Raw genomic sequence first — 230,686 nt, 5'->3', positions numbered from 1 at the left:
TGATGGATCAGATTTATGACGACATCGGAGGCGCATGGCCCAAGGACACCATTGAGGCACTGGTTGAGCAGTTCCCCGATGGCCAGATCTGTATCGAGGACAACGGCCAGCTGGTAGCGGTGGCCCTGACTGTATGCGTTAAGTACGAGCGTTTCAGCAACCCGCACACCTACGATGACCTGATCCTCCGGAACGAGAAAATCTGGCACAACGCCGACGGCGACTCGCTCTACGGCCTTGATGTGTTTATTCACCCGGAATACCGCGGTTACAGGCTTGGCCGCCGTCTTTATGAGGCGCGGAAGGAACTTTGCCGTTCCATGAACCTGAGAGCGATTCTCGCCGGGGGCAGAATTCCAGGCTATTACAAGTATTCTGATCAATACTCGCCCGCCGAGTACATTGAACGAGTGGACCGCAAGGAGATCTACGATCCGATCCTGACTTTCCAGCTGTCCAATGATTTTCAAGTGACACGCCTGATGCACAAATACCTGCCAGAGGATGAAAAGTCCCTCGGGTATGCAACTCTCCTGGAGTGGCGAAATATTCTGTATACCCCGCCGTCCTCGGTGCTCAACGTCAAGAAGACGCAAGTACGCCTTGGCGCTGTTCAGTGGCAGATGCGTGAATTCACTTCTGTGGATGAAGTGCTAAAGCAAGTGGAGTACTTTGTTGACGCGCTTTCGGACTACAAGAGTGACTTCGCCCTGTTTCCGGAATTCTTCAACGCGCCTCTCATGGGCCTGACTGACCAGATGGACCAGACCCGGGCAATCCGCTTCCTGGCCGGGTTTACCGAGCAATTTCGGGACGAGATGTCCGAGATGGCTGTGAGTTACAACATCAACATCATTACCGGATCCATGCCTCTGCTCGAAAATGACCGGGTGTATAACGTTTCCTACCTGTGCCATCGCGACGGCCGGGTGGACGAGCAACGCAAGATTCACATTACGCCCCACGAACGCCGCGACTGGGTGATTGAAGGCGGCACCGATTTCGAGGTGTTCGATACCGATGCCGGCCGGGTGGCGATCATGATCTGCTACGACATCGAGTTTCCGGAGCTCGGCAGGATTGCAGCTAGCCAGGAGGTAGACATTATCCTGGTTCCGTTCTGGACAGACACGAAGAACGGTTATCTCCGGGTGCGTCATTGTGCCCAGGCCAGAGCCATTGAAAACGAATGCTATGTGGTCATTACCGGCAGTGTCGGAAACCTTCCGAAAGTTGAAAATCTGGACGTCCAGTACGCCCAGTCTTCCGTATTTTCACCGTCGGACTTTGCGTTCCCTCACGATGCGGTGATGGCGGAAACAACACCGAACACGGAAATGATCATGTTCTCCGACATGGATCTTGAGAAACTCAAGCTGGTTCGCAACGAAGGGTCTGTTACCAATCTGAAAGATCGCCGTGTTGATATGTACGAACTGAGAAAAAAGTGAAACAGCTCTTTTTTTGAGTAGTAAAAGTGTTGAAAAACTGCCTGAGGGCATGAGCGTAGGATACTGAAGACGTTGTCAAACTATGAATCAGTGTCTATTGTTTAAACAATATCCAGTCCGCCTTGGGTCAGGTGGGTTGAAGTGGATACGGAAATCACCAGAGATATAATGTCAATGAATGAAGAACTGCCGGATTTAGTTGCACGTTTCCGCGTGAAAAAAGGCCTTTTCCGAAAAGAGTTGGTGGAAGCGACTCTATTTGAGCTGGACACTTTTGGCTGTGTAATGAAAACAGATAAGGTTTTTGAACCCGGCGATTCCGTTGTGCTGGAATTGGTGATGGATATGCCGTTCGACGAAATCCGGGCCGAAGGTGTTTCCGGCCTCGTGACCGAACGAAGAAAACATTGCAGCAACTTCTTCTACTCCATTGATTTTGTTGCATTAAGCTCTGATGAGAGCTCGCCGCTCTCTGAAAAATTGCGCCGAATACGCGAAGTGCTTACCAAGAAACAATCGTTGAAATCAAGGCGTTCCCCCGGGGCCGCAGCCGGCTTCCGGCAGTTGGCCTGATCGTTCGTTGTCGTTACCACCCCCGCATCAAGGAGATATTCTATGGCTAAGAAAGCCAAGCAAAATGTTGATAAGGTCGTCAAAAAGGTGAACAAAGAATTCGAAAAGACTTCCACCCAGATCGAGAGCCTTATCAGCGACGCACTCAAACAGTTCGACAGCCTGCAGCACCAGATTCAGGATCCGGTGCGTAAGCTGCTCAAAGAAGTGGATGAGCTCCGTGACCGTGAAATGAAACGTTTCAACGAAGAGTTCGAGCGCCGCATGAACGAATTCCACGAGCTTCAGAGCAGTATCCTGGAACGCTTGGGGATGGCATCCAAGGAAGCTGGTAAGGAAGTGAAAAAGCTGACAGACGAAGTCAGTAAAGAAGCAACCACCGCTGCCAAGAAAGCCGCGCCCAAAACAACTGCGAAAAAGACTTCGGCCAAGAAAGCACCTGCCAAGAAGACAGCTGCCAAGAAGTCCACACCCAAGGTGGCAAAGCCGGTGGACAAGAGCAATCTGACTCTGGTTAAGGGTATCGGCCCTGCAACCGCCAAGAAGATGAAAGATGCCGGCATTACGTCCATCGACCAGATTGCCAATCCGTCCGAGGCCGATCAGGAAAAACTGAAGGCATTTTCCGGTGTAAAGGGATTTGACCAGTTCAGCGCTGAAGCCAAGAAAATCAACTGATGCGAACGCCCGACCAGCCTGTTTTACGGGACATAGTCCTGATTGGCGGTGGGCACAGCCACGTTGGGGTACTCAAGCGGTTCGCCATGAACCCGGTCCCCGGCGTGCGCCTGACCCTGATCTGCCGTGATACCCACACACCCTACTCCGGAATGCTGCCTGGCTATGTCGCGGGCCATTACAGCTACGACGACGTCCACATCGATTTGAGTAAGCTCGCAGAATATGCCGGTGCGCGCTTTTATCGGGACGAAGCCGTTGGTATTGACCGGGACCGGAAGCGGGTCCTGTGTCGAAACCGGCCTGACGTTCCCTACGACATTCTGTCGGTCAACATCGGGTCGTCACCTCGCGTGAAAGATGTTGAGGGTGCTTCCGAGTATGCCGTTCCAGTAAAGCCTATAACCGGCTTCAACAATCGTTGGCTCACCCTGCTTTCGCGTATCGAAAATCACGATGGGCCGCTCACTATCGCCATTGTAGGGGCCGGTGCTGGCGGGGTTGAGTTGACGCTGGCAATGCAATTCCGCCTGCAAAACGAACTGAAACAGCGCGGTAAAGATCCTGATCAATTGCACTTTCACCTTTTTGACGCGGCGGATGAGATTCTTCCTACTCACAACGCCAAGGTTCGCGAGGTTTTCCGTAAAGCGCTTTCAGACCGTGGCGTAAAAATTCATCTGGGCGCCCCCGTCAAAAAGGTTGAGCAAGGTCTCTTGATGACCGATTCCGGAGAAAGCCTTCAGGCGGACGAAGTGTTATGGGTGACCAGAGCCGGCGGGCCGCCATGGCTTGCAGATACTGGCCTCGCACTTGATGACGGCCTGTTCATTCGTGTCCGGGATACTCTGCAGACCGAGAATGACGACAGTATTTTTGCGGCGGGTGATATTGCGAATGTGATTAACCACCCCCGGGAAAAGGCCGGTGTTTTTGCCGTTCGTCAGGGGCGCCCTCTCGCGGATAACCTCAGGCGTGTGGCACTCGGAAAACCAGCAAAAGATTTCCACCCCCAAAAGAAATGGCTGGCACTGATCAGCACCGGCAACAAGTTTGCGGTTGCTTCCCGAGGCGAGATGCAGTTCGCCGGTGCGCTGGTATGGCGCTGGAAAGACTGGATCGATCGACGATTCATGAGAAAGTTTACGGACCTTCCGGCCATGGAAGACGACGCCAAGCTGCCTGATACCGGCGCCGCCCAAAACCCGGAAGAAGCCTCTCAGGCCATCTCAGCCGTTGCCATGCGTTGCGGAGGCTGTGGCGCAAAAGTGGGAAGCACAGTGCTATCCCGCGCCTTGGGTGAACTGAAGCCCATCGAACGAGACGACATTATCATCGGTTTACACGCGCCGGATGACGCAGCTGTCCTTCGGGTTCCGCCCGGCAAGGCCGTTGTTCACACGGTGGACTTCTTCCGCGCCTTCATCGACGACCCCTACGTATTTGGTCAGGTGGCAGCGAATCACAGCCTCGGGGACGTGTTTGCCATGGGCGCGGAAGCCCAGAGTGCGACCGCAGTCGCGACCGTGCCGTACGGAATTGAATCAAAAGTGGAGGATGTTGTCTTCCAGATGATGTCCGGTGCAGTAGACGTGCTCAATGAGGCCGGCTGCGCACTGGTTGGGGGTCACACGGGAGAAGGCAAGGAGCTTGCACTGGGTTTTGCCGTGAACGGACTGATTGATCCTGAAGAAGTGATGAGCAAGGGTGGTCTTCGTGCCGGTGATGTCCTGATCCTGACCAAGCCGATAGGCACCGGGACTCTGTTTGCCGCGCACGCACGCCTCGCTGCGCGGGGCCGCTGGATTGATACTGCCCTCGCCTCAATGATCCAGTCCAACAAACTGGGCGCAGAATGCCTTCGCAGGTATGGTTCCAGGGCCTGCACGGATGTCACCGGTTTTGGACTGCTGGGACATCTTGTCGAAATGACCCGGCCCTCCGGTGTCGATGCCGAACTGGACCTCTCTGCAATCCCTGTCTTGCCAGGTGCCGAAGAAACATCCGCAGCGGGTATTCTGAGTTCATTGCAGCCTGCTAACATCCGGCTGCGGCGCGGTATCCGCGACCAGGAAAACTGGGTTAACCACCCAAGGTATCCCCTGATTTTTGACCCCCAGACGGCCGGCGGGCTTCTGGCCAGTGTTTCCGCTGACCAGGCAGAGGCCTGTGTCCGGGAGTTAAGGGCGTTGGGCTATCCTCACACGGCCGTTATTGGCAGGGTAATGGCCCAGGATATGGAAGGCGCAATCGAGCCCGTCTCTCTAAAAGACTAACCTCTCAATTCCCCAAATGACCCTGCCTCTGGCGCGGGCAGCGCTGTATAGCCAACGCCAGTGCCCGCTCCAGGGCATGGCGTTCGTTCTCGGGCGTAAACTTCGGAGCAAGTTCATCCACCTGGTGCGCCAGTTTTTTGAGAAAAGACGGATCGCTCTCCGCTCTGCGGAGTAAGGCCGCCAGTGTGTGCTCGTCGCCCACCGGATAGTAGCCTTCGTAGTCATCGCCAAGAAGCCCCTGGTTGCCGGGAATATCCGAGGCAATAACGGGCAAACCAGCGCGGCAGGCTTCGGACACCACATTGGCCCCGCCTTCCATGATGGAGCTGATCACCATCAGCCGGCTGTCCACCATCAATTTTTTCAGTTCGGGCTTCTCCAACTCCCCAAGCCATTGAAACCTTGAATTCTCGCGCATCTCCTTTTCGGCTGCATTCTGCCATTGGCTGTTGTGGGGTTTTCCGACGCAGATGACCTGTATCCGGGAAACCAAGGGCAGCAACCTTGCCGCCAACGCCGCCCGGAGAGAATCTTTCTCATCCCGAAGGTGCCCTATCACACAAATCCGGAATGGTGCTCCATCCTCGGCCTCAATCGGCTCTCGAAGGCCGACATCGGCGGACTGAAAAACAGTCACAAGCTTGCTGGAATATTGCAGGGGGATGTCCTGGACCACCAGATCGTGTAAACCAATCAGCACATCTGCGGCGTCCATGGCGGCAAGGGTTTCTCGCGGGTATTTCTTCTGGTGATAATAGATGTCGGTGCCCGTCAGTGCCACAACAAGGGGAGTCGATGGCCAACAGCGGCGGAAGGATTGAATCGCCCCATGGCTGCGCCACGCGTGAAGTGCCACGAATGCGTCACAGGGCTCTCCGTGGTACTCGGTCATCACACTTACCCGATGCCCTTCGCCTTCGAGCAACCATTTCCAGCGCTCTGCCGTGGCACGATTCCCCGCTTTGGAGCCGGGAGCCGCCGGTGTAATGATTATAATTTCCATGAATCCCTCAAAACGCCGGGTGGTGTGCATTTAACGCGGAGGCTGAGCCAAATATACACGCAAATCGTATAGCTGTTCAGAGTTAGAGTGAATCAAGGTATCCTTTGTCGGCAAGGATCCCAACACATGCGCTCCACCATTCAAATAACCTCCCAAATGCAAGGAAATCAAATGACTCTGAAGCTTATACGGAACATGATGCTTTCCAGTCTTTTCCTGGTTGCAGCTACCTCCGCAGCGGCGGAAACCTTCGTTTTCACGGCCATTCCGGACGAAGATGAAACCAAACTGGTTGAACGCTTTAAAGGCGTAGCGGACTACCTGTCTGAACAGCTTGATGTGGACGTTCGCTATATCCCGGTGAAATCTTATGCGGCAGCCGTATCGGCATTCCGCAACAACCAGGTTCAGCTGGCATGGTTTGGCGGTCTTTCCGGCGTGCAGGCCCGTCGACTGGTCCCTGGTTCTGAGGCCATTGCTCAAGGCGTCGAAGACGAAGCCTTCCAGACCTACTTTATTGCCAATAGCAGCACCGGGATCGAACCGGCCGCCGACTTTTCGGAGTTGGAAGATGTGCTCAAAGGCAAAACCTTTACTTTTGGGTCCAAAGGTTCAACCTCAGGTCGGCTGATGCCGGAATTCTACGTTCGGGAAACCTTTGGTGAGCAGCCGGATGATTTCTTCTCTCGCGTGGGCTTCAGTGGCAACCACACCCGTACCTTGCGCCTGGTTGAAGCAGGCACATACGAGGTTGGTGCTCTGAATTTTCAGGTATGGCAGAAAGAACTTGAGGCCGGCAACATAGATACCTCCGCCGTGCAGGTCATTTGGGAAACACCGGCCTATCCCGATTATCAGTGGACAATCCGTGGCGACGTAAATGAGCGCTTCGGAGAAGGCTTCAAGGATCGTGTCAAGCAAGCTCTGCTGAGTCTGGACGATAACGCCCTGCTTGAGAGCTTCCCACGCTCAGGATTTATCCCTGTAACCAACGACGCCTACGAGCCTATTCGGAAGACCGCGCAAGAGATTGGAATCCTCGATTAATGTCCGCTTTCGATCTCTCTGGTCTTACTGCGTCTTACGGAGGAGAGCGGGTCATCGGCCCGCTCTCTCTTTCCGTCAAACAGGGAGAACATATTGCGCTGGTGGGTAAAAGCGGCGCTGGCAAGTCGACCCTGGTGCGGCTCATCCATGAACGGGTAAACCGGGATTCGTCTCTTGTTCCCCAGGAACTGGGGCTGGTAAACGCGCTGCCGGTTTTTCACAACGTTTTTATGGGGCAACTGGACCGGCATTCTGTCTGGTACAACACCTGGACACTGATTCGGCCTTTTATGTCGGACAAGGAGAAGGTCAGGGAGTTATTGCAGGATCTGGGAATGTCCGAAAAACTCTGGATTCCGACACTGTCCCTTTCAGGCGGTCAACGGCAGCGAGTTGCGATCGCGCGGGCATTGTTCCGCAATGCCAGCCTCCTGCTTGCCGACGAGCCTGTCTCCGCCCTGGACGGCCCCATGGCGCACCTTGTCATGAAGCGTCTTTCCGACGGGTTTAACACCAGTGTCATTGCGCTTCATGACGTTGATCTGGCGTTATCTTACTGCAACCGTATAGTGGGTCTTGAGGACGGTCAGATAGCTCTGGACGATACCAGCGACCGTCTGACCGCGACTGACATCATGTCTCTCTACTAGGCAAACGGCTGATTCATGTTTTCTTCTCCCACGGTCAGAACCAGCCTGATTTTCCTTGCCATTGCGGTGGTGGGGCTCTTTTTTGCGGACATGTCCATCACCGCCTCCAATCCTTGGCGTGATCTCGGCAACTTCTTTCTGGGCGTGGTAACGCCGGACTTTTTCAGTTCCGAAGGTCTGATGACCGCCCTGCTCCGCACCGTTGCATTTGCATTCGTGGGTGTGGCGCTGGGGAGCGCCTCCGGGTTTCTGTTGTCACTGGTTTACCGTTTTCTGCCAGTGCGGCTTTTTTGTGCCTTTATCCGCGCCATTCATGAGCTCTTCTGGGCACTCATCTTTCTTCAGTTCTTCGGCTTTCACCCGCTGACTGGGGTATTGGCCATTGCTATTCCGTACGCAGGCATTTTCGCCAAAGTGTATTCCGAGATTCTGGACGAGACCGATCCTCAACCAGGCCGCTTGCTGCCACCAGGCTCAGGTCTAATTTCGGCGTTTCTGTACACGCGAATTCCGGATTGCTGGGTACAGTTAAGGACTTACACCGCCTACCGGCTTGAGTGCGGCTTGCGCTCCAGCGCCATCCTTGGCTTCGTTGGTCTGCCAACACTGGGTTTCTATCTTGAGGCATCTTTCTCACAGGGGAACTACTCGGATGCCGGCGCCATGCTCATCCTCTTCTATGTACTGATCGCAACCATTCCTTTGTGGGTCAAACCCAAGCTCCTGCCGGTTTATGTGCTCGGTGCGCCGTTTTTCCTGGGAGATGGGCTGCCCATTGTCTGGGGTAACGTCGCTCGCTTTTTTACTCAGGACATCGTACCCAGTCCGATTCGCAACGGGGAGGGTGTCTCAGGGCTTTTACCCTGGTTCAATGATCTGATGGTCAATGAAGCACTACCTGGCATCTGGAATACCGTGGTCCTTACCCAGATTGCGCTGGTGGCGACGGGGATCATTACCCTTCTGGCATTTCCGCTGATTTCCAATCATTTTGGCGGCCCTGTCAGACGGACGTCCGGGCATGTGCTGCTGGTCATCGCCCGCTCCACACCAGAATACATTCTTGCCTATATCCTGTTGCAGCTTTGGGGGCCCTCGATGTTGCCCGCCGTGGTTGCACTTGCGCTGCATAATGGCGGAATAATCGGGCACCTCATCGGCCGCCAGACCAACTCGATCCACCTGCGGCCCGATGCACCAATAGGCTTTAATCGGTACTCCTGGGAACTGGTACCCAGAGTGTACCGCTCATTCCTGGCCTTCCTGTTTTACCGGTGGGAAATTATCATGCGGGAAACAGCGATTCTCGGGATTCTGGGCATTTACACCCTGGGTTTCTACGTCGACAGCGCCATTCAGAACATTCGGTTTGACCGCGCCATGATGCTGATTCTTATCACCGCTCTGCTCAACATTGGCATTGATGCACTGGGGCGTTACATTCGCCGCAGGCTCGCCCTTCAGACCATGCCAACCTGCTAACGCTGCATGAGCTGACTACTGCCAACGGATTTATTTGACAGCGGGAGACGACGCACTTTCCAGAGCCCAGTCAGTGCCCAGAGCGACCGATTCCGCCTGATCTGGCTGATCCGCCGGCGCACCCTCAATCACGGGTTTGGAAAAGCCACCTTCTTCCGTGTTTTCCATGGATTCAACATCCACTGAACGGACCGTATAGGTCGTACCGCCGGAAACCACCCTGGCCCGATGGGTCAGGCCGAATACGAATCGGCAATAATCCAGCTTGAGCTGAGTCAGATCCTGTTCTGCTTTGCGAATCTTGCGCAACAACACTTTCTGAACACTGTCTCCGTAATCCATCGAGTCTTCCCTGGAGTTGCCCGTAGGTTTCAAAGAGTTTACACAATACTGGCCCGTTGTCAGCTCCGGACGGCATCGGTTTTGAGGCTGTTCACAAGCTCTGTGCCTGGAACACGAGGTTTACCGGCACACCCTCAATCGGTGTTTGCCCTTGCTGCAAATCAATACGCCAGATCATATCGGAACCGGTACTACAAATTGGCGCTGTGAAGCGGGCGGTAAATACCCGGCCAGTCTCGCGAGCCAGCGGCACCGGGTACTCTCCCATATACATAGACTCTCCACGCAATACCGCAAGAAGGCGCTCCGGGGCACCCGTCGCAGTGATGGTAAGCCGGTATTCAATGCCCTGCCCGCTGTCGCCCAGCACCGTAAGTTCAGCCCGCCATTGATCCGGACCTATTGTCCACTCACAGGGACCCGCCAGCAGATTGCAGTCTCTTTTCTCAGGCTGTTCCGCGCCATTTTCGATCGTGCTCAGCAAGCGCGGCCCAAAAACTGAAAGCGAAAGCAACCCAAGGATCAATCCTACAACCAGAAATGGACGTAACATACCGTACCTCAAACATGCCAAAGCGGCATTATGGGGATAATCCGCACTCAGGCAAAGCTTTCTAAACCGGCGCCAGTCATGAGAAAATACCGCGCCTCCGTATTTGACCCATTTAAAGACAGGACACGCCCGTGCAGCCGGATATTTCCGTAAAGCACCTCAGCAAGGTTTATGGCGACGGTTTCCAGGCCCTCAAAGACATCAACCTGGAAATTACCCGAGGTGAAATCTTTGCTCTCCTTGGCCCCAATGGTGCCGGTAAGACCACGTTGATCAGTATCATCTGCGGTCTTGTAAATCTCTCCAGTGGTGACGTAAAAGCCGCTGGATACGATATTGTGAAGGATTACCGCAAGGCCCGCGAGTCCATCGGTCTTGTGCCTCAGGAACTGAATACCGATTCCTTCGAGACAGTCTGGGATGCGGTTTCTTTTAGCCGGGGACTTTTCGGCAAGCCCCCCAAACCCAGTCATATCGAAAAAATTCTGAGGGACCTCTCCCTTTGGGACAAACGAGATAAGCGCATTATGTCGCTTTCCGGAGGTATGAAGCGCAGGGTGATGATCGCCAAGGCCTTATCCCATGAACCCCAGATTCTGTTCCTCGACGAACCGACCGCAGGTGTTGATGTCGAGCTTCGCCGCGACATGTGGGAAATGGTGCGTAAACTGAGAGAAAACGGCGTCACCATTATTCTCACGACCCACTACATCGAAGAAGCCGAGGAGATGGCGGATCGTATCGGGGTGATCCGTCAGGGCGAAATCATCCTGGTGGAAGACAAGACCCAGTTGATGAGCAAGCTCGGAAAAAAAGAGCTTCGGCTTCACCTTCAGAGCCGGCTTGAGCAGCTCCCCGGCGAACTGACCCTCGAGCCCATTGAGTTGTCTGAAGACGGCTACGAGCTGATTTACACCTTTGACTCCCAGCAGGAGCAGGCCGGAGTGGCCCGATTGCTCCGCACCCTGGGTGATCTTGGCATTGACTACCGCGACCTGCAGACTCGCGAAAGCTCCCTGGAAGAGATTTTTGTCGGCCTGGTGCACGAACAAGCCCGCTGACTTTTTGGAGAAAGGCATGAACCTTTACGGCGTCCGCGCAATCTACAAGTTTGAAATGGCCCGCATGAAACGCACGGTGATGCAGAGTGTGTTGTCACCGGTGATTTCCACATGTCTGTACTTCGTGGTGTTTGGCTCGGCGATTGGCTCCCGCATGGGTGACATCGACAATATCAGCTATGGAGCCTACATAATTCCCGGGCTGGTGATGCTCTCGTTGCTCATGCAAAGCATTTCCAACGCGTCCTTCGGGATCTACATGCCGAAGTTCTCGGGCACCATCTACGAAGTGCTTTCGGCACCGGTCTCATACGTTGAAGTGGTTCTGGGCTATGTGGGCGCGGCGGCAACCAAGTCGGTGATTCTTGGCCTCATCATCCTGGCAACCGCCAGTCTGTTCGTGGATTACAGTGTGCTCCACCCTTTCTGGATGGTCTCCTTCCTGGTGCTCACTTCCATCACCTTCAGTCTCTTTGGCTTCATTATCGGAATCTGGGCGGATGGCTTCGAAAAGCTGCAGATAGTGCCCATGATGATTGTCACGCCACTGGTGTTCCTGGGAGGTACCTTTTACTCCATCGATATGCTGCCCGAGATCTGGCAGACCATCAGCCTGTTCAATCCCGTTGTTTACCTGATCAGTGGTTTTCGGTGGGCGTTTTACGGCGTTTCGGACGTGCACATTGCAATCAGTGTCGGCATGACTCTCGTGTTTCTGACTGCGTGTATGCTGGCAATATGGTGGATCTTTAAAACCGGCTACCGGCTACGTTCATGAACGGGTTCCGCCGGGCTCTGCGGCTCACCACGCTGCTTCTCTCAGCAGCTCTGGCTTCGGCCTGTTCCGCGGATTCCGTCGTTCCCCAGCCCAGGCTGCCGACCACCACGGCTTGTTTTGTGACGAATCAAAAAACAATCCCCGTGACCCTCGAGATCGCCCGGGAATTCGAGCAGCGCCAGAAAGGCTTGATGGGTCGAACCGTCATGCCACCAGAGGCTGGTATGCTGTTTGTATACCAGCGGCCGCAAAGCGCAAATCACGGGTTCTGGATGTACAACACCCTGATCCCCCTGGATATCGGATATGTGGCTGAAAACGGTGTCATAGGAAGCATCCGGAAGATGGCGCCTTGCACATCGTCGAGGGGCAGCAACTGCCCAACCTACCCGGCAGGCGTGGAGTTCACCTTCGCCGTCGAGATGAACGACGGGTTCTTTGCAGAGAACGGCATAACCGTGGGCAATCGGCTACTCCTGGGCGAATCGAACTGCGCGGCAGACTGATCAGCTGTCTTTCCATTCCGGCTTGCGCTTGTCCAGAAACGCACAGATACCTTCCTGGGCATCATTTGCCTGCATGTTGTCTGCCATCACCTTCGAGGTTAACTCGTAGGCATCCGCCAACGGCATTTCCAATTGACGGTAAAACGCCTCCTTGCCGATTTTGAGGGTATGACCCGATTTGTCCGCAACAGTGCGCGCCATGCCGTAGACCGTTTCGTCCAGCACCTGTTCATCCACTGCCCGGTTCACCAAACCTATTTCCGCGGCCCGTGCGGCGCTGATCATCTCACCAGTCAGCAACATCTCCATCGCATGTTTGCGGGATACATTGCGAGACAGAGCCACCATCGGCGTTGAGCAGAATAGCCCGATATTTACGCCCGGCGTGGCAAACCGTGCGGTATCCGCAGCAATGGCCAGATCGCAACTTGCCACCAACTGACACCCGGCCGCCGTGGCCACGCCCGCAACCCGGGCGATGACCGGCTTGGGCAGGTTAACAATCTGCTGCATGACCTTGCTGCACTGGTTAAACAGCGCAAGCTGGAATTCATGACTAGCAAACTGCTCACGGACTTCCCTCAGATCGTGGCCGGCACAGAACACACGCCCAGCGGATGCCAGAACAACCACCCGTGTTTCAGCCTCGTCGGCGACCAGGGACAGTTCTTCGGAGAGCGCCTCCAGCATGGCCATTGAGAGACTGTTCCGGCGTTCGGGTTGATTCAGAGTGAGAGTCGTAACCCCGTTTTCTGAGTACTTTCTGACCAGTGGTTCGCCTGTCGTCGTCATAACGGCTCCCTTCTTCCGCCGAGATTGTGTTGTACTGATTCGTCATTTCAGTATTAACCAGGGCTGTGGGCATGTCGAAGCGACTTTTGTAGGATGCTCAGAGATTTGACTGCAAGGTTGTGATCATTCACAAAGGAACGTCGGTATAAACTCTAGCCAGACGCGTAACCGGGAAAAGACATCGATGTCCAGATCCAAACAACTACGTCGCGAACTCGAAAAGCACATGGCCGAGGCCGACTCCTACGAGCATTGGTACGCCGCTGCCGAGAAGCTCGACGAGCTGGACGGGAACCTCTCCTGGCGTGAAGAAGACGGTAGCGACCTGTTGCATGAAACTCTCATTCGCGAGCACATGGATGCCATGCGAAAGTGTCGGAAACAGGGGGATTCCCGGGGTCTGATACGGGTTTTGCAGGAGAGCCTGTACCGGCATCTTGGCGAGCTCGCCAATCCGGATCTGTACGTTGTTGCCTGGACTGGCACCAAGTACCTCGTGAGTGAATTTCTGGATGAAGTGGAACATTCCATGAACTTCATCTGCGATCACGACATGCCTGGCGTCACAGCGGAACAGAAACTGCACCTGTTCAGGGATGCGGAGCGGGTTTACGGGCAACCGGCGCTCATGCTCAGTGGTGGCGCCGCTTTCGGCATCTATCACATCGGCGTGACCCGCGCGCTCTGGCAGCAGCGCCTGCTACCCGATGTGATCGCCGGGTCCAGTATGGGGGCGATTGTGGCGGGCGCCATCTGCACCCGCAACGAGGCCGATCTCGAGCGGTTTTTCAATGAACCCGGTGAAATTCAGCGGGACGCATTCTTTTGGCTGGAACCGGCGAGAATCTGGCGCAAGCGCCACGCCATGGACCAGACCAAGCTTCTTGAGCATATTCGCGCCAACATCGGGAGCATGAGTTTCCGAGAGGCTGAGGAGATCAGTGGCCGAACCCTCAACATCTCAGTCTCACCCACACGAACTCTTCAGAAGCCACGCCTGCTGACCGCCCTGAGTTCCCCGGAAGTGCTGGTAGACTCGGCAATTCTTGCTTCCTGTGCCGTACCCGGTGTTTACCCTCCGGTGACCCTTCAGGCCAGGTTTTCCGAGAAGGGAAAAAACGACGCCAAACCCTATATGCCATCAGAACGCTGGATCGACGGAAGCGTACACGGCGATCTGCCACTGATGCGGATGGCGAGGCTGCACAACGTGAACCGCACGATTGTCAGCCAGGCAAATCCTCACGTGGTCCCATTCATCAGTCATCATCACCAGCGTGGCCCCGGGATAACGGCAAAAAAGGCGGTGACCTCACTTATGCACGCACAGCTGGCGACCGCCCTGCAGCTTACCCGAAGTGCCTCTTTATCCGTCGTCCGGCCACTGCTGGAACAGGCTTACGCCATGACAACCCAGACCTATCTTGGCGATATCAACATCCATTTTCCGTTCCGCCCGTTGCTGTATCCTAAACTGCTGGCCAACCCAAGCCGGGAAGACCTGGACATGTTCATCCGTATCGGAGAACAGGCCACCTGGCCTCGGCTTCCCATGATCCGCGACCAGACCCGAATCAGCCGAACGTTTTCCAACTGCATTACCCGGCTCAAACACGCATGCCAGGGACACCGGGCCGGAACGGAGTAACCTCTTGCAAAAAACCCGTATCAAGGGGCTGACCATTGCTGCGCTGGGCGTCCTGTTTATTACGCCGGACGCCCTGCTGGTGAAAATCACCTCCGTGAAACCGGAAGTCTTCCTGTTTTGGCGGGGAGTGCTGCTTGCCATCAGCTTCTACGCTATCAGTTGGCTACGCTATCGAACGGGCCTGGCACAGGAAATACGGCATTGTGGCTGGAAAGGACTGTTTTGTGCCGGAGCGTTCGCCGTGAGCACTCTGGGATTTGTGATGGGCATGAAAAATACCGCCGCCGGCAACGTGCTCGTGATTCTAAACACAGCGCCCGTCATCGCGGCCCTGATTGCCTGGCTGATCTGGAAGGAAACCCTGCCTCTGAGAACCTGGGTAATTATCGTGGTATGCGTGACCGGCGCTACCATCATGGCCATTGGAGAATGGGGCCGTGGTGACCCTTTCGGCCTGGTAATGGCAGCCGTTGCAGCCATCGCCCTGGCCTCAAACCTCAACGTCGCCCGATCAAAGCCGGGGGCGGATATGAGTGTCATGCTCATGTTCGGCGCCCTGGCCCTGGCCGGCGTCGCAGCCCTTGCCGGAGGCGCCCAGATTCCCGACGCCCGAGACAGCTTTTTCATTGCCCTGCTCTGCCTCGTTTTCCTGCCCGTGGCCTGCATCCTCATCCAGATAGGCCCCCGCTACATTCCAGCCGCCGAAGTCAGCCTGATGCTGCTGCTGGAAACCGTGGTGGGATCCTTCCTGGTCTGGCTCTTCCTGAACGAAGTCCCGCCGGCACTCAGCCTTATTGGCGGAGTCATTGTGTTCTCGGCATTGGCCAGCCATGGCTGGATTGAGGTTCGGAGATATCGTTTGTCAGTGAGGAAGCTGGGCTAATGGTGCTCCGGGCCGGAATCGAACCGGCACGACCGTGAGGTCGAGAGATTTTAAGTCTCTTGTGTCTACCAATTTCACCACCGGAGCATCGGAGGGAGGTTTGGACGGGCAGAATTGTATAAGGGCACGTCCAGTAACGCAATTCTGATTCTTTTTCCCGCCTGGAGTCAGGTTCCTGCCGGCTTTACAGCCCTGCCCTTATAGATGTAACCGGCGATTTTGGGCGCTTTCGGGATGTACAGGTTTTCCAGCTCAGTAATCTCGAATCCCGCATGTCTAATCAGGTCCGCGATATGGCGGTTCAGGTGGCAACCGCCGGCCAGCTTTTTCCAGCCAGGGGTTATCCGATGCTGCCACTTCTGTGTGCCGTTGTCTGGCGATTCGCCGTGCTCCAGGAACAAAAGCTCGCCGCCCGGTTTGAGTACGCGCTTCATTTGCTCAAGGGCAGTGTGCCAGTCCGGAATGGTGCACAGAGTAAAGGTCAGCAATACGGTGTCCACGCTTTCATTGTCCAGCGGTATTTTTTCACCCGGCAAATCCAGCCATTCGACCCGGACCGGTGACCGGGAGAGGTTTGGCAGTGCCTTCCGGCGCATGCCATCCGAAGGCTCCAGGCCGTACACCATGTCGACTTTGTCTGAATCGTAGAACTCCAGGTTAATTGCCGAGCCCATGCCCACCTCAAGGACGGTGCCCCGGGCGTGTGGGACCACCTGGCTTCGGAGCTTCATAACCTGGCCCATAGAGCATGCGCGATCTATGATGTGAGGGAGTATTCTGTCTTCGTAAAAGCTCATCGTCATTACCATAATTGTTTTAAATCAAGGGTGCGACAATCTGCCCTATCGGATTCGCCCATGTTTTAAGTAGCATGGCAACCATCTGCCGGTAATAACAACATACAAGATGAGCCTAGGCAGCGGCCGAACGGGAACCTTGTCCCGTTTATTGTGATGTGTGGTTTACCGGAGGGTTCCCATGGAACTAGATCCTCTCATCTTATCGCGAATCCAGTTCGCGTTCGTGGTGTCATTTCACGCCATTTTCCCGGTATTTACTATCGGTCTTGCTTCCTATATTGCTGTGCTCGAAGGGCTCGCCTTCAAAACCGAGAACCCGGCGTGGATCAAGCTTTCCGCGTTCTGGACGAAAGTGTTTGCGGTGGTCTTCGGCATGGGCGTAGTGTCCGGCATTGTCATGTCGTTTCAGTTTGGCACCAACTGGAGCAACTTTGCCCAGGCAACGGCAAACTACCTGGGGCCCATTCTGAGTTATGAGGTGGTCACGGCCTTCTTCCTGGAAGCCGCATTCCTCGGGGTACTGCTGTTCGGGCGGGACAAGGTGCCGGCGGGCCTGCACCTGTTCGCAGCGATCATGGTGGCAACGGGTACCTTCATTTCCTCTTTCTGGATTCTCTCGGCCAACAGCTGGATGCAAACTCCGGCTGGATTTGAACTGCGTGAAGGCGTGTTCCATGTCACTTCCTGGAGCGAGGCCATCTTCAACCCGTCCTTCCCGTACCGTTTCCTGCATATGGCACTGGCTTCCTTCCTCACTGGCGGCTTCGTGGTCGCAGGTGTCAGTGCCTGGTATCTGTTGCTTGGACGGGAAGTGGAAGCCAACCGCAAGGCCCTTTCCATGTGTCTGTGGTTACTGCTTTTTATTGCACCGGCGCAGCTGGTCGTGGGGGATTTTCACGGCCTGAACACGCTGGAACACCAGCCCACCAAAGTGGCTGCGATGGAAGGCAACTGGGAAACGTCGCGCAATGTGCCGCTCCTGCTGTTTGCGATTCCGGATCAGGAAAACCAGCGAAATCTATACGAGATCGGCATTCCCAGCCTGGCCAGCATGATTCTGACCCACGAGTGGGACGGCGAAGTGCCGGGCCTGAAGGACGTGCCGGTTGAAGAGCAGCCCCCGGTGGCCATTGTGTTCTGGTCATTCCGGGTGATGGTGGCGCTGGGCATGCTGATGATTGCGTTTGCCGTTGCAGGCCTGTTCCTGCGGGCGGGTGGTCGTTTCGCACGAAATACCTGGTTCCTCCAGGGCCTGCGGTTCATGAGTATTGCCCCGTTCTTTGCCGTGCTCAGTGGCTGGTTCGTGACGGAGGTTGGCCGCGCACCTTGGTTGGTCTACGGCATCATGAGCCAGGCGGAGTCGGTCACACCCTCCCTGACAGGGGGTATGGCGCTGTTTACGCTTATCGGCTACATCGTGGTCTACGCCATGGTGTTCTCTGCCGGCGTGTACTACCTCATGCGGGTGCTGTACGTCGGGCTGGAAGATCGGCATGACGAAGAAGACCACGAAGCGGAACGCCCGGCACGGCCGCTCTCTGCGGCTCACGTGCCATTCGAATACGGCGAAGAAAAGCGCAGCACTCCGGCCAACCAGGGAGGTCACTGATTATGGAACTGTTCGATCTGCCACTGATCTGGGCATTTATTATCGGCTTCGGCATCATCATGTATGTGCTGATGGATGGGTTTGACCTGGGCGTCGGCATCCTGTTTCCGTTTGCGCCCAACGAAGAAGCCCGGGACACCATGATGAATTCCGTGGCCCCCGTATGGGACGGCAACGAAACCTGGCTGGTCCTGGGGGGCGCTGGACTTCTGGCTGCCTTCCCGATGGTCTACACCATCTTCCTGCCGGCGTTGTACATTGGCGTCTTCCTGCTATTGGCTGGCCTGATTTTCCGGGGTGTGGCGTTTGAGTTCCGGTTCAAGGCGCGGACCTCCCGGTATCTCTGGAACTGGGCCTTTGCCGGTGGCTCTACCGTGGCATCTTTTGCCCAGGGTGCGGTGGTTGGCACCTATATCCAGGGCTTTGAGACCGCCAATGGGGTGTATGTGGGCGGCGCGCTGGACTGGCTGACACCGTTTACCGTGCTGACGGGCCTGGGCATGCTTGCGGGCTATGCCCTGCTCGGGTCCACCTGGTTGATCATGAAAACCGAAGGCAGGCTTCAGGCGTGGGCTTACAAAATCACTCTGCCACTTCTGGCGGCCGTGATCATTGTGTTCGGGATCATCAGCGTGTGGACGCCGTTTGTGGATGATCTGGTGCGGGAGCGCTGGTTCTCCAACCTGAGCGTGATCTGGATCCTGCCCGTGCTTACTTTGCTGTGTGCTTTCCAGATTTACCGTTCCGTGCGCGACCGGTATGAAGGTATGCCGTTTGTAGCCACCATGGGTCTGTTCATCACCACCTATCTGGGACTGGTGGTGAGCCGCTGGCCGTATGTGGTGCCACCGGACTACACCCTGTGGGAAGCGGCTTCAGCGTATGAGTCGCAACTCTTCCTGTTGCTGGGCCTGCTGTTCGTGATCCCCATCGTGCTGGTCTATACCGCCTGGACCTACTGGGTGTTCCGTGGCAAGGTTCGCGCCGGTGAGGGTTACCATTAAGTGCCGGAACCAGAGGCGGAACGGCCAAGGGAGGGCGCGGAGGGGCTATCACCGCTCCCCTCCCAACGCCAGATTAAAGACTGGCTGAGGGAACTCGCCAAGGGTAGCCGGCGGTGGGTTCGGGGAACGGTCCTGGCTGGTCTCGTCGCCGGCCTGGCGACAATTCTCCAGATGTTTTTTCTGGCCCGTATTATCCATCAGGGCGTGATAGAAAACAGTCCGGTCAGCAGTCTCTCCGCCCTTTTTACTGGCCTTCTGTTAGCCATGGTTATCCGGGCAGTCGCTCAGGGTGTTCAGGCGCGTTTCGCTGCCCGATGCAGTGAGCAGGTCCGGCGTGATGCCCGACGTCAGATCAACCGTCACTGGCAACAGACCGGTCCGGTTGCCATCGGCCATGCCTCAGCGGGTGAGCTCGCCCGGGAATGGATTGATCACGTGGAGGCGCTCCATGGCTACTTTGCCCGTTTCCTTCCCCAGATGACGCTCTCCCTGATTGTGCCGGCAACTATCCTCGCTCTGGTTTTCTACCTGGACTGGCTCGCCGGTATTTTCCTGCTGCTTTCCGCACCTCTGATCCCCATTTTCATGGCGCTGGTCGGAATGGGCGCGGAAAAACTGAACCAACAGCATTTCGAGACCATCAGTCGGCTGTCGGGACAGTTTCTGGACAAGGTTCGCGGGCTTACCACACTCCAGCTTTTTGGCCAGACAGACGGCGCTACCGAGCTCATAAGAAAACGATCGGATCGCTATCGAGATGTCGTGATGAAGACGCTCAGAATCGCCTTTCTGTCTTCGGCTGTACTGGAATTTTTCGCGTCTGTCGCGATTGCCGTTATTGCTATCTACATCGGTTTCGGCTTACTGGGCTCTATCACCTATGGCCCCGCCGAAGAACTTACTCTGTTTTCCGGTTTGTTAATCCTGCTCCTGGCTCCGGAATTTTTTCAGCCGCTCCGCACACTCTCCCAGCACTACCATGACCGGGCGGCAGCGCTAGGCGCCAGCTCCGAAATCCTGTCCAGGCTGGCGGGAACGGAGGCACACGAAGAGCCACGCGGAGCAAAGTCTTCAGGCTTCTCTGAAGCGAACGGCGAGGAGATTCGCCTGGAAGACGTTTGCCTTGCCTACCGGCAAGGTCAGGCTATTTTCCACCACCTCAACCTGGCAATACGCCGGGGTGACTGTGTTGCGCTCACCGGGCCTTCAGGAGGGGGAAAGTCTTCTCTACTCCATCTGCTGGCCGGTTTCATGCAACCGGATTCCGGCTCTATCGGCGTCCTCGGTCAGGCTCCGGGCAATTTCAGCTTTGGTTGGCTGGGGCAAAAAGGATTTCTGGTGGATGGCACCTGGGCCGACAACCTCCGGTTGACGACACCGGAAGCATCTGACGTTGCCATTGAGACGGCCCTGAGTAACGTAGGGCTTGGGCCACTGATGGCAAGCCGTGAACGCGGAATTTACAGTAAAGTCTCGGAGGACGGTCGGGGGCTTTCCGGCGGCCAGGCACGGCGTCTGAGCCTGGCGAGAATCTTTGTTGCCGACTACGACCTTATTCTGCTTGATGAACCCACCGCAGGACTCGACGCGGACAGCGAGGCCTATGTGCTGGCAGGTTTGCGTAAGCTTGCCCAAGCCGGTAAAACGCTCATCTTCTCCACCCATCACCAGGCCCTTCTGACCCTCGCAAACCGAATATTGCTGGTCTCCGGCCGGGAGGTTCGCGATGCATGAGCTGATCCCATGGCTCCGGTTGATTTTCCAGCGCCCCGGCCGTCTTGCAGTGGGCGGCCTGCTGATTTTTCTTACGCTGCTGTCCGGGATCGGGCTGTTGGCGCTGTCCGGCTGGTTTATTACGGAAACAGCGCTGGTCGGTCTAGCACTGGCCGCAGGGATTCAGGCAGGTATCAATCTTTACGTGCCTGGTGGTGGTATCCGGTTTTTCGCGGTTTCCCGAACAGTCGCACGGTATGTTGAGAGGGTCTATAACCACGACACCGTATTGCGCCTGCTGACGGATATACGCGTGGATCTGTTCCGCAAACTAGCCGCATCAAGCCGCGCGAACCGAGTCGGTCTGACGGGCGCTCAGTGGCTGTCCAGGCTGACCAGTGATGTCGATGCGCTCGATACACTCTACCTGAGATTGATCGCGCCCGTTGCTCTGGCGGCACTGGTAACAGCTCTCATGGTGATTTTTGCAGGCGTTTTGTTCGATGGCACAACCGCACTTGGCCTGAGCGCGGTTCTTGGCGCTGCGTTGCTGGTGGCAACACTGGGCGCATACCTGTGCACCCGCCACGTTGCCCATCGACAAAGCGACAGGCAAGAACAGCTGCGAATGGCAGTAGTCGAGCACCTGGAAGGCTTTGCCGAACTCACCGCCGCAGGCCGGACCGGCAAACACGCTGCCTGGCTGATGCGTCAGGCACATCAGTTCACCTCTGAGCAGGCAAAAGCCGATGGTCGGATCGGCTGGAATCTGGCAGCAGCGCACTTATTCATCAATCTTGCCGCTGTGTTTGCCCTCTGGGTCGGCTTTTCCCTTTTCCAGGCAGGACTGATCGCCGGCCCGGTTCTGGTGCTTGTGCCCATAGCACTTCTTGGACTGGCGGAAATCTACGGCATGCTCCCGGATGCCTTTGGCAAACTCGGTGCTACCCAGGCGTCCGCGACTCGCCTTAACCGTGACAGCCAGGCTGAGAACCTGACGGCCAGTAAGCCAACAGAAACGGAGTTACCCCCGGACTTATCGCTGCTGGCGCAAGACCTCGCTGTAAAACACGAAGGCCAGGCTCCTCTTTTTACTCGCTTTGATCTGAGTGTAAAAAAAGGTGAGCGAGTTGGGATTATCGGTCATTCCGGCAGCGGCAAATCATCCCTGGCCGAAACCTTTGCAGGTCTTATCACGCCCTTCAGGGGCACAGTTGCCGCCGAAGCAGTCGGCTACCTCACACAGGACACCGTTCTTTTTGAAGACACTCTCCGGGCCAATCTGCTGCTGGGCAGCCCCGAGGCCAGTGATACCGAGCTTTGGCGTATGCTTGAATTGGTAGGAATGGCAGAGCGTTTTGTCGAAGAACCGGACCAGCTTGATACCTGGCTGGGCAGTGCCGGCAGCCGCCTGTCAGGCGGTGAGGCTCGCAGGATTGCCCTGGCAAGAGTGTTGCTGGCCCCGGTTCCGCTGGTAATTCTCGACGAGCCATTTACCGGTGTCGACGCAGAAACCCGCGCCTCAATCTGCCGGAGACTGACCCCCTGGCTGGAAGGTAAGACCGTGATCAGCCTTGCTCACGGGCCGGATGCCCTTCCGGACACCGACCGCGTAATTCATCTTTCGACATAAGGCCCCGTATAACTTACCGGGTCTCAAGTACGTCGAACGTCAAACCGGCTTTGCCGGTAAGCCTTTCCATCAGCTTGCCATCAAGCAGGGACGAGGGTGTCCAGAAGCCACCGGCCTTGTCGGCCGGTACGTCGAAGGCCAGGCACATGCCGGCCTCACCGAGCATTTTACCGGTGGAACCATAGCCCGGGTCCCGATCGCCTGTCACCTTGGTGATGATTGTTTTGCCATCCACTGTATGGCCAACAAATCGCAAATCGTAGAAGCCCGCTTTCTGGGCTTCGGGACTCGGCCCCTCACCCGGCTGTGGTACAAACTTTTCCACCAGCCATCGAGTAGGCTTGATGGCAGACGCCGTGAAAAATGCGCCCAGAGCCCCGATAATACCGTAGGCTGCCAGTCGTCCTTTCACACCCCGGCCAGTCATCATTGCCTCATCGTAGGTGAACTCCTTGCCATAACGGGTGTTTTGCAGGGCATTTGAACGGTGCACTATCCGGGTGTTAATTGCCCCCATCACAAATGGCGCCAGCCAGACACCAAACGTCTTGTCATACTCCGCCCCTTTCAGGCTCGGCTGGCGGGTTTCGGACCGGTGATCAGGGGGGCAAATGGAGAACGGATTAGCGAGTTCCTTGCGCAATTCGGGATCTGCAGCCGCTTCCTTGGCAATGTTCATCATTGAGGCGACAGTGCCACCGGAGAACTCACCCTTCGCAACCTTGACCCGCATGCGAACGTCCTGGCACGGCGCGCCAAAGAGCTCTTCCGATTTATTCTGCAGGAACCATACGCCCATGTCCGAGGGAATAGAGTCAAATCCACAGCAATGCACGATTCTGGCCCCGGATGCCTTCGCTTCGTCCTCGTAACGGTCCACCATTTTGCGGATCCACTGAACCTCGCCGGTCAGGTCACAGTAGTCCGTACCGGCCCGGACACAAGCCTGTACGAGAGGCTCACCATACAGCGCGTAAGGACCTACGGTGGAAATGATGACGCGGGTCTGGCCGCACATGGACTGGAGACTGCTCTCATCTCCGGCGTCGGCAAGTATCGCCGCCAGCTCCGCTGCCTCCTTGCCCAATTCGCATTTGAGGGTGTTGAGTTTTGCTTCTGACCGGCCGGCAATGGCCCAGTTAACAGATTTACCCACTCCATAGGTGTCGAGCAAATAACGCGTGAGTATCTGCCCTACAAAGCTGGTGGCACCGAACACGACCAGATCGTAGGGTGTTTCTGCTGAATTTGTCATTGCTCATCCTTCCTGTTTTATCAAATGTATAGACTTTTCAGGCGGCGCTTGGCACACGAGCGCCCATCAGGCGCATGAATATGGCAACTCCAAGACCCCAGAAGCCATTCAGAATCAGACCACCCACCCAGGTCTGCGCCGAAACATCCAGGCCCTTCAATGGGAAGACTACCAGCATCGCGACAGCTGTCGGGCCAATCGCACCTATCAGTACGTGGCCCAGCCAAAAACCCACGCCAGCCATCCGCCCCAGGATCAGCCAGAGCACGATACCCCACAGCCCCCCAAAGAAGGCCAGTGAGATAACCGAAGGCACCCCGAACGGCGGAACCGGAGTCAGGTTGAAAGGTGCAACCGGAACCATGCCGCCCAGATAAAACAGCATGAAAAGACCCTGATGAAAAATGAGGGTTGCCAGAAAACCGGCAATCAATGCTTTCGCATAAACCATGATTCGTTCCTTTTGGGGTAAGGGGCGTACCTTAAGCCCTTGATTCTCCGTAGTAGTCGATCATACTGCAAACAACCTTACCAGTATTGAGTGTTCGTTCTGTTTTCCCGGACGCACTACCATCAACGTCGTTCTGGCCAATCGTTTGTCATCACTCCTGAGGCAAACTGCCGGGGGTCAATTGGATAATCCCGTGGAGGTTTGGTTTGATCACATTCCTGACAACACTCAGCCTGACTCTTGCCTTGTTCAGCTTGTTTCTGTGCTGGCAGGTGCTGGAGCAGCGCAAACTTGTTAAACAGATGATGGAGAGTGACGATATAACAGACTCTGAGCAAGACCCCGAACTGGTTATTACGCTGCGGGTTCTGGATCCGATTGCAGTCGCCAAGCGAGAATCCCGCTCCGCGCGCGTGTTGGCAGACAAGCTGCCGGTAATGGTCCGAAAAATGGTGTACCAGGAAGTGATGAAAGAGCTCGAAGGGGAGCTCGCGGAGCGGGAAATTGACGTGGAAATGCACATTGAGTACCGATAGGAGAATGCCAACGTGATCACGCCAGCCATTTCGTTAGCCTCACTGATCATCGCTGCCGGGGCACTGTCCTTCACTTATTGGCAGCTTCTGATTTGCCGTCGGCAGACCAGGATCCTCAACTCGCACAGGATTGCTGCCACCAGCGCTGTCCAGAAAAGTCGAATGGATCTGCTTGAGGTCAGAAATCGGGCCCGCCTTCTTGAAGACACGGTATCTTCCGGTGCCAGCGCTGTTGAAAAACTGCACAGGTCTATTTCCAACACCACATTCGTTCTGATCGACTTGTTCTCCCGGGATGAAGCCTTCCAGCAAAACGCGCGGAACGCACAGAAAACCCACGACCAGACCAGTCAGCAGATATATCGGGCAGTAAGAACCACCAACAAGGCCCTTCACATTCTCGCGGATACACTCATTATCAGCAAAGCAGAAAAAAAGATTGTTTCTCGCAAGACCGTTAGCAAAAAGGCTCCCCGTGAGCGTTAATGTTGATCGCCATGCAGTAACCCGGTGAGCTCGAGGTCACCGGAGGGTGTTTGCCGAAAAGCAACACCATGTTGGCGGGATACCAAAGTAAGCCTCTCGGCGAGCCAGGAAATCTCCTTCTGGTCAGCCCGGTGAACTTGAAACCGTCGTATCCGCATAGCCGGCATTGTCAGGTTCAATAGTGCTCCCGAAGTACGGTCCAGTGTAATCAGGTAAAGAAGTGACAAGTCCGGGTGAAAGGATTCGTAACCGCCTATTCCCTCGTAGTCATTGATGAGGTCCCCACAACCGTAAAGTATAAGCCTGTCATTCCATACTTCAGCGCCCCGTGGGTGATGGGAAGAATGGCCATGAACAAGATCTACTCCGGCTTGATCAACAAGTTGACGGGCAAAGGCCTGCTGCTCCGGGCTGATATCATAGCCCCAGTTGTCACCCCAGTGCACGGATACCACTCGTATGTCACCCGGCTGGCTCACGCCGTCAAACAAAGCGCCGATACGCCGCAGGCTATGTTGCGTCAGGTCCGGCAGGAGAAACACCCCACCCCGCTCCGGGCCTGCGGACCATGAATTGGGTATACCACTGGATTGCAGTCCGCACGACACAATGACCATGCGCCCGCCCCCCGGTAGCGCGAGCGTAGCCGGTGCCGTGGCCTCCTGTTCATCAAGACCCGCCCCCGGCGTCCGGATGCCAAGGTTACGAAGAACCGCAAGCGTCTCGTAAAGCCCTTCATGGCTCCAGTCGAGCACATGGTTATTGGCCAGTGCGCAGACATCAAGCTTCGCTGCAGCCAGACAATCGGCATTGGCAGGGTTCATACGATAGTGAATACCCTTTCCCGGCCAGGGTGAATTACAGGTGGTAATACTGGTCTCAAGGTTTGCGATGCGGACCTCCGGCCCGAAACGATTCAGTTCAGCAAGGGCACTGCCCCAGATGTAGTCCGCTGAAACGGGCAGATGGATCGGACCATTGCGCCGCTCAGCCAGGCGCACGTAGTCGCGCGCATCGGTGACCCAGGATTCGAAGAGCTCTGGAGAACCGGGGGATGCCTGAATCTGATCGATTCCACGCCCCGTCATCACGTCTCCACAAACAAACACTTTAAGTGGTGGCCTATCCATAGCCGGTGCCCTCACATTGATACGGTTGTTGACAGGCGTCAAATTTACACGATACCACTGACTATAAAATAACCAATAATATGACCTGATTGGAGGAACCAGTCATGTTGGATGTGAACCCAAGTACTGTCTGCAGACTTATCCAGCTCGCAAGGGAATTTCACGCTCAGGAGCAGGTCGTCATTCCGACAAGCTCCGACGATGCCAGTGAAGACTGGCATCTCCAGATGCTGGCAGCCCATGCCGGTGACTCCACCCTCGCCGAATTCCGCGCCGTGGTAGACGATCTGGAGCCCGACCAGCAGCAACAAATGGTGGGGTTACTGTGGCTTGGGCGTGGCGATTACACTCTGGATGAATGGAAAATCACCCTATCGCACGCGGGAGACGCCTGGAACGAGACGACAGCGGACTATCTGATTGCGCACCCCCTGCTGCCTACCTACCTCGAAGAAGGTTTGATGCTGCACGGATACAGTTGTAACGAGTAAAAGGAAAAGCGGGGTAAGGCTCACTGTCAGCCTTTTACAACCCCTAGTGGTCGCAGGCGTGCTACCCGGCGTGCAAGCCGGGCGCATTCGGTGGCCTTTGCCACTTCGTCGACGTCCTTATAAGCGTCTGGCGCCTCCTCGGCAACCCCACGCATGCTAGGGCTTCGGACATGAATGCCATGCCCCCGCAAATCATCAACCACTTTGCGCCCTTGCCACAACCGCCTGGCTTGTCGCCTGCTCATCGCCCGCCCTGAACCGTGACACGCGGAGCCAAGGGACTTGCTCTCATTCTCTGCCAGGCCCGCCAATACATAGGATGCTGTGCCCATGGAGCCGCCTATCAGCACCGGTTGCCCGCTTTCGCGGAATGCTGGGGGCAAATCGCTGTGTCCCGGGCCGAATGCACGCGTTGCCCCTTTTCGATGCACCAGGAGCCGCGTTTCTTTTCCATTGATTAGGTGGGTTTCTTCCTTGCATGTGTTATGCGAGACATCATAAAGCAGTGGTAGCTTGGCCCCAGGCATGATTTCAGAGAAAGTCTGACGGGCGAGATGAGAAATGATCTCTCTATTTGCGAAAGCGCAATTGGTTGCGGCACGCATGGCTCCAAGGTAAAGCTGACCCACCGTGGATGTCGCAGGTGCGCAGGCCAGTTCCCGGTCCGCCAGGGGAATGCCGGAATTCTTGGCAGCCTTGGCCATCTCAATCAGAAATTCGGTGCCGATTTGGTGCCCCAGGCCCCGTGAACCACAGTGAATGCTGACGACAACTTCGCCGGTTCTCAGTCCAAAGCTGGCGGCGATTTCACGATCCATCACCGCTTCCACATACTGGACTTCAAGGTAGTGGTTGCCGGAACCAAGCGTACCCATCTCATCGCACTGGCGGCGCCGCGCTTGTCGGGATACATTCTCTGGCCTCGCCCCTGCCATGCGACCATTCTCTTCGATGCGCTCCAGGTCTTCAGGCCTTCCCCAGCCCTGCTCCACAGACCAGCGCGCACCACCTCGCAGCATTTCACTCATGCGCAGGTCGTTCAAATGAATCTGGCCACAACTCCCCACCCCGGCCGGGATGGTGTTGAACAGCGCGTCCATCAGCTCCGGCAATACAGGGCGGACATCATTGAGAGCCAGTCCCGTTCGCAATAAACGAACGCCACAGGAGATATCAAAACCTACGCCACCGGCGGAAACGACTCCGCCCTCTTCAGGGTCGAAGGCAGCGACACCGCCTATGGGAAATCCATAACCCCAGTGTGCGTCTGGCATGGCATAACTGGCGCCAACGATACCGGGCAATGTAGCGACGTTTCTTACCTGCTCGAGAACCTTATTATCCATGGTTTCGATCAACCGTCGGGAAGCATACAAAATACCGGGAACCCTCATACTTCCCTGCTTGGGAAGCTCCCATTCATAATCGCCACGCTGCAGAAGCTTTGACATATCCATATCCGCCTCCTGGCATTTCTGCCATTCGTACACATCAGACATCAACTACACATTGAGCCACCCAACGACCATTGTTGAAGCCGACATGGAGTTCGGTGGCCGTTGCTCCCTTAACTTCCACAGCGGGCTGATGACGCTCGATATCAACCGGCTCCCCGTAAGCTGTAGCCGTTAGGTGACTACCCTGGATTGAGACTTCGTAGTGGTGAAAGAGCAGCTTGCGGACAGCCATCTCGTAGACAATCGCGTTCAAGAATCGAACCAATAGCAATTCGGGGTCTTCGTCGGCGGTTTCGACTGGCACGGAAACGAGAGGGCGAACCAGATCAGGCTCTGTCACCAGTGCCGTAAGAGCGACGCCCGCCTCAGCGAAAGCGCCAGCAAGGGTATCTGAAATGCCACGGACACCCGCATCTGCCTGGTGATGAAAGTGCTCCCAACTCATCCAGAAAAGACCTCTCGGCAAACACAAGATACTCTTTAACAGTAAAGCCTTTATTCGCGGCAAGTGCAGCCTGATCGATCAAAAAAACCAAGGTTTTGATTATGCCTTTTCATAACGCCGGAGCAAAACGTCAACCGAAACCGTGAGAGATTGGAGTCCTTCGGCTCTCGCTCGGCCCTCGGCGCTGGCGCGATAAAGGTGCGGCGTCATTGCCAGTAAATCTGCCACCTGTTCCTTCTCATGCAGTACCAGGTCGTACTGCACTCGTTCAGAGCCGAGATAATGGAAGCCTCCCGGCGCGGGTTGCTCTTGCTCTTTTTGCGCTTTGAGTTCTGCATAAACGACTTCGCGCAACTCCCGAAGATGCCCAGGGCCTGCATCGACCTGGACAATCTGGCCTCCGGGTTTCAGAACCCGTGCAAATTCACCGTAAACCGGAAAGCCAAAGAGACAGAGAACTCGGTCAAGAGTCTCCGGAAGCACTGGCAGATTTGCATTACTTCCAACCACCCACCTCGAACCGCCATTCTGCTTTGCAGCAGCCAACACCGCCCACTTGGAAATATCGACGCCAAGTAACGCCAGCTCCTGACTCGTTTGCACAGCGCTCGCCAAAAACCGCAAGTAATATCCGTCCCCGCAGCCAGCATCGAGGACATTGACTGTGCCTTTGTCAGGCAAGTCGCTAAGTACCGCCTGATTAACCGCTTCTGCAATGGGTTGATAGAACCCCTGGTTAAGAAATCTCTGGCGCGCCGCCACCATCTGTTTGTTATCACCCGGATCTTTTGAGCGTTTATTCTGCACCGGTAACAGGTGAACATAACCCTGCCGTGCAACATCGAAGCTGTGTCCGGCGTCACAACACCAGCTTTTGCCGATGGCCTGCAAACGGCCGCCATCCAGGGGGCAAGCCAGTGCATCAAAAGGAAGGATGGTCATGAAAGCGTTTTCCGAACGTCTGGTGGAAGTTGGGGTAGGTGTGATTTTATCGCCGGGCAACAAAAAAGGCACCCGAAGGTGCCTTTTTAAGAGCCAGCATGAAAGTTACAGAACTTTCTTGAGCTCTTCTTCGAGCTGCGGAATCGCTTCGAACAGGTCCGCTACCAGGCCGTAGTCGGCAACCTGGAAGATCGGCGCTTCTTCGTCCTTGTTGATCGCAACGATCACCTTGGAGTCGGACATACCAGCCAAGTGCTGGATAGCACCGGAAATACCGACAGCAACGTACAGTTGCGGAGCAACGATCTTACCGGTCTGGCCAACCTGCATGTCGTTCGGCACGAAACCAGCATCGACAGCGGCCCGGGATGCGCCAACTGCAGCACCCAGCAAGTCAGCAACCTGCTCCAGCATCTTGAAGTTGTCGCCGTTCTGCATGCCACGGCCACCGGAGATAACGACACCGGCGCTAGCCAGGTCCGGGCGATCAGACTCAGCCACTTCCTCACTGACGAAGGACGACAAGCCAGCGTCCTTGACCACATCCAACTGCTCAACAGAGGCTGAACCGCCTTCACCGGCAACCGGATCGAAACCTGTCGGCCGAACGGTGATGACCTTGATGCTATCGCCAGCCTTCACGGTTGCGATCGCGTTACCCGCATAAATCGGACGAACGAAGGTGTCTTCGGACTCGACGCGGATGATGTCTGAGACCTGAGCAACGTCCAGCAGCGCAGCAACGCGCGGCATAAAGTCTTTGCCCGTGGTACCGGCGGCGGCCAGAATATGGCTGTAACCCTTACCCACTTCAGCCACCAGCTCACCCAGGTTCTCGCCCAGGAAGTGGCCGTACGCGGCGTTATCGGCAACCAGTACCTTGTTTACGCCTTCGGCCTTGGCAGCTGCTTCGGCGACCGCACCGCAGTTCTCACCGGCAACCAATACGTCGATGTCACCGCCGATGGCTTTAGCCGCCGCTACAACATTCAGGGTCGCCTGTTTCAGGCTGCTGTTGTCATGTTCAGCAATTACAAGGATGCTCATTTAGATCACCTTCGCTTCGTTCTTCAGTTTATCGACCAACTCAGCAACATCAGCCACTTTGACACCTGCCTGACGGGAAGCCGGAGCTTCGACCTTCAGAGTGGACAGGCGCGGAGCAACGTCGACACCCAGATCAGCCGGGCTCACAGACTCAAGCGGCTTCTTCTTGGCCTTCATGATGTTCGGCAGAGAAGCGTAGCGAGGCTCGTTCAGGCGCAGATCGGTCGTCACCACGGCTGGGAGGTTCAGGGCAACGGTCATCAGACCGCCGTCTACCTCACGGGTCACGTTCACCTTGTCGCCTTCAACAACCACTTCCGATGCGAAAGTGCCCTGCCCCATGCCGGTCAGCGCGGCCAGCATCTGGCCAGTCTGGTTGTTGTCGGAATCGATGGACTGCTTGCCGAGAATAACCAGTTTCGGCTCTTCCTTCTCGACAACAGACTTCAGCAGCTTGGCCGCTTCGAGAGACTGAACCTCTTCGTCTGTTTCCACGTGAATGCCACGGTCCGCACCCAGGGCCAGTGCAGTACGAATCTGCTCCTGACAGGCTTTCGGACCGATGGAAACCACCACGATTTCACTGGCAACACCCTTCTCTTTCAGGCGAACCGCTTCTTCAACCGCGATTTCGCAGAACGGGTTCATTGCCATCTTGACGTTGGCGAGATCAACACCGGTGTTGTCCGGCTTGACGCGCACCTTTACGTTGTAGTCGATTACTCGTTTTACAGCGACCAGAACCTTCATAGATTCCTCGTTCTTCTACGATGGGTTTATGACTTGCAGTCCTCACGCGAAGCCTGCTGAAATTCAGTGCGCACTAATGATGGAGGCAACGGTCAGCAGAATCAATAGCCTCAAATGAAGCGTCAGGACTAATGTTTCAGCCAATTTCCCGGTATTGACTGGGAATGGCAGTGAGACGATACTAAAAAACGACTCAAAACACACGATGTTTTGGTCTACGCGTACAATGCCAAAGCTCGGACCGAATTTCAAACAAACGTTTGTTTGATTCTTTAAATACGCTATCCTTTCGACTGGATTAACAGGGGAATTCAGCTTTTGACAGTCGTCTATAGGCATTTTTACCGGTATGATGACGCCCCTGAATCCGCCTGCGGGCACACAATATCCATTAAAGAAGTTTGAGGAGACCAACGTGGAACGCGAATCGATGGAATTTGATGTTCTGATCGTCGGCGGCGGCCCTGCGGGCCTGTCGGCAGCTTGTCGTGTCATGCAGTTGGCACAGGAAGCTGGCGAGGAACTGACCGTATGCGTGGTAGAAAAAGGTTCTGAAATCGGCGCGCACATCCTCGCCGGTACGGTATTCGAGCCTACTGCCCTCAACGAACTCTTCCCGAACTGGAAAGAGAAAGGTGCCCCGCTCAATACGCCCGTCACCCGCGATGACATTTTCCTGCTGAAAAACCAGGAAAAGGCGACAAAGATCCCCAATGGTTTTGTGCCGAAAAACATGCATAACCATGGCAACTACATCATCAGCCTGGGCAACCTCTGCCGCTGGCTCGCTGAGCAGGCCGAGCAACTGGGCGTTGAAGTCTATCCCGGCTTTGCGGCCGCCGAGACCATTGTTGAAGACGGCCAGGTTAAAGGCATCATTACCGGTGACATGGGCGTTGCCCGTGACGGTTCCGAGAAAGACGGCTACATGCCGGGCATGGAGCTGCGCGCCAAGTACACCCTGTTTACCGAAGGCTGCCGGGGCCATCTTGGCAAGCGCCTGATCAACGACTTCAAACTGGACGAAGGCAAGGACCCCCAGCACTACGGTATCGGCATCAAAGAGCTGTGGGACATTGACCCGTCCAAACATGAACCGGGCCTGGTTGTACATACCACGGGCTGGCCGCTTAGCGAAAGCGGATCTACCGGTGGTTCCTTTCTTTACCACCTGGAAAACGGACAGGTTTATGTTGGCCTGATTACCGACCTGTCCTACAGCAATCCGCACCTCAGTCCGTTTGAAGAGTTCCAGCGTCTGAAACTTCATCCCGAAGTCAGCAAGTACCTGGATGGCGGCAAGCGTGTTTCCTATGGTGCCCGCGCCATCGCCAAGGGCGGTTACAATGCCCTGCCGAAGATGAGCTTCCCCGGTGGCCTCCTGCTTGGCTGTGATGCAGGCACTCTGAACAGCTCCAAGATCAAGGGTTCCCACACCGCCATGAAGTCCGGTCTGCTGGGTGCGGAAGCGGTATTCGAGGCACTGAAGGAAGGCAAGTCCGGTGAGGAGATCACCAGCTTCCAGAAGCGTTTCGAAGAAAGCTGGCTGTACAAGGAGCTCTATGCTGAGCGCAACTTCGGCCCGGCCATGCACAAATTCGGCAACGTTGTCGGCGGCGCAATTGCCTTCTTCGAGCAGAATATCTTGCGTGGCAGCCTGCCGATTACGTTCCGCGACACCACCCCGGACTATGCCACCCTGAAACCGGCATCCGAGTGCAAGAAGGTCAGCTATCCGAAACCCGATAACAAACTGACTTTTGACCGGTTGTCTTCAGTGTTTATTTCGAACACGAACCACGAGGAAGATCAGCCGGTTCACCTGAAGCTGACCGATCCGGACATTCCGTTGCAGGAAAACCTGCCGAAATACGACGAGCCAGCGCAACGCTACTGCCCGGCCGGCGTGTACGAAGTGGTTGAGAAAGACGACGGCAGCGGCAAGAGCTTCCAGATCAACGCCCAGAACTGTGTTCACTGCAAGACCTGTGATATCAAGGACCCTGCCCAGAACATTAACTGGGTGACTCCGGAAGGCGGCGGCGGCCCCAACTACCCGAACATGTAAGTTTCGATTCAGGTAAAAAAAACGGCTCCCGCGGGAGCCGTTTTTTCGTGGCGCTTCAGAAAAGCTTAGTGAGCGTGACCGTGCTCTTGCTCTTCGTCAGTCGCCTCACGAGCCTCTACCACTTCAACGTCGAAGTGCAGAGTCTCGCCTGCCAGCGGATGGTTGGCATCGATGGTTACGGTCTCGTCGCCAACTTCCACGACGCGGACAACTTGGGGGCCGCCCGGAGTCTGCGCCTGGAACTGCATGCCCGGCTCGATGGTGTCGACACCTTCAAAAGCGGAGCGCGGAACAGGCTGAACCAGCTCTTCGTTGACTTCGCCGTAGCCTTCAGCAGGCTCTACAGAGACCTTGACCTGGTCGCCAGGGTTCTTTTCGTTCAGTGCACTTTCAAGTCCACCGATAATGTTCTGCGCACCTTCCACGTAGGACAGAGGCTCTCGACCTTCTACACGGGAGGAATCAAGCTCTTCTCCCTGGTCGTTGGTGAGCGTGTAGTGGATGGTGACAACACGAGGTTGGGCCATGTGATCTCCTTGCGTGTCGCAATGACTGTTTAATTGAATTAAGGCAATCGAAAGTGATCATGAACAGCCAGACTGCACAGAGGGACTTACGACCACCGGGCCTCGTTAGAGAGCCAGGCTCGTAACAAGCACGAAAACACAGTTTAACAAGTGACATAGTGCGTTTTCTACCATCATTTTTGGGGGCGCCTACCCGCTTTTCAACCGCTTCACCCGATTTTGTAGAAATTTCCGCGACTGAAGACACCAAATATCTTCTGTCCGTTCACTTCCTGCTCAGTTGCGTGTGCTGCCAGATCGTAATACGCCGCGGTAACAAGCCGCGCCTCAACACCATTTCTTACGTGAACCACCGGGCGAGGCTCTTCCGAACCGGGATACGTACCCACGTCCAGCGGATGCTCTTCGCCGACCTCAAGGACTTCACCGACGTTAGTTGTCAGCCTGACAACCTGATCCGCGCCCTCACCCTCCACAGTCAGAGTGTGTGCAAGCAGAGGCGTGTCTTCCACCTGAATCCGCCATTTTTCAACCGGAGAAACGAGGTAATATTCGCCATCCTCTTCGCGCCGGAGAATGGTCGAAAACAGCCGGACAATGGCTTCTCGTGCAAGAGGCGCGCCTTTGTGTATCCACCGGCCATCTCGTGTAATGCGCAGGTCCATGTCGCCGGATAGATCCGGGTGCCAATTATCCACTGGCGGCAATCCAGGTTTATTCGCAATTTGCTCTACGCGTTTCGCAAGGCTTTCGGGATTCTGACCCATAAGGTGGCTCCGTAAACAGACGATTACAACCCGAGCATCCACTCAGCCCGCAACGGCCTTTCCCATAATGCTTTGAGTGTTGTGGGGCCATCCATTCCCGGCATCATGACATCCAAGAGAGCAGATCGGGGCCGAAAGCTTAGGCTTCCTGAAAAGCTTCCTCATCTGAGGCACTGCTCCTGATAGTAAAACCGCCAACGCGTTCTAAAGCCAATTTCGCGACGGCTGTGATGTCCGCTTCGTCCTCTACATGTAAAATACGTTGTAGTTTTTTCATGTTCAGTGCCTTGAATGCTCCGACCAGCCGAGCGTCGACCCGATAGCCACTGCGGGTGAACAGCAAGCCAAGCACCTCGGCAACGTCTGGCTCGTCTTCTACAACGAGGATACACGGACCATTCAACCGCTCTGCAGCCTGAGGCATGACATCTGGATCGCATTGACTGGTGTCGATCAGAGGTAATTCAAACCAGAAGGTCGCACCGCCTCCCTCCACGGAATTAAAATCAACTCGCCCGCCCATTTTCTCCACCAGCTCACGGGTAATCGCCAGCCCCAGACCAGTCCCCCCTTTTTGACGCGTATCCGATGAATCCGCTTGGGAGAATTTCTCAAAAATATGAGACCTGAAAATTCGATGGGGAATCGACTGCCATCCTTGCGCTGTCCTTCGAGCTCCCGGCTACTGCCAATGATGCGCGCCACCCCGGTGCCCTGGTAATCACGCAAGTATCGGTCATGAGCCTCCTGCTGTGGACCGGACATGAGAATACTGGTGTTGCGGCCCAATAGCCCATTGGGTTCATAACCAAACATTTGTGTTGCCGCAGGGTTGGATGATTGCATAGTGCCATTTGCATCGATAGTGATGATGCAGTCCACCATATTGTCGAGAACAGCCTGGGTGTGCTTTGCCTGCTCCACCAACGCCGTTTCGGCTCGTTTACGCTTGGTAATGTCGACGCCAACCGTGACGATAAACTCGACTTCGCCTTGAGAGTCGGGCATGACCGCATTCGACCACTCATAAAGGCGGCGTGTGCCATCGCGCATCAACCAATGGTTCTCAGAACGGGGGACAAAGCTTCCCACTGTCAGGTTGTCGAACACTTTCTCAACGCGCCCACGCTCTTCCGGAGGCACCAGATATTCCCAGATCGGTTTGCCCTCGATGTCTTCTGCTCTGAAGCCCGTTGCGAGTTCTGCAGCATGATTGAAACGAACAATGTTCCCCTTTCGATCGATGACAGCCATAATCGCGCCGGCCGCACTGAACAAAGCCGCATTGAAATCGCGCAATTCTCGAACGCGCCCGGCGAGCAGCGAGGACCATCTCTCGCAAGCTATTGCCAAGGCCGTCATATTCTGCAATCGGTCTGTCAGGGATTTGCGGCTGGATACCCCGAGCAATTTCGCTACTCAGATCCTGGCTAATGCGTTCCAGTTTACTGAGTGGTTCGGTCAGCCGCTGGCTCAGAAATCGGGCAGTCAGAATACCGAAGGCCAGCAGACCTGCCAGGAACGCAAACATCCGCAGGCCGCGTTGTTCCAACTGCAGTCGCTGACTGTAGCTCTCAACAATCACGGGCACAGCGCCCGCAATCAGAATCGAAGTTAAAAGCACATGAAACAAAAGGCTGGGAAGCCCCGCTTTCCCGACTGATCGTTGTTGATCGCCACGCCAATACAGTTGAGCCGCGAGAATGGCCAGGCCTGCCAATAAAGCATTGAACAGGCCGTTCAGCGGCTGCTTCAGGGCGATCAAGAGCGTAGCCTCCCACCCCATGCCAATAAAGCCTCGATAACACACGAGCACCAGTGGAATACCCAGCCCAAGCCAAAAGACCAGATCGGCGAGCACCAGATTGCGCAGCCCCCGTTGATAGAGAAGACCTACTGCCAGAGCCTCGAGAGTGAACGCCATTAAGGCATAGGGGTGTCCCCATAAGGCCAGCGTATAAAGCCCCCGGTAAAAGCCACTAACACCGCGGGGAGTGTTCCCAGGAACCTTACCGCTACCATCACCATGATGGAGCCGAAAATAAAGCCCACACCAAAGAACAAAGGCAGAGTCAGATAATTGCCACACAGAGCTAGCAAGGCCAATGTCAGGGTAGCAAGGGCTTTGCGCCCTAGAGGCCTGCTAGCCTTACCTGTTCCATTCATTTAACGCTCTCCGATGGCACCAAGCCGTTGAGCAGCCCGTCAAACGTCCGGGGCGCCCCGGCAGAAAAACGAATATGTGGTTGTTCCATCATAAGGGGATTATCTGGAATTGGTGGCCTTTGCATCACCGTTTCTCTGGTTCAGCAAACTTCTCTTTAATCGCGATAATGTTAGGCAACTCTCGTAAAAAGACATCTACCAAAGCCGGATCAAAGTGTTTTCCGCTATTCTCTTTTATCAACGCCACTGCGGCCTCAACCGTCCATGCGCTTTTATAAGGCCTTTCAGAAGTCAGTGCATCGAACACATCCGCTAATGCCGCAATGCGTCCTGCCTGAGGAATGGACTCACCAGCAAGGCCATGGGGGTAGCCACTGCCATCCCATTTTTCATGGTGGGTCAGAGCAATGTCCCGCGCCATGCGGAGTAGATCACTGTCGTCGCCTTCAAGCAGTTTGGCCCCGATTTCCGAGTGAGTCTTCATGACTTCCCATTCGCGGGGTTCAAACCGGCCAGGCTTGAGCAGTACGGCGTCGGGGATCCCGATCTTGCCAATATCGTGCATAGGACTGGCATTGAGCATCAAATCACAGTCAGCTTCGCTCCAACCCACCTCTCTGGCCAACAAGGTGCAGATATGGCTCATGCGCAGAATGTGACAACCCGTTTCTTCATCACGATATTCTGCCGCCTTCCCTAAACGTTGAACCACCTGAAGTCGGGTATGGTGTAATTCTCCGGTGCGTTCGCGCACCATCTGTTCGAGCACATCTTTTTGGTTATACAACACTCTGTGGGCAAGTTGGGCATCGAGCAGGTTTCGCACTCGCATCAACAACTCATTGCGATCAAAAGGCTTGCTGACGAAGTCTCGCGCACCGGAGTCGAGAGCGCGCAACAGATACTCCTTGGTGCGTTGGGCAGTCAGAATCAAGATTGGAGGTAATAACGGGTCCCGCAGCCTGTTAAGTTGATCAATGACCTCATAGCCATCCAGGTGCGGCATATTGATGTCCAGCAGAATCAAATCCGGCCGGTTCTCGTGGTAGGCGGTGACGACCTCCCGCGGATCCTGAATCAAAATCAGGTTTTCGTATCCCTGGCCACCTAACATGCGATCCAGAAGCTTCAGATTGGCTGCTTCATCATCGACGATAAGAATGCACGCGCGCTTGGGTTGTTTATCATTCATGTGGTGCCCTTTGTTGACTCCAGCAATGGATTGATCTTATCGAGAAACTGCCTGATATTGAGGGGTTTTGTCAGATAATCGGTAAAGCCCGCGGCCTTGCCACGCCCCACATCGCGCGGCATCGCGTTAGCGGTAATGGCAACAATCGGGGTGGCCTGAAGGTTCTCATTAGCCTTGAGTGCCTCCAACACCTGATATCCATCCATGCCCGGAAGATTGATATCCAGTAGAATCAGGTCCGGTTTCCGTGTTTGCGCCAGTTCCAATCCAAGCGCCCCGGTATGGGCTGTCAGCAAACGCAGGTGAGGAACCCGCGCTAGTATCTGACTTACCAGTTTCAGGTTGGCTGGATTATCCTCCACGTAAAGAATCGTCCGCGTCTGTTGCTCGCCGGCATTGGTGTTCCATGCCTCGAGTCCCATTGAATCGATGACACCCTCGGCAGTACTGTCAGTGTCCCTCTCTAATGGCAGATCAAGCCAGAAAGTACTGCCAACCCCTATTTCACTATTGACGGCAACAGAGCCACCCATCATTTCCATAATACGCTGGGTAATGGTCAAGCCGATGCCGGTGCCCTCAACCTCACTGGTTTCGGCTCCAAGCCGATTAAAGGGCTGAAACAACTCCTCCAACCTCGGTTCGGGAATTCCCGGGCCGGTGTCGATAACTCGAAGGTGCAAGCGGTTATCTCCTTCCGAGACAGTCTCCACAGAGACCCGCCCATTTTCCTTGTTATATTTGATGGCATTGCTGAGCAGATTAAGCAGGACTTGCTTAAGGCGAGTGCGATCAGCACGTACGGTGAACGAACGAACACCTTCGCTATCAATTTCGATGTGTCGCTTTTTCGACAATGACGCGACGAGAGACAGACATTCCTCGATGACCGAAACCAGCTCGACGGGTTCCAGGGACAGGTCGATGTTACCGGATTCGATCTTCGCCAAATCGAGCACTTCATTGATCAAGGTGAGCAAATGTTCGCCCGCTTTCAGGATTTCCTTGACGCTATCTTGATGCTCCTCCGGCAAGTCACCGTCGTACTCCATCAACTGCCCAAAACCCAGGATGGCGTTCATGGGAGTGCGCAATTCATGACTCATACTAGAGAGAAAGTCCGACTTGGCCCGGTTCGCCCTGTCTGCTTCCTCGCGCGCTGCAATCAACTCGGATTGGGAGCGTTTGCGGTCCGTAATGTCCCGCATCAAGCCAACAAAGTAACGCGATTGACCCACGAAAATTTCACTGACCGCGACTTCCATGGGAAACTCACTTCCATCATACCGTTGGCCGCTAACCTCAACCTGGCGATTCAGAATTTTCGCCTCTGCTGAATTGAGATAATGCTGTATGTATGAGTCTTGCTCAGACCGCATAGGCTCAGGCATCAAGAGGGAGACGCTCTTACCTTTCAAATCCTGCTGGGAGTAACCAAAAATTCGAGAGACAGCCGGGCTTGCCAATTGAATACTGCCCTCGGTGTCTATAACAAGAACCCCATCGACAACGGAGTCGACCACATGCTTGAACAATTCAAGCGTCTGTTCAGAAGCCTTGCGGTCATCAATGTCACTGTGGATACCAATCAACCGGATCGGTTCGCCTCTGTCGTCCCTCTCGACCACCGTGCCTCTGCATAGCACCCATTTGTACTGGCCATTTTTGCAGCGTAATCGAAGCTCAACACTGTACTGATCAGCCCGGCCCGCCATATAATCATGAAGATGTTGTTGAACGGTGCCCAGGTCGTCCGGATGCACCTCCCCTATCCAGGTATCGATGGTTGGTTCAAGATCACCATACTCAAAACCCAGCATCGGCTCGTAGTTGCCCGAAAGCGCCATCTCACCGCTCAGCACATTCCAGTCCCAGACACCATCGCCGGCACCCTCTACAGCAAACGCAAAGCGCTGCTCCGTCTCACGCAATCGATTCTCAGCTACAATACGCTCAGTGATGTCCTGTACGGTGCCAGCCAGCCGAATCAGTTTTCCCTCGTCGTCGACTTCTGCCCGCGCCAGTTCATGCACATGTCGGATGTCGCCATCAGGGCGGACAATCCGGTGAATCAAGTCGTGACGGCCGGTCGTTTGGGACAATCTTTCGCTTTCACGAACCCGGGAGCGGTCCTCTGGGTGAACTGCGTCATGGAAAGCTTCAACATTGGGCTCGATTTCACCAGGCTCGTATCCAAAGATGCGGTAAATTTCATCAGACCAGGTTAAGTGGCCAGACTCGATCTCAGCGCTCCAGTTTCCCAATGAGGCAAGAGATTGAGCCTCTTCCAAGGCTTTCTGCCGGCGAGAGAGTTCTAATTCAGCATGTTTTCGGTCACTGATGTCCTGAACAACCCCCAGCATGCTCAACGCCTTTCCCTCAGAATCACGTACTACCGCTCCACGCTCTGCCAACCAGCAGATCGTCCCGTCAGGCCAGACCACCCGGTGCTCGATATGGTAAGGAACGTCGCTGTTTATGCAAGCATTCACGGCATCTGTCACGGCTTGACGATCATCCGGATGAATCGCGGCCAGAAAGTTGTCATACGAGGTTTCCAGATCGCCCTCCGGGTATCCGAACAGTGGCGCAATGCGCTCCGTCCAGAACAACTCGCCTGTCACAATGTTCCATTCCCACGTGCCGATATTGGCAAACATCTGCCCGCGACGAAGTCGCTCCTTCGAGGTCTGCGCGTTATTATTACTCTTGGCGCGCTCCAGTGCGCTGCCAATAAAACCCGCCAGCAGGCTGAATAAGCCCGTCGCTGTTTTGTTCCAGTCGCGAGCGGAGCCAACCTGATCAAACCCCAGGAAACCCAGTGGCCGATATCCTCCCCGCCTGATAGGAAAGCCACACAGTGCCCGAATGTTCAGGGACTCAAACATTTTCCTCTCCACTGCCGCCTCCGGGGGCAGCGCAGCCATGTCGTTGACAAGTACGGGGTGTTCTTCCAATACCTGCTCCCACCACCAGGGGGCGAACGTTCGTGGGAGGTTCTGCAACTCCTCTTTCTGAGCGGATATACCAGGAGCACACCATTCGTGGCTGTTACTCATGCTCTGTCCGTCATCCGAGAGCAAGAACAAATAGGCGTGATCCGCGCCCAAATGTTTGCCTGCCTGTCCGAGCACCCTTTCAATGACGTCATCCAGGTTATCGGAATCCGCAGACAACAGGTTGTCCGCTGCATTTCCTATAACCTCCCTCGCAGCATTTTCCTGACGCTGAGCTGCCTCTCTGACTTTGACCTCCGTGATATCGGTACGGATCGAAACGTATTGATAGGGCCTACCAGAACTATCGAGGAAAGGCGTAATGGTTGTGGACACCCAGTACAGTGAGCCATCTTTGCGTCGGTTACAGACCTCGCCCTGCCACACATCACCCTGGACTATAGTTCGCCAGATATCGCGATAAAATGTCGGTGGATGCTCGCCGGATTTGACAATGCGATGATTCTGTCCAAGCAATTCATCCCGACTGTAACCGCTGACTTGGCAGAAACGATCGTTAACCTCGATGATGTCGCCTTTGGTGTTAGTAACGCTCACTAAAGCATGGTAATCCAACGTCAGATGTTCACGTTCGCGTTCGTAGAGAGTCGTACGCAGGCGGCTCTGGATTTCTGTATTCTGACGCGCCCTTCGCGCCCGCGCCGTTACTGAAGAGACCAAATATTCCGGTCGTACGGGTTTAACAAGGAAGTCATCTCCGCCGAGATTGAGCGCCCGCAACTGCTCCTCCATGTCGGTTTCAGCAGAAAGAAACAATATCGGTAGGCTTAGGTGATCCTCTTGCTCACGCACAACAGCGGCTAATTCTGGCCCGCTGACATCGGGCATATAAACGTCAAGGACCAGTACATCAGGATTGAAGGTGCTCAGAACATCCAGGGTGTCACGGGGGTTAGATAAAGCGTGTACAATCATGCCAGCACCGCGGAGAACAGATGCTCCTGCCTCGAGCAACAATGGATCATCATCTACCAGCAAAATCCTGTAAGGGTCTGGCGGCATTCGGCCGGTTAAACTGTCAAGTAAGTCAATGAGTGCAGGCGCGGCGATCGGTTTAAGCAAATAACGGCTCGCGCCCGCGCGAAAAGCAGCGAGCCGAGCATCTAGGTCATCTCGCACCGAGACGAACACGACCGGCGGAAAGCATTCCAGTTCTGTCTTCAACTCCTCCAAAAGTGTGACGCCGGCGCTATCACCTTCTGGAAAAATCATGTCCAAAATTACAGCGTCAGGCAGTGCTTTTTGAGTGCAGGCAGCTCGGAAACCGTTCAGGGAGTTAAACAGTTTCACCTGGTAGCCTTGGTCACTTAGAGTCCGGGAAAGATGTTCAGCCTGTTCGACATCATCCTCAACAAGATACACCAGCGGCGCCCCATGAGCGCGCAGTCTGGACGTCGGTGGCAAAAGATTGACAGCTTCACTATTAAGCCCACTGCGCACCAGTTGTTCGATACGCACCAACCCAGCCCCGATAGCCTGCCAGGCCTCTTTCTCTGGTGGAGCCGCCGTCTCAATGATGGCCTTGAGTTTGTTATCCACCTCCCGAGCAGCGATCGAGAGTGACTGCAGCCCGAAAGTCCCAGCGCTGCCGGTTAAGCTGTGTAAATGGCGATGAAGCGCCTCCGCCTTTGCAGGTTGCCAATCAGTTAATTCAACCGCCGAGTACTCTGAACATAATTCCGTAGCACGAGCAGGAAGAGAAAAAACAAATCGACGTTGGAGGTCTTGGAGTTCCGAGCCGAGAGAGGACAATGACTGTTTTCCTTTTATTTCTTTGCCTGAGGACATTATTAGAAATGTACATAAGTCATACAGACAAGTAAATTACTTAAAAATCGACCATCCCGACGTTAAATTCTTGAAAAACATGAAACTTTGAGCGGGCGATCGCAGCCCTTGATCAAAACGGCAGAAAAAAACAACCCATGCTTGTGAATTAACTGGTTACCAACCGAAATGTTCCCGTCAGTAATGGCGCAAATATTCTTTCAACAACATTCCCCAAAAGACAGATCACTCACATTAACGATGAATTCATCGATATCAGGGCGTACTGCAGATTTCGGAATTCTGGCCATAACCATGAACACGGGGTCAAGTGAACGGAAGATGCTCTTTCCCAAAGTAAAGCAAATAATCGCAATTCGGTTAGCATTCTGGAGGAAGCGGTTTTAATTTGAGAGGCCTGTCGGGGTAAGTTCATATACCCTGTTCGTCAAAGAAGTGTTCTGCTGGAACCGAAGATCAGGGCAAAAACTGGGCTTTCAAGTCCGCGCAACCAGGGCCAACCACCGGCATGTCGAGCAGAACAGCCTGAGATGTCATAAAGGGAATGCCCCGCCGGTGTCCGTCAACCAGTAAAGTCGCAAGGCTGCCAACGAATGGCATGTGCGAGATCAGCATGAGTGGAGATGCGTCGGTTTCCAGAAGGGCGTCAAGGCACTGCCCCGGGTCATCATCCGGGGTAATGAACGACTTTTCTTCCACGGGGCAATTCAGGATTTCCGCGACGATGGCAGCGGTCTGCCGAGCCCTTGTATAGGGGCTACTCCATATTATTTTGGGCCGCCAGGGAGACTCAGCAATCTGGACCGCCGCTTCCGCAACGTGTTGTCTGCCGGATTCCGTCAGTTCCCGCTCCTGATCAACCGTATGCCAGCCCGCTTCACCATGACGCATAATCAGCAATTGCACAGACAAACCTCCACACGGGTGCCCTACTGGCTGATGGTACGCGGAAGAATAAATTCAACATCCGAATTCTGCACAGCCATCATCAGGCTGTTAATAACCGCACTGATTGAGGCTGTGCCGTACAAGATCTCGTAAAGGCCCCGAACCAGCGGCATGTATATACCGATGTCCGAGGACTTTTCCTGCACCAGCTTCAGCGTGTAAATGCCCTCAGCGACCTGCCCTAATTCTGCAACGGCGTCGTCCAGCTTTTTACCCTTGCCAACCGCGTAACCGACCCGGTAGTTCCGGCTCTTGGAGGATGTGCAGGTCACGATAAGATCGCCCACGCCCGCGAGCCCCATGAATGTCATCGGATTAGCTCCAAGGCTGACCGCAAAGCGACTCATCTCTGCGAGCCCCCGGGTAATAAGCATGGCCTTGGCGTTTTCGCCCATATCCAGCGCTGTCGCCAGGCCAGCTACTATGGCGTAGATGTTTTTCAGTGCGCCAGCGAGTTCAACGCCGTAAATATCGACGTTGGCATAAACACGAAAATATTCACACCCGAGCAGGTCCTGAACAGTGCGCCGCACATCCGGATCCTTCGCGGCAATGACGGTCGCTGTCAGATCCCGGTTGGCAATCTCTGCAGCCAGGTTCGGGCCACTCAGGACACCGATCCGACAGCGGGGCACCTCCTCCTGGAGCACCTCACTCATGAGCTTGAAACCCTGCGCCTCAATGCCTTTGGTCAGACTGACAATAATCTGGCCATCCCGGAACTGGTCGCTGTTTTCACGTATGACGGATCGAAAAGCTTTGCTGGGAATGGCAACGAATACTACGTCTGCCTTACCCACGGCATCGGAGAGGCTGGTCGTCGGCCGGATATCTCCCGTGAGCTGAATGCCAGGCATATATCGGCTGTTGATGCCTGTACTTGCTATTTCCTGCACCTGGGCTTCGTCGCGCATCCAGAAGTGAACACGATGTCCGTTTTCGCCCAGCACTTTGGTCATCGCGGTCCCGAAGCTGCCGCCCCCCAAGACCGCAACGTCGTGTCCTGGCCCCGGGGACCCGTTACCGTTAGGCTCGTTCTGTTCAGGCATAGTTCATCCATTGTGTTGTCTAATCAGGTGGTAACCCGGATTTACAGCGGTCGCAGAGGCGTCAAACCGCTTAGCCGGGCTCCTCACATTCCAGAGCGCGCACCAGATTCTTGAACTCATCCCTGTTTCGCTTGTTCAGGCCCATCAGCACCTTGTGTGCATCCAGAACCTTGTCCCGGACCTGCTGTTCGCTGGCTTTGAGTACAGGAATCTCTTCAAGCTCTTCAATGCGGGAAGCAGGTTCGCGGACAATGATAAAGATCTTGTCGAACCCCATGGACGTGATAATGCGGGTGATATCCGGGTTAGTGGAGATCAGAGTAGGCAGGAAATGACTTTGCTTCTGGGCCGCCATGGCAATTTTCGCCAACAAGCCAAGTGTGGTGCTATCGATAATCTCGGTTTCCGTGAGATCGATTACCACTGTTTTGAACTCAGGATCCTGGGTGATCGACTCAACCAGATTGTCCAGCGTCGAACACAGGTTCAGCCGGATTTCCCCGATAAACTTCAGAACGTATATGCCCTGTTTTTCAGCTTGCAGGATCTTGTAACCAGCCATGTTCCACACTGCCACTATTTCGACGACGTGTTGTCTGTACCGTTTATGGTATCAGTAACCGACACGATAGCGATATCGTCCGGTAATTCGGTGATCTCGTCGAGATCCAGTGCCTCGCTCAAAGATTCGATAGTGTGACGACCTCCCGATACGAGTTCAAGTAGTGTCTGTTCCTTTTCATCGAGACTTTTTGCCTTGATAACCTCAAGAATCCCGTCCGAAAACAGGATCAGGTGGAAGGGCTTGTCCAGAGGCACCTGATAGACCTCCCATTCTGGCGCCTCAAACAACCCTACCGGCAACCCGCTGCCCTCCAGAAAGGCAGTCTTCCCCCCCTCAAAAGACAGGATAGGCATCGGGAAATGAGCGCCTACTGAATAGCGTAATGTACGTTCACTCATGGAAATGATGCCAACAAACACGGTCACATGTTTGCCGAGGCCTGTGTCGAGTAGTTCGGAGTTGATTCGCTCAAGAACCCGTTCGGGATAAAGAATGTCATCGCTCGACTGCCTGCGCAGGTTGCGCTGCAGCCTGTTGGTCAAGTTTTTCAGCAAGACCGTCACGAAGGCGGAGCTGGCCCCGTGCCCGGATACATCCGCTATGTAAACCAACACTTTGTCTTCGGAAATCCGGAAATAGTCCAGGAAATCGCCGCTCAAGTAGAGTGAAGGTTTGATCAGATGGTCTATCTGGAGGCCAGACATATCCTGCTCCCGGTCCGGGAGCATTCGTAACTGAACCTTGCGCCCTGCGCGCTGATCCGCCCTGAGCTCGGCAATACCGGCGCGCAGATCACGGTTGGCTTCTTCCAGCTCATGCCGGTAGAGCTGATTGAGACGATTTACCCTGACCCGGTCGAAAAGTTTCTCGATAATGTCATCAAGTGCGCCTCTATCCTCGTTGCAAGGCTTGAGGACGAAATCTGCGGCCCCGGCACGAAGTGCGTGGACAACATCCTGGCTGGACTCGCTGCATGAGCATGCGACGATAGGAGTGAAGGTTTCTGCCTCTTCCAGCCTTGCGGAAAGATCCGCGATTGCTTCCGGCGACAAGTCTGCAAAGATGACATCCGGGATGTTATCGTCAAACAGCGCCTTTGCTGACGAAAGGTCTGAATGGCCTATGACATAAAAGCCGCGGGCCTCCAGATACCGGGACAGATTCTCCCGAGCCTTTTTATCAGCATCAATAATCAATATGCGCTCAGTGCGCGAAGTCATGGCTGCTGCCCTAAACTACCAGCGATAAACGAAAAATCCGCGTTAATAAGGCTATTCTGGCATGACCCTGTGATATAACAAGGCCAGTTTAAGGAAATTGGGAGATTCATTGCGATGAGACGTGCCGTAAATGATTTACTCGGTGCTTATGACAAGCTGATTATGGACCCGGTTCACGGTGGGATTCCGCTATATCGGCACGAGATCGAGGTCATTGATCATCCATTGTTCCAGCGCCTTCGCAATATTTGCCAAAACGACATACTGAGCCTGGTATTCCCCGGCGCAACTCACTCGCGCTTTCTTCACAGCATCGGCGTTATGCATGTGGGCACCCGCATGTTTCGCTCAATGATTGATGCCTATCTGCGGGAACGGCAGCTCAGCGAACAGACCGACCTCAGCCTTAGCCAGTTGGACGCCATTGATTACCTCGCGAAAACTATTCGCCTTGGGTGCCTGTTGCATGACAGCGGACATTCGAGCTTTTCACATCAATTCACGCAGGCCCGGCGCATTCGTGAACTTATGTCCCGGCCCGACCGCTTCCGGGATCTCTGGTTAGGCGTCGATTACTCGACTTATCATGCCGGAGTTCCTGAAGAACTGGAGCATGAACACTACTCGGTCAGGGTCGCTCATGATGTGCTTGCAGCTATTGACCTGGAAGCTGCCGGGCTGTTTGCCCAGGATGTCATCGGCATCATGGAGACAACCGAGGTGCATCCCAGTGAAACTTTTCGCAAGCATGCGCGAACCTTCTGGGGGTTTATCGCCGGGGAAGACGCCGAGGCCGGCTCACTGATCAGTGACGACATTCCGCGCCTGGTTATGGATCTGCTCTCCTCCATCGTTTCCGGAGAGATAGACGCGGATCGGGCCGACTACATGCTCCGCGACGGCTTCCACTCGTCCGTGACCATCGGTGGTTTCAATCTCGATCACCTGCTCAGCAATCTTCGGTTTGGCTGGGACGTTTCAGAGCCCTGGCTTGGTCTGGCAATTACCCAGAAAGGGCTTGGCGCCCTGGAGGACTTTGTTTACAGCCGGCACCAGATGTACCGAAAAGTCTATGCCCACAAAACCGCCTTGGGGTTCGACTGGCTGCTCCGGGAAGCCATTAATGAAGTACTGGAAGATCCGGAGAGCTTTGAGTGGGTGGATACCTGCCTGAACGATATGAGGTTCTTCGCCGAACTTACCGACAATTTTTTCTGGGAAGCTTTTCGCAAGGTCGCCCGCAGGGACCCGGGAAGCTTCTCCTTCTGTATTGTGAACCGGGTCAAACTGAACCACCTCGATACCCGTGAAGACCTGTCTCAAAAAGGTATAGCCCGACACAGCGCGTGGCTTGCCCAGGAACTCGGGCTCGACCCGGCCCACGTAGTGACTTGCTCCATGAGAGCCCGATTTTCAAACATTCAGGATAATTTCAATGGAATCAAAGTACTGACCCGCGATCCCATCGACCGATCAAGATCGCTCAAAAAAATCACGGATGTCAGCGCCTTTTTCAGCAAGTTCAGTGACGGCACAATCACCCATTTTTACACTCGCCCCGATGTTACCAGGCAAGCCACTGAAGGGCTGTCGGAATAGCCTCAGCCCTAGGGCATCATGGCCCGGACAAGACTACTGGCGCTGTTGAAAGCACCCTCAACCCGCCCTCCGCTAAGCCAGTCTCCGGCAATACCAATACCTTCTTGCGAAAACCAGAGGTGCCCGGGCTGATGCCCGCCTTCTGAGCGAGCGTAAAGCCAGCGATGGGTAACCACGTTGTCCGGCTGGCCGTCAAACCCCGTTACTTCCCCGAAGGCGCCAATCAACTCAGCTGCAACCTGGTCAGCGGGTGTTTCAACGTGTTCTTCGCTCCACTCCGGACTGGCATGCAGCACCCACCATTGCCCCGAATCGTCCCGACCGGGCTTACTCGTATTGTTGGCCACCCAAAAAAGCACCGGGTGCTCTACTCTCATGCCCTCATGACGGGACCACGGTGCCTGTTCAAAATGAGCGGCAACTGCCCAGCAAGGCAGAAGGTGCTGAATCGGTTCGTCGAGATGAGTTGCCAGACCTTCAAGACCACTCCCCTTGAGGAGGTCCCTCGCCTGTGCCGGCGGTGCGGTGATGATGACGTGCTCGAAATCCCCGAGCGGCTTCCCGCCTTCATCGGTGACAATCCAGCCCGTATCTTTCCGGGCAAGCTTTCCCACCCTCGTGTTCGCAACGACGTTTACATGGCCGGAAAGAGCCCGGGAAATTGCCGTCATCCTGGGAGTTCCAACATACCTCGGTTCTTCCGGAAAGCGACTCCATTCTTCCCCGGCGTTACGAAACCCGAAGCGCCCATGCCAGACCTCGAAGGTCTCTTTACCGGCGTATTGACGGAGAAAAGGTATAAAGTCCGGATTTCGCGCGGTGAAGTACTGGGCACCGATGTCTGCCGAGCCCTCACCGACCCGTTTTGAAGCCAGCCTGCCCCCGGGCCCCCGACTTTTTTCAAACACGGTGACATCGTAGCCATGCGCTTGCAGGATAATCGCAGCGGTCAGTCCGGACAGCCCTGAACCAACAATGGCAACGCGGCGTATGTGTGGTACCTGAGACGTTTCATTAAACATGGCTAATGGTGCATCCAAATTCAGTAGTTAGATCGTAGAACCCTGCAGGTGTTTTGTCTGGCCAAACCGGTTGACGACGCTGTTCAGGTTCACTTTCAGAAAGAAGGGCAACAAGGGTATGACCCGAGTGCAAAACTGGCTTACAAACATTCAGAGATGGTTCGATTCTGCGGCGGGTTCGGATCACCTGGACACCAGCTCACGTTCCTTTAACTTCATTCGCGTGATTCCTTTCATAGCGCTCCATCTCGCTTGCCTTCTTGCCTTCTACACCGGCGTCAGTGTATTCGCCGCGGTGTTCGCACTGGCTTTCTTCCTGATCAGGATGTTCGCAATTACCGGCTTTTACCACCGCTACTTTGCACACAAGACATTCAAGACGAGCCGCTCGGCACAGTTCGTATTTGCTGTTCTGGGAGCCAGTGCAGCGCAAAGAGGGCCACTTTGGTGGGCTGCGCACCATCGCCATCACCACCAACACTCGGATAAAGAACAGGACCTTCACTCGCCCCATCAGGGCGGGTTCTGGTGGTCGCACATGGGATGGTTTACCTGTGATGCCGGTTTTGCCATGGATGAACGCAGGGTCAGGGACTGGATAAAGTTCCCTGAGCTCCGCTTTATCAATCGGTTTGACGCCATTGTACCGGCGGTGGCCGCCGTTGCGATTTTCGGGCTGGGTGAAGCACTGGCTGCATGGGCTCCGGGACTCGGCACAAACGGCCTCCAAATGCTGGTGTGGGGTTTCTTCATCTCGACCGTGGCGCTGTTTCATGCCACCGTCTCGATCAATTCCCTCTCCCATGTCTGGGGCAAACGCCGTTTTGAAACCCCAGACGATAGCCGGAACAACTTCTGGCTGGCGCTGCTCACGCTGGGCGAGGGGTGGCACAACAACCATCACCGGTGGCCACAATCGGTTCGACAAGGATTTCGCTGGTACGAAATCGACGTTACCTGGTACATGCTCTGGATACTCTCGCGGCTCGGGATTATCTGGGAGCTGAACCCGATTCCAAAGCACATTCAGGAAGAAACCCGCCAACTGGACAAGATGGGGAGGACACGTTCATGACTATCGCCTCAGTAATTGAAGTCGGATCCCGTAACTCCGCCGTTCCGGCAACACTCGATCACTTCCGGACGCTCTTCAACGAGCTGGACAAGGGAAACCTGAAAAAGCTGGCTCAGGTCTACAGCGAAGATATCTGTTTCCAGGATCCCCTGGGGGCGGTTCAAGGGCTCGACAACCTGACCCGTTATTTTGCCGGAGCCTATGCCAATGTGATCGAGTGTCGGTTCGACTTTGGCGATGCGGTGGTGAACGGTCCTTTTGCCGCCATCCCCTGGGTGATGCATCTCAAGCACAAACGGATCAACAAGGGTCAGGCAATAAAGGTCGACGGGATAAGCCACCTGCAAGTCAGGGACGGCATGGTGTGTTATCACCGCGACTACTTTGATGCCGGCCAGCTCCTTTATGAAAATCTGCCAATGGTTGGCCGTGTTATTCGCTGGATAAAGGGCCACGCAGGATGAGCATCCGTCTTCAAAACACCTCCAACATCTGGATAACCGGTGCCAGTTCCGGGATTGGTGAAGCGCTCACTGAAGCGTTGGCGCGCGGCGGGCACCGATTAATTATAACGGGGCGCCGAGAGCAACCCCTTGAACAGCTTCGGTCCCTTGCACCGGAACGCATCCTCCCGGCACCAGGTGACACCACCAGCAAGGCGGACCTCTCGGACATTGCGAGCATACTTGAGGACCAGGGCGACCTGCATATGGCGGTCCTCAATGCAGGAACCTGTGAATATCTGGACATTACCCATTACAACAGCGACGTCATTGAGAAGAACATCCACACCAATGTGATTGGCACTGCGCGGTGCGTGGATATAGCCTTGCCGGCACTCAGGCGAACCCGGGCCAAAGGCCACCCCGCGACATTGGTCATTGTCAGCTCCTCTGCCTGGTGGTTTCCGTTTGGTCGGGCCGAGGGCTACGGTGCTTCGAAGGCTGCCCTGACCTATTTTGCACATTCGCTGCGAGCCGATTTGGCCGCAGAGGGCATTGATGTGGTTGTTGTCTCCCCCGGTTTTGTAAAGACACCTCTGACAGACCGGAACGATTTCCCGATGCCTTTCCTGGTAGAAGCAGACGATGCGGCAGAGCGCATTGTGAGTGGACTGGCCAAAGGCCACAACGAGATAGCCTTCCCCAAGCGATTTACGTGGATGTTGCGCATCCTTGGCGCACTGCCCAGGCCGGTCATTGACCGGATGGCAGCCAGCATGTCCCGCAAGAGTAAAAACTAACAGGATGATAGTGAATGAGTAACAAGCGTCAGCGTGTTGCGGTGATCGGGGCGGGTGTTTCCGGCCTGACAACCGCGTGGGTTCTGGCTGAAAGGCACGACGTACAATTGTTTGAGGCGGGCGACTACGCTGGCGGACATACGAATACCGAGCAGGTGAAAGCGGGTGGCCGGTCCTGGCCTGTAAATACTGGCTTCATCGTTTTCAACGACTGGACCTACCCTAACTTCATCCGCTTGATGGATCGACTGGGCGTGCCGTCCGAGGTCAGCGACATGAGCTTCAGCGTGGACTGCAGCTCGACTGGGCTTCAGTACAACGGGACAAATCTGAATACGCTTTTTGCTCAGCGGAAAAACCTGCTGAACTTGCCCTTCCTGAAAATGGTCACGGAAATCCTGCGATTCAACAAAGAAACCCGTGCGGACCTTGAATCAGGTGCCATCGACGATAACGAAACCCTCGGCGAATACCTGAACCGCAAGGGTTACTCCCGTTATTTTCGGAACTTCTACATTGTGCCTATGGGGGCTGCCATATGGTCAGCGCCTGAAATCGTTCTGGAACAATTCCCTATCCGGTTCTTCCTGCAGTTTTTCAATAATCACGGCATGTTGTCGGTAGATGATCGTCCGACCTGGCGTGTAATTTCCGGCGGATCAGCTCAATACGTCCAAAAAATGATGGAGCGGCTCGGTGACAGGACTCACCTCAATAGCCCGGTAGAGAGCGTGCGGCGGCATAGTGAAGGAGTAACGGTCAGAGTCAATGGTCAAGACCAGCAGTTCGACCAGGTCGTGCTCGCGTGCCACAGCGACCAGGCGCTGGCTATGCTTGCTGACCCTACGGATCAGGAACGTGATGTCCTCGGCGCCATCGGTTACCAGCAGAATGATGTGGTTCTGCATACGGACAGCAGCGTTCTTCCGGATAACCGGAGAGCCTGGGCCGCATGGAATTACTACATTCCGAAGCACAGTACCGAACCCGTTTCTGTCACCTATAACATGAACATTCTGCAGAACTTTGGCGACGCACCTGAGACCTTCTGTGTCACGCTGAACCGTAGCCACGATATAGCTCCGGACAAGGTTATCAAGCAGTTCAGTTACGCCCACCCGGTGTTTACGCTGGAGGCCGTTGCGGCCCAGCGACGATACAGTGACATTGGTAATCGCAACCGCACCCATTACTGCGGCGCCTACTGGTTCAATGGTTTCCATGAAGACGGTGTTTGCAGCGCGTTAAGAGTCATCCAAGACTTCGGGATGGAGCTATAACCATGAACAGCCAATGGCTGGAGGGCTCCGTCCGCCATCGCCGCAAATACCCTGTTCAGCATGAGTTCGAGTACCGCACGGGTATGCTCGCTCTCGATGTTGACGAGTGGGCCAGGGTCACCGAGATCAGCCCCCTTTTCTCGCTCGAACGGTTCAACTGGCTCTCCTTGCGGCGCAAGGACTATTTTCGGCCGGAAGCGGGTGAACTGGCTTCAACACTTCGCGATTACGTGGCCGAGGCCACCGGGTGGCGTCCAGACGGAGTCATACAACTGGTGACTCACCCGCGATATTTTGGCTACGTTTTTAATCCTGTCAGTTTTTACTTCTGCTACAACGTCGGCGACATCCCTGAAGAGGGTGATGTTCCAAGAGTCATCGTTGCACAGATCACCAATACACCCTGGCACGAACGACATGTGTACTGCCTCGAAACGACTGCTGCCGAGGCCAATGATTCCGGATGGCACAGCGAACGGTTCGAGTTCAGCAAACGGTTTCACGTCTCTCCGTTCAACGGGATGGAGCAGCATTATCAGTGGACCTTCAGCTTCCGTGGCGACGAGATGAGAATCCACATGAACGTGCTGGAAGAAGGCAAAAAGCATTTTGATGCCACGTTGGTAGTCCATCGCATCCCTCTCACTCGTAAAGAAGTACATAAGAGTCTGCGAAAGTTTCCCCTGGAAGCAATCAAGGTGTCTGCCGGAATCTACTGGCATGCCCTGAAACTGAAGCTGAAGGGTGCTCCCTTTTACACGCACCCGGATAAACTGCCAGCAGACGACCCGGCTTTCCGGCGGGGTTCGGATGATTCGGGCCGGGATATCTCCGGGGCAGAAAACGTTAACACGAAACGTGGAAGGGTAAGTTCATGGAGAACCTGAATACTTCGGTCCAAACCGCTGACCGACAGTCCGGCACCCAATCGGCATTTAGCCGTGTCGCGAGAAACCTGGTGGCCCAGCAACTTGGCCGGCTCAGGGACGGTGTTTTGACAGTTCGTGAATCGGGCTTTGATGATCTTGTGTTCGGGGATGGGGATTTGAGTAATCCGCCGGCCGAACTGGTAATTCACGATCACAGTACCTGGCGCGATCTGTTGACCGGGGGCAGTGTTGGTGCCGCTGAAGCCTACGTGGCCGGGGACTGGTCTACACCGGACCTTGTTGCACTGCTTCGGTTCTTCACTCGCAATGTCGACCGCATGAACGCGTTTGAGGATCGGTTCAGCTGGGTCACGAAACCTGCGCTGAAAGGATTGCATTGGCTCAACCGGAACACCAAAGAAGGCTCCCGCAAAAATATCAGCGCCCATTATGATCTTGGCAACGATCTGTTCGAGCTTTTTCTCGATCCGACGATGATGTACTCCTCTGCCATCTACCCTCGGGAGGATGCGACGCTGAGTGAGGCGGCTGTCCACAAACTGGATACCATTTGTCGCAAACTGGACCTTCAACCCGGCGACCGGGTAATAGAAATCGGGACCGGCTGGGGCGGCTTTGCCATCCATGCGGCTAAACATTACAACTGCCACGTAACCACCACCACGATTTCAAAAGAACAGCTGGACCTCGCAAAGGCCAGGGTCTGCCAGGAAGGCCTCGAAGACAGGATTACCCTGTTATTTGATGACTACCGAGACCTGGAGGGCCAGTTTGACAAATTGGTGTCGATCGAAATGATCGAAGCAGTCGGCCCGCAGTTTCTGGACAGCTATCTCAGCCAGATCAACGCGTTGTTGAAGCCAGACGGACTGGCACTGATTCAGGCTATCAACATGCCCGAGCAACGCTACGACCGCGCTTTAAAAAATGTCGACTTCATTCAGCGGTTCATTTTTCCCGGCAGCTTTATCCCGTCGTTCGGTGCCATCCTCGAATCCGTTCGTACCCAGAGTAATCTGGTGCTTACCCACGCTGAAGACATTGGTTTCCACTACGCCCGCACGCTTCATGACTGGTGTGAACGTTTTACAGAGCAGTCCAAAAAACTTAATTCTCTTGGCTACGACCAATCATTCCGCAGACTCTGGCATTTCTATTTTGCCTACTGTGAGGCAGGTTTCTCTGAGCGGGCAATTGGGGTATCCCAGATTATGCTGGCGAAGCCGGGTAACAAGCGCGATAACCTGTTAAGTTTATGATCACTTCAGAAACTGCCCGCAACATTCTGAATTTTATTGCTTTTCAGATTGGCTGGCTGACGTGCATTGTATACCCCGGGCTGCCATCGGCCGGTCTGGTAGCCCTTTTGCTGGTTTTGCATTTCGTTCTGGTCAGCCAGAACAGGATGAGTGAACTGCAATTCATCGGACTCGGTACCGTGATCGGCGCTGCACTGGATTTGTTGTGGTTCCGAACGGGTATTCTGGACGACGGAAGCGGAGAGGTTTTCCTGACCCCGCCCTGGCTGGTCGCCGTCTGGGCGATATTTCTGACCACCCTGAGCCATTCCCTGAACTGGATCAGCCGGAAACGATGGCTGCCTTTCGTTTTAGCGCCCGTTGCCGGCCCATTCACCTACTGGTCCGCGAGCCAGCTTGGTGCGGTCAGCCTGCCTCAGCTCGTTCCATCTTTGCTGGCACTGGCCATCGGCTGGTTCGTTGTATTCCCCCTGTTGCTTTATCTTCGTAAATCTCTATACCCGGAGCTTGCATAGTGAACATCGTGTCCGGGATTTCCGTGGCGTTGCTCACCTTTGTTGCGGCTCCGGCGCTTGCCGCCACACTGAATTTCAGCGGAACAGCCAAAACGCCCGACGGAAAAATCCTTTATCAGGAAATACACAGCGCCGAAGGTGCATGCATCGATGGTCTGTTCCAGCCGAAATCGGATCAAATCCACTATCGCAGGCCCGAAACGGGCGAGGTATTTGCCAGCAAAGCACTGGAGTATCAGGGCTCGGTCCTCAGACCCGTCGTTGATTTTCGCCAGCCGGACTTCAGCGAATCCCTGAACATTAGGTATCCCGATCCAGGCTTGCTGGTAATAGACTGGCAAATGCCTCAGGGCGAAACCCGGACGTTTGATGTCCCCTACTCCAGTGACGTTGTTGTCGATGCCGGCTTCGACAACCTGGTTCGCAGGCACTGGAATGAACTCGTTAATGGCCAGACGACAGAGTTCCGTTTTCTCGGGCCGACCCGTGGCGAACATTACCCTTTTGTTCTTGAACCGACGGAGAACGCCGATATCCGTGCGGATTACGTGTTCCAGATCCGGCCTACCGGGATGGTTCTGAGATTTCTCGTCGACCCTATCATTCTGGGTTACAACAGTAGCGGCGCACTCACAGACTATCTGGGCCTGACCAACATCCGAGAAAGCGCTGACAGCAATTACACGGCCCATATCAGGTATTCCGTCGATACCTGGCCAGAATGTGAACTGACTCCCTCAAACTGACTCCCAAAGCCAGGCGGCGCCCCTGGCTCTGTGTGTTAAACTCCCCGACGGATCCAACGCCGGAGAATCAGCAGTCATGATGTTCGTGTCTTTCAACGTCAACAGTATTCGTACCCGTTTGCATCAACTCGAAGCCGTTATTAAAAACCTGAACCCGGACTTCATCGGTCTTCAGGAGACCAAGGTCAGGGACGAGGAGTTTCCGGTGGAAGCCATTCGGGAACTCGGCTACCACGTCCACTTCCATGGCCAGAAGACTCACTACGGTGTTGCACTGCTATCACGAAAAGAGCCGGACAACGTAATCAAGGGTTACCCCTGGGACGGCGAAGACTCACAGCGACGTCTGATCACCGGCCATTTCACCGTTAACGGCGAAAAGCTTGCAGTGGTCAACGGGTATTTCCCCCAAGGCGAGAGCCGCGATCACCCGGTCAAGTTTCCGGCCAAGGAAAGGTTTTACGCAGACCTCATGAAGTATCTGGATGAGCTGCAAAAGGACGGAGGCCACGTTGTAGTGATGGGTGACATGAACATCTCCCCGACCGACAAGGACATCGGTATTGGCGCCGACAATGCCAAGCGCTGGTTAAGAACCGGAAAATGCAGCTTTCTGCCTGAAGAGCGTGAGTGGCTCAGCCAGGTTGAACAACGCGGCTTCACCGACGTTTTCCGTCACCTTCACCCGGAAGAGACGGACACCTTCAGCTGGTTTGATTACCGAAGCAAGGGATTTGAGCGCGACCCGAGACGAGGCCTTCGGATAGACCTGATCATGGCCAGCGATAACCTCCTGCCAAAGGCAAAAGAAGCTGGTGTTTCCTACGATATCCGCGCCATGGACCGGCCCTCAGACCACTGCCCGGTCTGGGCGAGCTTCGAAATTTAGGACTTGGCCGGGCGCGACATGACAAAAATCAAAACCCGCGACCGCATCCTCAACACCAGTCTGATGCTATTTAACAGCGTTGGGGAGCCTAATGTCACCACGCTGCTGATCTCGGACGAACTGGATATCAGCCCTGGTAACCTCTACTACCACTTCAAGAGCAAAGGGGATATTGTCGAGGAGCTGTTCGAACGGTTTGAGGAAGAAATGCTGGACCTGCTGACTGTGCCGGAGGATGCGGAAATCAGCCTCGATCAGAAAGGTTTTTTCCTTCACATGCTGTTTGAGAGCGTTTCCCGATACCGTTTTATTTATCAGGATCTAGTCAACGTGCTCTCTCGCTATAATCAGTTGCAAACACGTTTTCGGCGCATTCTCAAAAAGAAAACCACCGCTTTCCGGACCATTTGCGAGAGTTTCCGCCGCCAGGGCATGATGGAAATCGAACCGGAACAACTTCAGTCCCTTTGTGAGCAATTGACGCTAACCGCCTGTTACTGGAGTAGTTTTGATACCCTTTCCCATTTGCACGACCGAGAATCGGTTGATCCCGGAAAGGGTGTCTATCAGATGATGCACCTCGTTATCCCCTTTCTGGGAATAGAAGAGCAAGAAGAGGCAAAACTGATGAGCCGGGATTACCTGTAGAGGCTTACTATTCCTCTTCGTCGCGGCGGGATTGCCCTTGCAGACGCACCAGTTCACTTTCGAGGGCCTCTATCCGTCTTTCCAGAGCTTCAATTTCCTCGCGACGATGGATACCGAGGCGCCTCAGTGCACCGGATACCCGCTCATCAAACAGATGTTCCAGCTTGTCCCAGGTACCGGTTGCCCGTTCGCGCACACCACCCACGCGGTCCTCGACAGATTTGATCTGTTTTTCAACCACACCGCGAGTTTTATTTTCAAGTTGCTCGCCCTCCTGGACCAGGCGATCAAAGAACCGACCGGTGTCTTCTTCTGCTTTGGTGTATGCCCCAAGGCCGGCAAGCCAGATCTGGCGTGCAGAACCCTTGATTTTTGCCGCCAGTTGCGGATCGCTTTCCGGCTTCTTGTCGTTTTCGTCTGACATGTAACAACCTCGGGGACAGGAAGGACTATTGCTGTGATAGTCCAGTATATTACAGTGTGCGGAGGATTTCAGTCAGGCTGAAAACCGCATCAGGAAAGGTCGCAGTATAAACACGCATCCGATATGAAAAAATGTTTTCAAACGAAACTGGTTCTCGCTTGAAGTGTTCAAAATATAGTCAATACTTCCCTATACCGGTGTCCCTGCTGACGCCGGTTGTCTGGAAGTCTTTCATGGATACTACTCGCACGCCTCTGCCCGGCACACTTTGCCGGGCTTTTTTTGTTATTATTGCCCTCAATTATATCCTTATTCCAAAATTGACATACAAACATCATGGAGACACTGAATGATCGACATTGCCTGGAGTAACTTTACTCCCTGGTCTGCTCTGGTGGGCGGTATTCTGATTGGGCTTGCCGCCGCCAGTTTTTTGCTTCTGAACGGCCGCGTTGCTGGCATCAGCGGTATACTTGGCGCCTTACTGGTGCCAGCCCGTGGCGATATTGCTTGGCGGGTCGCCTTTTTGATTGGCCTGATAGGTGCACCGATCGCCTGGCTCCTCGCCGCGGAAATGCCACCTATTGAAATCAATGCCAACTACCCGACGTTGATTATTGCCGGCCTGCTTGTAGGGGTAGGCACCCGTTATGGCTCGGGCTGCACCAGTGGGCACGGCGTGTGCGGCCTTTCTCGGCTTTCCCTGCGATCTCTTGCTGCAACACTCAGCTTTATGGTCGCGGGATTCGTCACTGTCTTTGTTATCCGCCACCTGCTGGGAGCGTGATGCCATGAAATACTCTTTAGCATCCTTCATCTCTGGCTTGATCTTTGGTCTCGGGCTTATTGTTTCCGGCATGTCCAACCCCGAAAAGGTACTTGGTTTTCTTGACCTTGCAGGACTCTGGGACCCTTCCCTGGCGTTCGTCATGGGAGGCGCCATTCTCGTGGGCCTCGGAGCCTTCGCCGTTGCCCGCAGACGGACACTGTCGTTTCTTGGCTTCAACATGAAGGTGCCCGGTCACACCCACATTGATAAGCGCCTGGTCATCGGCGGCCTCACCTTTGGCGTTGGCTGGGGCATCGCCGGATTCTGCCCTGGGCCAGCATTAGTCGCACTTGGCGCGGGGGAAACCAAAGCTATGGTTTTCGTCGCAGCCATGGTGGCAGGCATGCTCATTTTCGAAGTGCTAGAGCGCAGGTCCGCAAAGGCCTGATCGATTCTGGCAAGTTATTTCCCCGCCGGTCTGACACGCAGCAGGAGCTGTGCGATCATGCCGGCAGTTCTATTACCCGCTGCGGAGGCAATTCCAATGGATATCAGAACAATCGATGACACAATTTCGGTAGCACCACAGATCTCTGTCGAAGACGTTGCCGAGGCAGCCCGGCTCGGCTTTAAAACGCTGGTTGCCAACCGCCCTGACCAGGAAGAATATGGCCAACCGGCCATGGCAGATATCGAGGCAGCAGCCCGAGAGAACGGGCTTGACTGGGTTTACATGCCGGTAGAGTCCGGCAACATCACGGATCAGGACGTCGAACATTTCGCACCGATGATCCGTGACGCGGAAAAACCCGTACTTGCCTTCTGTCGGTCTGGCACCCGCTGCACGGTGCTCTGGGCACTAAGCGCCGCACGCTCCATGCCGGCCCGGGAGATTATTGACAAAGCGCGCAACGCCGGTTACGACATCAGCGGGCTCGCGCCCCGGTTAGCCCAACAGTCGCAAGACAAGGACTGATCACAACCAAGAAGATCAACGAGCAGGATTCACCGAATGCAGTACAAAGGTTCAGAGAACTTCAGCCATAATCAGGCCGACCGGCTTGGTGTTTTGGTAACCAATCTCGGCACTCCCGATGCACCCACAACGTCCGCACTCCGGCGGTACCTGGCTGAATTTCTCTCGGACCCCCGTGTCGTAGAGCTACCCCGCCCCCTATGGTGGTTGATTCTCCACGGCATCATTTTACGCATCCGGCCAAAGCGCAGCGCTAAAGCCTATTCGAGCGTCTGGCAGGCGGAGGGCTCGCCGCTGCTGATCCACACGGCAAAGCAGGCTGAAGGCATTCGCGAAGCGCTTAAGAAGAAGTATGGTCCCAACGTAGTCGTTGGTTTTGCGATGCGTTACGGCAACCCATCCATCGCCAAAGTCCTGGACGAGATGCAGCATCAAGGGGTGCGAAAGCTTCTGGTGCTCCCGCTCTACCCCCAGTATTCCGCATCCACATCAGCCTCGACCTTTGATGCGGTCGCAAAGGACTTCAGCAAGCGACGCTGGCTGCCAGATTTCCGCTTTGTATCCCATTATCCTGACTTTCCTCCGTACATAGAGGCAATGGCCAGGCATATTGAGGCGCATTGGGCGAATCACGGGCGCAATGAAAAACTTATTCTGTCTTACCATGGTGTGCCCCTGAAGTACTTGATGAAAGGGGACCCCTACCATTGCGAATGCCACAAGACCTCTCGTCTTCTCGCTGAGCGGCTCGGTCTCGGAAAAGAAGACTACCTCACGACATTCCAGTCAAGATTTGGAAAAGAGGAGTGGTTAAAACCTTATACGGACGAGACTCTCAAGTCCCTGCCTGGCAAAGGCGTAAAATCGGTAGATGCGTTTTGCCCCGGTTTTTCATCGGATTGTCTTGAGACCATTGAGGAGATAAACGAGGAAAACCGCGAGTACTTCATGGAGTCAGGCGGACAGGCGTTCAGTTATATTCCGGCGCTTAACGCTACACCCGGACATATCGATGCTCTGGTAAAGCTCATCGAAGAAAACCTTCAAGGGTGGCAGGTGCCAAAAAATGAGCCCGAGGAACTTGCTGATCGCCTAAAGCGGGCAGATGAGCGAAAAGAAGCCACCTATCCCGGCCGTGATATCTAGACGGTAGCCATCGAAAACCGCTTGCAGTCACAAGCCTGAGCTAACCATCACTGTCAGCTCAGGCTTTACTGCCTTCCACTGGACCTGAAAGATCCGGGACTGACTGGCAAAGCGTGCAATCTTCTGTATTTACTGCAGCGCCTCCTGCTTCTGCATAACGGATCCTGTGATTTGCCCGTCCCCGATTGCTAGACACCGAGTATTTTCGATTCTCGCGCACGGCGCTCTGTTCATCTGTTTCTTTAACCAATTTACGGTCAGACATAGAGACCTCCCTCATGTATCACAGACATTATGGGGGCGGCATAACCACAAACCAAATAGGCAATAACACTGGGTGAGTGTAAACATCCCTGTTTTAGTTGCACATCCGATTTTAGCCCTTCCCTTCACAGAGCGCTGCCGCACCAACAAACGCCAGTTAATGAAATTAAATTCAGATCTCGTTATGTGAGGTCTATTTTGCGAAGAGCTGCCGCGTTCCGGTGCCCGCGTTTCAGCTTGTAACCAGACCGGTTAAATCTTATGTTGAAAATTGGAATGCACGGGGCCGCAGAATCTGCCCGATGAGAACTGCCCTGCTTAACAGTTCCGCGCACTTGGTGCGCTTCATTGTAGGCTTAGTTCTGAGTTAACCAGCAAGGAGAAGCTAATATGTCGATAACGTCAGAAACTCAATTACCCAACGACGTATCATCCTGGCTCGATCCAACATTGGACTCTGTACGTGGGACGGAAACGCCCAAGGATCCGAACAAAGGCTACATCGCCCTGCTTGGCTGGAGCTTAAATGCGGTCAAGGCCGCGCAGAAGTTCGACCGTCGCTATATTGTGGTCGCTCCCGATTGGGCTGCGGATTTCTGCACCGCAAACAAGATACCTTTCATTCCATGGGATTTTACCCGCCTGAATGACCGGTCCATGGAGATTGCAGAAAGGCTAAAAGCGGAAGGCGTTGATGTAGCGCTACCTCTCTTCGAGGAAACCGTCGAGTGGTCAGGGGCGATCAACTCAGTCCTGTTTAACGAACCTCATATGTACGGCCAGTCTATTTTGTTTCGTGACAAAGCCCTGATGAAGCGCCGCGCACAACTTGGCGGTATTCGCGTCGGGATCTTCGAGGAGGCGTATGAAAAAGACGACATTGTCCGCTTCATGAGGCGCGTCAATCAGACACTCTTGCACCTTGAGGGTGACCCTGACGACCCGATTCACGTCAAGGCCTTCGACAAAGCCGGTTGTCTCGGCCATCGAATGATTCGCAAGATAGAAGACATTGACGCCATTCCGCCGGAAGAGTATCCCCTGTTGATGGAGAGTCACCTGAGTGGCTGGGAGTTTGCTGTCGAGGCCTGGATCCACGACGGGAAAATCAAGTTCCTTAATATTTCCGAATACGTCACGCTGGGCTACTCGGTATTCGTCCCCGCTACCAATGAGCTCGAGAGCTGGCGCAACGCGATCACCAAGCAGATCGAACTGTTGATCAAAACCTTCGACATCAAATTCGGGTTTATCCATCCCGAGTACTTCGTTACGGCTGACGGCGAAATGTATTTTGGGGAAGTTGCATATCGTCCGCCTGGGTTCAAGGCTTTTGAACTTATTGAGAGAGCTTATGGATTTAGTGCGTACCAGGCTTCTATGTTGGTGTTTGATCCTAAAACCACCAAAGAGGAGGTAGATAGCTTCTTCCCCCGCGAGGTGGTTGACGCGAAGGGCTACGCAGGGTGCTTCGGCGTATATCCAAGACGTCGTGTAATCAGCAGGCTGGAAATGCCCAAGGAAACGGTTGAACACCCCTACTTCGAGTCTCACGAATTGATCGCGCCTAAAGAAGAGATAGTTCCTGAACGGTTAGCCTATGGCACTCATTGGGGCCTGATCTTCTTCTTCGGTGACGACCCCATCAAGATGCGGGACCTCCTGAAAGCCCAGGAAGATCTGGACTTCTACGTTTAGAGGCGCTGTTCAGTGCGTCTGGTTCTTTAGCGCGGCGATAGAGCTGGCATGGAACGCCGCTGCATCGGACGCGGCCGCGCAACCGGGGTCGTCTGCCAGGACATTGAATGTATTCACCGGTTTTCCCGCCAGCGCCTCGCTGACAGCGTAGGCGCTGTCAGCCAAAGCCTTGGCGCTGTAGCCGCCTTCCAGCATCAGTACCAGGCGCCCCTCACAAAGTTCGTCGGCCAGGTTGCTCATGCGCTGGGTGACGGCGGCATACCCGGTTTCATTCATGTTGCAAACCATGTCGAGGTAATGGCAATCGAAACCAGTGGATACCAGCAGAATATCGGGCCGGAATGCACATGCTGCCGGCCTCACCACCTGTTCGAACACCTTCAGTAGCGCGGCGTTGCCAAAACCCATGGGCAGTGGGACGTTGAGATGGTAACCAAGGCCCGGTCCAGCTCCGGTTTCATCCAACAGGCCGCTGCCCGGGTAGAACGGTGCCGCGCAGTGGCTATCGACCACCAGCACGCCAGGATCGTCATAGAAAATGGCCTGGGTGCCGTTGCCGTGATGCATGTCCAGGTCCCAGATCATGACTCGTTCATAGCCGAGGGCTTTGCGAGCATGCGCCGCTGCGACCGCCAGGTTGTTATAAAGGCAAAAGCCACGGGCACGATCTGCGGGAGCGTGGTGCCCGGGCGGACGCACAATACAGAACGCTCGCTCGGCTTCACCGGCGGCGATTGCTTCGATCGCGCTGATTCCGGAGCCGGCCGCCAGGCGGGCCGCTATCACGCTTCCCGGTGATACTGCGGTCGTGTCTTGAGACAGCCAACCGGATTGACCATCCAGCGACTCAATATGGGCCACATAGGCTGCATCATGTGCCCGTTCGAGCTGAGCGGTGCCGGCTGGGGCCGGCAGCATCCAGCGCACGCCCTCGATGGGCTCGAGCAGCAGCCGATCAACGATCGCTGTCAGGCGCTCCGGACGTTCGGGGTGGCTATAGGTGTCCAGATTTGCATTGGGATACTGCAGCTTAATCATCGCCTTGACAGCGTCAGTCCATTCGGGACGCTCAGGATCCCAGCCGTGTGGATTGTGACCGAGCATACGGAAGTCGTAATAGATCAATACGGTCGCTGGCATAGCTGTCATCCGAGACAATATGTTTCAGCCTGCTAATCTCGACAGCGTGGATTATGCCGAAATGGGCACATACCAACACAGAGCCGAAATTGCGAGCGCAGGACATCACAGAGTCTAGTGCAGAAACCAATGAACATGAAACCTGGCAGGCCCAAAACACCAGCGCAGGTAAGCTTTCAGAGGGAGACATAGGATAGTGAGTTTATGGAAAAATGGCGGTGGGCCAGGGATTCGAACCCCGGGAAGGCTACTAACCTTCGGCGGTTTTCAAGACCGCTGCATTCAGCCACTCTGCCAGCCCACCGTTTTTCCATTGCTGCCATTGCGACAGCGGTGTGCATGATACCGGAATTGCTTGTGCTGTCAACGCTCTGCATAAAACCCGCCCCTTTTTTAAACATTAACTCTATTTAATGGAATCCAAAGAGCAGGTTCTGGTCGTAAATGGTTGAAACTGCGGAAAGTGGCACTATCATCAGACGTAGATTCCTTAATCTGTTTAATTTACAGTTCGAGGCTGTTCCGCGATTAAAGCAGGAACCCAACGGAGAGAAAGATGGAAAAGCGAGAGTATAGTTACCAGCAAAACCGGGGAAACATGATTGCCCGCGGCTCCGCAACGGCCGCAATCAGCCCGGAAGCTTCCAAGGTTCTTAAAAACACCTACACACTGCTGGCAATGACCCTGCTCTTCAGCACAGTCATGGCTGCAGTGTCTATGTCCATTGGCCTTGGCCGTGGTGCCAGCCTGATTTGCAGCCTTGGCGCACTGGGACTGGTCTGGTTCGTGTTGCCGCGGACAGCCAACAGCAGTGCCGGCATTGGTGTGGTGTTCGCGTTTACCGGCCTTCTCGGGTTATCTCTCGGGCCCACATTGAACTATTATCTGCAATTTTCTAATGGCAGTCAGATTGTCATGCAGGCACTCGGGGGAACCGCGCTGGTTTTCTTTGCCCTGTCCGGCTACGTGCTGACCACCAAGAAAGACTTCAGCTTTATGCGCGGCATGCTGGTCGCGGGTCTCGTTGTTGTGCTCATAGCTGCTGTCGGAGCTATGGTCGCCAGCATGTTCGGTGTGGAAATCACTGCGTTCAGCCTGGCCATCAGTGCTGCCATCGTATTCCTGATGTCAGGTTTTATCCTGTACGACACAAGTCGCATCATTAATGGCGGTGAGCAAAACTACATCATGGCAACTACGGGTCTGTACCTGAACATCTACAACCTGTTCCTCGCCCTGCTCCACCTGATTTCCGCGTTCAGCGGTAACGATTGATTGTCAGGTAACATTGGCTCCAATAAGCCCCGGCTCTTGCCGGGGCTTTTGCTTTCTGTAAACTGAAAACCTTTCCTGCAAGACAGAACGCCATGACCGACTTGAAAGCAGAATCGTTTACCCTTGTTATTACTGGCGCTCCTTACTCTTCCCAGGCCCCTCAGACCGCCCTGGCGTTTGCCAAGGCTGCGCTTGAACAAGGCCACAGAATTGACCGGGTATTTCTTTATGGCGATGGTGTTTACCTGGCCTCCGCACTGGTCGCACCTCCTTCAGATGAGACCCATTGGCCAAGAGCCTGGAGCGGGTTCCTTGAGGAGCATGCAGTGCCTGGTATCGCCTGTATTGCGTCCGCATTACGCCGTGGGTTAGTCGACGAGAGCGAAAAACAGCGTTATGAACTCGCCGCCGCCAATCTCCTGCCTCCGTTCGTTCTGGCCGGACTCGGCGAATGGGTAGAGGGCAATATCAAATCCTCAAGAACACTCTATTTTCACGCAGGCAACTGATATGACTATGCTGCTAATCGTTGATCAGGCTCCCTATGGCACCTGGGCGGGCCGTGAAGCGCTCGACATGGCATTTTCAATGGCAGCCTTTGACCAGCCCATCACGCTCCTCTTTACAGGTGCTGGCGTTAACTGGCTGCGCCAGGGGCAGGATGCGTCGGCCATTCAGCAAAAGTCGGTTGAAAAAAACCTTTCGGCAGCGCCGGTGTTTGGCATTGAGGCCATTCTGGCGGATCGTGCGTCATGCGTGCGCTATGGCCTCAATGCCGGGGATTTGCCTCAAGGCGTTGCCCTGGCAACGGTCAATGCGGATCTTCTGGCTAACTATGCGGCGGCTGCTTTTTCCGGCTAACGATCATTCGAGTGGCAGACATACGGATTCCAGGCTATGAAAACGTTCCATACACTGCACATCCTCAATAAGCCCCCAGGTCACCCACGCTTTGAGGTGTGCCAGAGCATGCTGGGCGCTGATGATGCCTTGCTGTTAACCGAAAACGGGACGCTTGCACTTACGGTCAGCGATATAATGAAGACCGACCAGGTGTATGCGCTTGGCGCGGATGTATCCGCCCGGGGAATGGACCAAGGCCAGACAGCGGTTTCCCTGATTGGCTATGAGGAGATGGTGGCTCTTACATTGCAGGCACAACAGGTAATCAGTTGGTAAGTTATGACCGAAATCGAACATCCCGAACGAAATAGCGAGGGCTTCCTGGAGGACGCCTGGGCGTGGAGCCCGTCTATAGCAGAACGGATCGCCGCGGAAGATAACCTGGCGCTAAGCGAACAACATTGGGAAATCATCGGATTGCTGAGAGATTTTTACGTAAAACATGAAATATCTCCGCCTTCGAACCGGCTTTTTGTCAAAGCAGTCAAAGAGGCTATGGGCGAAGAAAAAGGCAATAGCATCTATCTGATGCAGCTCTTTCCGGGTACGCCGGCCAAAACTGCGTGCCGGATCGCCGGGCTCCCTCGGCCAACAAACTGCCTCTGACCATCATTCGGGCGGCTTACTTCCTCCATGCACGCCCGGAGACTTTCTTTTAACATCAGAGGCATTTCCCAGAAAACTGCTAAGGCCGTTTTCAAAAAGCCCCGCCCCAAATTTGCGAACCTGGCGCGTGGATTCCTTGACAGCACCATCCAATGCACTTTCAGGCAGGTCCCGTAGTGTTTCAGAAACCCCCTTTCTAACACCTCGCGTGACCGCTGGCTCGATTTCCTGTGCAGCTGCGACAAGCTCGGCCACCTTGCGATCAAGATAGGGACGAACAACCCACTTCCAGAAGCTCCAGAGCACCAAGCTGACAGTGCCCACTGTCACCAGAACCTGTGTCGCAACTAATTCCCATGCTGGCATACATTGCCTCCTCTGTCCGACCCAGGGACGGACATGCATCATTAATCAAAACGCCGGGCCAGCCAACACGAAAAACTGAATGGCTCCGGCCATGGCACCAAAAATGCCGCCCACGAACATCAACTGGACCTCCTCTTCCCGAAAAGCCGGCCGGAGGATATCCTGGAATTCCCGGGGGCCGAGCGCTTTCATCTGCCCGGAAAGTACCTCGGCAACCACCGGCGCGCGCTCCCGGTTGAAAGCGGGATCGCTGAATACGTCCCGTGTGGCCAGGACCGCTTTCTGGTTCATCGCCTTTTTGAGTTCGGTGTAACCTGTCATGCCAACGGTCACTTGCGCCGTCAGCTTCATAACAACGGAATTATCCAGCAAAGGCCGCAAATGTTTTTGGATAATGGCGCGGGTCCTGTCCCCGTGACGGCCATTGACCATTGCATCGGCGACTTTTTCAACGGTAATCAGTTCTTCCGCAACGAGCCTCGCCCACACATCACTGATTTCAGGCTGCCTGCGCAGGAACAACCCCTGGACCTTCCAGAACATTACTTGTCTTGGCCTTACGGGCGAAAAAATGAGGTTAATGGCAATCCAGTTAGTGATAAATCCAATCATAAAGCCACCCGCCGGAAGCAGCCAGGGCTCAGGATACTGGCTCCATAACGGTGCCAACAATGCACCCAGAATTCCTCCGACAATGGCACCCCGATTGATAACCGACTTCAGCTCTACCGCGCCGGCCTGCTTAAAAATACGGTTCATCAGATCCGGGTGATGCTCCAGCTCGCGGCTCAACAAAGCTTTCAGATCGACCAGGTCGTCAAGGTCGTCACCGAAGTCGTCTACCAACTCCTCAACGCGTGATGGCAGTTGGTCCCTCGCCCACTGGTATATCCTGCTTTTCACAAAGAGCGGCAGGTTATCCCAGAGTACGGGCTGAATCTCATACATTACTTCATCAATGTACTCGTCCAGCCTGGGGGTTACCTGGGAAATAACCTGCTCGACAATCTTCTGAGGCTCGAGTTTCCGATAGACAGCGTTCAGATCGCCGAAGTGCTGTAAGGTCCGGTCAATACAGATATGGGCCATTTTCTCGGCTTTCCGGGGTATCACTCCCTGCCAGCCAATAATGCCAATCCCTATGAACTGAACGGGGTAAAAGGACATCTGGATAGCGAGCCAGTTGGTAAACCATCCAACGCCGGCCGCCATAATGGGCACAGACAGAAATGCTACGTCGAACAAGGTGAAACCCCGGATTAGATAGAAGACCGCTGAAGCCGGTAAAAATACCACTGGTTGTCAGACAGGATAATACCTGCATGCTGTCTTTGTGTATTTGACCAATGATGGATCAGTTGAAACTTCACGACATTGGCCGTGCAGCCATAATCCGGAAGGTACTGCGGCAGATTGCGGGATTGCAGGTAGTTCAGATGCAGTCACGCGCCGTCAGCCAGACGACGCGTCACCGGGAACTGTATTACTGGTAGTAGGCGTTTTCCGTGTTCGTGTGGTCAGTAACATCACGAACGGCCGAGATCTCCGGCACTCGCTCTTTCAGAGTTGACTCGACACCCTGCTTGAGCGTGAGACTGACTGCCGAGCACCCCTGACAACCACCACCGAATCGGAGAACGGCAACGGATTCATCCACAATCTCAACGAGGGATACCTCGCCACCGTGCGCCGCGAGGTTCGGGTTGATCTCCGAAGCCAGAATATAGTTAACCCGATCCGGCAACGGCGCATCATCGTCAATCTTTGGAACTTTGGCGTTTGGTGCCTTGATTGTGAGCTGGCCACCCATCTGGTCTTTCGAGTAGTCCACGTACGCTTCCTCGAGGAAAGGTACAGAATTGTGGTCCAGAAATAAGGTGAATTTGCCCATGTCCAGCTGCTCATCCGTGGGAACAACTTCGTTGGGCGGGCAATAGGCCAAACAGGTTTCGGCGTTCTTTGTACCGGGCTGGGTGACGAAAATGCGTACGCCCATGCCCTCAACGTCCTGCTTTTCGATAAGTTGTGCAAGATAATCCCGTGCGGGATCTGTCACAGTAACCAATGCCATGTTTTCAACCCGTTTGAAAGTTTGTAGTTATTTTAAGGGAGTTCGCCTGAACATGAAAGACCAAGTAAAATAGTCGGGCTTTAACAGCATAATGATTTTCACGTATCAGGCCCTCGGACGACATGGCCTTGAATCACGCACTTGATAATGGTCATTGGTACTAAGACGGGCTGGCACATTTTTGCTATGATCCCGCGCCATTGACCTTTAATACGACGTTACAAACGACTTCCGGAAGTTATTGATATGACCGATCGCAACACCCGTCTGGATCAGCTCCACAAGGCTCTGCAGGAGCGCATTGTTATTCTTGATGGTGGCATGGGCACCATGATCCAGAACCTGAAGCTGGATGAACAGGCATTCCGTGGCGATCGATTTGCGGACTACGAACGCGAAGTTCAGGGCAACAATGATTTGCTCAACCTCACGCAACCGGCACTCCTCCGCAATATTCATGCGGACTATCTGGATGCGGGCGCGGATATCATCGAAACCAATACATTCAACTCCACTCGCCTGTCACAGGCCGATTACGGACTGGAGTCAATCGCGAAAGAGCTGAATGTCGCAGCAGCCAAGCTGGCCCGAGATATTGCCGATGATTTCACCGCCAGGAACCCGAACAAACCAAGGTTCGTCGCGGGCGCTGTCGGGCCGACCTCCCGAACAGCCTCTATTTCTCCGGACGTTAACAATCCCGGTTACCGGAACGTCGACTTCCAGACTCTCGTCGACAACTACTATGAAGCGGTAGAAGGCCTGGTGGAAGGCGGATGCGACCTTATCCTGATTGAAACTGTCTTTGACACCCTGAATGCCAAGGCGGCCATTTACGCCACACAACAGTATTTCGAAGACAGCGGCGTTGAGCTTCCGATCATGGTTTCCGGAACCATCACCGATGCCTCGGGGCGAACCCTGTCTGGTCAGACAACAGAGGCTTTCTGGAACTCCATTGCTCATGCCAAGCCGATTTCCGTCGGCCTGAACTGCGCCCTTGGTGCAGACGCTCTGCGCCCATATGTTGAGGAGCTGGCCACCAAGGCCGAGACCTATGTCAGCGCCCACCCGAACGCCGGCCTGCCAAACGAGTTTGGCGAATATGACCAGACACCCGAGGAAATGGCGGAAATTATTGAAGGCTTCGCCCGAGATGGCTTCCTTAACATTATTGGCGGCTGTTGTGGTTCCCGTCCGGATCACATCGAAGCCATCGCCCTGGCGGTTTCGAAATACCCTCCCCGCAAGATTCCGGAGCGTAAAAAAGCGCTTCGCCTTTCCGGCCTGGAGCCGTTCACCGGCGATGAGAACACCCTTTTTATCAACGTCGGTGAACGCACCAACGTGACCGGCTCCAAGCGCTTCCTTCGCCTGATCAAGGAAGAGCAGTATGAAGAAGCATTGAGTGTCGCGCGGGACCAAGTGGAAAACGGCGCTCAGATCATCGACATCAACATGGACGAGGGCATGCTGGAGTCCAAGGAGGTGATGGTTACATTCCTGAACCTGGTCGCCTCCGAGCCCGACATTTCCCGCGTTCCCATCATGATTGATTCTTCGAAATGGGAAGTCATCGAAGCAGGTTTACGCTGTACCCAGGGCAAACCGGTGGTGAACTCCATCAGTCTGAAAGAAGGCGAAGAAGAGTTTATTAAACGGGCAAAAGACTGCATGCGCTACGGCGCTGCGGTTGTCGTCATGGCCTTCGACGAACAGGGCCAGGCAGACACCTACGAGCGCAAGACCCAGATTTGCAAGCGCTCATACGAGGTTCTGACAGGCATCGGCTTCAACCCTGCCGATATTATTTTTGATCCGAACATCTTTGCCATTGCGACGGGCATCGAGGAACACAATAACTACGCTGTAGACTTCATCAATGCGACCCGCTGGATCAAAGAAAACCTGCCACATGCCTCTATTTCGGGCGGTGTGAGTAACGTTTCCTTCTCATTCCGTGGTAACGATGTGGTACGCGAGGCGATCCATTCCGTGTTCCTTTATCACGCCATCAAGGCCGGCATGAACATGGGTATTGTAAACCCCGGCCAACTGGTGATTTACGACGAAATTGACCCGGAGCTGAAGGAACTGGTCGAGGACGTGGTTCTGAACCGTCGTGATGATTCAACGGACCGACTTCTGGAGATTGCCGAACGCTTCAAAGGTAAAGGTGGCAAAACCCAGGAGGAAGACCTCGCCTGGCGCGAATGGCCGGTGGAAAAAAGGCTCGAACATGCCCTGGTCAAAGGCATTACCAGCTATATCCTGGAGGATACGGAAGCTTGCCGGCTCAATGCAGAACACCCGATAGAAGTCATCGAAGGTCCGCTGATGGACGGCATGAACGTAGTCGGTGACCTGTTCGGGGATGGCAAGATGTTCCTTCCCCAAGTGGTCAAGAGCGCCCGGGTCATGAAGCAGGCGGTCGCACATCTGATTCCGTTCATAGAAGCGGAAAAAACCGAAGACCAGAAGGCCAAGGGCAAAATCCTGATGGCCACGGTCAAGGGGGATGTACACGATATCGGTAAAAACATTGTTGGCGTTGTCCTTCAGTGCAACAACTACGAGGTTATCGACATGGGCGTTATGGTGCCCTGCGACAAGATCCTCGATACAGCAATCAAGGAAAACGTCGATATCATCGGGCTCAGCGGCCTGATAACACCTTCTCTTGATGAGATGGTTCACGTCGCCAAAGAGATGCAGCGCCTCGATTTCAACATCCCGCTCATGATCGGCGGTGCGACCACATCCAAGGCGCACACGGCGGTCAAGATCGAGCCACAATATAAAAATGATATTGCGCTTTATGTCTCGGATGCCTCAAGGTGCGTGAACGTGGCCTCACAGCTGCTGAGCAAAACCGCAAAACCTGCGTTGGTTGAGGCGGCCCGAAACGAATACGACGAAATCCGCGAACGCCGCAAAAACCGGGGCGACCGCACCAAACTCGTTTCGCTCAAGGAAGCCAGGGCCCGTGCGCCTGAAATAGAGTTCGAGAGTTACGAGCCGCCAAAACCGGCCTTTACCGGCATCAAGGTGTTCGAAGAGTATGACCTGAATGAACTGGCTGATTACATCGACTGGACCCCATTCTTCATTTCCTGGGACATTTCCGGAAAATACCCCGCTATCTTTGATGATCCCAAGCGCGGAGAAGCAGCGCGCAATCTATTCGACGATGCCCAGACAATCCTCCGCCGTATGATTGACGAAAAACGGGTGACGGCACGCGCGGTTATAGGCTTCTGGCCAGCCAATCGTCGGGGCGACGACATTGTCGTCTACAAAGATGAGTCGCGTACCGAGGAGCTCACGGTTCTTCATCACCTTCGACAGCAGGATGAAAAGGCTCCGGGTAAACCCATGATGGCGCTGTCTGACTTTGTCGCTCCCGAAGGCTCAGGCCCCTGTGATTACGTGGGTGGGTTTGCGGTCACCACCGGTGTGGGCGCCGAAGAGTTCTCTCTGGAATTCAAAGATCAGCACGACGATTACAACGCGATTATGGTCAAAGCGCTCGCTGACCGTCTTGCCGAGGCCTTTGCCGAGAGGATGCATGAGCGGGTCCGCCAGGAGTTCTGGGGCTATGCCCCGAATGAGAAGCTTGGCACTGACGATCTGATCAAGGAACGTTATCGTGGCATACGGCCCGCTCCGGGCTACCCCGCCTGTCCGGACCACACGGAAAAAGCCACCCTGTTCAGCCTGCTGGATGCGACTGGCACCACTGGCATTGAGCTCACAGAGCACTTTGCCATGTTTCCGACGGCGGCGGTTTCCGGCTGGTACTTTGCTCACCCGGATTCGAAATACTTTGCGGTCGGCAAGATTGGCGCAGATCAGGTTGAGGACTACGCTGAACGCAAAGGCATCTCGAAAGCCGAAGCGGAACGCTGGCTCGCACCCAGCCTCGCTTATGACCCGGCGGAGTAGTCTGCGGGCTTAATCGGCATTACCGGACAACAGGCAGAGTTATGACGGAAGCTTCTGACACTGAGAACAATAAAAACCGGAAACCCAAGGGCCCCGGCGTTTGGAAGGTCCTGCAAAGCATTCTCGCTGGCGCATTCGGTGTGCAATCAGATAAACGCCGAGAAGAGGACTTTTCCAGCCACAGTCCCTGGCCCTACATTATTGCCGGTGTACTTTTCACGGCCGGCTTTGTAATAGGGCTGATCCTTATCGTGCAGATGGTTCTAGCCGGCCAGTAATTTACTGGCCGGACACCCACACCACTGCAAAGGCAACGGCGAGTACAACCAGAAGAACCGCAGCTATTGCATCAGCCTGACTGTCTGAGCGCATGGTTTTTTTCATAGGGCTTTCCTTATCTAGACCTTTTGCAAGGGTTTTTCTTTTTGTTACAAGGCCGCTAACAAGTCCGGCCTTGCCCTTTCGTAAGTAAAGCTTTGAAATTGATATTCGTCCAGTCCCAAGGCCTTTTGCCTTATCGCCTGAATCGATAAACATATCTTGAAATAATCATTTTAAGAATAAAAACACGGTGATATCCTGCCTCCCAGATATAAGACCCGGCCTTCGGGTCGCCCCGTATAAGCTTTCGGGACGCCGCAACGACGCTTTAGAGCAGGACTTTTCATTATGTACGTATACGACGATCACGATCGGCAAATCGCCGCCGAGCGGGTTGCCCAATTCCGGGACCAGACCGAACGTGCTCTGACCGGCGAGCTGGCTGAGGAGGAGTTTCTTCCACTTCGTCTACAGAATGGCCTCTATGTTCAGCGTCTTGCCCCAATGCTGAGAATTGCCGTGCCCTACGGCATGATGCGCGCTGAACAGCTTCGCCGCCTGGCACGAATTACCCGAGATTACGACAAGGGTTATGCGCACTTCACCACCCGCCAGAATGTTCAGCTGAACTGGCCCGCACTCGAGGATGTGCCTGATATTCTCGCGGAACTGGCTGAAGTCGAAATGCACGCTAATCAGACCAGTGGTAACTGCATCCGCAACACTACAACGGATCAGTTTTCAGGCGCTCAATCAGACGAAATAGCAGACCCGCGCCCCTATTGCGAGATTATCCGTCAGTGGTCCACTTTCCACCCGGAATTTGCCTTCCTGCCCCGGAAATTCAAAGTAGCCGTAAATGCCTCGGAGAAAACCGACCGGGCAGCTATTCAGGTTCATGATATTGGCTTGCAGCTGGTTCGGGATGAGTCCGGCGCGCTTGGTTTCCGGGTTCATGTCGGAGGCGGCCTTGGCCGCACACCGATGGTTGGCCCAGTGATTCGCGAATTTTTGCCTGAACTGGACTTGCTCACCTACCTCGAGGCGGTGCTTCGGGTTTACAACCGCTACGGACGACGCGACAACAAGTTCAAGGCGCGCATCAAGATTCTGGTGAAGGCTTTAACACCGGAAGGCTTTGCAGAAAAGGTTGAAGCTGAGTGGGCGCACATCAAGGACTCACCAACCCGCCTGACCCCCGAAGCGATCCAACGCATCCAGGCCTATTTCACCGAGCCTGATTATGCCTTACTTGATAACGCAACCGAGCTTCTGGCTGAGCAGCGTTTCGAAAACCGGGCATTTGACCAGTGGCTTACCCACAACGTGGACACCCATAAGAAACCCGGTTATGCCATTGTTACCCTGACCATGAAAAAGACTGGTACGCCACCTGGTGATGTTACTGATCGCCAGCTTGAGCACATTGCCGACCTGGCCGATGAGTTCAGTTTTGGTGAGATACGTGTGACGCACCAGCAGAATGTGGTGCTGGCTGATGTTCGGCAAGATCGGCTGCTGGAGCTCTGGCAGACAATAGTTCCAATCGGCTTTGGCACCGCCAACCTTAACACCCTGACGGATGTAATTTGCTGCCCGGGTGGCGATTACTGCGCCCTGGCCAACGCCAAATCCATACCGGTAGCAGAAGCTATTCAGCGAAGATTTGATAACCTGGATTATCTTTATGATCTGGGAGACATCGACCTCAATATTTCCGGTTGCATGAACGCCTGTGGCCATCATCACGTCGGTAACATCGGAGTATTGGGCGTGGATAAAAAAGGCGAGGAGTTCTACCAGATCAGTCTTGGCGGATCCTCCCACCATGATGCCTCAATCGGCAAAATACTGGGTCCCTCTTTTGCGCGGGAAGATATGCCTGACGTGGTCGCCAAGATCATTGACGTCTACGTCGACAAACGCACCGGGGAAGAGACCTTCCTCGACACATATCGTCGCGTAGGAATTGTCCCCTTTAAGGAGCGTGTTTATGCCTAACGTTATTTATCGGGATGGCAGCATCCGCCAGGATAACTGGATTCTCGTGGCCCGACCGGCTGAAGGGGAGTCTCTTGACATCCCGCACCAGCCTGCCCTGATTCCGGCTGACCTTTGGTTGGCCGGTTATGAGCACTTTACCGGGCGAGACGACATCGGCGTATGGTTTGACAGCCATGACGAGCCAGAAATACTGGGAGGAAAGGTAAATGAATTGCCGGTTATCGCGGTCAACTTTCCGAAGTTCAGTGATGGCCGTGGCTACAGTATCGCCCGGCTCCTCCGGGAGCGCTTCGGCTTCGCTAACGAGCTTCGGGCGGTTGGTGACGTGTTGTTGGATCAACTCCAGTTCATGAAACGCTGCGGGTTCGATACCTACGCACTGCGCCCGGATAAGGACATCAACAAGGCCGCCCGTTGTCTGAACTTTTTCAGCCAGGGTTATCAGGCTGCTACCGACACGCACGTCCCGCTTTTCCGGCGCAGGGCTTCCTGATTTTCTGCCAGACACCATCGCAGTATGACAGCGCGGACTCAGTTATGCTGAGCCCGCGCTCTTGTCGACAGAGCCTTACTTGGAGTGGTCCAACACGATCTTCCCGGACGATTCGCCTTTCAAAAACGCCTTCAGTGCCCCATCCAGGTCTCCCCGACCGATATCACGAGCTGAAGCCTCGGTTTTCGGGCATGCCCAGTCACCGGAAAACTTTTCCCAGACCGCTGCTTTTTCGGCCAACGGGATTTCTACCGAGTCGACGCCGAGCAGATTTACCCCACGCAGGATAAATGGCAGCACTGTGGTCTGGAGCCCAGGGCCCGCCACAAGACCGCAACAGGATACGGAGCCGCCTGGCTTGATCTGCTTGAGCAGCTCAGCCAATGGCGAGCCACCTACGGTATCCACCGCGTTGGCGAAGACCGGTTTAACCAGTGGCTTCTTTTCCTCTGCCAGGGTTTCGCGACCGACCACTTCCTCTGCACCAAGCTCTTTCAGCTCGTTTGCATGATCGGCCTTGCCACTGATGGCCACCACTTTAAAGCCCAGCCTTGCCAGTAACTCAACCGCAACGCTGCCAACAGCACCAGAAGCGCCAGAGACGGCAACCTTGCCCTGTTCCGGCTTCGCACCCATCGTTAGAAGCTTTTGGACACACAAACCAGCTGTGAGCCCTGCCGTGCCATATATCATCGCTGTTCTGGCGTTCCAGCCGGAAGGCATAGGCACACACCAGGCTGCGGGAACACGAATGTATTCGCCAAAACCACCATCCGTGTTCATACCCAGGTCGTAGCCTGTCACTATCACAGCGCTACCAACCGCAGGCGTTCCGGTGGCCGACTCCACCACTTCTCCCCCTGCGTCAATGCCGGGCGTATGCGGGAAACTGCGCGTAACACCCTTATTGCCGGATGCCGACAGGGCATCCTTGTAGTTCAGGGACGAGTAGCTCACCCGGATGAGCACCTCACCTTCGGGCAGATCTGCCGTACTCAGCTTTTTTTCGGCTCCGACGTATTGCCCGTCTTGCTCTTCGACACGCCACGCTTTGAATTCGGTATTGGTTGTCATGGTTTTGTCCCGCTTCTGTCAGCTACTGGATTTTCTGGTTTCGAAAGGCACTCAGAATTTTCCAGACGGTGTGTTCAAGCGCTGAACTGGTTGCTAACCCGAGCTTTTCAGGGAGAGACCGTTTACGCTGATACGCCACAGAGATTACGTCGGCCCTGTCACAGGCTTCAATGAGATATTCGTCGGAGGTTTTAATCTCATCGACGAGCTTTACATCCAGGGCCCGCTTTCCGAACCAGATGTCACCATTCGCAACGGCAGCTATATCTACATCCGGCCTGCGCTCACTCACGTATTCCTTGAACAGTACGTGAGTATCTTCAAGGTCCTCCAGGAATTTCTGGCGCCCTTTCTCGGTATTCTCACCGAAGACGGTCATGGTTCGCTTGTGCTCACCCGCTGTAAGCACCTCGAAGTCCACCTCGTTTTTCTGGAGAAAACGATGAAAATTGGGTAGCTGCGCAACCACACCGATAGATCCAAGGATCGCAAACGGCGAGGCAATGATCCGGTCAGCGACACAGGCCATCATGTAGCCACCACTGGCCGCGACCTTATCCACGCAGGCCGTTAAATGAATACCTTTGCTCCGGATCCGGTCCAACTGCGCTGCCGCCAGGCCATAGGAGTGAACCAGTCCGCCACCACTCTCGAGCCGAATCACAACCTCATCTTTTTTGGCATCAGCTACGCTCAGAACGGCGGTGATTGCTCGACGCATCGTATCGGTGTCGCTGGCCTTGATGTCACCGTCAAAGTCCAGAACGTATACCCGCGGCTTGCGCTCGGCTTCGGCAGCGTCTGTCTTTTTCCGGGACTTATCGGCCTTTTTCTTGGCTCTTTGTTCTTTTTTATTTTGCTTTACAAAGGACTTCCGCTCGGAGTCGGACATCAGCTTTGCTTGAATGGCTTCTCGTAATTTGTGGTATTTCTCGTTCAGCTTCGCAATTTTGAGCTCACCCGCATCGTCATCATCCTCACGCTCCTTGTGTGCCGCGGATACGATGACAGAGATCAAAATCACCGCCGCCACCACGAAGGTAACGGCCTTGGCCAAAAACAATCCGTATTCTGTCAGGAACTCCAAAGTGCTTCTCCAGATGGTTGTGCAAATGAGAAAGTGTAACTTACCGAATTTGTGGTGATAAGAAGAGAGAAAAAATTAAAACAAGCGTTCGATCGAGCTTGACACCGCCTGCCCACTAACCATAAAGTCGAATGGCGAGGTCGGCTGCACCCGGGCTCCCACTCGGGCTCATTTAGCCAGGGGGCGTTAATCAAAGCCGCCATGACAAGACAACCATCCAAAAAGGGTAAACCAATGTCTGTAGCTCAGGTATTTGAACAACTCGAACAGAATTTTAACGCAGACGCAGCGCAAGGCCTCGATCTGGTGTTTCAGTTCGACATCGAAGACGACAGCACCTATCACCTGGCCATTAACGATGGCGCCTGCAAACTGCACGAAGGCACCAACGACGACCCTTCCGTTACCCTGATTATGAATTCTGACACCCTCAAGGGTATCGTTTCCGGAGAGACTGACGGCATGCAGGCATTTATGGCCGGACAGCTGCGCGCCGAAGGCGACATGATGCTTGCAACCAAGCTGGGCGAGCTGTTCAAAATGGGCTGATTGCTATTTTGGACAGCCAAAAAACCTGCGCCTGGCGCAGGTTTTTTTTCATCTTTACCTTCTAGGGATCCCAACTGACTACTGCCCCCACAACTGAACAGCCTCCCGTGCCTCCTCATTAACGGGCACTGCGACAAGACCGGATGCGGAGAGCCGCACATCAAACATCGCACCATCTCTCATGGGCATGAAAGTAACGTTGCGGTGAACGGCTTCGATAAAAGGCAGATCGAATTTTCTGTCCAGCTCCCAGAGATCCAGCCAACTCTTTCCATTGAGGTCAATGGCTAACCGGGTTTCTGCCCGTTCCTGCTCGAGCGTGGTAAAGCGCCCACTCAGTCGTTCCAGCCGGTAACCCGGCGCCACTCCCAGCCAGCTGAGCGGGCCGGAAAATCGAATTATTCGGGCGTCGACTTGCCACTGGTCTCCCCTGAGAGAATTTGTTACTGGCTTTGCATTGGCGGGGTGCATTGTTACCCGCCAGAACTGGTCACCCTGACGCTCGGTCGAAATTGCCGCAACAGTCTGCATACCCTCGACAGACTGGTACTCGGCAATGTTGACGGCAATAACCAAGGTATATAGGCCGAAGAGAATAGCACCAAGAATGGCCATCCCCTTCAGCCAGTCAAGCAGCCAGCGGGGACGCAGAAAGAAAAGAAGGCCCGCAACGACCAGTATCGCACCCAGGGTTGCGAGCACGATGGTGGCGAGCAGATGGGACATGGCGCTACAAACCTACCTCGTCCAGCGAGGTCTCAGCGAGCTTGAGCAGGTCAGCATTACGATCCTCACGCTTTCCAATACTTTCAATATAGTACTCGAGTGACGTCAATGCATCTGCCAGGGCCTCAAGCACCTGCATGGCCGGGGCTTCACGACCATCAAGCAAACGCTCCTGAATTGAAGAGGCAACACGCTCAAGAACGCTGGCGGCTCCCGGATCATCCACCATTTGCAGGCCGCCCCAAATGCTGTGCAGCGTGGCCGGTAAGTTCGCGAGGTGGAGCTTGTCGTAATCCGATTCCATAAATGCGGTTATGGCACGCTTTGCCAATGTCAGGGCACCCCTTGCCTCATCGGCAACCACAAAAAGTGCTTCCCGCAGATAGGGGGACTCATCCCGATTACGCTGCCCGCGGGCAAGGGCGTCGGTTTCGGACGTTATGCCCCGGGTAACAATCTGCATGACGGCGTCTTCGATACCGAGCACGGAATCCGCCAATCTGTATAGTTCGTCATCACCGGGAAGGCGCGATTCTTCTTCCCAGGTTCGAAGCCTTGCAGCCTCTTCACGGGAGACCTCCGCAAGCTTGTTGAGATCAAGCATGACCAGGGTATTGGCCAGGCGCTCCAGAGCATCTGCAATTGAAGATAGCTCGGCCAGGTCCGGCTCGATCCCCCGCTCAATGATATCGAGCTTATCCTTGAGCTGGTTCAGTTCGTCCTGAAGCGCTTCCGAAAGCGATTGAAGCACATCGGTGCCGGGCCCATAAAGCCTCCTCGCATGGGCTTCCAGCATGGCATCGGAGTATTCAGCAGGCGCCAGGTGATATGCGGACAAAATCTCACTGACTTCCAGGTTGGCCGAACCACTGCGATAAAGGATATAAACGAGGTCCCGGATCAGAGAATCGGGTGCGTCTTTGGCCGTGGCCACCTTACCGACATAAACCACTTCCCTGGCGTACTTCTCGATACGCATGAACATACGTTTCCGGGCCTTGGTGAACACCATCGCCCGATCGAGCATGGTGTCTGCAGCCGTTGCCACAAGGCACCACATCTGTCCCATGGGCGCACCCTGACACAAACGGGCGAATCCCCGGGCGGATCGACTTATCAGCTTTTGACTCACTGCATCGTTACGCTCTCTGAGGATACCCAGGAGCGCCACCTGAAAAGTCAGGCGCATACGACGCGACAAAATTTCATATTCCGATTCATCACCGTCCAAGGGCTGCAGATGCATGCCCGCGCAGAAATCGGGTCGTTCCTTTACATCAACGTCAAAGAAGCAGGACTCAAGGTAGGGTTTTTCACGGCGCGCTTCGCGCAAATCATTAATGACAGGCAGCAGCAGTTCAGGGTGATCTTCCCGTTGCTGATGGTAATACTCCACGTAACGACGAAGAATAAACAAGGCGCCATTCAGCGTTGTCAGCAGAATGTTCTTGTCGTCATTAGCGCCCACCGGAACATCATTGGCCATTGTGACCGCTTCCTGGCACAACAATATCCCGCCCCGAAGCTCGACCAGGATAAAAATTCCGCGCAGCTGGTTGATGAAGTCCAGACAATTCTGGAGATCTTCACCGCTCTCACGGTTTTCCTGAAAGCGTTCAAGGCTGGACTGTGCCTGTTTGATGGTCTGCTCGATTTCATTCTTGACCAGATCAAACGACTGCGATTTCGTCGCCAGAGACGATTGAACCATAAACGCTTCCTGTTAGATTTGCGGAGACTACCGCGTCCTCATAATGACTACGGCTCACCCGGTGGACGGCGAACCTTTCTTGTTATGAGCCGGTTCAACCCTTCCCGGCCAGAGCTGATCTCATGCACCATGGTTGCCAAAAAACTGGCGAACTTATCATTACTTATAACACAAAACTCAAGTAGCTCAAGAAAGCCGGAATGTAACATTTGGTACAGCCCGACACAGTTCTCATTCCGCCTGCCGGAGTTTATCCCACACGGTCCCGCCAGCCTTTTTCTCCAGCATCGACATGAACTCCTCATGGGCGGAGAGCTCCTCCCCAGAGGCATGGACAACAGACAGTGGAGTGCGCTCGGGAGACAATCTCCGTATGCCGCCGGAAGCACCGCCGTCTTCGGACCCCGCGTCAAGAGACAGCGCGGTTTGTCCGCCGGTCAGCAGCAGGTAAACGTCTGCGAGAATTTCAGCATCCAGCAGGGCGCCGTGCAGATCCCGGTTGCTGTTGTCGACTCCGTACCGCTTGCAGAGGGCATCCAGACTGTTTTTCTGACCCGGATGCTTCTTACGGGCAATGGCCAGGGAGTCTACAATTCCGCAGTTCTCCGCTGTTTTTCTGACGGGCTTCAAGCGCGCAAACTCAGAATCCATGAATCCAACGTCGAAAGCCGCGTTGTGGATGACCAGTTCGGCACCCTTGATGAATTCGAAGAACTCGTCGGCAATCTCGGAAAACCTGGGTTTATCCACCAGAAATTCGTTGGTTATGCCGTGAATGGTAATGGCCTCAGCCTCAACTTCCCGCTCTGGGTTGATGTAGACGTGGTAGTTGCGGCCGGTAAGTTGCCGCTCCATTAACTCAACACAACCGATTTCTATAATCCGGTGCCCTTCGGAAGGGTCGATACCGGTTGTTTCGGTATCCAGTACAATTTGTCTCATAACACATTCTGCTCAATGTTATCCGTTTCAGGCGTTGGCCAGCTCCGCAACGCCACGATTGGCCAGTTCATCGGCCAGTTCGTTATCAGGGATGCCCGCATGCCCCTTCACCCAATGCCAGTTAACGCTATGCCTGGCCACTTCAGCATCCAGCTCCCGCCAGAGATCCTCATTTTTGACCGGCTTTTTCGCCGATGTTTTCCAGCCATTGCGCTTCCACCCCGACATCCACTCGGTAATTCCCTTTCGCACATATTGCGAGTCAGTATAGAGCTCAACCTCACAGGAGCGCTTCAGCGCCTCCAGCCCGCGGATCGCTGCCATCAGCTCCATTCGGTTATTGGTGGTATCCGCCTCGCCTCCATGCATCAACTTGCGGGCATCACCGTAGCGCAGAACAACCCCCCACCCTCCGGGGCCCGGGTTGCCTTTACAAGCGCCATCGGTGTACAGAATTACCTTGCCGGACATGGCATCTCCTATTACTGAATCATTCTTGCCGGGTGTGCGTCCGCCGGCGTACAAGCCCTCTGGAAGCCCCGACAGTTCCCGTACCGGGAAGCGTAATCACTTTCGCCTGGCGCCAGACGGGGCGTCTCGGAATGCGGGCATAAACGCGTTTTTTCGCAAGGATACAGTAATAAGCCCCAACAGGCAGGAGACTGTTTTCTGTGAGAATTCGATCTGCTCTGCTTTGGGCCTTCCGACCGCTTCGCTGGATCGGAAGCCGGAAAAAACGGGTCACGGAGAGCTCCATGTTACATCCCAGCAAGTGAAGCCAGTCCTCCATACGGCCCCGAAGAAGAAAGCGCCCTCCCCAGGGGCCTTCCCCATTCCGTGAAGTAAACTTGCGCAGCCCCCACAGGCTCAGGGGATTAAACCCAACCAAGGCAATTGTACCTTCACCACGGAGAACTCGTGCCGCTTCACGAAGGACCTGGTGTGGATATCGGGAAAAGTCAGCGCTGTGATGGAGAACCACGAGATCCATGGAATCACCGGGAAACGGCAGCTCATCTGCGTCACAAACGGCGACCCCGTCCGGGATGTTCGGATACCATCGCGGTGTGGTGATTATTTTCTGGGAGAAGTCCGTGCCCGTTGCCAGCGGTAGCCGATGGCTGATACCCACCTGCAGCTGTCTTGCACCCGTGAGTTTGCCGAGCTCGTGGTCCAGCATGCGACGCTGATCCGCCAGCAAAGCCCTGCCAAGCGGAGTCTGGAACCATCTTTCAAAGCTCTCGCCTCGAACCGGATAGTCGATTGCTTCAGGCTTACTCACACCGTGTCACTCCCGCAAACCAGATCCCGTTGTTGGGGCCATGTGTTTAATGCTCTATCATATCAGTCACATTCGTTTAGCACATGTGGGGTCTTATGCTCACCATTTCTGCCATTCCTGCGTTTAGTGACAATTATATCTGGTGCCTGTCTGACCCGGGAAACCGCAAAGCCCTGGTGGTAGACCCCGGCCAGGCGCACCCGGTCCTTGACTACCTGAGAGACCAGGGTCTCACACTCGATACCATCCTTATTACCCATCATCATCCAGACCATGTCGGCGGTGTAAACGAGCTGGCAAAAGCCTTTCCGAACTGCCGTATTACCGGCCCCGCGGAATCTCCGTTCAAAAATTGCACGAACACAGTTCATCCGGGTGACGAAGTGGTTTGGGAAGGTCTGACGTTCCAGGTGCTGGGGGTACCCGGGCATACCCTGGACCATATTGCCTATTTCACCGACACTGAAGTCAATGACCGTCCAGTCCTGTTCTGCGGTGATACCCTGTTTGTCTGTGGCTGCGGTCGGTTGTTCGAGGGAACACCGGAGCAAATGCGACAATCCCTGCAGTCACTGAGGGCGCTCCCCGACAAAACTGCGGTCTATTGTGCCCATGAGTACACCCTGGCCAACCTGAAATTTGCCCGTAGCTGGCTCCCCAGGGATGAAGGCCTGAAGAATTTTGAGGTTCGCTGCAAAGAACGTCGGGATAGCGGGCAACCGACTGTGCCATCGGTGCTGGGTGAGGAAAAACGGTTGAACCCGTTCCTTCGCTGGGACGATCCGCTCGTTGTCGACGCAGCCAGAGGGTATTGCGCCGCAAACGGGCTGCCCGCTGATTCCGAAACCGCGATCTTTGCGGCCATACGTCATGGCAAGGACAACTTCTGACCGGTTAACAATTCCTCTCAAGGCCGTAACGAGAGGTTTCTTGACCCCCGGAAAAGGCGTCCAATAGAATTATTGCCAAATTGTGACTGTAACCCTTTAAATATGCCGGATTTTAAGACATACCATCCGGCTTCAACTGTGACCCGGAATCATTCTATGTCGGTCAAACGATTGTCCGTTATTTTTCTTGCAGGCGCCCTGGCTAGTGGCTGTAGTATCTTCGAACAACCGGGAGACTCGTGGGTAAACCCGACGACCTGGATCAAGGATGTGGACAACAGAGGAGCTACCGGCAACCCCCTGGAATCTGACGAACTGACCGTCGCAACGGGAGATGAGAGCCTTAAGGAGTCCATTGAGTCCGGTGATGAAGCAGCCGCAATGCCACAGGGTGCGCTGGACGACGCCATAGCTCCGGAGCTTCGGTTGGCCGCGCAGGAAGCCCGGGCGAAATTGGATAACCCTGAGCAACAGTCTGCGGAAAAAATGCCTCAGGAGACCGATCTCTGGCAACGTCTGAGAGACGGTTTTGAACTGGATCACGACATCGACAATGAGCGGGTTCGTGATCAACTTAACTGGTATTCAAGCCACCCTGGCTACATCAACCGGGTGGTCGAGCGGGGCAGCCGGTACCTGCACTATATTCTGTCAGAAACAGAAAAACGCGGGCTTCCGGCTGAATTCGCGCTTCTCCCGGTAGTTGAAAGTGCCTTCGATCCCTTTGCTTATTCCCACGGCCGCGCGGCCGGCCTGTGGCAGTTTATTCCATCGACGGGTAAGTACTTTGGCCTGACTCAGAGCTGGTGGCACGACGACCGGCGCGACGTAATCACTGCAACTGATGCGGCCCTGACTTATCTGGATCGGCTAACCGGGCGTTTTGACGGCGACTACACACTGGCACTGGCTGCATACAACAGCGGAGGCGGAACCGTCTCCAGCGCCTTGCGGCGAAACCGGAAGCTTAATCGCCCGCAAGATTTCTGGTCTCTGGAGCTGCCCCGCGAAACACGGCATTACGTTCCAAAGCTGATCGCATTGGCCAAGATCTTCGACAAACCGGAAGATTACGGCATTAAACTCCCTGCCCTGGAGGATGAGCCTTACTTCGAAGTTGTTGAAACGGGTTCCCAACTGGATCTCGCTCAGGCCGCGGAACTGGCAGGTGTTGATGTCGATGAAATCTACCTGCTGAATCCGACATACAATCGTTGGGCTACGAATCCAGATGGACCACACCGGTTACTGGTACCCAAGGAGAACTCTGAGGCCTTTCGCACGGCACTGGCCAAGATACCGTCAAGCCAACGAGTATCGTGGCAGAACTACCGGGTGAAATCCGGAGACAGTCTGATCACCATCGCCCGCAAATTTTCCACCACACCCTCGGTGATTCAGCAGGTAAACAAACTCAACAGTGACCTGATCAGAATCGGTCAAAGACTGATGATCCCTTCCGCCAAAAATGGATCGGATACGTACGCCCTGAGTGCATCTCAACGGCTTGAGCGCAAACAGGACCGGAAACGGGACGGCAACAAGGTTCGTTATACGGTCCGACGCGGAGATACGTTCTGGGATATTGCCCGGGAGCACCGTGTGTCCGTCCGTGAAGTCGCCGCCTGGAACAGTATGGCGCCTGGGGATCCGCTGATTCCCAGAAAAGAGCTGGTGATCTGGTCAAAGACCAGTCAGCCCACGCTTTTGGCATCAAACAGTTCCAGGGGCAAGGCCATGGTCAGAAAGGTCGGTTATCGGGTACGCAAGGGTGACTCACTGTCCACGATCGCCAGCCGTTTCGCTGTGAATGTGCGCGACATCGCAAGCTGGAATGACCTGAATACCGCACGTTATCTGCAACCGGGACAAAGTCTGGTACTCTACGTCGATATTCGGAACAGTCCTTAGCCTGGGTGCCGTGCGCCTGCTGGAATTTTCCGAAAAACAAGAACCATAAGGGCTTCACAGAGCCCAACGGTGTGCCGGGCAGCATCCCGGCACACCGGCCTGACATTCCGGAACGTGCGAGAACCATGACAAGCATACGGACAGCCTTACAGCTTACATCGCTCCTGACTTCCCTGGCCCTGGCGGCCACCCCTCCTCTTTCCCTCGCCAGCGAAGACACCGCTGGTTCGCTTACGCCCCGGGCCGGCATCGCGATGCACGGCTCGCCCAAATACCCAGCCGGCTTTGCTCATTTTGACTACGTGAATCCGGATGCACCGAAAGGCGGCACTCTGAGCATGTCGGTTGTTGCCAATGGTTTCGATTCATTCAATCCATTCGATATAAGGGGCGTGGCCGCCGCCGGTATCAGCACCTACCTGTACGATACCCTGCTTGAGTCCTCCGCTGATGAGCCCTTTTCCGCCTATGGCCTGATTGCCGAATCTCTCGAGACACCCCCTGATCGCAGCTACGTCATCTTTAATCTGCGAAAGGAAGCCCTCTTCCAGGACGGAGAGCCGATTACTGCTGAGGACGTAAAGTTTTCATTCGAGACGCTGACCAACAAGGGGCACCCGTTTTTTCGAAACTATTATGCAGACATATCCGAAGTGACGGTCGAGAACCCTCATCGTGTCCGCTTCGATTTCGGGACAACCTCAAACCGCGAACTGCCCCTGATTCTGGGCCAAATGCCCATACTCCCCGCTCATTACTGGAAGACCCGCGAGTTTGGTGAAAACGGTCTTACCCCTCCGGTTGGCAGTGGCCCCTACCGCATCGGCGAATTCGAGGCAGGTCGTTCCGTCACCTATGAGCGGGTAACGGATTATTGGGCCCAGAACCTCGGGGTCCGGAAGGGCCGGTTCAATTTTGATCGGATTCGTTATGATTACTACACCGACGACACTGTCGTTCTTGAAGCATTCAAGGCGGGCAACCTGGATTTCCGCCAGGAAACGTCGGCCAAGAACTGGGCAACAGCCTACACCGGCCCCAAGTTCGATAATGGCTCCATCGTGACAGAAGCCATTGAACATCACCGGCCCACTGGTATGCAGGGTTTCGTTTATAACACCCGGCGCCCGGTCTTCAGCGATCCCAAAGTGCGTGAAGCGCTGGCCTATGGGTTTGACTTCGAGTGGGCCAACAAAAACCTGTTCTATGGACAGTACACACGGACGGACAGTTATTTCGAAAACAGCGAACTGGCCTCTTCCGGACTGCCACAGGCTCGTGAACTCGAGATCCTGGAGCCCTTCAAAGAACGGCTTTCCAGCAGCGTATTCACAGAGGTTTATGCTCCGCCAGAGACCGACGGACAGCAAGGTCTGAGAAAAAACCTCCGGACCGCGCTGGAACTGCTGACGGAAGCCGGATACATAATCCGGGATGGCAAGATGGTTAACGCCGAAACCGGTCAGCCCCTGGCCTTCGAAGTGCTGCTCGCCCAGAAGAATTTCGAACGGGTGGTCTTGCCATTCAAAAACAACCTCGCCAAGCTTGGTATTGATGTCTCTGTCCGGCTCGTGGACAGCAACCAATACGTTCAGCGAGTGCGTGAGTTCGATTTTGACATGATTACCCAGGTCCTCCCCCAGTCAGACTCCCCAGGGAACGAGCAGCGTGAATACTGGCATTCGTCGAACGTGGACGCGGTTGGTTCACGGAATTACATGGGTGTTAACGATCCCGTTGTTGACGAGCTCGTCAGTATGGTTATCCAGGCACCGGACCGGGAAGAACTGGTTCAGCGGGTCCGGGCGCTTGATCGCGTGCTTTTGCATGGCCATTACGTGATTCCCCACTGGTATCTCGCCCGTGATCGTGTGGCCTACTGGAAGCAACTGGTGCGGCCCGAAACAACGCCCAAGAACGGTATTGACCTGAACAACTGGTGGGTAAAACCCTGAGCAACCGATTCTGAATCGAGTAGTAACGGAAGGAACCCTCCGCTAAATGGGCATTTATATTCTCCGAAGGCTGGCCCTGATTATCCCGACCCTAATTGGGATAATGCTGCTGAACTTTGTGATTGTTCAGGCTGCTCCGGGCGGGCCCGTTGAACAGCTGATTGCCGAAATGGAGGGCCACGGCGGCAGCGCACTAGCCCGGGCATCTGGTGGCGGCACAGGCAGTGAAGTCTCCACGGCGTCGGGAGACAGTCGTGGTTCCCGAGGCATTCCTGACGAACTGCTGAAAGAAATCGAAGTGATGTATGGCTTCGACAAGCCACCTCACGAGCGTTTCCTCAAGATGCTTGGCGACTACGCGACCTTCAACTTCGGGGACTCATTTTTCCGGGAAAAAAGCGTCATTGATCTCATTCTCGACAAGATGCCGGTGTCCATTTCCCTCGGACTCTGGTCCACCCTGATCATCTACTTTATTTCCATTCCCCTGGGTATCCGCAAGGCGGTTAACGACGGCTCTCGGTTCGACGTATGGAGCAGCTCAGCCATTGTCATTGGCTACGCCATTCCCGGGTTTCTTTTTGCCATTCTGCTCATTGTACTGTTTGCAGGCGGGAGCTATTTCGACTGGTTTCCCCTCAGAGGCCTGACCTCGTCCAATTTTGATGAACTCGCCTGGTACCAGAAGGTCGGGGACTATTTCTGGCATCTGGCACTTCCGGTAACGGCCAATGTTATTGGCGGTTTCGCAACGCTTACACTCTTAACCAAGAACTCGTTCCTGGATGAGATTGGTAAGCAGTACGTGGTAACAGCCAAAGCAAAGGGGCTGGACGAAGGGCAGGTTCTCTATGGTCACGTATTCCGTAATGCGATGCTGATTGTGATCGCCAGCCTCCCTGGTGTACTGGTTGCCCTGTTTTTTACTGGCTCCCTGCTCATCGAAGTTATCTTCTCTCTCGATGGCCTTGGTCTTCTCGGATTTGAAGCTGCCCTGAACCGTGACTATCCGGTGATTTTCGGAACACTCTACATATTCACGCTCATGGGATTGATTTTGAAACTGGTGAGTGACATTACCTACGTGCTTGTCGACCCGCGGATTGATTTTGAAAGCCGGGAGGGGGCGTGACCTTGAAGTCACTGACTCCTATCCAGCAACGCCGGCTGAGAAATTTCCGGGCTAATCGCCGGGGATTCTGGTCGCTCTGGCTTTTTCTCGTCCTGTTTGGCCTTTCACTGGTCGCAGAGTTCATAGCCAACGATTCACCACTTATTGTTTCGTATAACGGCGACCTATACTTCCCGGTTGTTGAGTCCGTACCGGAAGAAACTTTTGGCGGCTTTCTTCCAACAGACGCGGACTACCGAGACCCCTTCATCGCCCAGGAAATCAAAGACAACGGCTGGATTATCTGGCCTCCGATCCGATTCAGCTACGACACGATCAACTATGACCTCGATGTCCCCTCGCCTGCGCCGCCCAGCCCGGAGAATTGGCTGGGAACCGATGACCAGGGCCGTGATGTCGCGGCACGAGTCATTTACGGGTTCCGGATTTCTGTGCTATTCGGCCTTACTCTGACCTTCGCCAGCTGCATTGTTGGTGTCATCGCCGGGGCAATACAGGGCTACTACGGCGGTAAAATCGATTTGATTGGCCAGCGGTTTATCGAGGTGTGGTCCGGGCTCCCGGTCCTCTACCTGTTAATCATTCTATCCAGTATCGTGCAACCGAACTTCTGGTGGCTGCTGGGCATAATGCTTCTTTTCAGCTGGATGGGACTGGTGGACGTTGTTCGTGCCGAATTCCTCAGGGCCAGAAATTTCGAATATGTCAAAGCCGCCCGGGCCCTTGGTCTGGATAATCGAATGATCATGTTCCGGCATATTTTGCCAAATGCCATGGTGGCGACGCTGACCTTCCTGCCCTTTATCCTGACCGGCGCCATTACCGGACTTACGTCCCTCGACTTTCTGGGTTTCGGTTTGCCGTCCGGCGAACCTTCACTGGGGGAACTCATAGCACAAGGTAAAGCCAACCTTCATGCGCCCTGGCTCGGGATCTCCGCTTTTGTATCGTTGTCTGTCATGCTGACATTGCTGGTATTCGTCGGTGAAGCCGTGCGTGATGCCTTCGATCCGAGAAAGAGCTGATATGAGCCATTTGCTTCAAATATCCGACCTGTCCATCTCCTTTGATCACGCCCCACCGGTTGTGGACTCGCTTTCCATTGATGTCCGGGAGGGCGAAACTCTAGCATTGGTTGGTGAAAGTGGCTCTGGAAAGTCCGTATCCGCGCTTTCCGTGCTCCGCCTACTGGATGAGAGACACGCCAGCTATCCATCCGGAGAAGTGTATTTCCGAGGTGAGGACATGCTCAGGGCCAGCGATAAACGGCTGCGACAGATCCGTGGTCGACAGATCAGCATGATCTTTCAGGAGCCCATGACCTCCCTGAACCCGCTTCATACTGTCGAAAAACAGATTGGCGAGACCCTGGCCCTGCACAAAGGGATGCGCGGCCCTGAGGCCCGGAATCGCTGCCTTGAATTGCTGGAGCTCGTGGGGATTCAAAACCCGGAAAGTCGCCTTGGAAGTTACCCCCACCAGCTGTCTGGAGGCCAGAAACAGCGCGTCATGATTGCCATGGCGCTCGCTAACGAACCGGACCTGCTGATCGCAGACGAACCGACGACGGCACTGGACGTAACGGTTCAAAAACAGGTTCTGGAATTGCTCCGCGAGCTCCAGCGAAAACTGGGCATGGCGATCCTTCTGATTACCCATGATCTGACCATTGTCCGGCGATATGCGGACCGGGTCGCCGTTATGGAGCGCGGAAAGCTGGTGGAATATGCCGACACCCAGGCACTGTTCAACTCACCCCGGCACCCCTACACCCGGAAGTTGTTGGATGCGGAACCACCGAAAGCACCGTCCACCATAGCAGAAGGCGGAGAACAGCTGCTGGAGGTAACCGATCTGGATGTCCGGTTCACGACGCGGAAATCCCTGTTCGGAAAAGTTAAAGCCTTTTTTCATGCGGTTCAGAGCGCAAGCTTCAGCCTGGAGCGAGGCGAAACCCTGGGCATTGTCGGCGAAAGTGGCAGCGGCAAGACCACCATAGGTCATGCCCTGCTAAAGCTCACTGCCAGCACCGGCAGCTTTAAGCTTGGCGGCGAGGAACTGGCAAACCTGACCCAAAAGGAATTCCGCCCGTGGCGTCGTCGGATCCAGATTGTATTTCAGGACCCCTTCGGAAGCCTTAGCCCGAGAATGTCTATCGCTGAAATCGTACGGGAAGGCCTGGAAATTCACGACCCGGACAATCACGAAAGCCATGACCAGAAGGTCATCCAGGCCCTGGAAGATGTCGGGCTGGACCCTGAGGCTCGTCATCGATACCCCCACGAATTTTCCGGGGGCCAGCGCCAGCGCATAGCCATAGCCCGGGCTCTGGTACTGCAACCGGATCTGATCATCCTCGACGAGCCCACGTCAGCCCTTGACCGGACCGTACAAAAACAGGTGATCGAGCTGCTGCGAGATATACAGGCCCGCTATGGTCTAAGCTATATTTTTATCAGTCACGATCTGGCCGTCGTCCGAGCATTGAGCCATAAACTCCTGGTGCTCCAACATGGAAAGATCGTTGAGTATGGGGCCGCCGCCGAAATTTTCCAGACACCCCAGGCCAGCTATACCCGGGAGCTCTTGAATGCGGCTTTCTTCTACCAAAACACCACTACGACCAATTGAGCGTTACCTCTACCCGAAAGGTTCAGGGATAATGCTCCAAAATCAGGAACACAGGGAGAATTACCCATGGGATTACTCAGTGGCAAAAAAGCACTGATCGTTGGCGTAGCCAGCAAACTCTCCATCGCCTACGGCATTGCTGAAGCGTTCGCCCGGGAAGGCGCCGAACTGGCGTTTACCTACCAGAATGAAAAGCTCCAGCCACGCGTGGAAAAATTTGCAGAGGGATGGGGTAGCAAACTGACGTTTCCCTGTGACGTAGCCAGCGATGAAGAAATCGAGAATGTTTTCACCGAGCTCAACAAGCACTGGGACAACATCGATATCATCGTTCATGCGGTCGGCTATGCTCCGGCACACGAGCTGGATGGAAATTACGTTGATGTGACAACCCGCGAGGGTTTCCGGGTCGCCCACGACATCAGTTCGTACAGTTTTGTGGCGCTGGCCAAAGGTGCTCGCTCAATGATGCATGAAGGCAGCTCACTGATCACACTGAGCTACCTCGGTGCCGAGCGGGTTCTGCAGAATTACAACGTGATGGGCCTGGCCAAGGCATCCCTGGAGTCCAACGTCCGCTACATGGCAGCCAGCCTGGGCAAGGACGGCATTCGGGTGAATGGTATTTCTGCCGGCCCGATCAAGACGCTGGCCGCGTCCGGCATCAAGAGCTTCCGCCGCATGCTGGCGGAGAATGCCAAACGCGCCCCGCTTCGCCGGAACGTTACGACCGACGAAGTGGGTAATGCAGCTGCATTCCTCGGTTCGGATATGGCCAGCGGCATTACTGGTGAGATCATGTACGTGGATGCCGGGTTCAACATTACCGGCATGGGAGAAATCGAAGACTGATCTTCGGAGGACTTCCCTCCACAGAGCCAAAAAAGCCGGTTTCATACCGGCTTTTTTGGCTCTGTGGATTTACTCTTCCGCCATCGCCGAGGCAACGGCCTCAACCCATTCAACGTAGGCCGTGTCGTCAGACTCCATGATTTGAGTCCCCACAAGGAAGGCAGAGTCATTGGGGCGACACCAGACCACCTCGACCATCAACCTGAAGGGTTCTGTGTGATTGCCCAGTGAAACGGAAGCTGCCAGCAACGCACCGAGCGATAAAGGCTCACTGGAGAAGAGGCTGAGCCCTCGTGCAGAAATGTCTCGAATGCGGCAAACCAGTTCGCGGCCTGTATTCCCGGAGCCTGCGGAAGGCCCCGGCACTCTCGATTCGAGCTCGAGCGTAGCCCTCGCACGTGCTGTCAACCGGTAATCAGACCGGTTGTCCTGTTCGTAGGTGTCTGCATCAGGGTTGCCAAAGCTGTAGTCAGTATCAGTCATTGTTGTTTTTCCTGTCTCAGTCTCTCTCAATTCCGGCCGACGCGAATGCGACCTACAACGCGGCTCAACGTATCATCAAACTCGGCCGTACTACCCAATACCCGGATGCGCTCCGAAACAATACCTGTGACCAGTTCATCTTCCTTGAATTCCCGTCGATTGAGGCCCAGTCGGTCAACAAACACCAGCTTATGGGATGCATTGATTCTCACCGCCAGTTTCAAGCGACTGGGCTCGTCCCCGGATGTCTCGGGTGCTACAACGATCCACCCCCCAAGTTTGATCGCATCCACCTGTTTCTGGGCAAGCAGCGTTTTTTCTCTGGCAAGCCGCTCCTGCTCTTCCTTTTCGTCGGCAATCCGCTGCTGTTCCGCTTGATCTCGCTGACGTTCCAGTTCCGCTTCGCGAGCAGCCTCCTGTTCTTTACGGGCCTGCTCCGCAGCTTCGCGCTCGCGCCTGAGCCCCTCGGCTCGCTGCCTAGCCTGCTGCGCCGCCTTTTCCCGTTGTTTACGCTGTTTTTCACATACAGCGGCAAGCAGGTCCACGGTCTCCGTCAGCACTTGCCCAAACGGTGTCAGGGTTGGCAGGGGCCGAATCCTTCCTTCAGCGCGTGCAACTTCAAACTCCGGCCAGGGCTGCAAGCCCAGCTTTACCCCCGCACCGTTGGTCCACAGTATTTCTGCCGTCTCTCCAAGCAGGGAAAAGAAATACCGGCGATGCTCTCTTGTCCCTTCACCCTCCACGAACCAGCGGCCCTCAAATTCACTGGCCGCAGTACCATCTACAGAACTGAAACGCAGCCATGAGGCATCCCAGCTGAACACATCCGGACTCGGCAGTGCTGTGGCGAGTTCAGGGATTTCACCTCGTAGCCTGGACATCATGACACCTTCAATACCCGCAAGACTCTCCGCCCGAAGCGACTTGCCAAAGACCTTGCTCCAGACATCGAGGATACGGTCACCAAGTTGCTCTCCCACATGGTAAAGACGGTTGCGATCCTTATCCGACAGAGACGGATCCCCAACCCAGACCATCCATTCCAGAAGCTTGGAGCCATGCCGAAAGTATTCACCATCAACACCCGCCTCCCAGACAGCCTGCTTCAACAGACTGTGCCAGTGTTCAAGTATAAAACGGGTAATCGGTGGCGGAAGGCTTCGCCCCTGCAATGCCCGGCCAATCAGGGCCCTGGCGGTTTGATCAGCGCGACGCTGGCGCGCGGCACCCTGCTCCGTGACCAGTAGCCGCTGACTCATTTTTTCGGCCTGGGTATTCCGTTTGACCGTATCCTCCTGCCACTGGCGACAGAAAGCTTCAAGCGGGGCTACCTCGCCGGATTCAAAGCATGCGGATACCGAAACCACCAGGGCATCAAGTTGATCAAGCAGAACCTTCGCCGAGCGGCCGCCTGAATCGCTCCAGCCACGCCATTCCTGAAGGCTATCGAGCCATTCCGTCAGGCTGTCGCTGAATGCCTTGGGTCCTTCCAGATCCATGCGCCAGGCGAGATAAAAGCGCAACCTTGCAACCCGCCGGGCCAACTCTGGATGCAAACCACTGGTTTCAAGGAAAACATCCATAATACGATCTGCGATATAGGCCGCGTTTACTTGCCGGGCGGACCAATCAAGATGCACCGATCGAATAACACGGGTTACCCGCTCATCCCGTTGCTCCGCCCAGCAGGACAGCAGAAGCGGACGCCAGTCACTGACAGACTCCTGAGAAAGTTTACCAGCGGGGTAAGGCAAGTCCGGGACCCGAATCCCGACAAGGACGTCTCCGATCTTGCCGGAAACCGCTTTTCGGGAAGCGACATCTCGCGGTTTCTGCCTGTTTTGTGACATCCGGTCCCCGTACTCAAGAAGCGTTGAAAAGGCCTGACAAATGACGCAGTATAACCACCTCGCCGGGGTTTACCACAACCGGAAACCGGCGTTATTCGCGTTAATCTGCAACCTGGTTGGCATTTATTGGCCGCCGGAGATGCAACGATCGGAATCGGGGAACAGAACAACATGTCGGGCAACAAACTAGAGAATCTTAACGTGGCGAGCCAGGAACCTCTTATTACTCCTGAAGCGCTCAAACAGGAGATGCCACTCTCCGACAAAGCCGCTGAAACCGTCGCCAATGGACGTCAGGCCATTTATGACATCATGGACGGAAAAGACCACCGGCTGTTTGTTGTTATCGGCCCCTGCTCCATCCACGACGTTGAAGCAGCCCGCGATTATGCCCAGCGTCTGAAGAAACTGGCCGATGAAGTCAGTGACACGCTGCTCATCGTTATGCGCGTCTATTTTGAGAAACCCCGTACCACTGTGGGCTGGAAAGGCCTGATCAACGACCCCCACCTGAACGATACATTTGATATCGAACAGGGGCTGCACATCGGTCGCCGCCTGCTCCTCGACATCAACGAACTGGGTCTGCCTGCTGCGACCGAAGCTCTCGATCCGATTTCCCCGCAATACCTTCAGGATACCATTGCCTGGTCAGCCATCGGGGCTCGCACCACCGAATCACAGACTCATCGCGAGATGAGCAGCGGCCTATCAATGGCCATCGGTTTCAAGAATGGCACAGATGGCAGTCTTGACGTCGCTGTAAACGCAATGAAGTCTGTCTCCCATCCGCACAGTTTCCTCGGTATAGACCAGCAAGGAAAAGTTGCCATTATCCGCACCAAAGGGAACAACTATGGCCACGCGGTTCTTCGTGGCGGTGGCGGAAAACCAAACTACGACTCGGTGAGTGTTGCATTGTGCGAACAGGCACTGGAAAAATCAGGGCTTCGCAAGTCAATTATGGTTGATTGCAGCCACGCCAATTCCAGTAAGGATCCGGGGCTGCAGCCCCTGGTCATGCAGGATGTGACTCACCAGATCCTCGAAGGCAACGGCTCCATTCAAAGCCTGATGGTCGAGAGCAACATCAATTGGGGCAATCAGTCCATTCCGGAAAATCTTGCGGATCTGAAATACGGTGTTTCAGTGACAGATGCCTGCATCGACTGGCCAACCACCGAAAAAGCCATTCGTGACATGCGCAGCAAACTGAAGGATGTTCTGCCTGGTCGCAAAGTCGGCTAATTCCACCTAATCCTGAAAAAACGGGGAGCCTTATGGCTCCCCGTTTTTTTATCCAATCCCGGTAAGTGCCCCGGGACGAGCTTTAACCGCCCAACCGGCCCCTCTCGGGCAAGCCTCCGTACCAGTCCAACCGGTCACGCAACGCCACGACGTGGCCGATGATCACCAACGTGGGTGGCTGAACGTGCTCTGCATTCACCTGGTCAACGATATCTGCCAGCGACCCTGAAATGACAACCTGATCCGGAGTCGTTCCTTTGGAAACCAAAGCAACCGGCATATCCGGAGACATACCATGACCAACAAGCTGACGACAGATAATCGGCAGTCCGACCAGACCCATGTAGAAAACCAGGGTCTGGTTGTTTTGCACGAAATCCTTCCATGGTAAGTCACAGGTGTCGTTCTTCAGGTGCCCCGTAACAAATCGCACCGACTGAGCGTGATCCCGGTGCGTCAGCGGGATACCGGCGTAAGCTGCACAACCCGATGCCGCCGTGATACCCGGAACTACCTGAAATCGGACACCTGACGCCGCCAGAGTCTCTATTTCCTCGCCACCACGGCCAAAAATAAACGGGTCGCCACCTTTCAGGCGAACCACCCTATAGCCCTTGCGAGCCAGGTCCACGAGGCGCTGGTTGATCTGGTCCTGGGGCAAAACATGGTTCGAGCGCTGCTTGCCCACATGAATCATCTCCGCAGTCTGCGGAACCAGCGACAGGATTTCCGGGGAAACCAGCCGGTCGTACAACACCACCTCTGCCGAGGTGATCAGTCGCCAAGCCTTGAGTGTCAGCAACTCGGGATCACCAGGGCCCGCTCCTACCAGGGACACCTCCCCGGCGGACGTGTTCGGATTGTCGGTTACCGGATTGACTCTGTACCGAACGGGCGCAGGGGTTGCGCTAACGCCCCCCTCCGGTGCGTTGGGCTGATCACTCATTGGATTCTGTCAATGCCTCCCATGTAAGGCTTCAATACCTCTGGAATCCGAATACTGCCGTCTTCCTGTTGGTAATTCTCCATTACCGCGATCAGGGCACGGCCTACAGCCAACCCGGATCCATTCAGAGTGTGCACAGGCTCCGGCTTTCCGGTTTCGGGATTACGCCACCGTGCGTGCATGCGTCGTGCCTGAAAATCACGGGTGTTGGAGCATGAGGAAATTTCACGATATTTCTTCTGTCCGGGCAACCAGACTTCAAGGTCGTAAGTCTTTGCGGCGGAGAACCCCATGTCGCCGCCACAGAGAGTCACAACCCTGTACGGGAGTTTCAGCAGTCGTAGCACTTTCTCGGCATGCCCTGTCAGGGCTTCCAGAGCGGCGTCCGATTCATCCGGGCGAACCACCTGCACCAGCTCAACTTTGTCAAATTGGTGTTGACGGATCATGCCGCGAGTATCACGACCGTAGGAACCTGCCTCACTGCGAAAACACGGTGTATGGCACACCATTCGAAGGGGCAGCTCAGCGTTGTCCAGAATAGTATCGGACACCAGGTTGGTTGCCGGCACCTCTGCGGTCGGAATCAGGTACAGCGGATTCTCGCCCTCTGTTTTGAACAGGTCAGCCTCGAACTTTGGAAGCTGACCCGTGCCGTAAAGCGTCTCGGCATTAACGAGATAAGGCACATAGACTTCGGTATAACCATGCTCACCGGTATGAAGATCCAGCATAAACTGGGCGAGAGCACGGTGCAGTCGGGCCAAAGGCCCACGCATGACCGCAAACCGGGAGTGTGCCAGGCGCGTCGCAGTCTCAAAATCCAGTCCATTCAGAGCCTCGCCCAGAGCGACATGATCCTTCGCTTCAAATTCAAGCACTCCGGGAGTACCCCAGGTACGAATCTCGACGTTATCGTCTTCGCTGTCACCGGCGGGTACGTCCTCATCTGGCAGGTTTGGGATGCCTGCAAGGAAAGTGTTCAGCTCTTCCTGCAGCAAACGCAGCTCGTCTTCCGCCTCGGATTTCTGCTTTTTCAGATTCTCAACTTCGTCCAGCAGCGGCTGAATGTCTTCACCGGCAGCCTTTGATTTACCGATGGATTTAGACCGCTTGTTCTGCTCGCCTTGCAGCGTCTCCGTGCGCATCTGGGTAGCGCGGCGGCGTTCTTCAAGCTGCTCGAAGGTAGCAATATCAAAGTCAAAATTCTTGACGGCCAGCCGACGGGCGATCTCTTCAGTCTGAGTACGGACACGTTTTGGGTCGAGCATGCTGATCCTGAATTTTCCGGTTAGCGATATGTGTTGAAATGACAGGCCATTATACCTGCACTGACGCTGGTGGCTACCGCGCTGCCTGTTCAGGAGTAACGTTTGCGGGGACTCCGGGAATTGCGATCGTCCAACCGGTCCCGCTTCTCCGCGAGTTTGATTTCCAGGCCACGGGTAACAGGTTCATAGTAGCGGCGGTTGTGAATAGCCTCGGGCAAATAGGATTCGCCAGCGGCAAACGCTTCAGGCTCGTCATGGGCATACCGGTAGGATTCTCCGTGCCCCATGCTCTTCAGCAGCTTGGTTGGCGCATTGCGGAGATGTACCGGAACCTCATAGTCCGGATCCTGGCGGACATCGGCCATGCACTGGTTGAAAGCCTTGTAGACCGCGTTGCTTTTGGGCGCCAGTGCCAGGTAGGTTACCGCCTGAGCCAGAGCCAGTTCGCCTTCGGGCGAGCCCAGTCGCTCCTGGGCATCCCATGCGTCCATACTGAGTTGCAGCGCGCGGGGATCCGCATTGCCAATGTCTTCACTGGCAATGCGGACAAGGCGTCGCGCCACATAAAGTGGATCGCAGCCACCATCCAGCATTCGGCACATCCAGTAGAGGGAACCATCGGGATCAGAGCCACGCACAGACTTGTGGAGCGCCGAAATCTGATCGTAGAAGACGTCACCGCCCTTATCGAACCGGCGCAAGCTGGTTTGCATGACCTGCTCCAACTGCTCACTGGTTATACAGTCGCGGCCCTGTTCGTCGGGTTCTGCCAGATCGCCCGCCACTTCCAGAATGTTCAGGGCCCGGCGGGCATCACCGCCCGACGCCGATGCCATAAGCTCAAGCACATCCTCCGGCACCAGCAATCGTCCACCAAACCCCTGATCCGATTCCAGCGCCCGCTCAAGCAACCTGAGCACATCCTTGTCCTCAAGGTTCTTGAGAACATAAACGCGGGTCCGGGAAAGGAGCGCGCTGTTCAGTTCAAAGGAAGGGTTTTCGGTGGTCGCACCCACGAAGATAAAGGTGCCGTCTTCAATATGGGGAAGAAAGGCATCCTGCTGGCTCTTGTTAAACCGGTGGACCTCATCAACGAACAGCAGAGTATCTCGGCCTTCAGACTGCTTGCGGTTCCGTGCCCGTTCAACCACAGCACGAATCTCTTTTACGCCGCTGAGAACTGCCGAGAGGGTTTCAAAACTCAGGTTACTCAGATTGGCGAGGAGCTGAGCAAAGGTTGTCTTACCCACTCCGGGTGGCCCCCAGAGGATCATCGAGTGGAGTTGTCCCTGCTCAACCGCCCGGCGCAGAGGCTTACCAGGACCAACGAGATGTGCCTGGCCAACGTAATCCTGCAGGGTCACCGGCCGCATCCGTGCTGCCAGAGGCCGGAAGCCCGTCTGATCCTGGAACAGGCTATCCTGCATCAGGCTCCATCCCGAATGATATCCACACCCTCCGGATACTCGAGGATGAAGGCATTGTTATCGACCGGTTGGTTAAGGCGAATATTATCGAAGCTGAGTACACTTAGCTGCGACAGGGAATCCTGCATGCGCATTTCCTGTAATTCACCGTCAAAAAATGTCAGCCGCAGGGAAACAAACAGGGAGTCCGGGCTTCGGGGCTCCAGGGTAAACTCCCGGGTTTTGTCACCAATGGAGCGCTGAGACACCGTGTAGGTTTCATCAAGGTTATCCACTTCTCCGCTGAGAAGAAGCGCTGGGGTAGTCTGTACCCGCTCGTCCAGCTTGTGGATAGCGACCTGCTCCAGGTCCGGATCATAGAGCTCTACCTTGTCACCATCACTGACAATAAACTGCGACAAAGGCGCACGGGTTTCCCAGTAAAACAGGCCCGGCCGCTTCGCTTTAAGCGAGCCACGCGTTTCCTGAACATGGTGCCCCTTTTCATTGACAACAATCTGGATAAAGTCTGCCTGATAGGACTCGTAGCTTTTCAGAACAGATGCCAGTTCGCTGGCTGCATCATGGCCATTTCCAGGGGCGTCTGCGGCTTTTGCCGAGACCGAAAATACAATGGCGACCACCAAGGCAAACAGTTTCAACAATGGATTCTGTTGCATTCAGTGCTACTCCTAGTTTCTGGGTGGCGGCGGAGCCAGTACTTCCCTGGCCCCGTTATGTCCGGCGGCGCTGACTACGCCGGAGGCTTCCATGGCATCTACCAGGTTTGCTGCCCGGTTATAGCCGATCTTGAATTTACGCTGTACCGAAGAAATCGACACTCTGCGTCCTTCAGTAACAAAAGCGACGGCTTCGTCATACAGTGCGTCACCTTCGCTGTCGCCGCCCTCGGACAACGTGGGAACGCCGGGAAGATTTTCACCCTCGGCACCGTTCAGCACGTCATCCACGTAAACGGGCTCACCCCGGGCCTTCCAGGCACTTACAACCCGATGGACTTCGTCGTCGTCAACAAACGCGCCGTGAACACGAACCGGAAGACCAGACCCTGGTGGCAAGTACAGCATGTCGCCGTGACCCAAAAGCTGTTCCGCCCCGCCCTGGTCAAGGACCGTCCGGGAATCGATTTTGGACGAGACTTGAAATGACATCCTGGTTGGAATATTTGCCTTGATCAGCCCGGTTATCACATCCACCGACGGTCTCTGTGTCGCCAGAATCAGGTGAATACCGGCTGCCCTGGCCTTCTGGGCGATACGCGCAATCAATTCTTCCACTTTTTTGCCGACGATCATCATCATGTCGGCAAATTCGTCGATGACAACCACGATGAACGGCAGGGTTTCAAGCTCCGGGCGTTCCTGTTCGTCGTTGGCCAGGTATTCGTCCGGCTTCCAGATAGGGTCCAGCAGAGGTTCGCCTGCGGCCGCCGCGTCCTTAACCTTCCGGTTATAGCCGGCTATATTACGAACCCCAAGGCTGGCCATTAGTCTGTAGCGCCGCTCCATCTCGGCCACACACCAGCGAAGGGCGTTGGCGGCCTCCTTCATGTCCGTTACAACCGGTGCCAACAGATGTGGTATACCGTCATAAATGCTCAGTTCCAGCATTTTCGGGTCGACCATGATGAAGCGAACTTCTTCGGGGGTCGCCTTGAGCAACATACTCAGCAACATGGCGTTGACGCCCACCGACTTACCAGAGCCAGTCGTGCCTGCCACCAGCAAATGGGGCATCTTGGCCAGATTGGCGACCATTGGATTACCGCCGATATCATTGCCAAGTGCCAGAGTCAGCGCAGACGACGACTCCGTAAATACCCGCGCCCCCAGTACTTCACTGAGCCGCACAATTTCACGCTCTTCGTTGGGGATTTCGATGCCTACCACGGATTTGCCGGGGATAACCTCAACAACACGAACGCTTAAGACAGCAAGTGACCGCGCAAGATCCTTAGCCAGGTTAGAAATCTTGCTGACTTTAACGCCTGCCGCAGGCTTGATTTCAAACCGGGTAATGACCGGTCCGGGATTAACCTCAACAACCTCTACAGAGACACCAAAATCGGCCAGCTTCTCTTCAAGCAGGCGAGACATGTGTTCAAGGGATTCCTCGGAATAGCCTCTTTCCTGATGTTCTTCCGGAGGATCAAGAAGCGAGATGGGAGGTATCGGGCTTTCAATGTCCTCAAGCAGTGACGGCTGTTTGTTCCTGGTGTCCTTCCCCGGCGCCGGTTGCTCATCCTTTTTGAACGGGGAAATCTTCACGGAGCGCGCTGACGGCTGAGGGTTGTGGTTCCCCGCCTCGACCTTATGTTCAGGCCTGAGGGCAGGTCCGGCAGTTTCATCTGAGTTGTAATTTTCCTGCGAGCTAAAACTTTCCAGACGTGCAGGCTCCGGATCCTCAGCCGCGGACAGGCCTTCGAAACCGGGTTCCTTGCGCTCTGCAGGCGCCTTTTTGGCAGGCTTCTGCTTACGAGGACCGAGCCCGGGGATACTGTGCCACCACTTGGAACGGTTGCGGGCGTCTGCGTTGTTATCTCCTTGGCCGGCAGTCATCACCCGGTCGGCCACCACAGGTGGCTCAACCTTGGGCACGTTCTTTTCTGTCTTGGCTTTCGCACCCGGTTTGTCTGGATTTGACGTAAAGAGTTTTTTGAACGCAATACCCGTGCGAAGGGTAAGCCCACCAATCTGGTCCATCAGCCAAAACCAGGACAAGCCGGTGGTGACGGTCAGAGCAAACAGGAATATGGCAATAAGCAAAAGTGTGGTGGCTGGCAGATTGAAGAATCGAACCATCGCGTCAGCCACGGTCGCGCCCAAGACGCCGCCAGAGGATGCCCCAAGACCAAACACCGAATACAGGGAAAGCAGACTGGTGGCTGACAACAAAATCAGGAAAAAGCCACCGAACCGCATCAGAAACAATGGCCAGTGAAGATCAAGGGAGTCGTTCCGGAGCCGGATCAGCATCAACGCATAACCCGCAATCATCGCCGGAAACAGGTATGCAACCTGGCCGAAGAAGTCCATGAAGAGGCTGGCCAGCCAGGCGCCTGTGCGTCCCGCATAATTCTGGACATCAGTGTCATGGCCAATACTGGCCCACCCGGGGTCAGACGGACTGAATGTGACCAAGGCCATCGCAAGGTATATGCACAGTGCGATCAACGCAATGACAGCCCCTTCGCGGGCGCCCTGCGTCACAAGGCGGCGAAAGCGCAGCTGCTTGTCAGTCAGTTCCTGTGGTGCTTTCTTCGCTTTTGCGGATTCGGCCATGAATGCTCAAACGTTTCCATTGTTCGGGTTCTGAAGAGCCTGAAAACCACGCTCAAGGTCGGTTTTCAGATCCTCGACTGCTTCTATGCCCACGGAAATACGGACCAGATTCTCGGTGATGCCCGCCGCTACCTTGTCTTCAGCGGACAAACGACCGTGGGTTGTCGTGGCAGGGTGCGTGATGGTGGTTTTCACGTCCCCCAGGTTGGCAGTAATCGAAATCATTCGGGTAGCATCTATGAAACGCCAGGCCTCTTCACGACCGCCTTTAAGACGGAACGACAACACACCGCCAAAGCCTTTCTGCTGCTTTTTGGCAAGTTCATGTTGCGGATGGGTCTGAAGCCCCGCATAGAAGACTTCTGCCACCGTTGGTTGTTTATCCAGCCACAACGCCAACTCTAACGCATTGTCACAGTGGGCACGCATACGGATTGGTAAGGTTTCGAGGCCCTTCAGAAAAACCCAGGCATTAAACGGGCTCATGGTCGGGCCGGCCGAACGGAGGAAGCCGTAGACTTCCTCCATCAGCTTCGACGGGCCGACCACAACACCACCCACACAGCGACCCTGACCGTCGAGGTACTTGGTGGCTGAGTGGATGATAATGTCAGCACCGTGCTCCAGCGGGCGCTGCAATACCGGTGTGCAGAAGCAGTTATCCACCACGAAAAGAGCGTCGTTTTCATGGGCAAGGTGCGCAAGCCCGTCCATATCAGCAACTTCACAAAGAGGGTTGGACGGCGTTTCAATAAACAACATCCGGGTCTCAGCACGGACGGCACTGCTCCACGCCTCCATATCCGTCAGACTGACAAAGGTGGTCTCCACCCCGAACTTTGCCATGTATTTCTGGAACAGCACGTTTGTGGTTCCAAAAACACCACGTGAACACACTACATGGTCGCCGCTTTTGAGCAATGCCATACAGGTGCTGAGAATCGCCGCCATACCCGAGGCAGTAGCAACAGCACGCTCTCCGCCCTCCATTGCCGCAATCCGGGCTTCAAACGCCTGCACCGTAGGGTTGGTGAAGCGGGAATAGATATTTCCAGGCTCGTCGCCCCCAAACCGTGCCGCCGCCTGGGCAGCGCTGCCATAGACGAAACTGGAAGTGGGAAAAATCGGATCGCTGTGCTCAAGTTGGCCGGTACGAATCTGGCCAGCCCTCACCGCCAGGGTATCAACAGACATACCCTCAAGATCCGATTCAGGGATCCAGACATTCTCTTCTCGGCGAAAGGTCATGAGCTTCTCCTGAATACGCTACTGGCGCGATTAGTCTTCGTCATTATACAAATCGATAATGCCGTTATCGCCGGAGTTGCCGCCCTGCTGCTCCGAACGCTTGTCGTCATTGCGAGCGGCGTCCAACCGGTCCAGGTAGGCCCGATCCACATCTCCCGTCACATATTCACCTGTGAACACGGAGCATTCCCAACCTTCGATTTCGTCGTTCACATCACTCACGCAGGTCACAAGGTCTTCCAGATCCTGATACAGCAGCCAGTCCGCACCGATCAGCTCCCGGATCTCTTCCACCGTGCGATCATGGGCAATCAACTCACTGGCTGACGGCATATCAATACCGTAGACGTTCGGGTAACGAACCGGAGGCGCAGCAGACGCAAAATACACTTTTCGGGCTCCTGCATCCCGCGCCATTTGCACGATTTCCTTACAGGTGGTTCCGCGCACAATGGAATCATCGACCAGCATGACATTCTTGCCTCGAAACTCGAGGTCAATCGGGTTCAGCTTCTGACGAACCGATTTTTTCCGCATCTTCTGGCCAGGCATGATAAAGGTCCGGCCGATATAGCGGTTTTTAATAAAACCTTCACGGAACTTCACACCCAGGCGGTGCGCCATCTGCATCGCAGACGTTCGGCTGGTGTCAGGGATAGGCATAACCACATCAATATCGTGACCAGAGAAATCCCGAATGACCTTTTCCGCAAGGGTTTCACCCATTCTCAGGCGAGCCTTGTAGACGGACACTTTGTCAATAATGGAATCCGGCCGCGCGAAATACACGTGCTCGAAGATACAGGGGAACAGGTGGGGGTCTTCGGCACACTGCTGGGTATAGAGCGTGCCATCGGTCTCGATATACACAGCCTCTCCGGGCGCAATATCGCGAACCAGCGAGAAGCCCGCAGCACTGAGAGCGACGCTTTCAGAGGCGATCATATACTCTTTGCGACCGTCTTCGACCTCTCGCACACCATAGCAGGCTGGGCGAATTCCGTTAGGATCCCGGAAACCGACAATGCCGTACCCGGTAATCATGGCGATCACTCCGTAAGCGCCACGACAACGCTTGTGAACCGCTCTTACCGCCGCGAAGATTTCATCTTTGGTCGGATTCAGTTTCCCGAGCTTCTGGAGCTCATGGGCAAAGACGTTCAGCAATACCTCGGAATCCGAGTTGGTGTTGATATGACGGAGATCGGTACGGAAGAGATCGTTGCTGAGATCGTCGGCGTTGGTAAGGTTGCCATTGTGGGCAAGGGTTATCCCGTAAGGACTGTTGACGTAGAATGGCTGGGCCTCTGCCGAGCTGGAGCTGCCAGCGGTCGGGTACCGAACGTGGCCGATTCCGACATTACCCACCAGCCTGCGCATATGGCGGGTATGGAAGACGTCACGAACCAGCCCATTGTCCTTGCGAAGATAGAAGCGTTCATCCTGAAACGTAACAATGCCCGCCGCATCCTGGCCCCGGTGCTGAAGTACAGTCAGCGCATCATAGAGCGACTGATTGACGTTGGAAGTACTGACGATGCCGACAATGCCACACATGGCTACGGTATTCTCCGAGTGTTAAAACTGAATGTTAGCGGTTGGCTGAAACGGGTTCCACGCCTTCCTGCTCATGACTGGTTTCCGGTGTGCCCTGGCCTTCCGAAGCCGGCCCCAGAAAACGGGCGAATTCATCGCCCAACGTGCGCCGTGACCAATCCTCCACCACGGCCAATCGATTGATCATTATTGATTCCCGCCACCAGGTATCCTGCGCTAATGGCGTGTATCGGGTAAAGGCAATACCGACGATCACGACAACAACACCCCGCAAGAGCCCGAACCCCATACCGAGAACCCGATCGGTTGCTGACAGCCCGGTCGCGCGGACAAGGTGGCCAATCATGTTGTTGATGATAGCGCCGACAATGAGCGTACCGAAAAAGAGTATGGCAAAAGCTGCGATCAGGCGGACCAGCGGCGTCTCGACCGTACTCTCAAGGAGGGTCTGCATTTGCGGGTGGAAGGTTCGGGCGAGTATGAACGCTCCCACCCAGGTAACCAGAGACAGCGCTTCTTTGACGAAGCCCCGTTTCAGGCTGATGAGCGTGGAAACTGTAATCAGGGCAATGATGACCCAGTCAATCCAGATCAGCGCTTCCATGGAGAACCCGGTGCAAAAAAGGAAGCGCGAATTCTATCAGGAAACCGGTCTCCACCAAACTGCCTGGAACGCATAAACGGTCAGAAATGATGGTTATTTGTCACCGGTCGTGACCAGGCTGTTCAGACTGAAGGCCTGATCGAGGGCACGCTTTGCCGCCTCCGCATCGGATTTGCTGGCGAAGGGCCCACAAAAGACCCGGTTCAACGTGGTATCCCCCCTAACAACTTCCTGGAGGTGGGACCCATAGCCTTTTTCTCGAACCTGGTCCCTCAGGCGCCTCGCGTTTTCGGCATTACCAAAACTACCGAGCTGAACTACCCAGGCGCCTTCCAGGGAGCGGCTGTACTCGACGGATTCAGACCCGGTTTCGTCCGCTACATCTCTGGAAGTATCGGGAGCGTCTGTCTCCTCAGTGATATTTGCAGTTTCTGCGGCAGGCTGGCCGGGAGATACATTGCTATCATCCGCCGTTTGTTCCGGACTACCGGCGCCTTCAATAATCCGGTAGGCGGGTGCCTCAGTGTCCGGCTGTGAGGTGTCCGGGCCCGCAATTTCAGAGGCCGGCTCTTGATAAGAAGGGGGGGTGACCGAGTCCGCATCGGGTGCAGTCACCTCCGGGAATGGCGGCTCCTCAGGAATTTTGATATCCGTAGAGGTACGCTCGGAATGGGGCTCGTCAAACACCATGGGAACAAAGATAACGGCCAGGGAAACCAGCACCAGCGCCCCAATTATTCTTTGCTTCAATCCATCCACGTCTTTCGGCTCCCATTGTTTAATGACCCACCGCGCAGGGGCTAGGGGCTTGATACTAACTGCCTGTCGGGCAGAACTCAAAGCGTGAGCGTCTGCCATGGACAAAGTTTAAGACACACTCCCACCGAGTAGCATGCGAGCCTCCGCTACCGTGTAGAAGGAGCCGAAGACGATAATCAGGTCCGCCTCTTCCGACGCGTCCCGGGCAGCGTTTATTGCTTCAGATACCGTTTCCCGATGCTCGCTGACAGCGATTTCAACATTATCCGCTCTGGCCACGAGCGATTCTGCGGACAACCCTCGGTGCACGGCCAGGCCGGCGAGCCACCAGACATCGACGACGGGCTTCATGGCTGCCAAAACGCCCTCCACGTCCTTATCCGCAAGTGCCGCATAAACCCCATGGACCTTCCGCCCTTCCCGCTTCAGTGAAACAAGTCTGCGCGCAAGCCAGCGTGCAGCGTGGGGGTTGTGCCCCACATCTACATAGATGTCCGGGTGTCGTCCGATTTGCTCAAAACGCCCTGGCATCCGTATCCGGGCAAGGGTTTCCTCAATGTCCGAAATGCCAAGTTCTGGCTGAAGATGACGGACGGCGACAACGGCCGCCGCGACACTCTGTACCGGCAGCGAGTCGGCAGGTAAGCAAATCTCCTCCCCGCGGTAGTCCAACAGTGCCGGATAACCCGATGTTTCAGGTTCCCGGACCTGGTATTCACGACCAGCCAGCGACAAGGAAACCTTTTGGGCCGCTACCTGCTGCAACACAGACTTGGGCGGATCAATATCGGCGTAAACTGCCGGTATACCCACTCTTAAAATACCCGCTTTCTCAAAGCCGATAACTTCCCGGTTATCACCGAGAAAAGCGACATGATCTATGTCTACCGACGTAATAATGGCGAAGTCCGCGTCCATCACATTGACGGCGTCGAGCCGGCCCCCGAGCCCGACCTCCAGGAGCCAGTCCTCGACGCCTGCGTCCGCAAAAGCAACGAAGGCAGCAAGTGTGCCGAATTCAAAATACGTCAGCGAAAGGTTTCGACGTGCAGCCTCGACTCGCTCAAATGCAGAGACCAGCGTCGCATCGTCAATATCAGCGCCGTTGATTCGTACCCGCTCGTTATAATTCTGAAGATGAGGCGATGTATAGGCACCGGTGCGGCGACCCGCAGAACGCAACAGTGCCTCCAGCGCCGCTATGGCACTCCCCTTACCGTTGGTTCCTGCCACTGTAATGATTCGGGCGTCCGGTTTACGAGGAAACAGTCGCCGCAAAACCACGAGCACCCGATCAAGGCCGAGATCTATTTCAGTGGGATGGATCGCTTCAAGGTAGGCGAGCCACTGATCGACAGTGGCGCCAGCCCCCGGCGCAACCAGGGACTGGCGAGGCAACTTATTCGGAGGGAACATCGATATCCGGTTTTTCCGTTACTTCAAACTCGATAGGCGCCTCTGTTCCAGGCCTGTCGTAACCGCCGAACTTCGCTAGCACGTGCGCAATGCGTTCACGCATCTGGTGGCGATGGAGAATCATGTCAATCGCACCGTGATCCAGCAAAAACTCACTACGCTGGAAACCTTCGGGGAGTTTCTCCCGGACGGTCTGTTCAATAACCCGTGGGCCGGCAAACCCTATCAAAGCGTTTGGTTCAGCAATATTCAGGTCGCCCAGCATTGCCAGACTAGCAGACACACCACCGAAGACAGGGTCCGTCATTACCGAAATGTAAGGAATGCCTTCCTGTTTCATACGTTCAAGCACAGCGGCGGTTTTGGACATCTGCATCAAGGACAGAATGGCTTCCTGCATTCGGGCGCCACCACTCGCTGAAAAGCATACCAGCGGAATCCTGTGCTCAAGAGCCACATTGGCTGCCTGGACGAATTTTTCGCCAACCACCTGCCCCATCGAGCCACCCAGAAAATTGAATTCAAATGCACAGGCAACGAGGGGAACACCAAGCGTAGTGCCCTTCATGGCAATCAGGGCATCCTTCTCACCAGTCGCTTTCTGCGCCTGGGACAGCCTGTCCTTGTAACGCTTGCTGTCCTTGAACTTCAGTCGGTCCCAGGGCTCAAGTTCGCTGGCAATTTCTTCGCGGTCATCAGGATCCAGAAAAACATCCAGCCGGCGACGGGCGTTGACGCGGAGGTGATGGTTGCACTTGGGGCAAACATCCAGATTCTTCTCAAGTTCAGGCTTATACAGAAATGCACCGCATTTGGGGCATTTCTTCCATAACCCCTCCGGCACACCGGTTCTCTGCTTGGATTCCGAGCGGATCTTGCTCGGCATTATCTTGTCCAGCCAGTTACTCATGATCTCATCCTGTCCTTTGATGCCTGTCTGTTCTGGCTGCCCTGTCAGGAGGCCAGACTGTCCAGTGCTTCACGCATCGGGTGGAGCAGATCCGTCAGCGCACGTTTGAGCTGGTCGATATCTGCCTGATTTCTGGCTATTGTATCGACCAGGACACTGCCAACAATTACACCATCGGATACCCGTCCGACTGCAGCCGCTGTCTCAGCGTCCCGAATACCAAAACCAACACCGACCGGAAGTGCAGTCAGTTCGTGAATATGGGCCACTTTGGAGGCCACCTCTTCCACGTTTATTTTGGCAGAGCCTGTCACACCCTTGACTGAAACATAGTACACATAACCGGACGAGTGCTCGCTGATTGCGCGAATTCGATCGTCAGTTGTGGTTGGTGCCAAGAGGAAAATGGCATCCAGCTCACGCTGAGTAAACAGCGGTGCCACCTCATCCGCCTCTTCTGGTGGCAGGTCAACAGTAAGAATGCCGTCAACACCAGCATCCACTGCGGCATCTGCAAAGGTTTCAAAGCCCATGGCCTCCATCGGGTTAAGGTAGCCCATCAGTACGACGGGCGTATCCTTATCCGTTCGACGGAATTCTTTCACCATTCCGATAACCTGCCGCAACGATGTTCCATGGATCAGGGCTCGCTCGCAGGCGAGCTGAATGACTGGCCCGTCCGCCATCGGGTCGGAAAAAGGCACGCCCAGCTCAATGATGTCGGCACCCGCACCCACCAGCGTGTGCATCAGCTCCACTGTCAGATCAGGGTGGGGATCACCAGCAGTGATGTAGGGAATAAGTGCCTTGCGGCCCTGCCCTTTAAGGGTTTTAAGAACCCCTGCAATTCGGCTCATGCCTGCTCCTGTCGATTGTTCAAACCGATATGCCTTCTAACTTGGCAACCGTGTTTATATCTTTATCTCCCCGGCCGGACACATTGATCACGACGGTTTGATCCTTATCCATGGTAGCCGCGAGCTTGATAGCGTAAGCCACCGCGTGTGCAGTCTCCAAAGCGGGCATAATACCTTCAACACGGGTCAGCTTACGGAATCCTTCCATCGCTTCATCGTCTGTGACAGAAACGTAGTTTGCCCTGCCAATATCCTTCAGCCAGCTGTGCTCTGGCCCCACACCCGGATAATCAAGCCCCGCACTGACCGAGTGAGTACCGGCAATCTGACCATTCTCATCTTCCATCAGGTAGGTCCGATTGCCGTGAAGCACACCCGGCCGGCCAGCACATAAAGGCGCTGCATGCTTACCGGTTTCAATACCAAGGCCACCAGCCTCAACACCATAAAGATTGACCGATTCATCACCAAGGAAGGGGTAGAACATTCCGATGGCGTTCGAGCCGCCGCCTACACACGCTACCAGTGCATCAGGCAGCTTACCTGTTTTCTCCAGGCATTGCCGACGGGTTTCGCGGCCAATAACCGACTGGAAGTCACGAACCAGCATTGGGTACGGATGCGGTCCCGCCACCGTTCCGATGATATAAAAAGTTTCATCAACATGGGCTACCCAGTCACGCATCGCTTCGTTCATCGCATCCTTGAGGGTACGGGTCCCTCCCTCGACAGCATGAACTTCAGCTCCCAGCAGCTTCATCCGGAACACGTTCAGCGACTGGCGCTGGACGTCTTCTGCCCCCATGAAAACGTGACACTCCAGGCCGAGACGGGCGCAGACTGTTGCTGTCGCAACACCGTGTTGCCCTGCGCCGGTCTCCGCAATGATGCGCTTTTTCCCCAAAAAACTTGCGAGCAACGCCTGGCCCACGGTGTTGTTTACCTTGTGGGCACCGGTGTGGCAAAGATCTTCACGCTTCAGCCAGATTTGCGCACCGCCAGTCTCCCGGGTCAGACGTTCCGCAAAATACAGTGGCGTTGGGCGTCCTACGTAGTCTGCAAGCTCCTTATCAAAACTTGCCTGAAACTCTGGATCCTTCTTCAGCCGGTTATATTCGTGTTCGAGCGTCATCAGGGAATCCATGAGCGTCTCGGAAACAAACCGCCCACCAAAGGCTCCGAAGTGACCTCTTGCATCGGGCAGTGCGCTAAGCATTTCTTCAGTCAGTTTTACAGACACGGTGAACCTCTTTAATAAAGTCGGAAATTTTCTGGCTATCCTTGATCCCTTTGCACCGCTCAACACCACCGCTAACATCCACGGCCCACGGTCTCACCCGATCTACGGCGAAAGATACGTTATCAGATGACAACCCACCGGCCAATATAAGGGGAAGCGGTCGATTTTCGGGAATAAGATCCCAGTTAAACGCTTGTCCGGTTCCTCCGTAATGGTCAGGATCCCAAGCATCTACCAATAGCCCGGATGCATGTTCGTACTCGTCAAACGCGCGCTCAATCTGGCCGGATTCGCGAACCCGAACTGCCTTGATCCACCGTCGATTGAACTGGGCACAGAACCCGGCCGCTTCGTCACCATGAAACTGCAGTAAATCCAGCGGAACCCGACCAAGCAATTCCCGAACCTCAGTCTCCGACGGATTCACGAACAATCCAACCGCTGAGACGAACGCCGGTACATGCCTGATAAGCTCTTCGGCCTGCGCTAAGGATACCGAACGCGGACTCGGACCGTAGAAAACGAAGCCGAGCGCATCAGCGCCGCAGTCAACCGCCGCTTTCACGTCATCTACACGTGTCAAACCACAAATTTTAACTCGTGCTCTCATCAGTGTTTCACCGATTGTTTGCGATGAATATGGGTCGGCGGTATCGGACGGTTCTGTTCACGGGTGAACCACGGCCTCAGGAAACCCGGCCCACACTCTGCCGCGGGAATGCCGTACTCAGCTGGGTAGCCAACATCGACCAGATAAAGGCCATGGGGCGGCGCCGTAACACCAGCAACGGTCCTGTCCCGTGACTCCAGTATCTCATGAATCCATTCCACAGGCTGCTGCCCGGCCCCGACCGCGAGGAGCGCGCCCGCGATGTTTCGAACCATATGATGGAGAAACGCATTTGCCTGAACATCTATTACGACGAACTCGCCCCGCCGGGTTACCGAAATCTGTTCCAGAAACCGGACCGGGGTACGCGACTGGCAGCCAGCGGCACGGAAGGAGGAAAAATCGTGCTCTCCGACCAGCGCTTGGGCCGCCCGGTCCATACGGTCAGCATCAAGCGGACGAAACGTCCAGCTCAATTGCCCCCGCTGGATGCCGGGCCTTACCGCGCTATTATGAATGATATATCGATACCGGCGATAAACCGCTGAGAACCGGGCGTGAAAATCACCTGATCCATTTCCCGCCCAGTGAACGGCGATATCACCAGGCAATGCGGTGTTGATGCCCATCACCCACGACCGAAGGTTGCGAACAGAGGGCGTTTCGAAATGAACCACCTGATAGCTTGCATGAACACCGGCGTCAGTGCGGCCCGCGCATACGAGGTCTACGGGATGATTTGCCACTTTCCCGACTGCCCTGGCCAGTTCGCCCTGGACCGACCTCACGCCTGATTTCTGAAATTGCCAGCCGTGAAAATCCTGACCGTCGTATTCAAACGCGATAACGACGCGGCCTGCTCCGATGGCGTTGTCCGTGGTGAGTTGCTGAGCTTCGAGAAACAAGTGCTGGCCCGGAAAGAGTGTTTCGATAAAAAACAAAGCGCCGGCTTTTACCGGGACAAGTCCCGGCGGCCGGCGCCTGCTATCTTGTTGACCTGATTATAGCGGATCAGGACAGATTTTTAAGGAGGTCCTGCGCTTCAGCTTTTTGGTCCTCATCACCCTCGAGGGCAACTTCCTCAAGAATATCCCGAGCACCGTCGCTGTCACCCATCTCCATGTAAGCTCTGGCAAGATCCAGCTTGGTAGCCGCTTCGTCAGTTCCGGCCAGAAAGTCGAAATCGTCATCATCGCCGAGATCACTTTCATCAATTGCTGGCGCTGACCGCTTCTCTGTTTCGTCTGCCACTTCCTCAGACGCTATGGGCAGTTCTACATCGTCAGCAGACTCGTCCTGCTCCGCCATGTCGCCAAGAGCGTCCAGGTCCTCAAGTTCCTCGGCACCCGACACTTCCTCTTCCGGACCAGCAGCTTCGCTTTCGCCGAGAACATCACCTTCACCAAGAGTATCCTCAAGACCGAGCTCTTCATCCAATGCCGACGCTTCGTCCTCTTCGTGATTGGAGGAGTCGGCTGAATCCGAGAATTCCTCCATCAATGCCAGGTCCTCATCAGACACATCGAGCTCGAGGTCATCCAGAGACGACTCTTCTATTTCGGTGCCGCCAAGCTCTTCTTCCTCACTCGCTACCTTATCCAGCTCAGCGTCCAGTTCATCGAGGAATGATTCGTCCAGCGAATCAATGTCACCCTCCGAGTCATTTTCTTCGGAGCCTGGCATTGACTCTGCGTCCACCTCATCCTCGCTCAGGTCAAGATTCAGGTCGTCGTCGGAGCTGGCACTTTCAGTCACCGCCGGCTCGGGCTCACTCTCCAGAGAGGAATCGAGATCCAGGTCGATATCGTCTGACAGCTCATCAGATTCCTCCGACTCCCCCAAATCCATTTTGAAGTCGAAGGTATCTTCGTTTTCCTCAAGCCCGGGCTCGGAACGTTCTGTTGAAGCCGCCTCTTCACTTTCAGAATCAGTGGAAAGTCCAGAAAGATCGTATTCTATCAACCCATCCTCTGAATTTTCTTCGTCTTTCTGTTTGCCCTCATCCAGAGCAGACGCCTCAGAGCTTTCAATTTCAGTCAGATCGAAATCCGTAAGATCCGAGTCAAAATCACCAAACTCGTTCTCTACGTCGGCTTCCTTTTCGGAATCATACTGATCTGCCAACAGTTCATCGGAAACCTGAGCCTCTTCTTCGGATTCGTTAAGACCAGACCCTTCTTGCTCTGAGTAGTCAGTTCCGAACGAGTCTGATCGGAGCTGGGACTCAAGATCGTCGATGCTGGGCATCGACTCTGCCTCTTCAAGCCGAGACCGCAACTCGCTGGCCGAGGCCAGAGCGTCTTCATCATCCAGCGCTTCGATTTCGGTGAACTGTTTCTCAAAGGACTCACGGTCCTGCGTGTCTGCGTATACACCCAGCAGCTTCAGCCGCAGATCGACACGACTAGGCTCCCGGGACGTAGCGGTCTCCAGCGCCTGTGCAGCCTGATCGTAGCGGCCGTAAGCGATGTAGGTATCAGCTTCAGCGAGCGCGTCTTCAGATGCGGTATGCTCCGACTCCTCGTCATCGAGGCTCAAGTCAAAGGAATCCGCCGAGTCATCCGCCTCACTGTTTAATTGCTCATAAAACGCTTTTTCGCGATTGGCGTTGCGGCGGGCAAGAAGCAACAAAAGCAGAAGCAATAGAATCAGACCACCACCGAGTGCTATTTGGTACATCGGATTACCGGTGATCGCATCAATGATGTTACCCGGGAATCCCTTGTCCTGCGCCGGCGCCTGGGATACAGGCTCTGGTTCTGGTTTCGGCTCAGCCTCTACAGCCGGCTCCTCCGGAGCCGCTGCCGGAGCTGTTTCAGCAACTTCAGGTTCGGCCTCAACCATACCTGTTTCGTCAGTACTTCCATTTTCGGTCACAGCCATATCATCAGCAGCTAACGTGCCGTCGGCTTCGGCCTGGCCTGCATCCTCCGAAGCACTCTCGGCGGGCTGCTCAACGCTGTCTTCAGCTAAGCCGGACTCCGTGGCAGCAGTTTCTGCCATGCCTTCGCCGGCCTGCGAAGCGTCTGCGACATCATCGGTGGCAGGGGGCTGGCTCTCGCCGCCCGCTGGCGCAGTGGCAACCTGACTGTCAACAGGGGCTGAGTCGCTCCCCGATTCTCCGGCCATGGTCTGCAAATCGGAGAGCTGAGTATTCTTCAGCTCCAGAAGACGCTGCAGTGTTTCGACCTGATCCTGCAGATCCTCTACACGGCTATTCAGCTCATCATTCTCGCGGCGAGCACTCTCGAGCTCCTCCATCGCAACGGCAGCACCGGCATCGACGCCACCCGGGAGCTGACTATCACCTCCGGCCGAACCGCCTTCTGTGGTCTCCCGACTGTCGTTTTCCGCCACAAGCAACTTCAGTTCATCACCACTCGCAGGTGCCTGATCAGGCGCAGCCTGCTGAGGCGTGCTGACGGTCGCATCCACAGTACGCTGGGGAGACTGGAATTCACGATTTTGCTGGCCGACAACACGAGTGGCCTCAGCGCGAGTGCGGCTCTGGATCTGGTCAAGCGAAGGCACTCTGAGGACTTCGCCGCGCTTGAGACGGTTAATATTCCCGGCGATAAAGGCATCCGGGTTCAGGTCCTGAATGGCAAGCATCACCTGTTGCATGGATACGCTACTGTCAGGACGCATACGCGAAGCAATCGTCCAAAGCGTATCGGACGGCCCTGTAGGCCCGAAGGTGTCTGCCTGATAGCCCCGGCCAAGGGTCTGCTCTGCCTGTCGCTGCCGGCGAACGGACTCAGCACTGCGAGTAGGTGATGGCTGGCTTGCAACCTCACGGCGGGAGCTCGCTGAAGGCACGCTCACGCTTTCCTGAACGCCCGATTCTTCCGCATATACAGGGGGGTCGACCAGAACGGCATATTCGCGCATCAAACGCCCGCTGGGCCAAGTCAGCTCAAGCAGGAAATTCAGGTAAGGCTCTCGTAACGGCTCTCTTGAAGAGACGTTGACCGCCAGACTACCGTCATTTTGGGTGACGACCTGAAACCTCAGTTTACTCAGAAACTGGTTGCGGCTAAGTCCGACCCTCTCGTAGGCAGTCTCCGAAGCAATGTTAACGAATACATCACCTGGATCTACTCCACGGCTCTGGGGCAGGATAATCTCCGCGTCCAATGGCTCGTTCAGATAGGACTGAAGTTCAATTTCTCCCAGCCCAAGGGCGTGTGCGACGCCGGATCCAAGCCCTCCCGCCAGAGCCAGGGCAACCGCAAGCTTGCGTACCTTCATGCTTTTTCCTTTCCAGTCTCCGTTATTCGTTACTGCTCTTTTTCAAACAGAATCGGACGAGGTTGGATGACTTCCGTCTGGATAATTCTAGTTATTATGTCGTGTTATCAACGTTCAGTTCGGCAAGTATTGTTGATAATACCCCTTTTATCAATCAATCAGCCGCAATCCTTGCACCAATTTTTTATCTATCAAGCGGAACTTCCTAGCGCTCTTGAAAATAACAGGGGCGAAGACTGAAATCAGCCTCCGCCCCTAACCGGTTTTCTGAAACCGGACACAGTTGGCATTAATTACCCCTGTGTAACATTTCTTAACGCTCCTGCAGAATTCGCAGCATGCGTCTCAGGGGCTCAGCGGCGCCCCACAGCAACTGGTCACCAACCGTAAAGGCAGAAATGTATTCCGGCCCCATGGTCAGTTTCCGAATTCGGCCGATAGGGACGCTGAGAGTGCCTGTGACCTTCGACGGAGTCAGCTCTTCGATTGTGGCATCGCGATCGTTGGGAATGACTTTAACCCACTCATTCGCCTTGGCCAAAATAGACTCAATCTCAGAGACCGGCAGGTCCTTCCTGAGCTTGATGGTCAGAGCCTGGCTGTGGGAGCGCATGGCTCCAATCCGGACGCAGATCCCGTCAATCGGAATGGGGTTATCTGATCGACCGAGAATCTTATTGGTCTCAACCCCGGCTTTCCACTCTTCCTTACTCATGCCGTTATCGAGCTGCTTGTCGATAAAGGGGATGAGGCTACCCGCAAGGGGCACCTGGAAATGTTCGGTCGGGAAGGCGCCGGAGCGCATTGTCTCAGTCACCTTGCGATCAATTTCCAGAATCGCAGAAGACGGATCCTCCAGCTCGCTCTTGACGCTGCCGCTGAGCTCACCCATCTGATTGAGCAATTCCCGCATGTTTTGGGCACCAGAACCGGAAGCAGCCTGATACGTCATGGGCGACACCCATTCAATCAAATCCTGCTCCAGCAGGCCACCAAGGGCCAGCATCATCAGGCTCACGGTGCAGTTACCGCCAACGTAATCCTTAACACCCTTATCAAGCGCCGCATCGATCACGTTACGGTTTACCGGGTCCAGAACAATAACGGAGTGATCCACCATCCGCAGCGTTGATGCAGCATCGACCCAGTAGCCTTCCCAGCCTGCATCGCGCAGCTTTTGGTAGACCGCCGTGGTGTAATCCCCACCCTGACAGGTGACGATGACATCCAGGGATTTCAGGGCATCAATGTCGAAGGCATCCTGAAGTGGAGGCACTCCTTCCTTGCCAACATCCGGAGCCGGCTTCCCGGTCTGGGAAGTGGAGAAAAAAACCGGATCAATATCGGCAAAATCATTTTCTTCACGCATGCGCTGCATGAGGACTGAGCCTACCATGCCGCGCCAACCTACAAGTCCAACTCGCTTCATGTGCGACCTTTGAACCTCGTTTTATGCCCACCCGCTACCGTTATCGCTGGCAGGGACAGGATGGATGATCCCGCGGCAACAGCATGTTGTTGCCGTCGGGTCTCAAATTCGACCGGACCAGATGACTGCTTACAGAGCGGCCAGTACGGCTTCGCCCATTTCACGGGTCGAAACCTTCCGGCCTTCACCGGACATGATATCCGCCGTGCGCAATCCCTGATCCAGTACCTTGCTGACTGCAGCTTCGATGGCCTCAGCTGCCTTGTCTTCACCCAGGCTGTAACGCAACATCATTGCAGCACTGAGAATTGTAGCCAGCGGATTAGCAACCCCCTGACCGGCGATATCGGGTGCTGAGCCATGGCAAGGCTCATACATGCCCTGCTTCTCAGCGTTCAGTGATGCCGAAGGCAACATACCGATGGAACCGGTCAGCATGGCCGCTTCGTCAGAAAGAATATCACCAAACATGTTGCCAGTCACAATCACATCGAACTGCTTGGGTGCCCGAACCAGCTGCATCGCCGCGTTATCAACGTACATATGAGAGAGTTCCACGTCCGGGTATTCCCGGCGCAGGTCGTTCATGATTTCGCGCCACAGAACAGTAACTTCCAACACATTCGCCTTATCCACCGAGCAAAGCTTCTTGCCCCGCTGCTGAGCAGCTTCGAACGCCACCCGGCCGATTCTGCGAATTTCGGATTCGGTGTAGGCATAGGTGTTATAACCCTGCCGCTCTCCACTCTCCAGCTCCCGAAGACCCCTGGGTTGGCCAAAATAGATGCCGCCAGTGAGTTCACGAACAATCATGATATCGAGACCAGACACCACTTCCGGCTTCAGGGAAGAGGCAGACGCCAGCTGCGGGTAAAGAATTGCCGGCCGCAGGTTCGCAAACAGCTTCAGGTTTGACCGAAGCCCCAGGAGCCCCTTCTCAGGGCGGCTCGCCATAGGAAGGCTGTCCCATTTCGGGCCACCGACAGCCCCCAGAAGAATGGCATCGGCGTTCCTGGCCTTTTCCAGAGTCTCATCCGGCAAAGGGTTATCGGTTGCATCCAGCGCGGCCCCACCAACCAGGGCATAGTCAAAGCTGAGTTTCAGGCCAAATTGTTCGTTTACTTTTTTCAGCACTTTTTCGGCTTCAGCGACAATTTCGGGCCCGATACCGTCGCCCGGCAACATCAATACGGTTCTGGACATCATCCTTTCCTGTGTCAGATCACTTCAGTTTGTAAAATTCAGTTTCCGGCGCCAAACAACCAAGGCGCGGTCTTTCGACGTTTCTCTTCATAGTTCGTGATGACGTCGGCATCTTCCAGCGTTACCCCGATATCGTCGAGACCATTTAACAGACAGTGACGGCGGAAGTCGTCCACCTCGAAGCTGAAGGAGTCTCCGGAGGGTGTGGTCACTGTTCTAGCTTCAAGGTCCACAGCGAGCTCGTAACCCTGCACAGCCTCAGCTTCCCGGAACAACTGATCAACCACATCTTCTTTTAGAACAATCGGTAACAGCCCATTCTTAAAGCAGTTGTTGTAAAAAATATCGGCGAAACTGGGTGCGATTATCACCCGGAAGCCATAATCTTCAAGTGCCCACGGAGCATGTTCCCGGCTGGATCCGCAACCAAAGTTGGCACGGGCAAGCAGTACGCTGGCGCCCTTGTACCGGTCCTGGTTCAGAACGAAATCCGGATTGATCGGGCGACTGGAACAGTCCTGGTCCGGTTTACCCTCGTCAAGATATCGCAGTTCATCGAACAGATTCGGGCCAAACCCAGTCCGTTTGATGGATTTCAGAAACTGCTTGGGAATAATCATGTCCGTATCCACATTGGAACGGTCCATGGGGGCTACCAGGCCCTTGTGTTGCGTCAATGCGCGCATGGTCTCTCTCCTGTGGATCAGTTCATCAATTCGCGAACATCAATAAAATGACCGGTGACGGCCGCCGCTGCTGCCATTGAGGGGCTGACCAGATGGGTCCGGCCACCAAAACCCTGACGGCCCTCAAAGTTGCGGTTGGAGGTGGAGGCGCAGTGCTCACCCTGCCCCAGCTTGTCCGCATTCATTGCCAGGCACATGGAGCAGCCCGGATCTCGCCATTCCAGCCCGGCTTCGATGAAAATCTTGTCGAGACCTTCCTGTTCGGCCTGGGCTTTGACCAGTCCCGAACCGGGAACCACCATCGCCTGCTTGAGGCTTGGCGCGACTTTGCGCCCTTTGACCACCGCTGCGGCTTCACGCAAGTCCTCTATCCGGCTATTGGTGCAGGACCCAATAAAGACGCGATCCAGCTTAATCCCGGTAATCGGCATGTTCGGCTCCAGCCCCATGTACTTCAGTGCGCGGACAATGCCTTCACGCTTGATGGGGTCGGCCTCTTTGCCAGGATCCGGAACGAAGCCGTCTACGCCGGCGACCATCTCGGGCGACGTGCCCCAGCTGACCTGTGGTTTGATGTCCGATCCCTCAAGTTCAACCACTTTGTCGAACACTGCATCGTTATCGCTGTGCAACGTACGCCAGTACTCAACGGCCGCCTCCCAGCTCTCTTCCTTCGGAGCAAATGGACGCCCGCGGACGTATTCAATGGTGGTGTCGTCCACCGCAACCATTCCTACCCGGGCACCGGCTTCGATAGACATGTTGCAGATGGTCATCCGCGCTTCCATGCTCAGGTCACGGATCGCATCGCCACCAAATTCTATGGCGTGGCCGGTACCGCCGGCGGTACCAATCTTGCCAATGATTGCGAGCACAACGTCCTTTCCTGTTACCCCCGGCCCAAGTTTACCGTTGACCTTCACCAGCATGTTTTTCATTTTCTGCTGGACCAGACATTGGGTCGCCAACACATGCTCTACTTCAGACGTGCCGATACCATGGGCAAGACAACCGAATGCGCCATGGGTGGAGGTGTGGGAGTCGCCGCAAACGATACTCATCCCCGGCAAGGTTGCGCCCTGCTCAGGACCGATGACATGAACAATACCCTGGCGCTTATCCTTGATTTTAAATTCGAGGATACCGAACTCGTCGCAGTTTTTGTCGAGAGTTTCGACCTGGATCCGGGAAACCGGGTCCACAATGCCTTCGATCCCCTTTTCTCTGTCGGTCGTCGGCACGTTGTGGTCCGGAACAGCCAGGTTGGCATCCAGGCGCCAGGGTTTTCGACCAGCCAGCCGAAGACCCTCGAAAGCCTGGGGCGAGGTCACTTCATGCAGCAGCTGTCGATCGATATAGATCAACGCCGAACCGTCATCCCGCTGCTTGACCAGGTGGTCGTCCCACAATTTGTCGTATAACGTTTTGCCCGCCATGATTGCTCTCTCATCTTTCGGGGTTTCTGGTTTTGATTGCGTATATGGCTATCATACTCCTCGGCGTTAGATAACCTCAATTCATGTTTTTTATTCTTTACATTCCAGTTAGGAATACTTTAATTTGAGGCTGAGTGGGCCAAACCAAAGCCTCGTCTTCAAAAGTGAGATTTCCCATGGATTCTAACTCTCTCAGCGCCTTCCTCAGCATCGTAGACCAAGGCTCTTTTTCGGAAGCCGCAGAGCTCCTGCACCTGACGCAACCGGCTATCAGTAAACGTCTGGCGGCTCTGGAAAATCAGCTGGGGGTCACGCTAATTGACCGCAGCAACCGGCAGGTTCGATTAACCGATGCCGGTGCCCGGCTGTTACCTCATGCCCGCCGGATTCTGGACGAGATCCACAATGCTCGGGTCTCGCTACTACCCGATAACCAGGAACTTGCAGGCGAGCTTCATATCATTGCCAGCCACCATATCGGACTTCATCACCTGCCGAACTGGTTGAGAAGGTTCACTAAAGACTATCCGGAGGTAACTCTCAATCTTCAGTTCATGGAATCGGATGCGGCCTATTCCCAAATGCGCAAACGCAACGCAGAACTGGCCTTCGTCACACTCAGTGACAGTATGGAAAGCCACTTTATGGTATACGAACAGTGGCCAGATCCTATGGCATTTGTGGTTGGACTCGATCACGAGCTCGCCCTGAAAAAATCAGTGTCTCTCAAGGATCTGGCCATGTATCCGGCGATATTGCCAGATACAACAACGGCGACCTATCGTGCGGTCAGCCGCCTGTTCCTGGAGGCCAATTTGCCGTTACAGCAACAGATCCCGACAAATTATCTTGAGACCATCAAAATGATGACCAGCGTTGGGCTGGGATGGAGTGTCTTACCAGTCAGCATGATGGATAACTCGACCCATCAGCTGGACACTGGCTTTACTGTTGCCAGGGTACTTGGCGCCGTCGCGCTTTCGGGACGTCAACTCAGTCTTGCCGCAAGGGCCTTGCTGGAGATTGTCCGGCAAGAGGAAACACAACAATGACTCGGAGACTTTACATGCTTAGGAGATTCCATGGGGTTTGATGACTACTTACGAATTCTGGCCAAACACGATGGTTCGGACCTTTATCTGAGCACCGGTGCGCCGCCCTGCGCCAAGTTTCACGGCAGCCTCAAGCCCATTGACCGAACACCATTGGCTCCTGGCATCATCAAAGAAATCGCCTATTCGATTATGGACGATGAACAGGTTTCCGAGTTTGAGCAAGAGCTGGAAATGAATCTGGCGTATAGCATTCGTAGCGTCGGCCGCTTCCGTATCAACATTTTCCGCCAGCGCAACGAAATCTCCATCGTCGCTCGCAACATTGTCACAGACATTCCCAATGCCGATGACCTGGGACTCCCATCCATCCTCAAGGATGTGGTGATGGCAAAACGCGGCCTGGTACTGTTTGTCGGGGCTACCGGTTCAGGAAAATCAACCTCACTGGCGGCACTGATTGACCACCGCAATTCCAACTCGGCCGGCCACATCATCACCATTGAGGACCCGGTCGAATACATTCACCGGCACAAGAAAAGCATTGTGAACCAACGGGAAGTTGGCGTTGATACCCGCAGTTTCCAGAAAGCGTTGAAAAACACTCTGCGCCAGGCACCCGACGTCATTCTGATAGGCGAAATCCGTGACCGGGAAACCATGGAACACGCGCTTGCCTTTGCCGAGACAGGGCACCTGTGCATCTCAACACTGCACGCGAACAACGCCAACCAGGCGCTGGACCGGATCATTAACTTTTTTCCGGAAGAGCGTCGCGCCCAACTCCTGATGGACCTCGCGATGAACCTGCGCGCGTTTATATCGCAACGTTTAATCCCAACGGTCGATAAAAAACGGTGTGCTGCCATCGAAATCCTGCTCGGCACTCCCATAATCAGCGAGCTGATCCTTCGCGGCGAATTCGACGGCATCAAGGAGATCATGGAGAAGTCGGCAAATCTTGGGATGCAGACCTTCGATCTTGCTCTCTTCAACCTTTGGAAAGACGGGAAGATTTCGGAGGAGGAAGCGCTCAAGAACGCCGATTCCGCAAACAACCTCCGCCTGAAAATCAAACTGCATGGTCAAGGCGGCGCAGGAAGCACCTCATCGCCGAAAAGCGGTGCACCCTCCGGCAGCGGTCTGTCCCTTCAGATGGAAGACGATGAGGACGACTCGCCCGAATAGGACGATTGGTTTTTTTCTTCGGATGGCGGCGGCCTCAGCCCCCGCCACGTAATCCCGATTGCAAACAGCATGGCGACAGCACCTCCCCAGAAAGCAGCCGACGTACTGAAGCCATCAACCAGAAAGCCCGAGATCCAGGCGCCCAAAGCGCCGCCGGCGCCGAAGGTCAGGCCGCTGTACAGAGCCTGACCCTGCCCGTGGTGGTGCTTGCCAAAAAAACCCTGAATGTATTGAACCGATATGGCGTGGAGCGCCCCATAGGAAGCCGCGTGCAGACACTGCGCAAATATCAGAACCGCAACCACATCGGTAACCTCAGCGATCAAGACCCACCGGATCATGGTCAGTGTCAAGGCCCCTATAGCGATCTGCCGAACGCTGAAGCGACGGGACAACCGGTGCATCGCCAGAAACAGCGCGATCTCGGCGATAACCCCTAAAGACCAAAGCAAACCAATCGACAGCTTACCGTAACCGTGTTGCTCCAGATGGATGCTAAAGAAGGTGTAATAGGCTCCGTGGGATACCTGGAGCAGGAAATTCATCAAAAAAAACGCAACGACAGCCGGATGCGTCACAATCTCTTTCAGGCTTCCTTTTGGGGCCGCGGGCTTGCGCTCTCCCCGCTCGGCGGGCACGAGAAACGCTGACACCGCAATGCCCGCAAACACCGGAAGCAACAGCCAGGGCAGGAGTTGAATTGGAACGAGCTCAAGCACACCACCAACCAGGCCGACCGCGACAATGAAACCTACTGAACCCCAAAGCCGGACCCTGCCGTACTTGTCCTTTTGCGTGCCCAGCGTTCGAAGAGTGATTACCTCATAAAGAGGAAGAATGGCGTTCCAGAAGAAGGTAAACGCCAGCATGACCAGCAAAAGACCATAGAAACCGGGCTCAAGGAAGACCCCGGTAAAGAACAGCGAGCCAACAATCGCTCCGAAACGCACCAGCCGGACGCGCTGCCCGGTCCGGTCACCCAGCCAGCCCCAGACACTGGGCGCGACAATCTTGGTTAACTGGATGGTCGCCATCAGCGTGGCGATCTGGAGGTAGGAAAAGCCCTGCCCGTCAAGATACAGGGACCAATACGGTAAAAGCCCTCCGAGAAGGGCAAAAAACCAGAAGTAAAGGTTGGACAGTCTCCAGTAGATATTGAACGCTCTCAAGCAGTATCCGGCAAGTGGTTAAAGCTGCCCGATGACCGGTGTCGAGACAGACACATCACCATTCTGACCCCGGTGACGCAAATAATGATCCATCAACACAATCGCCATCATCGCCTCGGCAATCGGCGTCGCGCGAATCCCGACACAGGGGTCGTGTCGCCCTGTCGTGATGACCTCGACCGGGTTGCCGTTCACATCGATGCTCCGTCCCGGCAGCCGCAGACTGGATGTCGGTTTCAGCGCAATGCTGGCAACAATGGGTTGCCCTGAAGAAATCCCGCCAAGCACACCACCGGCGTTGTTCGAGAGAAAACCTTCCGGCGTCATCTCGTCCCGGTGCTCAGTACCCTTCTGTTCGACACAGTCAAAACCCGCACCAATCTCAACTCCTTTTACCGCATTGATGCTCATCAGTGCGTGCGCCAGATCCGCATCCAGGCGGTCGAAGATGGGTTCGCCAAGCCCCGGAGGAACGCCCTCTGCAACTACATTGATTCGGGCACCAATGGAGTCTCCCTCCTTGCGCAGCGCATCCATGTACGCTTCCATTTCCGCCACCTTGTCAGCATCCGGGCAGAAGAAAGGGTTCTGGTGAACCTGGTCCCAATCCAGCTTTTCCGCCTTGATGGGACCCAGCTGCGAAAGATAACCGCGGATTTTTATGCCCAGACGTTTCTCGAGGTATTTTCTGGCCACCGCTCCCGCGGCGACCCGCATTGCCGTTTCACGGGCCGAGGAACGCCCGCCACCCCGATAGTCACGAACGCCATATTTGTGCATGTATGTGTAGTCGGCATGCGCTGGCCGGAACTGTTCCGAAATCTTGGAGTAGTCCTTGGATCGCTGGTCGGTATTCTCAATCATCAGGCCGATCGGCGTACCCGTGGTCTTGCCCTCGAAAACGCCGGACAAAATCCGGACTTCGTCCGCCTCCCGCCGCTGGGTGGTGTGGCGGGAAGTGCCCGGCTTTCGGCGATCGAGATCTCCCTGCATATCCGCCTCCGAAAGCTCCAGCCCAGGCGGGCAGCCGTCTATAATGCAGCCGAGCGCAGCACCGTGGCTCTCACCAAACGTGGTAACAGTGAACAATTTTCCGAAGGCGTTTCCTGACATAATTCAGCATCTTATCCAATTTTTATGAGAACTTTACTTAAGCCATATCCTGCCACTGGCGCAATTCTTCCGCGGTCACCAGGAATACCCCGTCGCCACCATTTTCAAATTCCAGCCAGGTAAGTGGCAGGTCAGGATAGGCTTCGTCCAGAGCAACCCAACTATTACCTACCTCGACAACCAGAAGACCGCCCGGAGCAAGATGACTTGCAGCTTCCGCAATAATTCTGTGGGCAATCTCCAGTCCGTCCGAACCGGCGGCAAGTCCCAATTCCGGTTCGTGGTGGTACTCCTCCGGCATTGACGCGAGATCTTCTGCATCGACATACGGGGGGTTACTCAGAATGACATCGTATTGCCCCTCAATGTTCTCGAACACATCCGATTGCACGGTACGAACACGATCACAGACCCCGTGAAGTTCAATATTGGATGCCGCTACTTCAAGAGCGTCCGCCGAGAGATCAGAAAGATCCACCTCGGCCTCTTCAAACACGGTCGCTGCGCCTATGCCAATACAACCGCTCCCGGTACACAAATCCAGGATTCGCCGAACCGGCTTGTCGCCGAGCCAGGGCTGCAACCCATTTTCGAGCAGCTCTCCAATGGGTGACCGGGGCACAAGGACGCGCTCGTCTACGTGGAACGGCATTCCCATGAACCAGGCTTCGCCAAGTAAATAGGCAAGTGGTATGCGCTCTGTGATACGACGTTCGATTCGTTCATGGATCAGTTGACGCTCTTCACGAACGAGCCTCGCATCCAGAAACAGTGTGTTGTTTTCGAGCGGCAGATTCAGTGTGCGCATCACAAGATGAACCGCCTCATCCCAGGCGTTGTCGGTGCCATGGCCAAAGTACAGCGGCGAGGCTGCAAATCGCGAAGAGGCATATCTCAGGTAGTCACGGACGCTGTGGAGATCATCTATGTGGCTGGTCACAAAATTCGGTTCCCGATCAGAGCATGTCAACGCGCGATTATACGCTGTTTAACTGCTCCCCTGCAGCCTCGCATTCGCAGGATCTGCGAGGTTTCGCTCAAATCGCAAGAGGGCCCGAGCTGTTTCGGCTTTCCTCAAAGCGGTCCAGAGCGGCCGACATCCGTTCACGTCCAAGCTGAATCAATTCCGGTGCCTTATGGTAGTCATAACTTCGGCAGGCATTTTTCGGCACGTTAACCAGCAAATCGGGGGGTAACCCGCAATCTTGTATTGAACCAGAGCGCTCTGCATAGTCTCGATGGTGAGGTTCATGACGTCAAACTTGCCAATGCCCAGTTTGTCCCAGTCAATGGTCTCGTGATCGTCCTGGTGCTTCTTGTCCGCGTGCTTCTTCTCTTCGTGCCTGGTGTTTTCCCGCTTCTGCACCGCACGGGAAATCTTGTCTTCAGGGCTCTGGCCACTGTCCGGTTTCCGGGCTGCGAGGGACTTAAGCGTATCCCAGTCAAACCAGCGCGAAGCCTTGTCACGAATAGCATCAATCCACTCATCCGTATCTGTGCCCTCTGCGCCACCGCTAAACGCTGCATCCGGGATACGCCGGTGCTGATCATCTTCGCCACTGAGGTTGACCGCCACAACCATGTCAGCGTGAGAGGAAATCGTCGGGATGATCGGCAGCGGGTTCAGCAATGCGCCGTCAACAAGCACACGGCCTTCGAGAACAAGGGGCGTCACAACACTGGGAATCGCAACTGAAGCACGAATTGCCTGATCAAGCGGGCCTTCCTGAAACCATATCTCCTTGTGGGCCAGAAGATCGGTAGCGACAGCCGTGTAGGCGATGGGAAGGTTTTCAATGCGGGTATCGCCGAGCATTTCCCGAACCACCGAAAATATCTTCTCTCCGCGAATGGCACCGACGGAGTTAAACGTGACATCCAACAGCTTCAGAACATCAAACTGGCCTAATCCGGTTACCCAATCCTTATAGTCCTGCATCTTGCCAGCGGCAAACATGCCACCTATGAGGGCGCCCATGGAACAACCTGAAATGGCAATGATATCGTACCCACGCTCCACCAGGATCTCGATGGCGCCAATGTGGGCATAGCCTCTGGCGCCGCCGCTTCCCAGTGTCAGGGCAACGGTTTTGCGGCGCCCGCCATTAGCCGGCGGCTTTGACCGAACCCCGGATGCGGCCGACGATACGTCCGAACTTTTCAGGATGGAGGACAACCCATCCGTGCTCCCCGATTGTCGGTCCTTCTCTTCTCCACTTCCCTCTGGCTTGCGATCTTTATCGTCCCTGGACGTGCCCATCGCTCCTACCTCGCAATTACCGTTACTTCTACCCGATCACCCTGGCGCTCGGGATCCGCAAAGACGATAGCCGGGCCGACAATAATGAGTTTCTGCTGCGCCCCGGACACCCCGGTCTTTGCCAGTACCTCGGACAGGGATTCCGTTGCCTGACGGGCGCGGGCCAGCGACTGCTCCAGAGTCTCGTCCTCAGCAAGAGATGAAAACCCCGCCAGGACAACGATTGCACCGTCGCTGGCCGCCCATTCACTGATTTTACGCCGATCTGTAGCGGACCAGTCAAACCGATAGGTGATACCGCCCTGCCAGGGTACGATGACCGGCCCATGAATCCGGCCGTCAACACTCCCCAGGCCGGGAATCGTGACACCGGGCCCGACCTCAAGGTGCTCTACCCAGACATATTCCCTGAGGTTCCCCCGCGTAACGGTGTATACGAGAGTAAGCCAGCGACTGCCATCGTCCGCGGTGGTACCGGCGACCAGATAATCCTGACCGGAGTCACGACCATAAAGCTCTCTCTGACCAAAAATCTGGTTGGCCCAGACGTTGCTGCGGCCGCATCCAATTCCCGTGCATTCGTAGAGTATCTGGGCACCCCGCCCCTGCAACAGGCGGATGTAGTGATCTCTCGCTTTCTCACGGCTTGAATCCCGGGCAATTTCGTACAGCCGCCCCTCTCCCGTAACGGGGAGTCTGGCCAGGGTTTCTGAACGAATTTCGTTGTTAACCTCCCGAACCGGGCTGAACAGGACCAGATGCCCGGGTGAGCTGATGGGTTTGGTAAGCTCCAGCGTCGACTGGGGAAACGGCTCAGGCATGGCTGCCGGAATTGCGGCAGCAACCGAAACAGGAGTCAACCCGGCAAGAGCAATGAGACAAAATGAAAAAAAGCGTTTCAGCAAGGGATTACTCATCAGTTAAGAAGTTTTTGACCGCGTCTGAGGCAGGACGGGTGTTCCCATCCAGATGACAATGATGGCCTCCCGGAACCTGGGCGACTTCAAGCGTATCGATGATATCCGCTCGCTCGTCCAGTCCCCTTTTATACGACAAAAGGCCTTTTTCGGCCCTGACGAACAACGTCGGTGTTCTGATCGCCTTCAGGGATGCCAGAACCTGCTCCTCGCTCATCATGAGCGGAGACGGGTGCCTCAAACGGGGATCCGTCCTCCAGACATAGCCTTCACCGCAGGGTTTCATATTTCTGGGAATCAGTGTCAGCGCCGCTTCCGGGCTCAGAGGGCTTAGCCCTCCCTCCCGAGCCTTCGCTGCCGTCGTTATATCAGGGTAAACAACCTGCCGTCCCGAGCCGGCAATGCGCTTCTTTATAGCCCTTCTGAGCTGGGGAATGGTTTCTTCAACCGGGCGGCTGAGTGCCCCCAGGCTATCAATCATCACCAATTTCCGGACCCGTTCCGGGAAAGCTGCGGCATACAGTGCGCTAACGATGCCGCCAAGAGAATGGCCAACGAGGTCGACCTGCGAGTCACCGGTTTCAACAAAACAGGTCTCCACAAGCTCAGCCAGATCCGCCACATAATCCATCAGCAAGTAACTCTGGCCCTCAGGCCTATGCCCGGACTGGCCATGACCCGCCATATCGATGGAATGCACACCCGACAACCCCGTCAGTTCCGGCGCCAGTTTGACGAATGTCAGGCTGTTATCGAGCCATCCGTGAAGCATCAGTACCGGTCGGTGTCTGTGGGTGGCTTCAGGGCGGGCCGGCCAACTCAGACCTGCAAGACGGATATGTTTGAGGCTCCAGACCGACTCCCTGAACGACACGGCGCTCTCGGCCGCGCCGGTGGACATGGCAATATCATTCATGGCGTATTCGCCCCTCACATCGTGTGGGTGGGCCGATCAGAACTCAGAGAGCCAGCCAGGTAGGATTCGATTTTGGTACGCGCAGTTTCGTCGTCTCCATTAAACTGCACGCCGATGCCGGCCGCGCGGTTACCCTGGGCACCCTTTGGAGTAATCCAGATGACCTTGCCAGCCACCGGAATTTTTTCCGGCTCATCCATCAGGTTCAGTAGCAGAAATACCTCGTCACCCAGCTGGTACTGTTTCTGGGTGGGGATGAACAGTCCGCCCTGGCGGATGTATGGCATGTATGCGGCGTAAAGTACCGCCTTGTCCTTGATGGTCAGGGTAAGAATACCGCTGCGTGCACCAAATCCGGGCCCCATAACTGACACCTTTCCTGTGATTTCTCGGTTACTTATCGTTCAGGGATGCAAAACCCCTGTCTTTTCGCAATCATAGCAGTTGTTGGTGGCGAAAGCGCAAAGAGCCTCGAATAACCCACCATCAACCTGCCCGACGCCTGGATGGCATCAGCTTCTGCCACGCAATCAATAACCTGCTGGCCTCCAGTTCCGGATTGGCGTTGTTCACCCCGGCGGCCCTGGACTCCTTCACCATATCCATCAGTTCGTGTGCACGCCAGGCCGGACTTGTCCGAGCGAGATACCCCAGCATCTCTCGGGCTTCCGTGTCCAGCGCCTCTCCGCCTGCACTCAGTCGCGCCAGATCTGCAGCCCAGACTTCAAATAACCAGAGGCTGTTATCCAGGCCCAGAGCCTTGAACGATTTCGCCGCTTCGGCCACGGGGATCCGCCCCTTCATGAATTGCTTGAAGCGCTCGAACGCCTCGTCCCGGAGGGTAATGAAATCGCCGGTTGCATAGTCCAGCGCCAGCCGCGGGGCGTTACCGGAAAGCATTAACGCTTTCACCAGCACCTCCGCCGCCGGCCTGGCCGGCTCATCGAGTTCCTGCACTTTTTTTACCAACCACCTATTGGCCGATTCGGTATCGGGTGTCGGTATGGTTAGAGTCTGGCAGCGTGAGCGAATAGTCGGTAATACCGGTCGCCCGCTTTCCTGAAGGAGCAGTAAGGTCACGTCGGGAAGCGGCTCCTCCAGTGTTTTCAAAAGCGCATTGGCCGCATTGATATTGAGTTGATCAGCTCGATCGATGATCGCTACCTTGTGATGACCAACCTGGGGAGACGCCACCGCAAACGCGGATAACGCCCTGATCTGGTCCACCTTGACCATCTTGGATTTTTCCGGCGCATAGACCCGGACATCAGGATGACTTTGCGCCCGGTAAAGCTGACACTGCTTGCAATGGCCACAGGCAACGGGTTCGCCATTTTCCTGACCTGATGGACGCTCACACAACAGCAACTCGGCCACGGCGTTTGCCCACGCCCGCTTACCAACCCCGCATTCGCCCGTGATGATCAGCGCATGGGGTAAACGGTCTTCTGTCATACCTTTCTGAATCGATGCCCATGAGCGCTTGAGCCAGGGCATATCGATGGAAATGTCAGTCACGAACGTGTTCCTTCGCTTGAATGGGAGCGACGTAATTGTCTTTTCATGTTAGTCAGTATCCGTCGCATGCGTTTCAGATCGGCATCGTCAGCATCAGCATCAGCATCAGCTGACGCAGGAGTATAGTAATGGCTGTTGACGATCCGGGCAAAAAGACGCGCTGAATCCGCCGCCGCAGGTTTGGCCCGGGCCAGGCGCGACGCCAGAGCAGCCGGTGTTTCTCCGGTGCGCACCGGGACGCCGACGTTAGCACACAGCTGGTGCCAGGCCGAAAGAGTCTTCCGGAACCGGTCCCGGCGTTCACCACGGTGCATTTGCCAGGCCGAAAGCAAACCGGCCAGAAGCAAACCCGCGCCCACGATACCGGCAGTCAGATAACCAAGCTCTCTCATGCCGATGCCGCCCGGCAACCGTGACATCAGGTCCATTTGGCTCTGCCCCTGATACCCGACAACCCAGCGTTGCCACTTATAATTAATCCGATCCAGTTGCAGACTCGCCCACTGAACCAGAGCCAGATCACCATACCGCTGGGGGGATGCCCAGTCGTTCTCCAGGAACGAGCCCTCGTCAGCAACTGCCTCTCTGAGACCGGATTCGATGCGCTCCGGCGCAATGGCCGCCGTCGGATCAATCCGCACCCAGCCTCGGCCACCAATCCAGGCTTCGACCCAGGCATGAGCATCGTACTGACGGACGATCAGATAGTCTCCGCCAGCGCCGCTCTGTCCGCCCTGATATCCAACCACCACACGTGCAGGAATGCCGGCTGCACGTAATACAAACGTGGTTGCGCCCGCATAATGGGCGCAAAAGCCCCGCTTGATGTCGAACAACAGTGTATCAATGCCATCATCCGGCATTGCGGGCGGCCTGAGTGTGTAGAAATAGGCTTGCTCCCGAAAACGGGACAGCAGGGTCTGAACAACTCCGAGATCTTCATGCCGACCTTTCAGCTCCCGGGCAAGCTCGCGAGCACGAGGGTTCCCCGTTGACGGAAGCTGAAGATACCGACTGACCTCAGCGGGTTGTAACTGAGCTTCACTCTGCTCACCCGATGCTTCCGGACCCAATCGATAGCGTACGGCCGAATCTGCCGGGCGACGGAAACGAAACAGATCTTCCGACTCCTCTGTGACGTTGTCAGAGATGGCCCGCGATCCCTTTAACCCAAACGCCCAGCGCTGATCTGTGGGCTCCAGCAAAACGTCATATTCCCCTGGGTTCAGGTCACCGATGCCACCATCAACCGCCACTCGCCCTGTTTTCGGAAACGCGTCAACACGCCCCTGCTTCCAGGTTTCCCCATCCAGGTAGTCCAGAATCAGGCCCCGCCAATACCGATCGCGGTATTCCGGCAGTGCTCCTCCGAAGGTCACCCGGAAGGCGCGTTCACTGCTTTGGGCAAGGCTGGATATATCCCCGGGGCGCATGGTGTCGCTGATACCGGTTCTTGCCTCGCCGGACACCAGGGGAACGGTCCAGAGCGGCGCCATACGCGGGAAAAAAATGAACAACAGAATCACGATTGGAAGCACCTTGAGGAGCAGCACCCCCAGCCGTCGCCAGCCCGACTGCATGCCCTTGGGCAAGTCGGGTGCATTCAGAACCTGAAGCCCGATAAGGAGCAGCGCAACCGACGTCAGGTTAACCAGTGTCCAGAGAATCTCCTGGTGAAAGAGAAAGTTCACTGTCGCGAGGTACACCAGTATGAAAAAGAGAACGTAAAAATCCCGAAACGACCGGCTCTCCAGCCATTTCAACCCAACCGCCAGAACAAAGAATGACGCTGCTGTATCCACGGTAAACCGGCCACCGACCGTAGCCACGTAAACCGAGATCAGCACCAGCATAATACCGGTTCGCAGCCACCGGCCCGGCAAACGCACACGCCCATACTGGGCCAGCCAACGCCATGCAGCCAGAACAACACAGGCGGCAACCAGCCAGACTGGAAGTCGATCCCACTGCGGTAACAGCAACAGCGCAAAGCTGATGATGAGCCAAAGCAAGGCCCGGGAAGGCAGGTTGGCAGCCACTGATTCATTCCCGAGAGTATCGGAGTGACGGAACGGCCACCTCATACCCCTACACCTTTCGGACGATTCGGCGCTCTGTCACTTCCTCGCACACGGGTTCCATGGGGCTCGGCCACAGCATCCCGTGGCTTTTCCTCGCCCCAAAGCGCCAGTGCCCGAAGGCACCGCAAGGTATGAGCGGGTCCGGAATCCGGCTCAATGACCTGACCCGGTAGATTCAACCCAAACCTGGCACCGGCACGGTCTCTCTCAAGCGCCAGCGAGGTCAGATAACTGAGCCGCAATTCATTATCCGCCCCAGGAAATGCCGCAAAATCCAGCCAGTGTGGGCTGCCCGCTTCGCCTTCCCAGTCCGCGACAACCATTTGACCGTTTCTTGCGAAACGTTTCCACATGACTCTCTGGCTGAGGTCACCCTCCCGCCAAGGACGCAGATCCGCATGGTCATTACCCTCGACAGACAGAGCGTTGGACGACTCATCTCCGTCCTGGACCAGGCTCACAACGTCCGGTGCGGGCAAAGGCCGCGGGAACACGATGCCGGCGGCAGAAGGGCGAACCCAGGACCATGCCTTCAAAAGCCCAAACGGGAACCGGGTTTCGATACGGATCCGATCCGGCCGGAGGTACCCTCGATGAGCAGATGGAACCGGTAACACCAGATCCCTCGCCTGACCGGCCGGTATATGGGCCGATGGCAGCGAGGATTCTTCACAGGATAGGACAACAGCAATGGCGTCATCGCGGCCGGCTGTAGCGCGGAACCGGAAGAGAATCTCCTCACCGGCGCCGCCCTCTCCCGGTTGAACCAGCGTGAGCTCAAGGCCGGACAAATTTCGATGGGTCTGGTGCATCGCACCAACCAAGATGGCACCAAGAAGGAAGGTAATAAGATAGATCAGACTGTTCTGGTAGTTGATTCCGGTAATCAACATGATCAACAGCAAAAAACCGAACACTACGCCCGGCCCCGTGGGCAGGATAAAAATAGTCTTCTGATTCAGCAGCTGGACATCCGAACGAGGGATACGACGATTAACCCACCGTTGCCAGCGCTTCCTGAAATAGTTATTCATTATGCCCCTGAGGCCGCTTTATTCGTTAAGAACTCCGGAAATATAACCCTACTCACCGACGCTTTAATAACAATACTTAAAAATCACAGATTCTGATCACAAACTCACCGGATGCTGCTTGAATTACTTTCAGACACCCCGAATACTCGTCTCAGGGAGCGTGCTGACTGAATGAGCGTCAGAGACGCCTCATATCAGAGTTCATCACATGAAAAGGCCTGATTATGAAACGCCGACACCTGATTGCCGCATCACTTGCCGGGATAGCCACATCCTTCCCTGCAATAGCGGGCGTTCAGACCCTGACCTCTGACGAAATGGTTGAAACCTACATCAAGGATTCCGCCGTCATCGTTGTTCCCAAAGAACGGAAGAAGTCCGAAGCAGACCGCCGACGTATTATAAAATCGCTGACAATTTCGCCCGGCGAACCTGTGCTGAGCGAAGCCGAAGAAGAAGCTTACAGAGATGCACTGCAGCGGTACATTGATGAAGGCAAAACCGACGCACTTGCAAGCGCGGAGGAAGAGTTTCTGAGGCGTGCCCTGCTCCTTCCCCAAGAAGAGCTTGCGAATGCCCAGCCGCCAGCGGAGTTTACCCCGACAATTCCGCCACTAATCTTCGGGCAGCAGGCGCAGATTCCGGAAGAACCCTTTACCCAGACCTTCCTGAACGACCAGTTGGGCATCGGCTTTGATGGGCAAAACCTGAACTTCTCGATAGGAAACCCGCCTGGCATTGACCAGATCCAGATTCCGCAAGCCATTAACGAAGGGCCTATCAGCCTGACACCCAGACCGGGTGGCGGATTTGATCTTTCGATTGCAGTACCGGACCAGTAAAGCAGGCCTTCAAAACACAAAAAACGGCAGCCCTCGGGTTGCCGTTTTTTTCGGCCTCATAATATAAAGGTCCAAAAAAAAAACGCCCCGCTATGCGGGGCGTCTCACCAGTTCTGGACTCAGGTCAGCTTAGTGACCGTAGATTGCCAGTCGGGTGTCGGTAATCTGCAGGTTGTCCAGAGCAACAGAACCAACGCTGGTTCCGCCGATCAGGACGCTTCCTACATTTACATCCATTGCGATATCGTTTACGTCGATACGAAGAACATCAGCAGGGCCACCTGTGGCAAAACTATTGCCTTTGTAAATGTCCATATCAACATGCGCGAAACCAACAGTCAGACGATCCAGAGTGGAGTTGCCCGGAGTGCCGTCGCCATCGGGGTCACTGTCACTAGCGTCAACGACACCGTCACCGTTGTGATCGAAGTTGCTTCCTGCGCCAGTAATAGACATATCCTGCACACCAACCGCCAGGAATGGCACATCGAAGTCCATGTCCTGAACAGTGAACATGGCATCAATGTTCAGAGAGCCGTCTCCAGTACCACCCAAATTTGTGGCGGCGTCTTCTGTGTCGACGGTGATGTCAAGCTTACCGAGGAAACCCCATGCGCTCAAACCAGATACCAGAGTAGTGCTTTCACCACCGGTTCCCTCAAGATTCATTGAGGAAGCGGTGAACCCCCAGTCAATTGGCAGGCCGCTCATGGTATGTACAGAAATCACCGCGTCGCCATCGGTCGCAAGATCAATATCAATCGACAGATCATCCAACAGTTGTGATGCGGCAAGGTCCGGAACAGAATCACCGTCAGTATCAAAGATCGGGTTAGCGCCAGTAATGAGACCGGCACCACCAAGCTCAATGTCATTTACAGCAAAAGAGCCACCACCAATTTCGCCAGCAGCGCCACCGTCAGTATCGGTGTATTTGAACTGCCCGATGCTTACGCGGGTTTGCAGCTCGATGGTCACACCAGCCTGACCGGTGACTTCACCCATCGCACTATCGTTCATTGCTTGTAAGTCAGCATGAGCGGCAAACGGTGCTGCAGCTACAGCAGTTGCCAAAGCAATTTTTTTCAGGCCTTTCATAATTATCTCCTTAAAAACTCATCATTATTTTTGTGTGAGCTTGTTTTCTTGGGTGAGGCCCAATACCTCACAACTTCATTTAAGATTGTTTTACAGTCCAATTCCGTGAACACACTCACACTTACTTACAAGCCTGAAACAAAGTGTTACAAAAGGCGAAGCGGTTCAAACTGTAACCGATTCACCCCTCACCTTGAGTCGCTTCTCTCTCATCATAGAAAAGTTCGTAAGGCTTTTTCTGCGTAGACGGTTTCCCAAAACTCAGTTCCCCGTTAGCGAATGTGTAGGGCACGATTTGAACACCCGAAACTCCAAGACGGTGTTCGTGTTCAATCGCAAGCACACGTATATTTGGCTTGTCCTCCACATTTCCAGCGTAAACAATCGCTGTCCCCAGAATCTTTCCATGACGGGCAAGCGACTTCATAGCTGCTCTGAACATGAAAACCTTCATAGTGGCAGCAGCCTGCTCCCCACTTTTGCCAAGGGTCACACGCTTTATCTCTCCATCATTCATCATCATCCAAGCCGCGGGTATAACAACCCCACTTTCCTTTAGCTCATCGCCAACCTCATCTTTTGCAACCCTGGTTAATTTTTGTATCTGGGTAGCGGCCAAAGCCGCATAGGCATCGGCCTCCTCCTGGGTAAGCCTGCCGTCGGCTAAAGCACCTTCACTGGGAATTGCCATTTTCTCACCTTCTTGGGCGACCAACGGGCCAGAAGTGAGCCCGAGGGCAATACAGGTGGCGAGAAAAGCTGGCTTAAAAATCTGCATAATTGTTATTCCTGATTCATTTGCATTGATCTACACGCTACGACAGTCCAACTCGGTTAGAATACCGAACGGGCAATTTAGCAATGGTCTTGCCGGTATCCGAGTAATCCCATTAGATCAGTGGCAGCTTGAAACCGACAACGTCGGTTTTGTGGCCTGATTATCATTCTTCCAATTTTCCGAGGATATTTTGAGCCTTCCAGTCATCGCGCCGATCAGCCAGGATCAATACCAGCGTTTATTGGCTCATGCATCCCGTGAGCCTGACTTTGCTTACATCGGCAGTGTTGGACAGGGGCCCGCACGAGGCTCATACAGTGGTTTTTCGGCATGCGCCATCAAGTCAATAACGCTTGGATCCCCCCTATTGGATAGAGACGAATTCGGGGATCTGGCGAACCGGATGGAATCTTTCACCGATGCCTATCGGGTTCACCCTGAAACTGCGAGCAAAGACTATCTGACCGGCGGCTGGATCGGATTCCTCAGTTATGAATTGGGCTATGTGAAAGAAAGGCGCCTGGCAAACCTCTGCCCGGAGATATCCGTACCGCTGCTCTCTGCCGGCTTTTACCTCTGGACCGCCAGCCACAACCGGAAAACCGATACCTATTACCTTTGGGTTCACCCGGAGTGTCCCGGCGAAATACGTGAAAGGCTTGATTCCTGGCTGTCCGCCGAGCCTCCCCGGCTCCCCGAGCCATGGCACATGATTTCACCCTTTGCGGCCTGCCAATTACCGGAAGCATTCAAAAAAAGCGTAGAAAAAATCCGTGAATATATTGAGGCGGGCGACTGTTACCAGGCAAACCTTTCGCAGGAGTTCAAAGGACGCTACACAGGCGATCCGTGGCAGGCCTTTCAGGCACTGGCGACGGCCAACCCGACGCCATACAGTGCGTTCATCCGGGTAGGTGAAGCCTCCATTCTCTCTATTTCTCCAGAGCGATTTCTTGAAATTACCGGTACTACCGTCTCAACAAGCCCGATTAAAGGTACCCGCCCACGGGGATCAACACCTGAGAGCGACGCAGCCCTCGCGGCTGAACTTGAAGCATCATCAAAAGACCGTGCAGAAAATCTGATGATCGTCGACCTGCTAAGAAATGACCTCAGCCTGAACGCAGCAAAAGGCAGCGTCATTGTCGATAAGCTTTTTGCATTGGAGTCTTTCAGGAACGTTCATCACCTGGTTAGCCACATTCGAGCCGAGCTGGCAGACGGGGTTACCCCGATGAAAGCCTTGCTCGATGCTTTCCCGGGCGGCTCTATTACCGGCGCGCCCAAGATCCGGGCCATGGAGATCATTCGGGAACTGGAACCGCACTGGCGTGGCCCCTATTGCGGATCAGTGTTCTATCGAGGTCTGGACGGAACCCTGGACAGTAATATTGCTATCCGGACCATGCTCTGTGATGGCCAGGGCACAATACGCTGCTGGGGAGGAGGAGGAATAGTGGCGGACTCTGACCCTGAAAGTGAATATCAGGAAACTCTGACCAAGGTTCGGCCATTGATGGATTTTCTAGAGAATTTTAACGGAGCGAGCTGAAGGGCCCGCCCCGTTCGTTCGGTGCACGTCACACGTTGTGAACAGCACTCGCCTTAAGGAATTCCTGCCTCAGGTCGTCAAAATTGTGCACGGCGGGAAACTGCGGGAATTCGTCAATCACATTCTGGGGCGCGTGGAACAAAATGCCCTGTTCTGCCTGACCCAGCATGGTGGTGTCGTTGTACGAATCACCGGCAGCAATAACCCGGTAATTCAGCAACTGGAATGCACGAACTGATTGGCGCTTGGGGTCACGCTGACGAAGCAGATAGTCGGTGATCTGGCCATTGTCTGCTACTTCCAGCTTGTGGCACAGCAGCGCCGGAAAGCCCAGCTTGGCCATCAGCGGCATCGCAAACTCATAGAAGGTGTCGGACAGAATAACCACCTGAAAGCGCTCACGTAGCCAGTCGAGAAACTCACGCGCACCCGGCAGCGGATCCAGTTCGCCAATGACTTCCTGAATCTGTGGAAGACCATAGCCATGCTGGTCGAGAAGCTTCAGCCTTTGCGTCATCAGCACATCGTAATCAGGAATGTCACGGGTAGTGGCCTTGAGTTCTTCAATACCGGTCTTCTCGGCAAACGCGATCCAGATCTCCGGGATCAGTACTCCTTCAAGGTCAAGGCAAGCGAGTTCCACTGTGGTCTCCTGATTAACAGTTTGGTGTGCCGGAGCAGAACGGCCCCGGGGATCTGCGCCGTATGATAAGAAAATCCGGCGAGGATTGCATCGTGCTTGGCGCCCTTGTGCTGTTTCGCCGGTGGGAATAACTATATAGATTGTCATTCCTTCAGGCTATGAGGCATTTAATGGTAACCTTTTCACACATTTAGATCAGGTAGCGATGACATGACTGACATCCAACAGCTTCAGGATGAACTCGACGGCCAAAGCCCCCGGGCCATCCTTAAGGCCGCCCTGAAGCAGTATGACAACATTGCAATTTCCTTTAGCGGTGCCGAAGACGTTGTCTTAATAGAAATGGCTCACAAACTAACGGACAACCTTCAGGTGTTCACCCTCGATACGGGCCGGCTGCATCCGGAAACCTACGAATTTGTCGAGCGGGTCCGGAAGCATTACGGGATAGACATCGAAGTACTCTGCCCCGATGCAGCAGAAGTCCAGAACCTGGTTAACGCAAAGGGACTGTTCAGCTTCTACGAAGACGGCCATTCCGAATGCTGTGGTATCCGCAAGGTCAATCCCCTGAAGCGGAAGCTGGCAAAGGTCGATGCCTGGATTACCGGGCAGCGCAAGGACCAGAGCCCCGGTACCCGAAATGAAGTGCCCCTGATTCAGGAAGATACGGCGTTTTCGACCGACGAGAAGACCCTGGTCAAGTTCAACCCTCTGGCCAACTGGACCTCAAAGGAAGTCTGGGATTACATCCGGATGTCCGAAGCACCATACAACGAGCTGCATGAGAAAGGGTTTGTCAGTATTGGCTGCCAGCCCTGCACCCGGCCGGTTCTCCCCGGCCAGCACGAGCGCGAAGGCCGTTGGTGGTGGGAAGAAGCGACAAAGAAAGAATGTGGGCTCCACGCGGACAACCTGATCGCGAGAAGCTGAACCACGGTAATAAAAGGAAGCCCACCGGGTTAATAGGTGGGCAACTCCACATCCTTGAACAACTCCTCAATTTCCGACCGGCTGCCCTGATGGGAGACAGCTTCATCCACTTTTTCCTTGGTGAGATGTGGCGCGAACCTCTGGATAAAGTCGTACATGTAGCCTCGTAAAAAGGTCCCTTTCCGGAAACCGATACGGGTAACGCTGGGGCGGAATAGCTTTCGAGCATCAAGGGCGACAAGATCCGGATCAGCTTTAGGATCAAACGCCATGCTGGCAATGATGCCAACGCCCAGCCCGAGGCGGACATAGGTTTTGATGACGTCGGCGTCGGCGGCGGTAAAGACCACCTTCGGCGTCAGCCCTTGAGACTGGAACGCCTCATCCAGCTTGGACCTGCCGGTAAAGCCGAAAACATAGGTAACCAGCGGATATTCAGCCAGTTCGGATAGTGTCAGCTCAGGCAGTTTAGCCAGCGGATGATCCTTGGGGACGATGACACTGCGGTTCCAGCGGTAACAAGGCATCATGATAAGGTCACTAAAAAGCTCCATCGCCTCGGTGGCAATGGCAAAATCAACGGCTCCATTGGCCGCCATTTCCGAGATCTGCATCGGCGTGCCCTGATGCATGTGCAGGGACACGTCCGGATACTCCTCTATAAAACCGCTGATGATTGGCGGGAGCGCGTATCGGGCCTGGGTATGCGTTGTCGCAATACTCAGATCGCCCTTGCGCTGATTACTGAACTCCTGGGCAATCTTCTTGATACCTTCCACCCGGCGAAGAATTTCTCCGGCTTCCCGGACAATAATCTCACCACCGGGTGTAATACGGGTGAGGTGCTTACCACTGCGGGCAAAAACTTCCAGACCCAGCTCGTCTTCGAGTAGACGGATCTGCTTTGAGATACCCGGTTGGGAGGTGAAGAGACTTTGAGCGGTTGCGGACACATTCAGATCGTGATGCGCAACTTCCCAGATATAGCGCAACTGTTGTAATTTCATTGAGTCTGTTGCTCCTGGATTCCCGGCCTTCGGCGGACTGCGTGTTCAAGGCATTCAGTGACTTTTACCAGAGAATACGCATAAAAGTATCAGTTTTCATTCTATTTTAGTCTAGGCAATACCTTTCAGACAGTTTAGACCAAAAATGCAGGTATCGGGGCCATGCATACAACGGTTTGGTCATGGCCCCTTGACTTGACTGTGTCATAGCACACAATCCGTAATCGACACTTTCCGCGTTCAGGAAAACAATGCTGCTTAACACCAAGTTTCTTCGGCCAACCTCCGATCCACGTGCAGTAAGTCGCGAGCGGCTGAGTTCGTTACTGGCCCCCCGGAACCCCAAGAGGCTGAACCTGGTAATCGCCCCGGCGGGTTTTGGTAAAACCACTCTCGTTGCGCAGTGGTGTTCCCGCACCTCGTCACCAGCCGCCTGGTTGTCACTGGATGAGCACGACGACGAACCCCGGCGGTTCTGGCAATACCTGATTGGCGCATTCGAGCACGCGGGACTTGCAGGCCTGGCGGAGTGCCGCAAACAACTCACCCAGAATGCCGGGGAGGCGGTAACCGCCGCGATCACGACCCTGGTAAACGTATTGGCAGCGGATGGCAGTCCATGGAATTTGGTCCTGGACGATTTCCACTTCATCCGCGGACATGAAATCCAGCGCCAGTTTTCCTACTTTATTGACTACCTCCCGCCGGGAATCACAGTCACCCTTGCGTCCCGTACCGAGCCACCGCTGCCGCTTGCACGCTGGCGGGTCCGGTGCTGGGTACAGGATATTCACCCCGGGCTGCTCGCCTTTTCCGAAGACGAATGCCGGAGGTTTTTCCATGAAACCATGGGGTTGAATATCCCGGAGGACGAAGTTCGCGCCATTTGCAGCAGGACCGAAGGCTGGGTGGCAGCCATGCAATTATCGGCGTTATCCGGTGGCGGCCAGGCAACCGCAACCCCCGGCACACCAGCGACAAACCTTAAATCGGTTAATCTTGATGTCGACGAGCGTCAGATCAGCGACTACGTTCTTGCCGAAGTACTCGACCAGCAACCAGAAGAGCTTGCCCGGTTTCTTCTGGATACCGCTTGTTGCCCCCGTCTTTGTGCTTCCCTGTGCAACACCATTCGAGGGGCACAGGACAGTCAGCAAAAACTGGAGCAGCTACTTACCCAGAACCTGTTCCTGATCCCCCTGGACACCCAAAACCAATGGTTCCGCTATCACGACCTGTTCCGGGACGCCCTGCTCCAGAGGATAGAGCTGAAGGATCCGGAGAGAGCATTCCAGCTGCGGAAAAAGACCGTTGAATGGTTACTTGATCACGGCCACGTGCAAGAGGGTATTACCCAGATTGCCCACCAGCGGGACTGGCCCTGGCTGGCCAGGGTACTTGCGGAACACGGCAACAACCTGATCCACGGAGGCTATCACCTGCCCGTGCTTGACTGGATTCGTTCGCTGCCGGACGAACTGGTGAAAGACAGCCCCCAACTGCAAATGCTCAGAGTGTGGGGTTTGTTTTTTGCCAACCGGGTGGACATGCTCGAGCCGCTGCTGCTTTCTCTGGAAGATGTCCTTGACCGGCGGGTAGCCGACTCCCATCCGGACGCCGAAGGCGCCTTGGGCCTGCAAAGTGAAATATCACTGATTCATTCCTACCTGGCGAGGACCCGCAGTGACGACAAAAGCGCCAGTGACCTGACAAAGCAGGTTCTGAAGGATATTGATCACACCCAAATCCCCCTCAAATCCGTCACTTACTATGGCCTCGGCCTCGACTACTACGGCAAGGGAGATCTCGCAGATGCGGAGGAAGCATTGCAGTCTGCGGTGCGGTATGGCCAGGTGGAACGCAAACCCAGCACCGTCCTCTCCAGCGGCGGCCTGCTGGCCTGGATTCAATACAATCGTGGCGACATTGATCTGGCACTGGACACCTGCACCGAGGTGCGTCGCTGGGTGGACCAGCACTACGCCGACCCCAGCCAGCCTCGCCTGATTTCGTGCTGGCAGAACAGTTCCCTGACAGAAATCTATCGGGAGCGGAACGAACCACAAGTGGCCGCAACGCACCTGGCCCCCCTTCTTGAGCATGTGAAAGGCGGCACCGAACCCGGTCAGCACGTTATTATCCAGTATGTACGGGGCCACCTTGCTTTCAGTGAGGGACGTTTTCAGGAGGCAATTGAGGTTCTGGAAGATGCCGCCGATGTAGGCCGCAGGCGCAGGGATCACATCGTTTTTGAGCCCCCTGCAAGCTCCGCTTTGCTCGCCCGGTGCTTTTTGGCCATCGGGCAACCGGAACAAGCCCGGGCCTGCCTGGGACCTCCGGATGATGACAAGTTCACCAACCCACTGAACCGGGAGCAAAACCTGATCAGTATTGCCCGGGTAATGGTTTCTCTTGGCCAGCCCGAAAACGCCCAGGAAATACTGGAGAAACTGATTCCCGACGCTGAACGACACTCTCACAACCGGCACCTGGTAGAGATTCTCCTGGTCTATGGCGAGGCTCTGGATTGTCAGGGCCGGCGAGAGGAGGCGCTCGAAATGCTGGATCGAGCCGTCAAAAAAGCTGCAAATGCGGGCTTTATGCGCTTGTTTGCAGAAGAGAGCCCGAGGCTACGAGCGTTGCTGCTGAACTTGCCGGCGCTAAACGCCCCGGGAACCTGGAACGCCACTCTGGTCAGCATGCTCCGGCAGCAGGAAGGCTCAAGCGCCCCGGCGCCAGAGGCTTCGACACCCGTGCCGGTTATCAGTGCCAATGCAGGAGCCTCGCCCCTTCAAGAGCCGCTGAGCCAACGGGAGATGCAGGTGCTCGCGCTGATCAACGAGGGCCATGCCAACAAGGAGATTGCCGCGAAAATGGAGGTGGCGCCGGCGACCGTCAAGGCGCATATTCGCAACCTTTATGGCAAGCTCGGCGTAGGCCGGCGCACTGAAGCCCTGGCCCGGGCAAGGAATCTGGGATTTCTGGAATCCTGACCAGGATGCACCCTTTTTTTTGTGAAGCACATCACATTTCTCGGTCACTTTTTAATGCGACTACGCCCTTTGGACGATCCAATTATGCCCTTACTACCGTATTGTTACTTTCAACGGTGAGGCAAACACCTCACCCTGAATTCTGAAACTTCAGGCCTTCAGACTTCTTGCTTTGCGTTGTTTCGACGCCCGGGTTCGAAAGAGCCCCTTCCATGAGAGCCACCCCGAAAAAGGGCTGGCTCTTTTTTTATGGCTGGAGCGGCACCGTATTCAGCGCTCGATAATGCGCCGGAAAGGCGGCAGCGCATCCAGCAGCAGTTGCCCGTATCGCCGAGCAATAATCCGCCGGTCAAGGATAGTCACCCGGCCCGTATCGTTTTCTGTTCGGAGCAACCGGCCGACCGCCTGAACCAACTTGATTGACGCATCCGGTACCGTGATCTCCATGAACGGATTACCACCCCTTTGAGTCACCCACTCGGCCAGACTGGCTTCGATAGGATCATCCGGAACTGAAAACGGCAGACGGGTAATGACGACGTGGTGCAGGTACTTACCCGGAAGGTCGATACCTTCGGCGAAACTTGCAACGCCAAACAGGACGCTCGGACGCCCTTCATCCACGCGACTGCAATGCTGGCGCAATACCTCTCCTTTCGCCATGTCATCCTGGGTAATGATCAGTTCCGGGTATTCCGGTGCAAGCGCGTCCCGTACCTGCTGCATCTGACGCCGGGAGGTAAACAGGACCAGAGTGGCCTTTTCTCCGGCCCACAACCCGGGCAAGCGTTCAATCAGTTCGTTGGAGAATGCATCATCAGTTGGCATTGCCGACATCGCGGGGACCTCAACCGTGGCCATCTCCGAGTAACGAAAAGAGCTGGGAACAACAAGATAACGGGTTGCCTCCGGCAATCCGGCCCGCGTCCTCAATCGGTCAAATCGGCCCAGCGCCGTCAGGGTGGCACTGGTGAGCACTGCCCCATAAGCCCGGGACCACAGCCGCGAATGCAGCAGGTTGTCGGCCAGCACCGGTGAACTGTAAAGGGTGATGTCCTCAGCATGGTCCCAGCGCTGCTTCAGTGCCCACCGCGCTGGCGGCGGGCTCCTGTAACCTGCAGGCCTCGCCTCAGGCTCGCCACTGCCCTCTGTCTCAGTTTCCGCCTGCTTCTGCACGGCACCTGTTTGCTCACTCCAGGCGGCCCACAGCCGGAGCTGTTCCTCGGACCGGCTGTGAAAGGACCCGATCACCGGAAACCAGGCTTCTGCTGTATCCCGGTCAATCTCGTGTTCTTTACGCTCATCAAAAGCACCCTGCAGCTCGTCAGCGAGGGAACCGAGGTGACGGACAAGATTGGCGGTCGCAATACGAGCCTCTGCCGCCAGTTCCGCCAGCCTTTCGGGCAACTCGCCCTCGGGGTAGCGCCATTGCGCGGACCGGCGCTCTTCATTGAATTCCCAACCGGTATTGTCTTCAGCCTCTTCGTACACGCTGGCAATCGCCAGGTCCACCTCCCGTGATGCAGAACTGATCCGGTCCAGGGTTTTTGCACCTTGGGTCGAGGGCGCGAGATAAGGCTGCATTTTGGCTAAAGCCTGGGACAGCTGTTTTAGCCACTGCCGGGTGGAGTTCAGCGGAACTGACGCGGCAAAATGGTTGAGCGCCTTGGCCGGCAGGTGGTGGGCCTCGTCGAAAATGAACAGTGCATTTTCCGGCTCCGGCAGAATGGCCCCCCCTCCCAGTGCCAGATCGGCCAGTACAAGATCATGGTTTGCCACGACAATATCGGCATCATCAAGATCTTTGCGGGCATCAAAAAACGCGCAACTGTCGAAATAGCTGCAATGACGGTTAGTGCACTGGCGATGATCAGTGGTCACCTGGCGCCAGACATCGTCCGGGATCTGCTCCGGCCAGTGGTCCCGGTCACCGTCCCATTCCCTGGAACCGTAACTCGCCAGCATTTCTTCGAAAAAAGCCCGGGTGCCGGGCTCCTCACCCTGAGGTCCATCCAAAAGAAACAAAGGCATGGTGTCGCTGTCGCCGTTGCCCTCGTCGTGCAAACGGGCTTCCAGGCGGGACATGCACAGATACCGGCCCCGGCCCTTGGCCAGGGTCCAGCTGAAATCCATTTTGCTGTGTTTTTTCAGATCCGGCAGATCCTTCAGAACAATCTGGTCTTGCAGAGCCACGGTAGCGGTGGAAATCACCAGCGTTTTACCCAGTGCCTTTGCCACGGGAATGGCTGCAATAAGGTAAGCCAGGGTCTTGCCCGTACCCGTACCGGCTTCAACGACACAGGTCGCCGGCGGCGACGTTCGTTGCCCATCGTTATCAGTAATATCCCCCATGTAACGGGCAATCTCGGCGATCATCAGACGCTGGCCGTAACGGGCGCGGATATCCTTGCCCGCGAGAACATCCCGATAACCTTGCTGAATCTGCTGCTTGGTTTCGTCCGTAAGTGCCATCAGCGAGGGCTCACCCAGTCCCGGACGGTACCAACCCGGAACTGTTGTCCCTGCTTGCTCAGAATTACGCCGTCCTCCGTAATATTCTCGACAACAAGGCCGGAAAAACTGTCGCCCCTGCGCAGGTAGTTGTTGTTGATCATTACCCGGCGAGAGGACGGGTCGGAAGAGTAGATGTGGCTGTTAAATGTCAAATCGGGAACACTCTTTTGAAAAGAAAGTGGCAGTTCTACGAGGTGCGGTACCCTGCCGGCCGGCGTGGAATCGGACAATACCGGGCTATCGCTAGCCGCCGGACGTGAAGGCACAATAATCGTGGCGCGTTCACGCTCCGGCTGAGCAAATTCGCTCATTCCGCTTTCAACCAAAGCCTGTTCGGGTCCCGGTGCCTGTTTTACCGGCACATCCGTGGTTATGGATTCACCGGCCGGCACCACATTATCCGTGACAACCTTAGCAGTTGCCTGTTCGTCCGTTGCCGGTATGTTTGCGGGCGGCACTTTGGCCGGATTGTCGGATTCAGGCTCAGACTGCGTTTGACTTGAGTCCCGGCCACCGATGTCCGGCCAGAAAATGACAGCCAGTACGGCCGCATTCAGGATCAGTGCACCTGCAACCCAGACAACGGGCGACACAGACTTTTTCCGGGGCCGGTGAATCAGCTGAACCTGCTGCCCCAGATCCGGCACCTTGCCTTGCCGGCGCTCTGTCTCCGATTTTCTGAGTGCATCCAGTATGTAGGACATACAACTACCCCTGCCCAGAGAGCGCTGATGGAACCAGCCTGGGGACGGATACGTCCAGGTCATTGTTCATCTGGATAATGGTCATCGCCCCTGCAATTCCATCAACCTTCAGACCTTTTCGCTCCTGATACCAACGAACCTGTTCGTCAGCAGACATGCGCTTAACCCTTGCACTCTCGGAGTCGGACTTTCCAATTTTGTCGGCCAGCTCCATCATTCTTGCTCCGATCCACAGTTGCTCGCCGTAGCCATTACCGTAGAAATTATCGCCGGTCTGATATTCCGGCAAGCGCCAGAAAACCCGATACTGGCCGAACCAGAAGGGCTCAATACTGGCGAACGAAAGTTCGCGGGTTCCGCCTGACAGAACAATTTCCGCCCGATCGCCTTTCAACCTGCGTAAGACAGCGTAGCCCCGGTTGCCCTCTCCGTCCTGAAGCAACAGAATAGCCGGCCGGTTAAGAAATTCGAGGCTTGTCCGGCTCCCCTGTCGCTCAAGGCAACCCAGACCGACCTCCGGGGCGAAATCACAGGCCACGGGGAATTCCGCCGGAGAATACACCTGTCCCCAGACATTGAACAATGAACGAAAGGCATCGCTCAGATTCAACGTCTGATCGGAAAAACTGAACGTTGCCAAAGCATCACGGGCTTCGGGCTCCGCCACGGCGGGTAGCTCCACTGATGTCAACTGGCCCGGTTGCTCCGGCAAGGTATCAGAGCCTTCGCGCTCGATAATACCGGTCACCGGTGCTGATACGCCTTCATCAACGGATATCGCCGTCGGAAATGGCCACCGCTTCACCAGTGAAGCCGTTCCGATGACCGCGAGAAGAACAGACGCGACCAAAACAAGATACCTTGATTTCCTGATACCTTGCCGGGACTGAGCTGACTTCCGGCCAACCTGATTTCCCCGCACTTCTTTTGCAGCGTGACGGATATGGGCGGCCGTGATCTCGTGTTCGCCTTCCGCGTAAGCGCCCAATAAAGCGCGATCGCTGATCAGATTGATAAGACGAGGAATACCCTGGCTTTCCCGAAACAGTTTCTGAACCGCTCCCGAAGAAAAAATGTCACCGCGTACGCCAGCCACACTCAGCCGGTAGCGCAGGTAGGCAGGCAGCTCTGCTTTGCCAATGGCGTCCAGGTGGTAACGTGCGGTGACTCTCTGATTTAGCTGCCGAAGCTCTGGCAGGGCAAGCATCTGCTGCAGTTCCGGCTGCCCCAGCAACACGATCTGGAGCAGTTTCTTTTCGGCTGTTTCGAGGTTTGTCAGAAGTCGCAGCTGTTCAAGAACATCGGCGGACAGGTTCTGGGCCTCGTCAATCATAAGAACCTTATGGCGCCCGGCTGCGTGGGCTTTCAGGAGGTCCTGATTGATTAAATCCACCAGCTCCTTGATGCTGGCCCCTATGCCATGAGGAATTTCCAGCTCATCGCAAATGCTTGACAGCAGTTCACGAGCCGAGAGTCTCGGGTTCAGGATTAACGCGATATCGACATTGTCGGGCACGTTTTCAATGAAGCAACGGGAAACCGTGGTTTTGCCTGTGCCTACTTCCCCCGTAATCACGATAAAGCCACCCTGCCCCTGCACACCGTACATAAGGTGAGCCAGTGTTTCCTTGTGGCGCTCGCTCAGGTACAGATATCGGGGATCAGGCGCTATAGAGAACGGGGGTTCCCGGAAGCCGAAAAAGTCGTAATACATGGGTGTCCAGTCTGGTACTCAGGCGTTGGGTTAATCGGCTGATAGCCTGCCCGGCTCGGTATCGCGGTATCATACCGCCCGGCTTGCAAGCCTGTCACCCCAGGAAATCCCTGTCGGCATTGCTTATCAGCCTTAGTTCCGCAGTACGCCGGTTCTGCTGCTTGAGGCGCCGCACGCAGCGCTCAAGGGTCTTGGAGATACGGGCATGGGAGCGAATCATGGAGATTTTCGGCCAGGTGGCTCTTTCACCTGCCAAAATCATTTCACGAACATACGCAGGGTCAGGATTCGACAGCATGCGCCGGTAATCCCTGAAGGAATAGGACGGCGCAATGGTGACATCCCCCGAATACCGCTGGGCCATTATGGTGTGGAGCTGGCCGGACATCTGCCGTAACAGTTCCGGCTTCAGCCGCTTTCTCAGGTAATCGAAAACACCCTGACCATGAAACTGGATTTCAGACTTCAGAAGGTGCATGGGCAATCCGGATAACGACAGTTTCTCGTCCTTCCCGCGGTTGCTCAGGAACGGCACCACATGCGGATTGGTCTGGCTGACAATGGTGAAGTTCACATCGTACAAATGCATGAGGCGTTCAATGGGCAGATCGCTCACCACCGAACCATCTACGAACTTCAGCCTTGGCATGTATGGCAGGGTATTGCCATCGATATCTTTTTTCATCAACGTGACCGGCGGGAAAATACCCGGTACCGCAGCACTGGCCAGCACGGCACTCCAAACCGTGAGATAGGGAGAAGTATAACCGCACAAAAGGCGAGCTTTCTGATGCGCCTGGACCGGCGAAACACTGACGTTCAGGGAGCGCCCGGTACGCTGGTAGGCCTCCTCAAACGTGTACTCGCCGATGTTCGCCCTAAGACAGGAGCGAAGCTGCTCCTGATCCATCAGGCCATTGCCACGCACGGCACTCAATAACCCCCGCCACTTCCAGGCTTTCAGGTTATGGTTTTCGGGAACCAGCATTTCCGGAACTTCGGCGTCTGTGTGAACGCCCAGAATGCCGGCAATGATGGCGCCGATACTTGAGCCGGCAATCACCTGGGGCAACAGGCCCTTCTCCCAGAGCGCCTTGATAACACCAAAATGGAACATGCCGAGGGTCGCTCCGCCACTCAGCAGCAAGGAGGGACGGCCATAGCTGGTGAGGGTATCGCGAAAGAACTGCAGTTTGTCGGCAATCGGGAAGCCGGGAACCGGATGATCACAGAGAAAGTCGAGGGCTTCGCATACCTGGGTAATATACTCCTCGATCAGGTGTTTGGTGCCGACCCTGGAACGGGTATACAGGGCGGGATTACCCATGTTTCCGAGATCGTGATGCAACCCTTCCCGTAACGCCCGCTTAAGGCGGTCGAAATCGTTTTGCTGACGGTATTGTTTGAGGTTGCTCAGGCGGTCGAAAAGAACCTCGTAATGGTAGAGGTCGGAAGCGAAATCCTCCTTCCAGTCAGCATTACCTTCCAGAAAATCCAGTTCCAGTGCCGCGGCTTTCCAAACCTCATAATTTGGTGCCTCCGCCAGCATCTTCCGAAACTTGTTAATCCTTGGATCCTTAATCACCGCTGACCTCATCCGTTCCTGGGACCTGCTTAGAAACCCTCAAGCATCAGATCTTCATCATCACCACTGGCAAAGGGGTCTTCCACAACCCTGCCATCATTAATAAGGAACTCCCGGCGCTGAAGAAAAGCGTTCCGGACAAAGGTGTAACGGTCGCCGGAAATAAAGCTCTCGGCCGGAATAAGGTCAGCCCGCTTATCCACAATCTGCAGTGCACGGGCATAGTAGGTCTCGGGGCTCTCAACATTGTCCCACAGAGACGGAAGCACAAACCCATCAGTGGCGAGTCCGCCGAAATGTCGCGGATTCGATGGGCCCAGAAGGGGTAGCATCAGATAAGGCCCGGCGCCCGCTCCCCAATAACCCAGAGTCTGACCAAAATCCTCGGGCCTTTCCGGTAAATCGAAGGCGGTCGCAACGTCAATAAGACCACCAAGACCAAATACTGTGTTGTAGGTGAAACGCCCGGCCGCGACCACCGCAGACTCGCCTTTAAGCTGCAACAGACTGTTGGTAAAATTCCTGACTTCCTGCAGATTGTTAAAAAAATTCGTAATGGCCCTGTCGGCAAAACCGGGCATAAAATCACGATACATTTGTGCCACAGGCTTCAGTGCCCAACGATCAACCGTCTCATTAAACCGGAAGACCTTCCGGTTCCAATTTTCGTACGGATCTTTCGCGTCAACCGCAGGCGACCCCTTCGGAGCAGGCTCCTGCATCGCCTGCGCAGCAACCTGGCCCATAGGCAGGGCGAAAAGAAACGTCATCAGTATCAGGGCACAAGGCCCGCGCCGGAAAAAAATTTGTCTCATCATCAGCTCTTGAGTTGTTAAGATCGTTACGATTCGTCAAAACTACCGGCGCTTTTTCTTTTTTATTCAAACTGTTGTTCCAGAGGAACTTTATGTCAGTACCGGGAAACCACGTGAGCACCCTGACCATGCCTCTGCGTTGGGGCGACATGGATGCTTACGGCCATGCCAACAATACCGTTTATTTCCGCTTCTTCGAGGAAGCCCGGATTGTATGGCTTTCATCACTGGGTCTGGGAGGTTCGGAAGAACCGACCGGGCCGGTTATTATAAAGACCAGCGCAACATTTCTGAAGGAGCTGAGCCACCCGGCTACTGTGGTAGTGAAAACATACGCCGACAAGGCCGGTAATACCAGCCTGGATACCTACCACGTGCTGACGGATTCCGACACCGGCGACGTCTACGCTGAGGGGTATGCAAAGATCGTCTGGTTCGACCGCCAGAGGCGGTCTGCCACCAGGCTGCCAGACACCCTCAGGGAACTGGCAGCCGGATAAAGCTACGATCAGCGGCGGCGCACCACAACGCTGCCGATGGAGTAACCGGCACCGAAGGAGCAGATTACCCCCAGGTCGCCGGCCTTGAGGTCATCCTTGAACTTGTGAAAGGCAATGATTGATCCCGCCGAGCTGGTGTTTGCGTACTCGTCCAGGATAACCGGTGCTTCATCCTCTGTGGCATCACGCCCCAGAACCTTCCGGGCGATCAACTGATTCATGTTGAGATTGGCCTGATGCAACCACATGCGACGAAGATTATCAGGGGCCAGTGACAGGTTCTGCAGCTGATTGAGAATGGTTTCAGCAACCAGCGGCGAGACTTCCTTGAAAACCTTACGGCCCTGCTGCACGAACAGCTTGTCCGGCTGGCCAATGCCAGCCTCATCCGCCCGGTTCAGAAAGCCGAAATTGTTGCGGATGTTGTTGGAGAACTTGGTCTTCAGGCTGGTACCAAGGATCTCGAAACCCTGTCCTTCACGAGTATCTTCTTCTCGCTCCACCAGGATCGCCGTGCAGGCATCGCCGAAGATAAAGTGACTGTCACGGTCCCGGAAGTTCAGGTGCCCGGAGCAGATCTCAGGACTGACAACCAGTACCGATCGTGCAGCACCGTTCTCCACAGAGTTCACCGCGGCCTGGAGCCCGAATGTCGCGGAGCTGCACGCAACGTTCATGTCATAGGCAAACCCGTCAACGCCCAGTGCGTCCTGAACTTCCACGGAGATAGCCGGATAGGCGCGCTGCATGTTGGAGCAGGCCACAATGACCGCATCCACGTCAGCGGGCGTCTTGCCTGCCTGTTCCAGTGCCTCGTTACAGGCCGCCACGGCCATTTCACACTGAACCGAGGGCGCCTCATTCGTGCGCTCGGGAATGTAAGGCGTCATCCTGTTCGGGTCGAGGATGCCTTTCTTGTCAATAACATGTCGGCGCTTGATGCCGGATGCCTTTTCGATAAAGGCCGAGGAAGACGGCTGCAGTGGAGCAATATCGCCGCGAGCGATCTCGTCTGCATGTTCCGCATTGTGAAGCTCAACATACTGGTTAAACGCTTCCACCAGTTCGTCGTTATCAATGGTTTCTGGCGGTGTGCAGAGACCGGTCCCGCTAATGACGGCTTTAATCACGCTAACCCCACGTCATGGTAATGAAAACAAAATGCCTGAATATTGTACTGTCGGAAATACTAACACAGTCTTTCGCATTTGCCCGCCAGCAAACCGTGCAGTGAGCACCGGATCGATGCAACCGGCCTGCCATCATACTAGACCCGGGTGAGTTCCCACTGTTTGTCCAGACGCTTGATCGAAACGGTCATGGCGGTACCCAACTGCTGCGCGAAGAAAGAGACCCGGTACTCCTCCAGCATCCAGCGATATACCGTCAACTCGGGATCGCGTATCCCCTGGCGTTGCTGCTCGTCCCGTTTGCTGGCGTACCGGGACCACAAGCCCTCAATTGTGTGCAGGAATTCCCGCTCCCGCCCCATTTCCCGGGGCATCTTCTCCAGCCGGATCAGCGCCGCCTCAAAATAACGCCCGAACTCGGCTAGCCATTCTGGCGGCGTGGCCACCAGAAATCCGGGATAAACCAGATTCTGCAACTGGAATTTGAGGTCCGCCATGCTGTTCGCAAGCGCCAGATTAATCTTTCCCTTGAGCCGCTTCGCGACCTTCTGGTAGCCAGACATTGCCTGATACAAGCGCTCGTCTGCTTCTTCCAGTGCAGGAATGAAGTCTCCACGATGCCGATCAAACAACCGGTCAAAATCATCAGACGTCCGCGGCACAGACTCACCGAGGAAGTGCGTCATAACGGTTGCCAGAACCAGATCATCCAGCAGTACCTTTGCCTGGCCCACGGGGGCAAACATCAAGGCTGACTGCCTGAACCGGGGCAACTTCCTGTCCAGATCGTCCAGAGTCTTTCCAAAGCGATTCAGAATCAGCCGGGCAACGCCCTTTCGAGTTGTATCCTCTGCCGTCAACCGGTCAAGGCAGCGAATCTGACAAACGGTTTTGCCAAGGTCTTCCAGTGCAGGATACACAGTAACCTTCATTCCGCCCTTTTCGGTTTGTACCTGCTCCGGTAAATCTCCGAATTGCCAGTCGGTATGCTCTCCCGAGAGTTCATTTTCCGGGTTTTCACTGGTTGCGCTCGCCAACGCCTCCTCGGCTTTTCCCTCCAGTTGTCCCTGAAGCTCATCGGTTTCCCGACTTTCCGCCATCACCTTGCCGCCATCTCCCATTACCCGGAGGTTCATGCGCAGATGTCTGGGCAATTCAGACTCAGGCCAGGCCTGCGGATCAATCCGCACGCCAGTCATGCGCCGGAGTTGTTCTCCCAGCTGAAGCGCCAGTGGCTCATTGGAGGGCTGCATATTGGCCAGTGCCGCGTCGACAAAATCCGGTACCGGGACGAAATTCCTGCGCAAGGATTTGGGCAGCCCCTTTACTAACGCTATGCATTTTTCCCGCAGCAATCCCGGCACGAGCCACTCCAGACGCCGTGATGGAATCTGCCTGAGCGCCATCAGCGGAACCTGAAGCGTCACCCCATCCCGTTCGCTGGTCGGTTCGAACTCGTAACTGAGTGGGTAGCGGACGCCCTCCCACTCCAGATAATCCGGATAGAGTTCCGCAGCTTGCGCATCCACCGGCCTTTGAAGGATGTCCTGTTCGGTAAGTTCAAGAGCCTTCAGCTCTTGGGACGACAGGCCTTTCCACCAGGTTTCAAAATGCCGCCCACTTACGATGTCGGTTGGTAAACGCTGGTCGTAAAATTCGACCAACACTTCATCGTCTACCAGCAGATCCCTGCGCCGGGTTTTCTTTTCCAGATTTTCGACGGTATCCAGCATCTCCCGGTTACGAACAATAAACGGCGCTTTCGAGCGGTAGTCGCCCTCCACCAGGGCCCGCCTTATAAACAGGTTCCGGCACTCGGCAGGGTCTACCTTGCTGTAGGGAATGCGACGTTTGGGCACCACATCAAGGCCGTAGAGGGTCACCTTTTCGTAACCCATGACCTGAGCCCGCTTCTGTTCCCAGTGCGGTTCGAAAAAATGATGCTTTACCACATGGCCTGCGAGAGGCTCAATCCACTCCGGCTGGATTGCCGCGACCATACGCGCAAACACCCGGCTGGTTTCGACAATCTCTGTCGCCACAATCCATTTTGGGCCTGTTTTGGCTACCTTGGAGCCAGGGAAAATCATCACTTTGCGGTTGCGCGTAGCCAGATACTCTTTCTTCTCGACCTTGACGGCTATCTGCCCAAGGAGCCCGGCAAGAATGGCCTTATGCACAGCATCATAACTGGCGACATCCTTGTTAAAGGTGAGCTTTTGTTCCCGGCAAATCAGGGTGAGCTGGCGATGAATATCCCGCCATTCCCGCATGCGCATCCAGCTCAGAAAACTCTTCTGGCAGACTTTCTTCATCTGGTTATGGGACAGTTCCTGGCGCTGCTCCTCATAAAAGTTCCAGATATTCAGCAGCGTCACAAAATCCGAGTCTTTATCGTTAAACGGGGCATGCGCCTGGTCCGCCGCCTGCTGTTTGTCCTGCGGCCGTTCCCGGGGGTCCTGGACACTCAGGCCAGCGATAATGATCAGGGTTTCAGCCAAACTGCCATGATCCGCAGAGGTCACCAGCATACGGGCCAGGCGCGGATCCAGAGGCAGCCGCGCCATGGTCTGGCCCAGCCTGGTCACACGCCGTTTGTCGTCGACCGCACTGAGCTCTTCAAGGAGCTTGTAGCCATCGTTCACCTGGCGGCTATCGGGAGATTCCAGGAACGGAAAGTTGCGAATCTCACCCAGGCCAGAGGTCGCCATTTGCAGGATAACGGATGCGAGGTTGGTCCGAAGGACTTCCGGGTCAGTGTACTCCGGCCGATTGATGAAGTCGGTCTCGTCGTAGAGCCGGAAGCAGATACCCGGAGCGACCCGACCACACCGCCCTGCCCGCTGATTCGCACTGGCCTGTGAGACTGGCTCGATGGGCAGACGCTGGATTTTCGAACGTACACTGTAACGGCTGATCCGGGCTACACCGGTATCGATCACATAACGGATACCCGGCACCGTCAGGGAGGTCTCGGCAACGTTGGTGGACAACACAATTCTACGCCCACGGTGGGACTGGAAAATCCGGTTCTGTTCCTGGTTACTCAGCCGTGAATACAGAGGCAAAACTTCTGTGTGCTTGAGATCCACGTGCCGAAGCACCTTGCTAAGGTTCCGGATTTCTCGCTCTCCCGGCAGGAAGACCAACACGTCCCCGGGGGGCTGCTTCTCCGAACGCTCATGCTGTTCGATTTCGTCCAGAGCTCCGATTACACCGTCTGTCCAGCCCTGGTCACGGTCGTCTTCATCGCCGGTTAAAGGGCGATAACGAATGTCTACCGGGTAAGTGCGCCCGCTGACTTCGATGACCGGTGCCTGATCAAAAAATTCGCTGAACCGCTCTACCTCAATGGTGGCTGAGGTAATAATCACTTTGAGGTCCGGGCGCTTGGGCAGCAGCTGTCTCAAGTAACCCAACAGAAAATCGATATTGAGACTGCGCTCATGTGCCTCATCGATGATCAGCGTATCGTAACGGTCGAGAAAGCGGTCATGCTGAATTTCCGCCAGCAAGATCCCGTCTGTCATCACCTTGACCCGGGACTGTTCCGATGTGGTGTCGGTGAAGCGGACCTGATAGCCAATTTGCTGCCCCGTCTGTTCACCCAACTCTTCCGCAATCCGGGCAGCAACACTGCGCGCGGCAATTCGACGTGGCTGAGTATGACCGATCAACCCCCGGATGCCGCGACCACGATTCATGCAGATTTTAGGAATCTGGGTAGTTTTGCCCGATCCGGTTTCACCGGCGATGATGACAACCTGATGGTTCTCAATCGCTTTCCCGATGTCTTCCACCCGCTCTGATACTGGCAGCCCCTCGGGGAAACTGGCAGGCCGGTGCAAGGCATGGCGCTGCTGTACCTTTTCGAGGCCACGCCTGAGCCAGCCCGCCATTTTCTCCAGGTCTTTCTGGCCAGGATTACCTTTTGTGCGAGCGACTGCTTTCACAATGCGGGCGGCTTCCTGCTGATTGCAGGCGCCAAGCTGCTCCATCATGGCCTTGATTGCCGCCCGACCATCTGGCTTGAGATCTGGCTCGTTGGGCGTATCAGTGGTGGTGTTTGTCATTGAATTGCGGGAATGCTCTCATTCAGTATCGGTAATCGGGAATGGCGACAGTCTATCGGGAAAGGGCCTCGCTTAAAAACGGAAAAACCCCGCCAGCGCGGGGTTATTCACTGAATAGTCCCCGCATCAGGGGACGGGGCAGACAGGCTGCCCACCAACACTACTGATTGCCCGCTTCGTCGCGCAGCTGACGACGGAGGATTTTACCCACATTCGTTTTAGGCAGTTCCTCCCTGAATTCATAGAGCTTCGGTACCTTATAGGCTGTCAGCCGCTCCCGGCAGAACTCCTTCAGTTCATTCTCAGTGACACCCTCGGTGGTCGGCACCAGGTAGACCTTGACCGCCTCACCGCTTTTGGTGTCAGGGATACCAACAGCCGCGCACTCCACCACTTTCGGATGGCTGCTTACCACATCCTCAATCTCGTTCGGGTACACATTAAAACCAGATACGATAATCATGTCTTTTTTACGGTCAACAATGCGGATGTATCCATCTTCCTGAATCAGCGCAATGTCTCCGGTCTTGAGGAAACCGTCTTCAGTAAAGGATTGCCGGGTGTCCTCAGGACGCTGCCAGTAACCCCGCATTACCTGAGGACCTTTCACACAGAGCTCGCCCGCCTCGCCCAGCGGTGTTTCATTACCTTCCTCGTCAATGGTCTTGACCTGGGTAGAGGGAATCGGCAAACCAATAGTGCCCAGCTGAATAGCGCTTTGGGGATTGAAGGTGACAACCGGGGATGTCTCGGTCATGCCAAAACCTTCGGCAATCTCGCAACCGGTCACCCGCTGCCACATTTTGGCGGTGTCGCTGGTGAGCGCCATACCGCCAGAGGATGTCAGCTTCAGGTTGCTGAAATCGAGATCCTGGAATTCCTCATTATTGCACAAAGCAACGAACAGTGTGTTCAGGCCGAGGAACGCTGTGAACTTGTGATTCCTGAGCTCTTTGACGAAAGCTGCAATATCACGGGGGTTCGGGATCAGTACGTTGTGCGCCCCGGCTTCGAGCATGATGCCGCAGTTAAGGGTAAAGGAATAAATGTGATAGAGCGGCAGCGGCGCAATCACCACTTCTGTACCGTCCTGCACGGTACTCTCCATCATCGGCCGAACCTGCAGCAAATTCGCCACCAGGTTGCCATGGGTGAGCATCGCACCCTTGGCAACACCGGTAGTCCCGCCGGTATACTGCAGCACCGCAATGTCATCCTGCTTGCACTCAACGGGCGTAAACTTTTCACGAGCACCGGCGCTCAGCACGGCCGGGAGCTTGTGAGCCTGGGGAAGGTTGAACGCAGGCACCATCTTCTTGACGTGTTTGACCACAGCATTCATCAGCATGCGCTTGATGGGTGAATGCATGTCAGCAAGTTCTGTCACGATGACATGCTCGATACCGGTGTGAGGCACCACCTTCTCGGCGTTATCAGCCATGTTTGCCAGAACAACCAGAGCCTTCGCGCCGGAATCGTTAAACTGGTGTTCCATTTCACGGGTGGTATAAAGCGGATTGGTGTTCACCACAATCAATCCAGCGCGCATGGCGCCAAACACAACAACAGGGTACTGACTGACGTTTGGCATCTGAACAGCGATCCGATCACCGGGCTTGAGATCGGTCTTGTTTTGCAGCCACGCCGCAAAATTACGGCTCTGGGTATCGAGGTCACGGTATGTGAGAGTAGCGCCAACAGCAGTGAACGCCGGGCGATCCGCATATTTTTTTACGGCCTGCTCGAACACATCCACCATGCTTTTGTACTTGGTCAGGTCGACCTCCCGGGGCACGCCGGCGGGGTATTTGTCCTGATAGAACTGCTCGAAATCCATCACCATCTCCTGTTTGGCGTTTTTGATTGTAATGATTCACCAATGCAAAGCTGTTTAAAAATCAACCCTACAAAAGTATCAGTCTCAAAAAAGTCGGGAGAGAATAGCAGTTTTGTTAACGATGAGGTAGTTTTCGCATCACAAGCCCGTTGGCCTGTACCCGATACCAATTGTGCGGAGCGCACCATGAACGACACCCTTGATACTCTTGAAAATATTACCTACGACGAACTGAACGAAGGCGATACCGCTACCTTTACCCGCACACTCTCAGAAGATGAACTGATCCTCTTTGCTGCGGTATCAGGTGATGTGAACCCGGTACACCTGGACTCTGAGTTTGCCGCCGGGTCCATGTTCAAGGAGCGCATTGCCCATGGTATGTGGAGTGGTTCACTGATTTCTGCCGCGCTGGCGACCGTCATGCCTGGCCCGGGTACCATTTACCTCGAGCAGACCCTGTCTTTCAAACGGCCGGTCAAACTGGAGGACACAGTCACCGTGACGCTCACCGTATTGCGTAAAGAGCCCAAAAACCGGGTAGTCATCCAATGCGATGTCCGAAACCAGAACAACCGACAGGTGGTCGCGGGCGAGGCAACGGTCATTGCGCCAACCGAAAAGGTCTCGCTCAACAAACCCCAGCTCCCTGAGATCAAAATCGAAGAGTGATTCGTCTCGTTCAGGACGAATAGAGACAGGGGCCTGCCCCTGTTCTAACCAGGAAGAAAATCGACCGGAAAACGGACCTTCCGGGTTTCCATGTCCCCAGCGCCAAAATTGAACAGCCTGACCCTCATGGCAATCCGGCGCTCAAGTGCCGGACTCTCCAGCTCTGAACTGACAACGTCACAGGCCGAGACCGAACCATCTGGCTCAATGACAAGTTCGAGTAAGACCTTGCCCTCTAACGTCGGATCCTGGCGAAGTTCACGGCGGTAAAGGGAGTAGAGAGCTGTTTTCTGCGCATCAAACACTTTTCGAATGTTACTCATTGCCCTCTCCCCGACGGACGGCTCCGGCGGCTCCGTTCGGACAACCTTGCTGGCCGGCTGGGATTCGGGTTCAACCCGCTTTACCTCGTGGTTCTCAACCGCAACCCGGGCATCGGGCACGCGAGTGTCCTCAACTCCCCCACTTCCCTCCAATGCGGTCTTGGCGTCGGTGACTGCAGGCTTCGCAACCGCTCCGCTGTCGCCGCTATTGGCACTGAGACGCTGGACGGGGACAGACTCGGGCTCTCGCAACGAAGCCAGGCGGTCCTTCATCGCCAGCAGGCCTGACCGTGATGCCTTCGCGCGCGCCTGCTCCACGGTTTGCACATCGGGCGCTTTCGGTGCGGGCTCATGTTTGACTTCGGGTTTGGCAACTTGAGGCTCGGGCATTGGACGAGGAGCGTCGACGACCTTTGGCGGCTCTGGCTCTGGCTCTGGCTCTGGCTCTGGCTCTGGCTCTGGCTCTGGCTCTGAGCGTACTACCTCCGGTTGCGCCGGAAGTTTGGGTTGCTGCACCAGTCTCGCAAGTTGTGGCGGGATTTTTTCAGCCTCTGAGCGCTCTATTTCCGGTACCTCAAGAGTCGGAATAAGGAAGGCCAGAGGGGAAAAAACCACAAGCATCAGCCCGAGGATCAGGCGAAATCGACGGTTTTCTCCCGCATCGGCGGTCCAGGGCAACCCGGTGGAAAGAAAGGTGTCGCTTTGGGGTTCAGCCATTGGTCACCTCCGCCTCAACAGCAAGCCGAACCTGACGGAACTGCTCGTCTACACAGGTTTGCATAATTTTCCGCAACAACCGGTAATCGGTATCGCGGCCTGCCATGATCGTGACTTCCAGACCCTGCTCGGGAACCGAGGGCCAGCGCGCCCGGCGATAGGCAAGCTCATCTGACAGCCCGGAAATATGGGTATCGCCTACTTCAATTCCGTTCAGGCGTGCGATCTCGCGACCCTGCACCAAGATGGATCCCCCGGTTACCTGAACCGTAAGACTCTCCACCGCCTCTTTTTCAGATGTGGACTGAGGCAAGGGAACATCGGCCGTGTTCTGCAGGACTTTTACGTCAGAGGAATTCACCATCAGGAAGAAAACGAGAATGGTGAAGATGTCCATCAACGAAACGAGATTGAGACCTCCGGCCTTGTTCATTCGGCCATAATGGCGTTGAGTTCGCCCTGCTCTGCGCGACCTCTTCATGCGTCCTCCACGTCTATCCCGGATTTGATAGCCGCCAACGGACGGCCTTCTGGCGCATCCATTAAAGATACATCCGGAAAAAGTTCAGCCTCAACGACGCTCGCGGCAACCACGGCCGGATAGGAACGCACCGTATCCATGGCCCGGACCAGGGTCTGATAATCAATATCCGGACCGACCTCGAGGATAACGTCTGTTTTGTCAGGAACACGGGTTTTGATTCGCTTAAGTACGGACCTCAGACTGACAAAATCCTGCCCGCCATCACGGCTAGGCAACACACGAATAAGTCCGCGATCACTGTCAGCGATCTCCATACCGTCCGGAATCACGGTGACTACCAGTCGAAATTCTTCCGGATTCGGGGCCTCACCGGAATCCATCCCGGGAAAATCAAGCTCGATCATGCGTACCTGACTGAACACCATTCCCAGAAGCAGGACCGGCACCAGTACAATCATCAGATTCATGAAAGCCGTGATATCCAGTTCGGGCGAACCGGCCGGTTTTCTGTGCCGGCGTCTCATGCAGCGGCACTCTGATGCTTCGGCTCGGAAATGATGTTGAGCAGCTTCACGCCCGCCATCTCGAAGCTGTCTACAATTTCATTAGTGCGGGTTTGCAAAACCGCGTGGAACATCAGCAAAGGGATCGCCGACATCAAGCCAAACGCCGTGGTATTCATAGCCACAGAGATGCTCTCGGAGAGTAAACTGGCCTTCTGGGACGGATCCGCCGCCGCAACGGCGGTGAAAGCAGAGATCAGGCCGATAATCGTGCCAAGCAACCCCAGCAGAGTCGCTATGTTGGCCAGCGTCGCAAGGTATTGCGTGCGTTTCTCCAGCCTCGGAAGCACCTCCATCAGCCCTTCCTCCATGGCGTACTCAATATCTTCCCGACGACTGTTATTAAGTAACCGGCCAATGCCGGCGCCCATAATAGAAGCAATGGCACTGTCCGATGTGCTGGCAGTTTTCATTGCCCGCTGATAATCCCTTTTCCGCAGTAACGGCAGAATGCCCTTTTCAAACGCAGTACGGTTTTTGCGCCGGACAGCGGCAAGATAGAAAAAGCGTTCAAGGGTTATCGCCAAACCGATGGCCAAAACCACGGCAATCGGGTACATGAACGGCCCGCCCTCCTGGAAAAACCGTACCATCGTATTCAACATGTTCACTCTCCTTATTAACGCGTTTTCACAGCCGAAGCCGGCTCAGGGCTCAGAATTAAAGGATTCAGGGTCTCGCGGAACACCCGGTGGCGCTCAAGAGCCTCAGGATTCACCGGTTGGACAAGTCGGGGCACCGAGTCATCCAGATCAGCTCTGGGCCGACGGGGTAAGCTCGGAGCCCGCCACGGCAGGATGAAAAGCACCCTTGGGTCGTCTTCGCCAGCACTGGCGGAAATACCCTCAACCTCCAGGCGCACTGCTTGTGATCCTGAAGCACCCGCGGCATATCCACTCACAGACACCAGGGCAAAAACGAGAGTCACGGCTAACCTGCTCATCTAGTCCAGCCTCCTCTTCAGGTCCGCAATCCAGCCGGCCACACGTTTATCGTCCGCATCGGTAAGGGCCTGGTATTTCCGGTAGTGGGTCAAAGCCCTTTCCAGATCCAGCAGGTAAAGTTCAGAGATCACGGCAAGGTTATAATGCAGGTCGGCAACACCGGGCGAATACTGCAACCCCGTCTCAAGCAGGCTTATCGCTTCTTCAAAACGGTTTTCGTCCTTAAGCAGCAAGGCCAGATTATTCACGGTAACGGCATCTTTCGGATTCAGCTTTACAGCCATTTCCCAGGCGTCGAGAGCAGCCATATTCCGGCCCTGATCATAAGCCTCCCTGCCTTCAAGCACATATTCCAGTGCCTTTTCCGGATTCGCCGGGACTGCCTCCGGCTTCTTTGATCCGGGGGCAGAACAGCCAACCATCATGGCCAGGATAAAACTCATCACAAGATGACGAGCGAAGGTTCTGTCAGGCGCCATCATTGACCTCCGGATTCCAGCTCATCCAGCGAACCGAACGGTCGTAGCGGCCGGGGTTGAGCTGCGAAAGAACGGTAAGGCTCTTTTCAATCCAGGCATCAAATCCCTGAGACGCGATCCGCTGATGATTATCTGAATGCAAGCGGATCGCTTTCTCCTCGAAAGGGAACGCTTCTTCTTCCAGCAACATCTGGTATTGCATGCTCTCAAGCTCGTTAAGGTCTTCCGGTACAGAAGACGCCATAAGGTCCCGGGCCAAAAGCCGGTATAGCTCGGCTCGGCGATAGAGAGACTCAGAGCGGACGGATTCGCCACCGAGGCTCTCGGCATCCAGGAAGTATTTTCGGGCGGTCTCCAGTGCGGCCTGTTTGCGGTTCAAGGACTCATTCAGGGGCTGGGTCAACTCAGAACCCGCAAAGGTCGCGGCGGCCCTCGCCCCCAGGGAAAGAGACTGCCGGGCTGCCCAGGATAGCGTTTGTTCTGAGTGCCATTGGCTGGCAAGCTCAGTCGCGACCAAAGCTTCCTGCCATGGAACAGCGTCACCCATTGTCTCTATCAAGCGGTATCGCAGGGTTTGCAGACGAATATGTTGCTCGGCGTTTTCAGCAACAGGTCCGGTATTGAGGTAGTCCAGGTAAAGCCGGTTGCGTTTACCGGTTTCACCCGCCTCATTGAACAGAGCCGCTGCTCTTAGCCGGCTTGGCCAGGGATTCTCCATACCGCTGGAGGCTTCAAGCAATTCCGACGCCGCCTTCGCCGGCTGACCGGAGGCAACATAGGCGTGAACCAACTTGTCACTGACCTTTTCGGTTAGCGGGTGTGCAGGAAAGTCCGCGCGGAATTGCACCAGCTCATCGATGGCTGCAGCCATTCGGGAAGCTTTAAGGAGCGTATTGGCGGCATCAAAACGCCCCTGAACAGCGATGTCTGAATCGGGAAGAACTGTTCCAATCCGGTTAAAATGACCGACCGACGCCTCTATTCTGCCGGATTCCGCAGCCTGCTCACCCTGCCTGTAGATAACGGTTGCCAGCTGTTGCCGGACAGACGCGACAGCACCGGGTTCCAGGCCCTCGACCGTCGCCGACTTCGCAAGGTCCAGAACCTGCCCCCAGGCCCGCTCTGCCAGTCCGAATTTTCCTTGTCTCTGCCTGACTTTAGCCACTGCCAGCCAGCCCGCATAGCGTTCCGATCCGGACGCAAGATCGTTGACCACGACGTTCTCACCATAGCCCAGGGCACGATCGTCATCACCGGCGGCAAGCCAGCGCCTCGCGAGGTCTGCCATCAGCCCCGGCACTCGGCCATCTTCTTGGAATCGGCCGGCGAAGCGCTCAGCCTCAGCCGAGTAAGCACTCAAATCGGGAGCGAACGCCACACTTGCCCTGTCGCCATCCATCCCCCCACGAATTAACACTATGGCCGCCCATCCGGCGTCGGCCGCTTCCGTATACCTGTCAGCCTCATAGGCTGCCAACCGAAAATCCGACAACGCCGCTTGGTATTGCCCGGCCTGCAGTCGTGCGTCACCCGCGAGGCGCAGCACAGCGCCGTCCTTGCCTGAGCGCCGAGCCAGCGCCTCGTAATAGTCACCCGCCAGAGAAAAATCACCGGTCGCCAAACGATCACGCCCCTGGTCTACAGCAGTGGACGCCTGGCTGTAATGAAAGTCAGCCAGCTGCCGGCTATATTGCTGCCATCGCTTGCGATCAGATTCCTCAAGCCTGGCGAACTCCAGGTCGTCGCTGAACATCACAACATAATTTGCCTGGGCTTCCCGCACCTCACTGGCAGCGCCGGCACGGCTCCACACATCAACAATCTGTGCCATGAACCCCGAGCGCTCGGAGTGGCCGGGCGCATGTCGAACAAAAGCGCGGTTAACCCCAACACTGGCTTCAAACGCGCCCTGAACTGCGTAGTAATCAGCCAGCCTGTCAAAAACCAGATATTCCCAGTGTCGTGATGGTCCATCGCCGAGCCAGGAAAACAGCGTCTGGGCACCATTTCTCCGGTCCGCCATCACAGCGAGAATACGGAAGGTGTCATCAATTGTTTCAACACTGGGCTCATTAACACCGGCAAGACTTTCCTTGGTTGGCAGAAACTCATCCAGCACCGAAAGAAACGTCTTGCCAGCTCTTTCCCACGCTGACGGTCCTTGTTTGAACTGGCTCCAGCCCAACATATAGCGAGCCTTGGCTTCCAAGCCTCCACGTACTCCGGAACCGATCACCGCCAGGTAACCCGCCTCTGCCTCAGAGTAATCACCCGCTGAAAAAGCAGACTCGGCAATCCGGAATCGGGCCTCGGGTACCAGATCGGATTTCGGGTAAAGGCCAACCAGCTGCTCAAGCCGATCGATTGATGCCCGGGCCTGACCTGTCAGGGCATGGGCCTTCGCCATCTGGTACAGCAATTCGTCAAGCCTTCCGCCATAAGAACCCCGGGACAGAATCGATTCGTAACTGTCGATCACCTGGCGATAGATGCCCTCCTCTTCAGCAACGGAAAAACCTATGTCCTGCCCCGACCGATCCCGGATGTTTGTCAGGCGATTAAGGGCATCGATCCGAACCTCCGGTTCATCGGAAGTCGTGAACAGACGCTGATAACGTCGTGCGACCTCAGCGGGAGAGATAGCCGGCAATGGCCGGGATTCAAACTTGAGAAACACCGGGCGCATATCACCGATGGTCTCTCCATCCCGCCCCAGTTCCACGCGAAATGTTTCCTGTGCCACAACAGAACTGGTCAAGGATACAGCCACGAGGAGGCCTGCCAGCCAACGGTTCATGGTTTAGCCTCTTCCAGATTTTTGAGGGCCAGGTATTCGTAGAGATGAGCAATTTGCTGCTCGGTTTTGTCTACGGCAAAAGCCATCCGCTGTTCCTGTTCAGCGACATACTTCAGAGCAAGAGCATCGAGCAATTCTTCCGCGCGGGCAGTGAGCCGGTCAGTCTCATTCCGGTGTTGTTGGGTACGGGCCTTTAGAGCGCGGGATTGCTGAAGCTGCTTACGAAGCTCAGCCGGACGGCGGGCAACCCGAGCGTCGAGGCTTTCCAATGCCTCTGCAGTGGCGGCCAGTGATTGGTGGAGTTTTTTTATTTGCTGTTTCTGAAGCTCGTTTTTCGTAACGTTCGATACGCCGTCAACGGCTTTTTCGAGAATATCCTGCTGACGCAAAAGACCGGGCATGGCCGGTTGCCCTCCTGATCCCGTAAGGCGACCAAGTTGCTGTTCCAGCGTCTCAATGAACACCGTAAGGTCACCGGCCTGACGGTCCAGAGTGCGGCCAAGTTCAACCAGCCGCGCCACTCGACTGACCGCTCTCTGTGCAGCTGGTTTCTCAAGAAATTCGAGCAAATACGCCATTCTCGGCTGCGTCAACGTGCGACTGTCCGCCAGGAACCATTCAAGGTCTGAATCCCGAGCGTCTTCCACCAGGGCTTTGTAGGCCCCCTGTGCAGAGATTCTGTCTGCGAGTTTCCGGAGCGTGACCCGTTCACTCTCATACGCTGCATTAGCTGCAAGGTATGCTTCGCCTGCCTGGCCCAGATATCCGGAGAGGTCATAACCTCGCCCCATGCCTATCCAGGCATCAGCAACGCCCGGGTATGCCAGAGGGTATTTCTTCGCCCGGTGCCAGCTCTGCATTGCCGAACGCTGGTTCCCCCGCTCAGACAACGCCAACCCATGTAAATACAGGGCTTGTGGGGTGCTGTAAGTCTCAAGCGATACCTTCTCAAGAAAGCTGATTGCCTTCTCGTATTCACCATGTTGGTATGAAAGGTAACTCGCTCGTACCAGAAGCCGGCTTCTCAACTCAGCGTTTCGGTCCCTCAGTTCATCCTTCTCTGCCATCGCCAGAGCAACCCGCAGTGCAACGAGAGCGCGTGCAGGGTTCAGATCCTCCCGCGCGTAGTCACTGGAAAGATTGAGATACCCAACCGCCGCCCAGTAACCCTCATCCATATCTGCAAGGATCTTGCCCGCCTTGTCCGTGCCACCGGCAGATCTGGCCAATTCGGCCAGTTGGTATAACGCTTTTTGTCGGGTTTCTCCAAAACCGGTCTCCGCAGCCAGCTCAAGCCACTTTTCCGCCTCTGCCATTTCGCCTTTCCCGAGCATCAACTGGCCAAGCAGTAAACCGGCCTCACCCCGGTGGTATTGCCCCTCGGTGATCCTCCCGAGCGCAGCAACACTCTCCGGCACCTGTCCGCTCTCCAGCAAGAGGTGGGCACGAAGGAATTGGCCAGTTTCACCTTTCAGACTATCGGCAAACCTCAGAACCGAAGCCAGTTGTCCGGTGGCGAGCGCGTAACGTGTGAGCCCTGCTTTCTGATCTTCAGAGATGGAAGACGAGGCCTGTAAAGGCATTGCCAGAGCGATCAACAGAGTCAGGGTCAGAAAGCCTATCTCCGGCGGGCGTGCATTCAGCAAGCGAGATCTCATAGCGGTCTACTTCCACTCAACAAAGGAGACCCTGGGTTCGTAATCCGGAGCCCGAGCATCCAGGGTTACTTGCAGGCGCAGAGTTCCGGGTTGCTTCTGAAAGCGATGGACGGCCTCCCTGCGAACAAAGTGGTCATTGGCTGAGCGTGCGGTGACGACGGTTTTTAGCTGGTGGGAGCCACTGGCAAGGTTTCCGGTGTAAAGCTGCTGAATCCCTCCCTCTTCGAGAGACCCCCGCTCCTGTTCGGAATAGAGGTGGGAGGCGACGGGCGTGTCATCCACAAACAGCTCTACCGAATCCAGATCCATTGAGTCGCGGGTATCAAGTGTCAGGAAAACTGCCAGTCGGGTATCCGCCGGATGAAGTAGCTTTTGCTCCAATGCAAATACCTGTGCAGAGTGCTCCGCCACAGCCGCCCTGAGCTGTTCAATCTCGTTATCGACGGCCGCTGCTGATGCCAGAGCCGGCATAAGCATGCTCCAGGCCGAACAACGAAAAACCAACGATTGCCATCGGCTGATCCGGCGCTTTTTTGATGGTCTTATGCCGAACATAAAGCTTTGCGACCTCCCGCCATTCCTGTATCAGGCAAACTTCTGTAACAAACCGACAGAAATCGTAACACTTGGTAACGGCCAAGAACGGTATCCAGATCACCAAATGAAAAATGCCCGAAAGGAAAAAAGGCCTGTCGAAGAATTTGACAGGTAAGGAAAAACGGCAGGTCAAAAAAGCAGAAAGGAAAAACGCAAGATATGCCCACACCCATGTTTAGCCACGTTTTATTCTTTATGGCCCTGTATTTGCTGTGGGTAAAGCGGCGGGAATGCCATTCGGGCAATCCCGCTTGATATGCCGAGCTTTGCCGATGCTCTCAACCGCATCGGCTTTTTTTATTTGGTCAATTGCTTCATGGCTGATTCCAGCCCGTCAATTGTTAGCGGATACATATGATCGTTGACCAGTTGCCGGGTCATACCCAGTGATCCCCCCGTCCCCCAGTAGCTCTCCGGCAACGGATTCAGCCAGACCACCTTGCGGAAATGATCCGAGACCCTCTGAAACCAGGTCGCTCCGGCCTCCTCGTTCCAATGCTCAATCGATCCGCCCGGGTGGGAGATCTCATAGGGAGCCATGGTGGCGTCCCCGACAAAGATGACCTTGTAGTCCGGCGTGTACTTATGAAGGATGTCCCAGGTGCTTGTCGTTTCGTTCATTCGTCGAATGTTGTTGGTCCAGACACTTTCATAAATGAAGTTGTGGAAGTAAAAATACTCCATGTGCTTGAACTCAAGACGCGCCGCCGAGAACAGCTCCTCGCAAACCCGGACGTGTGGATCCATGGATCCACCCACATCAAAAAAGATCAGCACTTTGACTGCATTGTGCCGCTCTGGAACCATTTTCAGATCAAGGTAACCTGCATTTCGGGCAGTTGACCGGATAGTATCGTCCATATCCAGCTGGTCAGCCGCACCCTGGCGAGCAAATTTCCGCAACCGCCGCAAAGCCACTTTGATGTTGCGGATTCCCAGCGTGATGCTGTCATCCAGATCCTTGAACTCGCGTTTCTCCCAAACTTTGACCGCACGGCCATGCCGCCCGTTTTTCTGGCCAATTCGAAAGCCTTCGGGGTTATAACCATTGGCGCCGAAAGGCGAGGTGCCACCGGTGCCGATCCACTTGTTGCCACCAGCATGGCGCTCGTCCTGCTCCTCCATGCGTTTTTTGAACGTCTCGATGAGCTCTTCAAGGCCGCCGAGCGAATCGATTTTGGCTTTGTCTTCCTCGGAAAGATGCTTTTCGAACTCTGCCCTGAGCCAATCGTCCGGGATCAGCATTTCCATCAGGTCATCGATATTCTCAATGCCCTCAAAATAGGACTTGAATGCGCGGTCAAACTTGTCGAAGTGGCGTTCGTCCTTTACCAGACAGAGCCGGGACAGGTAATAGAACTCTTCCATGTCGGCAAAAGCCAGACGCTTCTGCAGAGCTTCAAGCAGGTCGAGGAACTCGCGCAGGCTGGCGGGCACCTTTGCCCTTCGCACTTCGAGAAAAAAATCAATCAACATAAAGCGAAACTCTTGCTGCTTATCAGCTGCGACGGCGAGCCATGAAGGCCAGTTTCTGCAGCAGGTGTACGTCTTGCTCATTCTTGACCAGAGCACCGTAGAGCGGCGGCAATGCGGAGCTGGTATCTTTCTCCTGAAGCATTTTCGCAGACAACTCATCCGCCATCAGCAATTTCAGCCAGTCGATCAACTCAGAGGTGGACGGCTTTTTCTTCAGGCCCGGCACCTTGCGAACATCGAAAAACACTTCCAGCGCGTCACGAACGATTTGCTGCTGAAGGCCCGGGAAGTGCACATCCACGATGTCCTGCATTGTGTCATGGTCCGGGAAACTGATGTAGTGGAAGAAACACCGGCGCAGGAAAGCATCCGGCAGTTCCTTTTCATTGTTGCTGGTAATGACCACGATCGGGCGCTGCCTGGCTTTAACGAACTGCTGGGTCTCGTAGACATAGAACTCCATGCGGTCCAGCTCCAGCAGGAGATCGTTCGGGAACTCGATGTCCGCTTTGTCGATCTCATCAATCAACAAGACAACCTGTTCATCTGCGTCGAAGGCATCCCAGAGTTTTCCCTTGACGATGTAATTGCTGATGTCCTTGACCTTTTCATCACCCAACTGAGAGTCCCTGAGGCGTGATACCGCATCGTACTCATAGAGGCCCTGCTGCGCCTTGGTGGTGGACTTGATGTGCCAGGGGATAAGTTTCATCCCCAGTGCCGCCGCCATTTCCTCTGCCAAAAGAGTCTTGCCGGTGCCGGGCTCGCCCTTGATCAGCAGCGGGCGCTGGAGCGAAATCGCCGCGTTGACAGCCATTTGCAGGTCATCGGTGGCTACGTATTTTTCGGTACCGGTAAACTTCATGGGTCTGTTCCTGTTGGTTACTTTTTCTGTTCTTTGTCATCACGTTTCTTTTCGGCTGCCTCATTGGGTAGCCCTGAATCGTCTTCCTCGAAATCGGGAAGATCATCAAATTCGGACAAATCGAAATCGTCGAGTCCAAACTCTTCTTCGTCATCTTCGCTGGCGGAATCGTCGGCCACTTCATCCAGCTCGGGAATAGCCTCGTCATCTTCCGGCCCTTCTTCGGGTTCGACTATGGCATCGGCCACGGGAATTTCATCACCCGGTTCTTCGAAGACCTTCTCCAGGTCGGCCATGTCATCCTCCGGGGGCGTTTCGTCGGTGACCTCCGGAATATCTTCTGGCTCGGGTTCAAGCTGCTCTTCGAGATCCGCAATGGTCTCCCGTTCCGCTGCAGCTTCTGCCTGGGCCATCGCTCGGTTATTACGTTTCTTTACTGCCAGCCAGGCCAGTAACAGAACCGCAAGACCTCCACCTCCTGCTCCGAGCATCCACATGGGGAACGGGAGCTGACTCACCTCCTCTTCCTTCAGAGCGGAAGGCTCGGTAGCCGCTGGCGGTGCAACTTGTGGCTCCTCAGCCTGACTGACGTCGATCGGACTGTCGATAGCCGGCAACGGCGCCGTTTCTGAATCCTCACTGGCGACAGGCTTCTGTTCTTCAACAGACTCTATCTGTTCAGGCTCAGCAGAGACCTGAGGTAGCTCTCCTTCATCGGGGTCGGTGCCTTCCTGAATGGCCGGTTCCCCGGAGACAGCACCTTCCGGAGCCGTATACCTGGCAGTCGCACTGAACTTGCGCCCAAACGTCTGTCCATCCGCCACCACGTCAATCCGGTAGACACCAACCGCTGGCAGCCGGCCTATACGATCTGAATAAACACCATTTTCTGGCGGCTGCTCCCCGGAAAGTTCTTTCGTGCCACTCCGTCCATCCTCGGACGTTATGGTCAGGCTTACGTCAAGTACCTGAAGAAAGTCCGGATTAATGATTTTGTCCGCCTTTTCGAAGAAAGCCACACGCACATCGAACGGAGAGCTTTCCGAAAAGCTGGGCGGAACCTGACTGACCACCATGCGCAGATCGCTGACGACTGTCACCCGGCTCCCGCTTCCCAATTCTCCCTTGATACGCCATTCACCCGACAGTGGTTCGCTAAGGGTCACCAGATCGTACCCCGTCTCCCTGGCCCAGCGCGCATTATCCGGGAGACTTGTCATGCCAAGTGTCTTGCCGTCCGGGCGAACCAGTTCGAGCTCACGGGTTGACCGTGTCTCCTTATCCCCCCAGAAAATCAGTGCAGTAAACTCCTTCACTCCGCTGTCCACGAGGAAGGCGTTGCCTTCAATGGGAATCTGCTCTTGGGGCACTGCGGTATTCAGTGCCTCAAGAAACGCCCTGTTCAGCGCATCGGCACTCTCGGCAATCTGGAAGCGCCCACCGGATTCACTGGCGAGTTGTTCCAGGAATTCAGCGTCCGCCTGAGATGACAGGGCCACGGGGTGCAGAGTTGCCCCCTGGGCCACCAAGTCCGCAAGTGTCGACTGGAGAATCCGTTGTTCTTCCTGCCGGTTCCGTTCCGGATCATCCGAAATATCAACCTTGCCATCTGTCAGCAAAATGAAGTGGGTATGATCAAGCACTCCACCGGTGTAATAGCCGTCACTCGCGACCTCTATGGCTTTACCAAGGTTGGTTCGCAGAGCAACAGAGTTGATCTGGTTTGACCGTTCGATGGCAGTTTTCCGCCACTCATCTGTCACGTCCCGGTGAGGAACCAGCATGTTGACGTATTCACCAAACGTCCAGAGACCTGCACTGGTCCCCTCCGGGAGCATTCGGGCGAGTAGACGAACCGCCGGCTGGCGCAGATTGCCGGGATCGTTTTCCTTCATCGAGCCGGAAATGTCGACGATAATGCGGATATCAGACTGTGCTGGAAGCGTGAGCTCCGTCGTCTCCTGGGCACGCACCATGGCTGGGAGAACAATGAGTGTCAGTACAGTCAGCGTGAGGAATCTATACATTATCGATCTCGGCGAATATCCACGTGGTTATTGTTGGTGTTCACGTTAGCGGCGGACAAGGCGATAGCGCACGAGGTCCAGAATCCAGACAAGCAACATCACAAGACCGGCTATACCAAGGTTAAACAATGCCCGCCCCGCAGCGTCTGCTTCGCCAAGAATCAATTCGTAACCGCCATAAAGCCACGCAGGGATCCACCATCCTGCCAGGTCCGGCGATTCAACCGGTGTCAGCAGCAACGCGACGAGGGCAGCAAGCAATAAGGTTCGGAGCCCGTATAGCGGAAGAAAATGGAACAACCGCTTCATCATGTAGAAAAACACGACGAAGGCGATGGCGTATGCGGCCCAGAAAATGCTGTAGGCCGTTTGTGCGTCGGTATCAATCATTACAGAATCCAGTGAATGATGTGTTCTTCCCAGTCTTCCTCGGGCACCTGATCTTCGGAAACAGTTTTGTGGCGGATTGAGACCCCTGCATCGTGAACAGAGTCGGGATTTCCGCTCCGCAACGGGTGCCAATCCGCCAGTGGCCTACCTTCTGCCAGGGTTCGATAAGCGCAGGTATAGGGCAGCCAATGGTAATCGTTCACGGTATCGGCTGTCAGCACCGTGCACCCGGGCACCTTTTTCAGCCGTTCAGAGTAGACCGTGCAACGGCAGGTCTCTTCATCCATGTAACGGCACGCCAGATCGGTGTGGTAAACCTCTCCGGTATCTTCATCCTCAAGCTTGTTCAGGCAGCACTTTCCGCAACCGTCACATAACGACTCCCATTCTCCCGGGGTCATCTCATTCAGGCGTTTTCTTTGCCAGAACGGAACCTGGGCAATCATCTGTCAGACTGCTCCGGCTTTCGACGAAACTCCACCACATAACCATCGTGCTCTTCCGGCATTTGCAGAAAGAAGTCTTTTTCCCGGATCGCGTCCAAAACCTGCCTGCCAGTGGTCCTCGCCAGTTTCCGGTCTGGTGTCAGTATCAGATCCATGGAGTGGACAGGTTTCCCGAAAATGCCCCTCAGGCTTTCCGGCAGTTCCTCCCACTTTTGCCCGCGGCGAACATAGAGGTAAGTGTCGTTTTTCTTGCCGCTGCGAAATACAGAAACAAATTCCCGGTCTTTCATGATCTCAGCAATTCCTCGATGTCGGTTCTGACCGGAGCCAGTATCTGTTCACGCCAGCCCTGGAAAAAAACGTGTCCACTTAGCGATTTTTCCTGGACCACCTTTTCAAGTCTCTTTCTGGGCGCTAGTAATTCAATCGGTATATCAGCATCTTCTGCAGCTTTTCTGAATAACCGCTTTAACATCTTAAAGAACACTTGCTGGTCCCTGTTCAGCGGAGGCGCTATGCGCGCAAGACTGGAATTATCTGCGCTGGCGGCATTTTCAACAAGGGCAAGAAGTGTTTCGCCATAACGCCTGACCGCTCCGGAAGGCAGCCCCTGAATGTCGGACAGCTCCCGCTGGGAACGTGGCATTCTCTCGGCTATAGCGATAAGCAGGGGGTCTGCCAGTACCCGGTTACGCGGCCGGTCTCTGCGTTGGCATTCCTGCTCTCGCCACTGCGCCAATTCCTTTAATACGCCCTGTTGTTGTGGCGTAAGTGACCAGCCTCCCCGCAGCTTCAGGTAATGGTTGCCTGGATCGTCCTGGCCTGCCAGTTCGTCCGCAAACCGGGTAGATTCTTCGCAGAGTGCATCCTCAAGCCCACGTTCGCGCAAATGCGCCATTACCCATCGATACATAGGCTCCAGAAACCGGATATCGTCAACTGCATAGCGCTGCTGTGCTTCAGACAACGGCCGAGCCAGCCAGTCAGAACGAGTCACCGATTTGTCCAGGGTTTCGCCAAACAGGGTCTCTACCAGGCGAGCGTATCCGAGGGAAAAACCGGCACCCGCCATTGCCGCTCCAATCTGAAGATCCAGAACACCTTTCGGCTCAATACCGAGCCATTGGCGAAACAGCTCCAGATCTTCGCTCATCGCATAAAGAAGTTTTGGCGTTTTGACATCGGACAGCACCTCACGGAAACGAGTCGAGCTTTCCGCAACGGAGGGATCTACCAAACAATACTCACCCTCCAGTCCCAGCTGCACGAGCCCGGGGATCGGGTAGAACGTGTTGACCCGCTCAAACTCGGTATCCAGTGCCAGTGGCTTTCCGGGAGCTCTGCCCAGCCATTGATCAAGCGCCTCTGGCTCGTGGATCCATTGAATTGTGTCAGGTGCCGGGGGTGCATCAACAGCCGGGATGGAGGGTGCCATAGAAAAGCCTGGTAGGATTTATTCGGAGAGTGGTTTGCGCCCGCGGAAGGCGTGGGTCAGTGTGAATCCATCCACATAGCCTAGCTCACCACCGACAGGAATGCCGTGGGCCAGGCGAGTAATCAGGATTTCCCGGCCATCGAGCCGGTCGGCAATGTAATGGGCCGTTGCTTCACCTTCAACTGTCGGATTGGTTGCCAGAATCAGCTCAGTCACCCCTTCCCGGTTAACCCGGTCCAGGAGCCTCTCAACTCCGATTTCCTCCGGCCCCACGCCATCAATTGGGGACAGGTGCCCCATCAAAACGAAATAGCCACCCTTGTAATCCCCTGCCTGCTCGATCGCAAGGAGATCGGAAGGGCTTTCAACAACGCACAGGGTGCCATTGCTTCTCGATGGTGTTTCGCAGATACCGCAACGTTCGGTGTCTGCGAAATTCTGGCAACTTTCACAACGCCGGACACCGGTCATTGCGTTATTGAGCGCATCAGCGAGGCGGGAGCCCCCGGTTCGACCACGCTCCAGCAAATGGAACGCCATTCGCTGGGCGGTTTTCTGTCCGACACCCGGCAAACAGCAAAGGGACTCAACAAGTTCATCAACCAGTGGGCTGAACGCCATGCAAAAACCTCAAACGACTGCAGTTCAGAAAGAACGTTGTGCCTTAAAACGGCATTTTGAACCCGGGCGGCATACCCATTCCGGACATCATGCCCGACATTTTGTCCTTTTGGTTGGCCTCGACGCGACGAACCGCGTCGTTAACCGCCGCCGCCAGAAGGTCTTCCAGAATCTCCTTTTCCTCAGACAACAGTGATGGATCAATATCCACCTTCCGCACATCGTGGCGGCCATTCATAGTGACTTTCACGAGACCAGCACCCGCCTCGCCCGTCACCTCTGCCTTGGCGATCTCTTCCTGAGCCTTTTGCATTTCTTCCTGCATTTTCTGGGCTTTTTTCATCAGATCGCCCATATCATTCATCATGCTGCTATCTCCTGCTTATCTCTATCGGTCGGATACTCTCTTCGACTACCCGTGCCTCAAATCGTTCAACGATGGACTGCACCACCGGATCCTTTCGGATGGCCTCTTCCGCCGCCTGCTGGCGGGCTTTCCGACGACGCTCCTCATAGGCTGCAGGCGTATGGGGACCGGGAGCGCCCTGCTCTATGCGTAACTCAATGGTGTCGCCAAACCGACTTCTCAAGCCGGAAAGGATCTTTTCCTGGTGTCGGGCATTAAGCAACCGGGCGTGGCCGTCATCAATGGTGAGAACAACGGTTTCATTTTCCCAGGCCATGGCGCCGTGGCTGGCCAGGTTACCCGGCATGCCTACGATGTCCAGCGAACGAAAATCCCGTTCCCAGACAAATTCTCCTTCCTGCGCCTCCACCGGTGCACCGGGTACGAACTCAGGTTCAGCAGCGGATTGCGCATCCTCAGCCTGGGCGTCAAGACTGGCCAACCATGACTCATCGGGTGACGGCTCGGGCGGCACTTCCGGTTCAGGCGCTTCAGGTTCAGGCGATTCAGGTTCAGGCACTTCCGGCGCAGGCGCTTCAACAGCTGTCGCAACGTGGGCTGACGCCTTGGCAGGCTCGGGTTCGTCCCGGGGTTCGCTGGAACCTGATTGCCCGCCGGAGCTCACTGCAGGAGGCTCTCTCCTGTCTGCACCCGGTCGGAACGCCAGCATACGCAAAAGGGTCATTTCGAACCCCATCCGCGCATCCGGTGTGATCGCCAGATCCTTACGTCCCATCAACGCCGCCTGATAAAACAGCTGCGCATCTTCGGCGCTCAGCTTGCGGGCCAGGCTCCGAACCTGCCCGGCATCACCCAGGGCATTATCGGCGCTGCCCGGTACGACCTGCTCCATGGTGACTCGGTGAAACAGTGACAACAGATCGGAAAGAATAGCGCTGTAATCCGGCGCAAAATCGGAGATCCTGCTGATTTCTGCCAATAATCCGGGGCCATCACGTTCCACCAGAGCATTGACCAACCGCTCAACATCGCGCTGATCAATGGTGCCAAGCATGTTGCTGACATCACTGGCTGCCAACCTCTGGTTACCAAATGCAATCGCCTGATCCGTGAGGCTCAAGGCATCCCGCATACTGCCATCCGCAGCACGGGCCAGAAGCCAGAGGGCCGATTCTTCAAACGGGATTTCCTCCGCACCGAGCACGTGTTGAAGATGCCCTGCAATATGCTCGGGCGTCATTCGCTTCAGGTTAAACTGAAGACAACGAGACAGCACTGTCACCGGGAGCTTCTGGGGATCCGTGGTCGCCAGCAGGAATTTGACGTGATCGGGCGGCTCTTCGAGCGTTTTCAGAAAAGCATTAAATGACTGGTTGGTCAGCATGTGCACCTCGTCAATGAGGTACACCTTGTAGCGGCCGCGGCTGGGCGCGTACTGCACGTTATCGGTAAGCTCGCGCATGTCGTCCACGCCAGTGCGTGACGCGGCGTCAATTTCGATCAGGTCGACAAACCGGCCTTCCTGGATCTCTCTGCAGCTGGAACATTCACCACAAGGTTTCGGGGTAATTCCGGTTTCACAGTTCAGGCAGCGAGCCAGCAATCGGCCAATAGTGGTCTTGCCAACACCCCGGGTGCCGGTAAAGAGATAAGCATGGTGCAGACGCTGGCTTTCCAGGGCATGAATCAGTGCCTGAAGCACATGTTCCTGGCCCACCATATCTTCAAAAGTGCGGGGACGCCATTTACGGGCAAGTACCTGGTAGCTCATGTTCCATCAACTGCTGAGAAAAACGGCAATAACCTTAGCATGGACCTGCTTTGAGAAGAAGCAAAGATCATCCGTACGCGGTCGCAGGCGGGCACAGTCGAGGCAGGATAAGATCAGGAAATTACGGAGGAAAAGAGAAAATCTGGGGGTGACCCCACCAGCGACACTCCGGCACACAAATCCACCGCTTCGGCTGCTCCCTTCCGGGCCTGACCGGGTTCACGGTTTCATGTTGCGGAGGCACCAATGGGGCCACCATAACGGCGCTCCAGGAGATTCCCCTGAAAGCGGCGCGCATAGTAGCAAAAGGGCTGGTGGACTACAACGAGAAATCCAGTACTGGGCCGAAATCCTTTCTTAGAGGGGCAAAGGCACTTCATCCTGCCGGAACCAGCAAGCGAGGCTGTATCGGGTCCGGTTAGCCGGGAGAACCTCGTGGGGAACTTCCTCACTCAGAAACAGGGCCATGCGCCCCAACTCAGGCAAAACCTGGCCACAGACCTCGTTTTCACTCTCTCGATTAAACACCTGAAGCTCGCCACCATCCCCGGCCGCCCAGCCCTCGTTCAGGTACAGAACCAGACTGACAACACGGGAAGCCCGTCCCTGAAAGCTGTCCAGATGTTTTTTGTAAAAATCACCCGACTGATATGTCGCATAGTGAGCCTCAAACCGCTTTAAACCGAGGAACAATCGCCGATTCAGCTCCTCCCGCAGTCGGTCGAGAACTTTGAACAAAGCCGCCTGGGGTGGCGTTGCCCCCTGTAGCCAGGCAATTCTGTCCCGGCGCACTGAGCGATCGCGCACAAGATCCGCACCACGCCCAATACCCGCTTTTTTCATGGCGTCGGTCCGGTTGAGAATATCAACTTCTGCGGCCAGAGCCCGGAGCAATTCCATTCCCACCCACTCACGCCCATCCAGCGCCATCCAACCATGCTCGCTGAGACCATCAGCCAGTGTATCCAGCCATTGCTCGCACGCTGCGTCTTCCGGGCTGGCCAGTGACTTATTGATGGGCGTGATAACGTGATTAGGCATGGTGGGCTTCCCTGTAGATCTGCATGCAGTTTATGCGGAATTCTCGCCCGGACGTCAGTTTTAATTTACTCTCTTGGTAAGCAAATACCCTTAACCGAGTACGACCTCAGAAACCAGCCATGTCTGAAAGCAGTAACAGACCGCCAACCTCCCTGTCTCCCGGCCAATGGTCCTTCACTCGATGGAACACCATCGGGCAGCTGGAGGCACTGGAAATTCATCACCCGCTGTTTCGGGCAATCATTTTCCTTCAGGGAGCTCATCTGGCCCATTTTGCACCTCAGGACGAGGCAGACTGGCTTTGGCTGAGCAACAGGGCCCGTTTTGAGCCGGGGCGCGCTATCAGGGGCGGCATACCAATCTGCTGGCCATGGTTCGGTGATCCCGCGAAAAACCCACCTGAAGTCCGAAAAAGAATCCGAACCGACGCTGCCCATGGCTTCGCCAGAACCGCCCTGTGGAAGCTGGAAGACGTCCAGGAAAGCGCCCACGAAGTGGAAATCAGCTTGTCTCTCGACGCTAACGAGGATTTCGCAGATACCTGGAACGGGCATGCCCTGGCGCTCATTACCTTCAGCTTTTCAGTCAGAGGCTGCCAGCTCGCGCTGACCACAACCAACCTCGACAGCAGCCCTCTGTCGTTCAGTCAGGCTCTGCACACCTATCTCCCGACAACGGACATCACACGGACTCGCGTTCTGGGGCTGGGAACAAGCAACTACACTGATACGCTTAAAGACTGGGCGTATTGCTCCCAGGAAGGTCCAGTCTACTTTGACGGCGAAACTGACCGGATTTATGAAAGTGGCGAACCTGTGACCATTGTCACCCCGTCAGGCAGCCGCAAGCTGACAGCTGTAGGAAGCGATTCGACAGTGGTCTGGAATCCGGGGCCAGACAAAGCGGCAGGGCTTTCAGATTTTCCGGATACAGCCTGGAAAAACATGCTGTGCGTCGAAACCGCCAATGCGGCCGGAGACTATCGAGTGCTTAATGAAGGCCAGAGCCACACACTGGGCGTTTTCATCGGGCGAAAGTGACGACTTTCACGAATCCTTTAGCCAACAGGGAGTCAGCATGAGCCTGGCATCGTTTATTAAATCCAGACTGATACCTGCAGACCTCGACCAACACATTAACCGTATCCGAAAACCGATCGGAAGCCTCGGCTATGATCCCTGGGGATACAACAACGAGGTCATTAAATACGGCTTTGCCCTCACCAAGCAACTCTATGAAAAATATTTCCGCGTCGAGGCCCACGGAGTCGAAAACATTCCGGCCGAAGGCCCGGTACTGATCATTGGCAACCATAGCGGGCAACTGCCGATTGACGGTATTCTGGTTGGTTATGCCCTGGCTTCCCGTAAGGAAAAACCCCGAATTCCCCGGGCCATGATTGAGCGGTTCTTTCCCACTGTTCCGTGGCTTGGCAATCTGCTTAATGAAGTGGGTGCGGTGCTTGGCGACCCGGTGAACTGCGCGAAAATGCTCGCTAATGACGAAGCCGTTATTGTCTTCCCGGAGGGTATCCGTGGCTCAGGAAAGCTTTACCATGATCGTTACGAGCTCAAGCGCTTCGGCAATGGTTTCATGCACCTGGCGATGAAATACAAAGCCCCGATTGTTCCGGTTGGTGTTGTGGGCTGCGAAGAAACGATTCCCGCTATCGCAAACATCAAGCCTCTGGCAAAGGCGCTCGGCATTCCTTATGCCCCGGTGGCACTGCCGGTCGTGTTACCCGCGAAAGTTCACCTCAATTTCGGTGCCCCCATGTATTTTGATGACCTTGAGATCCCTGAGGAACAGGTCACTGATCGCGTTGAGACGGTGAAAGCTGAAATAAGCCGACTGATTGACAAGGGATTGAGCGAAAGGAAAAGGCTGTTCTGATGACCAAGCAACGCAGACCACACATACTGGTAACCGGTGCCGCAGGCGCTCTCGCCCAGAAAGTTATCAATCAGCTTCGCGATCACTGTGACCTGGTTGCCGTGGATTTTCGGGAGCAGGTCTACCTGGGAGATGACATTCCCAGCTACTGCATCGACTTCAACAAACGGGTCTTTGAAGATCTTTTCCGTCGCTATCAGTTCGATGGGGTGATTCACCTCGGTCGGATCCAGTCCAGTCAGCTCACCAGGATGCGTCGATACAACGCCAATGTGCTCGGCACACAGAAACTGCTGGATCTCAGCCACAAATATGGCATCAAACGCATCGTTGTACTGTCCACCTTCCACGTATACGGCGCCGTTGCCTATAACCCCGCCCTGATCGACGAATCGGCCCCCCTGAAAAGTGCCGGCCTCAGTGCAGATCTGGTGGACTCGGTGGAGCTGGAGAACCTCGCCAACATTTACCTCTGGCGCTACCCTGAACTGAACATCAGCATTCTGCGCCCGTGCAACATTGTAGGGCCCGGCGTGCGCAATACCATCAGCACACTCCTCGCCAGTGAGCGGGCACCCGTTCTGGCCGGATTTTCGCCAATGATGCAATTTATCCACATTGACGACATGGCCGATGCCATTGTTCTGGCATACAGGAAACCGACTCGCGGGGTATTCAACGTGGCGCCACAGGATTGGGTTGCCTACCAGCACGCCCTCAAGCTCTGCGGCTGCAAACGAATCCCGATCCCGTCCGTTCCCCCGCTTGTACCGAGGTTGATTCTGCGCACGCTCAAATTGCGGAGTTTTCCGTCGTACCTGATAGCGTTTTTCAAGTATCCTGTCGTTATCGACGGCAGAGCGTTCGCCAAGGAATTTGAATTCCAGCCCAAGCGGCCACTCAAGGAAATATTCCGGTTTTACAGGGATAATAAAAGGCCGGTTTAACGCCGGCTACGCTGTCTGGGAAAAGGGGACACTCTCGCAGGGAGCGAAGAATGTTAAACGACTTCAGTCTGATCAGTCATTCCGCAGCAGCCATAACGTTTGGCCTGCTCTCATTGCTATTGGCGGTGAGATACTTGCGGCGGGACGTCGATCGTGCCCTGTTTCTTGCCGCCCTGGTTACAACCTTGTGGGCATCGGCACTTGTTGCCCAGAGCCTGTGGGCGTTCCCCGGTTTCTTCACCCGCTACCTGCTTGAACTCCTTCGGGACGCTGCCTGGATCGTACTGCTTTTCGCAATGCTCAGGGACTCGTTTCGCCGAGGGAGCCTGACCGGTCAGCTGAAGCGTATTCTGGGCATTTCAACCATCGCCTTACTGGTTCTCTTGCTCGGTTTCGGCCTGCTTGAATACGCCTTCGGGTTTTCCATTCTTGATGGCAAGACCAAGCTCCTGGGCCAGATTGCGCTCTCGCTTCTAGGCCTTTCACTGGTGGAGCAGATCTGGCGCAATTCGCCTGGTTTTGGCCGCTCAAGCATGAAATACCTGTGCATTGGCATAGCCACACTCTTCGCATTCGATTTCTTCATGTATGCCGACGCGCTGTTGTTTGGCCATGTGGCGAACTCCTTCTGGAGCGCACGCGGGTTGGTGAACGCACTTCTGGTGCCCCTGTTTGCCGTCAACGTCGTCAATACCGTTAAACAGCCCGTTGATTTTCAGCTCTCACGCTCCGCCGTTTTCCACGCCGGCACCATGATGTTCGCCGGCGCCTACCTCCTCTTTCTGGCCATTGGCGGCTATTACGTTCGGGTCCTCGGGGGCGACTGGGGTGAGGCGCTTCAGGTTCTGCTCTCAACCATTTCTGTCACTTTCCTGATTACCTTGCTGCTATCCAGGCGTATACGGGCCAAACTGATGGTCCTCATAAGCCGGAATTTCTTCGACTACAAATACGACTATCGGGAAGAGTGGCTGAGAATGACCCGTGAACTGGCCGACCTGAGCAATGAGCCTCCCCTGCCTCAACGGGTTATCCGAATACTGGCTGGCTTGGTGGAAAGCAATGCAGGCGCAATCTGGCTAAAGGGTGAAAAAAACACCTACGTGCTCAAATCATCGATTAACGTCGCTACCCCCCGGTTCACGATCATCGATGAAGATGCCGAACTGGTGCGCTTTCTGAAAGAACGCGAATGGATTGTTGATCTACATGAATACCGCTCCGACCCCGTCAGCTACAACCTGCTCGAAATTCCCGATGCTATTGCCGGAACACCGGATGCCTGGCTGATCATCCCTCTTTACCTGGGCAACGAGCTCTATGGGATAGCCATGGTGGGCAACCCCTACGCCCGAGTGGAACTGAACTGGGAAAACTTTGACCTGATCAAGGTGGTCGCCCGACAGACCTGTAACCTGCTGGCGCAGGCCGATGCCCAGAGCCGGCTTTCACGCGCCATGCAGTTTGAGGCCGTAAGCAAGGCCTCAGCGTTTATGGTGCACGACCTGAAGACAGTTATTGCCCAACTCTCCCTGCTGGTCAAAAACGCACCAAAGCACCGTCACAATCCTGCGTTTATCGATGACATGATTCAAACGACCGACCATGCCGTTCGCAAAATGTCCAATCTGGTAGACCACATTCGCAAACCCTCTGACGGTCAGTCCAGTGATTCGGCATTGGTGGATCTCACCGGGCTGGTCAGAGAGCTTGCAGATCATTACAGCCGTCACCGCCCGGCTCCTCACCTGGAGGGAGACCCGCCCCGGACCCTGGTGAATGCCGACACCGAGCAACTGCGAAGCGTTCTTGGCCACTTGATCCAGAATGCCCAGGATGCCACACCACCCGACGGTGAAATCACCCTGACTCTCAAGAATGCCAAAGGGAATGTCGTGCTGTTTATTCAGGACACCGGCTCCGGCATGACCGAAGATTTCATCAGCGATCAGTTATTCAAGCCGTTCGAGAGCACCAAAGGCCTGACCGGCATGGGAATCGGCGCTTATCAGGCGCGGGAGTACATCCAGAAGCTTGGCGGGAACATCGACGTGACCAGCGAACCCGGTTTGGGCTCATGCTTTTCAGTTCGTATACCCCTCGCTGAACCGAGCGTTGAATCAATACCGGAAAACCAGAATCGGCTGATTTCCGACGGCTTCCAGCCCCAACAGAACGCCAATTAACTGACGCAATGTCACTCACCTGCAAACGATCATTGCAAAGTGTCAAAGTTCGGTTAAGAATCAGGACTGTGGGAATATTCAAAAAAAGGATTTGTTGCTGTTGTGAGTAGACGACTGCTAATCGTTGAAGATGATCCTGGCCTGCAAAGCCAGATGCGCTGGTGCTTCAGTGAAGATCTGGAGGTAACTGTCGCCTCGGACCGGGATTCCGCGCTTGCTGCCCTGAGACGCGTCGAGCCGGAGGTGGTAACGCTCGACCTCGGGCTTCCGCCAGACCCTGGTGGAGCCTCAGAGGGGTTTAGCCTCCTGGAGGAAATTCTCCGACTCGCTCCCATGACCAAGGTCATCGTTGTGACCGGGCGTGAAGACAAGGAAAATGCAGTCAAAGCCATAGGAATGGGCGCGTCAGACTTCTACCAGAAGCCTCTGGACGCAGACATCCTCACCTTTGTGGTAAACAGGGCATTCCGGCTTGCCGAACTGGAAAAGGAAAACCAGGCGCTTTGCAGGCAGGACAATGGAACCAACATCCGGGGCATTGTCGCTGCCAGCCCGCAAATGCTGACCATTTGTCGAACCCTCGAAAAAGTCGCCCCTACCGACGCCACCACCCTGATCACCGGTGAGACAGGCACGGGCAAGGAGCTCCTCGCCCGGGCACTGCATGAATTGAGTCACAGGGCCGACAGTCCGTTTGCCGCCATCAACTGCGCAGCCATCCCTGAAAACCTGTTGGAAAGCGAGCTCTTCGGTTTCGAAAAAGGCTCCTTCACAGGAGCGACACAGAGCAAGAAAGGTAAAATCGAGAACGCCAATGGTGGAACCCTGTTCCTGGATGAAATTGGCGACATGCCAATGGCGCTCCAGGCCAAGCTGTTGCGCTTTCTACAGGAACGGGTGGTTGATCGTGTGGGCTCGGTAAAACCCATACCGGTGGATGTCCGCGTTGTTTGTGCTACCCACCGTGACGTGCGCAAGCTGATTGATAGCGGCGACTTTCGTGAGGACCTGTATTACCGAATCAGCGAGATTACCCTCGACATTCCGGCGGTTCGCGAACGTGAAGGGGATGCTCTGGTCATTGCACAGTCCCTGCTGAAAACACTGGGCAAACAAATGGACAGGCCAAACCTCGCATTTTCCGAGGATGCCATCAACGCAATCACCAGCTATGCCTGGCCGGGCAACGTTCGGGAAATGATCAATAAAATAAAGCGTGCCACAATCATGGCTGAAGGCAAGCGGGTTACCTCTGAAGACCTTGAGCTCTCGTGCCCGGAACAAAGCCCCTCTGCCCTGATAAATCTGCGGCAGGTTCGGGAACAGGCCGAGAAAAAAGCGATTCTTCAGGCCCTACAGACATCCGGTTTTAATATGGCACAGGCTTCCAGGCTACTGGGGGTTACACGGCCTACACTTTATAACCTGACAGACAAGTACAAAATCGATACGTCTGCAGCAACCTCGGAAGTGTAGGTAATCCACGCAGCCCGCCATAACAACAAGCAGTTCAAGGAGTAGACGCTCATGACATCAAGGAACAAGACCTCCAACACCGTAACCCGGATCATACTTCTCAGCAGCCTCCTACTCCCTTTGCCTCTGCTCACAGGCTGCAACAACCAGCCAGACACATCCGAGGCGATCTCCCATGTAAATCGGGCAGAGACATACGCGGAACAGGGCCAGTACCGATCCGCACTTCTTGAAGTAAAAAACGCGATTCAGATGGAGCCGGACAATGTTGACCACATTGTCCGGCTCGCCAACCTTTATCTGGAGATCGGTGCAGTAAAAGAGGCATCAGACCTCCTCGCACCCTGGGTTGACGACCATACCGACGCTGTCGCGTTAACCCTGGCTCGAGCTTATGCAGAGCAAGGAAAACATTTATCAGCGATGGAAGCGCTTGCGAAACAGACTCCAGGTTCCCCCGAAGAGCAACTGGAAGCCGCACTGATTCGGGCCAAGGCACTTGGTGGGTCCGGCGAAGTGGCAGAAGCCCTGGCGCTCTATCAGAGCCTCGCCCAGGGCAACCCTTCCAACGTAGAGGCGATTGCCGGCGTACTCAAAACACATATCTCCCTGGGGCAACAGGCTCAGGCGGTCTCCGCAGCCGATGACTGGCTCGCCAAGCATGAGCAGGCCCCGGAAGTACTTTACTGGAAAGGCGTTGCACAGTACCGGGAGAATCAACTTGAAGCCGCTTCGGCGACGTTAACAGATGCCGTCGCCGTGCTCCCCACCTCGGATGTTTTCCTGCCGATTCGCCGGGACGTGCTAACGACACTTTCACGGGTTCTGACTGAACAGGGCAAAATTACCGAGGCCCAGGTTTACAACACTATCCTGGCGAAGAATATTGATACGGCTGCTCGCGAGCAGGCTGAAGCCGCCATTGCCGCCATCAAAGAAGGCAAGCTGGAGGACGCCAAATCGATTCTTCGCGACATGCTCAAGCTGAATCCGGACAACGAACAGATTTCCCTGATGCTCGGCGCCATTTCCGCAGGCACCGGCGAACTGGACGAAGGGGCGCAACTCCTCACTGAAAACCTGGACCCCGAGACCACACCGACCCAGTTCATCCGCGCAGCCACCATGGCGCAGATCGACACCGGAGATCGAGAGGCGGCCCTGAAGACATTAAGACGAGCAATAGAGGCGCGGCCCAACGATAATGAACTGCTCGCAATGCATGGCATCCTGGCGCTCAGTCTTCCCGAGCACCAGGACGAAGGCGTTGCCAGTCTGAGCAAGGCTATTGGCAACGAACCGGACAGGGTGCGCCTGAGGCTCGCCTTGGCCCGATATTACATCGGGCAGGAAAAACCTGAGCAGGCCTTGGCCCAACTGCGCATGGCGTTTACGTCGCAACCCGCCGAATGGACAACCACCGCCACCTACCTGAACCTCCTGATTCAGCAGGGCGAACAGAAGGAAGCGGCGGAAATACGCGACTCCCTCCTGAACGGGTATAGAGACCAGCCAGAGGCATTGTTGCTCGCCAGCCTTGCGGATGCTCAGCTCGGCAACCAGGCCGAGGCAATACAGCGTCTTGAAGAGCTGGCAAAAGAAAGTCCGGAACTTCAGGCCCCCAAAGTTGCCCTGGCAAGCCTTTATGCCCGTTCCGGCAATTCCGAGAATGCCGTGAATATGCTCATAGACGCTGCGACCATCACTCCGGATTCGATTCAGCCAATCCAGCAGGCCGGCCAGATATATGCCCGCGACCACTCCATAGCAGAAGTAAAAACCTGGCTGGCGGAAACTGGCGAGGCTCACCCTGAATTGAAATGGAGTACCGATACGCTGAGATCGCTGATCAGTATTCGCCAGGGAGAGCTCAAGGAAGCACGAGCCCTGTTATCCCAATGGCAAGATTCAGATGCCGCTCCGGTGAAACGCGCCATGGGCCAACTCCTTCTCGCAGAAGCCCAGTCTGCTGCCAGAGCCGGAGACTGGAGCACAGCACGCGCCAAAGCCGCAGAAGCCATTACCCTGGAACCGGAAAATCTCGGATTCGCATTGCTACCGGTCGGCATTGCCCAAATGGAAGGCGACCTGGACGAGGCCTTCTCCGCCCTGGATGGCGTCGAACAAAGCTTTGGTGAGAATGCCGCCATTATTCTTGCCAGAGCCAACCTCCTCAGACAGCAACAGGGCGCAACACCGGCTTACGATTATCTCCTCGAGCAATGGCAATCGTCCCAGGACACCGGGCTAATGCCATCGCTCCTTGCCCTCGCCAAATCCGAGGCCCCCGAGAGCGTTGATCAACTCACCGACAACTGGATCAGCAAAGAACCGGATAGTATCGCCGCGAACCTGGCGAGAGCCGAATGGCTGATGGCCAACAAACAGGAAATTGTTGCAGCCAATCACTATGAACAGGTTATTAGCAGACAGCCCGGTAATGTTACTGCCCTGAACAACCTTGCGTGGCTGCTTCGCGAAGAACAACCGGACAGGGCCCTTGAACTCGCCCAGAGAGCCAGTGAACTGGCTCCTCAAAATGCAGCAGTTCTGGATACCTATGGCTGGGTGCTGCACCTCAGCGGCAAGCACGCTGAGGCACGGGATGCCGTGGAAAAAGCCCTTGCACTCGCACCCGGTAATCCCGAGATCGAGGACCACCTCGAATCCATTAAAAAGTCACTGTAAAAAACCCTGACAACCCACCTATATCTGCGCACTCGGGAGGGCCGGAAAGTTACCAGACTCCGGCCCTACTTATCTTCTTGTCGAAATCCTTTACATCCCCTCATCCTCAATGTGACTTTCCACCATGATTTCAACATGTTATGGATTTGGCATGCTTATCGCATAAACACAGTTGAGGATCGGGGTTGATTCCCGGTCGGAGGCCAAACCATTCGTGAGAATGGGACGGAAAGCCAAGGATCTCTAAAACAACAAGAGACAGCCTGGTTGCAAAGCACACTACAGGGAATTAGAGCTAAACAACCGGAGAATACCCATGAAACTTAAACTTATTGCTGCTGCAGTGGCGTTGTTCAGTTGGACAGCTTCTGCAAGCGCTGTTTATGTAGAAACGAATGAAGCCAACGGTGAAGATTCGCTTCAGACAATTTTGGACGGAATTACTGTAGGTGGCTCTTCGTCCATCGACGTGAATGCGGATCAGGCTGACCCCGACGATGTCTGGACCAATACTGATTCTGGTATTTCACCTGTAAGATTCGTAGCAGAAATCGCCGGAAATGCTGGTATTAATTCGTTTGGCATCTACGACCCGAACAATCCCGGGACAATGTTTACGATTTTCGGTGGAGCTGCGACGCCGGGTGCGCTAGCTGATTTTGGTCTTGATTCCGATGGCAGTGTCTTCGCTGATCTCGGTGGCGGTTTTTCAGACACCGGCGTAGACTTCTCCTCCACGGACTTCGGCTTCTTCATGAGCACCGCTGGCAATACATTCTATTCCCAGACGCTTCTCAATCCTAATGGGGGAGACCAAATGGTCGCTTACCAAGGCGGGAATGGCGATAGCATTGATCTCCCAGGCTTTGGCAACCCAAGCCCTTGGACTGAAGGCGGATGGATTGTAGCCTTTGAGGATCAAATCTATAGCCAGAGCGACAAGGACTTTAACGACCTGGTTGTGTTTATCGAGTCAGCGGTACCAGTTCCTGAGCCTGGCACACTTGCACTGTTGGGACTTGGCCTTGCCGGTCTCGGTGCAGCCCGTCGTCGTCAGAAAGCCTGATATCGATTGGCAACAAATAAAGCCAGCTTCGGCTGGCTTTTTTCGTTCTAATTATTTGTTTTTCCTATCAGTGAAGTACACAATATTCCGATTGTGACAGTTGCAGTCTGATGGACGCCAAGATGTTAAGGAAAACATTAAACGACCTACCCCACTCACGCCCTTACCTGATCGTTACTGCGATAGCCGTTGTAGTCTTCTTTCCCACCTGGCTCCGATTGGCGTCCCAGTGGCTGGAGTTTGAGCAGGTCCTGGCTCATGGTTTGGCGACCGCAGTTATCTTTTTGGTCCTCATACTGATACACCCGCCAATTGCATCCCGGAATGAAGGCTCAGAATACTATCCACATCGCCTTTTCGGGGGACTGGTCCTCATAGCGGCGACACTAATCTGGGGCCTTCTTGAGCTTGTTCGGATCGACACCCTTGCCTTCCTGATGCTTCCGGTAGGTGTCGCTGCCGTCTCGTGGACGCTGCTAGGCTTAAAGAATACCCTAAGCTTCCTGCCTTATGTTCTTCTGCTGTCACTATCCTTGCCGGTATGGGCCGATTTCGTACCCGCACTGGTCTCCCTGGCCAGCACCGTCGTCAGTGCCATCGTTCGGTTGTTTGGAATGACAGCCCTGATCGAAGGTAACAGTATTACCTTGCCGTATGGCCGCCTGCTCATTGCAGATGGCTGCTCGGGCATTCGCTATTTCGCCATATCGATTTTGCTGGCCATGATGACGGCCATCCTGAACGACTACCGCTGGAAAGGCTGGATAGGGACTTTGGCCCTCGCCACTGCGATAGGCCTGATGGCGAACTGGGTTCGGATTACTATTCTTGTCGTGGTTGCCTACGAAACCAACATGGAAAGCGCATTACTCACAGACCACGAAACCATGGGATGGATCGTGTTTGGGGCGTTCATATTTCCGGCACTGTATTTTTCACCTGTGCGCAAAAGAAACGGGCAAAGTGCGCCATCCCTCAAAAGCGCTCGAATCCAAAGGCAGGGCCTGATTGCCGTCCTGGTAGCGATCGCGATCGGCCCACTCGGCCTCATACTCAGCCAGCCGTCAACAAGCTCACAGCCGGCATGGGATCTGACAATGCCCGAGCTTCAATTCAGGGAAAACCCAACTCTTCCTTTGCCAGTCACCCTACCGGACACGCTCACTGAACAGGTCTGGAGTTCAGGAGCCCTGTGGATCTCCCTGGCCCAAACACAAAAACAGAGCGCGGGAGACAAACTGGTCCCCTACCTGGCTAACACCTATGACAACTCGACCTGGCATATTGAGGAACAAGTCGCGCCAGGCCTGGCAATTTATCGGAATATCCTGAGTAGAGAACGTGTACTGATGGCACAGTGGTACCAGGTAGGCTCCCGGCAGGGGTGGAACTACCATGAAGCCAAACTGCTTCAGATTCCGGCTACACTTGGTGGAGAGACCCGTTTCGCCCTCGTTACCCTTCAAATGCCCTGTGGGCGGCGGAACTGCGAAAACGGTGTCAGCCTAGTTAAAGGGAAAATGGCTGAAATAGCCGAGTATCTGAGACCTTAGGATCGATGGCCCCTGCCTAAAGGACAGCTCATTCTTCCCACACAGCGGTGTACCCATGGTGAAACAGGCAACCGTCGGCTTTTTTTACACACCAATTGCGCATCCCCAGTGCTTGGGCCTGACATACTGTTTTTCTGCCTGAATTTGGCTTGCTATCAGTTGAGTTCAAAGTATTCTGAGAGTAGTAAAGCGAGTAGCTGCTGACATCTAATAAAGCACGAATCTTTAAAAAGACTTTGTAAGGGATTCGGAGACAAGAAAGGATTCAGGCTATGAAAGACAATGTTAAGTTCGGGGCTCTAAAGGAACGTGAATGGTCTCTTTTTTCCGAGAGAGGCGACTTTTTCTCACGCTGGTTTGGCTTACCGGTTTCACTGCGTATTACCCACCTTTACTTGAGATTGGGACTGAATGAAAACCATGCCTCTGTCTCTATGCTTATTACAGGGCTAATTGGCGCAGCGTTAATGATATTGGGCCCTTGGGGTATATTTTTTGGGTCATTGTTTTTATTACTCCACCACCTGCTGGACTACGTCGATGGTCAGATTGCAAGACACCACGGACGAGCCAGTGTAAACGGAGCTGTGTTAGACCGGTGGAATCACTTTGTTGTCGAAACTGCGACTTTCCCATGTCTCGCGCTGGGTTTGTATCTCGATAGCGGCGAAATCTGGCCATGGGTTGCGGTGTGGATCCTCTATATCTGGAATAGGTTTCGCGTGTTGCTGGCTCAACTCCCCGCAAATATCCTGTCGGAAGAATTATCAAAATATCCAGTCCTTGAACGAGAAATGATGCGTTCCAATCTTTTTACCGGACAGGCTCAGTCAAAAGGTCAGGGATCCGACACATGTACGGCTCCTGAAAGTGAAAAACGCTCATCACTTAAATCCAGACTCCGTTCAGCTTTTTCCAGGATTCGGGTCGCCAGTACATCCTATAACGGTTTTACCATACTACTCAGCTTGGGCGCAGCGCTCGATCTAATGGCGACGCATATCTTTTCACAAGATGGGATCATTGAAGCTCTAATCATGTTCCTGGCCGCGTATTCCATTGTAAACATCATGGATTACTCATGGACTTATATTCGCTCCGACAGAGTTGCGTCGGAGCTCTCCAGTCGACTAGAGAATTCTTTCAAATAATGACCAGCTTCTAGCCTCCGCCCCTATGTCCATTAGCTTGCAGGTCATCAAGAGTTCTGGATTATTACTTGGGTTACAGCTCATACACCGTGGGCTGGGCATCGTCAGCACACTGATTCTTGCACGACTACTCACGCCTGAGCATTTTGGTGTTGTCGCACTGGTCACAATTGCGCTTCAGTTCTTTGAACTGCTAGTTGAAACCGGCAACCAGCAATACATAGTGCAAAAACGTGAGCTGGATGATGAAGATCTCAACACTGCCTGGACTTTTGACTTCCTTTCGAAGTCCATAATTGCAGTATTGATCATCGGAGGATCTTCGGCGGTAGCTGAGTGGTTTAATGAACCAGACCTAACGTTAGCGCTCGCTGTCGCGTCTCTCGCGTTGCCTATCCGTGCTCTGAAAACACCGGGAATGCTTCGGCTTGCACGAGATATTAACTACAGGCCGCTTTTCAAACTGAGCCTTTGGCAAAAAGGCTTGTCCTTCCTGACGGTTGTCTCCATTGCGCTTGTTCACCCTAGTTACTGGGCGATCATCGCTGGCAACCTCGTTGCGGCCATTATCTACACCGTCGGCTCTTACCATGTAGAGGCCTACAGGCCACGCTGGTCCTTATCTAAGCTCAGTGAACAGTGGAACTTCTCCCAGTGGTTACTTTTGAGAGGGATCGTAGGGTTTACCCGCTCTCAAATAGATAATCTGATGGTCTCGAGAGTATTCGGTACGTCCCATCTGGGGGGATACAACCTTGTGAGGGAGGTCAGCCTTCTACCGGCACTGTCCGCCATTATTCCCATGAGTGAGCCCCTTCTCGCAGCAATTGCCAACGGCAAAGACAGCCCGTCAATACTCGCTTTTCGTATTCGCTTGAGCCTGGCGCTAATGATTACAGTCCTGATGCCCATTACTGTATTTATAATGAGCTATCCAGATCTTATCGTTCGCGTCTTACTGGGGCCCGACTGGAGTGATTACGGCCATCTACTTCAGGCCTTTGGACTTTTCTTCTTTACGTTCTGTCTCTTTGCTCTAATCAGTGATGCAATCATTGCCCAGGGACGCGTTAAACTGCTGTTCTGGTTCGACGTTATTTCCACCCTCACAATCATTCTGGTCCTCTGGCGCTGGGCAACACATAGCCTTGAGGCGATGGCGTGGTGGCGAGGTTGGCTCGCAGTGATAACAACAGCCTCACTCCTGCTTATTCTGGAGATACAAACTCGGGTTGATTTGGTTCGGCTAGCAGCTCTGTGTATCCCGGCATTGATAGGCTCTGTCTGCGGCATTTTCTCAGCCAATGCTGTACCGGTCGCAGGCGCCCATTTCCTTATCCAGTTTTTGGTGCTGGGGACGATCCATGTTGCAGTAGCCGCGATTGTCACTGTCGCCACTGGTTGGCTTTTTCTCGCACGCACTGAAGAATGGGGGCTCGTCAGTTCATCGCTGGTTTCTCTGGCACGGCGGACCAGGCCAAGTGGATAAAGAAACCCCAAAGCCAATCCCGGCCATAAAATGTTACTTTATGTTACCGGCAGAACACGATATGCTCTTTACATAATTGAAGTTTTCCCAAACGGACGTGGGTAGTAGACGTCAGATGGAACCCATAAGTATTACCTTATCCGATTATGCGGATTTGGATCGTAAAAACGAGCCTGTCAGCCTCGGCATCCCCATCCCTTCGGGAGCCCTGAAAAGTACCTCTAACCTGCTTCTTTCCGGGGGAGAAGACTCACCGCCCATCCCTTTTCAGGCGAAAGAGCTCGCACACTGGCCCGACGGCAGTATTCGTTGGTTACACCTCAGTTTTCTTGCGACGCTAGGGGCGAATACTACCAAGCCGCTACGTCTCATAGCCGGCGCCTCTCCTGTGCCTGAAAAAACGGTAACCATTGAACATGCCAACGACACACTGTTTATTCAGACCCCAATCGGTAATTACGCCTTCCACCCCCACAGACTCGTCTGGGACACTGTCATCGGTGAAAACCCTGCCGCCAGAACGCAAATCTTTCTGACAGATGAGAGCCTTCAGAAGGCTGAGTTCATTTCAACCGGAGGCTGGGAAGTAGTCGATAACGGACCTGTCAGCGCGCATATCAAGCAAGAAGGCTATTGGCACCAAAACGACGGGACAGAGCTGCTCAGAATCACCTGTGAACTCTCTGTTTACGGAACACGAGGACTAACTGAGCTGGCTGTAACACTTCACAACCCACGCAGAGCCAGGCATCCGGGCGGTCTGTGGGATTTGGGCGACGAAGGGTCCGCGTTTTTCCGTGGCCTGAAGGTGGAGACCCAGTGTCCTGGAAACGGACGCCTCATTATCTCATCAGGGGAACCGAAGTCCTCCAACCCCGTTAAGTCAACTTTGTCAGCAGGCATCTATCAGGATTCAAGTGGCGGCGAGCATTGGGATAGCCTCAACCATATTGACCGCAACGGGAAGGTAACGACAAAGTTTTGTGGATTCCGGTTATCAGAGGGCGGGGAAACCGTCTCAGAGGGTTTGCGCGCCAACCCCCAGTTAACATGGGAAAATGAAGATGTGCGACTTCAAGTCGCCATGCCTAGGTTTTGGCAAGATTTTCCCACATCCCTTTGGGGTGAACGTGCCCGATGGGTAGCAGATTTGTTCCCGGAAGAATCTGGCCAACTCTATGAACTGCAGGGCGGAGAGCGAAAACGGCTCACCGTGTTCATTGACCACACAAAGGACAACGGCAATCTGGACTGGGTCTATTCGCCCCTGACTCCGAGTCTGGACGCTTGTGTTTACGACACTGCCGACGCATTCCCCTGGTTCCGTGCGGGCGCACCACCAGGACCACTTGAAAAACTCATCAGACAGGGCATTGAAGGGCAGAACAGCTTCTTCAAAAAGCGCGAAAAAATAGACGAATACGGCTGGCGAAACTACGGGGACCTGTTCGCTGACCACGAAACACTCTATCAGCCCGAAGGCTCAGCCCCGCTCATATCGCACTATAACAACCAGTACGATGCGATCTATGGTTTCGCCCGCCAATTCGCTCTGACCGGTGACCGGCGCTGGTATGAATTAATGGACGATCTTGCCCGCCATGTGGTCGACATTGATATCTATCACACAGACGAAGATCGCGCTGAATACAACAACGGCCTGTTTTGGCATACGGACCACTACCTGGATGCTCACACGGCGACGCACCGTACGTTCAGTCGTCATAACGACACCAGCAGCACCCCTGGCCAGACTGGTGGCGGACCGGCTGCTGAGCATTGTTACACTACGGGACTTTATTACCACTACCTGATGACCGGAGAGATAGCATCCCGGCAGGCAGTGCTTGACCTGGCAAACTGGATGGTATGCACTCACGAAGGCAATGGCGGTTTGCTGGAGCAGATCCTGGCTCTAAAAAAACAGGACATTCCCAAATTGAGAGCTCTGCTAAAGGGACAGCGACCAACCCGCCACCGCTACCCGTTCACTCGTGGCACCGGTAATTATATAAATGCCCTGTTGGACGCGTCCCTGCTGGAGCCAGATGAAAACTGGCTACGCCGGGCCGAAGAAGTCATCCTGGCAACCTTCCATCCCGCGGACAACATTGCAGAACGCAATCTTTTGGATGTGGAAACCGGGTGGCATTACCTGATACTGCTAAATAGCCTGAGTCGCTATTTGCTCATCAAAGGTGAGTCCGCCCAGTATGACTCCCGGTACCAATACGCGTTGGCTTGCTTCCGCCACTACACCCGATGGATGGCACGCAACGAAGAACCGTTCCTGAATCACCCGGAACAGCTCGAATTCGCAAATCACACCTGGGCGGCTCAAGACATACGGAAGGTAATGCTCATGCATCAGGCAGTATATTTTGACCCCACCCAGAAAGAATACTATCGGTCAAAAGCCACGGAATGGTTTGATTACGTCATCAAAACCCTTCAAGCCAGCCCAGAGCGTGATTTTTCCCGTATCCAGGTTATCCTTCTGCAGAACCATGGCCAATACGACGCCCTGCCCGAGTTGCCGGAAACGGCATTGACCACCGATCTGATTGATCATTTAAGAACGAAACCACCCACTCTATCGATAGCTGGCCTTCTTTCTAGAATCAGTCAACGGCTGGTCCGCGGACTCCGAGGCTTCCGCCCAAGCCGCGAAAGAGCCTGGCTCAACGCAAGGTGGTGACCCCGATGAAACCACGAATTCTGGCTAAAGCTACTATAAAAAAGCTCTTCATCGTTCTATTGATGCCTGTCTACCTGCTTTACCGCACTCTATGCTACGGAGGAAATCGGGACGGAACCTTTCAGTCTTTCTCCCAATCCCTAAGCTTGGTGCCTGGCAAACTAGGAATATACGTACGCGCAGCGTTCTACCACCTGGCCTGCCCTGAAACTTCGGACGATATTTCTGTGGGATTCCTAACAGTCTTTTCTCATTGGAACACCACAATTAGTCGAGGCGTATATATCGGGCCTCAGTGTAATATTGGCATGTGCCGGATCGGAGAAAATGTCCTTATCGGTAGCGGCGTCCACATACTTAGTGGCGGCCGACAACATGAATTTGGAGACGTCCATCGCCCCATTCAAGAACAGGGAGGACAATACGACAAGATTGACATCGGTAGTGATTGCTGGATCGGCAATCAAGCAGTCGTCATGTGCGCCACCAATAGTAAGAGCATTGTCGCGGCTGGGAGCGTTGTGGTCAGCCCCATGCAAAGCGGAGACATAGTCGCAGGGAACCCAGCCAGGTTATTACGTAATCGATTTGAAGCTTCCCAAGCAACAACACCATCAAGGGAGAGCGGTGAATGGGCTCAGTGAAAGAACAGATCTACTACGCCTCACCGATATGGCTGCAAAATCTCTTAGTCTCTGCCTATGGCTATCACCTCTACAGAAAGCGATATCAAGGTATATTCCCTGAAATTTTGACGCTCCTCAGGCAGTCACGAAACTGGACCCGTCAAGAAGTGGAAGCCTGGCAGGCAGAAAAACTCCACAACATGGTACGGCATTGCAGGCAAACCGTTCCATTTTACCAAAAGCTACTAGCAGAACATGGACTGACCGAGAAAGACTTTACCAGCGTTCAGGATATACGTAAGTTACCTATTCTTCATAAGGAAACCCTACGCCAAAACACGAAACGTTTTCGATCAACTGCAGAAAGAACCTATATGGTCCAGCACACCAGTGGCAGCACTGGTACGCCGTTGGCACTGGAAGTCGACGAATACACCTACAAACTGGCAATGGCACTTCTTGTCGATCATGAAGAGGCACACGGCGTACCCTTCGGCGCTCGGAAAGCAACATTCGCAGGGAGAATGATACAGCCGTCCAGCCGTCTGAATCCTCCATTTGCCAGATTTAACCGAGCCGAAAATCAGATGCTGTTTTCAAGCTATCACCTCAATAGCAGCACTTTTTCCTGGTATGCAAAAGAGCTCGAACGTTTCAGCCCTTGGGAATTGATTGGTTATCCATCTGCTATTTCCGACCTTGCCTCCCACTACTTGAACCTTGGAATTGAACCAGCATTCAGGCCAAGAGCCGTAATTACAAACTCCGAAACCTTGTTAGCGTGGCAGAAGGAGAGAATCGAGAAAGCGTTTAACTGCCCAGTTTACGATTATTACGGTACAGCAGAGTACGTGCTTTTTGCGGGCCAAGAAGGAGATGGTTGCTATCGCCTCAATCCTGTTATAGGGGTCACCGAATTACTCAATGATGCCGGCGCACCTGAGTCCGAAGGAAGACTGATAGCTACAACCTTGACCAATTATGCAATGCCCCTATTGCGGTACGAGATAGGCGACTCAGGTATGGCGGTTAACGAGTCCATCAATGACTCAGTGATACATAAACTTAAAAAAATCAACGGGCGAATCGATGACTATATCGAGATGCCCGATGGAAGACGTATCGGTCGACTTGACCATATATTTAAAGGGCTCAATGGTCTAATTGAAGCCCAGATCATCCAAAGTTCGATAAAACACTGCACGATAAAGGTAGTTTTTAGCGCCCCCCCTACCACCGCACAGCTCCAAACCTTAACTAAGAACTTCGAAATCAGGACTGCCTCCCAAATGGAGGTTAATATTGAACCCGTATCCAAAATCACAAGAGGTCCGAACGGCAAGTTCCGCAATGTTGTCAGGGAGTTCAGCATTGGGGGCCAAGAATGAGAATAATGTTTGTTGGCGATATTAACATCGGTGAGTACTACACGGCATTCGGACATGGCCCCAGGACCTACGCGGAAACGAGCGACCTTTTCAGCCACGTTCACAAAGTTCTTTCTAAAGCCGATTTCGTTGCGGGAAACCTGGAGGCGCCAATAACAAATCATGCTTATAATCCACAAAATGTTGAGAGCTCGGTTCTTCGTGGCGATCCCGAACATGCCAGACTCTTATCTTCAGGCGGATTCAAGGTACTACAGGTTGCCAACAACCATACAGTCCAACACGGTGCGAAAGGATTCAGCGATACCGTTGAAACTCTCCGAGCGATTGGTATCAAGCCAGTAGGCATTGAAGGTCAAGATCTGGTCACGCTTGAAGTTGGCTCTCAGACTATTGGCTTTTTGTCTGCGTCAGACGTCCCCGATAACACAGATCCGGGACAATCAAGCTACCAACGACTCAACTCTGAATTTTTGAACAGAGTTCGAAATTCTGTCAGCTTAGCGGACCACCTCTTTGTGATGCTGCACTGGGGTCTCGAGTCCTCCACTAGAACCCTGGACTATCAGAAATCCATCATCGATGAACTCTGCAGTATCGGAGTCAGAGGTGTAATTGGCGCGCACCCACATCTCTTCTATGAAATCTGGAGGCAGGAACAGGCCATTGTCGCCCCCTCTTTGGGAAACTTCGTTTTCGACTTGTTCTGGGACTCCCGACTTTGTGAATCAGGGATTTTAGACATTGAGCTTGAGAAAGAAGGCATTACAGCCTGTCGTGTATGGCCCGTGAATATATCGGAGCACGGAGGCTTTCCAATTCTGAAAGGCGCAGCTCAAGATGTTAATCACTTCATGAAGCTTTACGAGCATGGCCCTGATATGAGCGGAGAGCAGAGAAGGAAGCTGATGAGATTTTTAAAAGATTTTTGGAAAGGAAACCGAAGGCTGAAGAGTCAGTTCATCCTGAAAAAATTCGCTAGAAAAATATAAGGATTCAATATGAGCAAGGACTCTCTACCTTCTGTATCCGTCATTATTCCCGCTTACAACGAAGAACGTTATATTGAGCAAGCTTTAATAGCATTACGCAAAACAGATTACCCTAATAGCTTGATTGAAATAATCGTTGTAGACAATGGATCTTCTGATAACACTCTTCATATCGCTCAAAGGTATTCTGATCAGGTACTATGTTTGAAAAAAGGAAATGTAGGTGCGGTGCGAAACCTCGGAGCACGGTACGCTACGGCAGAAATTTTGATTTTCCTTGATGCTGACTGTTTGATTGATTCAAGCTGGATTTCTAGGGGAGTACGGCTGCTTAAAAATAACGAAAACACCGTATACGGAGGACCTTGTAAAACCCGTCAGAACCCTAATTGGATCGAGAAATTATGGCTTTTGGAAAACCCAAAATATCCAAGATTACAACCTGACCTTCTAGGCTCTTGTATCTTTATACACAAACAAAATTTCCAATCTATTAATGGGTTTAACGAGGAAATGACGTCGGGCGAGGATTCAGACCTCTCAGAGAGACTACGGAAAAATGGAGCTTCTGTAAAAATAGATAGGGCTTTGGCAGTTGTTCATCTTGGGAACCCTCAATCCCTAAAGGAGTTTTTTTCTCGTCAAGTATGGCATTCAGAAAACTATCTTCGATTCCTAAATAACTCGATTTCAGATTATATGTTTTGGATAGTAATATTATTTATAATTTCAATATTACTAATTATTTTTGGAATAATTTTATTGAATTGCACAACAATAATAATAGGTTTTTCTTCAATCACTTTACTTACCGTGGCCCTATCGGCCAAGCGCATATTACTTACACGATACTTTCCACAGAATATCAGTGAAATAGCCGGAATACTAATTCTTGATTTTTTTTATTTATCTGCAAGATCAAAAGGTCTTATAAAACCCATAATTAACAAAAAGTTCTAAAGACTACCCGAGAAAGAAATTCTCAGGGCTTTCCCGGGTTGTCTTCCACTTCAAATTATTCCACCACCAAGTCTGACGGCGGCGTTGGTGCAACATCACCCAGAGTATCGCTTACACCAAGATTAACAGGCATATCACTGCGGACAACAATATTGTCAATCGCATACCAATCTTCAAATAACTGGTCTGCGGGGTATGGGAAGAAATTGTCATTCCCACCGATGGCAATATAATTCCATTTCAGCATGGCGTTGTCGGTATTGGGCTGAACAAAAGGAATTTTCTCCCTATTCACAATTCGCTGGTCATTCACCCACATCCGGAATATTCCGTCAGCCGCCCCGATGGCTGAGTTCATGCGGACGTAGAAACCTAGTTTTGTCCAATGCTCGGTAGTGCCAAAAACTTGTTCGTGGGTGATAGGATCATACCGCCCAATGTCCTTGAGGTAGCCACCCTCTACCTGATTTACAACCAGTGGATCAGTGCCGCCTGGTGCTTCCTCAAGAGTGAAATAGCCATAGCCCAGGCTTACATAATCTGGATACTCGCCATTCAAGTAATAGTTATTACCTTCATCCCCCGGCCCCCCACGAAAGCTCAGGAAGTTACTCATTCCGTACTGGTCACGTTTGTAGTCCCAGAACACCAAAGGCCCAAGGCCACCCAAGGCCCCGTTGAAAAGGTCCCGAACCCCATCCCAGTGTCCGATTCTGAACATCTTGGATGCGTAGTTTGCGTAGTTAGCTCTGTGCCACCAGTTGTCGGAAAACCGAATGTAAAATTCCACATAAAGCTCGTCCACGCCCTGATCTAACAGTTTCACCAACTGACTGTCAGAGTTCCACTGATTACTTGAAGACTCCCGATACATCACCGCCGACTTTCCGGTTCCACCCATAGCTTTGTCAGCGTTCGAGGAAAGGATTTCCAATGTCGCGTGCTTGGATGGGTAACCAGTTTCTGGCGACCATGCTGTTGTTTGGTACAGCGCATTCCAGCCCTTAGGTAAAATGTCCCCGGAGCTGGACTCTTGGCGCTTCTCCGTTGTATGCATGGTGCTAGTAAAATCGGGTTGGGAATCAAAGTCCTCTTCAAACAGAACTTCCGAATGGAGCCCCCCGGATAAGAACACTGAACAAGCGGAGACTACGAAAACTAAACTTCTAAATTCTCTATTCATCATGCACCACTCACATTAAAAACAGCATATTGACTCTTGTGCGTGTCTTAACTTCACTGAACCTGAACAGTGACAGTTGGACTGTACGCACTCTCATTACCTGCAGTATCGACCGCCTTGACTTCAAAAAACCAAACACCAGGCTGTAGCTCTTCCGTTATCCTTACAGATGTTTGATTATCCCTTACCTCTACTACACTTACATCCGTAGCGCCGGATCCTGTTAGTTTAATCGCGTCAGCAATGATGTAACCGTCAGGTTCGCTGCCCAATCGAACCACTGCGGTGTTTTGGCCCGAAGTAAACTTCACCAGATCAACCCAAACTCCGCCATTCAAGGTTTGGTCAACTATTTCAGTTTGGGTTGTTTCTGTGCCGGAATCGTCTACAAAGGTCACATTATAAGTAGCTTGTTGTGACCGATTGAAGCCAGCTGTCCAACGAGCCTGTAATAAGTAGCCAGCACCCGGAACCAAATCGTAAAAACTCCACTTGCCAAAAACTTCCCCATTGCCTGGAGGAATTGGGTAATAGTTTTCCCCCCAATAGCCAGGAGTGTGAGAAGAAGGCGCCACCGTAGCGCCAACAATTTCAAAGAAGCCAGACTCATTGTCGATCAAAACGTCCGGTGGCTGTGCATCTCGATAGTAACGTACGACGTAGTAGGAAATATCGGATAGATCGAGCTGTGACCCATCTTCCCTAGTGGTAGGAGGGTCCCATGACACATAAATGCCACGCCCCGGAAAACTTGCTTCCGAATTGGCCGCCGTACCACCTTCGTATTCTTCCAGGTTTGTATACCCGTCTCCGTCCAGGTCCCCTGAAGCGTCACTCACAGTTGCGTTTAACCCGTAGCTAAGTTCATAGCTATCGGGGATTCCGTCACTGTCTGTATCAGAGTTCGTTGGGTCCGTCCTTACGTAGTATTCCTCCAGATTCGTTACACCATCGCCGTCGGAGTCTGCTGTTGCATCACTCGGGTCGTCAGGATTCAATCCGAATTGGGTCTCGAAGGCGTCGTCCATTCCATCGCCGTCAGAGTCAACAGCTACCGGTTCTGCCACCGATAGGGAAACCGGTACAAACCTTACTGCATCAGCGACAACATAGCCGTCCGCATCATCGATGAGTTGCACCCTGCCAGTCAGAGTAGACATTTTATAGGTGCCGAGCTTAAACCATTCGCCCCCTCCGGAACGTTGATCCAACGTTACCGTGTCAACAACCAGGCGATTCGCCTCATCCAGATGATGCACCTCATAGCTAGCATTCGAAGCTCGGTTGGAGTGAGAAGTCCAGCGAACATAAATCTCGTAATAGTCAATTAACTCGAGATTCCAGACCGCGTAATTGTCACCCTGACCCTTGGAGATAACGTGATAGCCCTCTCCCAGGTAACCGGAGCTAGCTGAAGAAGTAACCCAAGGCCCCTCAAAGAAAAAAGTCGAATCTGAGTCATCAACAATCACTTCCTCGCCTATACCTGCCGCTGTGGGAGGAAACCTTTCTTCAAATGGGGAGGGCTGGATTGCACACCCGGCAAGCGTCGCGAGCCCACCCATCAGCAAAATGTCACGTTTTCTCCCGAGCATACCCCACCCCTTTGGATGTCGTTAGTTACCAAAACGTAAAGGTAACTAAAAGAGTGGCACATCTGCCCAATAGATCCAGTGACCGGTTATAAGAAATTGCTCTAAAAAATTATGCTAAAGACCAAAAATAAAAACGCTGATTATTTAAAGGTAATTTTATTATAAAAAATAAAATAATTTAAAAAATTAAATTTTGTTATAATTTATCCATACTTTTCATTTATATATCTTACACACTCATAAAGCTTTTCTTTTTTGGCACTCAATATCTTATCAGAGCTAAGAATAGGTTCACTATAAGCTATTACCTGTTTTAAAGAGCGTAAAAATAGCTCCTCTTTTATTAATTGATACGGTATTTTTAAATACCTATAATAACCGTGCTTAGTCGGGTTCCAAATCAAAGGAGAAAGACTGTGAGACTGGTATTTTAATTCTAAGGAAGAAAACCAATCCTCCCATTTAAACCGGTTATGTTCATGAACATTGACTGGGATCCATGGCACTCGCATCGTGTCGGCGAGTATTGCACCGTGCATAGCTTCAGTAATGACAAGGTCGGCTCCAGAAACAGCTGCTATAAATTCATCAAGGGGCACATTTGGAGGCAGGTAGGAAGCACCTGCTCTTTTTGCCATTTTACTTAGTGGGATCCCTGCAGACCAGTCCGTTTTAAGGTGGGGGATGAAAACTATTCCCTCATTGCGTTGTTGCTTTGGGATTACTGGGTAAAAATCAGATAGGAGAACAGCACCATCGCAAATCCCCCTTTCTTTTTTTAATCGTAACTGTTCCGCTGAATTCGGACCTCGGACACAGGAAAAGTCCCATGAATCATCGAAAGTTCTTGTCAACCCTCCATACCCTACACCTGAAGAAAAGACGATCTTTTTAGGAAAATTTCGTAGAAAGTTAACATTTTTATCATTTATTAGAGTTCCTATACCAACAATGCATACCTCTTTACTTTCGATTATTTCAGGCAAAAACAACTTCCGCAAGAGCAGTGGATTGATGTCGTCTCCGAAATTTCTGGTACCTTTATTGGTAGAAAAATCCGAATAATAAAATATTGCCAAAAGATTTTACCTCACCACATTAACTGTTATTTATAATCGTGCCTACCAGATTGCGCAGCTTACTGTATTTAAAAGATGACGCCTGAAAACTCTGCCATGCAAACTGTATTGCAAGACGGCGGTTTCCGCATTCTCTGTAGTATAGCGAGAGCAAATAGGTTTCGAGCTCCAATTTATCCGAAATTTGACTTTTATAATTTTTTAGCAAAGGCTCTTTTAATAATCTTTTTAGCATAATGGGGGAGTAAGGCGTCCTTGCACCGGTACCCTGTGACAGGCCTGTGGTTCTGATCCGATAATACGCATCAGGATAACCAATCAAGCCAACACGCCCTGTTTTTGTTGCTCCCCTTATCCAAAGATGATCATCCTCTGCCCGGATAAGAGCCTCATCAAATCCTCCGAGCTCCATGAACAGGCTTTTCTTCATCGTAACTCCCCCCGTCCATGCTAGCGGTGCCTTTATAAATATCGGAGCAATATCTTCTGTAAGGATATAAAGCCCGCAGGTTCCGGCTTTTTTGAAATAAAACTTCCAATAGTCATTAACATCAGTTTGCAGCTTGGCAGGACTTTTGTCATCCGCCTGCCAGCGAAAAAAGTCAGAACTGAAAAATTCACAACTGGGCGCCTTCGAAGCGGCGTCCCTTCGTTGTGCTAACGCATTTGGCTCGAAGAGATCATCACTGTCCAGGAAGCATAACCACTCCCCTACGCAAACGGATGCACCGTAGTTTCGTGCTCCCGAGGCGCCCTTGCCTCCTTTGTTCACAGCCAGCTTCACGCGTTGATCTTGTTTATTTATATCTTGGATAATGCTCGTTGAGGAATCTGATGATCCATCATCAACAACGATTAGTTCGAAATCTGTTTCCGTCTGTTCAAGAACAGATCTAATGCTCTCCTCAAGGTAACTCTCTGAATTAAAGCACGGCATTATAATGCTGAAAAAAGGAGTGCTTTCGCTCTCGCTTTGGCGCTGAGAGGCCTCTACCAATGGATCGGAAATCATAAGCTCAACCTTCCACGAACAAAAGCAATTGCCAAGCGTGCCCGATCCCGAAGGCTAAAAGAGTGACCCGGAATACCTCGTGCCAACTCAACCGCTTTAGTAAACTGAGATGTCCAGTAATAGGATCGGAATAACCTTTTAGTGAACTGGTCTTTTTGCTGTTCTACCATTTCCAGCAAGGTCTCCGGCAACAGCCCCTGATCAAGAAGATCCAGCAAAATGCTCACCTCCCCTTCCAGATTCTTTACATATTCCGCAGAAAAGTTTTCGCCATGTTTGTTAATCAGGACAGTTTGCTTGGTGCAAATCACCCCATCAGAGATCGCTGCCATCCTCGCGGTCAAATGGAAGTCTTCAGATGGCCAGCGGGAGACGTGCTTGCATATACCACCGGTTGCCTGATAAAGCTCGCGCTTGAATAGGAGACACGATTGAAAGCATGCCTGAAACTCCAACAAAGCCCTCAGGAAAGGTTGCTCGCAGCGGTAGAAATGCTTTGATTCCCGCCATAACTCACCGGTAAGCTGCTCAAACCAACCTTCTGGAGCAAACTCGAACTTGGTATGGTCCGGCTCGTCAGTCGTTATAAAGTTAGCGAAGTAAAGATTGCTCTCGGGGAACTTAGCTTTAGCACTGAGAAAACTTTCAATATGGTCGGGGCGCCAAAAATCGTCACTGTCACACAAGGCAATCCAGTCACCCTGACTGTTTTCGATTGCTGTCTTACGTGCAATGGCGGGGCCGCTATTTTCGATTTGAATCAGCTTGACCCTACTCCTGTAGGGCTCAAGTGCCTGTTCGAGATTATCGGTAGATCCGTCATCACAGAGAACGACCTCATCCACAGGTATGCTCTGCTCAAAAATGTGATCCAGTGTCTTGCTAATCCAGGCCGCCCGATTATAGACCGGAATTGCCACCGATATTGATTCCTTCAAAGTTGGCTCCCTCTATATCACTTGTGCTATTTGGCCTTTATTATTTTCCTTGAAGCTACCCCCTTCTACGACTCACCCAAGTCGCTCGATCGCGCGAACAGCAAGTTCATCCCAACTAAAGTTTTTTTCCATGTGAACACGACCGGCTTGGCCCATCTTATCGAGTTGTGAAGGGTCACCTAGTAGTTCATTGACTTTGTTGGCCAGCGGCTCTGGTTCTGTACAGTCAACAATTACTCCTGTGTCGCCCTGAATTAAAGTCTCTCGTGTGCCTCCGGCGTCACCGGCTAACACTGGGCGACCACAACTTTGTGCTTCCAGGAGCACCATACCGAAACCTTCATCATCATTATTGACCCGACGGTTGGGAAGTGCGAACAAATCACACTGCTGGTAACATTCGAGCATATCCTGGTCATTGAGTTCCCCAGCAAACTCAACCAAATCGCGCACTTTCAGCGATGACGCCAATGAGCGGAGTGCTGACTCCTCCTCGCCTCCCCCCACGATACAATAATGCGCATCCGGAATTTGATTTCGGATCAATGGCAATGCACGGATCATCATATCGTGACCTTTTCTCTTCTGGAGACGACCAACTGTGAGGACAACTCGTTTACCCGGCCACCTGCTGGGGCGATTCTGGCTCGCTGGCCTGAATCTATCTACGTCCACGCCAGGAGTCATGACAACCAACTGGTCTTCTATCCCCCACCATGAGCGCAGAATATTTGCGGTATTTTCACTATTTGCGATGATTTTCTCAGCATGACGCATCACCCACCGGGTAAGGATAGAAATCTCCCGGCTAGTCCTGGCAATTTCAACGTCTTCACCATGCACGTAGCATGTATAAGGAATGCTACGGCGCATTTTGTTAAGCAGTGCTACCAAGCCTTCAGGCATTAACCGCCCACAGTGGACTTGTTGGATGGAATGGGAGCGGGAGATCTGGTCCACTCTTCTCCACAGTTTCCAATAAAAGACTAAGCCCTTTAAGGATGCGATTCCCCAGACGGGAGAGCTTAGCGAATCCCGGAAAACTCTGTGGGGAAACTCAGCGTCGGCGGATTCGCTGTCCGGATTTTCATCCGTGAGAACCTGAACGGTACCGAAAGGGAAGCGTCTGTATATCTCCCAGAACCAACGCCCGCTACCACCATGAGTAGGTGGGAAAATTTCCGTAATCAACAGAGTTTTTCTCATATCTCTCCCTGACCTGTCTATGTCCTGCTTTTCGCAAAAGCTGATTTCAAGAACTGCGAGCGATGGTCCGCCGAAAAAGGAAACCCAGCTCAGTTGCCAAAGGGTGGCGCAGCAAAAAGAGTGAGGTAAGCCATATAATGGGCAGGCAAAGCGCTATAGCGCCAACAGGCTTCCATGCATTATCCGCCGAAAACGGCACGACGAATGATATTGCCCAGGTTGCCAAGCCACAAACAATCGAAATAATAACGTTTGGCAACAACGCCCCGAAAAACTTCATGACTTTTAGCCCCAGCGCGTTTCGCAATATCCAGCTAACCAGCCCAATTTCAATGACACCGAGTACCAGGAAAGATCCTGCCACGGCATTCAAACCGAGTGGAAAGCTGATGATAACCAGGGCAACAGCGGCGACCAAAATGATGAGTTCCTTAAAGAGCATAAGCCGCTCTCTGTCTACAGCTACTAGCAGGTTATTTGAAAAGTTATGCGTGGTTCTGAGAATCAACCAGAGTGCCATAAAGGATGCTACAGGAGCAGCTGCATCCCACTGGGGGCCGAAAAAAATACGAATCGTGGGAAGGCTTGCAATTGCCGCCACAGTCAATACTGGCCAGATTACAGCACTAAGCATCAGGACAGCTCGAGTGTAGGCATCCAGTATGTTCCCCTGCTCCCTTTTAACTTCAGAAAGATAGGGCAACACCACGGGCGACACCCCCATAAACAGTGTTCCTGCAATGAAATCCACAAAGCCCAACCCCCTGGAAAAGAGCCCTACCTGGGCCGGTGTCCCCATTTTGCCAATCACTAAATCCGGGATAATCTTCACTCCGCGCTTGAGGAGGTTCGACCCTGAATTGTAAAAACCAAATATGGCAATTTCCTTTACATTAGAGAAGCTCGGCTTCCAATAAAGCGATGATTCAGAGCTAAATAGCACCACCAAAAGTTCAATCAGCGTTTTGACGGCAAGAGCCCAGGCCAACGCGTAGTATCCGAATCCCATTTTTATCAAAACAATAGTAGAGACAAGCGAAGCAACAGATCCGGCAAAATTGACCAGCAACACGAGGCGGAAATTAAATTCCCGATTTACCAACGCGATCGGAATGCTAATGAATGGCGCCAGGAAAAAGTTAATAGAAAGGATATAGAACAAGGTCTCTATCGCTTCTACATTGTAGAAGCCAGCGACGGTAACACCAGAGAAGGCAACTGTAATTCCCAGCCCCCATGAAATAAGTACGGTTAGTCCCAGCGCTTGCCGAATTTTCTGTTCACTCAGCTCCTTTTCCCTGATCAGGTAATCGGCAGCACCTAATAATTTGAACTCGCTAAGAACCGTTACGATTGCGCTCGCTATGGCAAATACGCCGATCTCTTCGGGCGTCAGCAGCCGGGCTACGATCATGGTCGTCGCAAGACCGATCAGTCGCGCACCATATTGAGACAAAGACGAATGAAGGAGAGCTTTTCTAACCCTGGACATGGCTTACGCTGCTCTTTCCATGATTGTGGGGAGGGATATCGCCCTAGAACCGCTAAGCCTTTTCCCACTATACCGAGGTGTCTTCAAAATAAGGGGCAAGGAACTCATCGCCCGGGCCTCATAATCGGAATTATCTTCCGGAGTTCCGGCAAGAGCGGGTGTCTGAAAACTGCCAGCAAGATCAACCAGATCGGCGGCATGAACAGCGCCATATACAAAATGCTGACCAGCGCAGGTTGCTCATCGAAATTCAAGAAATCTTTGATAAAGACAGTCGCAAGTGTGCAGCCAGACGCAATAAAGATATTAGGTAGCCATGCCTTCACCAGCCGCCCTACAGACAGATGAATGTATTTTTTCAGCATCCATGTCGTCACAACGGCCTCAACCAGGCCTGAAATGATGAGCGCCTGTGCCACTCGTTCGAGGCCATAGGGGAAACTTATGAGGATGCAGACTATAGCGGACCCCAATACCACCGCATCTCTAACGACCATCTCCCGCTCTATTCCGGCAGCAAGGAACAGGTCGTACGAAAAGAAAAATACTGACCTTATTGCAACCCAGAGCGCAAGCCAAGTCGCAATAGGTGCTGCCGCATCCCATTGGTCGCCGAAAAAGATTCTGATTGCAGATAGGCTGACCAAACTGCCAACAGCCAGCACGGGCACCACCATACCGCCCAGCAATACGCTTGCTCGCAAAAAAGCGTAGGCGAGGTCACCCCCTTCGCGCCGGGTACCGGAAAGGTAAGGAAGAGCTATGGGGCTTACTCCAGTCGCCAGCGACTGGAATATAAAGATCATGAACCCCAGCCCCCGAGAAAAAATACCTACCTGGTGGGTATTCCCCAGTTTTCCTATGACCAGATCCGGTGCAATCGTGAGGGCCTTGCGCAAAAGATTCGATGTGGAGTTAAACACACCAAAGCTCGCAATCTCGCGCAGATTTTTGAAATGCGGAACATAACGCATAGACTCGGGCGAATAAAACAATGAAAACATGACAAACTGCGTAATAATTCCCAATGTATAGCCCCACGCCAGCGCGAAGAAACTGAATCCCATCAGGATTAACGATATTGTTACAGCCAAATTCGCTAGTGCGCCAGCCAGTTGAACCTTGAAAAGAACATCAAAATTCATCTCCCTGGCATAGATGGAAAAAGGGAGGCTGATGAAAGGTGCTAAGAGGAAACTGATTGAAAGAATGCCAAATATCGGCACGATTGGAGCCAGTTCGTAAAAATTGGCAACAAGGGGCGCAGAAAGAAATATCCCTGCACCCAGACCCCACGAAATCATCATGGTCAGCCCCAAAGCCGATCTTACTTTCTCAACCGTTAACTCCTTTTCCCTGACCAGATAGGCTCCTGCGCCCAGTACCCTGAACTCGCCTATGACCATTACAATCGCACTTGCCACTGCAAATGTGCCGATTTCCTCAGGACTCAACAGACGGGCGACGGCCATTGTCGAGACCAGACCCAGAATCTGAAGACTATAGCCCGTCAAAGAGGAAAAAATGATGGCACGGCGGACGTTGGGCATAATGACCTCAACGCTCCAATAACTGGAGATACAGGCTTTGGTATTTGTCCGTCATTGCCGCAGCCGAAAAACCTTCTTCAAACCTCCTTAACCCGGCATCTCCGAGGTAACTACGCAAAGACCTGTCCTCGATTAACCTGCACAAGGCTCCTGCAAGCTGCTCGTCTGACCGGGACGGAACCAGGATTCCACTCTTTTCATTTTCTACAATTTCCGGATTCCCCCCCACATCCGTCACAACGCACGGAATACCAAGGCTCATGGCTTCAAGAAGCGTCATGGAAGTGCCTTCGGTATGTGAGGAGAGAATAAAAATATCGAAGATCGATAGGTAAAGGCCTGGTTCAGTCTTGAACCCTGTAAATATCACGCGGTTAGTTATTTTCAGTATATTGGCTCTGTCTTCGAGCATCTTTCGGTCAGGGCCATCTCCAACGAGAACCATTCTACACTCGGGGTGCCTTTCTAACACTCTGGCAAACGCGTCCAACATCATTCCCTGATTTTTGACCGGATCCAGGCGCGCTACCGTGCCTAAAACCGGGACTCCGAGTGGGACTCCCAAAGAGACTTTGGTTCTCTCACTATCTTCCCGTGTCACCTTGAGTGGCTTTATACCGTTGTAAATGACCTCGATTCTGCGTTTGGGAATAAACTCATAACGCGCCAGCGCAGAACGAGTGGCTTCAGATATCGCAACGATACTATCAGTTACCATCGCCAATAACCGATTGGCCAACAAAGCTTTATACCGATAACGATCTGGGTGGAACCGACCATGCTCTGTGAATACCACAGTTTTTCCTTTTCCCACTGCCGCCAATGTTCCGTACACCCAAGGAGTGTATTGATGGCAGTGAACAATATCGATAGAGCCTGTATCTATCAGGTGCCTGATCTTTTTAACCAGAGAAAAGTCCAGGCCGGGGTTCCTTTTGAAAGCGATAATTTCCGTTCCTAGTTGCTCTAGTTGTTTCCCAAGCTCTCCTACCTCACCATCAATACACACAATAATATTGGTAAACATTGAATCGGGCAGACTGTCAACCAGTTGGCGTATAACCTGTTCGGTCCCGCCAATCCCCATATTAAAGGTGATGTGGAGCACTCTTAAAGATTTACTTTTAGGCGTCACCAGGTTACTCCAACTTTCTGTTATTTATTATTCTTCGCCTCAGATAAATTAAAGACAATAGGGTTAGGGTGCCCGGAAATAGCCATTTCAAAATATATGTAGCTTCCTCAAAAATATATCGAAGAGTCATAAAATGATAGGTATCTTCGAAAATTGAATAATCCTTATTATATATATAAATCAAGTCGGAAACTTGTTGCCCCTTAACACCAGCATTTTCATACTTATTTCTAAAGGCACCGGGTTTTTTTCTCAGAATTTCTAACGATGCATCTAACGAAACTCCAAAATCAGGATCCAACAAACCCCACTTTCTATTCTCATTTTTATACTCTACAATCACATGTCCATCGAAAGAAATTATTCGATTATCAATATTATATTTATCAAGTATCGTTGATAATGCCGTAGAAGCATCTCCGCATATACCAATGCCACGTTTTATACTCCGAAGATAGTTCGCATAGTGATACCTCTCGAATTGAGGCAACCCAGAGAATTTCCCCACTGCCCATAAAAAATAGTTTTCCCAGATTGGAACTAGCTGCCTATATTCCGTAGGACTGACGGAAGTCCATTTAACGTGAACCAAGCTCTTATGGACAATCTGATTTGCCTCCTCCGCCAACTCTGAAATGGAACCCCCTGACTTGAGCTTTTTAATTTCGGATTTGGATTTTTGATAGCTCCAAACCTCTTCGGGTATAAGTCGTAAGTGCTCCTGATCGTTTACGCCAAGGCCCGGCTTCCGTATATCTTGAGTCAATCCATAAATGTTTATTGCCAGTAATGTCACCCCAATAACAAGGCAAATGAGGGCGACAGACTTCATAATATCCATATTATTTACCATCAAGCGCCTCTACTAATCAGTTCAAGTCTGCCGACATCAATGTTTCTGAAAAGGCTCGATTGCCATTAGCCATAGAGGTAGTATTCGGCCCTAGCCAAATGGCGAACACAACCAGCGACCACAACTCCTGAGTGTAATAGTTGTCACCCGCCAAGTGGATACTCCACATTCTGCTGGTTTCGCTTATATCAAAGAGGGCAGACAAGGGACCCTGTTTATCCGTAAGCGCGGGGTTCGCGATGTCGAAGAGCTCTTTCCGAAGCCAGTCAGCCAGAGGAACTGAAAACCCCATCTTTTTACGATAAAGGATGTCATCCGAGAGGAGGCGCGAGAACGCTTTCTTCAAGATGAATTTCTTTTCCTTGCCTTTTAACTTCAGCGCAGACGGAATGCCTGCCGCGTATTCCACAACCCTGTAATCCAACAGCGGCGCTCTTGTTTCCAGAGAGTTTGCCATACTCATGCGATCAACTTTTACCAGAATGTCCCCCGGCAGATAGGTCTTTATATCGGTATACAGAATGCGCGACAGGTGGTCTTCGGCCGGCGCATTCCGGTAATAGTCGCGGGTAATTTTGCCAGGGTCATAATCCCGTGTATGCCGGGCAAGCTCGGGGCTGACCACGCGCTCCCAGACTTCCGGCCTGAAAAAGCAGTTGGTCATAAAAAATCCCTGTCCCGGGCTCATGGCCAATGTGTTCAGCAATGTCCGGGCTCGCCGAGTCATCAAGCCGGGGATCATACCCGCCATATTAGCTAGGGACGGAAAGATGCCCTTCCGGACAAATTCCGGCAACAGCCCTCTAAGCGAGTTCTCTATCGCATCCGTGCGGTATTTGCTGTATCCGGCAAAATTCTCGTCCCCGCCATCACCAGCCAGGGCAACCGTCACCTCTTGACGGGCGAGCTGAGACACAAAAAAGGTGGGAACAAACGAAGGATCCGCAAAGGGTTCGTCAAAGAAACGGGCGATTCTTTCAAAGTTTCCGGCGACATTTTCCTTAACGGTAAATTCGTGGTGGTCCGTGCCAAACTGTTCGGCTACCTGACGGGCATACTTCACTTCATCGAACTCTTCAGAACCAAAGCCGATTGAGCAGGTGGTTATCGGCCGGGCGGCTTGTCCTGCCATCAATCCGACAATGGCGCTGGAATCCACTCCGCCACTCAGGAAAGCCCCGAGCGGTACATCACTGACCATTCTGAGCCTAACGGCGTCGTCTATAAGGTTATAGAGACCATCTTCAATGTCGCTCGCGCTTGAGTGGTTTACCTGATCAAAACGAACATCCCAGTACTGGTGCAGTTTGACGCTTTTACCATCGGTTCTGAGCCAGTACCCTGGAGGAAGCTTGTAGAGGTTTTTGTAAATTGTCTTCGGGTCAGGAATGTATTGGTAGAAGAAAAAATCCTTTACCGCTTCGTAATCCAGTACCGTCTCGAGAAAAGGGAGCTGGCGCAGGGATTTGATTTCAGAGCCAAAGGCAAACTCACCACCCGCCCGATAGTAATAGAGTGGTTTTTTGCCCAACCGGTCCCTCGCCAGAAAAAGCTCTCTGGCCTCTTTGTCCCATATTGCGAACGCGAACATTCCGTTAAGAGCGTCAAGGCAGCAGTCCCCTCTGAGCTCAAAAAGCGCAAGCAGCACTTCGGTGTCTGTCTGAGTCTGAAATTGCACCCCCTCGTTCCTGAGCTCTTCGCGTAATTCACGGTAATTGTATATCTCGCCATTGAACGCAATCACGTACCGGCCGGAAGCAGAAGTCATTGGCTGGTTACCCGCATCACTGAGATCGAGAATGCTCAGGCGTCGATGAGCCAGCGCTATGTGGCTGTCGAGGTAGCTTCCCCCTGCGTCGGGGCCCCGGTGTATGATTGATTCCCCCATTCGGTTCACCCAGGACTGGTGAGCATCCCGGTTCGGGGTTGCACTTAACCTCATGAATCCGGCGAGACCACACACGATTAACCAATCCCCCTTACTTCACCAGACTCCTTACCTTGCTCTCCGATTAGATCCCGGAAAAGCTGCAGGTATTCGTTGGCCATCCTTTCTGCAGAGTATTGCTGTTTGACTTTGTTGCGAGCCGCCGTTTTGAGAGTGGCTGCGAGTTTGGCATTGTTTAGTACCTCCGCACACGCGGCCTTCAGTGCCTGTGTATCACCGAGGGGAACCAGCAAGCCGGTCTTGCGATGCTCAATCAGTTGGTCGACGCCCGGGATATCATAGGCAACACAGGGAATCCCCATGGCCATTGCTTCCATCATACAACGGGGTATACCTTCCAGAGACGAGGTCATCACAAAGAGGTCGAATGTGGAAAGCAAGGCAAGTCTGTCTGACCGAAACCCAAGAAACTCGACCGCCTGGCCACTGGACCGACCGGACGCAAAGCTTTCAAGTTCGGCGCGCTGAGCGCCATCTCCGACAAGAGTGAGCTTTATCGCCGGATCTGACTCATACAGGCTATCAAAAGCATTCAGAAGATCCGGGATGCCTTTTCGCGGAATCAGCTGACCAATAAATCCGATGGTCCGGTGCGATGCGTCGCGGGTCTTTTCAGCGTCAGGATCCACGCTATTGGCAACCTCGTCACGGGGTGTCGCGTCTATTTCTTTCAGATCTACGCCATTACGGATGAAACGAAGGCGTTTTTGAGGAACCTTGAGCCGATCCATATCTGCCATCAGCTCTTCGGAAAGGGGAGCAACCGCATCGAAATAGCGGAGCATCATTGTTCCGATACGGATAAATGTTGCCAGTTTAATACCAACATTTCCTGAAAAGCCGTGAGGAGTACTAACGCATTTTATGCCGGTACGGCGGGCCGCTATCAGCCCCAGGATATCGGATTTGTATCCATGGGTATGAATAACGTCTATGCTCCTCTCACGAATAACCTGTTCCAGTCTCGAAACCACCTTCCAATCAAACCGGCCATTCATTTTCAGGCGATGTACATTCCCCGCAGATCGAGGGTAATAATCCGCAACTGAGAGATCCTGCTCTGGTCCCTCATCAGAAACGGCGAGGTCGCACAGCATTGTTTCAGGATCGATGTTGTTGGCCAATGCCAACACCCAGCGTTCAGCCCCGTAAAAGCCCGCAGGCGTAATAAATTGCAGGATCCTGACTTTTTGCATCATCTATACCCTTTTCACCTTCCCTTGTATGCGGCTACCCAGACTTCGAGCCGACACTGTCACTGACTGCGGATGCAGATAGTAAACCTTGATTGCCACGGCCAGAAACAGGATCATCCAATAGAGGATCTCTGCCCTGAGCTGATTAATGAAAGTGCTCGTGACCAGGTATCCGAGAACAGCGCATTCCAGGGCTAACAAGTGGAAATACTTCTCGTACTCCTTGTTATCCAGGACAAATGTCTTCGCTTTCTTCGACATTCGGTAAAGGCTGATCAGCATGGCCAGAAAAATAAGTAAACCGTGCCATCCCAGTTCCGAAAGCGCCTGGAACCAAATCGAATGCACCGTTTTATACTGAACGCCCTCTCGCTCTTCCTCCGTTAAATAGAGCGGTGACAAGATGTTATAGCCGTGGACCCCCATCCCTAAGGGGTGATCCTCCATCATGTCGAAGGTTGTCATCCAGAAAAGCACCCTGTGGGAGCCGCTTTCCGCACTGTCCGAGCTCTGGAGCGTAGACATACGCTGCCAGAAGAGGTCATCCGCTACATAAAGACCACCACTAATGCCAACAATTACAATAAAAACCGCCAAACCACGCTGCCCCTTCCGACGATATTTCGAGAACATCATAAAGAGTAGAAAAAGCCCGGCACTGGCTACGGTTCCAAGGAAGGCTCCGCGGCTGTTAAACAGGACAAGCCCATTTGCGACGAAGGCACCACAGAAAAAACAGAAGACTCTGACCTTTTTATTTCCCATCCAGGCGTAATAAAGCAAAAGTACACCCGCAGGAACGATCGCAGCCGCAACCCCGTTCACGTCGCCTCCGTCGGGTAGTGCAATTCCCTCCAACCGGTCTCCCGAATTGCGACCTGTCGACGTTGCCAGGTAGCCAAGGTACGTGCAGCCGAGCAGATACGCCCATGTCGCGACCTTAAGAGTGGCTTCGCTATTCAGAAGTTTGTAAGCGACTAACACGATGATAATCAGCTTGAGGAAAATAAAAGTGAAGTCATCGTGAATATCCGGCGCCAGGGACCACAGTTTTGCGATGTAGAACAGACCGACCAGAACCATTAAATATATGAATACCGGCTGCTCCTTCCACGCACTTTTTTGACTAAGTTCCTTGTACTTGGCGCCAAGGACTATCAGCATCAGAAGTGACGCAATAAATGAATAGCGCAACCCCGGTATCTGCGCAGACCACCACCGGTCATCCGGGTTCAGAAAGTACACCATCTGATACAAAACGAAGGCAGCCGCACCGGTATAAAAAAATCCAGCAACTATCCCGCCAAAAAAAACCGCTAGAAAAATTAATGCCATCTTCGACATCAACGGTTCTCCTGCCTCGGCCGAGCGCTTTCCCAAGTGATCTGAGTCTGTCCCTGCAAAGCCTTTACAATCCCACGAACGGCATACCAGTTCACCGCCACAAAATAAAAAGGTGTTGCCAACCAGACGGGTAACCGGTTTTTGTCTGGAGCCATGCTACCTATGAAAGCCAATCCGAGAAGAGCAACCGCGAAAAATGACATGAGCTGGAACACTTTGTATCCCGAGAACGCCAGAACAAGGCTGCCTGCGAAGCCAAGTAGCATGAACAGGGGAATCAACCAACGCAGGAGTTTGTGTGAGATCACTTCGAATGCAAATGCACCGGTCTTCCGGGGGTTCATAACCTCCCCTACCCGCATTAATCCACGAATGCTCCGGTTTACAATCCGCTCCTTCCTGGCCACTTCCCGGTCGAAGTCGCCGGCCGTCTCCTCGTAGCACCTTGCTTCACTGTCAAAAATACCCCGAAAGCCCTTGGCAATGATCTGTAGCGGATTAACAAAATCGTTAATATCCTGCGGGTGCAAAGGTTCCCAGAGCCCCGTTCGAATGCTGTAAATCGCCCCATCCCCCCCAACAACAGAATGCAGACGAGACTCCATGGATTTAATGGCCAACTCATATCGCCAATAAAGGTTTTCATTCTTCGCGCTCGCACCGGCTTCACTGTCCGTGTATAGAGCAGCACCAACAACATAACCGACCTCTGCATCCGCGAAATTTCGCACCAGTTTTCGGATAGCGTCTGACGCATACATGGCGTTGGCGTCGCTGAACACGACAATCTCGCTTGTCACCCCCTCCATGGCGAGGTTAAGGCCCATGGTTTTTCCCAAGCGGCCCTCCTGACGGATCAGGGTTACACCCTGCCCCGAGAATTCACGCACGATGTCATCGGTGCCATCGTCGGAGCCGTCCGACACCGCAATCACATTGAATCGTTCCCGTGGGTAGTCCAGCGCCAGTGCATTGTTCAGCTTTTCCCGGATGACCGCCGCCTCGTTGTAACACGAGATAATCAGCGTCACGTTAGGCGTTTGGTCCTCTCGTCTGTGGGTCACCGTTGGCCGGAATCGGGTAAGAAACCAGAGCAGCGCGGGATAGCCGAAGTAGACATACACGGGTATCAGCAGACAGGCGATGGTCACTAAGATAAGAAACATCATCATAAGGAAATGTACTTTCTGATCAATGGGCCGAATCGATTGGCAACGGGCAGCGGTAAGCGACGCCAGATGACTTCAACCAATGCCCTGAGCTTCTGTGCGGCCACTGAATATCTCGACTTTGCCGACGTCTTCGTACCTTCGTTAAGGATATCCAGCCAGTTAAGTTCGTGTGGCACCGCTCCCCATTGCTTCTTGAATCGGTACGTGCCCTCTCCAGGCGTGGAGCGGCCAAAGTCAAACAGTGTGATGCCCCGGTCGCACACATAACTGAGCAAGGTCCAGTAGAGCAGCATGTTGGGGGCCAGATGGTTGTACTCCGCAAGCGTTGATGCCCAAGGGATGGAGGCCCGCTTCCCGTTCAGAAGTACTACCCCCGCTCCAACTACGACGCCATCGCAATACACAAGGCCAACCACCATGTCGGCACCATAATGGGAATGCAGGGCACTAAACCATCGCAGGGCGTGGACGGGTGAACCAAGCCTGCGCATGTTAGCGGCAAACACGTGGTAGAACGCTTCCACAGCTTCCGGATCCTGTCGCACCTCTCCGGAAAGCCCGTTCTTCTCGGCTTTTCGGATCTGGCTGCGCAACTTGGGCTTGTAGCTCTTGAACAGCGTCTCGCTACAGTGAGGAAGCTCACAAAGCATGCTGACCTTCTGCATGCCCGCGTCAACGTGCTTCAGTTCAATGTCTAACGCTGGACCCGCCAAGCGCAAGGAGAGACTGCTTGCTTTTACATCCGAAGCAAGGCGTTTTGCTTCTTCAATCAACGCCTGCGCGACTGACGCGTTATTTGCGAGAGGCCCGCCGAGATCACAATAAGGCTGGGATATCAGTGCAGGCCTGCCCAGCGGTAAGGCCAGATGGCACAATGGCAACACACCGACAATATCGTCTGTGTCATCAAATGCAGCCAGAATGGTCCCTGAGTGTTTGTAGCCTTCATTCACTGCTTTGAGCCAAGCGCTGCGATGGTATGGTGTTGCACCTGGATGTTGCCGCACATAGGCATCCACACCTGCAAGGTCATCGTGCGGTGGACTTAGACGACGCACATTGAGGCGACTAGCTGACCGGGAATCAGATGCCACATCATCCATCCGCTTAAACCTGGCGCCCATCATGCTCCCCCTGCTCGCCCCGCCAATGCTGCTTTGCCATGCGCATGGCATGCTCAAGCTTGAGTTTGAATCTGGGCCGTTGAAGCGCTATCTGCACTAACTGGCGATGAACCGCTCCAAGGTTTTCCTTATAACGCTCTGCGCCCCCCATAAAGTCGTAATAGTGGAAGCCATGGTGGCGATAGTCTTCGATGCACAGGCTATGCCCCAACAAGCCAGGCTTGAAGCGGTTATCATCTTCTACGGCCATACCACCGAGATAGAAATAGACCACTTGCTGGTAAATCAGATTATAAAACGATGCGACCTCTTGCCCCCGACCCTCACGGACACCAGGTCAACCCCCCCATCCGGCCATTGGGCTCGGATGAGTTCGCGGTGAAAACGAACAAAATCGGGGTTGGCGAATCCACTCTGATCCGGCCCACCTCCCCAACGCTCCAGATGCCTCGGGCCAATCCGGTCGAATAAGGCCAAAGCCTCGTCGACCGAATCTGGCCGGTCCAGAGTTACTTTGCCACGCCCCTCGTATAGCCGATGACAGCGATTTATCTGATAACGCGTGTTACGGGACAATGTATTCAGGTAATGCTCACCACTTCTGCGAAGGTCGTTAAGGTCGACGCCAAAGCAGGGAGCTTCCCAACGGACATGTTTGTATAGCCCGGTAATGCGTGCGTACCGGTCCGCTTCTTCGGCATCAATGGCGCCAACAATAAACTCATCCCAGTCGGGCATAGCATCACAGAGGTAGCTAAGGCATATCTGTGCGACCTCGTCTTCTCTCCCTCGTTCTGCCAGGAATCCGTTGTATTCAATCCAGATCTGATCCAGGAGTTTGTGACCAGTCTGGTGCAGGCGCAAACAGCGGGACTTCAGCAAACCATGCCGTCGTTCCTCCGTTTCCACCACCAGTCCCATTCCCACCAGACGTTTGCCATCCTTTACCCTGAGAACGAATGCCCGCGGTTCATATACATGAAGCCAGTGCCCAAGCCACTGCCACGAGAGAAAAACCGTGGGATCGGAGCGATTTTCCAGATCCAGCCATTGATCGCGTAGTTCCGCACACGCTGTCGCCGGTTCTCTTGTTATTGTCAGCGTTCCTGCTGTCATTGAGATGCTTCCGCTACGATAGCCGATTAATGAACGGGATTCGGGTGCTTCACCAGGAATGGCCCGATGGCCAGGTAATCAAGCGCTCCCTGGAGGAATGCGCGTACCGCATCTTCCGGAGAATTGACGATGGGCTCTTCATGCATGTTGAAGCTGGTATTGATCAGGCTCGGAATACCACTCAGCTTTTCATATTCCTTGAGGATATCGTAGTAGCCCGGGTTCACTTCACGCTGGATCAACTGTGGACGTGCGGTACCGTCAACATGGACCGCTGCGGGGCAGTTCTCCCGCATGAAATCGGTGCAGTCGAAGGTAACGGTCATGAATTCGGCGGCGTGTTCTGCACCCCGGATATTGTGATAGCACTTTTCTCTCGCTTCATAGAGAGTTACCGGTGCAAAAGGCATGAACTCGGTACGGCCAAGGCGCTTATTCAGCCACTGGTTAACCTCAGGTTCCCTGGCGTGATACATAATCGAGCGGTTACCAAGGGCCCGGGGCCCGTACTCCATCCGGCCATCGAAACGGGCGACCACCTCACCCCCATGAATCAGTGCCGCCGCTTCTGCCGCGAGGTTCTCAGGGCGCTGGTAATGCAGTCCTTCAGCCTGCAACGCACGCTCAATTTCGGCTTCCGAGTAGTCAGGGCCCATGTAGGCGCTGGAAAGCGAAGGTTTAACTCCGCCCGGCCAGCTGTGGTAAAGAGCCGCACCGGTGCCGCACCCGCCGTCGCCCATATTCGGGTATACGAAGATGTGATTGACGCCCTCAATCTCAAATATCCGTTGGTTCAGTTTAACATTGGCGGTTACGCCTCCGGACAAGACAATGGTGTCGATACCCGTTTTCTGAACCCAGTAACGGATGTAGTTCGTCGCCACTTTTTCAAGTACATACTGATAGGCGGCCGCCACATCAATCTTGGGAAACTTTGAGGCCAGATAGCGGGAAAAATAGACGTTGTTGGCTTCGTAGATCCGGAAATCGCCGGGCGTCTCATCAATACGGGAAAGCAATATATCCCCAAGAATGGAGGGGTCGCCGTAGGATGCGAGCCCCACGATCTTTCCTTCATGACGGCTGGGTTTGAAACCCAGGCTGGAAGTTACATGCTCATAAAGGGTGCCCAGAGAATTCGGGAATGGCAGGCCATGCAACCTGTGAATTTTTCCATCGCGGGCCTCGCTCACGGAGCCGGCCAGACCAGAGCCGTAGCCATCCAGAGTGACGCACAATGCACGCTCAAAACCACTGCAGAGAAAACTGTTAGCAGCATGGGACAGGTGGTGATCCATGCGCTTGACCGGTTTGGTCCAGCCCATTGCTGCAAGGCCGCCGGTCAGATCCCGCTCCCAATGCTGGAAAGATTCCGTTGCCGCTTCGCCCCATTGGCGGGATGATTTCAAAGCCGCATTATTGGAAGCCAGCTTCTGGGCGCCCGCCATGCTGTAATAAGAACTGTGAAGAAAACTTTTTTCCATGATGGCATTTGGATGTTCCAGCCCATGGATAGGCTCGTTGCGATCAGGAACACGGCTAAGCGCTTCTTTGATCTGGGGAGACAGATCATTAGGGTGGAATCGCTTAATAAAGGCCCTTTCATCTTCCAGATTCTTCGAAAACAGTTTTTGCTCGTTCTCCCAGGTCAGGAATGGATAACACACCTGGTCGAAGTCGCTCATGGAAAGGCCAGTGTATGAAAGGGCCTTCTCAAGGGCCAGCGTGGGAAAACCTGATTGTTGTTTGGTCCTGGAGAAGCGCTCTTCTCCTGCCGCAAACAGAATATTGCCGTCCTCAACAATCGAAACCGTTGAGTCCTTGTCTAGCGGGGAAATCCCAAGCACCTTCATGCCATACTCTCCATAAGCTTGCGAATGCGGGTTGGCGTCGACGCCTGTCCGCCTAACTCATCGAAAAAGAAATCGAAATAACAACGGAAGCTGTCCAGAAATTTCCGGAGCTGGGCGTCATCCTGAACGTATGTGGTATTACCAGGCACAACGCTTGGGCTGTGGAAACTCCAGGTAAAGGTCCTTACTCCCCGATTGTAGAGCGCCCGGCTAAGCTTTATGTGCTCCGCTGAATTGAACCCCTCCGGAGAGAGCATCAGCCTGTCGACCGCACCTAAACGGGAGAGGATTCCGGGCGCTTTGAATTTCCGGAGTGCCTGGGCGACCTGAAATAACGGAATTGCTGCAGCACTGGCCCAGCCTATAAATGCTCCGGTACAGGGAAGCTCCAGAATGGGCTTATCGTTGCCACCGAACCAGAACGGATGTGCGTCATACCGGCGATAGTCCGGCCCGCCATCCGCCCGCGAGTCCAAAGGCGGGCAAACTGAGAGATCGATATTAAACCCCAGTTCCTGAAGAATGCCGGTGGTGTTGGGGCCAAAGCCGTAACGCCCGGCCTTGTAGGCAACCGGTGCGGAGCCAAAATTCTCTTGGATCTTGTCCCTCAGAACGAGAAGTTTCTGCCGTTCAAGGTCTTGCGGTAGGTTGCCCGGATAGGTATTTGGTTTGGACAACACCTCGTCAACCGGCGGATTTACCCAGGGATGAAGGTGGGCTCCAATCTCACACTGCCCCTTCTGGGCGAACTGCCTCAGCAACTCATAACCCTGAGCCTGGCTGGCCACCGGATAGTCGATCACGTAACAGGGGCGAATGCCGTATTCATTGAAGATGCTTTGGACGCGATCGATATGCTGCATGGCAGAAACGCCCGTCGCTGCCGAGTCCGGTTCGGAATTCCAGTCGAATTCTTCCTCGGTATCGATCACAACAATAAGCTGTGGCGGCTCCTCTGCCGCAATCCTGATGTCTTTCCGTTGATCAAACATGATTCCCTTCCTGAGCATTCCTGAGTCCATTACCTCGACTGACCAACTAATGAAAATCCCTTGGTCAGCACCAGGCGAAGTACAAACTGATCCTGGTCGCTTCGGGCAAGTCGGCTTCGCAAATAGGACTGATTTAACTGAACACTGAAAGAGGTGTCTTCTGCCAACTGGCGCGACCAGCTTGTGTTAAAGCGGTGGATCTGATCGATGATGGTTCCCGCATCTTCGCCGGCATCCCCCTGCCAGCTGTATAAAAAGTCCATTCGCTGCAAGTTGGTTAGCTGGAATCCAAAATTCACACTGGCCGAATACTCATGGGTCGTTGCGCCCGTGATTTCCGACTCCAGTAGCGCAGCCTCAGCAGCAAGCCCAAAATTGCACACGCTGCATAAGCGAGATGTACTGTTATGGGTGACCAGGACTGAGTCACTGGTTACGAGATCCCGAATCCGGATGGTATCCGGGAGAAAATCGAACACTTCCGGAAAGTCCAACGACAGGTCTGTCGCACTGTCTGAGAGCCTGCGATTGTATTGAATCGAGGTTCGCCAATCGCTGGCAACCCAGGTACGGTCAACAAATCCTGTACCGGCTTCGCTCTCGCTGACAGAGCCATCAGGGTACTCTGTGTCTGCCTGGCTCAGGCCGCCTCCAATATTGAAAGATCCATTCTCCAGCACCCGGTTATAAACCAGCTGTGCGGAGTCAATCGTGATATCGGTTTCATTATCATTCGACCAGCTACGGCTGCCCACAATGCTCCCGGTTGAGCGCTCACTTAAACGCCTCGAAAACTCTCCAGAGGCGGTAATAGACTCTTTGTCGTTCAGCTCACCGGCCCCAAAGCTACGTCCGGCCTCCCCGGAAAACCTCAACGTGGAAAGATCGCCAGGGAAAAACCGCAAGCCCGCCCCTGCATTCAGCGTATTCTGAGTGTCGTAGCTCGACGGATTCACAACAAAACCAGTGTTATTACGAACCAAACTCACTGTGTGCCCGGCATTAAAATCAAGGCGACTCGCAGGGTCAAAATGAACAAAACGCGACGCGCCCGTGATCGAACTGGTATCTGTTTGGTCGCCTTCACCAAGATCACGCTTGGTCTCGAGCGTACCTCCGTAACGAAGCGCGAGCGAGTTCGCTCCACTTTCCAGTTTACCGCCGAGATTGCCGGACACCCCGAGGCTAGGCTCGGTGTTTGTATCAGTGCTCGTTCCCTGGTCAGTCCGGGTATGAGTCAAAGCTGTAAACAGGGACCCTGAACCGGAAACCTCCGTTACATTTTCGCTAAGGTCTTGCCCCATCACGGTGTTAGGCGTGAGGCAGAAACTGCATAGGCTAACGACAAGCGATATCTTTGCTTTCTCTGCGCTCCAACCCATCAATTTACTCCTGAAACACCAGGCCTGAGAATTTATCGGATCCGAGAGCGTCTACCGAATCCGTAATCGCCTCTGGAGTTACATCCCCGAATGGAACGCCAAACACGATCTGGTCTGCAAACCTTTCCAGAATCCGGGCCTCGGTACTTTCCCGAAAAGGCGGCGCATTCAAAATGATACAACGGTCCGGATAGCGGTCTTTCAATTCGGAAATCAGCTCGCGCATCCGCACCGCTGAGAACAACTCCACAGCAGAAGAAGCCTGGGTTCCCCCTGGAATAACGCTAAGGCGAGCCACACCGCTGGGATATAGAATATCTTTTATGGACAGAGACTTGTCCGCCACAAAATCTGTCACTCCCGAGCGCATTGGCATCGAAACCAGATTGGTGAGGTCCTGGTTGTAGGGGTCACAATCCACCAGAAGAGCAGACGTGTGGGAGTCCAAAGCAAATGATGCGGCAAGATTGTAAGCCGTGAGCACAGAATTTGCCCGATTGCCCAGACTGCTGAACATGACCACAAAGTTTTGGTCACCAGCGCGATTTCGGAGCTGAATGCGTAATTCCCTGTATGCATCCATTACTTCCTTGTCGGGCATTCCAGAATAAATGATTTTTCTCTCGCGGAGTTGCTCGCGGGTCCAGGGTTTCGGATTTCCGATCAGCTCTAACGAGACTGACGAGTCGTAGACTGTTGGGGGGTGTTCGCTTTCATCAACATCTACCTGAACCCAGTTCGGTTTCAACCGGTCTGAGCCGGCAAACGGGCGCTCTTTCCGGAAGTTTTCCTCAGGTTTTGCCTCTCCCCGTTTCAGCTCAAGCCGACGACGCTCATCCTGGCTTTTAAGCAGCGCATTGTAGAGTTTATTGTCGTCCATTAACCGCCCCCGAGGCCTGTCAGCTCTGTGATTTTATTGATTAACTGATCAGGCGTAATTCCCATCACACTAAACAGGAGAACTGACAGATACCCCAGCATAAACAGAATGAGCACAAAGAGGATTGCAAGAACATCTTTCCTCAATAGCCGATCTTTCCATGTGCTGCGGTAATGCGGAATGGTCGTCAGCACTGGAATCGTTTCCGGCAAGGCAAGCTGCAGAGCCCGTGGCGACCGCACCCTTTGGTCAAACATCACCAGCAGAGCCAGAAGCCCCAGCACCGTGGCACTGCCTAGAAACGGGCCCGCCAGGCCCACCTGGTACAACTGCAGGCCGTCCCAGTGTGTCGGGTAAGAGGCCGGCTCCTGAATTTTGTAACTGACGCCTTCGCCCTGAACGTCCAGCGTCATGGAAAGGCGTGCTTTTTCCCGACGCTGGAGCATGTCTTCGTAGACACCTCGGGTTACATCGTAGTCTCTGGTTAACTCCGATAGCTGGGCCTGGTTTTCTGCCACGCGCTGGGAGCGCTGGAAAGCCTCTTCAAGGAGACGCTCCAGGGACGCAAGCCTGTTTTTCTGAACAGCAAGCTGGGTAGTACTGTCTGCTAACTGAATCTTCAGGTTTTCATACACCGGGTTTTCCATAACCTCGGTCACCGCGCCGTCACGATCGCTATCGCTCTGGCCCGACACTTGTCGCTCCAGGTCCGCGATCTGGTCTTTGACACTAACCACATCCGGATGGCGTTCGTGGTACTTCAGAAGCAGTGAATCCAGCTCCTGGCGCAACGCTGCCAGCCTCCGTTCAGCAGAAGATTTCCCGGCATCAACCACAATGCGCCTGACCGGTTCCTCCTCATTAAGCTGGGCCCGGGTCAATTTGACCTCGGATTCCGTCTGCTGGATCTCCAGTTTGAGGTTTTCAATCTCACGCCTCAGGTTTTCAATCCTCGCCTGAACGCTTCCTTCTGTACCGTCCTGGTTGCTCGCTTTGAACTCTTTCAGTCTTTGCTCGGCCTCTTCGAGCTGGCGCTGATAGGACTTGACCTGGGAGTCAATGAACTCAAAGGCCCCCTGGCTTTCCGAACGTTTTTTGCGCACCGTGCGCTCTACAAATCGATTTAGTGCTGCACTGAGCACCTGGAATGACTGGTTGGGATCGCCACTGGTGTAGTTGAGCTCCAGAAAATTCCGATTGGAGACCCGCAATGAGAGCTCTGTCCTCAACCTTTTGATGGCATTGTTGCGCTCTACGTCAGTTTCATTGCCAAGAAGCAACCCTGTATCAACGGCGACCTGCTCAAGGAATGAGCGGCTCTGAATCATTTCCCGCGCTTCATTGATGCGGTCCAGCTGAGTTACCTCAGCCTGACCGCGAAGAAGAGGCTGCAGGATATTAGACTGATCGGCGTACAGGACCGCCTCAGAGGTGTAACTTTTGGGAGTAACGTAGCCCAGAATCAACACCCCGGCGGTTACGATCATAAAGATGAGCGCGGCAGCCACCCGGTGCCGGAAAAGCTCTAGCTTTACCGCACGCAAGGTATCGAGAATGAACTGGATATCCATCAGAGTTCGCCTCGGAATAATTGCTTACGCGGAACGCTGATTACATCGCCCGGTTGCAACGCATGATTGGTACTCATATCGCCATCGGCGAAAATGGCGTCAAGATCCAGAACAAAGCTCTTGTATTCACCATTGATTTCGCGATGAAGAACTGCTCGGCTATCAGCTGCAAAATCCGTAACACCGCCCGCCATGAGCACAATATCGAGAACCGTCATCCCCGGCTGGAAAGCGACCGACTGGGGCGACACAACCTGGCCAGTAATGCGGATACGATTCCGGAATTCCTTGCTGGCCGGGCTGGTTACCATAATGGTGACTTCGGGCGTACGGATGTATTCACCCAGAGCAACACTGATTTCCGAGGCCAGAGCTTCCGGCTCCTTTCCTTCAGCTTTCACGTCACCCATCAATGGCATGGAAATAAAGCCATCCGGCCGCACAACGATGGACTGACCAAGCTCCGGGTTACGCCAGACGTGAATAGAAATCGTGTCCCCGACACCAATCTGATAAGGCTCCGACTCCAGCTCGGAAACCGGAGGCATTTCCGTTGAAGAAGGAAGCCCTGAACAACCTCCGAGAATCAGAACCAGCATAGCGACCAGCCCGGTCCGAAAAAACGTAAACGTGCCCATAAATGCTCTCCAAATCCCTGTTGTTTTGTTGGTCATCTTCAGCGCACACCTTTTCCGAGGAGAACAACCTCCACGGTTTGGATCATAATCAGCAGATCCATCACAAGGCTGTGATTCTTCGAATAGTAAAGGTCGTATTCAAGCTTCCCCTTGGCGTCCTCAACCGATGCGCCATAAGGATATTTAAGCTGGGCCCAGCCCATTAAGCCAGGCTTCACGTAGTGACGGGTATCGTAAAACGGGATTTTCTCCTTCAGCTCGGTGACAAACTCAGGTCTCTCCGGGCGCGGCCCCACGATACTCATTTCTCCCTTGATCACGTTATAGATCTGGGGCAGCTCATCTAACCGGGTGTTCCTGATAAACGCGCCCACACGGGTTACCCGATTATCGTTGGCCATTGCCCACTGAGCTTTTCCGTCTTTTTCTGCGTCTTGCCGCATACTCCGGAATTTATAGATCCGGAATTCCTTGCCAAGCAAGCCCACTCTCTTCTGGCTATAAAGAATCGGCCGGCCGGTTTCGATAAAAACGGCAATCGCTGTCATTACAATGAAAGGAAACATAATGATCAGTAGCGAAAGGCTGATGAAGAGGTCCAGAAAACGCTTGGCAAAATCCCGGCTTTTGGAGGCCTTGAAGCCCTCAGAAAAGACGATCCACGAGGGGTGCACCATGTCCAGCTTGGCCTTTTTCAGCTCGCGCTCGTAAAAATCAACACCGTTGGTAACGGCAATGCCTCGCAGTTTGCACTCCATCAGTTCAGGTACCGGTAGCCAGCCACCCTCGGTTCGGCGCCGCTCCTGCTGGGCAACTACGATCTCTGAAACCTTATTCTGCAGGCAGAACTGATAGAAGTCGTAAGGTGTGGGCAAGAGCTTCTCTTCCGCGATGGCTTTACCCGGATTATCTGCAATGCAGCCAATGATCCGGATGCCAAGCGCCTGCATGTTGCGCTCATACTCATCGAGTAGCGACGCAGCAAAATCACCGGCGCCAAAAATCACAACCCGGCGAACGACCTGTTCCGAGTCAACAATCCGGAGAAACACCAGGCGTAGCAAGATAACGACCATTGAGGCGAGCAGAACCGCCCATAAAAGGTTCTCGCTGCCAGGGTCGGCAGAAGGCACCAGCCCGTACAAAATAGTGAGACCGATACCGCCGACAAAACAGTAAGCAACCAGAGTCCGGAAAAACAGAGAAGACAAGCTTTCGCGAACCATCGCCAGATAGCCGCCCATGGCGAGGGTTCCGCAACTGAGGACAAGCGCAAACAGAAAAGCCGACAGTACATCGGTGTGCATGGGCAGATGATTGACGCCCGCATAAGCCAGAAAAAGCGTCAACAGGGAAAAAATGGCAAACAACACCCCGAATTCCAGCGCGGCGAGCACCAGATAAGGGATGTGCAGGTAATGTTTTCGGAATCGTATGTACGACACGCTGAACTTCCTTGTCGTCTGTTTGACAATAATCAGCGACAGACCAACATCAGATTCTACCGACAAGCAAATTAATCACTGTCGGTTCCTTTTTCACTGATTATATTCTGCGCGCAGTGATGTTCAATCTCAACCGAATTGTGTCTTTATGTAACATAGTTTTACATTGTTTTATATTTCAGTTTCGTTTTATAAGCTCAGCCAATTGTATTTAGACTCCGGGTGAGTGAGAATCGTGCCATCGGCGTTATATTGGGAAGGAGCACCCATGTTGAGCCCAGAGCGGTCTCGGTCCGAAGGAAACAATCCTGAGCATTCGGTGTATGCTGAGCGTGCGGAAAGCCCACTGCACGCCATGAGTATCGACGTTGAGGACTACTTTCATGTTGCGGCGCTCTCCGGCGTGATTAGCCCTGACCAGTGGGACTCACTGCCCTCACGGGTGGAACAGAACACGGAGCGGCTGCTCTCACTGTTTGATCGTCATGGGGTTAAAGCCACGTTCTTTGTTCTGGGCTGGGTCGCCGAGCGCTTCCCAGACCTTATTCGGAAGTTATCCGATCACGGGCACGAAATCGCTTCCCACGGGTACAGTCATCAGTTGATCTACAATCAGTCTCCAGAAGTCTTCAGGGAAGAGACGCTCCGGTCCAAAGGCATTCTCGAGGATATTACCGGAAACGCTGTTGATGGATACCGGGCAGCGAGTTACTCGATTACACGGCAATCACTCTGGGCACTGGATATTCTGAGCGAAGCCGGGTTTACGTGGGATTCCAGTATTTTCCCGATCCGTCACGACCGCTATGGTATTCCTGACTCGCCGCGCGCGCCCTACTCCATCGAGACTGCGAATGGCAATATCATCCGGGAATTCCCTCTAACAACGGCACAGATTATGGGGCTGTCCATTCCTGCGGCCGGCGGTGGCTATTTCCGGCAATTTCCATACCCGGTGTTTCGTTACCTGTTTCGTAATGCCTCCGGTTTTGGAGAGCGCCCCCAGATGTTCTACCTGCATCCCTGGGAGATTGACCCTGACCAGCCAAGGTACAGCAACGCGAGCTGGTTCTCCCGTTTCAGGCACTACACCAATCTGGACCTTTGTTACGGTCGCCTTGAGCGCCTGCTCCGGGATTTCCGGTTTGGCACAGTGACCCAAAGCTATAATGCCTATGAGCCTGACAAAACACTGCTTCGCAGCAATGAAATGATCCGAGTCGCATAAGGCACTGTCACAGGAACTGACGATGTATCTGGAATTCTTCGGCCTACACAGACACCCTTTCCGAATCACACCGGAAGACGATTTTATCTACATGAGCCAGCAGCATTCCCGGGCTTATGTGTATATGTCTTCCGCGATCTGGTCATCCGAGGGTTTTGTCGTGATAAGCGGCGAGATCGGCTCGGGCAAGACCACCCTTTT

Annotated in this window: 200 protein-coding genes, 2 tRNA genes, 1 other RNA gene, 4 pseudogenes and 1 riboswitch (2 of these 208 running past the window's edge); of the genes and pseudogenes, 78 read left to right on the top strand and 129 right to left on the bottom strand. The window is 54.3% G+C overall.

Annotation, left to right across the window (positions count from 1 at the left end; genetic code table 11):
* From BKP64_RS05550 to selD, 4 genes are all read left to right on the top strand, one after another.
* Positions 1-1,451: the 3' portion of a bifunctional GNAT family N-acetyltransferase/carbon-nitrogen hydrolase family protein gene (locus tag BKP64_RS05550; protein WP_070967056.1), read on the top strand. Its footprint begins 70 nt before the window's first position; 1,451 of the gene's 1,521 nt are visible here — the last part of the coding sequence; its start codon lies off the left edge, out of view; its stop codon occupies positions 1,449-1,451.
* A 174-nt stretch (positions 1,452-1,625) separates the two neighbouring features.
* On the top strand, positions 1,626-2,024 hold the full coding sequence (locus BKP64_RS05545) for a hypothetical protein (RefSeq protein ID WP_070967054.1): 399 nt from the start codon (positions 1,626-1,628) through the stop codon (positions 2,022-2,024).
* 42 nt (positions 2,025-2,066) lie between these two features.
* Positions 2,067-2,702, top strand: a complete 636-nt coding sequence (locus BKP64_RS05540; RefSeq protein WP_070967051.1) for a helix-hairpin-helix domain-containing protein — start codon at positions 2,067-2,069, stop codon at positions 2,700-2,702.
* Positions 2,702-4,978 carry a selenide, water dikinase SelD gene (selD, locus tag BKP64_RS05535; protein WP_070967049.1) on the top strand — a complete coding sequence of 759 codons (2,277 nt, stop codon included), beginning with the start codon at positions 2,702-2,704 and terminating at the stop codon, positions 4,976-4,978. Before BKP64_RS05540 ends, selD begins: the two co-directional genes overlap by 1 nt.
* Before the next feature lie 4 nt (positions 4,979-4,982).
* Here selD and senB read toward each other — a convergent pair whose 3' ends face one another.
* On the bottom strand, positions 4,983-5,981 hold the full coding sequence (senB, locus tag BKP64_RS05530) for a selenoneine biosynthesis selenosugar synthase SenB (RefSeq protein ID WP_070967047.1): 999 nt from the start codon (positions 5,979-5,981) through the stop codon (positions 4,983-4,985).
* A 171-nt stretch (positions 5,982-6,152) separates the two neighbouring features.
* On the opposite strand from senB, the gene BKP64_RS05525 reads away from it, so the two are divergent.
* The 3 genes from BKP64_RS05525 to BKP64_RS05515 are packed head-to-tail and all read left to right on the top strand — an operon-like array spanning position 6,153 to position 9,160.
* Positions 6,153-7,028 (top strand): putative selenate ABC transporter substrate-binding protein, encoded by an 876-nt coding sequence (locus BKP64_RS05525; RefSeq protein ID WP_198402651.1) that lies wholly within the window; start codon positions 6,153-6,155, stop codon positions 7,026-7,028.
* A complete protein-coding gene (locus BKP64_RS05520) occupies positions 7,028-7,678 on the top strand; it encodes a phosphonate ABC transporter ATP-binding protein (protein WP_070967044.1) in 651 nt (216 codons plus the stop codon). The genes BKP64_RS05525 and BKP64_RS05520 overlap by 1 nt, the downstream gene beginning before the upstream one ends.
* A 15-nt stretch (positions 7,679-7,693) precedes the next feature.
* Entirely contained in the window at positions 7,694-9,160 is a 1,467-nt protein-coding gene (locus BKP64_RS05515) for a PhnE/PtxC family ABC transporter permease (protein WP_070967041.1), read from the top strand.
* A gap of 30 nt (positions 9,161-9,190) precedes the next feature.
* Here the strand turns inward: BKP64_RS05515 and BKP64_RS05510 are convergent, their stop codons facing one another.
* Positions 9,191-9,502, bottom strand: coding sequence for a hypothetical protein (locus BKP64_RS05510; RefSeq protein ID WP_070967038.1), 312 nt, complete (start codon positions 9,500-9,502; stop codon positions 9,191-9,193).
* Between the two features lie 91 nt (positions 9,503-9,593).
* On the bottom strand, positions 9,594-10,055 hold the full coding sequence (locus BKP64_RS05505) for a hypothetical protein (RefSeq protein WP_070967036.1): 462 nt from the start codon (positions 10,053-10,055) through the stop codon (positions 9,594-9,596).
* Between the two features lie 131 nt (positions 10,056-10,186).
* On the opposite strand from BKP64_RS05505, the gene BKP64_RS05500 reads away from it, so the two are divergent.
* The 3 genes from BKP64_RS05500 to BKP64_RS05490 are packed head-to-tail and all read left to right on the top strand — an operon-like array spanning position 10,187 to position 12,400.
* Positions 10,187-11,116, top strand: coding sequence for an ABC transporter ATP-binding protein (locus BKP64_RS05500; protein ID WP_070967033.1), 930 nt, complete (start codon positions 10,187-10,189; stop codon positions 11,114-11,116).
* Between the two features lie 16 nt (positions 11,117-11,132).
* Entirely contained in the window at positions 11,133-11,894 is a 762-nt protein-coding gene (locus tag BKP64_RS05495) for an ABC transporter permease (protein WP_070973571.1), read from the top strand.
* Positions 11,891-12,400 carry a DUF192 domain-containing protein gene (locus BKP64_RS05490; protein ID WP_070967031.1) on the top strand — a complete coding sequence of 170 codons (510 nt, stop codon included), beginning with the start codon at positions 11,891-11,893 and terminating at the stop codon, positions 12,398-12,400. The genes BKP64_RS05495 and BKP64_RS05490 overlap by 4 nt, the downstream gene beginning before the upstream one ends.
* Here BKP64_RS05490 and BKP64_RS05485 read toward each other — a convergent pair whose 3' ends face one another.
* A complete protein-coding gene (locus BKP64_RS05485; protein ID WP_070967028.1) occupies positions 12,401-13,192 on the bottom strand; it encodes an enoyl-CoA hydratase in 792 nt (263 codons plus the stop codon).
* Positions 13,193-13,376: 184 nt separating this feature from the next.
* Here BKP64_RS05485 and BKP64_RS05480 point away from each other — a divergent pair, with 184 nt between their 5' ends.
* Together BKP64_RS05480 and BKP64_RS05475 are read left to right on the top strand one after the other, a co-directional pair.
* Positions 13,377-14,840, top strand: coding sequence for a patatin-like phospholipase family protein (locus BKP64_RS05480; RefSeq protein WP_070967024.1), 1,464 nt, complete (start codon positions 13,377-13,379; stop codon positions 14,838-14,840).
* A gap of 4 nt (positions 14,841-14,844) precedes the next feature.
* The gene (locus BKP64_RS05475) at positions 14,845-15,723 is read left to right on the top strand and encodes a DMT family transporter (RefSeq protein WP_070967021.1); all 879 of its coding nucleotides are present in this window, start codon (positions 14,845-14,847) and stop codon (positions 15,721-15,723) included.
* Here BKP64_RS05475 and BKP64_RS05470 read toward each other — a convergent pair.
* Positions 15,724-15,810: transfer RNA gene (locus BKP64_RS05470), tRNA-Leu, on the bottom strand.
* Positions 15,811-15,890: 80 nt separating this feature from the next.
* Positions 15,891-16,520, bottom strand: coding sequence for a class I SAM-dependent methyltransferase (locus BKP64_RS05465; protein ID WP_070967018.1), 630 nt, complete (start codon positions 16,518-16,520; stop codon positions 15,891-15,893).
* Positions 16,521-16,701: 181 nt separating this feature from the next.
* On the opposite strand from BKP64_RS05465, the gene BKP64_RS05460 reads away from it, so the two are divergent.
* Genes BKP64_RS05460 through cydC form a run of 4 tightly spaced genes read left to right on the top strand, consistent with a single transcriptional unit; the run spans position 16,702 to position 22,482 of the window.
* Positions 16,702-18,132: a cytochrome ubiquinol oxidase subunit I gene (locus BKP64_RS05460; RefSeq protein WP_070967016.1), complete on the top strand. Its 1,431-nt coding sequence runs from the start codon at positions 16,702-16,704 to the stop codon at positions 18,130-18,132.
* A 2-nt stretch (positions 18,133-18,134) separates the two neighbouring features.
* Complete coding sequence (gene cydB / locus BKP64_RS05455) at positions 18,135-19,136, top strand: cytochrome d ubiquinol oxidase subunit II (RefSeq protein WP_070967013.1); 1,002 nt, start codon at positions 18,135-18,137, stop codon at positions 19,134-19,136.
* The gene (cydD, locus tag BKP64_RS05450) at positions 19,137-20,870 is read left to right on the top strand and encodes a thiol reductant ABC exporter subunit CydD (RefSeq protein ID WP_070967011.1); all 1,734 of its coding nucleotides are present in this window, start codon (positions 19,137-19,139) and stop codon (positions 20,868-20,870) included.
* Positions 20,863-22,482 (top strand): thiol reductant ABC exporter subunit CydC, encoded by a 1,620-nt coding sequence (gene cydC, locus BKP64_RS05445; RefSeq protein WP_070967009.1) that lies wholly within the window; start codon positions 20,863-20,865, stop codon positions 22,480-22,482. The genes cydD and cydC overlap by 8 nt, the downstream gene beginning before the upstream one ends.
* Positions 22,483-22,495: 13 nt before the next feature.
* Here cydC and BKP64_RS05440 read toward each other — a convergent pair whose 3' ends face one another.
* Positions 22,496-23,737: a saccharopine dehydrogenase family protein gene (locus BKP64_RS05440; RefSeq protein ID WP_070967004.1), complete on the bottom strand. Its 1,242-nt coding sequence runs from the start codon at positions 23,735-23,737 to the stop codon at positions 22,496-22,498.
* Between the two features lie 37 nt (positions 23,738-23,774).
* Positions 23,775-24,188 carry a hypothetical protein gene (locus BKP64_RS05435; RefSeq protein WP_070967002.1) on the bottom strand — a complete coding sequence of 138 codons (414 nt, stop codon included), beginning with the start codon at positions 24,186-24,188 and terminating at the stop codon, positions 23,775-23,777.
* 206 nt (positions 24,189-24,394) lie between these two features.
* Between BKP64_RS05435 and BKP64_RS05430 the strand changes: the two genes are divergently transcribed.
* Both BKP64_RS05430 and BKP64_RS05425 read left to right on the top strand, forming a co-directional pair.
* Positions 24,395-24,724 (top strand): hypothetical protein, encoded by a 330-nt coding sequence (locus BKP64_RS05430; RefSeq protein ID WP_070966999.1) that lies wholly within the window; start codon positions 24,395-24,397, stop codon positions 24,722-24,724.
* A gap of 12 nt (positions 24,725-24,736) precedes the next feature.
* Complete coding sequence (locus BKP64_RS05425; RefSeq protein ID WP_227515510.1) at positions 24,737-25,210, top strand: hypothetical protein; 474 nt, start codon at positions 24,737-24,739, stop codon at positions 25,208-25,210.
* On the opposite strand, the gene BKP64_RS05420 is transcribed toward BKP64_RS05425, so the two are convergent.
* Positions 25,207-26,340 carry a CapA family protein gene (locus BKP64_RS05420; RefSeq protein ID WP_083329158.1) on the bottom strand — a complete coding sequence of 378 codons (1,134 nt, stop codon included), beginning with the start codon at positions 26,338-26,340 and terminating at the stop codon, positions 25,207-25,209. The two genes, BKP64_RS05425 and BKP64_RS05420, sit on opposite strands and share 4 nt — an antisense overlap.
* Before the next feature lie 104 nt (positions 26,341-26,444).
* Between BKP64_RS05420 and BKP64_RS05415 the strand changes: the two genes are divergently transcribed.
* The gene (locus BKP64_RS05415) at positions 26,445-26,831 is read left to right on the top strand and encodes a DUF3775 domain-containing protein (RefSeq protein ID WP_070966993.1); all 387 of its coding nucleotides are present in this window, start codon (positions 26,445-26,447) and stop codon (positions 26,829-26,831) included.
* Between the two features lie 26 nt (positions 26,832-26,857).
* Here BKP64_RS05415 and BKP64_RS05410 read toward each other — a convergent pair whose 3' ends face one another.
* The 5 genes from BKP64_RS05410 to BKP64_RS05390 all read right to left on the bottom strand — a co-directional run bounded on the left by BKP64_RS05410 (position 26,858) and on the right by BKP64_RS05390 (position 31,472).
* The gene (locus BKP64_RS05410; RefSeq protein ID WP_070966991.1) at positions 26,858-28,288 is read right to left on the bottom strand and encodes an RtcB family protein; all 1,431 of its coding nucleotides are present in this window, start codon (positions 28,286-28,288) and stop codon (positions 26,858-26,860) included.
* Between the two features lie 34 nt (positions 28,289-28,322).
* Positions 28,323-28,733, bottom strand: coding sequence for an archease (locus BKP64_RS05405; RefSeq protein ID WP_070966987.1), 411 nt, complete (start codon positions 28,731-28,733; stop codon positions 28,323-28,325).
* A 99-nt stretch (positions 28,734-28,832) separates the two neighbouring features.
* Complete coding sequence (locus BKP64_RS05400) at positions 28,833-29,675, bottom strand: putative RNA methyltransferase (RefSeq protein WP_070966984.1); 843 nt, start codon at positions 29,673-29,675, stop codon at positions 28,833-28,835.
* A gap of 105 nt (positions 29,676-29,780) precedes the next feature.
* Complete coding sequence (locus tag BKP64_RS05395) at positions 29,781-30,722, bottom strand: electron transfer flavoprotein subunit alpha/FixB family protein (RefSeq protein WP_070966981.1); 942 nt, start codon at positions 30,720-30,722, stop codon at positions 29,781-29,783.
* Positions 30,723-31,472, bottom strand: a complete 750-nt coding sequence (locus tag BKP64_RS05390; protein WP_070966979.1) for an electron transfer flavoprotein subunit beta/FixA family protein — start codon at positions 31,470-31,472, stop codon at positions 30,723-30,725.
* Between the two features lie 415 nt (positions 31,473-31,887).
* Here BKP64_RS05390 and BKP64_RS05380 point away from each other — a divergent pair, with 415 nt between their 5' ends.
* Positions 31,888-33,540 (top strand): electron transfer flavoprotein-ubiquinone oxidoreductase, encoded by a 1,653-nt coding sequence (locus BKP64_RS05380; protein ID WP_070966973.1) that lies wholly within the window; start codon positions 31,888-31,890, stop codon positions 33,538-33,540.
* Positions 33,541-33,605: 65 nt separating this feature from the next.
* Here the strand turns inward: BKP64_RS05380 and BKP64_RS05375 are convergent, their stop codons facing one another.
* The 12 genes and pseudogenes from BKP64_RS05375 to BKP64_RS05320 all read right to left on the bottom strand — a co-directional run bounded on the left by BKP64_RS05375 (position 33,606) and on the right by BKP64_RS05320 (position 46,779).
* A complete protein-coding gene (locus BKP64_RS05375) occupies positions 33,606-34,067 on the bottom strand; it encodes an FKBP-type peptidyl-prolyl cis-trans isomerase (RefSeq protein WP_070966970.1) in 462 nt (153 codons plus the stop codon).
* Positions 34,068-34,276: 209 nt separating this feature from the next.
* Positions 34,277-34,834 carry a DUF1285 domain-containing protein gene (locus BKP64_RS05370; RefSeq protein ID WP_070966968.1) on the bottom strand — a complete coding sequence of 186 codons (558 nt, stop codon included), beginning with the start codon at positions 34,832-34,834 and terminating at the stop codon, positions 34,277-34,279.
* Between the two features lie 139 nt (positions 34,835-34,973).
* The gene (locus BKP64_RS19385; protein ID WP_198402650.1) at positions 34,974-35,258 is read right to left on the bottom strand and encodes a response regulator; all 285 of its coding nucleotides are present in this window, start codon (positions 35,256-35,258) and stop codon (positions 34,974-34,976) included.
* Between the two features lie 90 nt (positions 35,259-35,348).
* A pseudogene (locus BKP64_RS19625) lies at positions 35,349-35,453 on the bottom strand (ATP-binding protein); the annotation flags it as partial.
* Positions 35,454-35,479: 26 nt separating this feature from the next.
* Positions 35,480-36,196: pseudogene (locus tag BKP64_RS19030) on the bottom strand (PAS domain-containing protein); the annotation flags it as partial.
* A gap of 561 nt (positions 36,197-36,757) precedes the next feature.
* Positions 36,758-37,000, bottom strand: coding sequence for a hypothetical protein (locus BKP64_RS05350; protein WP_070966959.1), 243 nt, complete (start codon positions 36,998-37,000; stop codon positions 36,758-36,760).
* Positions 37,001-37,124: 124 nt separating this feature from the next.
* Positions 37,125-38,192 (bottom strand): HD-GYP domain-containing protein, encoded by a 1,068-nt coding sequence (locus BKP64_RS05345; RefSeq protein WP_070966955.1) that lies wholly within the window; start codon positions 38,190-38,192, stop codon positions 37,125-37,127.
* Positions 38,189-42,748 carry a PAS domain-containing protein gene (locus tag BKP64_RS05340; RefSeq protein WP_236953994.1) on the bottom strand — a complete coding sequence of 1,520 codons (4,560 nt, stop codon included), beginning with the start codon at positions 42,746-42,748 and terminating at the stop codon, positions 38,189-38,191. The genes BKP64_RS05345 and BKP64_RS05340 overlap by 4 nt, the downstream gene beginning before the upstream one ends.
* Positions 42,749-43,453: 705 nt before the next feature.
* The gene (locus tag BKP64_RS05335) at positions 43,454-43,903 is read right to left on the bottom strand and encodes a SixA phosphatase family protein (protein WP_070966949.1); all 450 of its coding nucleotides are present in this window, start codon (positions 43,901-43,903) and stop codon (positions 43,454-43,456) included.
* 23 nt (positions 43,904-43,926) lie between these two features.
* Positions 43,927-44,994, bottom strand: a complete 1,068-nt coding sequence (locus BKP64_RS05330) for an NAD(P)H-dependent glycerol-3-phosphate dehydrogenase (RefSeq protein ID WP_070966947.1) — start codon at positions 44,992-44,994, stop codon at positions 43,927-43,929.
* Between the two features lie 70 nt (positions 44,995-45,064).
* Positions 45,065-45,556 carry an STAS domain-containing protein gene (locus BKP64_RS05325; protein ID WP_070966944.1) on the bottom strand — a complete coding sequence of 164 codons (492 nt, stop codon included), beginning with the start codon at positions 45,554-45,556 and terminating at the stop codon, positions 45,065-45,067.
* 14 nt (positions 45,557-45,570) lie between these two features.
* A complete protein-coding gene (locus tag BKP64_RS05320; protein WP_070966941.1) occupies positions 45,571-46,779 on the bottom strand; it encodes a PP2C family protein-serine/threonine phosphatase in 1,209 nt (402 codons plus the stop codon).
* Positions 46,780-46,893: 114 nt separating this feature from the next.
* On the opposite strand from BKP64_RS05320, the gene BKP64_RS05315 reads away from it, so the two are divergent.
* Positions 46,894-48,378 carry an HD domain-containing protein gene (locus BKP64_RS05315; RefSeq protein WP_070966938.1) on the top strand — a complete coding sequence of 495 codons (1,485 nt, stop codon included), beginning with the start codon at positions 46,894-46,896 and terminating at the stop codon, positions 48,376-48,378.
* Between the two features lie 8 nt (positions 48,379-48,386).
* Here BKP64_RS05315 and BKP64_RS05310 read toward each other — a convergent pair whose 3' ends face one another.
* Positions 48,387-49,400: an NAD(P)/FAD-dependent oxidoreductase gene (locus BKP64_RS05310; protein ID WP_070966936.1), complete on the bottom strand. Its 1,014-nt coding sequence runs from the start codon at positions 49,398-49,400 to the stop codon at positions 48,387-48,389.
* A 118-nt stretch (positions 49,401-49,518) separates the two neighbouring features.
* Here BKP64_RS05310 and BKP64_RS05305 point away from each other — a divergent pair, with 118 nt between their 5' ends.
* The 10 genes from BKP64_RS05305 (at position 49,519) to BKP64_RS05260 (ending at position 57,945) form a co-directional block, all read left to right on the top strand.
* Positions 49,519-50,475, top strand: a complete 957-nt coding sequence (locus BKP64_RS05305; RefSeq protein ID WP_070966933.1) for an acyl-CoA desaturase — start codon at positions 49,519-49,521, stop codon at positions 50,473-50,475.
* The gene (locus BKP64_RS05300) at positions 50,472-50,939 is read left to right on the top strand and encodes a nuclear transport factor 2 family protein (protein WP_070966930.1); all 468 of its coding nucleotides are present in this window, start codon (positions 50,472-50,474) and stop codon (positions 50,937-50,939) included. Before BKP64_RS05305 ends, BKP64_RS05300 begins: the two co-directional genes overlap by 4 nt.
* Positions 50,936-51,718 carry an SDR family NAD(P)-dependent oxidoreductase gene (locus BKP64_RS05295; protein ID WP_070966927.1) on the top strand — a complete coding sequence of 261 codons (783 nt, stop codon included), beginning with the start codon at positions 50,936-50,938 and terminating at the stop codon, positions 51,716-51,718. The genes BKP64_RS05300 and BKP64_RS05295 overlap by 4 nt, the downstream gene beginning before the upstream one ends.
* A 14-nt stretch (positions 51,719-51,732) precedes the next feature.
* Positions 51,733-52,998, top strand: coding sequence for an NAD(P)/FAD-dependent oxidoreductase (locus BKP64_RS05290; protein ID WP_070966925.1), 1,266 nt, complete (start codon positions 51,733-51,735; stop codon positions 52,996-52,998).
* A 2-nt stretch (positions 52,999-53,000) separates the two neighbouring features.
* Positions 53,001-53,885 (top strand): DUF1365 domain-containing protein, encoded by an 885-nt coding sequence (locus tag BKP64_RS05285; protein ID WP_070966922.1) that lies wholly within the window; start codon positions 53,001-53,003, stop codon positions 53,883-53,885.
* Positions 53,873-55,147 carry an SAM-dependent methyltransferase gene (locus tag BKP64_RS05280; protein WP_070966919.1) on the top strand — a complete coding sequence of 425 codons (1,275 nt, stop codon included), beginning with the start codon at positions 53,873-53,875 and terminating at the stop codon, positions 55,145-55,147. The genes BKP64_RS05285 and BKP64_RS05280 overlap by 13 nt, the downstream gene beginning before the upstream one ends.
* A complete protein-coding gene (locus BKP64_RS05275) occupies positions 55,144-55,662 on the top strand; it encodes a DUF2878 domain-containing protein (protein ID WP_070966917.1) in 519 nt (172 codons plus the stop codon). The genes BKP64_RS05280 and BKP64_RS05275 overlap by 4 nt, the downstream gene beginning before the upstream one ends.
* On the top strand, positions 55,662-56,408 hold the full coding sequence (locus BKP64_RS05270) for a hypothetical protein (protein WP_070966915.1): 747 nt from the start codon (positions 55,662-55,664) through the stop codon (positions 56,406-56,408). The genes BKP64_RS05275 and BKP64_RS05270 overlap by 1 nt, the downstream gene beginning before the upstream one ends.
* A 76-nt stretch (positions 56,409-56,484) precedes the next feature.
* Complete coding sequence (gene xthA, locus BKP64_RS05265; protein ID WP_070966912.1) at positions 56,485-57,297, top strand: exodeoxyribonuclease III; 813 nt, start codon at positions 56,485-56,487, stop codon at positions 57,295-57,297.
* A gap of 18 nt (positions 57,298-57,315) precedes the next feature.
* A complete protein-coding gene (locus BKP64_RS05260; RefSeq protein ID WP_070966910.1) occupies positions 57,316-57,945 on the top strand; it encodes a TetR/AcrR family transcriptional regulator in 630 nt (209 codons plus the stop codon).
* Positions 57,946-57,952: 7 nt separating this feature from the next.
* Here the strand turns inward: BKP64_RS05260 and BKP64_RS05255 are convergent, their stop codons facing one another.
* Positions 57,953-58,369: a phasin family protein gene (locus BKP64_RS05255; RefSeq protein ID WP_070966907.1), complete on the bottom strand. Its 417-nt coding sequence runs from the start codon at positions 58,367-58,369 to the stop codon at positions 57,953-57,955.
* Positions 58,370-58,718: 349 nt separating this feature from the next.
* Here BKP64_RS05255 and BKP64_RS05250 point away from each other — a divergent pair, with 349 nt between their 5' ends.
* The 4 genes from BKP64_RS05250 (at position 58,719) to hemH (ending at position 61,260) form a co-directional block, all read left to right on the top strand.
* Positions 58,719-59,156, top strand: a complete 438-nt coding sequence (locus BKP64_RS05250; protein WP_070966905.1) for a YeeE/YedE family protein — start codon at positions 58,719-58,721, stop codon at positions 59,154-59,156.
* A 4-nt stretch (positions 59,157-59,160) separates the two neighbouring features.
* Positions 59,161-59,586, top strand: coding sequence for a YeeE/YedE family protein (locus BKP64_RS05245; protein ID WP_070966902.1), 426 nt, complete (start codon positions 59,161-59,163; stop codon positions 59,584-59,586).
* 96 nt (positions 59,587-59,682) lie between these two features.
* Positions 59,683-60,114: a protein tyrosine phosphatase family protein gene (locus tag BKP64_RS05240; RefSeq protein WP_070973569.1), complete on the top strand. Its 432-nt coding sequence runs from the start codon at positions 59,683-59,685 to the stop codon at positions 60,112-60,114.
* Positions 60,115-60,150: 36 nt separating this feature from the next.
* Positions 60,151-61,260 carry a ferrochelatase gene (gene hemH, locus BKP64_RS05235; protein ID WP_070966900.1) on the top strand — a complete coding sequence of 370 codons (1,110 nt, stop codon included), beginning with the start codon at positions 60,151-60,153 and terminating at the stop codon, positions 61,258-61,260.
* A gap of 58 nt (positions 61,261-61,318) precedes the next feature.
* Here hemH and BKP64_RS19020 read toward each other — a convergent pair whose 3' ends face one another.
* Positions 61,319-61,525, bottom strand: coding sequence for a hypothetical protein (locus BKP64_RS19020; RefSeq protein WP_083329156.1), 207 nt, complete (start codon positions 61,523-61,525; stop codon positions 61,319-61,321).
* A gap of 389 nt (positions 61,526-61,914) precedes the next feature.
* Here BKP64_RS19020 and BKP64_RS05230 point away from each other — a divergent pair, with 389 nt between their 5' ends.
* The gene (locus BKP64_RS05230; protein WP_070966897.1) at positions 61,915-63,222 is read left to right on the top strand and encodes an ATP-grasp domain-containing protein; all 1,308 of its coding nucleotides are present in this window, start codon (positions 61,915-61,917) and stop codon (positions 63,220-63,222) included.
* Positions 63,223-63,231: 9 nt separating this feature from the next.
* Here BKP64_RS05230 and BKP64_RS05225 read toward each other — a convergent pair whose 3' ends face one another.
* Positions 63,232-64,362: a histone deacetylase family protein gene (locus tag BKP64_RS05225; protein ID WP_083329155.1), complete on the bottom strand. Its 1,131-nt coding sequence runs from the start codon at positions 64,360-64,362 to the stop codon at positions 63,232-63,234.
* Between the two features lie 213 nt (positions 64,363-64,575).
* Positions 64,576-64,666 (bottom strand) — tRNA-Ser (locus BKP64_RS05220).
* Between the two features lie 252 nt (positions 64,667-64,918).
* Between BKP64_RS05220 and BKP64_RS05215 the strand changes: the two genes are divergently transcribed.
* From BKP64_RS05215 to BKP64_RS05195, 5 genes are all read left to right on the top strand, one after another.
* Positions 64,919-65,638 (top strand): Bax inhibitor-1/YccA family protein, encoded by a 720-nt coding sequence (locus tag BKP64_RS05215; protein WP_070966888.1) that lies wholly within the window; start codon positions 64,919-64,921, stop codon positions 65,636-65,638.
* A 92-nt stretch (positions 65,639-65,730) separates the two neighbouring features.
* Positions 65,731-66,147, top strand: a complete 417-nt coding sequence (gene tusD / locus BKP64_RS05210) for a sulfurtransferase complex subunit TusD (protein WP_070966886.1) — start codon at positions 65,731-65,733, stop codon at positions 66,145-66,147.
* Between the two features lies 1 nt (position 66,148).
* A complete protein-coding gene (locus BKP64_RS05205; RefSeq protein ID WP_070966883.1) occupies positions 66,149-66,499 on the top strand; it encodes a DsrE family protein in 351 nt (116 codons plus the stop codon).
* A gap of 36 nt (positions 66,500-66,535) precedes the next feature.
* A complete protein-coding gene (tusB, locus tag BKP64_RS05200; protein ID WP_070966881.1) occupies positions 66,536-66,817 on the top strand; it encodes a sulfurtransferase complex subunit TusB in 282 nt (93 codons plus the stop codon).
* A 3-nt stretch (positions 66,818-66,820) separates the two neighbouring features.
* Positions 66,821-67,147, top strand: a complete 327-nt coding sequence (locus BKP64_RS05195) for a TusE/DsrC/DsvC family sulfur relay protein (protein WP_070966876.1) — start codon at positions 66,821-66,823, stop codon at positions 67,145-67,147.
* A 3-nt stretch (positions 67,148-67,150) separates the two neighbouring features.
* On the opposite strand, the gene BKP64_RS05190 is transcribed toward BKP64_RS05195, so the two are convergent.
* From BKP64_RS05190 to nfuA, 3 genes are all read right to left on the bottom strand, one after another.
* Positions 67,151-67,513, bottom strand: a complete 363-nt coding sequence (locus tag BKP64_RS05190) for a hypothetical protein (RefSeq protein WP_070966874.1) — start codon at positions 67,511-67,513, stop codon at positions 67,151-67,153.
* A 45-nt stretch (positions 67,514-67,558) separates the two neighbouring features.
* A complete protein-coding gene (locus BKP64_RS05185; RefSeq protein WP_198402647.1) occupies positions 67,559-68,758 on the bottom strand; it encodes a DUF445 domain-containing protein in 1,200 nt (399 codons plus the stop codon).
* Between the two features lie 238 nt (positions 68,759-68,996).
* Entirely contained in the window at positions 68,997-69,584 is a 588-nt protein-coding gene (gene nfuA / locus BKP64_RS05180; protein ID WP_070966871.1) for a Fe-S biogenesis protein NfuA, read from the bottom strand.
* A 246-nt stretch (positions 69,585-69,830) separates the two neighbouring features.
* On the opposite strand from nfuA, the gene metH reads away from it, so the two are divergent.
* The 4 genes from metH (at position 69,831) to BKP64_RS05160 (ending at position 76,347) form a co-directional block, all read left to right on the top strand.
* Entirely contained in the window at positions 69,831-73,529 is a 3,699-nt protein-coding gene (gene metH, locus BKP64_RS05175) for a methionine synthase (RefSeq protein WP_070966868.1), read from the top strand.
* Positions 73,530-73,570: 41 nt separating this feature from the next.
* Entirely contained in the window at positions 73,571-73,807 is a 237-nt protein-coding gene (locus BKP64_RS05170; RefSeq protein ID WP_070966866.1) for a DUF2970 domain-containing protein, read from the top strand.
* A 391-nt stretch (positions 73,808-74,198) separates the two neighbouring features.
* Positions 74,199-75,851, top strand: coding sequence for a nitrite/sulfite reductase (locus BKP64_RS05165; RefSeq protein ID WP_070966862.1), 1,653 nt, complete (start codon positions 74,199-74,201; stop codon positions 75,849-75,851).
* On the top strand, positions 75,844-76,347 hold the full coding sequence (locus BKP64_RS05160; RefSeq protein WP_070966858.1) for a DUF934 domain-containing protein: 504 nt from the start codon (positions 75,844-75,846) through the stop codon (positions 76,345-76,347). The genes BKP64_RS05165 and BKP64_RS05160 overlap by 8 nt, the downstream gene beginning before the upstream one ends.
* A gap of 75 nt (positions 76,348-76,422) precedes the next feature.
* Here the strand turns inward: BKP64_RS05160 and BKP64_RS05155 are convergent, their stop codons facing one another.
* Together BKP64_RS05155 and sohB are read right to left on the bottom strand one after the other, a co-directional pair.
* A complete protein-coding gene (locus tag BKP64_RS05155; protein ID WP_070966855.1) occupies positions 76,423-77,421 on the bottom strand; it encodes a YhdH/YhfP family quinone oxidoreductase in 999 nt (332 codons plus the stop codon).
* A gap of 22 nt (positions 77,422-77,443) precedes the next feature.
* Entirely contained in the window at positions 77,444-78,508 is a 1,065-nt protein-coding gene (sohB, locus tag BKP64_RS05150; protein ID WP_070966852.1) for a protease SohB, read from the bottom strand.
* A 234-nt stretch (positions 78,509-78,742) separates the two neighbouring features.
* Here sohB and BKP64_RS05145 point away from each other — a divergent pair, with 234 nt between their 5' ends.
* Positions 78,743-79,057 (top strand): SCP2 sterol-binding domain-containing protein, encoded by a 315-nt coding sequence (locus BKP64_RS05145; RefSeq protein WP_070966850.1) that lies wholly within the window; start codon positions 78,743-78,745, stop codon positions 79,055-79,057.
* A 78-nt stretch (positions 79,058-79,135) separates the two neighbouring features.
* Here the strand turns inward: BKP64_RS05145 and BKP64_RS05140 are convergent, their stop codons facing one another.
* The 5 genes from BKP64_RS05140 to BKP64_RS05120 all read right to left on the bottom strand — a co-directional run bounded on the left by BKP64_RS05140 (position 79,136) and on the right by BKP64_RS05120 (position 83,718).
* A complete protein-coding gene (locus BKP64_RS05140) occupies positions 79,136-79,783 on the bottom strand; it encodes a multidrug transporter (RefSeq protein WP_070966847.1) in 648 nt (215 codons plus the stop codon).
* Positions 79,784-79,787: 4 nt separating this feature from the next.
* Positions 79,788-81,494, bottom strand: coding sequence for a FimL-related protein (locus BKP64_RS05135; RefSeq protein ID WP_070966845.1), 1,707 nt, complete (start codon positions 81,492-81,494; stop codon positions 79,788-79,790).
* A gap of 231 nt (positions 81,495-81,725) precedes the next feature.
* A complete protein-coding gene (gene dnaQ, locus BKP64_RS05130; protein WP_070966842.1) occupies positions 81,726-82,436 on the bottom strand; it encodes a DNA polymerase III subunit epsilon in 711 nt (236 codons plus the stop codon).
* Between the two features lie 27 nt (positions 82,437-82,463).
* Positions 82,464-82,907 (bottom strand): ribonuclease HI, encoded by a 444-nt coding sequence (gene rnhA / locus BKP64_RS05125; RefSeq protein WP_070966839.1) that lies wholly within the window; start codon positions 82,905-82,907, stop codon positions 82,464-82,466.
* A gap of 19 nt (positions 82,908-82,926) precedes the next feature.
* On the bottom strand, positions 82,927-83,718 hold the full coding sequence (locus BKP64_RS05120; RefSeq protein ID WP_070966836.1) for a class I SAM-dependent methyltransferase: 792 nt from the start codon (positions 83,716-83,718) through the stop codon (positions 82,927-82,929).
* 95 nt (positions 83,719-83,813) lie between these two features.
* Between BKP64_RS05120 and gloB the strand changes: the two genes are divergently transcribed.
* The 7 genes from gloB to BKP64_RS05085 all read left to right on the top strand — a co-directional run bounded on the left by gloB (position 83,814) and on the right by BKP64_RS05085 (position 93,089).
* Complete coding sequence (gene gloB, locus BKP64_RS05115) at positions 83,814-84,608, top strand: hydroxyacylglutathione hydrolase (RefSeq protein ID WP_070966833.1); 795 nt, start codon at positions 83,814-83,816, stop codon at positions 84,606-84,608.
* A 156-nt stretch (positions 84,609-84,764) separates the two neighbouring features.
* A complete protein-coding gene (locus BKP64_RS05110; RefSeq protein WP_070966830.1) occupies positions 84,765-86,519 on the top strand; it encodes a LysM peptidoglycan-binding domain-containing protein in 1,755 nt (584 codons plus the stop codon).
* A 125-nt stretch (positions 86,520-86,644) separates the two neighbouring features.
* The gene (locus tag BKP64_RS05105; RefSeq protein ID WP_070973567.1) at positions 86,645-88,474 is read left to right on the top strand and encodes an extracellular solute-binding protein; all 1,830 of its coding nucleotides are present in this window, start codon (positions 86,645-86,647) and stop codon (positions 88,472-88,474) included.
* A 46-nt stretch (positions 88,475-88,520) separates the two neighbouring features.
* Positions 88,521-89,606, top strand: coding sequence for a microcin C ABC transporter permease YejB (locus BKP64_RS05100; RefSeq protein WP_070966827.1), 1,086 nt, complete (start codon positions 88,521-88,523; stop codon positions 89,604-89,606).
* Positions 89,607-89,608: 2 nt separating this feature from the next.
* The gene (locus BKP64_RS05095) at positions 89,609-90,631 is read left to right on the top strand and encodes an ABC transporter permease (protein ID WP_198402674.1); all 1,023 of its coding nucleotides are present in this window, start codon (positions 89,609-89,611) and stop codon (positions 90,629-90,631) included.
* 1 nt (position 90,632) lies between these two features.
* Positions 90,633-92,237: an ABC transporter ATP-binding protein gene (locus BKP64_RS05090; RefSeq protein WP_070966822.1), complete on the top strand. Its 1,605-nt coding sequence runs from the start codon at positions 90,633-90,635 to the stop codon at positions 92,235-92,237.
* A 66-nt stretch (positions 92,238-92,303) separates the two neighbouring features.
* Positions 92,304-93,089: an enoyl-ACP reductase FabI gene (locus BKP64_RS05085; RefSeq protein WP_070966819.1), complete on the top strand. Its 786-nt coding sequence runs from the start codon at positions 92,304-92,306 to the stop codon at positions 93,087-93,089.
* Positions 93,090-93,158: 69 nt separating this feature from the next.
* On the opposite strand, the gene BKP64_RS05080 is transcribed toward BKP64_RS05085, so the two are convergent.
* Both BKP64_RS05080 and BKP64_RS05075 read right to left on the bottom strand, forming a co-directional pair.
* Positions 93,159-93,572, bottom strand: a complete 414-nt coding sequence (locus tag BKP64_RS05080) for a PilZ domain-containing protein (protein ID WP_070966816.1) — start codon at positions 93,570-93,572, stop codon at positions 93,159-93,161.
* Positions 93,573-93,598: 26 nt separating this feature from the next.
* Positions 93,599-95,422 carry a DUF1631 family protein gene (locus BKP64_RS05075; protein WP_070966814.1) on the bottom strand — a complete coding sequence of 608 codons (1,824 nt, stop codon included), beginning with the start codon at positions 95,420-95,422 and terminating at the stop codon, positions 93,599-93,601.
* Positions 95,423-95,593: 171 nt separating this feature from the next.
* Between BKP64_RS05075 and BKP64_RS05070 the strand changes: the two genes are divergently transcribed.
* Complete coding sequence (locus BKP64_RS05070) at positions 95,594-96,670, top strand: 3-deoxy-7-phosphoheptulonate synthase (RefSeq protein ID WP_070966811.1); 1,077 nt, start codon at positions 95,594-95,596, stop codon at positions 96,668-96,670.
* 82 nt (positions 96,671-96,752) lie between these two features.
* Here the strand turns inward: BKP64_RS05070 and cobA are convergent, their stop codons facing one another.
* The 20 genes from cobA to leuC form a co-directional block, all read right to left on the bottom strand.
* On the bottom strand, positions 96,753-97,616 hold the full coding sequence (gene cobA, locus BKP64_RS05065) for a uroporphyrinogen-III C-methyltransferase (protein WP_070966808.1): 864 nt from the start codon (positions 97,614-97,616) through the stop codon (positions 96,753-96,755).
* Positions 97,613-98,887: a serine--tRNA ligase gene (serS, locus tag BKP64_RS05060; RefSeq protein WP_070966805.1), complete on the bottom strand. Its 1,275-nt coding sequence runs from the start codon at positions 98,885-98,887 to the stop codon at positions 97,613-97,615. The genes cobA and serS overlap by 4 nt, the downstream gene beginning before the upstream one ends.
* Before the next feature lie 89 nt (positions 98,888-98,976).
* Positions 98,977-100,314 carry a replication-associated recombination protein A gene (locus tag BKP64_RS05055; RefSeq protein ID WP_070966802.1) on the bottom strand — a complete coding sequence of 446 codons (1,338 nt, stop codon included), beginning with the start codon at positions 100,312-100,314 and terminating at the stop codon, positions 98,977-98,979.
* Entirely contained in the window at positions 100,314-100,973 is a 660-nt protein-coding gene (gene lolA, locus BKP64_RS05050) for an outer membrane lipoprotein periplasmic chaperone LolA (protein WP_070966800.1), read from the bottom strand. Before lolA ends, BKP64_RS05055 begins: the two co-directional genes overlap by 1 nt.
* A 12-nt stretch (positions 100,974-100,985) precedes the next feature.
* Positions 100,986-103,595 carry a DNA translocase FtsK gene (locus BKP64_RS19620; protein WP_070966798.1) on the bottom strand — a complete coding sequence of 870 codons (2,610 nt, stop codon included), beginning with the start codon at positions 103,593-103,595 and terminating at the stop codon, positions 100,986-100,988.
* A gap of 6 nt (positions 103,596-103,601) precedes the next feature.
* Entirely contained in the window at positions 103,602-104,843 is a 1,242-nt protein-coding gene (locus BKP64_RS05040; RefSeq protein ID WP_070966795.1) for an O-succinylhomoserine sulfhydrylase, read from the bottom strand.
* Between the two features lie 30 nt (positions 104,844-104,873).
* Complete coding sequence (gene purF / locus BKP64_RS05035; protein ID WP_070966792.1) at positions 104,874-106,400, bottom strand: amidophosphoribosyltransferase; 1,527 nt, start codon at positions 106,398-106,400, stop codon at positions 104,874-104,876.
* Between the two features lie 34 nt (positions 106,401-106,434).
* Positions 106,435-107,004, bottom strand: coding sequence for a CvpA family protein (locus BKP64_RS05030; RefSeq protein ID WP_070966789.1), 570 nt, complete (start codon positions 107,002-107,004; stop codon positions 106,435-106,437).
* Between the two features lie 93 nt (positions 107,005-107,097).
* On the bottom strand, positions 107,098-107,763 hold the full coding sequence (locus tag BKP64_RS05025; RefSeq protein ID WP_070966786.1) for an SPOR domain-containing protein: 666 nt from the start codon (positions 107,761-107,763) through the stop codon (positions 107,098-107,100).
* Between the two features lie 108 nt (positions 107,764-107,871).
* Positions 107,872-109,179, bottom strand: coding sequence for a bifunctional tetrahydrofolate synthase/dihydrofolate synthase (folC, locus tag BKP64_RS05020; RefSeq protein ID WP_070966784.1), 1,308 nt, complete (start codon positions 109,177-109,179; stop codon positions 107,872-107,874).
* Complete coding sequence (gene accD / locus BKP64_RS05015; protein WP_070966781.1) at positions 109,163-110,089, bottom strand: acetyl-CoA carboxylase, carboxyltransferase subunit beta; 927 nt, start codon at positions 110,087-110,089, stop codon at positions 109,163-109,165. The genes folC and accD overlap by 17 nt, the downstream gene beginning before the upstream one ends.
* Before the next feature lie 44 nt (positions 110,090-110,133).
* Positions 110,134-110,946, bottom strand: coding sequence for a tryptophan synthase subunit alpha (trpA, locus tag BKP64_RS05010; protein WP_070966779.1), 813 nt, complete (start codon positions 110,944-110,946; stop codon positions 110,134-110,136).
* Between the two features lie 19 nt (positions 110,947-110,965).
* Positions 110,966-112,174, bottom strand: coding sequence for a tryptophan synthase subunit beta (trpB, locus tag BKP64_RS05005; RefSeq protein ID WP_418287594.1), 1,209 nt, complete (start codon positions 112,172-112,174; stop codon positions 110,966-110,968).
* Positions 112,167-112,796, bottom strand: coding sequence for a phosphoribosylanthranilate isomerase (locus BKP64_RS05000; protein WP_070966778.1), 630 nt, complete (start codon positions 112,794-112,796; stop codon positions 112,167-112,169). The genes trpB and BKP64_RS05000 overlap by 8 nt, the downstream gene beginning before the upstream one ends.
* Positions 112,796-113,701: a tRNA pseudouridine(38-40) synthase TruA gene (gene truA, locus BKP64_RS04995; RefSeq protein WP_070973565.1), complete on the bottom strand. Its 906-nt coding sequence runs from the start codon at positions 113,699-113,701 to the stop codon at positions 112,796-112,798. Before truA ends, BKP64_RS05000 begins: the two co-directional genes overlap by 1 nt.
* Before the next feature lie 106 nt (positions 113,702-113,807).
* Complete coding sequence (locus BKP64_RS04990; RefSeq protein WP_070966777.1) at positions 113,808-117,047, bottom strand: FimV/HubP family polar landmark protein; 3,240 nt, start codon at positions 117,045-117,047, stop codon at positions 113,808-113,810.
* A gap of 313 nt (positions 117,048-117,360) precedes the next feature.
* A complete protein-coding gene (asd, locus tag BKP64_RS04985; RefSeq protein WP_070966775.1) occupies positions 117,361-118,476 on the bottom strand; it encodes an aspartate-semialdehyde dehydrogenase in 1,116 nt (371 codons plus the stop codon).
* A 129-nt stretch (positions 118,477-118,605) separates the two neighbouring features.
* Positions 118,606-119,679 carry a 3-isopropylmalate dehydrogenase gene (leuB, locus tag BKP64_RS04980; protein WP_070966772.1) on the bottom strand — a complete coding sequence of 358 codons (1,074 nt, stop codon included), beginning with the start codon at positions 119,677-119,679 and terminating at the stop codon, positions 118,606-118,608.
* Positions 119,680-119,717: 38 nt separating this feature from the next.
* On the bottom strand, positions 119,718-120,365 hold the full coding sequence (gene leuD, locus BKP64_RS04975; RefSeq protein ID WP_070966770.1) for a 3-isopropylmalate dehydratase small subunit: 648 nt from the start codon (positions 120,363-120,365) through the stop codon (positions 119,718-119,720).
* A gap of 17 nt (positions 120,366-120,382) precedes the next feature.
* Positions 120,383-121,801 carry a 3-isopropylmalate dehydratase large subunit gene (leuC, locus tag BKP64_RS04970; protein ID WP_070966767.1) on the bottom strand — a complete coding sequence of 473 codons (1,419 nt, stop codon included), beginning with the start codon at positions 121,799-121,801 and terminating at the stop codon, positions 120,383-120,385.
* 176 nt (positions 121,802-121,977) lie between these two features.
* On the opposite strand from leuC, the gene BKP64_RS04965 reads away from it, so the two are divergent.
* Together BKP64_RS04965 and BKP64_RS04960 are read left to right on the top strand one after the other, a co-directional pair.
* Positions 121,978-122,853, top strand: a complete 876-nt coding sequence (locus BKP64_RS04965) for a LysR family transcriptional regulator (protein ID WP_070966764.1) — start codon at positions 121,978-121,980, stop codon at positions 122,851-122,853.
* A gap of 30 nt (positions 122,854-122,883) precedes the next feature.
* Positions 122,884-124,041 (top strand): PilT/PilU family type 4a pilus ATPase, encoded by a 1,158-nt coding sequence (locus BKP64_RS04960; protein ID WP_070966761.1) that lies wholly within the window; start codon positions 122,884-122,886, stop codon positions 124,039-124,041.
* Here the strand turns inward: BKP64_RS04960 and BKP64_RS04955 are convergent.
* The 10 genes and pseudogenes from BKP64_RS04955 to BKP64_RS04910 form a co-directional block, all read right to left on the bottom strand.
* Positions 124,005-125,210: an MFS transporter gene (locus tag BKP64_RS04955; RefSeq protein WP_198402646.1), complete on the bottom strand. Its 1,206-nt coding sequence runs from the start codon at positions 125,208-125,210 to the stop codon at positions 124,005-124,007. The genes BKP64_RS04960 and BKP64_RS04955 overlap by 37 nt on opposite strands.
* An 18-nt stretch (positions 125,211-125,228) precedes the next feature.
* Positions 125,229-126,323: a chorismate synthase gene (gene aroC, locus BKP64_RS04950; RefSeq protein ID WP_070966758.1), complete on the bottom strand. Its 1,095-nt coding sequence runs from the start codon at positions 126,321-126,323 to the stop codon at positions 125,229-125,231.
* Between the two features lie 37 nt (positions 126,324-126,360).
* A complete protein-coding gene (prmB, locus tag BKP64_RS04945; RefSeq protein ID WP_070966756.1) occupies positions 126,361-127,263 on the bottom strand; it encodes a 50S ribosomal protein L3 N(5)-glutamine methyltransferase in 903 nt (300 codons plus the stop codon).
* Between the two features lie 97 nt (positions 127,264-127,360).
* A pseudogene (locus BKP64_RS04940) lies at positions 127,361-128,583 on the bottom strand (patatin-like phospholipase family protein).
* A gap of 5 nt (positions 128,584-128,588) precedes the next feature.
* Positions 128,589-129,404: a DUF4892 domain-containing protein gene (locus BKP64_RS04935; protein WP_070973563.1), complete on the bottom strand. Its 816-nt coding sequence runs from the start codon at positions 129,402-129,404 to the stop codon at positions 128,589-128,591.
* Between the two features lie 88 nt (positions 129,405-129,492).
* Positions 129,493-130,416 (bottom strand): alpha/beta fold hydrolase, encoded by a 924-nt coding sequence (locus tag BKP64_RS04930; protein WP_070966753.1) that lies wholly within the window; start codon positions 130,414-130,416, stop codon positions 129,493-129,495.
* Between the two features lie 14 nt (positions 130,417-130,430).
* Positions 130,431-130,781: a PilZ domain-containing protein gene (locus BKP64_RS04925; protein WP_008171779.1), complete on the bottom strand. Its 351-nt coding sequence runs from the start codon at positions 130,779-130,781 to the stop codon at positions 130,431-130,433.
* Between the two features lie 121 nt (positions 130,782-130,902).
* Positions 130,903-131,934 carry a DNA polymerase III subunit delta' gene (gene holB, locus BKP64_RS04920; protein WP_070966751.1) on the bottom strand — a complete coding sequence of 344 codons (1,032 nt, stop codon included), beginning with the start codon at positions 131,932-131,934 and terminating at the stop codon, positions 130,903-130,905.
* Positions 131,931-134,018 (bottom strand): transglutaminase TgpA family protein, encoded by a 2,088-nt coding sequence (locus BKP64_RS04915; RefSeq protein WP_070966748.1) that lies wholly within the window; start codon positions 134,016-134,018, stop codon positions 131,931-131,933. Before BKP64_RS04915 ends, holB begins: the two co-directional genes overlap by 4 nt.
* Positions 134,015-135,049, bottom strand: a complete 1,035-nt coding sequence (locus BKP64_RS04910; protein ID WP_070966746.1) for a DUF58 domain-containing protein — start codon at positions 135,047-135,049, stop codon at positions 134,015-134,017. Before BKP64_RS04910 ends, BKP64_RS04915 begins: the two co-directional genes overlap by 4 nt.
* Before the next feature lie 224 nt (positions 135,050-135,273).
* On the opposite strand from BKP64_RS04910, the gene BKP64_RS04905 reads away from it, so the two are divergent.
* On the top strand, positions 135,274-135,891 hold the full coding sequence (locus BKP64_RS04905) for a hypothetical protein (protein ID WP_070966743.1): 618 nt from the start codon (positions 135,274-135,276) through the stop codon (positions 135,889-135,891).
* A gap of 129 nt (positions 135,892-136,020) precedes the next feature.
* Here BKP64_RS04905 and BKP64_RS04900 read toward each other — a convergent pair whose 3' ends face one another.
* Complete coding sequence (locus BKP64_RS04900; protein WP_070966741.1) at positions 136,021-136,989, bottom strand: DUF6160 family protein; 969 nt, start codon at positions 136,987-136,989, stop codon at positions 136,021-136,023.
* Positions 136,990-137,170: 181 nt separating this feature from the next.
* Positions 137,171-137,767, bottom strand: coding sequence for a hypothetical protein (locus BKP64_RS04895; RefSeq protein WP_070966737.1), 597 nt, complete (start codon positions 137,765-137,767; stop codon positions 137,171-137,173).
* A gap of 205 nt (positions 137,768-137,972) precedes the next feature.
* Here BKP64_RS04895 and pabB point away from each other — a divergent pair, with 205 nt between their 5' ends.
* Positions 137,973-139,319 (top strand): aminodeoxychorismate synthase component I, encoded by a 1,347-nt coding sequence (pabB, locus tag BKP64_RS04890; protein ID WP_070973562.1) that lies wholly within the window; start codon positions 137,973-137,975, stop codon positions 139,317-139,319.
* 28 nt (positions 139,320-139,347) lie between these two features.
* On the opposite strand, the gene thrH is transcribed toward pabB, so the two are convergent.
* On the bottom strand, positions 139,348-139,962 hold the full coding sequence (gene thrH, locus BKP64_RS04885) for a bifunctional phosphoserine phosphatase/homoserine phosphotransferase ThrH (RefSeq protein WP_070966734.1): 615 nt from the start codon (positions 139,960-139,962) through the stop codon (positions 139,348-139,350).
* A 210-nt stretch (positions 139,963-140,172) separates the two neighbouring features.
* Between thrH and BKP64_RS04880 the strand changes: the two genes are divergently transcribed.
* Entirely contained in the window at positions 140,173-140,895 is a 723-nt protein-coding gene (locus tag BKP64_RS04880) for a phosphoadenylyl-sulfate reductase (protein WP_070966731.1), read from the top strand.
* Positions 140,896-140,924: 29 nt separating this feature from the next.
* Here the strand turns inward: BKP64_RS04880 and cysB are convergent, their stop codons facing one another.
* The gene (gene cysB, locus BKP64_RS04875; protein ID WP_070966728.1) at positions 140,925-141,902 is read right to left on the bottom strand and encodes an HTH-type transcriptional regulator CysB; all 978 of its coding nucleotides are present in this window, start codon (positions 141,900-141,902) and stop codon (positions 140,925-140,927) included.
* A 251-nt stretch (positions 141,903-142,153) separates the two neighbouring features.
* On the opposite strand from cysB, the gene BKP64_RS04870 reads away from it, so the two are divergent.
* Positions 142,154-144,895 (top strand): winged helix-turn-helix domain-containing protein, encoded by a 2,742-nt coding sequence (locus BKP64_RS04870; protein ID WP_070966726.1) that lies wholly within the window; start codon positions 142,154-142,156, stop codon positions 144,893-144,895.
* 270 nt (positions 144,896-145,165) lie between these two features.
* Here BKP64_RS04870 and dinG read toward each other — a convergent pair whose 3' ends face one another.
* From dinG to BKP64_RS04845, 5 genes are all read right to left on the bottom strand, one after another.
* The gene (dinG, locus tag BKP64_RS04865) at positions 145,166-147,367 is read right to left on the bottom strand and encodes an ATP-dependent DNA helicase DinG (RefSeq protein WP_070966723.1); all 2,202 of its coding nucleotides are present in this window, start codon (positions 147,365-147,367) and stop codon (positions 145,166-145,168) included.
* Complete coding sequence (locus BKP64_RS04860; protein WP_070966720.1) at positions 147,367-148,113, bottom strand: general secretion pathway protein GspB; 747 nt, start codon at positions 148,111-148,113, stop codon at positions 147,367-147,369. Before BKP64_RS04860 ends, dinG begins: the two co-directional genes overlap by 1 nt.
* Before the next feature lie 4 nt (positions 148,114-148,117).
* Positions 148,118-149,827, bottom strand: coding sequence for an ExeA family protein (locus BKP64_RS04855; RefSeq protein WP_070966716.1), 1,710 nt, complete (start codon positions 149,825-149,827; stop codon positions 148,118-148,120).
* Between the two features lie 94 nt (positions 149,828-149,921).
* The gene (locus tag BKP64_RS04850) at positions 149,922-151,412 is read right to left on the bottom strand and encodes a DUF3336 domain-containing protein (RefSeq protein ID WP_070973561.1); all 1,491 of its coding nucleotides are present in this window, start codon (positions 151,410-151,412) and stop codon (positions 149,922-149,924) included.
* 29 nt (positions 151,413-151,441) lie between these two features.
* The gene (locus BKP64_RS04845) at positions 151,442-152,227 is read right to left on the bottom strand and encodes an MlaA family lipoprotein (protein WP_070966713.1); all 786 of its coding nucleotides are present in this window, start codon (positions 152,225-152,227) and stop codon (positions 151,442-151,444) included.
* 92 nt (positions 152,228-152,319) lie between these two features.
* On the opposite strand from BKP64_RS04845, the gene BKP64_RS04840 reads away from it, so the two are divergent.
* On the top strand, positions 152,320-152,727 hold the full coding sequence (locus tag BKP64_RS04840) for an acyl-CoA thioesterase (protein ID WP_070966710.1): 408 nt from the start codon (positions 152,320-152,322) through the stop codon (positions 152,725-152,727).
* An 8-nt stretch (positions 152,728-152,735) separates the two neighbouring features.
* Here the strand turns inward: BKP64_RS04840 and BKP64_RS04835 are convergent, their stop codons facing one another.
* The 3 genes from BKP64_RS04835 to BKP64_RS04825 form a co-directional block, all read right to left on the bottom strand.
* Entirely contained in the window at positions 152,736-153,857 is a 1,122-nt protein-coding gene (locus BKP64_RS04835) for a beta-ketoacyl-ACP synthase III (protein WP_070966707.1), read from the bottom strand.
* 137 nt (positions 153,858-153,994) lie between these two features.
* Entirely contained in the window at positions 153,995-157,930 is a 3,936-nt protein-coding gene (gene hrpA / locus BKP64_RS04830; protein ID WP_198402645.1) for an ATP-dependent RNA helicase HrpA, read from the bottom strand.
* Between the two features lie 160 nt (positions 157,931-158,090).
* The gene (locus BKP64_RS04825) at positions 158,091-159,767 is read right to left on the bottom strand and encodes an AMP-binding protein (protein WP_070966705.1); all 1,677 of its coding nucleotides are present in this window, start codon (positions 159,765-159,767) and stop codon (positions 158,091-158,093) included.
* 186 nt (positions 159,768-159,953) lie between these two features.
* On the opposite strand from BKP64_RS04825, the gene BKP64_RS04820 reads away from it, so the two are divergent.
* The gene (locus BKP64_RS04820; RefSeq protein WP_070966701.1) at positions 159,954-160,439 is read left to right on the top strand and encodes a MaoC/PaaZ C-terminal domain-containing protein; all 486 of its coding nucleotides are present in this window, start codon (positions 159,954-159,956) and stop codon (positions 160,437-160,439) included.
* Positions 160,440-160,483: 44 nt separating this feature from the next.
* Here BKP64_RS04820 and BKP64_RS19015 read toward each other — a convergent pair whose 3' ends face one another.
* From BKP64_RS19015 to BKP64_RS04710, 21 genes are all read right to left on the bottom strand, one after another.
* The gene (locus tag BKP64_RS19015) at positions 160,484-161,479 is read right to left on the bottom strand and encodes an AgmX/PglI C-terminal domain-containing protein (protein ID WP_070966698.1); all 996 of its coding nucleotides are present in this window, start codon (positions 161,477-161,479) and stop codon (positions 160,484-160,486) included.
* Positions 161,472-161,960, bottom strand: coding sequence for an ExbD/TolR family protein (locus tag BKP64_RS04810; protein WP_083329149.1), 489 nt, complete (start codon positions 161,958-161,960; stop codon positions 161,472-161,474). Before BKP64_RS04810 ends, BKP64_RS19015 begins: the two co-directional genes overlap by 8 nt.
* Positions 161,957-162,487: an ExbD/TolR family protein gene (locus BKP64_RS04805; protein WP_070966693.1), complete on the bottom strand. Its 531-nt coding sequence runs from the start codon at positions 162,485-162,487 to the stop codon at positions 161,957-161,959. Before BKP64_RS04805 ends, BKP64_RS04810 begins: the two co-directional genes overlap by 4 nt.
* Positions 162,484-163,131: a MotA/TolQ/ExbB proton channel family protein gene (locus tag BKP64_RS04800; RefSeq protein ID WP_070966692.1), complete on the bottom strand. Its 648-nt coding sequence runs from the start codon at positions 163,129-163,131 to the stop codon at positions 162,484-162,486. Before BKP64_RS04800 ends, BKP64_RS04805 begins: the two co-directional genes overlap by 4 nt.
* Before the next feature lie 14 nt (positions 163,132-163,145).
* Positions 163,146-163,469: a hypothetical protein gene (locus BKP64_RS04795; RefSeq protein WP_070966688.1), complete on the bottom strand. Its 324-nt coding sequence runs from the start codon at positions 163,467-163,469 to the stop codon at positions 163,146-163,148.
* The gene (locus BKP64_RS04790; RefSeq protein WP_070966685.1) at positions 163,470-163,949 is read right to left on the bottom strand and encodes a tetratricopeptide repeat protein; all 480 of its coding nucleotides are present in this window, start codon (positions 163,947-163,949) and stop codon (positions 163,470-163,472) included.
* The gene (locus BKP64_RS04785) at positions 163,939-166,746 is read right to left on the bottom strand and encodes a tetratricopeptide repeat protein (protein WP_070966682.1); all 2,808 of its coding nucleotides are present in this window, start codon (positions 166,744-166,746) and stop codon (positions 163,939-163,941) included. The genes BKP64_RS04790 and BKP64_RS04785 overlap by 11 nt, the downstream gene beginning before the upstream one ends.
* Positions 166,743-168,404 (bottom strand): tetratricopeptide repeat protein, encoded by a 1,662-nt coding sequence (locus BKP64_RS04780; protein ID WP_070966680.1) that lies wholly within the window; start codon positions 168,402-168,404, stop codon positions 166,743-166,745. The genes BKP64_RS04785 and BKP64_RS04780 overlap by 4 nt, the downstream gene beginning before the upstream one ends.
* 6 nt (positions 168,405-168,410) lie before the next feature.
* Positions 168,411-168,875 (bottom strand): hypothetical protein, encoded by a 465-nt coding sequence (locus BKP64_RS04775; protein WP_227515508.1) that lies wholly within the window; start codon positions 168,873-168,875, stop codon positions 168,411-168,413.
* Positions 168,876-169,298: 423 nt separating this feature from the next.
* The gene (locus tag BKP64_RS04765) at positions 169,299-170,477 is read right to left on the bottom strand and encodes a vWA domain-containing protein (protein WP_070966671.1); all 1,179 of its coding nucleotides are present in this window, start codon (positions 170,475-170,477) and stop codon (positions 169,299-169,301) included.
* Positions 170,478-170,499: 22 nt separating this feature from the next.
* Complete coding sequence (locus BKP64_RS04760; RefSeq protein ID WP_070966669.1) at positions 170,500-171,342, bottom strand: AAA family ATPase; 843 nt, start codon at positions 171,340-171,342, stop codon at positions 170,500-170,502.
* Positions 171,343-171,359: 17 nt separating this feature from the next.
* The gene (locus BKP64_RS04755) at positions 171,360-173,369 is read right to left on the bottom strand and encodes a VWA domain-containing protein (RefSeq protein ID WP_070966667.1); all 2,010 of its coding nucleotides are present in this window, start codon (positions 173,367-173,369) and stop codon (positions 171,360-171,362) included.
* 45 nt (positions 173,370-173,414) lie between these two features.
* Positions 173,415-173,759 carry a hypothetical protein gene (locus tag BKP64_RS04750; RefSeq protein WP_070966664.1) on the bottom strand — a complete coding sequence of 115 codons (345 nt, stop codon included), beginning with the start codon at positions 173,757-173,759 and terminating at the stop codon, positions 173,415-173,417.
* The gene (locus tag BKP64_RS04745) at positions 173,759-174,205 is read right to left on the bottom strand and encodes a YcgN family cysteine cluster protein (RefSeq protein WP_070966662.1); all 447 of its coding nucleotides are present in this window, start codon (positions 174,203-174,205) and stop codon (positions 173,759-173,761) included. Before BKP64_RS04745 ends, BKP64_RS04750 begins: the two co-directional genes overlap by 1 nt.
* Positions 174,202-174,495, bottom strand: a complete 294-nt coding sequence (locus tag BKP64_RS04740; protein ID WP_070966659.1) for a YcgL domain-containing protein — start codon at positions 174,493-174,495, stop codon at positions 174,202-174,204. The genes BKP64_RS04745 and BKP64_RS04740 overlap by 4 nt, the downstream gene beginning before the upstream one ends.
* On the bottom strand, positions 174,492-175,640 hold the full coding sequence (locus BKP64_RS04735) for a ribonuclease D (RefSeq protein WP_070966656.1): 1,149 nt from the start codon (positions 175,638-175,640) through the stop codon (positions 174,492-174,494). The genes BKP64_RS04740 and BKP64_RS04735 overlap by 4 nt, the downstream gene beginning before the upstream one ends.
* Positions 175,641-175,658: 18 nt before the next feature.
* Complete coding sequence (gene recR / locus BKP64_RS04730; protein ID WP_070966653.1) at positions 175,659-176,261, bottom strand: recombination mediator RecR; 603 nt, start codon at positions 176,259-176,261, stop codon at positions 175,659-175,661.
* Positions 176,262-176,304: 43 nt separating this feature from the next.
* On the bottom strand, positions 176,305-176,628 hold the full coding sequence (locus BKP64_RS04725) for a YbaB/EbfC family nucleoid-associated protein (protein ID WP_070966651.1): 324 nt from the start codon (positions 176,626-176,628) through the stop codon (positions 176,305-176,307).
* A 4-nt stretch (positions 176,629-176,632) separates the two neighbouring features.
* Positions 176,633-178,399: a DNA polymerase III subunit gamma/tau gene (gene dnaX / locus BKP64_RS04720; RefSeq protein ID WP_070966648.1), complete on the bottom strand. Its 1,767-nt coding sequence runs from the start codon at positions 178,397-178,399 to the stop codon at positions 176,633-176,635.
* A 152-nt stretch (positions 178,400-178,551) separates the two neighbouring features.
* An RNA gene (ffs, locus tag BKP64_RS04715) (signal recognition particle sRNA small type) lies at positions 178,552-178,648 on the bottom strand.
* Between the two features lie 108 nt (positions 178,649-178,756).
* Positions 178,757-179,329 (bottom strand): 2OG-Fe(II) oxygenase, encoded by a 573-nt coding sequence (locus BKP64_RS04710; RefSeq protein ID WP_418287604.1) that lies wholly within the window; start codon positions 179,327-179,329, stop codon positions 178,757-178,759.
* A 230-nt stretch (positions 179,330-179,559) separates the two neighbouring features.
* Here BKP64_RS04710 and BKP64_RS04705 point away from each other — a divergent pair, with 230 nt between their 5' ends.
* The 14 genes from BKP64_RS04705 to BKP64_RS04635 all read left to right on the top strand — a co-directional run bounded on the left by BKP64_RS04705 (position 179,560) and on the right by BKP64_RS04635 (position 200,553).
* Positions 179,560-180,480, top strand: coding sequence for a D-hexose-6-phosphate mutarotase (locus BKP64_RS04705; RefSeq protein WP_070966645.1), 921 nt, complete (start codon positions 179,560-179,562; stop codon positions 180,478-180,480).
* A gap of 37 nt (positions 180,481-180,517) precedes the next feature.
* Positions 180,518-181,333: a lysophospholipid acyltransferase family protein gene (locus tag BKP64_RS04700; protein WP_070966643.1), complete on the top strand. Its 816-nt coding sequence runs from the start codon at positions 180,518-180,520 to the stop codon at positions 181,331-181,333.
* On the top strand, positions 181,333-182,280 hold the full coding sequence (locus BKP64_RS04695) for an SDR family oxidoreductase (protein WP_070966640.1): 948 nt from the start codon (positions 181,333-181,335) through the stop codon (positions 182,278-182,280). The genes BKP64_RS04700 and BKP64_RS04695 overlap by 1 nt, the downstream gene beginning before the upstream one ends.
* Before the next feature lie 50 nt (positions 182,281-182,330).
* Entirely contained in the window at positions 182,331-184,466 is a 2,136-nt protein-coding gene (gene prsK, locus BKP64_RS04690) for an XrtA/PEP-CTERM system histidine kinase PrsK (RefSeq protein ID WP_070966637.1), read from the top strand.
* 102 nt (positions 184,467-184,568) lie between these two features.
* Entirely contained in the window at positions 184,569-185,942 is a 1,374-nt protein-coding gene (prsR, locus tag BKP64_RS04685; RefSeq protein ID WP_083329147.1) for a PEP-CTERM-box response regulator transcription factor, read from the top strand.
* Positions 185,943-185,993: 51 nt separating this feature from the next.
* Positions 185,994-188,630: a tetratricopeptide repeat protein gene (locus tag BKP64_RS04680; RefSeq protein WP_070966634.1), complete on the top strand. Its 2,637-nt coding sequence runs from the start codon at positions 185,994-185,996 to the stop codon at positions 188,628-188,630.
* Positions 188,631-188,822: 192 nt separating this feature from the next.
* Positions 188,823-188,905, top strand: a riboswitch (cyclic di-GMP riboswitch).
* Between the two features lie 41 nt (positions 188,906-188,946).
* A complete protein-coding gene (locus BKP64_RS04675; RefSeq protein WP_070966631.1) occupies positions 188,947-189,696 on the top strand; it encodes a PEP-CTERM sorting domain-containing protein in 750 nt (249 codons plus the stop codon).
* A 122-nt stretch (positions 189,697-189,818) separates the two neighbouring features.
* A complete protein-coding gene (locus BKP64_RS04670; protein WP_070966630.1) occupies positions 189,819-191,249 on the top strand; it encodes an exosortase/archaeosortase family protein in 1,431 nt (476 codons plus the stop codon).
* Between the two features lie 272 nt (positions 191,250-191,521).
* Complete coding sequence (locus BKP64_RS04665) at positions 191,522-192,400, top strand: CDP-alcohol phosphatidyltransferase family protein (RefSeq protein WP_070966627.1); 879 nt, start codon at positions 191,522-191,524, stop codon at positions 192,398-192,400.
* A gap of 37 nt (positions 192,401-192,437) precedes the next feature.
* Positions 192,438-193,889, top strand: a complete 1,452-nt coding sequence (locus BKP64_RS04660) for an oligosaccharide flippase family protein (RefSeq protein ID WP_227515507.1) — start codon at positions 192,438-192,440, stop codon at positions 193,887-193,889.
* A 115-nt stretch (positions 193,890-194,004) separates the two neighbouring features.
* Positions 194,005-196,587 carry an RIFT barrel domain-containing protein gene (locus BKP64_RS04655; RefSeq protein WP_070966622.1) on the top strand — a complete coding sequence of 861 codons (2,583 nt, stop codon included), beginning with the start codon at positions 194,005-194,007 and terminating at the stop codon, positions 196,585-196,587.
* A gap of 631 nt (positions 196,588-197,218) precedes the next feature.
* Entirely contained in the window at positions 197,219-198,601 is a 1,383-nt protein-coding gene (locus tag BKP64_RS04645) for a phenylacetate--CoA ligase family protein (RefSeq protein WP_070966616.1), read from the top strand.
* 5 nt (positions 198,602-198,606) lie between these two features.
* Entirely contained in the window at positions 198,607-199,593 is a 987-nt protein-coding gene (locus BKP64_RS04640; RefSeq protein ID WP_070966613.1) for a CapA family protein, read from the top strand.
* Between the two features lie 9 nt (positions 199,594-199,602).
* Complete coding sequence (locus BKP64_RS04635; RefSeq protein WP_070966610.1) at positions 199,603-200,553, top strand: glycosyltransferase family 2 protein; 951 nt, start codon at positions 199,603-199,605, stop codon at positions 200,551-200,553.
* A gap of 55 nt (positions 200,554-200,608) precedes the next feature.
* On the opposite strand, the gene BKP64_RS04630 is transcribed toward BKP64_RS04635, so the two are convergent.
* The 23 genes and pseudogenes from BKP64_RS04630 to BKP64_RS04525 form a co-directional block, all read right to left on the bottom strand.
* Positions 200,609-201,739 carry a hypothetical protein gene (locus tag BKP64_RS04630; RefSeq protein WP_157755401.1) on the bottom strand — a complete coding sequence of 377 codons (1,131 nt, stop codon included), beginning with the start codon at positions 201,737-201,739 and terminating at the stop codon, positions 200,609-200,611.
* 50 nt (positions 201,740-201,789) lie between these two features.
* Positions 201,790-203,331 (bottom strand): golvesin C-terminal-like domain-containing protein, encoded by a 1,542-nt coding sequence (locus BKP64_RS04625; RefSeq protein WP_070966606.1) that lies wholly within the window; start codon positions 203,329-203,331, stop codon positions 201,790-201,792.
* A gap of 203 nt (positions 203,332-203,534) precedes the next feature.
* Complete coding sequence (locus tag BKP64_RS19010) at positions 203,535-204,317, bottom strand: polysaccharide pyruvyl transferase family protein (protein WP_157755400.1); 783 nt, start codon at positions 204,315-204,317, stop codon at positions 203,535-203,537.
* Between the two features lie 112 nt (positions 204,318-204,429).
* Complete coding sequence (locus tag BKP64_RS04620; protein ID WP_070966603.1) at positions 204,430-205,422, bottom strand: glycosyltransferase family 2 protein; 993 nt, start codon at positions 205,420-205,422, stop codon at positions 204,430-204,432.
* On the bottom strand, positions 205,419-206,360 hold the full coding sequence (locus BKP64_RS04615) for a glycosyltransferase family 2 protein (protein ID WP_083329144.1): 942 nt from the start codon (positions 206,358-206,360) through the stop codon (positions 205,419-205,421). Before BKP64_RS04615 ends, BKP64_RS04620 begins: the two co-directional genes overlap by 4 nt.
* A gap of 72 nt (positions 206,361-206,432) precedes the next feature.
* On the bottom strand, positions 206,433-207,566 hold the full coding sequence (locus BKP64_RS04610; protein ID WP_070966598.1) for a glycosyltransferase family 4 protein: 1,134 nt from the start codon (positions 207,564-207,566) through the stop codon (positions 206,433-206,435).
* A 46-nt stretch (positions 207,567-207,612) separates the two neighbouring features.
* Entirely contained in the window at positions 207,613-209,058 is a 1,446-nt protein-coding gene (locus BKP64_RS04605) for an oligosaccharide flippase family protein (protein ID WP_070966595.1), read from the bottom strand.
* Between the two features lie 104 nt (positions 209,059-209,162).
* The gene (locus tag BKP64_RS04600; RefSeq protein WP_070966591.1) at positions 209,163-210,608 is read right to left on the bottom strand and encodes an oligosaccharide flippase family protein; all 1,446 of its coding nucleotides are present in this window, start codon (positions 210,606-210,608) and stop codon (positions 209,163-209,165) included.
* Between the two features lie 7 nt (positions 210,609-210,615).
* Positions 210,616-211,743: a glycosyltransferase gene (locus tag BKP64_RS04595; RefSeq protein WP_227515506.1), complete on the bottom strand. Its 1,128-nt coding sequence runs from the start codon at positions 211,741-211,743 to the stop codon at positions 210,616-210,618.
* A gap of 4 nt (positions 211,744-211,747) precedes the next feature.
* Positions 211,748-212,584 (bottom strand): hypothetical protein, encoded by an 837-nt coding sequence (locus BKP64_RS19615; RefSeq protein ID WP_070966588.1) that lies wholly within the window; start codon positions 212,582-212,584, stop codon positions 211,748-211,750.
* Positions 212,585-212,612: 28 nt separating this feature from the next.
* Complete coding sequence (gene asnB, locus BKP64_RS04585) at positions 212,613-214,559, bottom strand: asparagine synthase (glutamine-hydrolyzing) (RefSeq protein WP_083329143.1); 1,947 nt, start codon at positions 214,557-214,559, stop codon at positions 212,613-212,615.
* A gap of 2 nt (positions 214,560-214,561) precedes the next feature.
* Positions 214,562-215,743, bottom strand: coding sequence for a glycosyltransferase family 4 protein (locus tag BKP64_RS04580; RefSeq protein WP_070966586.1), 1,182 nt, complete (start codon positions 215,741-215,743; stop codon positions 214,562-214,564).
* The gene (locus tag BKP64_RS04575) at positions 215,744-217,084 is read right to left on the bottom strand and encodes an O-antigen ligase family protein (protein ID WP_070966583.1); all 1,341 of its coding nucleotides are present in this window, start codon (positions 217,082-217,084) and stop codon (positions 215,744-215,746) included. It lies immediately after the preceding gene.
* Entirely contained in the window at positions 217,084-218,256 is a 1,173-nt protein-coding gene (locus BKP64_RS04570; protein ID WP_227515505.1) for a glycosyltransferase family 2 protein, read from the bottom strand. The genes BKP64_RS04575 and BKP64_RS04570 overlap by 1 nt, the downstream gene beginning before the upstream one ends.
* On the bottom strand, positions 218,253-219,350 hold the full coding sequence (locus BKP64_RS04565; RefSeq protein WP_083329284.1) for a FemAB family XrtA/PEP-CTERM system-associated protein: 1,098 nt from the start codon (positions 219,348-219,350) through the stop codon (positions 218,253-218,255). Before BKP64_RS04565 ends, BKP64_RS04570 begins: the two co-directional genes overlap by 4 nt.
* 13 nt (positions 219,351-219,363) lie before the next feature.
* Positions 219,364-220,118 (bottom strand): annotated as a pseudogene (locus tag BKP64_RS04560) (GNAT family N-acetyltransferase).
* A gap of 404 nt (positions 220,119-220,522) precedes the next feature.
* Entirely contained in the window at positions 220,523-222,349 is a 1,827-nt protein-coding gene (locus tag BKP64_RS04555) for a carbamoyltransferase family protein (protein WP_070966580.1), read from the bottom strand.
* On the bottom strand, positions 222,346-223,341 hold the full coding sequence (locus BKP64_RS04550; protein WP_070966577.1) for a polysaccharide deacetylase family protein: 996 nt from the start codon (positions 223,339-223,341) through the stop codon (positions 222,346-222,348). The genes BKP64_RS04555 and BKP64_RS04550 overlap by 4 nt, the downstream gene beginning before the upstream one ends.
* Before the next feature lie 29 nt (positions 223,342-223,370).
* Complete coding sequence (locus BKP64_RS04545; RefSeq protein WP_198402644.1) at positions 223,371-224,723, bottom strand: hypothetical protein; 1,353 nt, start codon at positions 224,721-224,723, stop codon at positions 223,371-223,373.
* Positions 224,724-224,727: 4 nt separating this feature from the next.
* A complete protein-coding gene (locus BKP64_RS04540; protein WP_070966575.1) occupies positions 224,728-225,603 on the bottom strand; it encodes a P-loop NTPase family protein in 876 nt (291 codons plus the stop codon).
* Positions 225,603-227,174, bottom strand: coding sequence for an XrtA system polysaccharide chain length determinant (locus BKP64_RS04535; protein WP_070966572.1), 1,572 nt, complete (start codon positions 227,172-227,174; stop codon positions 225,603-225,605). The genes BKP64_RS04540 and BKP64_RS04535 overlap by 1 nt, the downstream gene beginning before the upstream one ends.
* The gene (locus BKP64_RS04530) at positions 227,174-227,812 is read right to left on the bottom strand and encodes an XrtA/PEP-CTERM system exopolysaccharide export protein (RefSeq protein ID WP_070973553.1); all 639 of its coding nucleotides are present in this window, start codon (positions 227,810-227,812) and stop codon (positions 227,174-227,176) included. Before BKP64_RS04530 ends, BKP64_RS04535 begins: the two co-directional genes overlap by 1 nt.
* A gap of 38 nt (positions 227,813-227,850) precedes the next feature.
* The gene (locus BKP64_RS04525) at positions 227,851-229,257 is read right to left on the bottom strand and encodes a TIGR03013 family XrtA/PEP-CTERM system glycosyltransferase (RefSeq protein ID WP_070973552.1); all 1,407 of its coding nucleotides are present in this window, start codon (positions 229,255-229,257) and stop codon (positions 227,851-227,853) included.
* Positions 229,258-229,525: 268 nt separating this feature from the next.
* Here BKP64_RS04525 and BKP64_RS04520 point away from each other — a divergent pair, with 268 nt between their 5' ends.
* Positions 229,526-230,485, top strand: a complete 960-nt coding sequence (locus BKP64_RS04520) for an XrtA system polysaccharide deacetylase (RefSeq protein ID WP_227515504.1) — start codon at positions 229,526-229,528, stop codon at positions 230,483-230,485.
* A gap of 22 nt (positions 230,486-230,507) precedes the next feature.
* Positions 230,508-230,686, top strand: the start of a protein-coding gene (locus tag BKP64_RS04515) for an ExeA family protein (protein ID WP_070966570.1). The gene runs 865 nt beyond the window's last position; only the first 179 of its 1,044 coding nucleotides appear in the window; its start codon is at positions 230,508-230,510; the stop codon falls past the right edge of the window.

It is taken from the genome of Marinobacter salinus, assembly GCF_001854125.1.
Taxonomy (GTDB): domain Bacteria; phylum Pseudomonadota; class Gammaproteobacteria; order Pseudomonadales; family Oleiphilaceae; genus Marinobacter; species Marinobacter salinus.
Note: the sequence above shows the minus strand (reverse complement) of the source record. Positions and strands in the feature narration are given on the sequence as shown.

What these genes read in the sequence shown, in the direction of transcription:
- BKP64_RS05545 (WP_070967054.1), top strand. Translation starts at nt 1,626, where the DNA reads ATGAATGAAGAACTGCCGGATTTAGTTGCACGTTTCCGCGTGAAAAAA.
- BKP64_RS05540 (WP_070967051.1), top strand. Translation starts at nt 2,067, where the DNA reads ATGGCTAAGAAAGCCAAGCAAAATGTTGATAAGGTCGTCAAAAAGGTG.
- selD (WP_070967049.1), top strand. Translation starts at nt 2,702, where the DNA reads ATGCGAACGCCCGACCAGCCTGTTTTACGGGACATAGTCCTGATTGGC.
- senB (WP_070967047.1), bottom strand. Translation starts at nt 5,981, where the DNA reads ATGGAAATTATAATCATTACACCGGCGGCTCCCGGCTCCAAAGCGGGG.
- BKP64_RS05525 (WP_198402651.1), top strand. Translation starts at nt 6,153, where the DNA reads ATGACTCTGAAGCTTATACGGAACATGATGCTTTCCAGTCTTTTCCTG.
- BKP64_RS05520 (WP_070967044.1), top strand. Translation starts at nt 7,028, where the DNA reads ATGTCCGCTTTCGATCTCTCTGGTCTTACTGCGTCTTACGGAGGAGAG.
- BKP64_RS05515 (WP_070967041.1), top strand. Translation starts at nt 7,694, where the DNA reads ATGTTTTCTTCTCCCACGGTCAGAACCAGCCTGATTTTCCTTGCCATT.
- BKP64_RS05510 (WP_070967038.1), bottom strand. Translation starts at nt 9,502, where the DNA reads ATGGATTACGGAGACAGTGTTCAGAAAGTGTTGTTGCGCAAGATTCGC.
- BKP64_RS05505 (WP_070967036.1), bottom strand. Translation starts at nt 10,055, where the DNA reads ATGTTACGTCCATTTCTGGTTGTAGGATTGATCCTTGGGTTGCTTTCG.
- BKP64_RS05495 (WP_070973571.1), top strand. Translation starts at nt 11,133, where the DNA reads ATGAACCTTTACGGCGTCCGCGCAATCTACAAGTTTGAAATGGCCCGC.
- BKP64_RS05490 (WP_070967031.1), top strand. Translation starts at nt 11,891, where the DNA reads ATGAACGGGTTCCGCCGGGCTCTGCGGCTCACCACGCTGCTTCTCTCA.
- BKP64_RS05485 (WP_070967028.1), bottom strand. Translation starts at nt 13,192, where the DNA reads ATGACGACGACAGGCGAACCACTGGTCAGAAAGTACTCAGAAAACGGG.
- BKP64_RS05480 (WP_070967024.1), top strand. Translation starts at nt 13,377, where the DNA reads ATGTCCAGATCCAAACAACTACGTCGCGAACTCGAAAAGCACATGGCC.
- BKP64_RS05465 (WP_070967018.1), bottom strand. Translation starts at nt 16,520, where the DNA reads ATGAGCTTTTACGAAGACAGAATACTCCCTCACATCATAGATCGCGCA.
- BKP64_RS05460 (WP_070967016.1), top strand. Translation starts at nt 16,702, where the DNA reads ATGGAACTAGATCCTCTCATCTTATCGCGAATCCAGTTCGCGTTCGTG.
- cydB (WP_070967013.1), top strand. Translation starts at nt 18,135, where the DNA reads ATGGAACTGTTCGATCTGCCACTGATCTGGGCATTTATTATCGGCTTC.
- cydC (WP_070967009.1), top strand. Translation starts at nt 20,863, where the DNA reads ATGCATGAGCTGATCCCATGGCTCCGGTTGATTTTCCAGCGCCCCGGC.
- BKP64_RS05440 (WP_070967004.1), bottom strand. Translation starts at nt 23,737, where the DNA reads ATGACAAATTCAGCAGAAACACCCTACGATCTGGTCGTGTTCGGTGCC.
- BKP64_RS05435 (WP_070967002.1), bottom strand. Translation starts at nt 24,188, where the DNA reads ATGGTTTATGCGAAAGCATTGATTGCCGGTTTTCTGGCAACCCTCATT.
- BKP64_RS05420 (WP_083329158.1), bottom strand. Translation starts at nt 26,340, where the DNA reads ATGGATAGGCCACCACTTAAAGTGTTTGTTTGTGGAGACGTGATGACG.
- BKP64_RS05415 (WP_070966993.1), top strand. Translation starts at nt 26,445, where the DNA reads ATGTTGGATGTGAACCCAAGTACTGTCTGCAGACTTATCCAGCTCGCA.
- BKP64_RS05410 (WP_070966991.1), bottom strand. Translation starts at nt 28,288, where the DNA reads ATGGATATGTCAAAGCTTCTGCAGCGTGGCGATTATGAATGGGAGCTT.
- BKP64_RS05405 (WP_070966987.1), bottom strand. Translation starts at nt 28,733, where the DNA reads ATGAGTTGGGAGCACTTTCATCACCAGGCAGATGCGGGTGTCCGTGGC.
- BKP64_RS05400 (WP_070966984.1), bottom strand. Translation starts at nt 29,675, where the DNA reads ATGACCATCCTTCCTTTTGATGCACTGGCTTGCCCCCTGGATGGCGGC.
- BKP64_RS05395 (WP_070966981.1), bottom strand. Translation starts at nt 30,722, where the DNA reads ATGAGCATCCTTGTAATTGCTGAACATGACAACAGCAGCCTGAAACAG.
- BKP64_RS05390 (WP_070966979.1), bottom strand. Translation starts at nt 31,472, where the DNA reads ATGAAGGTTCTGGTCGCTGTAAAACGAGTAATCGACTACAACGTAAAG.
- BKP64_RS05375 (WP_070966970.1), bottom strand. Translation starts at nt 34,067, where the DNA reads ATGGCCCAACCTCGTGTTGTCACCATCCACTACACGCTCACCAACGAC.
- BKP64_RS05370 (WP_070966968.1), bottom strand. Translation starts at nt 34,834, where the DNA reads ATGGGTCAGAATCCCGAAAGCCTTGCGAAACGCGTAGAGCAAATTGCG.
- BKP64_RS19385 (WP_198402650.1), bottom strand. Translation starts at nt 35,258, where the DNA reads ATGCCTCAGGCTGCAGAGCGGTTGAATGGTCCGTGTATCCTCGTTGTA.
- BKP64_RS05350 (WP_070966959.1), bottom strand. Translation starts at nt 37,000, where the DNA reads ATGAATGGAACAGGTAAGGCTAGCAGGCCTCTAGGGCGCAAAGCCCTT.
- BKP64_RS05345 (WP_070966955.1), bottom strand. Translation starts at nt 38,192, where the DNA reads ATGAATGATAAACAACCCAAGCGCGCGTGCATTCTTATCGTCGATGAT.
- BKP64_RS05330 (WP_070966947.1), bottom strand. Translation starts at nt 44,994, where the DNA reads ATGCCTGAACAGAACGAGCCTAACGGTAACGGGTCCCCGGGGCCAGGA.
- BKP64_RS05325 (WP_070966944.1), bottom strand. Translation starts at nt 45,556, where the DNA reads ATGGCTGGTTACAAGATCCTGCAAGCTGAAAAACAGGGCATATACGTT.
- BKP64_RS05320 (WP_070966941.1), bottom strand. Translation starts at nt 46,779, where the DNA reads ATGACTTCGCGCACTGAGCGCATATTGATTATTGATGCTGATAAAAAG.
- BKP64_RS05315 (WP_070966938.1), top strand. Translation starts at nt 46,894, where the DNA reads ATGAGACGTGCCGTAAATGATTTACTCGGTGCTTATGACAAGCTGATT.
- BKP64_RS05310 (WP_070966936.1), bottom strand. Translation starts at nt 49,400, where the DNA reads ATGTTTAATGAAACGTCTCAGGTACCACACATACGCCGCGTTGCCATT.
- BKP64_RS05305 (WP_070966933.1), top strand. Translation starts at nt 49,519, where the DNA reads ATGACCCGAGTGCAAAACTGGCTTACAAACATTCAGAGATGGTTCGAT.
- BKP64_RS05300 (WP_070966930.1), top strand. Translation starts at nt 50,472, where the DNA reads ATGACTATCGCCTCAGTAATTGAAGTCGGATCCCGTAACTCCGCCGTT.
- BKP64_RS05295 (WP_070966927.1), top strand. Translation starts at nt 50,936, where the DNA reads ATGAGCATCCGTCTTCAAAACACCTCCAACATCTGGATAACCGGTGCC.
- BKP64_RS05290 (WP_070966925.1), top strand. Translation starts at nt 51,733, where the DNA reads ATGAGTAACAAGCGTCAGCGTGTTGCGGTGATCGGGGCGGGTGTTTCC.
- BKP64_RS05285 (WP_070966922.1), top strand. Translation starts at nt 53,001, where the DNA reads ATGAACAGCCAATGGCTGGAGGGCTCCGTCCGCCATCGCCGCAAATAC.
- BKP64_RS05280 (WP_070966919.1), top strand. Translation starts at nt 53,873, where the DNA reads ATGGAGAACCTGAATACTTCGGTCCAAACCGCTGACCGACAGTCCGGC.
- BKP64_RS05275 (WP_070966917.1), top strand. Translation starts at nt 55,144, where the DNA reads ATGATCACTTCAGAAACTGCCCGCAACATTCTGAATTTTATTGCTTTT.
- xthA (WP_070966912.1), top strand. Translation starts at nt 56,485, where the DNA reads ATGATGTTCGTGTCTTTCAACGTCAACAGTATTCGTACCCGTTTGCAT.
- BKP64_RS05260 (WP_070966910.1), top strand. Translation starts at nt 57,316, where the DNA reads ATGACAAAAATCAAAACCCGCGACCGCATCCTCAACACCAGTCTGATG.
- BKP64_RS05255 (WP_070966907.1), bottom strand. Translation starts at nt 58,369, where the DNA reads ATGTCAGACGAAAACGACAAGAAGCCGGAAAGCGATCCGCAACTGGCG.
- BKP64_RS05250 (WP_070966905.1), top strand. Translation starts at nt 58,719, where the DNA reads ATGATCGACATTGCCTGGAGTAACTTTACTCCCTGGTCTGCTCTGGTG.
- BKP64_RS05245 (WP_070966902.1), top strand. Translation starts at nt 59,161, where the DNA reads ATGAAATACTCTTTAGCATCCTTCATCTCTGGCTTGATCTTTGGTCTC.
- BKP64_RS05240 (WP_070973569.1), top strand. Translation starts at nt 59,683, where the DNA reads ATGGATATCAGAACAATCGATGACACAATTTCGGTAGCACCACAGATC.
- hemH (WP_070966900.1), top strand. Translation starts at nt 60,151, where the DNA reads ATGCAGTACAAAGGTTCAGAGAACTTCAGCCATAATCAGGCCGACCGG.
- BKP64_RS19020 (WP_083329156.1), bottom strand. Translation starts at nt 61,525, where the DNA reads ATGTCTGACCGTAAATTGGTTAAAGAAACAGATGAACAGAGCGCCGTG.
- BKP64_RS05230 (WP_070966897.1), top strand. Translation starts at nt 61,915, where the DNA reads ATGTCGATAACGTCAGAAACTCAATTACCCAACGACGTATCATCCTGG.
- BKP64_RS05225 (WP_083329155.1), bottom strand. Translation starts at nt 64,362, where the DNA reads ATGCCAGCGACCGTATTGATCTATTACGACTTCCGTATGCTCGGTCAC.
- BKP64_RS05215 (WP_070966888.1), top strand. Translation starts at nt 64,919, where the DNA reads ATGGAAAAGCGAGAGTATAGTTACCAGCAAAACCGGGGAAACATGATT.
- tusD (WP_070966886.1), top strand. Translation starts at nt 65,731, where the DNA reads ATGACCGACTTGAAAGCAGAATCGTTTACCCTTGTTATTACTGGCGCT.
- BKP64_RS05205 (WP_070966883.1), top strand. Translation starts at nt 66,149, where the DNA reads ATGACTATGCTGCTAATCGTTGATCAGGCTCCCTATGGCACCTGGGCG.
- tusB (WP_070966881.1), top strand. Translation starts at nt 66,536, where the DNA reads ATGAAAACGTTCCATACACTGCACATCCTCAATAAGCCCCCAGGTCAC.
- BKP64_RS05195 (WP_070966876.1), top strand. Translation starts at nt 66,821, where the DNA reads ATGACCGAAATCGAACATCCCGAACGAAATAGCGAGGGCTTCCTGGAG.
- BKP64_RS05190 (WP_070966874.1), bottom strand. Translation starts at nt 67,513, where the DNA reads ATGCCAGCATGGGAATTAGTTGCGACACAGGTTCTGGTGACAGTGGGC.
- nfuA (WP_070966871.1), bottom strand. Translation starts at nt 69,584, where the DNA reads ATGGCATTGGTTACTGTGACAGATCCCGCACGGGATTATCTTGCACAA.
- metH (WP_070966868.1), top strand. Translation starts at nt 69,831, where the DNA reads ATGACCGATCGCAACACCCGTCTGGATCAGCTCCACAAGGCTCTGCAG.
- BKP64_RS05170 (WP_070966866.1), top strand. Translation starts at nt 73,571, where the DNA reads ATGACGGAAGCTTCTGACACTGAGAACAATAAAAACCGGAAACCCAAG.
- BKP64_RS05165 (WP_070966862.1), top strand. Translation starts at nt 74,199, where the DNA reads ATGTACGTATACGACGATCACGATCGGCAAATCGCCGCCGAGCGGGTT.
- BKP64_RS05160 (WP_070966858.1), top strand. Translation starts at nt 75,844, where the DNA reads ATGCCTAACGTTATTTATCGGGATGGCAGCATCCGCCAGGATAACTGG.
- BKP64_RS05155 (WP_070966855.1), bottom strand. Translation starts at nt 77,421, where the DNA reads ATGACAACCAATACCGAATTCAAAGCGTGGCGTGTCGAAGAGCAAGAC.
- BKP64_RS05145 (WP_070966850.1), top strand. Translation starts at nt 78,743, where the DNA reads ATGTCTGTAGCTCAGGTATTTGAACAACTCGAACAGAATTTTAACGCA.
- BKP64_RS05140 (WP_070966847.1), bottom strand. Translation starts at nt 79,783, where the DNA reads ATGTCCCATCTGCTCGCCACCATCGTGCTCGCAACCCTGGGTGCGATA.
- BKP64_RS05135 (WP_070966845.1), bottom strand. Translation starts at nt 81,494, where the DNA reads ATGGTTCAATCGTCTCTGGCGACGAAATCGCAGTCGTTTGATCTGGTC.
- dnaQ (WP_070966842.1), bottom strand. Translation starts at nt 82,436, where the DNA reads ATGAGACAAATTGTACTGGATACCGAAACAACCGGTATCGACCCTTCC.
- rnhA (WP_070966839.1), bottom strand. Translation starts at nt 82,907, where the DNA reads ATGTCCGGCAAGGTAATTCTGTACACCGATGGCGCTTGTAAAGGCAAC.
- gloB (WP_070966833.1), top strand. Translation starts at nt 83,814, where the DNA reads ATGCTCACCATTTCTGCCATTCCTGCGTTTAGTGACAATTATATCTGG.
- BKP64_RS05110 (WP_070966830.1), top strand. Translation starts at nt 84,765, where the DNA reads ATGTCGGTCAAACGATTGTCCGTTATTTTTCTTGCAGGCGCCCTGGCT.
- BKP64_RS05105 (WP_070973567.1), top strand. Translation starts at nt 86,645, where the DNA reads ATGACAAGCATACGGACAGCCTTACAGCTTACATCGCTCCTGACTTCC.
- BKP64_RS05100 (WP_070966827.1), top strand. Translation starts at nt 88,521, where the DNA reads ATGGGCATTTATATTCTCCGAAGGCTGGCCCTGATTATCCCGACCCTA.
- BKP64_RS05090 (WP_070966822.1), top strand. Translation starts at nt 90,633, where the DNA reads ATGAGCCATTTGCTTCAAATATCCGACCTGTCCATCTCCTTTGATCAC.
- BKP64_RS05085 (WP_070966819.1), top strand. Translation starts at nt 92,304, where the DNA reads ATGGGATTACTCAGTGGCAAAAAAGCACTGATCGTTGGCGTAGCCAGC.
- BKP64_RS05080 (WP_070966816.1), bottom strand. Translation starts at nt 93,572, where the DNA reads ATGACTGATACTGACTACAGCTTTGGCAACCCTGATGCAGACACCTAC.
- BKP64_RS05075 (WP_070966814.1), bottom strand. Translation starts at nt 95,422, where the DNA reads ATGTCACAAAACAGGCAGAAACCGCGAGATGTCGCTTCCCGAAAAGCG.
- BKP64_RS05070 (WP_070966811.1), top strand. Translation starts at nt 95,594, where the DNA reads ATGTCGGGCAACAAACTAGAGAATCTTAACGTGGCGAGCCAGGAACCT.
- cobA (WP_070966808.1), bottom strand. Translation starts at nt 97,616, where the DNA reads ATGAGTGATCAGCCCAACGCACCGGAGGGGGGCGTTAGCGCAACCCCT.
- serS (WP_070966805.1), bottom strand. Translation starts at nt 98,887, where the DNA reads ATGCTCGACCCAAAACGTGTCCGTACTCAGACTGAAGAGATCGCCCGT.
- BKP64_RS05055 (WP_070966802.1), bottom strand. Translation starts at nt 100,314, where the DNA reads ATGCAGGATAGCCTGTTCCAGGATCAGACGGGCTTCCGGCCTCTGGCA.
- lolA (WP_070966800.1), bottom strand. Translation starts at nt 100,973, where the DNA reads ATGCAACAGAATCCATTGTTGAAACTGTTTGCCTTGGTGGTCGCCATT.
- BKP64_RS19620 (WP_070966798.1), bottom strand. Translation starts at nt 103,595, where the DNA reads ATGGCCGAATCCGCAAAAGCGAAGAAAGCACCACAGGAACTGACTGAC.
- BKP64_RS05040 (WP_070966795.1), bottom strand. Translation starts at nt 104,843, where the DNA reads ATGACCTTTCGCCGAGAAGAGAATGTCTGGATCCCTGAATCGGATCTT.
- purF (WP_070966792.1), bottom strand. Translation starts at nt 106,400, where the DNA reads ATGTGTGGCATTGTCGGCATCGTCAGTACTTCCAACGTCAATCAGTCG.
- BKP64_RS05030 (WP_070966789.1), bottom strand. Translation starts at nt 107,004, where the DNA reads ATGGAAGCGCTGATCTGGATTGACTGGGTCATCATTGCCCTGATTACA.
- folC (WP_070966784.1), bottom strand. Translation starts at nt 109,179, where the DNA reads ATGTTCCCTCCGAATAAGTTGCCTCGCCAGTCCCTGGTTGCGCCGGGG.
- accD (WP_070966781.1), bottom strand. Translation starts at nt 110,089, where the DNA reads ATGAGTAACTGGCTGGACAAGATAATGCCGAGCAAGATCCGCTCGGAA.
- trpA (WP_070966779.1), bottom strand. Translation starts at nt 110,946, where the DNA reads ATGAGCCGAATTGCAGGGGTTCTTAAAACCCTTAAAGGGCAGGGCCGC.
- BKP64_RS05000 (WP_070966778.1), bottom strand. Translation starts at nt 112,796, where the DNA reads ATGAGAGCACGAGTTAAAATTTGTGGTTTGACACGTGTAGATGACGTG.
- BKP64_RS04990 (WP_070966777.1), bottom strand. Translation starts at nt 117,047, where the DNA reads ATGAAGGTACGCAAGCTTGCGGTTGCCCTGGCTCTGGCGGGAGGGCTT.
- asd (WP_070966775.1), bottom strand. Translation starts at nt 118,476, where the DNA reads ATGAAGCGAGTTGGACTTGTAGGTTGGCGCGGCATGGTAGGCTCAGTC.
- leuB (WP_070966772.1), bottom strand. Translation starts at nt 119,679, where the DNA reads ATGTCCAGAACCGTATTGATGTTGCCGGGCGACGGTATCGGGCCCGAA.
- leuD (WP_070966770.1), bottom strand. Translation starts at nt 120,365, where the DNA reads ATGCGCGCATTGACGCAACACAAGGGCCTGGTAGCCCCCATGGACCGT.
- leuC (WP_070966767.1), bottom strand. Translation starts at nt 121,801, where the DNA reads ATGGCGGGCAAAACGTTATACGACAAATTGTGGGACGACCACCTGGTC.
- BKP64_RS04965 (WP_070966764.1), top strand. Translation starts at nt 121,978, where the DNA reads ATGGATTCTAACTCTCTCAGCGCCTTCCTCAGCATCGTAGACCAAGGC.
- BKP64_RS04960 (WP_070966761.1), top strand. Translation starts at nt 122,884, where the DNA reads ATGGGGTTTGATGACTACTTACGAATTCTGGCCAAACACGATGGTTCG.
- aroC (WP_070966758.1), bottom strand. Translation starts at nt 126,323, where the DNA reads ATGTCAGGAAACGCCTTCGGAAAATTGTTCACTGTTACCACGTTTGGT.
- BKP64_RS04935 (WP_070973563.1), bottom strand. Translation starts at nt 129,404, where the DNA reads ATGCCTGAGCCGTTTCCCCAGTCGACGCTGGAGCTTACCAAACCCATC.
- BKP64_RS04930 (WP_070966753.1), bottom strand. Translation starts at nt 130,416, where the DNA reads ATGAATGATATTGCCATGTCCACCGGCGCGGCCGAGAGCGCCGTGTCG.
- BKP64_RS04925 (WP_008171779.1), bottom strand. Translation starts at nt 130,781, where the DNA reads ATGGGGCCCGGATTTGGTGCACGCAGCGGTATTCTTACCCTGACCATC.
- BKP64_RS04915 (WP_070966748.1), bottom strand. Translation starts at nt 134,018, where the DNA reads ATGAGGTGGCCGTTCCGTCACTCCGATACTCTCGGGAATGAATCAGTG.
- BKP64_RS04910 (WP_070966746.1), bottom strand. Translation starts at nt 135,049, where the DNA reads ATGAATAACTATTTCAGGAAGCGCTGGCAACGGTGGGTTAATCGTCGT.
- BKP64_RS04905 (WP_070966743.1), top strand. Translation starts at nt 135,274, where the DNA reads ATGAAACGCCGACACCTGATTGCCGCATCACTTGCCGGGATAGCCACA.
- BKP64_RS04900 (WP_070966741.1), bottom strand. Translation starts at nt 136,989, where the DNA reads ATGAAAGGCCTGAAAAAAATTGCTTTGGCAACTGCTGTAGCTGCAGCA.
- BKP64_RS04895 (WP_070966737.1), bottom strand. Translation starts at nt 137,767, where the DNA reads ATGCAGATTTTTAAGCCAGCTTTTCTCGCCACCTGTATTGCCCTCGGG.
- BKP64_RS04880 (WP_070966731.1), top strand. Translation starts at nt 140,173, where the DNA reads ATGACTGACATCCAACAGCTTCAGGATGAACTCGACGGCCAAAGCCCC.
- cysB (WP_070966728.1), bottom strand. Translation starts at nt 141,902, where the DNA reads ATGAAATTACAACAGTTGCGCTATATCTGGGAAGTTGCGCATCACGAT.
- BKP64_RS04870 (WP_070966726.1), top strand. Translation starts at nt 142,154, where the DNA reads ATGCTGCTTAACACCAAGTTTCTTCGGCCAACCTCCGATCCACGTGCA.
- dinG (WP_070966723.1), bottom strand. Translation starts at nt 147,367, where the DNA reads ATGGCACTTACGGACGAAACCAAGCAGCAGATTCAGCAAGGTTATCGG.
- BKP64_RS04860 (WP_070966720.1), bottom strand. Translation starts at nt 148,113, where the DNA reads ATGTCCTACATACTGGATGCACTCAGAAAATCGGAGACAGAGCGCCGG.
- BKP64_RS04855 (WP_070966716.1), bottom strand. Translation starts at nt 149,827, where the DNA reads ATGTATTACGACTTTTTCGGCTTCCGGGAACCCCCGTTCTCTATAGCG.
- BKP64_RS04845 (WP_070966713.1), bottom strand. Translation starts at nt 152,227, where the DNA reads ATGAGACAAATTTTTTTCCGGCGCGGGCCTTGTGCCCTGATACTGATG.
- BKP64_RS04840 (WP_070966710.1), top strand. Translation starts at nt 152,320, where the DNA reads ATGTCAGTACCGGGAAACCACGTGAGCACCCTGACCATGCCTCTGCGT.
- hrpA (WP_198402645.1), bottom strand. Translation starts at nt 157,930, where the DNA reads ATGACAAACACCACCACTGATACGCCCAACGAGCCAGATCTCAAGCCA.
- BKP64_RS04825 (WP_070966705.1), bottom strand. Translation starts at nt 159,767, where the DNA reads ATGGATTTCGAGCAGTTCTATCAGGACAAATACCCCGCCGGCGTGCCC.
- BKP64_RS04820 (WP_070966701.1), top strand. Translation starts at nt 159,954, where the DNA reads ATGAACGACACCCTTGATACTCTTGAAAATATTACCTACGACGAACTG.
- BKP64_RS19015 (WP_070966698.1), bottom strand. Translation starts at nt 161,479, where the DNA reads ATGGCTGAACCCCAAAGCGACACCTTTCTTTCCACCGGGTTGCCCTGG.
- BKP64_RS04810 (WP_083329149.1), bottom strand. Translation starts at nt 161,960, where the DNA reads ATGAAGAGGTCGCGCAGAGCAGGGCGAACTCAACGCCATTATGGCCGA.
- BKP64_RS04805 (WP_070966693.1), bottom strand. Translation starts at nt 162,487, where the DNA reads ATGAGACGCCGGCACAGAAAACCGGCCGGTTCGCCCGAACTGGATATC.
- BKP64_RS04800 (WP_070966692.1), bottom strand. Translation starts at nt 163,131, where the DNA reads ATGTTGAATACGATGGTACGGTTTTTCCAGGAGGGCGGGCCGTTCATG.
- BKP64_RS04795 (WP_070966688.1), bottom strand. Translation starts at nt 163,469, where the DNA reads ATGAGCAGGTTAGCCGTGACTCTCGTTTTTGCCCTGGTGTCTGTGAGT.
- BKP64_RS04790 (WP_070966685.1), bottom strand. Translation starts at nt 163,949, where the DNA reads ATGGCGCCTGACAGAACCTTCGCTCGTCATCTTGTGATGAGTTTTATC.
- BKP64_RS04785 (WP_070966682.1), bottom strand. Translation starts at nt 166,746, where the DNA reads ATGAACCGTTGGCTGGCAGGCCTCCTCGTGGCTGTATCCTTGACCAGT.
- BKP64_RS04780 (WP_070966680.1), bottom strand. Translation starts at nt 168,404, where the DNA reads ATGAGATCTCGCTTGCTGAATGCACGCCCGCCGGAGATAGGCTTTCTG.
- BKP64_RS04775 (WP_227515508.1), bottom strand. Translation starts at nt 168,875, where the DNA reads ATGCCGGCTCTGGCATCAGCAGCGGCCGTCGATAACGAGATTGAACAG.
- BKP64_RS04765 (WP_070966671.1), bottom strand. Translation starts at nt 170,477, where the DNA reads ATGTTGATTGATTTTTTTCTCGAAGTGCGAAGGGCAAAGGTGCCCGCC.
- BKP64_RS04760 (WP_070966669.1), bottom strand. Translation starts at nt 171,342, where the DNA reads ATGAAGTTTACCGGTACCGAAAAATACGTAGCCACCGATGACCTGCAA.
- BKP64_RS04755 (WP_070966667.1), bottom strand. Translation starts at nt 173,369, where the DNA reads ATGTATAGATTCCTCACGCTGACTGTACTGACACTCATTGTTCTCCCA.
- BKP64_RS04750 (WP_070966664.1), bottom strand. Translation starts at nt 173,759, where the DNA reads ATGATTGATACCGACGCACAAACGGCCTACAGCATTTTCTGGGCCGCA.
- BKP64_RS04745 (WP_070966662.1), bottom strand. Translation starts at nt 174,205, where the DNA reads ATGATTGCCCAGGTTCCGTTCTGGCAAAGAAAACGCCTGAATGAGATG.
- BKP64_RS04740 (WP_070966659.1), bottom strand. Translation starts at nt 174,495, where the DNA reads ATGAAAGACCGGGAATTTGTTTCTGTATTTCGCAGCGGCAAGAAAAAC.
- BKP64_RS04735 (WP_070966656.1), bottom strand. Translation starts at nt 175,640, where the DNA reads ATGGCACCCTCCATCCCGGCTGTTGATGCACCCCCGGCACCTGACACA.
- recR (WP_070966653.1), bottom strand. Translation starts at nt 176,261, where the DNA reads ATGGCGTTCAGCCCACTGGTTGATGAACTTGTTGAGTCCCTTTGCTGT.
- BKP64_RS04725 (WP_070966651.1), bottom strand. Translation starts at nt 176,628, where the DNA reads ATGATGAATGATATGGGCGATCTGATGAAAAAAGCCCAGAAAATGCAG.
- dnaX (WP_070966648.1), bottom strand. Translation starts at nt 178,399, where the DNA reads ATGAGCTACCAGGTACTTGCCCGTAAATGGCGTCCCCGCACTTTTGAA.
- BKP64_RS04710 (WP_418287604.1), bottom strand. Translation starts at nt 179,329, where the DNA reads ATGGCGCTGGATGGGCGTGAGTGGGTGGGAATGGAATTGCTCCGGGCT.
- BKP64_RS04705 (WP_070966645.1), top strand. Translation starts at nt 179,560, where the DNA reads ATGTCTGAAAGCAGTAACAGACCGCCAACCTCCCTGTCTCCCGGCCAA.
- BKP64_RS04700 (WP_070966643.1), top strand. Translation starts at nt 180,518, where the DNA reads ATGAGCCTGGCATCGTTTATTAAATCCAGACTGATACCTGCAGACCTC.
- BKP64_RS04695 (WP_070966640.1), top strand. Translation starts at nt 181,333, where the DNA reads ATGACCAAGCAACGCAGACCACACATACTGGTAACCGGTGCCGCAGGC.
- prsK (WP_070966637.1), top strand. Translation starts at nt 182,331, where the DNA reads ATGTTAAACGACTTCAGTCTGATCAGTCATTCCGCAGCAGCCATAACG.
- BKP64_RS04680 (WP_070966634.1), top strand. Translation starts at nt 185,994, where the DNA reads ATGACATCAAGGAACAAGACCTCCAACACCGTAACCCGGATCATACTT.
- BKP64_RS04675 (WP_070966631.1), top strand. Translation starts at nt 188,947, where the DNA reads ATGAAACTTAAACTTATTGCTGCTGCAGTGGCGTTGTTCAGTTGGACA.
- BKP64_RS04670 (WP_070966630.1), top strand. Translation starts at nt 189,819, where the DNA reads ATGTTAAGGAAAACATTAAACGACCTACCCCACTCACGCCCTTACCTG.
- BKP64_RS04665 (WP_070966627.1), top strand. Translation starts at nt 191,522, where the DNA reads ATGAAAGACAATGTTAAGTTCGGGGCTCTAAAGGAACGTGAATGGTCT.
- BKP64_RS04655 (WP_070966622.1), top strand. Translation starts at nt 194,005, where the DNA reads ATGGAACCCATAAGTATTACCTTATCCGATTATGCGGATTTGGATCGT.
- BKP64_RS04645 (WP_070966616.1), top strand. Translation starts at nt 197,219, where the DNA reads ATGGGCTCAGTGAAAGAACAGATCTACTACGCCTCACCGATATGGCTG.
- BKP64_RS04640 (WP_070966613.1), top strand. Translation starts at nt 198,607, where the DNA reads ATGTTTGTTGGCGATATTAACATCGGTGAGTACTACACGGCATTCGGA.
- BKP64_RS04635 (WP_070966610.1), top strand. Translation starts at nt 199,603, where the DNA reads ATGAGCAAGGACTCTCTACCTTCTGTATCCGTCATTATTCCCGCTTAC.
- BKP64_RS04630 (WP_157755401.1), bottom strand. Translation starts at nt 201,739, where the DNA reads ATGATGAATAGAGAATTTAGAAGTTTAGTTTTCGTAGTCTCCGCTTGT.
- BKP64_RS04625 (WP_070966606.1), bottom strand. Translation starts at nt 203,331, where the DNA reads ATGCTCGGGAGAAAACGTGACATTTTGCTGATGGGTGGGCTCGCGACG.
- BKP64_RS04620 (WP_070966603.1), bottom strand. Translation starts at nt 205,422, where the DNA reads ATGATTTCCGATCCATTGGTAGAGGCCTCTCAGCGCCAAAGCGAGAGC.
- BKP64_RS04610 (WP_070966598.1), bottom strand. Translation starts at nt 207,566, where the DNA reads ATGAGAAAAACTCTGTTGATTACGGAAATTTTCCCACCTACTCATGGT.
- BKP64_RS04605 (WP_070966595.1), bottom strand. Translation starts at nt 209,058, where the DNA reads ATGTCCAGGGTTAGAAAAGCTCTCCTTCATTCGTCTTTGTCTCAATAT.
- BKP64_RS04600 (WP_070966591.1), bottom strand. Translation starts at nt 210,608, where the DNA reads ATGCCCAACGTCCGCCGTGCCATCATTTTTTCCTCTTTGACGGGCTAT.
- BKP64_RS19615 (WP_070966588.1), bottom strand. Translation starts at nt 212,584, where the DNA reads ATGGATATTATGAAGTCTGTCGCCCTCATTTGCCTTGTTATTGGGGTG.
- BKP64_RS04580 (WP_070966586.1), bottom strand. Translation starts at nt 215,743, where the DNA reads ATGATGCAAAAAGTCAGGATCCTGCAATTTATTACGCCTGCGGGCTTT.
- BKP64_RS04575 (WP_070966583.1), bottom strand. Translation starts at nt 217,084, where the DNA reads ATGTCGAAGATGGCATTAATTTTTCTAGCGGTTTTTTTTGGCGGGATA.
- BKP64_RS04570 (WP_227515505.1), bottom strand. Translation starts at nt 218,256, where the DNA reads ATGATGATGTTTCTTATCTTAGTGACCATCGCCTGTCTGCTGATACCC.
- BKP64_RS04555 (WP_070966580.1), bottom strand. Translation starts at nt 222,349, where the DNA reads ATGAAGGTGCTTGGGATTTCCCCGCTAGACAAGGACTCAACGGTTTCG.
- BKP64_RS04550 (WP_070966577.1), bottom strand. Translation starts at nt 223,341, where the DNA reads ATGTTTGATCAACGGAAAGACATCAGGATTGCGGCAGAGGAGCCGCCA.
- BKP64_RS04545 (WP_198402644.1), bottom strand. Translation starts at nt 224,723, where the DNA reads ATGGGTTGGAGCGCAGAGAAAGCAAAGATATCGCTTGTCGTTAGCCTA.
- BKP64_RS04540 (WP_070966575.1), bottom strand. Translation starts at nt 225,603, where the DNA reads ATGGACGACAATAAACTCTACAATGCGCTGCTTAAAAGCCAGGATGAG.
- BKP64_RS04535 (WP_070966572.1), bottom strand. Translation starts at nt 227,174, where the DNA reads ATGGATATCCAGTTCATTCTCGATACCTTGCGTGCGGTAAAGCTAGAG.
- BKP64_RS04530 (WP_070973553.1), bottom strand. Translation starts at nt 227,812, where the DNA reads ATGGGCACGTTTACGTTTTTTCGGACCGGGCTGGTCGCTATGCTGGTT.
- BKP64_RS04520 (WP_227515504.1), top strand. Translation starts at nt 229,526, where the DNA reads ATGTTGAGCCCAGAGCGGTCTCGGTCCGAAGGAAACAATCCTGAGCAT.